The sequence below is a fragment of the Nonomuraea sp. NPDC050404 genome, from assembly GCF_040655495.1.
GTDB lineage: Bacteria > Actinomycetota > Actinomycetes > Streptosporangiales > Streptosporangiaceae > Nonomuraea.
The window spans coordinates 1-228,681 of the sequence record NZ_JBFAKB010000009.1; the positions used below are offsets into that span (position 1 = coordinate 1).

Sequence of the window (228,681 nt, forward strand, 5' to 3'; positions counted from 1 at the left end):
CAGCAGCCCTACCTGCAGGGCTTCCTGCCGGTGCTCTACCTCTACCTGTACAAACTGTCCGGCGGCCTGCTCTTCCCCTCCGAGACCAACACTGGTCTGCTGTTCGTGACCAAGGACAACGTGGACCCGTACCAGACGACCAAGACCCGCTTCGAGGGCTCAGACACCGCGCAGAAGCTGGTCGAACGTTCAGGGGCCATCGGTCACGCCTCCTGAACGGGATCGGGCGGTGCGCGTCGCACCGCCCGAGACCACTCAGGACAGGAAGCTGCCGTAGGGGCCGTTGAGCATGCCGTTCTTCTGCGCCTGGCTGAAGGTGCAGTTCGGATAGCTGTAGAAGGACGCCGACATGCAGGTGCCGTCGGTGGAGGTGGAGTCGGGCAGCCCGAACGCGTGCCCCAGTTCGTGCACCATGCCGCCGTACCAGCGGTTCATCGGGCCGTTGATGCCCGCGGCGCCGTCGGCGTCGTGGCCGCTGAGGATCACCCACCCGTTGCCGCCGCCACCGCCGGCGCCCTCGCCTTCGGCGCTGATCTCGCCCACGTTGACCCAGCGGCGGTCCGGTGCGCCGAGCCCGAACTTACGGCGCAGCTCGGCCTGCATGTTGCACACCGACCACCAGTACTTGTCGCCGCAGTTCGGCGTGTTCTCATACCAGCTTCGGGGCTGGTCGCCGTTGACGACCTCGACGACCGGGTTGTTCAACGTGAACGTCCTGCCCAGTTGCTGCTTGAAGAAGCGCTGCGCCTCCAGCATGACCTTGGCTATGCCGTCCGGGTACCGCTGGTCGTAGGCCACGTCCGACGGCTTGAGCCAGTAGACCCGCACCGTGCCCGTGGGCGGGATGCCCGGCGTCGGCGTGGTGGTGGGGGTCACGGTCGGCGTGGGGACCACGCTGCCCGTGCAGGTGACGCCGTTGAGCGTGAAGCTGCCCGGCACGGGATTGCTGGAGTTGTTCCAGGTGCCGTTGAATCCGAACGAGGTGCCACCGTTCGTGGCCAGGGAGCCGTTCCAGCCCGCGTTGACGGCGGTCACCGTACTGCCGCTCTGTGTCACGCCGGCGTTCCAGGACTGGCTGATCGTCTGGCCGGCGCCGAAGGTCCAGCGCAGGGTCCAGCCGGTGAGTGGTTCGCCGAGGTTCTTGATCGCGACGTTGGCGCCGAAGCCGCCGGCCCACTGGTTGCCCACGGTGTAGGTGACCTGACAACCGGCCGCGGCGGCATGCGCCGTGACCGTGGTCGCCACCGCCACGCCGACCAGGCAGACGGCCAAGATCCACGCGACAAAGCCCCTGCGTAATCCTCGTTGACGCATCCGTCCTCCCGCCCGGCCGAAAATGGTAGCGTTAACATTGCGTAGGGTGCCCAACCGTCCGGTCGCTGTCAATAAGCGCGGGCAGAAGCCGCCACCGGCGTGGGAAAACGCTCCTGAGTCTCCGAAACTTTCATTGAACGCCCAGCTGGTCGCGGCGGCGGGTCAGGTAGGCGATCTCGGCGGTGTTGCCCGCCAGTTCGATGGCTTCGTCGTACGCCGCCCGCGACTCCCGCCCCCGGCCCAGCCGGCGCAGCAGGTCGGCGCGCGTCGCATGGTAGGCGTGGTAGCCGGCCAGCCTGTCCGCGAGGCGGTCCACGGTCGCCAGCGCCACTTCCGGGCCGTCGAGCTCGGCGACCGCGATGGCCCGGTTGAGTGCCACGATCGGCGAGGGGTCGAGGCGGATGAGCTGGTCGTAGAGGGCGACGACCTGCGACCAGGCGGTGTCGCGTACATCCCGGGCGGAGGTGTGCACGGCGTTGATCGCGGCGAGGATCTGGTAGCGACCCGGAGCCACCCCCGCGGCCAGGCGCTCGCGCACCAGCCGGTGCCCCTCGGCGACCAGCGCCGCGTCCCAGGCCCCACGGTCCTGCTCGGCGAGGGCGACCAGTTCGCCGCTCGCCGAGACCCGGGCGGTGCGGCGCGCCTCGGTGAGCAGCATCAGCGCCAGCAGCCCGGCCACCTCCCCGTCCTGCGGCATGAGGGCGCGGAGCAGGCGGCCGAGCCGGATCGCCTCGCCGGTCAGGTCGGGACGTACGGGATCGGTATCGGGGCCGGTCGCCAGGTAACCCTCGTTGAAGACGAGGAAGAGCACGGCGAGCACGCCGGAGACGCGCGCCGGGAGATCCTCCGCGGACGGCACCCGGTAAGGGATGCGAGCCGCCTTGATCTTGGCCTTCGCCCGGGTGATCCGCTGCCCCATGGCGGTCTCCTGCACCAGGAAGGCGCGGGCGATCTCGGCGACGGTCAGGCCGCCGACCAGGCGCAGCGTCAGCGCCACGCGGGTCTCCATGGCCAGCGCCGGGTGACAGCAGGTGAAGATCAGCCGGAGCCGGTCGTCGTCGATGGCGCCGGGAGGCTCGGGCGGATCGCCGTCGTACAACATCTGGGCCTCCTTCTGTTTGTCGCCGCGCCTGCTCTCGCGCCGGATCCGGTCGATGGCCTTGCGGTTGGCCGTGGTGGTCAGCCACGCGCCCGGGTTGGGTGGCACGCCGTCGGCGGGCCACCGTTCGACGGCGGTCGCGAACGCCTCGGCCGCCGCCTCCTCGGCGAGGTCGAGGTCGCCGAAACGCCTGCTCAGGGCGGCGACCACCCGCGCCCACTCCTGACGATGGATCTGGACGATCGCCTGCCGCACGTCTGCCACACTCACCCCTCCAGGAACGGCCGTACCTCGACCCGGCGATTGCAGGCCCTCGATCCCTCGGCCGCGAGCCTGAGCGCCACGTCGAGGTCGGGCGCCTCGATGACCCAGAAACCGGCGAGGTGCTCCTTGGACTCCAGGAAGGGCCCGTCGGTGAAGATCGCCTCCCCACCCCGGTTGTCGATGACGGTGGCCGAACTGGGCGAGGCGAGGCCGCCCGCGAACACCCAGTGCCCATCGGCCCGGAGCCGTTCGTTGTACGCGTGGATGTCGGCCATCTCGTCCGGGGTGCCGGAGGCGGTCCTGTCGTCGATCACAGATACCAGATACTGCATCTCGAATCATCTCCTGTATGTTCGGGGCGGCCCGGCCGTTTATGCGGCGTACTGCGGGCGCCCGGCCGGCCGGTAGACCTGGACCGTGATGCCGCCCGCGAAGGCTCGCGAGTCGACCAGGTCGAGCGCCAGGTCCGGGCCGGAGCCGGGGAACAGCCGGGTGCCCTGGCCGACGACCACGGGGTAGGTGAACAGGGTGATCTCATCGACCAGGTCGTGGTCGAGCAGCCAGCGGACCAGGTTGCCGCTGCCGTGCACCTGCAGCTCACCGGCCGGCGCGGCCTTCAGCTCCCGGACGGACGCCGCGACGTCGCCGTTCAACACCGTCGTGTCCGCCCATCGGGGTTCGGTGAGCGTGGTCGACGCCACGTACTTGGGCCGCCGATTCAAAGGTCCCGCGATGGGGCTGTCGTCGGGATCCGGCATCACTCCCCAGGAGCCGGCGAAGATCTCATAGGTGCGCCGGCCGAACAGGAACGCGTCGGCACGCTGGTAGATCTGGCCGAGGAACGTCTCGGCCTCGCCCTCGAACAGCGGCAGCGCCCAGCCGCCGCGCTCGAATCCACCCCTTCGGTCCTCGCCGTGCCCGCCGAGTCCCTGCATCACTCCGTCCACGGAGAGGTTCGTGACGGTCGTCAGTTTCATGATCGTGGTGCCCTTTCCGGCCTTGGGACGCCCCTCGTGGGCGCCGCTCACCCCTGCAACGAACACCGCTGTCCCGATCCGACACAACCTCGCGAAATTATTTGCTGCTACCGGTCCCGCGCCCCGAGGCTGGCTTCATCGGCCGCGGTACGGCCGGCCGCCCAGCCCTCTCGGTCCCAGGACGTGCGGACCGAGTGCGAGACCAGGTTCGGGAACATGCGCTCGACCGCCTGCTCCACCTCCTGTTCGCGGGCCGCCAGCACCGGCACCAGGTCGGTGCCCCGGCCGGCGCTCTCCTGCGCGACCGCGTCCGCCGTGGCCTCGGCCAGCCGTTCCCCGATCCTGGAGGCGAACGCCGACAGGAACGACTGGCGGAACGCCTTGTTCCTCGACCGGCCGGCGCCGTGCTTCTTGGTGCCCGAGTTCACCAGCGCGGTCTGCGCCTGCACCAGCAGCGAGGTGAACAGCACCTCCACCCAGGACAGGTCCGCCCAGAACCCCAGCACGGTGGCGAACCCCAGCTCCTTCGACCAGATCACCCGGCATCTGTTGGCCTCGGCGATGAGGTTGAGCAGCACGGCCTTGGGCTGCTCGTACGGCGCGTCGATGCCGACCCGGATACCCGCCGGGACCTCGGCTCCGCCCGGTCGCTCCGCCAGCATCGCCGCATCGATGCTGTACTTCGCCATCAGGCTCTGCGCCGCCGACGTGAACGTCTCCGCCTCCGCCTCGTACGGCGTGGACTCCGCCTTGGCCAGCAGCGCCCGCACCCGCGTGAACGTCTTCTCGCTCACCGCGTGCGGCCGTGCCCGGACCGCTGGGCGAGCGGCCCCTGGCCTCGGGCTCAACGACTCCAAACGGGGCAACCCGGTCAGCAACCCCAGCAGCTCCAGCGCACCGGAGACGGTCACCAGCCGGCCGGCCCCGTCACGTTCCTGCCGCGCCGCCAGGTAGCCGCCCTTCCACCACACCGCGGCCTCCAGGCCGGCGAGCTGGTCGCGCCAGCGATCGTCCACCGTGGCCGGCGCGTAGGCCCGCAACTCCCAGGCGATGAGGTCGGCCGCCGCCCGCCCGTGCCAGTCGGTCAGCCGCCTGGCCGCGATCCTGACCACGTCGGCCGGCTGCCAGCCGTCGCGCCACAACCCCGAGATCGCCCGGGTCACGGCCTCCACCAGCGCGTGGTCGGCGTCGTCCCGGTCGGCCAGGAAGGCGGCGGCGGAGTCGAAGGCCGCCTCATCCTCGCGGGTGAGGGCCTCCAGCGCCGTGCCGATCAGCTCGTTGGCCTTACTCATCCGTGCCGTCCGTCTCCATGGTTGGTAACAGTACGTACAGGGGGGCCGCCCTTCATCGTTCGCCCCCGGAAGGCTGGTTCAGCAGCACGCGGGCGGTCGCGACGTCAGTGATCAGGACGTTGACCCAGCCGCCGCTGATCGCCGCGCGGATGGCCGCGTGCTTGCGTTCGCCGCCGGCCATGCCGATGCGGCGCGGGATCGTACGCAGCACCTCCGCGTCGATGCCGACGACTCGGCTGTTCAGGTCGCTGTGGATCAGCTCGCCGGTGGCGTCGAAGTACCGCTGGCAGACGTCGCCGACGGCGTGGGCGGCGATCAGGTGGTCCTGGTCGGCGGCGGCGATCGCGTTGCCGCTGTCGCGCAACAACGGCGAGGGCTGCACGCTGCCGATGCCGACCAGCGCCATCGTCAGGCGCCGCCACTCCTCGGCCACCGACTGCATGGCCGCGTCCGTGACCAGGCTCTCACGGATCTCGGCGGAGCCCACCAGGCCCGGCGCCTGCACGTAGAGCGGTTCCGCGCCCACCAGTTCGGCGAGATGACTCAGCAGGCGATTGGCCTTGGCCTGCACCGCGCCCTCGCCGACGCCGCCGAGAAGCTGCACGACGCGGTCGGCGCCGGCCACCCGCAGCGGATGCAGCCGGTCCACGACGGACAGCAGCGTCTGGCTCCATGGGGAGATGCCGATCCGCTCGCCGCCGGCCAGGGTCGATTCGAGGTAGGCCGCCCCGGCTGAGCCGATGCCGGCGATGATCTCGGACTCGTCGCCCTCGACATCGACCACGACCGCCTCCCGCACCCCGTACCGGTCCTCCAGGGCCTGTTCCAGTGCCAGGTGCACGCCCTGGGAGACGACCACCACCGTTCTGACGATGCCGATCTCACCCGCCCGCTTCAGCAGCCTGGACACCTTCGTCTGGGAGATGTGCAGCGCGTCGGCGATGTCGGCCTGGCGGATGCCCTGTTCGTGGTACATGTGCGCGACCTTGGTGATCAGTCGCACCCGGCCGTCGGAGGCGGACCGGCCGGCTCCGCTCGCGTGCACAGCCATCAGTATCCGTCCCCTTCGCCGCCGCGGACTCCTGTCGCCCCAAATTGTCCATCCGGAAGGTGACTCCTCGCCCACGCCGGGCCCGAGTCACAGTGCACGCCGTGGTGCGCATAAAGCAGGCCGCGACTGCGTGTTTCGCACGGAACATGCAGTTCTCACCATTGACACACCTGCGGAGATCGGCCACTGTACGGGCAAGGCATTTATTCGCTACCGCATAAATATGCAATGGCGAGAGGCGGTCATGCGCCCATGCAAAGTGATCATCGACCCGGAGGCGCCCGTCCCGACCAAGGGAGATCCGACATGACTCACACGTCATACACCCGCCGGGGGTTCCTCGCCCTCTCGTCCGTCGCGGCCACCGGGCTCGCGGTCGGCGCCTGCACCGGCGCCTCGGTCGGCGGCGGCGCCACGACGGCCGCGCCGTCGAACAAGCTGCGCCTTTTCACCTACGAGGACGACGTGACCATCGGCACGCTGAAGGCCCAGATCCAGAAGTTCGACCAGCAAAATGGCACCACCACCACGGTCGACAGCCTGCCCGGCTCGGGCGCGGCCCAGTATCCCGACAAGTTGCGGACCGAGTTGCTGGGCGGCAGCGGTCCCGACATCTGGCGGATCTGGGGCGGGCAGATCGGCGCGCCGTTCGCGAAGGCGAAGCAGGCTGCCGACCTCGCGCCGTACTACCAGAAGTACGGCTGGGACTCCTCGATCAACACCGCGGCCATCCAGGGCATGACGTTCGACGGCGTCAAGGCGGGAGTGCCGTTCACGGCGCGCGGGATAGGTGCTTGGTACAACAAGAAACTGCTGGCCAAGGCCGGGATCGATGCGCCGCCCGGCACGTACGCCGAGCTTGAGAGGATGAACGAGCGGCTCGTCGCCGCCGGCATCACCCCGTGCGGGCTGGGCGGCAAGTACGGCTGGCACATCATGCGCCTGTTCGAGTACCTCCTGGAGCACACCGCCGGGCCGCAACTCCACGACCGGCTGCTGCTGGGGCAGGAGAGCTGGGACCGGCCCGAGGTCGTCGAGGCGTTCACCCTGTTCAAGAGGTGGCAGGACAACAAGTGGCTGCCCGAGGGCGCCCTGGGCCTGGATCCCGCGGACGTCGGCAACTGGTACGTACAGGGCAAGGTCGCCTACGACCTGGAGGGGCAGTGGTCGGAGACGGCCGCCATCCTCGCCGCGCGGAAGGATCCCAAGGACTTCGGGGTCTTCCAGCTTCCCACCGAGCAGTCCCCGGCCCGGCACTCCGGGTTCGTCGAGGGCTACATGATCAACGCCAGGTCGGGCAACAAGGACAAGGCCGCGGCCCTGCTCGACTTCCTGATGAAACCGGACAGCCAGCGGGCCATGCAGATCACCTCGTCCACCGTGAAGGGCGCCGAGGCCGATCCCGCCGAGTTGCCGCTGTCGGCGGCGTGGGACGAGAAGTACGGCGCGAGCCCCTTCTACACGATCCAGGACCAGGCCTTCCCCAAACAGCAGTCCGATCAGTACTTCAGCGTGCAGAGCGACCTGCTCCAGGGCAAGGTGACGCCGGCCGATGCGGCCGGGCGGATGCGGGAGATCGTCTCCGCCTGGGCCCGCAACTGACATGGGACGGCACCTGGCAACCGCCGCCCACAAGGGGAGATGGCGTCCCTGGACGTTCGCCCTTCCCGCGCTCGCGGTCTACCTGATCTTTCTCGTCTACCCGGCCGCGTCGTCCCTGTGGTTCAGCTTCACCGACTGGGACGGCCTCAGCCCGGCCTACAACGTCGTCGGCCTGGACAACTACGCGCGCATGCTCGGCGATCCCGTGGTGCTGACGGCGGCCGGGAACAACCTCCTGTGGTCGGTGGTCACGATCGTCGTGCCGGTGGCGCTCGGCCTGGCACTGGCGCTGCTGCTGAACGGCAAGGTGCGCGGCAAGCCCGTGCTGCGCCTGATCTTCTACGCACCCGGTGTGCTGCCGCTCGTGTCGATCGCCTCGATCTGGGGCTGGCTCTACAACCCCGAGCACGGCGCCATCAACTCCTTCCTGCAGCTCATCGGCCTGGACGGGCTGGCCCAGCCGTGGCTCGGGCAGGACTCGACCGCGCTGTGGGCCGTGATGGTGCCGGCGGTGTGGCTGCGGACGGGCTTCCCGATGTTGCTCTACCTCGCCGCCCTGCAGGGGATCCCCGGACAGTTGTACGAGGCGGCGCGGGTCGACGGGGCCAGCCGCTGGGAACAGTTCCGGCACGTCACCATGCCGGGACTGCGCTCGGCGCACTACATCGTGCTGGCGCTGTCCCTCATCGACTCCTTCAAGGTCTTCGACCTGGTCTACGCCATGACCTACGGCGGCCCCGGCACGGCCACCCAGGTGATGGGCACCTGGATGTACGCCAACGTCTTCCAGTACTACCAAACCGGATACGGCACGGCCATCGCCGTCGTGATCACGCTGGTGGCGGTCGCGGTCGGCATCCCGTACGTGCGCTCCCAGACCAGGCAGCGTGCGACATGACCTCGACCACCTCCGCCACCTCCGCACCGGCGACGCGGGCCGCCGCCCCGGCACGACCACCGGCCAAGAAGAAGAGCAGGGGCGGCCTCGCCCTGACCGTCGTGCTGGCCGCGGCGGCCGTCTTCTGGATCTCCCCTCTGGCGCTGCTCGTCGTGACCGCGCTCCGGCCGCTCGCCGACTTCGTCGGCAACGGGCCGCTGTCCTGGCCGGCCGCGTTCACCTGGGAGAACTTCGCCGACGCCTGGGACATCGGCAACTTCGCCACCACGTACGGCAACAGCGCCCTGCTGCTGATACTCAAGGTGCCGCTCGGCGTGCTGATCTCGGCGATGCTCGGATTCGCCCTGGCGAAGTTGCGGATGAAGTTCAGCCGGACCGTGATGTTCACGGTCTTCCTCGGGCTGACGATCCCCATCTACATCACGATCGTGCCGGTGTTCGTCATGATGAAGACCGCCGGCGCGACCGACAGCGTCCTCGGCCTGATCGGCCCGTACCTCGCCTTCGGCATCCCGTTCGAGGTGCTCGTCCTGCAGTCGTTCTTCCGGCAACTCCCGGACGAGATCGTCGAGGCGGCCCGGGTGGACGGGGCCGGCGACTGGCGGATCTTCTGGCGGATCGTGCTGCCGCTGTCCGCGCCCGCTCTGGTCACGGTGCTGATCCTGGACGCCGTCGCGACGTGGAACGAGTTCCTGTTCGCCTTGATCCTGTTGAACTCCGACGCCAACAAGACCCTGCCCGTCGGGCTGCTCAACTTCCAGGGCCAGTTCTCCAACAACAACACCGGGCTGGCCGCGGGGATCCTCATCGCGGTCGTGCCGATCCTCATCGCGTACACGCTGCTGCAACGGTGGATCGTCGCCGGCCTGACCGCCGGCGCCACCAAGGGGTAAGGAGTGATGACCATGCCTGCCTTCGGCACCGGGAGACGGACCGCGACGTTACTGAGCCGCCTGCTGATCTACACGCTCACCGTCGCTGTCACCATCACCGCCGCGCCGCCCGCCTTGGCCGACGACCTCCGCCATGGCGAGCACAAGCCGCGCGTCATCCTCATGCACGATCCCGAACTGGACGACCAGAACACCCTCATCCGCTACCTGCTCTACAGCAACGAGTTCGACACCGAAGCGCTCATGTACACGAGCAGCGGCGTCCATTGGGCGGGCGACGGCAAGGGCACCACCTGGTTCGTCCCCGGCCGCGAGTACGACCGGATCGGCCGCGACATCTGCCCGTGCACCTCCTGGCGGTGGAAGCCCGGCGAACGTTTCATCCACGAGGCCGTCGATCTGTACGCGCGGGCGTACCCGAACCTGCGGGCGCACGCCAAGGGGTACCCGAGCCCCGGCGAGCTGAAGGCGAAGATCCTCAACGGCAACATCGAGTTCGACGGCGACATCTCCAAGGACTCGCCCGGCTCCGACCTCATCAGAGGCAAGCTCCTCGACAACGAGCCCGGCCCCCTGTACCTGCTCACCGGCGCGGGTCAGAGCACCATCGCCCGCGCTCTGAAATCCATCAAGGACCGATACGAGAACACGTCGCAATGGCCGGCGATCCAGCGGAAGGTGTCGCGGAAGGCGATCATCCAGTCCTGGGGCGACCAGGACGACACCTACGCCAAGTACATCGCACCCAACTGGCCGGACATCGAGTTCCGTCAGATGGCCACCACCATCTGGGGCTACGGCGCCCGCCGGGCCGTCCTGCCTCAGGACGCCGAACTGCTGTCCGCCGCCTGGACCAGGGCGAACGTGTCCGATACCGGCCCGTTCGGGCCCTTCTACCGGGTGTGGGGCGACGGCAAGCAGATGGTGCCCGGCGACATCTTCGACTTCTTCGGCTTCTCCGGCCTGACTGTCGAACAACTCGAAGAGAGGGGTTATGTCGTGTGGACGTCCCTTCAGGAGAAGGGATCGTGGATCTCGGAAGGCGACACCTCGATCTTCATGAACCTCATCGGGAACGGCCTGCGCGCCGGCACCGACGCGAGCTGGGGCGGCTGGGGCGGCCGCGCCGGAACCGACATCGCCCCCGACGGCACCGCGTCCACCGACTATCCGTCCACCCGCTGGTTCCGCTCCGCCCAGCACGACTTCGCCGCCCGGCTGAAGTGGACCACCACCTCCCGGTACGCGGCGGCCGGCCACGCGCCGGACGTCAGCGTCTCCGGACGGCTCGACCGTGACGTCCGCCCGGGCCAGACGGTGACACTCAACGGACACGTCACCGACCCCGACCGCGACGCCGTCACCTCCAGGTGGTGGCAGTACACCGACGCCGACACCTACCCGGGCACCGTCGAACCGACCCGGAGCGGCCCCGCCCGGGTGCGGCTCCGGATCCCGCACGACGCGGCGACCGGCCAGACCATCCACCTCATCCTGCAAGCGACCGACGACGGCACCCCGGCCCTCACCTCCTACCAGCGCGCGGTGCTGACCGTACGCCGCTGACCACGCCGCTGCCGTGGCGGCGGATCCTCCGGTGATGTTTCTGCCGCCCTTGACTTTGTCGCAACCTATGTCGCACCATGCTGATACATAGGTTGCGACAAAGGAGGCGCTGACACCATGGCCCGTGAACCGTTACCGGACGCCGACCCGCCGCCCCACGCCCCCGATCTGCGGCCGGCAAGCGCCTGGCTGGCCCGGCACGACCTCGCCGGCGCCCGCCCGACCCCGTTGCTGGCCGGTCGGTTGGTGGCCCGGGAGCGTGCCCGCATCGTCGCCGCGCTCATCGCGGCGGCGCTGATCATCGCGGCCTCGCTCGCCGCCGCATCCACCTTCGGTGGCTTCCGGCCGTATCGCACGTTGTCGCTGCTTGTCCTGACCGTGCTGGTCGCCGGGTTGGTGACGGCGCAGTTGCTGCTCGACCGATGGGTGCGACGCGTTGACCAGCGGGCGGGCGCGGAGTTGTCCCGCAGGGCCGCCCACCCGATCCAGCCCGGCTGGCGAGCCGTGCTCGGCCCGGCGTACGCCGTCTACGCGTTCGCCACGTTCGCCGGCGCGATGGCGCTGGTCGGAAGCGCCCTGGCCGTTCCCGATCCCACCGTGCGGCAGTTGGCCGTCGTCCTGCTGATCGGTCTGCTCGGCGCGACCGCCATCAACGTCGTTCAGCTGCGCCACCTGCTGCGGCGCCCGGTCGTCGCGGAGGACGAGGAATCGCTGACCGTCGACGTCATCATGCGCGTCGAGGACGCCCGTGACCTGACCATGCCGAACGTGCAGTTGTCGCTGCCCATGGTGCTGGTGTTCGGCGCGGCGCCCGTCTGGTGGGGAGCGGCCGCGGTCGCCTACCTGCTTCTGTGCCTGTTCGCGTACATCCTGCTCCGGGTCAGGACGCCGCCGAGCGTTACGGTGGCCCGGCGGGCCATGAGCCTGCGATGATCATCATCGACGCGGCGTCGCCGGTGCCGCCGTTCGAGCAGTTGCGAGCCCAGCTCGCCCGGCAGATCCAGGACCGCACGCTGGCCGTGGGCGCCCGGCTGCCGACCATCCGCCACCTCGCGGCCGACCTCGGCCTGGCCGTCAACACGGTGGGCCGGGCCTACCGTGAGCTGGAGGAGGCGGGGCTGATCGAGACGCGCGGGCGGGCGGGCTCGTTCGTGTCGGCCGCCGGAGAAGTGGGCCGGGAGCGGGCCCGCCGGGCCGCGGCCGACTACGCGGCCGTGATCGCCAGCGTCGGCATCGACGCGGGCGAGGCGATCCGGATCGTACAGGCGGCCCTGGCGTCCGGCCCGGCCTCGTCATGATCACGCGGGTGTGGCTGAGGCCGGACGGGGGAGGCGGGGACCGGTTCCGCTCTGCGCGAAGCAGGCAGAACTCGACCGTGCTGTCTACCTATGGTGTGGAGCATGGCCTCCTCTCTGTCGCCCTCGTCCCTCCCTCCGCTGCGTCCGGCGATCGATCGGACCACCCTCAAGCCCTCGCCCTCCCCGGCTCGTGAGCCGCTGTGGCGGCAGGTGCTCGGTGAGTGCCTGAGGGACCTGCGTCACGAGCGGGGCGAGAAGTTGAGTGAGACGGCGAGCCGCGCCGGAGTCTCGCCGCAATACCTCTCCGAGATGGAACGAGGCGTCAAGGAGCCGTCGAGCGAGATGATCGCCGCGGTCGCCGGCGCGCTGGACGTGACCCTGGTCGATCTGACCCTTGCCGTCGCGGAGAACCTGCGCTCCGCTCAGTCCGGCCTGGCCAGGGGTGCTACCTGCTCGGCGGCGTACGCCCTGGCCGCGTAGCGCGGCCTGCCGGGGTTGTATGCGGGTCTATGAGTGCTCCTCGATGATCTGGTCGAGGAGCCCGTACTCCAGGGCCGCGGCCGCGGTGAACACCCGGTCGTGATCGGTGTCGGCGCGCAGGGTCTCGATGCTCTGGCCGGTGTGCCGTGACAGGATGCGCTCGATGTCCGCCCGGACGCGTACGACCTCGTCGGCCTGCAGGATGAGGTCGGGGATCGTGCCGCGCCCCTGAGCGGCCGGCTGGTGCAGGATCACGCGTGCGTGGGGGAGAGCGGCACGCTTTCCCTCGGCGCCCGCGGCGAGCAGGACGGCGCCCACCGCGACGGCCTGTCCCACGCAGGTCGTCGAAACCCGCGGGCGGATGTGGCGCATGGTGTCGTAGATCGCGAGCATCGCGCTCGGGTCGCCGCCCTCGCAGTTGATATAGAACTGAATTTCCGCGTCGGGGTTGTCCGACTCCAGAAAAATCAGCTGCGCGATGAGCGCGTTGGCGACGCCCGCGTCGATCGCGGTGCCCAGATAGACGATTCGCTCGGTGAGCAGGTGCGAGTAGACATCCATGATCCGCTCGCCACGGGGATTCTGCGCGATGACGTTCGGGATTGTATAGGTGCTCACAGTCCGACTCCTTGGGTGACGCCGAATCCGGGGCGCGGGCGATGGTGTGGCGCGATGTCGCCGAAGTTCTGCACGATGGCGTCAATGAAGCCGTAGTCGAGTGCCTCCTGCGCGGTGTACCAACGGTCGTGCAGGGAATCCTCGAATATGCGCTCGACGGTCTGGCCCGTGTCCTCGGCGATGAGGCCGAGCACCGTGTCGCGGGTGTGCCGGAGGTCGCCGGCCTGCAGTTCGATGTCGACCGCGGTGCCACCGATTCCCGCCGAGCCCTGGTGCATCAGGACGCGTGAGTGCGGCAGTGCGCGACGCTTGCCTTTGGTTCCCGACGACAGCAGGAATTGCCCGGCGCTGTAGGCGATGCCCAGCACGAGGGTCGATACGTCACAGGGAATGAGGCGAATGACGTCGCGGATCGCCAGCATCGAGGGAACCGAGCCGCCCGGGGAGTGAATCCACAAGGCGATGTCGGTCGACGCGTCCAGGGTGGCGAGCGCCATCAGTTGCGTCGCCAGCAGCGTGCCATTGTCGTCGTCGAGAGGGCCGTCGAGAACGAGAACGCGCTGCTCGTAAAGCTCTCTTCTCGCCCGCTCGTTGAACAGCGGAAGTTTCGATTCTTCGCTCATGCGTCCATCATGTGAGGCCGTTCGGACCGGAGTCGACACGATCCGCCTGCGGCAGATCTGCTCTGAGCAGCGTGGCCTTCTGCGCAGGGGTGACTCGGATTCCGTCCGAGGCCCCTCGGCCGTGGCGGACGGAAGCGATCTGCGGCGTCCCGCGGAGGTCAGGTGGCGATGGCGTTGGACTCCATGTCGGCGACCGTCCACTCCTCGACCTCATCCAGGTGCACGGCCGCGGCGTGCTGGGCCGACGCCACGTCGCGGGCGGCCATGGCGTCGAGGATCTCCAGGTGGCGGTGGGAGGATCCCTTGGTCCTGTGCGGCCCGGTGGCGCCGAGCACGCGCAGCCAGGCCACGAACGGCTCGACCGAGCCGCGCGCCTTGATCAGCCGGCTGTTGCCGGTCGCGGCCACGATCTCCCGGTGGATGCGCATGTCACTGATGAAGAAGGGGTCGTAGTCGCCCTTGTCGATGGCGGCGAGCGCCTCGACCGCCTCGGCGCGCAGGTCGGCGATCTGCGCCTCGGACATCAGGGTCGCGGCGATGCCGGTGGCCACCCACTCGATCCCCTTGCGCAGCTGGCAGACCTCGCGCACATCGGTGACGCCCGGCCGGGCGACGAAGGTGCCGGAGCGCGGCCGGGTCTCGATGAGCTGGTCGTGTTCGAGGCGGGCCAGCGCGTCCCGCACCGGGGTACGGGACACGCCGAATTCCTCGGCAACCGCCTGGGGGTCCAGCCGTGAGCCCGGCTCGAAGACGCCGGTCGTGATGCGCTCGCTGAGTATCCGGTAGAGCTGGTCGGCGATGGAGTCGACGACCAGGGACGACCTGCCGGACGGACGCGCGGGCATGGTCATACTGGTTTCTCCCTGCGGATGTGCGACATCTAGTCGATCAGGTTAGCCGCACGCAGCGCTACGGCGATCCGCTCACGCTCGGCCTCCGTGGCGGGGCCGAACGGCTTGCGCGGCAGCCCACCGTCGCGGCCCTGAAGCTGGAGGGCGGCCTTGAGTGTGGCGGGCAGGTTGGGGCCGTCGATGGCGCGCCACACCGTGAGGATGCGCTCATGCAGTTCGAGGGCGGTCGCGTGGTCGCCCGCCTGCACCGCGTCCCACAACTCCACCGACAGTTTGGGGGTGACGGTCGGGATGGCCGCGAGCGCGCCGTGCGCACCCAGGACGAACGCCGGGTAGTGCAGGTCGTCCAGGGCAGCCAGGATGGTGAACCGGTCGCGGACCCGGTGCAGCAGGTCCGCGAGCAGGTGCATGTCGCCGCCGCTCTGCTTGACCGCGACCAGCTGGGGTACGGCGGCGAGCCGCTCGATGGTGTCCACGGGAACCAGCGCCCACGGCACCACGTTGTAGAGCACGATCGGCAGGCCGGTGGCCTCGCCCAGGAGCCGGTAGTGCTCAACGGTCTCCTCCGCCGACGGCGCGAAGACGTAGTGCACGGGGGTGACCTGGAGGGCGTCCACACCGGCTTCCTTCAGCGCCAGCGAGTACCTGATCGCCTGGGCGGTGGAGTTCTGGATCACGCCGCCGATGACCGGCACCCGGCCGCCGACCTCGTCCACCACGACCTCGCAGATCGCCCTGCTCTCCTCCAGCGACAAGGTCTGCCCCTCGCCGGTGCTGCCGCACGCGCAGATGGCGGTCACCCCGGCGTCCAGCAGGTACTTGACCTCGGCACGCAGCAGTTCGAGGTCCACCTGGTCGTTCTCGTCGAACGGGGTGACGACCGTGGAGATCATCCCGTGCAGGTCCAGGTCCTTCATGTACGTCCTCCTCGGATCGGGTAAGCGCCCTTGTCTAAAATCTAGTGTCTGATACATTAGCCGACCAGATGCGGGGGTACCACCCCGGCCCTGAGGAGAACGCGATGAACAAGCAATCGAACGCATCCCCGGGCGGCACCTCGTCGGTCCGGAGAGTCACCGTCGCCAGTGCCCTCGGCACCACGGTGGAGTACTACGACTTCACCCTGTACGCCACCACCGCGGCGCTCGTCTTCAACGACGTCTTCTTCCCGGCCGACAACGCGATGGTCGGCACGCTCGCCGCGTTCGCCACGTTCTTCGTCGGCTACCTGGCCCGCCCGCTCGGCGGGATTATCTTCGGCCACTACGGTGACCGGCTCGGCCGCAAGACCATCCTGGTCATCACCATGGTCCTGATGGGCGGCGGCACCTTCGCCGTCGGCCTGCTGCCCTCCTACGACAGCATCGGCATCTGGGCGCCCATCCTGCTCACCCTCATCCGGCTGCTGCAGGGGCTGGGCATGGGCGGCGAGTACGGCGGCGGCGTCCTCATGGCCCTGGAATACAGCCCCCGCGAACGCCAGGGCTTCTACACCTCCCTGGTGCACATCGGCACCCCCGCCGGCGTGCTGCTGCCGGTCGGCATCGTCACCGCGCTCGGCGCCTGGCTGCCCGAAGGCGCCTACGAGTCGTGGGCCTGGCGGCTGCCGTTCCTGGCGAGCATCGTGCTCATCGGGCTCGGCGTCTACATCCGTACCCACATCAGTGAGAGCCCGGAATTCGTCAAGGCCCGCGAGGACCGGCAGTCACACCGCCTGCCGGTCAAGGAGCTGTTCGCCGGCTACACCGGCCGCGTCGTCACCTCCGTCATCGCGAAGATCGCCGAAAGCGGCCTGTTCAACGTCTACTACGTGGTCGCCATCGCCTACGTCACCACCGAACTCGGCCAGCCGCGCGAACCCGTGCTCCTCGCCGTCCTGGTGGCCTGCGCGATCGAGTGCCTCACCCTGCCGATGTTCGGCGCGCTGTCGGACCGGGTCGGCCGCCGGGCCGTCTACATCGGCGGCGCGATCTTCCAGCTCGTCCTCGCCGTACCGTTCTTCCTGCTGGTCTCCACCGGCAGCCTGCCGCTGATGATCCTGGGCATGACGCTCGGCCTGGCCGTCGGGCACGGCGCCATGTACGGCGCGCAGGCCGCCCTGTTCGGCAACCTCTATCCGGTCGGCGTCCGCTACACCGGCCTGTCGGTCACCCAGCAGATCGGCGCCACCCTCGGCGGCGGCCTCGCCCCGCTGCTCGGCACCGCGCTGATCACCGCCGGCGACGGCCACTGGACCTGGGTGGCCGTCTATGCCATCGCCATCGCGGTGCTCTCCAGCCTGGCCGCCACCCGCCTCAAGGCCGGCGAAGCAGAGCGTGAGCCGGTCGGCGCGCCCGTGGTGAAAACACCGTACTGAAACTGTCATGCTGAAACGTCCGCTGACATCCGGGAGGCCAGCACCGTGACATCCGCGCACAACCCGTTCCTGCCCGCCGACGGCGATCCCGTCCCGCCGGCCCTGCGCGGCTTCGCCCGCGCGCACGCCGGGCTGGTCGAGCTGCACGAGAATCCCACCTACCTCACCGCCAGGCACCGCAACCCCGGCCGCACGGTCGGCCTGGTCTCCGGCGGCGGCTCCGGGCACGAGCCCCTGCACGCGGGATTCCTCGGCCGGGGCATGCTGGACGCGGTCGCGCCGGGCAAGGTGTTCGCCTCGCCGCACAACCGGCAGGTGTTCGAGGCCGGCAGGAAGGTCGCCGGCCCCGACGGGGTGATCCACATCGTCAAGAACTACACCGGCGACCGGATCAACTTCGGCATCGCCGCGGAACGGCTCCGACACGACGGCATCGAGGTGCGCCGCGTACTGGTCGACGACGACCTGGCCACCGAGTCCGACCAGACCGCCACCGGCCGCCGCGGCACCGGCGCCACCATCGTCGTGGAGAAACTGCTCGGCGCCGCCGCCGACTCCGGCCTCGGCCTGGACGAGCTCGCCGGCCTCGGCGCCCGCTTCGCCGGCGCCTCACGCAGCCTCGCCGTCGCCGCCCGCGCGCACACCTCGCTGCACACCGGCCGGCCCTCCTTCGACCTGGAGCCGGGACAGATCGAGTACGGCGTCGGCATCCACGGCGAACGCGCCGCGCAGTCGATCGCCAGGCCGCCCACCGAGAAGCTGGTCGAGACGATGCTCGACCGGCTCATGGAGGGCCTGCCGGACGGCCCCGACGAGGTCGTCGCCGTCGTCAACGGCCTCGGCGGCACCACCCAGCTCGAACTGTACGGCCTGTACGACCTCGTGGCCGCCGGGCTGGAACACCGTGGCCTCGCCCTGGTCGACGCCCTGGTCGGTACGTTCGTGCCCGCGCTCGACATGGCCGGCTTCTCCCTGACGATCACCCGCCTGCGGCCGGAGTGGAGGGCCTGGTGGGCCGCTCCCACGATCACCCCGGCCTTCCCCGCGCGCAGCACACAGGAGGACGTTCACTGATGGCTCTCAACGAGGAGGACATCCTGCGCCGGTACGCGGCAGCCGCCGAAGCCGCGCACGCCGAGCTCACCGAACTCGATCAGCTCAGCGGCGACGGCGACTTCGGCGACAACCTCAGGAACGGCCTGCGCGACGCCGTGTCGGCGTACGAGAAATCGGGCGGTTCGGCGCTGCGCGTGCTCGGCGAGGTCTTCCTGGACGAGGTGGGCGGCACCAGCGGCCCCCTGCTCGGCCTGCTGTTCACCGAGATCGCCCGCGCACACGAGGAGCCGGCGACCGCCCGCGCGCAGGGGGAGCAGGCGACCACCCGCGAGCACGAAGAGCAGGTGACCGCCCACGCGCAGGAGGAGCCGGCGACCGACCCGGCCGCCGCGTGGGCCGCGGGCACCGCCGCCGGCCTGGCCGCCATCCAGCGGGTCGGTGAGGCCGCGGTCGGTGACCGTACCCTCGTCGATGCCCTGGCACCCGCGGTCGAGGCGCTGCGGCGAGGGGGCGAGAACGTGTTCTCAGCCGCCGCGGAGGCGGCGGGGGACGGTGCCGCGCGTACCGCGGAGATGCGCGCCCGGATGGGCCGGGCCAGCTACGTCGGCGACCGGGCCAAGGGCGCGCCCGACCCCGGCGCCATGGGCGTCGCGCTGCTGTTCTGGGTGGTCGCGACCGTCGCGGACCCGCGGGCGGACCTGCGGCCGCCACTCGCCTCCGTGTAGCTGCCCTCCTTGTCACGCTTCACCGCGAAGCTGACCGATATTCAGGAAGTCAGTAGAGCATTACTTTCCCGGCGCGCGTTGCCGGAAGAGGCTGGAGGGGCACGCTACGACGCAGGTGAGCATCCCGCAGGGAGGATGGCGTGGCGACACCCGCAGCCCAGAACGTACCGTTCCTCGATGTCCTGGACCCCGCGTTCGACTTCGAGGCCCCGGAGGTCTACGCAGCGCAGGCGGAGAGCTGGTACGCCAACAGCCCCTTCGGCCTGCTCGTGCTCCGCTACGAAGAGGCCAACGACCTACTGCGCGACCGCAGGCTGAACCACAACGGCCGGCGCTACCTGGAGACGAACGGCATCACCGGCGGCCCGATCTACGACTGGTTCGTGCCGATGATCGTCAACCATGACGGCGAGGAGCACCGCCGTCTGCGCGGCCTGTCGAACAAGGCGTTCACCGCCCGCCGGATGGCCCTGCTGCGGCCGTTCATCCGCGAGCAGGCCGAGCGGCTCACCGCCCGCCTGGACGACGGCGGCATGCACGACTTCGTCACCGAGTTCGGCATCCGGCTGCCGCTCGCGGTCATGTGCAAGCTGCTCGGCGTGCGGCCCGAGGACTACGACCACTTCGGCACCTGGACCGCCGACCTCGGCCTGGTCTTCGGCCTGTCGGGCGGCGACGACGTCACGGCCCGGCTGGAGAACGCGGTCAACGGCCTGAACGACTACGCCGACCGGCTGATCGACGACAAGATCGCCCGGCCGGCCGACGACCTCAGCTCCGACCTGGTCGCGGCCCACCAGGCCGGCGACGATCAGGTCAGCCGGGACGAACTACGCAACCTCCTGGTCACCCTCGTGTTCGCCGCCCACGACACGACCCGCCACCAGCTCGCCAACGCCATGATCGCCTTCTCGCGGCACCCCGAACAGTGGACGCTGCTCAGCCGGCAGCCGGAGCTCACGCCGCAGGCCGTCGAAGAGGTGATGCGCTGGCAACCCTCGACGGGCAGCGTCTACCGCTTCGCCGCCGAGGACTTCGACTACAAGGGGCTCGCGGTCGAGAAGGGGACGTACCTCACCATGTGCGTGAAGGCCGCGCAACGGGATCCCCGGGCGTACAAGAACGCCGATCTTTTCGACATCACCGCAGTCAGGGACGTGCCCCCGCTGCAGTTCGGCGCGGGCCCCCACCACTGCCTGGGCGCCGCCCTGGCCCGCGTCGAGGTCGGCGAGGCCCTGTCCGTCCTGACCACCCGCCTGGGCCCGCCCTCCGTGACGGGACCGATAACCGGGCCAGGCCCACTCGGAATCCAGGGCCCCGACGCACTCCAACTGCACTTCGGCTGATCCCACGGCCTGCGCCGCCCCGTGCCGTTCAACCGGCTTGTTTCTCGGCTCGCCGAGCCAACAGCAGGCCGATGGCCATGCCTACCCCACAGAGCACGAACGGCCACCCGTACGGGCGGCGCGGGGCCCATTGATCGAAAGAGATCGCGATGCCGGACAACAGAACGGCTGCGGCGAGAACCCAACTCGCGACACGAACGACCCGGCGAGACAGGCGCGCGGACGGCCGCCAGGCAAGCACGAGCGCCATGAGCAGGCCGGGCCAGGCGAAGACGACGTAACTCCAGCCGGAGACCTCATCACCGGCGGCCTCACCGATGAGGGCATGCCTGAGCGGGCCGTCGAGAACCAGGCTGAGCAGCGAGACCGGGAAGGCCAGAATCATCATCAGGACCCAGCCGTACATATAGCCGCCCAACTGCCCACCGACCGTTGCCCAAGTCAGGGCTACGACGGCGGCCACATACGACAGGATCGTGAGCGTCACCGGGCCGCGAGTAGATTTCGGGCTGTGTTTCAGGAGGTGGGTCATGTGCCCCCTTCATGACGTGGTACGCATTCGCCGAAGCGAAGCCCAGTGAAAGGTGCGGTGTGGTTGGCGGTTCTGATGGTAATGCTAATTTGGTGGGCCTGATCGGCTGAGTCCCGCGATCGGACTTGCCATTTGCTACTGTCGCTCGCGGTCGCGAACCTCGATATCGAGCTTTCTGCTGCGGTTCGCGAAGCCTGTCAAACTATCACTCGGCAAGGGAGAACGGTCTCCGTGTACACAATTCTTGACCCCTATTGGGCCGGCCTCGTCGTGCGGTCGGTGTAGGCATGTCGCATTTTCCGACGCCGCCGTGTCTTCCTGGCCGGGCGGGCATTGTCGTGGTGGGTGGCGGCATGGCCGGGCTTGAACTGGCTGGTCAGCTGCAGCGGTCAGGGGCCGGTGAGGTGCTTGTGATCGAGTCCGGGTCGGGCCTTGAGTCTCGCCACGTGTCGCAGTCTTACCCGGAGCGGCGCGCCGGCGAAGTGGTCTTACGGCCGGAACGTGATCGGTACTTCTTTCGTGGCTGGGAACCTGTGGGGTCGCCGCACTTCGCCGGTGGGTCCGGGCTTCGGCGTCGGTTGGGCGGGCGGTCGCTCTACTGGTGGGGGATCGTGTTGCCGATGGATCCCTGGGCGCTGAGTGAGCCGTGGTGGCCGGCGGCCGTCATCGCGGACCTCACGGGGAGTTGGCGCGGTGGGGCGTCGCTTTACGCCCAGGTCGCGGAGGATCTGGGCACCCCGGGCGCGGCACGTTCGCCCGGTGATGCCGGTGCGGTCGCTCCCGCGTTCCGGCTGGCTGGCCTGGACTTTTACCCGGTGCCGAGGGCGGTTCGGGACAGCGGGAGGCGCTGGAGTGCCTATTCGCCGTTGGACTATTGGCGCGATCCTGTCACGGCGAGCCCGATTCGTGCCTTGGACGGGGTCACCATCGCCTGTCAGCACACGGTTGAGCGGGTGCTACTGCGTGACGGGCGGGCCGCTGGTGTCCGGGTTGTCCGGGCCGGGGAGACCGATCCCGTCGACATTCGGGCGGATGCGGTGGTGCTCGCCGCGGGCACGATCGAGAACAGCCGGCTCGTCCTGCGGTCGCGCGTTAACGGCGGGACCGAGCGGCGGCGGCTGAGCGGTCTCAGCGACCACATCGTGCAGGGGTTCACCCTGACCCTGCCGGCCGGCGCGGTGGATCCCGCCGCGGCGCTGCCCACCGGTCACTTCGTCGCCCCCGGCGACGACGAGCACCGCTCGAACCTGTTCCTCAGCATCGGGGAACTCGCGGCCGGCTCGGTGCGCATCGAGGTCAGCACGATGGGCGAGCAACTGCCGAACGAGCGCAGCTTCGTCGAACACCGGAGTGCGCCGGACGGCACGACCAGCGTACATGTGGGAGCGGCCCTGGCGGAGGCCGACGAAGCGCTGGTCACGGAGCAGCAGCGGCGGCTCGGCGACCTCTGGCGCTCCCTCGGCCCCCGGTACGGGACACCGGCCACGCCGCTGGTCTTCGGCGGGCTGGGCACCTGGCGACCGCTGTCAGGCGACCTGGTCACCTATGCGTCCGCGCTGGGGACCGTCAATCACGAGGGCTGCACCATCCGCCTGGGCGACGGGCTGACCGAGCGACACGAGGTCGTTGATCTGCCCGGTTTGTACGTGCTCGGGCCCGCGACCTTCCCGCGCCTGGGTGCGGCCAACCCCTCGCTGACCACCCTGGCGCTGTCCAGGCGGCTCGCCGGCATTCTGGCCGGCCCGCCCTGGGAGGGCATCGGGATCGCCTGACCGACCTCGGACGATCAGGGGTGAGTACGCCGGAAGAAGCATTTCGGTGGCCATCCACCTGGGAATTCTGTTGGCCGTTCGGCGGGACATACTCCGGATATACCGGCTGTCGCTATCTTCGAGTGTGAATCGCGCAACGGAAGGGCGCGAGTAAAACAGGCTGCGCTGCTCGCTTTGTCGGCGGGCAGGTGGACAACGCAGGCCACAATTCTTGGCCGGTTTTATTGCAACGTGCTCTTGTTGCGCGCTCATGAGAGGTGTCGTGGACGTTTCCGTTGTAACGGCGATACACAATCGCGGTGTCGCCGCACGAAATGTTCTCCGCAGTTTGGCGGGTCAGACTCTTCCCCCGGAATCGTTCGAGGTGGTGTTCGTCGACGACGGTTCGGAACGGCCGCTGGCGGAGGAGCTCGCCGAAGAGCTGGCGGCCCTGGCGCCGACGTTCAAGCTCCGTTTCCTCCGGCACGACACGGCGAAAGGCGTGCAGGAGGCGAGAAACGCCGGAGCCGCGCAGGCCGAGGGCGACGTGCTCGTCTTCCTCGACGCCGACTGCCTGGCGCACCCCGGGTTGCTGCGCGCCCACCTGGACGCGCACGCCGGGCGCCAGGTGGCGGTGTGCGGTTACACGAGCGTGCGTGAACTCACTCCAGCCGGTTGGCGGCTGCAGCTGGGCGACGACTGGGACTTCGGCGATCCGGCCGGCGTCGCCGACCGGATGGACCGTACGCCGCTGCTTCACGATCCGTTGTGCGAACTGCTGGCCGATCCGCGGCCGAGCGACTGGGCCTTCTTCTGGACCCACAACGTGAGCATGCCCCGCTGGGCTTTCGAGCAGGTGGGCGGGTTCAGCAGCGAGTTCCCCGCCAAGGGCGTCGAGGACATCGAGATGGGGTACCGGCTCGCACGCGCGGGTCTTCCGACCGTCTTCGCGGCGGCGGCGAAGGCGGTGCATCAGCCCCATGACCGGCTTCGCGGGCGAGACATCGTCCAGGACCGGCACAACGAGCAGATCCTGGTGCGGATGTATCCGACGCTGGAGGTCGAAGCGGTCTGCAGCTATGACATCGTGCGCTCGCGCGAACTCGTACCGGCGATCGAGCGGTTCGCCCGGACGCTGGATCCCGCCACGTCGGACTGCGCGCGGCTCGATGAGCTTCCCGGGGTGCGCGCGCAGGTCGCCACTACCGCCGGGAACGTCCTGGTATTGGGAGATCCGGCGGGCTGGCCGGCCGGTCTCAGGCCGCCGGACGTGGTCTGTTTTCCTGGGGACGCACGGAAACTGCCCGGGGCTGGCCGGGGAACCTCATGGTTGCCGCTTCTCGGCACGCGCGTTCCGTACCCGGATGATCATTTCGAGCTCGGGCTGGTGACCGACTACTGGCGCAACTTCCCCGAGCGCACGCTCAGCCGGATCCTGTCGGAGTTGTGCCGCACCTGCCGCGACGTGGTGCTGCTGTCCGGCGTCAGCGCCGCGCCGCCGCGGCGGCCCGATCCCGCGCTGGCGGCGGCACTCGACGCGCACGACCACCCCTACTGGGAGTTCACGGTACGGCTCCGGCGCGAACTGCACGAGTTCGAGATCGTCGAGCGGGAGCGTACGGGCGCCACGGCGGCCTTCGACCTGCGTGAACGGCCCTGGGAGGTCTCGGACCTGCGCACGGCGATCAGCGCTCCGCCGGCACGAGGCCCCGCGCACGGGGGTGCGTGACGTGGAGCCCGCACGTGACCCCCGATTCGATGAGCTCAAGTTCGCCAACCGCGACCGCAACATCGCGGAGTTCGAGGAACGTGCCACCGTACTGAGCAGCCTGCCGCGGGTGTTGTTCCTCGAACTGACCGAGAACTGCAACCTGTCGTGCGCGATGTGCCGCTCGGGCGGCCCGTTCGACCGTTCGCGCAACATGTCCATGGAGCTGTTCGACCAGGTCGCCGAGAAGTTGTTCCCCACCGCGGAGATCGTGGACCTGCGGGGATGGGGCGAGAGCACCGTACTGAAGCGCTTCCCGGAATTCGTGGACCGGGCGATCGGGTACGGCTGCCGGGTCCGGCTGGTGACGAACCTGTCGGTGACGAACGAGCGGATGTGGCGCCGGCTGGTGCGGCAGGGCGTGAGCATCACCGTCTCGCTGGACGCGGCGAGCGCCGAGACGTTCGCCGCGCTGCGCGGCGGCGCCCGGCTGGAGGCGGTCCTGCGCAACCTGGAGGCGATCGTCGACGAGTCGGCCCGGCTGGGGACCGGCACGGACGCCATTGTGCTGAACGTCGTGGTGCAGAGCCAGGCCCTCGCGGAGCTGGCGGACATCGTGGCCCTGGGTGAACGATTCGGGGTGCGGGTCAACCTGAATGTGGTGAGCCTGGAGGCGGACGATCCCGGGAATCTCCGGTTCCACCGCGCGGCGCTGGCCGACGCCCTGCACGACACGGCGGCGGCCGCGGCGGCCGGCGGCGTCGAGGTGCAGCTGAACACCGCGCTCGACCCGGACTGGGCGGACCCGTTACACGCCGACAAGACCTGCACGCACCCGTGGATGTACTTCTACGTCAACTACCGCGGACAGACCGGCTTCTGCGACCACCTGATCGGCGCGCCCGGCACCCGTTACCTGATCGGGGACCTGCGCCGATCCGGCTTCGAGGAGATCTGGAACGGGCCGCGTTACCAGCGGCTCCGGGCCGAGCACGCCGCCGGCGCGGGGCGGATCTCGGACGACTTCGAGGAATGCCGATGGTGCTACCGCAACAGGTACACCGACTTCGACGAGGAGACCTATCCGCCCTACGCCCGGCACCGGGTGCTGCTGAGCCCCGCCCACTGTGCCGCGTTCGTGCCGGCCAGGTCCGGCGAGGCGCCCGTCCCGAGCAGGCGGCGACTACCCCTGGCAGGTGAATAGATGAGCACGCAGCCGCTTCCTGAGCCGATCCCGCACCGGCCCGTCTGGCCGGAGATCGACGATCTCAGCGTGCAGGCGATCCAGGCCGCGTTGCTGAGCGGACGACTGGCGGTCAGCGGGCCTCCGAGCCGCTGGCCGTCGCGGAACGTGATGGCGGCCGAAGCGCTGGCCGGGCTGGCCCGTCGCCGCCACGCCACCCTTACGGCCAGCGGTTCCAGTGCGATCGTGATCGCGTTGCAGGCGGCGGACGTCGGTCCTGGCGACGTGGTGCTGCTGCCCGCCACGACGTGGGTGGCGTGTGCCACCGCCGTGTTGCGGGTCGGCGCGGTTCCCGCGTTCTTCGACGGCACCGCCGAGTCTCCCTGCCTGGTCGGTCACAGCCCGGTGGACTCGCCCCGGGCGGTGCTCGGTGTTCATCTCTACGCGCAGCAGTGTGACGTCGCGGCGCTTCGCCGCCGTTTTCCCGACGCCGTCCTGATCGAGGACGCCTCCCATGCCCAGCTTGCCGAGACCGCCGGGGGGAGGGTGGCGGGCTCGCTTGGCGACATCAGCATCATGAGCACCCAGGCGACCAAGATCCTCGCGGCCGGGGAGGGCGGTGTGGTGCTGACCGATGACGACGAGCTGGCCGCACGGATCGAGTCGCTGATGATGGATTCGCGCCGGAGGCTGCCCGGGTCGGCGCCGGGCCTGCTCAATGAGCCCGAGCGGGAGTTGGGCTTGCTCAACGAGCTCGAACCCGCGGGGCGGCAGCATGGAGCCAACCACGCCATGTCCGAGGTGTCGGCGGCGTTGTTGCTGGACCAGCTTGCCCGGTTACCTGACCAGGCGCGGCGTCGCGCCACAGGGCTGGCGTGCCTGCTCGAACGGCTGGCCGGCACCGACTGGCAGGCGTTCGCGGATGAGGGCGCGCGACGTTCCGGCAATTTCTACGGAGTCGCGGTGCGGTTGCCCGAGCATGAGACCGACGCGGGCGATCTCGTCGCGAAGGTGGGCCGCGAGACCGGGATCGTGCTCGACCGCGTCTATCCGCCGATGCCGGAAGGGCCGCTGTATCGGCCGGCGACGGTGAAGCAGTACGCCGGGCTCGGGGAGCTGGCCGGTCCGCTGGAGCGGGCCCGGCACTGGCACGACCGGCACGTCGTGATCCCGCACCACCTCTTCCTGGCCGGCGAACCCACCCTGGACGCCCTGGCCACGGTGATGACAGGGGAGACACGTAGGACCAGGACCGTGCCGCGGCGACGTCCGCTCGTCGAGGTGGTGGTCGTGACCCGGGGGGAGCGCCCGCGGTTGCTCGCGGCGGCGCTGGAGAGCGTGGCGGCCCAGCGCGACCTGGACGCCGACATCTCGGTGACCGTGTGGCACGACAAGGGGGCCGGCGCTCCGGGCGCGGTCCTGCTGCCGTCCGAGCGCGACGAGGGAGCCGGTGCTACGGGCACCCTTGAGCTCGATGGCGTTCGCCTCACGACGGTCGGTCACTCGGGTGCTGTCCCCGCCGAACCGTGGACGCGGGTGGCCACGTTGCGGCAGTTCGCCGTCGATCGCCGGATCGGCGACTACCTCACCTTTCTCGACGACGACAACACCTGGGCGCCCGACCATCTGGCCGCTCTGCTGGCGCTGGCCAGGCGTGGCTATCCGGCGGTCCACTCCTGGCGCCGCATGATCGACGCGGACGGGAACCCGGTCCTGGTCGATCGTTTCCCGTGGTTGCCACCGGGGGACAAGGCCATCCAGCGGCTCGCCGAGCTCGCCTCGGCGGGCATGATGTCCGCGGACAGCAGCGTGATCAGGGACGCCGTCCGCCGCCCGGACGGTGGCGTGGGCATGGTCGACATGGGCGAGTGGCTCTTCGACTCCAAGGTCCTGCCGTTGCTGCGCATCGCCACACCGCGCTCGGCCGCCGAGGTGGAGGAGCGCATCGGCGAGGACGACCTCCTCCTGCGGCAGATCGTCCGGCTCGGCATCCCGACCGCGTCCACCCAGCGGGAGACGCTCCGCTACCGCCTCGGCGGCATGTCCAACCCGGAGATGGTGACGAGATGAGCGCCGAGCGAGCAGGCGGCCCAATCTTGCCCGAGATGAGCGTCGAGCGGCCAGACGGGCCGATCACGTACGAGATGAGCGTCGAGCGGCCAGACGGGCCGATCACGTACGAGATGAGCGTCGAGCGGCCAGACGGGCAAATCGAGTACGACGTCGATTTCTTCCGTACCCACGGCTTCTGCGTGTGGCGTGGGCTGCTGGGGCCGGCCGAGGCCGAGGGCCTGCGCCGGGAGGTGGATGACGCGCTGGCCGCGAACCACGACCTCCCGGCCACCCCGGTCCCCCATGCCACCGGCACGGAGGGCTTCTACGTGCCGATGATGGGCGATCGCTCACCCCTGAGCAGGGAACTGCTGGCCGAGCGGCTGCTGCCCGCCGCCGTCAGACTCCTCGGCGGGCCGGTGCTGCCGAAACCCGCCAAAGGGATCCTCTACCGCGACTCCTCGCCATGGCATCAGGACTCGGCGGACGCCGCGTTGACGGCGGTCAAGATGGTGGCCTACCTGGAGCCGCTGACGGCCGCCGACGGCGCACTGCAGGTGCTGCCGGGCAGCCATCGGGGCGGGTACGGTCGCGCCCTGGCCGAATACCGGCACCGATGGCCGGCGGCCGAGCCGCTGTTCGACGAGCGCGCAGAAGCGGAGATGTGGCCCGGCGTCCCGATCGTGACGCGTCCCGGCGATGTGATCGCGTTCGACGTGCATCTGTGGCACGCCAGCATCGGCGGCCGGGACAGGCGGCAGTGGAGCGTCTCCTACGCGGCGGATCCGGCCGACGAGGCCGGACGGTCGGCCGTACGTGATTATCTGCTGTCGTTCCTGAGCGTCGGGCACCCCCACGACCCCGACGCATACCCGTACTTCGACCCGGAATGGGCGCATCCGCCCAGGCCGGCGTTCGCGGATCGTATGGCGGAACTGCTTTCGTCCAGCCCGGTACCTGGGAGGCCAAGCGTTCGATGAGCATATTGCTGGATTTCTACGACCCCCTTCTCTACGAGTTGAACGTCGGCCACGCCCCGCGGGTCGGCGAGGTGTACCGCAAGGAGTTGTCGTCGTTGCCGGACCGTCCCCGGGTGCTGGAGCTGGGATGTGGGACCGGCGACATCCTGGTGCCGCTGGCGATGGACGGCGCCGAGGTGGTCGGCGTCGACAGTTCGGCGCGCATGCTGAAGCATCTGGACAGCCGGCTGGCCACGTTGCCGCGTGAGGTGGCCGCCCGCGTGCGCCTGGTGCGGGAGACGGCTCCGGCGATGCCGGCGATGGATCAGGTGGACGCGGCCATCCTGCCGAACGACATGGTCTCCCACCTGATCGGCGAGGCCGTGCTGGACGAGCTGTTCGCCAACGTGCGCCGCGTTCTCCGGCCGGGTGGGGTGCTGCTGCTGGACGTCGAGCGGTTCGACATCGCCTTCCTCGCCTCGATCATGGGGTCCGCCGGCGGGCTCTCCCGTACGCACGGCTTCTTCGACTTTCCGGACGGGCGGCTGCTCCGGGTCGATGAGCAGTCGGAGTACGACGAACCCTCCGGGATCCTCACCAGCACGTTCGGATACCAGATCCTGGACGCGGACGCCACGGTCGAGTCCACCTGGTACCGGGCCCTCCGCCTCTATCCCCGGCGCATTCACGAGATCACCGCGGCGCTGCGGCTGGCCGGATTCGACATTACCGAGGTGCGGGAGAACGCGTTCCCGCCGGGGCTCGACCACATCCTGATCTCGGCACGGACGGCGGAGCCCGCGCATGACTGAACGATCGCCCGCGGAACTGGCCGCCGCGCTGTGCGACCTCTTCGGGCTGGAACCGGCCGGCGCGGACATCACCCCGGTCGGCCGCGGGGCGATGGGCAGGGTCTGGCGTCTGACGGCCGGCGGCGCGGCGTACGCCGTCAAGGAGCATCTCTGGGGGGTGGACGAGCGCGCCGTGGCGCGCGGCGCGGCGCTCCAGCAGGCGGCGGCAGCGGCCGGCGTGCGTTCCCCGCGCAACGTCCCCACCCCGGGCGGCGGGCTGGTCGGACATCTGCCGGCGGCCCTGGGCGGCAGCGGCGTCCGCCTCTATGACTGGCAGGAGGGCCCGGCCGCGCGCCCGGACGAGGCGGAAACGCCCGAACGCCTGGGTGAGCTGCTGGCTCGCCTGCACGGACTGGCCATGGCGGCGCCCGACCCGCCGCATCCCTGGTACGAGACGCTCGACGAGGTGGACTGGGAACGCCTGGCGGGTGCCGCGGCGGCGCGCCGGCCGTGGCAGGAGCGGCTGGCGGCCTCGCTGCCCGATCTGCGGAGGCTGGCGTCGCTGGTGACGCCGTCGGAACCGGATGACCGGATCATGTGCCACCTGGATGTCCAGGGCCCCAATGTGGTGCGTACGGATCGCGGCTGGGTCCTGCTGGACTGGGACGACACCGGCGCCGGGTGCGCCGATCGGGAGCTGGCCATGGTCCTGCTGCGCTGGTTCACCGCCGACGGCGTCGATGGGGCCGCGATCGGCAGGACGATGGCCGCCTACCGCGCGGCGGGCGGAACCGCGGTGCTGGAGCCGGAGCGCTCGTTCGCCATGCAGGCCGCGAGCTGCGTCAACTTCGTCGCCGCACAGGCGCGGCTCGCGCTGGACGACGAGCACGCCGAGCATCACGCCGACGCCGAGGAACGCCTCATGAAGGTGCTGGCCACCCTGCCGGAGGTCGCGACCTACCGCGAGGTGGCGCGCTTCGCGGCGGCCGGCTGCGGTGGCGGCAGGGACGGAGGCGCTGCGGCATGACCGGCTACTACCAGGGCCGCTTCCGCGACCAGTGGGAGGCGCTGGCGGCCGAGATCTTCGCCGACGAGCTGGGCCTGCCCACGGTGACCCCGCGTACCAGCCTGCGCGGCGACGCCGGCCCGGCCGAGTTCGGCGCCGGTCCTGCCGACCGGATCCCGGCTGGGCTCGGCGCTGGTCCTGCCGAGCGGATCGCCGCCAGGCTCGGCGCCGCGACCGGCCTGGAACTGACGGCGGAGCTCGTACGCCGCCACGACACGGTCCACGCGCTGGGCGGCTACCTGCGCACGCACGCCCGCAGAGACCTCTGCGTACAGTTGCCGCCGGACGACAGGGGCCCGCGGCCCAAGCTCTTCTACGTCCACTCGGCTTCCGGCAACGCGTTCGCGATCTGGGCGCTGCGGAGTCTGCTGCCCGTCCCGCTGTCGGGTGTGCGGGCGGCGGGCCTGTACGGCGAACGCGAGATCCCGCGCACCGTCGCGGAGTTCGCCGACGTCTACCTCGACGAGATTCGTGACGCGCAACCCGAGGGCCCGTACCTGCTGTGCGGATTCTCCGGCGGCGGCGCCATCGCCTTCGAGCTGGCCGGCAGGCTGCACGAGCGAGGCGCGCGGGTCGGGCTCCTGGCGTTGATCGACGCGCCCGCCCCGGTGTTCGGATCCGTGACGGTCCAGGACGAGAGCACGTTGATGGAGGATCGCCTGCGCGAATTGCTGCGCCGGGTCGAAGGCCGGGTGCGCGACCACGCCGACGCCGGCGACCCCGAGGTGATCGACGTGCTGCGGGCCGGGGACGCGCTGGCCAAGGACATGGGGAGCGACGCGCTGCGCCGGCAGCTGACGGTGTACGCGCGGCTGATCCGCGCGTGCGCAGCGTACCGGCCCGCCCGCTACCCCGGCGAGGTGCACTACTTCGCGGCCGAGGCCACACCGGAGCACGTGGAACGGTGGAAACCGTACGCGGGCGCCCTGCACACCTACCGGCTGGACGCCGAGCACTACGAGTACGAGATCTTCGCCGACCCGGGATTCCGCGAGGTGTTCGCCGGTCTCGTCGATGACGCGCTGCGGCGGGCGCGGACTGGCTCTCCCGCCGCTTCCGGAAGCGGCGAGCGGTGCTGAGGCCCACGCTCTTACGCCAGGCCAGGACCGCCTACCGAAGCCTGCCCAAACCGGCCAGGCACTTTCTCAGGGAGGTCACCACCGGCAGGCCCTTCGTCACGCTGTCCCCTCATCTGCCGATCGCCATCCACGGCGCCTTCCAGCGGATGAGCGAGCGCGAGCGCGATCCGTTCGCGGGCGGCGCGTACTACGAGTTCGGCGTCTACCGCGGCTACAGCCTGTGGTTCGCCGAGCAGATCTCCCGCGAGTACGCGGGTGCGGACTTCACATGCCTCGGCTTCGACTCCTTCCTGGGCCTGCCCGCCTCGGCGGTGGACGGCTCCTTCTACGACACCGGGGACTTCGCCGCCGGTCACGACGAGGTCGTCGCGAATCTGCGTGCGCACGGCGCCGACTTCGGGCGGTTGCGGCTCTTTCAGGGCTTCTACGGCCGGGAGTTGTTCGAGGACCTCGCCCGTGACTACGACTTCCCGCCGGCGGCCATCTGCACCATCGACGTGGACGTCTACGAGTCCTGCCTGGAGGTGCTGCGCTTCCTGCACGGCCGGCTGCGGGTCGGATCGATCATCATCTTCGACGACTACAACGACATGGGGGCCAGCGATGAGCACGGTGAGAGACGTGCGCTGGAGACGTTCAGGCGCGCGCATCCGACCTTCTCGCTCCGTCATCTCCGTGATGTCGGTCCCGAGGCCGCGGTGTTCGAAGTGACGGCGATCTGAGGGGCATCGTGGACAAGTCGTACGAGATCCCGTTCGCCGGGCTCACCGGCGAAACCGGCCCGCTGACCTGGGGCCAGCGCCACATCTGGACGATACAGAACGCGCATCCGCACAACCGCGCGCAGTTCCACCTCTCCCAGCAGTGGCGCGTTCCACCCGGCACCGCGGAACGCGACGTGCTGGCCGCTCTGGGGCGGCTCGTGGAGCGTCATCAGGCGCTGCGCACGCGCCTGCCGGACTCGCCCGGCGGCCTCATCCAGCAGGTGCACGGTGACGGCGCGTTCGCCGTACGGGCGCAGGAGGTCGCGAGCGGTGAACTGAGCGAGCACGACCTTCACCGGCTGGCGGGGGAGCTGATGGGTGGTGACTTCGTATGGGATGAGGAGTTCCTGGCGAGGTTCACGATCCTGACCGTGCGCGGGGCGCCCGTCTGGGTCCTCGTGGCCGCGTCCCACATGATCGCGGACGGGGCCGCCTGCTCGATTCTGGCGCGCGAGTTCCTGGTGCTGCTGGAGGAGCCGTCCGCGCTGCCCCCGCCCACGGGCCAGCCCGTCGGGTGGGCGGCGGGGGAGCGGAGCAGGCGCGGCGCCGAGACCAGCGCCCGCAGCGCCGCGTACATGCGGGACGTGCTGCGGAAACATCCGCGCCGGCTGTTCGGCGCGTCCGGCGGGGGTGGGGCCGTGCCGCCCGTCGGCGCGCCCGGCGGCTTTCCCGTCGTCCTGGGGCACGGCCCGAACCTGGGCGAGCACGTACGGGGGCTCGCCGCGCGCTGGAGAACGTCGGAGGCCGCGGTCGTCCTGACGGCGCTGGCGAGATCGTGCGCCGCGCACACGGGAGTCGATTCGTTCCCGCTGGGAGTGACCTGCTCCAACCGGCAGTTGCCCGGGGCCGCCGGATACGTGGGCATGCTCGCCCAGAACAGCGTGATCGGGGTGGACGTCTCCAGCGGGACGCCGGCCCGAACGGCCGCCCAGCTGCGCAGATCCCTGCTGGCCGCCTCCGCGCACGCCGTCTTCGACCAGGACGAGCTGGGCGAGGTCCTGGCGGAGGCCGGCGTCGACGACGACTATCTGGGATTCGGCGCAGTCGGTCATTTCGTGAACTACATGCCCCTAGATCGCGATCCGGAGGCGGAGCGACGGATCGGGTCCGCGTCGATCCGGATCGAGGAGGGCGATCCCGCCGATTACCGGATCCCCAGGTTCGGCGTGGTGTTCCATGCGACGGCGGACCACCTGGGGGTGCGCATGTTCGCGGATCCGGCCGTCATCCCGGCGGATCTGGCCCGGTCTGTCACCCGGTCCTGTCTCGAAGCGTTGCAGTCCTTTGATTAGGAGGTCACATGGGTGAGGTTGTCATCACCGGGGGGCTCGGCTTCATCGGTTCCCACGTCGCCGACGCCTATCTGACGGCGGGACACCGGGTCCGGGTGATCGATTCGACCGTCGGGGCGGTGATCGACGGCTCGGAGCACGCGTCGGACGAGCGCTACGAGCTGGTCAGGGAGCCCGTTGAGGACTATCTGGCGAACGGCGGCACGTTCAGCGGTGTGGACCGGGTGATCCATGCCGCCTCGCATGTGGGCCCCGCCGGGATCCTGTCCAGGGCGGGCACGCTGGGACACGACATCGTGGCCAGTTCCAGCGCCGTCGTCGAGGCGTGCCTGGCCGCCGACGTGCCGCTGTGCGTCTTCAGCTCGGCGGAGGTCTACGGCCGCAGCGGGCTCCTGGACGAACGGGACTCCCTCCGGGTGCCCACGGGCTACAACGCCCGGATCGAGTACGCGGTCGCCAAGGCCGTGGTCGAGGCGATGACGGTCAACAGCATGACGCGCGGGCTGCGGGCGGTGGTGATCCGCCCGTTCAACGTCGCCGGGCCGCGGCAGTCGCGCGCCGGGGGTTTCGTGATGCCCACCTTCGTGCAGCAGGCGCTCGCCGGGCGGCCACTGACCGTCTTCGGCGACGGGAAGCAGGTACGGGCGTTCACGGCCGCCGACGACCTCACCCATTTCGTACTCGACCACATGGACGCCGCGATCGGCGCCGGCGAGCCGATCGTCAACATCGGCAACCCGGCCAATCGCACGACGATCGGCACGCTCGCCGAACGGGTACGCGACCTGCTCGGCAGCGATTCGCCCATCCTGTACACCGACGGACGCCGCCGGCACGGCGAGGGCTACGCCGAGGCGGAGTCGTTCGAGAAGATGCCGGCGTTGCGCGCGGCGATCACCCTGGGCTGGAAGCCCTCGGTCGATCTGGACGATCTCATCAGGACCACGGCGGACTACTACGAGAGCCGCGAGGACGTAAGGGGCCGCTATGCGCCGCTTTGACCGTGTTCTGCTGGTGTCGCCGCACGCCGATGACGAGGTGCTCGGCTGCGGCGGGCTCCTCGCCAGGCTGGCGGACGACGGCTGCGAGGTTCACGTGCTCTACCTCGCCGTCGATGGCATGAGCCACTACGGCCTCGCGGAGCCGACGACGTTCAAGCAGCGCACGGCCGAGATCGAGCGGGTGAGCGAGTTGCTGGGGTTCCGCTACGAGATCGCCTACGGGGACCGGCAGCTCACCGAGCGCCTGGACACCGTCGGTCTGCGCGAGCTGGTGGACCTGTTGCAGGAGCGGATGGATTGGTTGCGTCCCGACCTGCTGCTGCTGCCCAGCGGCGACGACTACGACCAGGACCACGTGGCCACCTTCCGTGCCGGGTTCGCCGCGGCCCGCCCGATCGGCGGCCAGTTCGGCAAGTGGCTGGTCCCGCACGTCATGGCGTACGAGATGACCAAGCTGCAGTGGGCCGCCGACCCGATGGGCAGGTCCACCGCCTTCGTGGACATCTCCGCCCACCTCGATCGCAAGCTGGAGGCGCTCGCGGCCTACGCGACGCAGGCCAGGCACAGCCCGCACATCCGCAGCGGCGAGGTCGTCTCCGCGCTCGCCCGCCTGCGCGGGGCGGAGATCGGCGTGCGCGGCGCCGAAGCGTTCGAGGTGCACCGGACGGTCATGTAGACCGGCCCGTTTCCGCAACATGTCAGCCAACACGTGTGAGGTTCGCGAATGTCCAGCTCCGGCGTTGTGGACGCCATCGAGGTACTCAGGCAACACCCGGACGTCGTCGACGCGGTCCTGGTGGAGGTGGAGGTTGACGGCAGAACCGCGTCGATCGCCGCCGTCCGCGTCAACGACTACTGCAGCCCGCAACTGCTGCGCGAGCACGTGCACGACCTGCTCGGCGGGACGGGCAAGGCGGTGGACGGCGTCTGGGTGGAGGAGGCGCCGGACCATCCGGTGCCCGGCGGCGGCGCGATCGACCTGGCGGCGATCCGGGCGACGCTCCGCGAGCGCGCCGATGAAGTGATCTTCGTCGCTCCCCGGGGGGACATGGAGGAGCAGCTCGCCACGCTCTACGCGGAGGTCCTGGAGTTGTCACGCGTCGGCGCCACCGACGACTTCATGGATCTCGGCGGCGACTCGCTGAGCGCCGCCAGGCTGCTGGCCGCCCTCCAGGAGCGGTGGGCCGCCGAGATCGACGTCTTCGATCTGCTGGAGACCTCGACCGTACGCGGGCTCGCACGGCTCCTGCGCGAGCGGGAACGCGGATGATCACCATTGACGCGCGGCTGAAGCAGCTGGGCCAGACGCTGGGCGAGCGGCCGGCGATCATCACGGCCGCGCCGGACGGCGGTTGCGAGGAGCTGAGCTGGGCCGGCCTGTCCGACCGGGTTCTCGCCCTCGCCGGGCGCATGCGCGCGGCGGCCGGTCCCGATACGGTCGTCGCGATCCCGGGCTACCGCAGCCTCGACGGCGTCTGCCAGGTGCTGGCCGTGTTGTGCGCCGGGCTCATCGCCCTGCCCTACGAACCGTCGGCACCGCCCGCGGAGCTGGAACGGCAGTTCTCGGCGGTCCGCGACCGCCTGGCCGCGCCGGTGCCCGCGCCCGGCCTGCTGGGCCGGGCATCGGGGGGACCCGCCGCCGACCGGCCGCCCGCCGCGGGACAGGGCGGGTACGTCCTGCTGACCGGAGGCTCGACCGGGGTCCCGAAACCGGTGCTGAGGGCGGGCATGCCGTTCTTCCATCCGGACAAGGGGCCGTCGTTGCTGCTGCAGACGGCAGGATGGCGGCTCGGGCAGACCCAGCTGGTCGTGGGCTCGCTCGCCCACGCGGCGCCGTTCAACCACCTGCTCGAAGGCGTACTGAGCGGGAACACGCTGGTGATTCCCGAGCTCTTCCTCCCGGGTCCGATTCTGGACCTCATCGAACGGCGGCACATCGACTGGATCCAGCTCACCCCCACGCACATGCGGCTGCTGGAACCGGCCCTGGCCGGGCGGCCGGGCGCCCTGCGGCGGGTGAGCGGCGTCCTGCACACGGCGGCGCCGTGCCCCGCCGGCACCAAGCGGGCCTGGATCGAGGCGGTGGGGCCGCGGCGGTTGTTCGAGATGTACGCCGCCACCGAGGACATCGGGCAGACGCTCTGCCGGGGCGACGAATGGCTGGCACATCCCGGGACCGTCGGGCGCGGGTTCCTGACCCGGATCAGGATCTGCGACGACGATGGGCGGCTCCTTCCGCCCGGCCAGGTTGGGACCGTACACATGCGTGGTCTTCCCGGCAGCCGGTCCGGCCCCGGCACGACGCGGCCCGGCCGGGGCGGATTCGCCACCGTGGGCGACCACGGCCTCCTCGACGAGGACGGGTACCTGTACCTGTCCGGCCGCGCCGACGACCTGGCCATCGTCGGCGGCGAGAACGTCTACACCGAGCACGTCGCCGCGGTCATCATGTCCCATCCGGGGGTGGCCGACGCCGCCGTGGTGGCGGCGCCCGACGACGTTCTGGGCGCGAGACTGATCGCCCTCGTCGTTCGCGGCCGCCTGGAGTCTCGCGGGGGCCTGGAGTCTCGCGGCGGAGACGAGCCGCTGACGGCGCGGGAGATCCTCCAGCACTGCCGCGACCGGCTCGCCGGCCACCAACTGCCGGCGGAGGTGCGGCTGGTGGAGGACCTCGGCCGCCTGCCCAACGGAAAGTTGCCTCGCGAGAAGCTGAGGAGGATCGTTGCGCAACCCGTTTGAGCGGCCGCCGTCACCGGGGCTGGATCCGCGGTTCGCCGTCGGGGTCACGAGCTGGCCGGGGTTGCGGCGGCTGGTGGCCGAGCGGCGGCGGCTGGCGCGGCTGCTGCCCAGCGGCGGAATCGGGAACGTCACCGCCTACTGCGTCCTGCTGCTGCTCGCGGCCCTGGCCCCGTCGGCCACGGCCCTGCTGACCGGGCAACTCGTCATGGCGGCGGCCATCTCCCCGGCCACGCTCTCGCTGCTGGTGGCGATCGCCGTCGTCCACGTCGTCCAGCAGAGCGCCGAGGCCGGGCAGCAGGTCCTGCGGGTCGCGCTCGCCCGGCGCATCGACGGCACCGTACGGGCACGTGTGCGTGAGCTGACCCTGCAACCGGGCGGCCTCGCCCATCTCGAACAGCCGGACCTGCGCGACGACCTGAACCGGCTGTGGGACACCGGCGGGATGATCAACCGCACCAGGAGCCCGGGCACCGCCACCGCGGGAGTCGTCGCGGCGGTGTTCCAGGTGCTCGGGGCGCTGGCGGCGACAGCCGTCGTGTTCGCGTTCGAGCCCCTGCTGGCGATCGGCCTGCTGGTGGCGACCCTGCTCATCCGCGCGATCAACCGCCGCCAGTGGCTCTACCTCACCGACGTCGCCGACGAGCGGGCACGCTACCGCCGGCGGGTGCACGAGTGGTCGGAGCTCGCCGCCGGTCCGGCAGCGGCGAAGGAGGTCCGGCTGTTCGGGCTGGGCGCGTGGGCGACCGCGCGGCGCCGTCGATCGGCACTGGCCTGGGCCGGGCCGATCTGGGCGGTGCGCCGCGACATCCTGCGCAAACAGGGGACGACGATGGTCCTGGCCGTCGGCGCGGGCTTCGCGGGCCTGGCCGTGCCCGGTCTGGCCGCCGCGACCGGCCGGATCGGCATCGAGGACCTGGTCGTCTACCTGGTGGCGGCGTGGGGGATCTTCGCCGCCCGCGACGTCGGGCCTGACGGGTTCGACATCGAGTACGGGCTGGGCGCGATCCGTGCCCTCGACCGCCTGATCGAACGGTACGAGCGGCTCGGGGCCACATGGGGCGCCACGGCGATCACTGCCGGCGCGGCTGGACCGCCGGCGGCTCCGCGCATCCGCTTCGACGACGTCCGCTTCAGCTATCCGGGAAGCAGCCGGCCAACCCTGGACGGCGTGGACCTGACCATCGAACCGGGCGAGGTCCTGGCCATCGTCGGGTCCAACGGTGCCGGCAAGACCACCCTCATCAAGCTGCTCAGCGGCCTGTACCGGCCCTCCGGCGGCCGGATCACGGTGGACGGCGAAGACCTTGCCGGACTTGGTGAGAGCGAGCTGTCCGCCTGGCGGCGACGCGTGACCGTGTTGTTCCAGGACTTCGTCCACTATCCCGGCAGCATCGCCGACAACATCGCCCTGTCCGCGCCCGAGGCGCTCGACGGCGAGCGGGAGGCCGCCCGGCGGGCGATCATGGACGCCGCCGTCAGCGCCGGGATGGGCGACCTACTGGCCGGAGCCACGGACGGGCTGGACACCCCGCTCAGGGACGGGGAGGCGGGAGCGCTCGGCCTGTCCGGCGGGCAGTGGCAACGGCTGGCCAACGCCAGGGCGCTGTTCGCCGTACGGAGCGGGCGGCGGTTGCTGGTGCTGGACGAGCCGACCGCACACCTGGACGTACGAGCCGAGGAGGCGTTCTTCGACCAGGTCGTCCGCGAGGTGTGCGGCACGTCGGTCGTGCTGATCTCCCACCGGCTCTCCACGGTCCGCCACGCCGACAGGATCGCGTTGTTGCGGTCGGGAAGGATCACCGAGGTCGGCGTACATGAGGAACTGCTCGACCGGGACGGCGACTACGCCAGGCTCTTCCGCCTCCAGGCCGGCCGGTTCCAGACCGTCCACGGCGGCAACTCGTGAAGGGCCGGGCCAGGGTCCTGGCGAAGATGCTCGCCCTGTCGGTACGCGCCGACCCCAAGGTGGCGGCGCTGGTCGGCGTCCTGGTGATCTTCGGTGCGGGAGCTTTGGCGCTGACGGCGCTGGCGCAGCGCTGGGTGGTCGACTCGGCCGCGAGCGAAGGCGGGCTCACCGGCGGGGTGGTGCTCGCCGCGGCCCTCGGCGCCGCGGGCTTCGCCGCCATCACCATCTCGACCCACATCCAGAACAACCTGCGCAACGACCTGAGCGACCGGGTCGAGGTCCTGCTCAACCAGGAGATCTTGACCAGCGCGTCGCGCATTCCCACCATCGAGCACCTGGAACGGCCCGAGTACCTCGATCGGCTGGCGATGTTGCGGGCCGGCGGGGCCAGCGGCACCCGGGCGCTGGCGGTCTCCTGCTGGGTCGCCGTGGAGACGGCGGCGACCCTGCTCGGCCTCGGGCTCACGGTGTTCCTCCTGGCCGACGTGCATCCCGCGTTGTCGCTGCTGCCCCTCCTGGGCTGCGCGCCCCTCGTGCTGGGCAACCGGGGCGACCGGCTGGTCCAGCGCGCCCTGGACGACACGGCGGCGATGGCCAGGCAGGAGCAGGCGCTGCACGACCTGTGCACGCTGCCGGGTCCGGGCAAGGAGGTACGGGTCGCCGGGAACGGCTGGGAGCTGAGCCGGCGCGCCCGCGACCTCTGGGCGTCGGCGGCCCGGCGGGAAGTCGCCGCCCAGGTGCGCGGAGCGGCGTGGCGGTGGGCGGGATGGATCTGTTTCACCGCCGGTCTCATCGCGGCGATCGGGATCTCGGTGGCGATGGTCGGCACCGGCCGGGCGACCGCGGGCGACATCGTCCTGATCATCGTCCTGGCAGGCCGGCTCGGTGAACAGATCGACGCGACCCTCGACGGTGTGAGCCGGCTCTCCGAGGCCGGCCGGGTGGGGCGGCACTACCTGTGGCTCCAGGACTACGCGACGGTGCAGACGCGCGACGGGCGCCCGGCACCGTACCGGCTGCGGGACGGCGTCACCTTCGACGACGTCGGCTTCACCTACGCCGGGGCGCGGACACCGGCGCTGCACGGGGTCAGCCTGCACCTGCCGGCCGGTTCCGTGGTCGGCCTGGTCGGCGTCAACGGCGCGGGCAAGAGCACGCTGGTCAAGCTGCTCACCGGGATGTACCGGCCGACCACCGGATCGATCTCCGTCGATGGCGTCGAGCTCGCCGACATCGACACCGCGGCTTGGCGGGCGCGGCTCAGCGGGGCCTTCCAGGACTTCCTCACGCCACAACTTCCGGTGAGCGAGGCGATCGGCATCGGCGACCTGTCCCGGCTGGAGGACCGGCCGGCCGTGCTTGCCGCAGCCGAGACCGGCGGCGCGGCCGAGCTGATCGCCGGGCTGCCGCAAGGTATCGACACACAGCTCGGCCGGGCGTACGACGGGGAGGAGCTGTCGCACGGCCAATGGCAGAAACTCGCGCTCGCCCGTGCGCTGATGCGCCCGTCGCCGCTGGTGCTCCTCCTGGACGAACCCACCGCCGCGCTCGACCCCCAGGCCGAGCACGCCGTGTTCGAACGGTTCGCCGAACAGTCCGCACAGGTGTCCGCCGCCGGCGGCATCGTCGTCCTCGTCTCGCACCGCTTCTCGACGCTGAACCTGGCCGACCACATCGTGGTGCTCTCCGGCGGCCGGGTCGCCGAGCGGGGCAGCCATGCCGAACTGCTGGCCGGCGGCGGGGAGTACGCCACGCTCTACCTCACCCAGGCCAAGGGCTACCGGTGAGCACGGATGCGACGGCAGATCGGCTTCACTGAGATGTTCAACTTCCGCGACGTGGGAGGCTACCCGGCCCCGGGCGGCCGATCGGTGCGATGGCGCAGGCTGTTCCGCTCCGACGTGCCGTCTGGCTTGTACGGCGAGGATCGGGCGCTGTTCGGATCGCTGGGCATCCGTACCGTGGTGGATCTGCGCCGGGCGTACGAGATAGAACGGCACGGCCGGATGCCGGACCTCGGCGGCGTCGCCTACCGGCACATCGATCTCGGTCATCGGGAGTGGCAGCACGCCCCGTACCGTCCCGGCGGTGACCCGGCCCGCTATTTCGCCGATCGTTATCTCGACCTGGCGGCGGAGGGGGCGCATGGCCTGGCCGAGACGATCGGGGTGATCGCCGCCGAGGAGTCCTTGCCCGTCCTCGTGCACTGCGTCACGGGCAAGGACCGTACCGGCGTGGTGTGCGCGCTCGTTCTCGCCCTGCTCGGCGTGGCCGATGACGACATCGACGCCGACTATGCCCTGAGCGCGCGGGCCAACGTCAGGTACGCCGCCTGGGCCCGGAGGAACCGGCGGGCGGCCGTCCTGCCGGGATTCGCCTCGCCGCCCGGGTCCATCGGGTTGTTCCTGGCCGGGCTGCGTGCCGTACACGGCACCGTCGAGGACTACCTGATCGGCGCCGGGCTGGGCGTCGGTGAGGTGGCCGCTCTCAGAACGCACCTGCTCGAATGAGGGAGACATCATGGGATCTGAGCTGGAACGGTCGCTCTCGCGGATCTGGGCGGAGGAGCTGGGCCTGGACGCCGCCGATCCGGACGGCGATTTCTTCGCCGCGGGCGGGACGTCGTTGCTGGCGGTCCGGCTGGCCGGCCGGGTGCGCCGGGAGTTGCGCCTGGACATGGAGATCGACACGCTGGTGGAGCATCCGACGCTCGGGGCGTTGACGGCGTTCCTGGAGGGGGAGACGTCCGGGCCTGCCGCGCCGCACCGATAGACGTGGGCGCCGGTCCGAGGGGTGCTTACAGCCGGTCGGGTTGAGGGGCGCCTACAGCCGGTCGGGTTGAGGGGTGCTTACAGCTGGTCGGCCAGTCGTCGGGCCGCGATCTGCACGATGTCCCAGGAGGTGGCGAACGGCGGCGCGTAGGACAGGTCGGACCAGGCCAGGTCGTCAACGGTCGCGCCGTGCCACAACGCGGTGGCCACGGTGTCGATGCGTTTGCCCGCGCCACGCCCGCCGACGATCTGCGCGCCCATCAGCCGGTGATCCGACGACGCCGCCACCAGCTTCACCGCGATCGGGTCGGCCTCGCTCATGTAGCCGCTGGCCGTGCTGCCCTCGGTGACCAGGGACGTCACCTCGATGCCGGCGGCGGCCGCCTCGCGCTCGTTCAGCCCGGTGCGGGAGATCTCCACGTACGTCGTGCCCGCGGCGAACCGGGTGATCGCGGTGCCCAGCGCGCCCCCGAACCGCAGCGCGCCCGGCGTGACGAGGTTGGTGCCGACGATCCGGCCCTGCTTGTTGGCATGGGTGCCGAGCGGTATGTAGGTCCACGCGCCGGTGAGCCGATGCCGGGTCTCGCAACAGTCGCCGGCGGCCCAGATGCCGTCGGCCAGGCTCCCGTCCGGCTCGGGCCGCAGACCGCCGTCCGGACCGCTCGGCAACTTGTCGAGGTCGAGGAAACCGGTGTTCGGTGTGATGCCCAGCGCCAGCACGACCAGGTCCGCCGGATGGTGTTCGCCCTCCGCCGTGTACGCGCCACGTACCCGCCCGTCCGCCACGTCCAGCCGCACGACCGGTGAGCCGACCACGACCCGGACCCCCGCCTCGTGCATCCCCTTCTCGACCCGTGCGGACAGGTCCGGGTCCAGGGAACCCATCACCCGGTGCCGGGTGATCACGGTGACCTCGTGGCCACGCCTTCTGGCGGTCTCGGCCATTTCGACGCCGATGTAGCCGCCACCGGCGACGACCACCCGCCCACTGCCCTTGGGCAGCCTCGTGAGCAGGTCCAGCCAGACGGCGCCGTCGGTGAGCGTCTTGACCGGCGCGACACCGGCATACCGTCGCCCTGTGCCGGGGTCGAGCGCCCAGTCCGGCACCACGGCCGACGCACCGGTCGCGATCACCAGCTCGTCGTAGCCCAGCACCTGCTCACCGCCGGCATCCCGGTAGGTGACGGTGCGGGACTGCCGGTCGATCCCGGTCGCGGTGGCGCCGAGCCGCAGGTCGATCCCGGCCGCCCGGTGTTCCTCGGCGGTACGCGCCACCAGGGCGTCGCCGCCGGACACGTCGCCGGCGACCCAGTAGGGGATGCCGCAGGCGGAGTACGAGGTATCGCCGGTCGCCTCCAGCGCGGTCACGGCCAGCTTGCTCCCGGCCATCCGGATCGCCTGGTGCGCCGCGCTCATCCCTGCCGCATCGGCGCCGATGACCAGCAGGCGGGTGGTGCTCACCGGGTCACGTCAATCGAGGACATGGCTCGGAGCCTATCCAGCTCCGGACGGAGATGCGGGCCCTTCGATTTGAGCACCGGCTCATCCGTAAGGGCCGTTACTCGGGATGAAACAGCGCAGTGTCACAGGTTGAGTGAAACGTGTGGGTGCTGTTACCTTCGCGTGATGGACGACAGGCGTGCGCGGGCTGAGGCAATCGAGGACTTCGCGGCCGCCCTGCGGGAATTACGGAACGCATTCGGTAACCCGCCTTTCCGCGAGATGTCCGGCCGATCAGGGGCCATTTCCCACACGACGTTACATGAGGCGACAAAGGGTAACCGGCTCCCGAGTTGGGAGACCACCGTCGAGTTCGTCAAGGCGTGTAATGCGGACCCGGCCGCGTACCGCGAACGGTGGGAAGAAGCGAACCGGGTGGTCAGGTCGGCGGGCGCCGGGAATCCGGCGATTCGGGTGGGCGCCTCGACGGACCAACCGGCCGATGAAATCGCGGTGGCCGCGACGAACGCCGCGGAAGCTCGTACCGTGCACCTCACCAACGGGTCCCCGCCACCGAGCCAGGCCCTGCCACCACCGCCCGGCGCACCTGCGGGCGACGCTCACCCGTTACCACCGCCCGGCGCATCCGCGGGCGACACTCACCCATTAGCACCGCCCGGCGCATCCGCGGGCGACGCTCACCTATTAGCACCGCCCGGCGCACCTGCGGGCCACGCTCAGCAGCCGCCTCCCGCGCAGGGAAGAGGATCCCGGCTGACCCGCCCGGCCGCGTTCGCGGCGGCGGCCGTCACCGTTGGCGCCGCGGTCCTCGCCGTAGCCGCCTTCAATCGCGGCTCCGAGCCCGGCCCGGACACCCCGCACCCGACCGGCGGCCCATCGGTCGCCGCCGCGCTTTCCCCCGCCGACTGCCCGGTGGGCGTGACCAACCCGCCGTGGGCCCCGCCGCTGTACGAGGGTGACGCGGCCGTGTTCATCGAGGACGTCACCCTCACCGACTGCACGCGCGTCGGCACCGGCGAGACCGTGACCAAGGTGTGGCGGGTCAAGAACGCCGGGGAAGTGCCGTGGAAGGGATATTCGCTGCGCCGCCTCGACCTGACACAACAAGCCGACCAATGCCAGACCATCTCCGACGTGCCGATCAAGGACACGAAGCCCGGCGACACGGTTGACATCCAGACCGTCGTCACCACCCCCAGGAAGCCTGGTTTGTGCTACGTGCGGTTTAAGATGGTAGACGCTTCGGGAACGGTCGTTTTCCCCGGCAGCCGGCCGCTCAACTTCCAGCTCATTGTGGGCGGACGTTAATTCCCCGCCGTGCGTGAACACGACGGGGAGCAAAGAGTGGCGAAGTTTCAGGAGCCGAGCCGGATCCCCGTGTAATAGTGCTGCAGGATCCTGGAGTAGGTCCAGCCCGCTCTGGCCTTGTCACGAGAGCCGTTCTGAGACATCCAGTCGCCGTCGACCCAGTGGCCGCACGCCGTCGTCGTGGCGCAGTACTGCGCCCGGAAGATCTTTTCGCCGCGGGTCAACCGGATGCCCCAGGTCGCGTCCACCGCGGCGCTCGTCGATGCCTTCGCGGAGCCGGGCTTGTACACCTGGCTCGACGTGTGGTCATAGACGTCGAAACACTGTCCGCCCGGCGTCTTGCGGTTGGAGTGCAGCGCCCAATACCAGCCGAAATTCTTCACGGCCAGCGCCCCGGCCTTGAGCGACTCGCCGGGCCAACTCGACACCCACTCGTTGGGCAGGACGTTCTTGACGTAGGTCTTGAACTCCACCCGCTCCACCCGATCGAGGGACTTGCGGTACACGAGGATCGTCGTGGGCAGCTTCGTGTCCGTGCCGTCGGTCTTGCATCCGGCGGGAGATCCGGAGCCCAGGAACTGGTGCGAGGCGTTCTGGTTCTTCAGCGTGGCGCTCAGGTTGGCTTTGGCGCCTGCGGCGAAGTCCTGGTAGGTGCCGGTGTGGCCGGTGTTGTAGTAGACGCGGACTGTTTTGGTGCTGCGGTTCCAGATGGAGGCGGCGGCGTTCTTGATGCATTCGCCTTTGCCTGCGCCGGGGCCTTTGAAGTCGTAGCAGGTGGGTTGGGTGGTGGCGTAGTCGGCGACTGATCCGGCGAAGTCGGAGACGGAGCCTTGGTTGTTGCTGTTGAAGTAGTAGCAGAATTCGCCGGTCTGGCAGATGCCGTCGCGTTCGGCGGCCGAGGCGGGTGAGGCGGTGGCGAGGATCGTGCCGCCGAGCGCCATCGCGGCGAGCCCGGACAGCAGCCGGACAATGGGTAAAGGCACAGTTGTCCTTCTTTCTGGGAAAGGCTTCTGTGAATGGCCGCTATCGGAGGTTGTAGCCCTGGGAGGTCCAGAACGAGGCCGGGTTCTGGTTGTCCAGGTGGGGGTCGCCGACGCTCTTGGAGGCGCGCGTGACCCGTCCGGAGCGCACCTCGACGTGGGTGTGCGCGGACGCCCGGGTCGACACTCCGTGCCACGACTCGGTGGCGATGGCCTGGCCACGGCTGACCTGCTGGCCGGAGCGCAAGGAGGACAGCGGGGCGGTGTGCAGGTAGATCACCGTCTTGTTCGACGCGGCGTGGTAGATGGCGATCGTGGAGAGGTTCGCCCTGCCGGTGGATCCGCGTACGACGTTGACGACCTGGCCCGCCACCAGCGAGTGCACCTTGGAACCCACGCTGCGGGCGAAGTCGATGCCTTCGTGCCGGCCGGAGGTGGAGGTGTAACCGTCGAATTTGCAGGTGACCCTGCCGCCCGCCTTGTACAGCGCGTACGACAGGTCGGTGCGCGGCGATGACGACGGGCCGAACTCGTGCGAGGCGTTCTGGTTCTTCAGCGTGGCGCTCAGGTTGGCTTTGGCGCCTGCGGCGAAGTCCTGGTAGGTGCCGGTGTGGCCGGTGTTGTAGTAGACGCGGACTGTTTTGGTGCTGCGGTTCCAGATGGAGGCGGCGGCGTTCTTGATGCATTCGCCTTTGCCTGCGCCGGGGCCTTTGAAGTCGTAGCAGGTGGGTTGGGTGGTGGCGTAGTCGGCGACTGATCCGGCGAAGTCGGAGACGGAGCCTTGGTTGTTGCTGTTGAAGTAGTAGCAGAATTCGCCGGTCTGGCAGATGCCGTCGCGTTCGGCGGCCGAGGCGGGTGAGGCGGTGGCGACGACCGTGCCGCCGAGCGCCATCGTGGTGGTCGCCGCGGCGAGGATCCTGGTAAGCGTTCTCATGCTGTTCTCCTTCTGTCTGCGGCTCGTCGCTGAGCCGGGGATTTCGGATGGGTCAGCGGCGCTGGTATTCCTCCCAGGTGCGGATGGTGACCTTCGGGCCGTCGTCGGGGCCGCGGCCGGCGAGCCCGTTCAGGCCGAGGTAGTAGTCACCGATCTGGTGCTGGGCCTGGCTGGAGAGGTCTGTGTCGCTGATGGCGACGGCGTGGATGTGCCACGGCCAGTCGTCCTGCTGCGGGCTGCGCAGCCATGCGGCGAAGCCGACCAGGCGCAACGCGCGGACGACCGCGGTGCGGGTCGCGGAATCCATGCCCTTGACCGAGATGTCCACGACGCCGCCGCCGTCGTGCGTACCCGCGGACGTGGGGTCGCCGCCGGGGTTGTACGAGCCCTGGTCGAGCTCGAAGTCGCGGCCGAGCAGCCGCTTGGCCTCCTTCAGCATGCTGCGCGTACGGGCGTTGACCACGTAAGCGCCGACGGACACCCGCGCTCCCGGGCTGATGACGCCGGTGACCTTGAAGCGGCCGGCGCCGAGCTTGGTGAGCGACGTCCTGCCCGGCAGGCCGTTGGCGTCGGAACCGGTGAGGCCGAGCGACTTCTGGTACTTCGCGTACGCGGCGACCGTTGTGGTGCCGAAGTAACCGTCCACCCACTTCGCGTCCAGCAGGCGCCGGTCACGCAACGCCCGCTCGACGAGCAGCACGCCGGCCTTGGCGCCCGGGGTCAGCGTGTCGTCGGGCCGCCGCGGGTCGATCTGGGCCGCCTTGACGACGGCCTCCATGTTCGCGCTCGGCAGAGCCGTCGCGTGTGCCGTCGCGTGTGCCGCCGGCGTCGCGACCATGCCGGCCAGCGCGGCGAGCAGAACGGCCGGCGGGAGGGCGGCGGCGCATGCGGGCAGCTTCATCGGTACTCCTGGTGCAAGGGGGTGGGGCGATGCCTGTGCGGCGGAGACCAACGTTCCGGGTTGCTCGCGTGTCCACAACAAAAATCGTGTTGTCAGCCTGTTCGACGGGCTTGTCCGTACGGGCGTACACGCCGTCTGACAGCCGTTGGGGTGGCGGGTCGCGGCAGACGGTGGGACTGTGAAGGCAAGGCGACCCGCTGGAGGAGATCGTGGAACACTCCGAGCTGAACACGGACATGATCCTCGCCGCCGTCCGGGACCACGGATTCGCGGCTTACGACGTCCTGGTCAAGGAGTTCCCGTCAGACCTGGTGGTGGCGGAGTTCACGAAGGCGGCAAGGTCGGGCCTCACCAGCTTCGGCGTGGGCGTACACCTGGCGTCGCTGACGGACAAGGGACGCAAACGTCTCGACTCCCTCGCGAAATAGCCCGCGGAGTCGCGTCGTCCCACGTCGAAGGCTCTACGGGGCATAAATTCGGGCAAGGCGCTCCGCCGCCCCGGATGTCTCGGCCACGCTGATCTACGCTTCCGGCATGGCATTCGTTATCCCGGAGATCAAGGTCGGGCTGGCCGAACTCGGCGGCGGCGAGCACGGCACCTGGTGCTCGAAGTGCGGCAAACGCGCGACCCTGTACGTCGTTGACCCGGCGTCCGGAAGCCATGCCTACACGTGCACGGCCGACGTCGGCCCGGAGATAGAGGCCATGCTTCTGCGCTCCGCCGGCTAGACGCACGCCGGTGCGCCCGGCATGCCGCGCATACGGCGCCCCTCATTGCCCTGGACGTCGCCGTGGTCATGCGGGTGCCCCCACCTGCGCCGGGAGGATCATCGGCCGTCAGGTGCACCGTCATCGGGCATTCATGCGCCGTACGGAGGAAGCCCCTACCCTGCCGACGCGCGAAGATCCACCCGCGTGCACCTACTGCAGAAAGCCTCCCCCATGCGACTTCCAGGTTTCATCCGATCGGCGCTCGTCCTGATGACCGCACCGGCCGCCGTGGCGGCGATGCTCGTCGCCGCCCAGCCTTCTCCCGTGGACGCCGCAACGGCACCTGCAATGGCACCTGCGACGACGCCCGCGACGACGCCCGCGACGACGCCCGCGTCTGCCACCGGCACGCACGGGCGCAGGGGCGGGCCGGTGATCTGGTCGCACCGGGGCGCCTCGAAGAACGCGCCGGAGGAGACCGCCGCGGCGTACAAGCGGGCCCTGGCCGACGGCGCCGACGTCCTGGAAGGTGACCTGGCCCAGACCAAGGACGGCGTGCTCGTGGTCATCCACGACAACACCCTCGCGCGTACGACGAACGTCGAGGAGCTCTTCCCCGACCGCGCCCCGTGGAACGTCATCGACTTCACCCTGGCCGAGATCAAGCGGCTCGACGCCGGCTCGTGGTGGGACCCCGCCTTCGCCGGGCAGCGCGTCCCCACCCTGCGCGAGTGGTTCCAGCTCACCAACGGCCGAGCGGGCCTCGCGCCCGAGCTCAAGTCGCCGACCCTCTACCCCGGCATGGTGGAGAACCTGGTGCGGGAGCTTCGCGCCTGGGGTTACACCCGCGATCTCAAGGCCAGGAACGGCGCTCCGCAGATCTGGGTCCAGTCCTTCGACGAAGCCGCGCTGCGCCAGTTCCACGCGCTGCTGCCCGAGGTGCCCACGCTGCTGCTCCGCAGCGGCTACCCGTTCATGACGGCGACCGACGAGGTGCTCACCGAGCTCGCCACCTGGACCAGCGCGATCGCCGGCAACCCGGTCCAGACCACCGCCTCCCAGGTCGCCCGGGTGAAGTCGTTCGGGCTGGAGGTCGTCAGCGAGGTCGAGGACGGCCCGTCGATCCTGGGCATGATCGAGCACCAGGGCTACGACTACGTGTTCACCAACGTGCCGGACATCGCCAAGGCCGTGCTCGCCGGCCGGGAGCCGCTGCGCAGGAACCCCGGCGTCGTCATCGACAGCGTCGTGTACAACCCGGACGGCAACGACGTCGAGCCCGACGGGGGCGAGTACGTCGCACTCCGCAACACCACCGGCAGGCCGATCGACCTCAAGGGCTACACCCTGCGCGAGTTCGGCAACACCCTCCTGCGGGTGGGCGACGGCGCCGTCATCGAGCCGGGCAGCTTCTACAAGGTCTACGTCGCCCCCGGCACCGACCGTCCTAACGCGCACTTCAATGGGCTGACCGCCGGGGTGCTCGCCAACACGGTCACCGACCACGTCTACCTGTACAACGCCAACCGGGTCATGGAGGACGTGTACTCCTACCTCGCATCCTGACCCAACGCCCCTATGGAAGGGGTATGGCCCGGCCGAGCCCGGAGACTTCCGGCAAGCAATCAGGAAGTCGGCCGAGCCCGCGGGCCATCTCCACCGCGCACTCAGCCAGGGCAAGCTGGTTCCCGCGGACCTGCGGCGACGACTCCCGCGGCCGCCGAAGCCGTGCTCTGCCCCAGCCGATGACCAGAGCCCGCCTTATGCCCCGACCCGGGAGAGACTTTCGTCAGCTCGGAATTTCGCGGCATTTCTCCCCATAGATGTGTGTTTTATGGGAAATGCGCATCCCTAGCTTTAGGGATGTCAAGTTTTGGCCAAGGGATTTTATTGTTGGGCAGGCCCGGAATCCGGGGCGTCGCCAAATCAACAACCGGGCCGGAACCGCAAGGAGAAAGACAATGGCGAAAACGTACGCGTCATGGCAGCACGGCTTCGGAGCCGTGGCCGAGAACCCCGCCACCAGCGCCCTACGCCAGGGATTCGGCGTGACCTTCTCGCTCCCGGCGAACGGAGGCGACTGGATCCACCTGGCCATTCCCACCCCCGTCCTCGTCGAGAACCGCCGCGCGACCCTCGACAGGGTGCTCATCCTCTTCCACGCGCGGGAGACCAGCTCACTCCTCCACGTGCACGTCTGGGACGGCCCGAACCGCATCCTGGCCAGGGACAACCTCGGCATCGAAGGCGATCACGTGCACGTTCTGAGCGCGAACAACGTCTTCAACGTGGGCCGCGACGGCATCGGATTCGGATGCGGGATCTCGATGTTCTTCGCCGCCGGTCAGATCGACAGCCACGTCTTCATCGCGGGCTACGGCGGGGACTTCTCGCACAACATCTGACCCCGCCCGCTCCCGGAATTCGCGAGAACGAATTCACCGCCGAAAGGAAACGAATATGAGTTACCGAGCCCGTCTGCTCGCCGGTCTCGTCAGCGCCGCCTGCCTGGTGCTGGGCACCGGCGTCGCTCCCGCGACGGCCCAGTCCGTGTACGGCCCTTACGCCAGCTTCGAGGTCTGCTGGGTGGCCGGCAACCAAGGGCAGCAGGCCGGTCAATGGGTGTCGTATTTCTGCGCGCAGAACGGCACCCCCCAATGGTGGCTCTTCACCACTCCCTGACCGGCCGTTCTGAGAGAACGCTTCGCCGAACACCGGCCCCGGCACCCCGCGGTGGGTTCGGGGCCGGTGACCGGTGCGGTGGCATCACCTGTTGAGGGAGGCGATGAGTTCGTCGCGTCCGCTCGTGCCCGTCTTGCGGAACAGAGCCTTGAGATGGTCGCCGACCGTGTAGACGGACAGGTCGAGCACGCGGGCGATCTGCTTGGGCGCCGACCCGCTGTAGAGGTGCTGCATGATCTGCCGTTCGCGGGCGGTGACCCCGTACCAGTCGCAGAACGAGGGCATCAGCGCCTTGCCGCTCGCGCGCTGGATCATGACCGCCACGTCGCCGTCGTCGCCGAGCCGCTGGGCCTCGATCGTGGTCCACCAGCCGCATCCGACCGAGGGGACGCACAGTCGCAGGTGCCGCGGCTGCTCGCGCGCCGCCGCCGCCAGGCTCGAGAACGAGCAGTCGGCCAGCCAATCGGGTACGGCCAGGTGCGTTCTCATCGCCTCCAACCACGGCACCGCCTGCGGCGTCATCGTCTTGATCCGGTTGTCGGCCCCGACGATGAGCATGCCCGGCGGTGGCTCGGGCAGAGAGGAACCGGCCGGCGGGGCCGTCACATAGGTGCGGAACGCATCGACCAGGGCGGGCCCGACGCCTGCCAGCCGGCGCGCGTCGGCCTCGTCGAACGGACGGCGGTCCGCCGCCCGCATCAGGCAGAGCACGCCCCACACGCCCCGCGCCGACCGCAGCGCCAGGCACAACTCCTCGCCGGCGCCGTGCTCGTCCAGCAACCGGTCCCGCATGCCCGGCCGCGGCCGCCGGGCCACCGTCACAGGGACCTGCCGCCGCGCCAGATGGGCCAGTTCGCCCAGGTACTCCCCGACCCGGTCGGGTCTGAGCAGTTCGCGGCCGAGATCGGGGGTGTACCCGTGCCAGAACGCCAGCGTGGTGATGCTCGGGCCCGCCGACGGATTGCTCGTCCCGCAGCGCAACGCGTCGTGCGGCACCACGGGCGCGATCACCCGTGACAACTCCGCCGCCACCGCCTCCATGCCGGCGCCGGGGACCATCGCCGCACACAGATCCCGATACAGCCGGACACACTCCGTAATCACGGTTCCAGTGTGGGGCGGAGCGTGTCGCGCAGGCCAGCGAATTTCCATGGCCGGCTCCGCGAGTGAGGCCAAATGTCGGTGCCCGTTGATAACTATGGCCCGTCACGTTGATCGCCGACAACAATGGAGTCCCCCCATGGCCACGGGTGTCCTCGACATCTTCCCCCCGTCCCAGAGCTACCTGATCGACCGCTACATCAGAGAGTTGCCGCGCGAGCTGCTCGCCCGGTATGACGCGGGCGGGCGGCCCGGCACCGACGAAACCGGGCGCAGGGTGTACGGCCTGTGGGCGCAGCTGCGGCTCGGCCTGGGCGGCAAGGACGGCGAGGAGTACCCCGAGGAGGTGCTCCGGCTGGTGCGCGAGGTGGCCGGCGGCGACATTCCCTGGACGTTCGAGGACACGCGCTCTCTGTGGGAGATCGCCGACTGGCTGTCGAGCAGGGGGCAGACCAGCCACGCCGAGGTGTACCGGATTCCGCTGGCGGCCATCGCGACCCTCGAATACCCCGAGCGCCGTCAGATCCTCGGTGACGTGCCGCCGTGGCACCCGGCCCACCACAGCCCCGGCCGGGCCGCGTTACGCAAGGACCTGTGGCGCGTACTGACCGAGCCCAGGGAGCACGGAGCGGCCGGGATCGTGCGCAGCCTGGTGTGGGACGGCGACCCCATCGCCCGTGCCATGGCGGGGAAGTACGCCGACCGGCTGACTCATCCCGCCGTGCTGCCGCTGCTGAAGCACTGGCGCAAGGCCAAGGCCAACAGGCCCAGCGAACCCTGGCTGGCCAGGGTCCGTACGCTGCTCACCGACGACGGCGTGGCGGTGCTGCGCGAGATCCTCTCCCGTTTGGCCACCCACCGCGAGAGCCGCGAGCCCGGCGGCAGGGTCTTCCTCGCGAGCCACACCGTGCTCCCGCTGCGCGGCATGTTGTGGACCTGCGAGGTGATCGACGCGCCCTGGGTGTCCACGCTGCTCGGCGACGTCGCCATGAACTGCGGCATCGGGCGCAACGGCACCGGCGGCGCCGCCGTCTGCCGCAACGAGAGGCTGGCCAACGCCGCGCTGAACGCGCTGGCCAAGCGGGGCGGCCTCGACACGGTGGGCGTGCTCGCGCGCGTGCGGGCCAAGCTGCGCAGGCCCGCCCTGCTGGCGAAGGCGTCCGACGCCCTCGACGCGGTGGCCGTACAGGAAGGGCTGAGTCACGAACAGCTGGTCGACCGTACGGTCCCCGCCTTCGGGCTCGGCCCCGACGGGGTCAGGGAGGAGCAGGCCGGCGACTGTGTGGTCAGGCTCGACGTGGCCGGGCCGGTGCTGCGGTTCGTCAACGCGTCCGGACGCGTCGTCAAGTCGGCGCCCCAGGCCATCCATAAGGATCCGGTGCTCGCCGATCTCAAGGCCACGTTGAAGGACCTCAAACGTACGCAGGCCGCCGAGCGGTTGCGCCTGGAGCAGATGCTCATCGTCGAACGCGAGCTGTCCTGGGGGGAAGTCGAGCAGTACTTCTTCGATCACCCGGTCACCGGCCCCTACACGCGCGCCCTCATCTGGCGGCTCCCCGGCGGGTTCGCCGGACTGCCGGTCAGGAGCGGCGACGGCTGGACACTGGCCGACGCGGGCGGCGCTTCCGTGCCCCGCCCGGACGCCGGCACGCCCGTCCGGTTGTGGCACCCGATCCAGGAGAACGCCGACGGGGTACGCGGCTGGCGCGACCACCTGCTGGAACGAGGGCTCAGGCAACCGTTCAAGCAGGCGTTCCGCGAGATCTACCTGCTCACCCCGGCCGAGGAGCGCACCCGCACCTACTCCGACCGTTTCAAGGGCCACCTCGTACGCTACGGGCAGGCGAAGGCGCTGCTGGAACAGCGCGGCTGGAGCGGGTTGTCGATCGGTCACTGGGACTACGAGGGCGGCGGCGACGTCGGGGAGGCCGTCAAGACGCTCGCCGGCTGGCAGGCGAGCTGGGGCATGCAGGTCGCCTCCGACCCCCAGCAGGACGCCTACGGCACCGCCTCCCGCGCCGCCACCGACGCGATCCGGTTCCGCCACGCGAACTTCCCCGGCGACGCGCCGCTCACCGAGGTTCCGCCGCTGGTGTTGTCGGAACTGCTGCGCGACGCCGACCTCGCCGTGGGGGTCGGATCCCTGGGGCTCGACCAGCAGGCGGCGGCCGGGTACGACGGTTACTGGCGGTCGTACGGGTTCGGCGAACTGAGCGAGACCGCCCGCACGCGGCGTGACGCGCTGGCCCGGTTGTTGCCCCGGCTGAAGATCGCCGACCGGCTGGAGCTGACCGACCGGTTCCTGCGCGTGCGGGGGCGACTGCGCACGTACCGGATCCATCTGGGCTCGGGCAACATCCTGATGGAGCCGAACGACGCCTACCTGTGCATCGTCCCAGGACACGACAGCGCCGCCGCCTCGGTGTTCCTGCCGTTCGAGGAGGACGGCGGCATGTTGTCGATCATCCTGTCGAAGGCGTTCCTGCTGGCGGACGACACCAGGATCAGCGATCCCACGATCACCCGCCAGCTCGTCGCTCCCTAGCCCGGGGTCGTCACTCTCCCTTGGCCTGGACCACGGGCCCCCGGCAGCAGCCGGTCACACCTCAGCAGCCCACCCTCCGGCTGCTCAGCGCGATGTCGTCCATCCACACGTCGTAGCCGGAGGGGGTCGGGTTCGCCTGGTAGAGCTGCCAGCCCAGCTTGACCGTGTCGAACCGCGGGAAGACGAAGTCCACCGGGTTGCCGCCGTGCTCCCGGGTGGACACAGTGAGCTCCGGCTTGGCCACCCCGTCGAACCACAACGAGACCCGGTTGTCGCCGGCGTCCATGTGCCACTCCACGCAGGTCCAGGCCCCGGCGACGGACGGCGCGGTGGTACGCCAGTTGGTCCAGTCCCCGGTGGGACCGCCGTCCGCCCCGACGCCCCAGTACGCGGCTCCTCCGTGGGGCGGCGGGGCGTACTGGCCGCCGAGCGGACGAACGATCTCGGGCCCGTCGCCGGTCGCCTCGACCAGCGTGTAGTGCGCCCAGTCCGGGGCGGTCGGGAACGCGCCGGCCCGCAACCGCAGACGCCCGTAGAAGCTGTTGCCCGGCGCGGCGAAGTCGTCCACCTTCAGAAACGCCCGGCCGTTGCCCTCGGTGTGCACCCGCAGCACCTTCTGCCCCCATCGCCCGGCGCGCTCGACGGTCAGCGTGCCGTGCTTGGTGTCGATTCCCCAGCGGAGACTGCTCGCGCCGCCGACCGGCATGGCCTGGAAGTCCTCGCAGAACAGCAGGTTCGCCTTCGCGCACGTACGCGCGTCCGTCCCCGCCGGGCCGGAGGCCGCCGCCGGAGCGGCCGTCAGCGGAACCAACAGGAAGGACACAACGGCGCGGACCAGCCATGTACGCACGAAGACTCCCATTGACGCGGAGGTGGGTGAGCGGGAGTAAGGTACGCCATCCGGCGCCCAAGAGAGGGGACGTGGCGGCGGCCACTGATAACGGCGCTGGTGGAAGGGCTGCGGCTGGGGAAACTTTCAGCGGCGAGGCTCGGCCGGACTGGTGGCGGTTCCCGACCCGGGCCCAGTCGATCCCGCTCGAACGGATCGAACCGCGCTCGGTGACGCGTGGACCGAGCGTCAGAGCCTCACGGAGTCACTCATGGCGGATCCCAAGATATTCAGCTTCGCTGAGCAACAGAAGGCTGTAGCCCGGGTCGTCGTCGCGGAGAATGGTTCCGCACTTGCATTTGAGCTTCGCCATCTGAAGCCTCCGATTAGTGGCGTCATATTTATGCGGGTTGAGCAACGAGTGACCCCGTTCCACCCGGATGGAACGACACACGAGGGCCTTGTCGGGCTCCCTCGCTTATGCTTGAGTGTTTCGATGGGCGGCAGGGCCAGCTTCGGCGGCGGCGGACATGAACTCCGCGCGTAGCCATTCGAATCGCACGAGGAAGATCATTATCCTGGGTGCGATTCCTCTTCTGCTTGTCAATTGGTTCATCGTTTCCGCGATCATGGGAAACATCTGTGTCGTTCTGTATGAGGGCGGCAACATAACGGAGTGTGGTGGCGGGCTTTCGGAAGAAGAGATGTCCGCCCTGTCGGGGCTGATCGCACTGGTGTTGTTCGTCGTCCAAGTGGGGCTGATCGCCATCGTAGGAGGGCGAGTGTCGCTACGACGCCTGCGACGATGAACCGGGGAGCCATTCGGTGCCGTCGAGGCGGAGTCGGTGATCGACCATCCGGGCTTCGCGCACCCCAGCACCGCGCGGGTGGTACGTGAGCGGCTGCCGGTGGTCAACAGCCGGTACAACACCGGGCAGACCGGTGGACGGGCTGAGCTTCCGTTCACGATCTCGGCCGTCCCCATCGGGTAGGCCGTGGGCGGCAACAGGGATGATCCCGGTATGGAACGGGGGGGGGTCCGTGCTCAGCCGGCGCGGCACACCGTCTCAGACAGTCCGGAGCCGGACGAACTTGTGGACCATGGCCGAGACATTAACAGGTCCGGAACGCGCCCCCCGGCACGGACATACTGGCGGTATACCGGCCCTTCCTAGACTCCTCTCCCTGATGACACTGGAGATCGCATTCCTCGGGCCCTGGGAGGTCAGGGCGGATGGGCGACCGGTACGCCTGGTGGGCCGCCGCCGCGTCGCCGTCCTGACGCGGCTGGCGCTGGATGCCGGCCGGCCCGTCGCCGCGCGTCAGCTCGTCGCCGACGTCTGGGGACAGACCTCGACCGCCACGGCCGCCAAGCAGCTGCACATCGTGGTGTCGAAGCTGCGGGACGCGCTCACCCCCCAGACCATCGCGACCGTGGCCGGCGGCTACCTGCTGGACGTGCCGCGCGATCAGGTGGACGCGCACAACTTCACGCAGCTGGCCCGCCAGGCGCGGCTGGCGCGCGAGCGGGGCGAGTCGGGCACGGCCGACCGGCTGTACCGGCGGGCGCTGGCCCTGTGGCGGGGGCGTGCCCTGGGTGAGCTGACCGACGCGTGGGCGCAGATCGAGTCCAGGCGGCTGGAGGAGGAGCGCCTGTCGGTCTTCGAGGAGCACATCGACCTGCGGCTGGCCGCGGGGGAGCACCACGCGGTGGTGGCCGACCTGGCCTCGCATGTCCGGGCCCACCCGCTGCGGGAGGGCCCCCGCGCCCAGCTGATGCTGGCGCTCTATCGGGCGGAACGGCAGTCGGAAGCGCTCGCGGTCTACCAGGAGGGCCGCGGTGTCCTGGTGGAGGAGCTCGGTGTCGAGCCGGGCGCGCGGCTGAGCCGGCTGCAGCAGGCCATCCTCGGCAGGGATCCCGCGCTGGAGCGCACCGCCGCGCTGCGAGCTGGGACGAGGGACTCTGCGCTGGAGCGCGCCGCCGTGCTGCGGGCTGGCATGAGGGATCCCGCGCTGGAGCGCGCCGCCGTGCTGCGGGCTGGCATGAGGGACCCCGCATTGGAGCGTGCCGCCGTGCTGGGGTCCGGCGCGATCGTTCGCGCCGAGTTACCCGCCGACACCGGGTCGTTCACCGCCCGCCATGCGGAGGTGGCCTGGTTGCGGGAGGCGTTGCTGAGCCAGGAAGCAGGAGCGGCGGTGGTTGACGGGCCCGGCGGTGTGGGCAAGTCGGCGCTGGCCGTTCACGTCGCGTACGCGATGGCCGGACGGTTCCGCGACGGTGTCGTCTACGTCAACCTGAACGGCGCGACCCCGGGGCTGCGGCCGCGGCCGGTGCTCGACGCCCTGGGCCTCCTGCTGCGTTCGCTGGGGCTGGACGGATCCGCCGTACCGGCCGAGCTGGAGGAGGCGATAGCCCGCTATCGCTCGCTCACTGCGGTGAGTGAACTGCTCGTCATCCTCGACAACGCGCTCGACGCCGGCCAGGTGCGGCCGCTCGTCCCGATGGGCGCGCGCTGCCGAACCGTCATCACCAGCCGCGACGCGCTGACCAGCCTCGACAATGCCCGCCACCTGCACCTGGCCGGGCTCGCCGACGGCGATGCCGTCACGCTGCTGGCCAGGATCGCGGGTCCCGCCCGGGTCCAGCAGGAGCCTGAGGCCGCCACGAAGATCGCCGCGCTGTGCGGCGGCCTCCCCCTGGCCGTCCGGATCGCCGGCGCCCGCCTCGCGGCACGGCCGGACTGGCGGCTGTCCGACCTTGCCACCCGCCTCACCGATGCCACCCGCCTCACCGGTGCTGCCCGCCTCACTGATGCCGCCCGCTTCGTCGACGCGGCCCACCTTCCCGACACGGCCCACCTTCCCGACACGGCCCGCCTCACCGACGCCGCTCACCTCACCGACTCGGCCCGGCGCCTGGACCACCTGCAATACGCCGACCTGGCCGTACGTGCCAGCATCGCGGTCAGCCACCGGCATCTGGGCGAGGAGCCCGGCGGGCACGACGCCGCCCGCGTCCTCCTGCTTCTCGGCCTACTCGACACGCCGGCCCACACCCCGGCCGCCACGGCCGCCCTGGCCGGTTGGACGGAGTCACGCGCGGAGGCGGCGCTCGAACGGCTGCGCGGTGCCCGGCTGCTGGAGCCCGCGGGGCACGGCCGGTACCGTCTCCACGACCTCATCCGGCAGTACGCCAAGGAACGGGCCGCGAACGAACTGCCCGCGACGGAGCGTGCGGCCGCGCTCCGCCGTGGGCTCCACCACTACCTGGCCTCGGTCAAGACGGCAACGCGGCTCGTGCACGTCGAGGACCCGCAGCCGGGGTACGAGGCGGAGCAGCCCGGCGTCGCGTTCACCAGCGCGCGGGAGGCCGGCGAGTGGACCGAGGCCGAACGCGACAACCTCCTGGCCGTGGCCCGCCAGGCGGGCGATTCCGCCGACCCGGCCACCGCCATTGGGCTGGCGATCGGGATGCACTGGCCGTTCAACCACCGGGGCTGGGTCACGCACCTGGCCGGAGTACACCGCGACGCGATCGAGGTGGCCGTGACGTGCGGGGACCGGGCCGGGCGGGCGCAGGTGGAGAGCTACCTGGGCTGGGCGTACCGCGACCAGGGACGCTACGGGGCGGCGATCCGTCACCTGGAACGGGCCGTGGTGTACTGGGACCAGGCCGCCCTGCCGCGCCGCAGGATGGGAGCACTCAACAACCTCGGCATCATCCACACCCTGCTCGGGCGGCTCGACCTCGCCGAGGCGCATCTGGCGCAGGCCCTGGAGATCGCCGACGAGGCAGAGGACCGTTACGCACGGGGCGCCATCTACAACAACCGCGTGCACCTGCTGTACCGGCAGGGGCGGTTCGAGGAGGCCATCGCGCAGGCCAGGGCGGCCATCGTGGAGTGGAGCGGAACCGGCACCCTGTACGGGGAGGGCGCGGGCCGCGCGACCCTGGCCCGCGCCTGCATGCATGCCGGCCGTCTCGCGGAGGCGGCCGACATCCACCAGGTGGCGCTGGCACTCCTGCGCGAAGCCGGATACCGCATCGGCTACGCCGTGACCGCCTGGTGGTCCGGCCAGACCCTGCACGCCCTGGGACGGCACGAGGAGGCCAGGCAGGACTGGCACAGATGCTTCGCGACCCTCCTGGAGACGCGCCTGCTGACCCGGGCGGAGGCGGACGAGCTGTTCGAGCAGCGGCCCGTCCCGCGGATGCCAAGGCAGATCAGCAACATGTTGTAGGCGCTCAGGTGCGGACGGATGCCCGTTTGCGGCGCTCAGGTGCGGACGGATGCCTGTTTGCGGCGGTCAGGGAAGATGGATGCCTGTTTGCGGCGGTCAGGGCAGATGGATGCCCGCGCCGGGGCCGACCGGCAGGCCGAAGAAGTAGAAGACGGCCAGCACGCAGGCCCACACCAGGCCGAACGCGGGCACGAACGGCAGCAGCCTGGACACCAGCGTGCCGAGCTTGAGGTCGGGCTCGTACTTCTGCGCGGAGGCCAGGATGAAGTACAGGAAGATGTGCATGGGGGAGATCGCCTGGGTGATGGAGTCCCCGATCCGGTGCGTGGCCTGGATGATGGCCGGTGACAGGCCGAGCAACATCAGCGCCGGCACCATCACCGTGGACTCCAGCGACCACAGGCCGGAGCCCGAGGTGATCACCAGGTTCAGCAGCGAGGACAGCAGGATCAGGAAGACCAGCGCGGGGAATCCGACCAGCCCCACGGCCTGGGCGGCGTCGGCCAGCTGCACCGCGAGGAACGTGGCCAGCCCGCTCCAGGACAACACGCTCAGCGTCTGGGCGACGATGAAGATGAGCGTGATGAAGCCGGCCATCTCCTTGATCGACGAGGTCATCAGCGTGTAGACGTTGCGGTCGTCCTTGTCCAGCTTCACCGCCCGCCCGTAGGTGTAGCCGAACAGGAAGAACACCAGCGCGATGATCGGCACCAGGTTGTCCAGCAGGGGTGAGGGCACCAGCGAGCCGCCCTCGCCCTGCAACGGGCTGCCCGGCACCAGCCAGGCCACCACGAGCAGCGCGAGGAACCCGACCACGACGAGCCCGGACACGAGCAGCGCCCGTCGCTCGCGCCTGGTCACCTCCACCCGCGCGTCGTCGTCGCCCTCGGCGGGCCGCCAGGCCGGCAGCCGGGGCTCCAGCACGCGGGAGATCAGGAACCCGCCGACGATCGGCAGGACCAGCCCGGCCGCGGCGCCGAAGTAGTAGTTCATCGCGATGTTGGTGGTGTAACCGGTGCTGCCCGGCAGCAGGGCCGCGGCCTTCTCGGTGATGCCCGCCAGGCTCGCGTCCAGCGTGCCCAGCAGCAGGCCGCCGCCATAGCCGGTGGCGGTGCAGGCGTACGCGCCGATGAGCCCGGCCAGCGGATGCCGGCCGACCGCGCGGAAGACGAGCGCCGCCAGCGGCGGGATGACCAGGAACGACGCGTCCGACATGACGTGGCCCTGGCAGGCGACAAAGGCCACCACGTACGGCACCAGCGAGCGCGGCACCCGGTGGAAGGCCAGGCGCACCGCGGCCTCCAGCGCCCCCGTGCCCTGCGCCACGCCCACCCCGAGCACCACGGTCAGCACCGGGCCGAGAGCCGGGAACTCCACGAAGTTGTCCACCGCCGAGCCGAGCAGTTCCACCAGGCCCTCGCCGGACAGGACGCTCTTGACCGGCGTCGCCTCATCCGCGCCGGGCAGCCGCACCGTGGCGCCGAAGGCCGCGGCGGCCCACGAGGCGAGCGAGATCAGCACGAACAGCCCGATGAACATGACGAACGGGTTGGGCAGTTTGTTGCCCAGCCGTTCCACGCCACCCAGCACCCTGTCCAGGGTCGTAGGTTGCCCGGTCTTCAGCATGAGGGGTTCCTTCGCGTTGCCAGCGATGGCTTTGGCCGCCAGGTATTTGGGGAAGTATGGGTAGCCCAGTCAGACAGGTCCCCCCTTCGCCGGAAACCGTCATCCTTGCCGGTCAATATGCACGAACCGGACATCAGTGCAGCCCAGTGCTGTTCGCCCCCAGCGCCCACAGGTCCAGCGGGGTCGTGGAGGACCAGCGGCCGACCGGGTCGAGCACCCGCCCGTACAGCTTGACCTGGCGCAACACCATCTGCCTGTCCACGATCGTGGCGTGCGGGAAATCGTGGCGCAGCCGGGTGACCAGCTCGTGCAGGTCGGCCACGCTGTGCAGGCCGACGGTCAGCAGCAGGTTGTTGGGGCCGGCCACGGCCGCGCAGGTACGGGTCTCCGGCCAGGTCAGGAGCTGCTCGCCGGTGCTCTCCAGGTGGTCGTCCGGCATCGCCAGCCACAACACCGCCGAGTTGTGCCAGCCCGCCAGCCGCCTGGCCAGGTCGCAGCGGAAGGTGATGTCGCCGACCGCCTCCAGCCGGTTGATCCGGCGCTGCACCGTACGGGCGGACAGTCCGAGTTCGTCCTCCAGTTCGGCGAAGCTGCGCCGGCCGTCCGTGCTCAGCGCGACGAACAGGCGGCGGTCGATCTCGTCCATCGGGCGCGTCACCGCGTGCGGGCCGCGCGCCGGGCGCAGCCGTCCGGCCTGGTGGGCGTTGAGCACCCGCAACCGCCAGCGCATGCTCAGGTCGAACGCCCTGGTCGCGATGTGGGTGCGTACCCGGGTGATGCCGGGCTGGCGGGGAAGCTGGGACAGCAGGTATTCCGACAGGCCGGCCATGTCGGGGGCGATCGCGATCGTCCACAGGTCGTACGAACCGGCGATGTGCTGCACGGTGATCATGTGTGGCTGCTGCGCCAGCTCCGCCGCGACCTGACCGGCCGCGCCGGCCTCGCACGTCAGCTCCAGGAAGGCCACGCTCATGGTGTGCAGCTGGCGGCGGCCCAGGGCGACCGTGCACCAGGCCAGCCGGTCGTCCACCAGCCGTTTCCACCGCCGCGCGGCGGTCACCGGGTCCATGCCCAGCACCGCGCCGACCTCGGCCCAGGACGCGCGGGGGTTGAGCTGGAGCGCGTCGATCAGTTCGAGATCGTTTTCTCGCAACATGTCGGATTCCATCGCGACAATGCTCCCTTTATGTCGGATTCCGGCAGTATAGGCGTCGCTTCGGGACAATCGTGATGATTGACGGGTGAATGACCTACTGTTGCGTGGCGCCCGGGTGGTGGATCCGGAGACGGGACTGGACGCGATCCGCCATGTCGCCATCACGGGCGACAAGATCACGTCAGTCTCCGAGGAGCCGGTGCCCGCCCGCCGCGAACTCGACATTTCCGGCCGGGTGCTCGCACCCGGCTTCATCGACCTGCACAGCCACGCGCAGACAGTGGGCTCACTGCGGATGCAGGCCCTGGACGGCGTGAGCACCGCCCTGGAGCTGGAGTCGGGCGCGGCCCCCGTGGAACTGGCCTACCGGCGCGCGAGCGAAGAGGGCCGCCCGATCAACTTCGGCTACTCCGCGTCCTGGGCCATGGCGCGGATGAAGGTGCTCGACGGCGCCGAGCCGAATGGCGGCTGGGAGAGCTTCGCCGAGTTGTGCGGCGGCGCGCACTGGCGCGACAAGGCCACCGCCGCCCAGATCGACCAGGTGCTGGCCGAGCTGGAGACCCAGCTGCACGCGGGCGCGCTGGGCATCGGGGTGCTGCTGGGATACGCCCCGCAGACCGGGCGCAAGGAGTACGTCCAGGTGGCGCGGCTGGCCCAGAGCCTCGACGTGCCCACGTTCACGCATGCCCGGTTCAAGAACCCCGACGACCCGGGCACCGCGCTCGAAGGCATCGCCGAGGTGGTCGCCGCCGCGGCCGGCACCGGCGCGCACATGCACCTGTGCCACATCAACAGCACCTCGCTGCGCGCCATCGACGAGATCGGCGCCGTGGTGGACGGGGCGCGCAGGCACGGGCTGAAGGTGTCCACCGAGGCCTACCCGTACGGCGCCGGCATGACCACGATCGGCGTGCCCTTCCTGTCCCCGGAGAACCTGTCCAGGCTCGGCATCACGCCGCGCGACCTGGTGCTCGCCGCCACCGGTGAGCGGCCGCGCGACGCCGAGCGGCTGCGCGAGATCCAGCGCACCGACCCGGGCGCGATGGTGGCCATCCACTACCTGAACGAGGACGACCCGGCCGACTGGGCGGTGCTGGAACGCGCCCTGCTGCTGCCCGACACCGCGATCGCCTCCGACGCCATCCCGTTCGCCGCCCCGGACGACACGTGGCCGCTGCCCGTCACGGCGGCCGGTCATCCGCGTACGAGCGGGACGTTCTCCCGGTTCCTGGCCACGATGGTGCGCGGCTCCGGCCGCCTGAGCCTGATCGAGGCCGTGCGGCGGTGCACGCTGCGGCCCGCCGAGGTGGTGTCCGCGGTGGCGCCGCAGTTCAGGAACAAGGCCCGGGTGCAGGTGGGCGCGGACGCCGACCTCGTGGTGTTCGACCTCGACTCGGTACGCGACCGCTCCACCTACACCGAGCCCGGCCGCCCATCGACGGGCGTCGAGCACCTGCTCGTGAACGGTGAGTTCGTGGTTCGCGACGGTGAAGTGCAGCTGGAAGCGAGGCCCGGCCGGGCCGTGAAGGGACGACTGGCATGACCGAGCAAGTGACCGGCACAGCTATCGGCACAACCGAGATGGTGACGCTGGCCGACATCAGCGCCGCCGCCGAACGCATCGCCGACACGGTGGTACGCACCCCGTTGTTGCCCTTCTCCCCGGCGGAGCCGGACAGGCCGCTGTGGATCAAGCCGGAGTCGCTGCAGCCGACGGCCGCCTTCAAGCTGCGCGGGGCGTACAACAAGATCAAGCAGTCGCTGCCCGAGGCGCGGGCGCGCGGGATCGTCGCGCATTCCAGCGGCAACCACGCGCGCTCGGTAGCCTGGCTGGCGCGGCGGCTGGGGCTGCGCGCGGTGATCGTGATGCCGGACACCGCGCCGCCGAACAAGGTGGACGTGGTCAGGGAGCTGGGCGCCGAGGTCGTGCTGGTGCCCCCGGCCCTGCGCGACACGCACGGTTTCGTGCTCGCCGAGCAGTACGGCTACCTGCCGGTGCCGCCGTTCGACGACCCGGAGGTCGTGGCCGGTCAGGGCACCGTGGGCCTGGAGATCATGGAGGACCTGCCCGACGCGGACGTGGTGCTGGTCCCGGTCAGCGGCGGCGGCCTGGCCGCCGGGGTGGCGACCGCCGTCAAGGCGCTGCGGCCGGAAACCCGGGTGATCGGGGTCGAGCCGGAGCTGGCCGCCGACGCGGAGCAGAGCCTGCGCGAGGGCCGCCGCCTGGCCTGGGAGCCCGAGCAGACCTACCGGACCGTGGCGGACGGCCTGCGCACCCACGGCCTGGGCGCCGTGCCGTGGGACGGGATCCGCCGCCACCTCGACGAGATCGTGACCGTCAGCGAGGAGCAGATCCTCGACGCGGTACGGCGGCTCGCGCTGGACGCCAGGCTCGTCTCCGAGCCCAGCGGCGCGGTGACCTTCGCCGCCTACCTCGCCGGGGACACCACCGGCAAGCACGTGGCCATCCTGAGCGGCGGCTCCGTCAACCCTCCGCTGCTGGCCGGCATCCTCGCCGGACCCGCCCGCCAGGAGGCCCTCCATGAGCAGTGATCCGCAGCACCCGTACAGCCCGGCCGTGGTCGCCTGCGGGCTGGTCTTCGTCTCCGGCTCGCTGCCGCTGCGGGAGGACGGCACCGTGGTCGGCGGTGAGCGGGCGGCGCTGGACGCGGCGATGGACACCGCGCGGCGGCGGATGGCCACGGTCGGCGCGCGCCTGGAGGACGTGGTGAAGCTGACCTACTTCGTCACCGACATGGCCCTGCGTGACGTGGCCAACCAGCAGTTCCTCGACCTGTGGCCGGAGCCGAGGCCGGCCCGCACGGTCGTCGGGGTGTCCGAGCTGCCCTACGGCAGCGTCGTGGAGATCGACGCCGTCGTGAAGGCCCCCTGATCCGGGGTCAGCGACCGGCCAGTTCGGCGAAGATGTCCACCAGTTCGGGCAGGTCGAACGGGCCGACGTGGGGGGCGGCGACGCTGCGTACGTCGGTCGGGTTGTCCGGGGTGAGCCGGTCGGCCTCCGCGATGAACCGGTCCTGCAGCGCCGGCGGGATCAGCCGGTCGAGGGTGAAGCGCACGTACGTCCTGGGGATGCGGCCCCAGGTGTGTGCCTGCCCCCTCGCCTCGGTCAGGGGAATGGCGGCGGTCTCGTCCGGCTCCAGCATGGCCAGCAGGTGGCCCATCTGCCGGTCGGTGAAGCCGCCGGCCAGGCACTCCCTGATGCCGTCGATGCGCTCCGGGTCGGCCGTGCGCCAGTTGACCCTGGCCACGCCCAGGGCCGCCGGATCGGCGGCGATCGCCCCGGTCACGTTGGCGAGCAGGCTGCCGGCGTTCTCCGGGGTCTCCAGGTAGGCCGACAGGCTGGGCAGGTCCACGCAGCAGTAGGCCGCGACGTAGACCACCCGTTCGAGCAGCTCGGGGATGGCGTTGCCGACCCTGCTCACGGTGACGCCGCCCTGGCTCGCGCCGGCCAGGATCACCGGCCCGTGCCGCCGGGCGCGGCGCACCACGTCCACCACGTGCTCGACGTAGTCGTCGATAGTGATCTTGGACAGCGGGGACGGCTCGGTGGCCAGCCCTTCGAGGTCCTGCGGGGCCTGGTACGACCGGGGGTAGAACGCGTCGCGGCCGTGCCCCGGAAGGTCCACGGCCACGGCCCGGTGCCCGCGCAGGGTCAGCTCGCTGATCAGGCCGGTAGCCAGGGTCGAGGAGGAGTTGGTGCCGTGCACGAACACCAGGGTCGGCGGGCGCCGGTCGGTGCCACGGGCCTCGGTCACGTCATTCGTCGTCATTGTCATCCCTTTCGCTGGTGAAGTGGTCAAGGCCGCGGCTGTCGCCACATCGGCTGCACGAGCGGGCTGTCGGCCACGCGTACCGGCTCGCCGAGGTCCTGGAATCCGTGCCGCAGGTAGAGGGCGCGGCTGCGGGGGGAGCCGGCCTCCAGGTAGGTGGCGAGGCCGTCGGCGTCCGCCCGCTCCAGCCGGTGCCGCAACAACGCCGAGCCGAGGCCCGCGCCCTGCCGGCCGCCGATCACTCCCATGCAGGGGAGGTAGAGGTGCGGTTCGACGGGGTGCCGTACGGCCAGCGCCTCGCCCAGGGCCGCCAGCCGTGGCCCGCTCTCGCCGTAGACCGAGGCCGATTCCGGCTCCTCGGCGTGGGGCTCCTGGCCGGCGGACAGCGCCAGCCAGATCGCGGCGCCCTCGTTGTCGCCGGTGAGGTGGACCTCGGCGGCGGGGTGGGTGAGCAGGGGGCGGTGGAAGTGCCGCTGGAGGAGGCCGCGGGGGCCGGGGTCGGGGAAGAACCAGCGGACGAGCGGGTCGTGCATGAACGCCTCGGTGAGGACGTCCAGCACCACCTGATGGTCCGCCTTCGCCGCCTGCCGTACGGCGGTGGCGGGTGTGTGAACTGTCATGCGTACATCGTATTGCCGGGAGCCATTTTGGCAGGCCAAAGCGGGAAATATGTGTACTAGTATGCTCTCATTGAACTAGTACACGGGAGGTTTGATGTCGGCGTTCGAGCAGCGGCCCGATCCGCCCTACCGGCGCATCGCCGCGGAGTTCCGCGCCCGGATCCTCGCCGGCGAGCTCAGGGCGGGCGACCGGATGCCGTCCATCAGGGAGATCGCCCGGCGGTGGGGGGTCGCGATCGCGACCGCGACCAAGGTGATGGCGGCGCTGCGGGACGAGGGGCTGGTCGAGGCGAGAGTCGGCGCGGGCACGGTGATCAGCGCGCGCACCGGTCAGGAACGGCAGGTCCGCGCGCCCGCGCCGGTGAGGCCGAGGCCGGTCGGCGGCTCCAGGCAGGTGCTGGACCGCGGGCAACTCCTGCGCGCCGCCATCGCGATCGCCGACGCCGAGGGGCTGGACGCCGTGACCATGCGGCGGCTCGCGGCGGACATCGGCGTCGGCCCGATGTCGCTGTACCGGCACGTGGCGCACAAGGACGAGCTGGTCATCCAGATGGTCGACGAGGTCTTCGGCGAGATGGAGCTGCCCGATCCCGAAGCGGGAGAGTGGCGCTCCAGGCTGGAGCTGATGGCCCGCCGGCAGTGGCAGTTGTGCCGTCGGCATCACTGGATGCCCAGGGCGGTCTCCTTCACCCGCCCGTTGCTGGTGCCCAACATGATGGCCCACACCGAATGGACGCTGCGCGCGCTCGACGGCCTCGGGCTGCCCATCGCCACCCTCATGCGGGAGGCGCTCGCGCTGCACGGGCTGGTGGTCACCGCGGGCCTGTCCATGGCGGACGAGATCGACGCCGAGCAGGACACCGGCGTGACGCTCACCGGCTGGTGGCACGCGCGGCGGCAACGGTCCGACGAACTGCTCGGCAGCGGGCGGTTCCCGCTGCTGGCCGTGATCCCGCCGGACGTGGTGTCGGACCTCGACGGGCTGTTCGAGTACAGCCTGGCCCGCCATCTGGACGGTTTCGCCGCACTGGTCGAGGGCCGGCGCGACTGACAGCGATGATGGAGGTGAGCGGCAGTTCGGCGGCGGTGGTGCAGGCGGCCGGCAGGGCCGGGCAGCCGCCCGCGCTCGGCTTGATCGCGCGCTGAGGATCGCCGCCGATACTGTCGGGGTGTCAGCGATCAGAGCGGAGGCCCCCACTCCATGGCAGCATCGATGCCGGACCGGCGCACAGTAATCCGAGGGCTGGCCGCGGCCGGCCTGAGCGGCGCGGTCGGCCGCGTATTAGAGGACCAGGCGACGAAGCCCAACATCATCGTGGTTCTCATCGACGACCTCGCCCAGCGGGAGCTGGGCTGTTACGGCAACACGTTCAACGAGACGCCGCACATGGACCGGCTCGCCGCGGACGGGATCAGGTTCGCGGCCGGCTACTCCGCGGCGCCGGTCTGCTCGCCGACCCGGGCCAGCATCATGACCGGGCAGTTTCCGGCGAGGGTGGGGATCACCGAGTTCCTCGGCGCGGCCGGTGACGACTATCTGGCGACCGATCACCACACGCTGCCGGAGACACTACGGGACGCCGGTTACCGTACCGGGCTGATCGGCAAGTGGCACCTGAGCGAGACCTACACCGGCGCGGCGCGCGAGCGGCCCGGCAACCCGTGGTCGCACGGTTTCACCGAGGTCATCGCCTCGGAGCAGAAGTACATCGCCGGCGGCGACTACTTCCACCCCTACTTCATGCTGCCCGACCTGCCCGCCCGTGCGGAGAACGAGTACCTCACCGACCGGCTCAACCTGGAGGCCGTGGACTTCATCACCCGCGCCAAGGACGACGCGCGGCCGTTCTTCCTCTACCTGTCGCACTACGCCACCCACACGAAGCTGGCCGCGCCGCAGCCGCTGATCGACAAGTACGCGGCCAAGCCGGGCGCCGGAGAGAAGGGCAAGAACCCGACACTCGCGGCGATGCTGGAGGTCATCGACGGCGGCGTCGGACTGATCAGGGACACGCTGCGGCGGCTCGGCCTCGCCGGGAACACCGTCATCCTGCTGCTGTCGGACAACGGCGGCGACGGCGGCGTGGCGACCAGCAGCCCGCTGCGCGGCTCCAAGGCGACCCTGTACGAGGGCGGCGTCCGCGTGCCGATGCTCGCCTACCACCCGGCGGGATCCGGCGGCCGGGTCATCGACACCCCCTTCAGCACCGTCGACTTCATGCCCACCCTGCTCGACACCGCCGGCGTCGCCAGGCCGCCGGGACAACACCTCGACGGCGTCAGCTTCGCCGGCCTGCTGGCCGGGGGCGCTGAGCCGCGGCGTACCGACCTGTTCTGGGTCTACCCGCACTGGCACAACCCCGGCGCGCCCACCGCCTCGGTCCGCCGCGGCCGGTACAAGCTGCTGCGCTACCTGCACGACGGGCGGCACGAGCTGTACGACCTGAGCGCCGATCCCGGCGAGGCCGACAACCTCGCCGACCGGCTGCCCGGCGAGACGCGTCGGCTGCGGGCGGCCCTGGACGCGCACCTGCGCGACGTGGACCTGCTGCCGCCGCAGCCCACGCCGGAGAACTTCCCCGACCTGGTGCTGGAGCAGGAGTTCGAGAGCGGGCTCGGCGGATTCACCGTCCTGGCGCCGGTGCCGCAGGGACGCCCGGGAACGGTTCAGGCGGCCGGCGGCGCGCTCACCGTGGCCGCGGACGGGGCCGCCGCGTTCGCGCTGCTGCGCTCGGAGGTCGTCGCCGCCGAGTCGCCGGCCGCGATCGTCGTCAGCCAGCGCTCGTACGCGGGGACGGCCGCGCCGACGCAGGACACCCTGTTCGCGGGCCTGGTCAAGGACGCCGAGAACTACCTGGTGGTCTGGTACAACCACCGGCGCAAGCGCACCGGCTGGGACGTCAGGGCCGGCGGTGAGCTGACCACCCAGCGGGTCGTCCAGCTCGACGCGAAGATCGACTACCCGGGGCCCGACGCCCGGCTGGCCTGCGTGCCGCACGGCGACCAGCTCACGGCGTACGCGGTGGCGGCCGGTGGCGCCTGGCAGTACCTGTTCACCGTCGATGTCGGCCGCTACGTAAGGATCGACGATCCGGAGGTGCGCGGGCAGTACCGCTACGGCTTCGGGGCCCGCGTTGACGGGGGCACGCTCGCCGTGGAGCGCTTCGCGGTCCGTCGCCGCCGCTGAGGTCTGTTCGGCGTCCCGCTTTCTGGTTACCGTCCGAGCTATGGCCGATTTCGAGCAATACCCGTTCGGGCCGGGGCCCCAAGGTGCTCTGGCCGACGCGTACGCCGTGCGCCGGGACAAGGACCCGCTGGGCACGGTACGGCTGCCCAGCGGGTGCACGGCGTACCTCACCACGACGTACGAGGACACGCTCGCCGTGCTCGGCGACCCGCGCTTCGGCAGCGACATCAACCGTCCAGGATCGCCCACCATGTTCAGCGGGTTCTCCCTGTTCAACACGCCGGGGATGCTCGCCACCATGGACCCGCCCGAGCACACCAGGCTGCGCAGGCTGCTGTCCGGGGTGTTCACGCCGCGCCAGGTCAACGCCTGGCGTCCCAGGTTGCGGGCGCTCACCGCCGAGCTGATCGACGCGCTGCCCGCCGAGTTCGACTTCGTGCGCGACTTCGCCTTTCCGCTGCCCGTACAGGTCATCTGCGACGTCATGGGCGTGCCGGGCATCGACACGGGCAGGGTCCGGGCCTGGTCGGACGCCATGCTCTCCACCTCCAGCCTGTCGGAGGAGGAGCAGCTGGGGGCGGCCATGGAGTTCCACGCCTACATCGCCGAACTGATCGCCGAACACCGCGACAAGCCGGGCGACGGCCTGCTGGCCACGATGATCCAGGCCCGCGACGGCGAGGACCGGCTCAGCGAGGAAGAGCTGGTGACCAACACGCTCATCCTGTTCCTCGCGGGGCATGAGACGACCGGGACGGCGCTGTCCAGGTCGCTCCTGCGGCTGCTCGAACCGCGTACGGGCTACCAGCGGCTGGTGGAGGAGCCCGGGCTGATCGAGGGCACCGTGGAGGAGCTGCTGCGGCTGGAGCTGGTGGGCGACAGCCCGTTCCTGCGGGTGGCCAGGCAGGACGTCGAACTGCCTTCTGGCACCGTACGCGAGGGCGAGGCCGTGATCCCCGGCGTCTCCTCGGCCAACGTCGACCCGTCGGCCTTCCCCGACCCGGACACGCTACGGCCGGAGCGCCAGACCGCGCACCTGAGCTTCGGGCGCGGGGCGCACTTCTGCCTGGGCGCGAACCTGGCGCGGATGGAACTGCAGGAGACCCTGGGCGTGCTGACCGCGCGCCAGCCGAACCTCAGGCTGGCCGGGCGCGCCGACGACGTGCCCTGGACCGACGGCATCCTCACCGTCCGCCCGGCGAAACTCCTCGTCCGCAAGGACTGACATCTCAGGCTCTCAAGACCTCAGGACAGGAGGCCGCGTTCCATCGCCGTCATGACCGCGGCCGTGCGGTCCGAGACGCCGAGCTTCTTGAAGCAGCGCAGCAGGTACGTCTTGACGGTCGCCTCGCTGATGAACAGTTCGCTCCCGATCTCGGCGTTCGTCAGCCCCCGGCCGACCAGGCGGAGCACCGCGCACTCGCGTTCCGACAACGCCGAGTGCGCGGGCATCCGGGCGCGGAAGAGCTTGCCCGCCAGCGACGGGGTGAGCACCGTCTCCCCGCGCGCGGCCCCCAGGACCGCGCCGATCAGCTCCTGCCGGGAGCTGCCCTTCAGCAGGTAACCGGCCGCCCCCGCCTCCACCGCGCGCAGGATGTCGGTGTCGTCCTCGTACGTCGTGACGATGACGACCTTGCTGTCCGGCCGCCGACGCAGGATCTCGACCGTGGCCGCGACCCCGTCCATGCCGCCCATCCGCAGGTCCAGCAGGATGACGTCCGGCCGCAGCGCCTCCGCCTGGACGACCGCCTCCTCGCCCGACCCGGCCTCGCCGACGACGGTGACGCCGTCGGCGGACTCCAGCATCGCGATGAGCCCCTCGCGGACCACCGGATGGTCGTCCGCCAGCATGACCCTGATCGGCTGTTCCTCAGTCAAGAGCCGTCTCCTTCCCTGCGGCACCTGGGACGCGCACCTCGACGGTGGTGCCCGCGCCGGGCCGGCTGGTGACCGTCACCGTTCCGTCGATCTCCGCCACCCGGGTCCGCATGCCCTGCAGGCCATAGCCCTGCCGGACGTCGTCCGGGTCGAAGCCCTCGCCGTCGTCCCTGACCAGCAGGCGCACGGCGTCCGGCAGGAAGGTCACCGCCACGTCGACCGTACGGGCCTGGCGGGCGTGTTTGCGGATGTTGGCGATCGCCTCCTGCACGGTGCGCAGCAGGACGACGTTGACGGGCATCGGCAGGGACACCTCCTGCCCGTGCACCGAGGTGCGCACGTCCAGGCCGGTCTCGGCGACCAGGCCGTCGGCCTGCCTGCGTACGGCCTGCGTCAGCGAACCGCCGCGCAGGGTGGGCGGGGTGCGGGCCGCGACGAAGTTCCGCGCCTCGGCGAGGGACTCCCTGGCCACCTGCCCGGCCCGCGACAGGTGGCGGGCCGCCTGGTGCTGGTCGTCGCGCAACTGGGACTCCGTGGCCTGGACCAGGCTGATGATGCTGGTCAGGCCCTGGGCCAGGGTGTCGTGGATCTCCCTGGCCAGGCGTTCGCGCTCGGCCGAGATGCCCGCCTCGTGCGACAGCCCGGCCACCCGCTCCTGGCTGCGCCGCAACTCCTCGATGAGCCGGGCGCGTTCCTTGCTCTGCTCGGTGATCCGCTTGATCCACAGTCCGAGCAGCACCGACAGCGTGAAGCTCAGCAACGAGATCGGCAGCACGCCCCAGACGCCCGCGCCCACCTGCGCGCTGCCGGTACCGACCAGCACCAGCGGGAACAGGTTGACCACCGCGAGCAGGCCGACGGCCCACGGCATCGGCAGACTCATGATCAGCATGGGCGACACGGCGAACAACGAAAGGGCGCCGATGAGGCCGAACGACGTGGTCAGGCAGAACAGCAGCACCAGCCCGGACGCGAAGACCAGGTTCCGCCGCCCGTACGTCTTGTTGATCATCAGGTTGCGGCCGAACCCGGCGTACCAGGGCACGACGAGCGTCAGCGCGCCGATCGCGAGGGAGTGGCTGAAGTCCGAGTCGTCCGAGATGAACAGCAGCACCGCCGTGACCAGGTAGGAGACCGCGAAGAAGGCGTCCCACAGACCGAACCAGCCGGTACGCCCGTCCCGCTGCTCACGCGTCTGAGGTCGTACTCGCATCTGCACAGTGTTAGCACGTGTCCACCGATCGGTTGACAACCGGTCCAGCCGTTCGGTCGTCTCGCGGCGAATGGCGTCTTCCTAACGTTGGAAGCGCGAGAAAACGTGCCCCGTCGCGAAGGACGGCACGGAAATTCAGCTACGCGATCCGGAGAATCCCCATGAGTCAATTTCTTGCTGCCCTCATCGCGAGCGGAACCATTCTGCTCATCATCCTGGCCACCGATCTGGGACAACGCCGCATCACCACGATGCGGATGTTGCGCTCGGTGATCGCCGTGGCCGTCATCATCGCCATTTTCGTCCATTCCCTGCCGACACAGGGAAACGACGTGTCGCTGCAACTCGTGGGAATCGGCACCGGAATCATCGGCGGCCTGATCGCGGGCGCGCTGCTGCCCGCACACCGGCGCGGGTCCGGCGAGCTCTACACCGTCGGCGGGCTCGGCTACGCGCTGGTGTGGATCGTGGTGTCCGCGGGGCGGGTCGTGTTCGCGTACGGGGCCGAGAACTGGTTCGCCGAGGACCTGGTCCGTTTCTCCATCGACTACCGGATCAGCGGCCCCGACACCTACGCCAACGCCTTCGTCTTCATGTCCCTCGCCATGGTCCTGGCGCGCACCGCCGTACTGATGACCAAGATGCGCAAGCTCAACAAGGGCGCGCAGCTCACCCCGTCCGTCAGCCGCTGACACCCCCTCGGAGACATCGATGAACAGCATGAGGCTCAGGCCGCCCCGCAACCGCGTCCCCAGCCGGGCCATGGGCTGGTGGACCGCCCAGTCCGCCGTGTTCGCCCTCCCCCTGCCGCTCACCTTCGCCATCCTGTGGGCCGGCATCCCCCCGACCCGTGAGCTCTTCATGTGGTTCACCCTGATCTCCCTCGTGCCCGGCCTGCTCTACATGGCCGTCATGCCGTTCTGGCGCTACCGGGTGCACCGCTGGGAGGTCACCGACGAGGCGGTCTACGCGGCCTCCGGCTGGTTGTGGCAGCAGTGGCGGGTCGTGCCGCTGTCCCGCGTACAGACCGTGGACACGCTGCGCGGGCCGTTGCAGCAGTTGTTCGGGCTGTCCGGCGTCAGCGTGACCACCGCCTCCACCACCGCGGTCCGGATCAGCGGGCTCGACAGTCAGGTCGGCGACGACCTGGTGGCATACCTGACCAGCCGCACCCACGCCGTACCGGGAGACGCCGCATGACCTCCGGCACCCTGCCCACCGCGCCGCGCGACCATCGCGGGCGGCTGAGCGCCCGGCTGATGGTGGTCGGCCTGGGCGTACCGGCCGCGCCGCTCGCCCTCTTCCTCCTCAGCCTGCTGCTCACCGGCGGCGAGACGAACCTCCAGGTCCTCATCACCCTCGGCTCCCTCTTCGTCACCTGCCTGGTCGTCGGCGGCTTCAGCCTGTCCCGGCTGCTGACCACCCGCTACCGCCTCACCGGCGAACGGCTCGAACTCAGCTCGGGCCTGCTCTTCCGCAGCCGTCACTCGGTCCCGCTGGCCCGCGTGCGCAGCGTCGACCTGACCGCCAACCCGCTGCACCGCGTCCTGGGCCTGACCACGCTCAGGATCGACACCGGCGGGCAGGGCACCCAGGGCGGCCGGGGGCTCAGGCTGGACGGCATCACCGCGGCGGACGCCGCCGAGTTGCGCCGCCGGATCCTCCAGTGGCGCGAGGCGAGCGTGCCCGAGAAGGCCGCCGATCTCGTCTGCGAGCTGGATCGCTCCTGGCTGCGCTACGCCCCGCTCACCGTCTGGGGCGTCGGCGGCGTCCTGGCCGCGGCGGGCGGCGTCTACCGCACCCTGCACGAGATGAAGATCGACCCGCTCGAACTCGGCGTCGTCCAGGACCTCGTGCGCCACTTCGGCTCCGTCCCGCTCTGGTACGGCCTCCTGCTGGCCACCCTCGCCCTCGTCGCGCTCGGCGTGGCCTGCTCGACGCTCACCTTCATCGAGAACTGGAGCGGGTACGAGCTGCGCCGCGCCGAGGGCGGCGTCCTGCGCGTCCGCCGCGGCCTGCTGGCCACCCGGTCGGTGACCATGGAGGAGAGCCGGCTGCGCGGCGTCGAACTGGTCGAGCCGCTGCTGCTGCGCTGGGCCGGCGGCGCCAGGCTCGACGCCGTCACCAGCGGCCTGGGCGACCGGGACGAGAACCGCAAACGCCGCATGCTGACCCCGCCGGTCCCCCGCCCGACGGCCCTCCAGGTCGCCGGCCAGGTGCAGGCGGGGGAGGGGTTGCTCGACAGGACGCTCCTGGCGCGGCATCCGCGCGTCGCGCTGCGCAGGCGGATCAACCGGGCGCTGATCGCGGCGGTCCTCCTGGCCGCCGTCCCGGCCGTCTTCGGGTTGTGGTTCGGCCCCGCGTTCCTCGTCGCCGGCGCGATCACCGCCGTACTGCTGGCACCAGTCCTGACGGCCTTCGCCTTCGACGCCTTCCGCAACCTCGGCCACGCCGTACGGGGCCGCTACCTCATCATCTGCTCCGGGACGTTCGCCCGGCGGACCGTGGCCCTGCGGCGGGACGGCATCATCGGCTGGAAGATCACCCGATCCCCGTTCCAGCGCCGCAACGGCCTGCTCACCCTCGGGGCCACCACCGCCGCGGGAGATGGCGTCTACAAGGTCCGGGACGTGCCCGTGGACCAGGGCCTGCACCTGGCGGAGGCCGCGGTGCCCCGCCTGCTCGCCCCGTTCGCCGAGCAGGCGACACGCCCGTCATGAACTGCGTGGCACGGCCGAGCCGGGGTCGGCCCCGGCGAAGACCAGTCCGATGACGAAACCCGCCACCTCCTCAAGCTGCCGGGCCCGGTCCAGCGACCCCAGCACCGCCGGGACGCCGCCGACGTCACGGACCAGCTCGCCGACGACCCGCAACGCGTCCGGGTCGGCGCCGGCCATCGCCACCGTGACGGGCGGTTCGCCGTCCTTCGTCCACTGGTCGGCGGGGAACAGGTGGAACGCCTTCACGACGTGCGCGCCCGGCGACAGGCCGGCGATCCGCTGCGCCATCGACTCGCCGGGCGCCGTCCGCACCACGCCCACGCCGTGGTCGACGGGGTTCGTCGGGTCGATCAACGCCGTTCCCGCCAGCGAGCCGTCGGCCGCGCCCGCGCTGCGCAACATGTCCTCGGCGCCCTGCCAGGACACCGCGAGCAGCACCGCGTCACGCTCCACGACCGCCTGACGGGGTGTGACGGCGTACGCCCCGGAGCCCAGCCGGGTGACCAGCTCCCGCGCCTTGGCCGGGGATCGCCCGGCGACGGCCAGCTCATGTCCGGCCCGTGCCCAGCCCTGGCCCAGCGCCGCCGCCAGCATGCCCGTGCCCAGAATTCCGATGCGCATCTGCGCTCCCCTCTACCGTGGATCTGCTGGTGGATACGGTAGGAAAGCCGTTACGCACCGATCGGTGCATGACGGGCGGGCGAGGATGGCCGCGTGGATCGGGATGAGTTCGGTGCGGTGACGCGCGGGGCGAGGATGGGCGTATGGATCGGGATGAGCTGGTGGCGGACTGCCGGGTGCGTGCGGCCACCGATCTGTTCGCCCACATGTGGGATCCGGTGGTCCTGGCGGCCCTGGGCTCAGGTCCGCGCCGGCGGAGCGAGCTGCGCGCGGCCATCGGCGGCGTCAGCGACAAGGTGCTGACACAGTCGCTGCACCGGCTGCTCGCCAGCGGTCTGATCGACCGCCGCGCCCACGCCGAGGCTCCTCCGCGGGTCGAGTACGCCCTGACCGGCCTGGGCCAGAGCCTGGTAGACGGCCCGATGCGGGCGCTCGGCCGCTGGGCGGAGGAACACGGCGACGAACTGCTCGACGCCCAGGAGAGGTCCGCGCCGGCGGTGTAGCAACCGTCAGGCGTCGAAGCGGTCGCGGGCGGCCTCGATGTCGCCGATGAACCGGTGGGTCCAGCCGCACATGGCATCGACCGTCGCCCGCAGGCCCTGGCCCGGCACGGTGAGGGTGTACTCGACCCGCGGCGGCACTGTCGGGTACACCTTCCGCTCGACCAGGCCGTTGCGCTCCAGCATGCGCAGGTTCTGGGTGAGCATCTTGTGGCTGATGCCCTCGACCTCGACGCGCAACTCGCTGAAGCGCAGGGTGCGCTCACCGAGAGCCTCGATGATCAGGAACGCCCACTTGTTGGCCACGTCCGAGAAGATCTCCCGCGCCAGCGAGTCCGCCCGCCTCAGGTCCGCCGCTTCGGGTGAGCTGCCGTACTGCTTGGTCACCATCAGGTTCCCCAGTCACTGAAAAGTGCGTTCTTCCATGTCAGAGCTCACTCTCCTATGGTTCCTGAGTAACCACAAGAGAGAGAAGCGCACAATATGGCCATCACCCTGATGAACCCCGACGGACTGCCCAAGCCCGACGTCTACCGGCAGGTGTCGATCGCGTCCGGGTCGAAGCTGGTCTTCGTCGCCGGTCAGGTCTCCTGGGACGCCGAGGGGACCACGGTCGGCCGCGGCGACCTCGCCGCCCAGATCGAGCAGTGCTACCTCAACATCGCCACCGCCCTGGCCGAGGCGGGCGGTTCCTTCGACGACGTGGCGAAACTGACCTTCTACGTCGTCGACTGGACGCCCGATAAGATGCCCGTGGTGCTGGACGGCATGTCCAGGGCGGCCGCGAAGCTGGGGTTCACCCCGGTCCCACCGGCGACGCTGCTGGGCATCTCGGCCCTGGACGTTCCCGACCATCTGGTCGAGATCGAAGCCACCGCGATCCTCGACTGACCGCCTCACCGAGCGGTGAAGACCTCGATCCAGAAGCGCTGCCGCTCGGCGTCCACCCCCACCAGGTAGGTGGCCTTGAGCTTGGGCGGCAGCAGCGGGGCCAGCCGGGCGGCCGTGCCACGGTGGGCGCGCAGCTGCGGGAGCTCGGCGTTGGCCAGGATGCGGTGCACGGCGTCGCTCGCGTCCGTGCCCTCAGGTCCCTCGTCCGCCGCCCGGCGCAGCCGCTCCACCCAGCCGTCCAGGTCATCCGACAACTCGCGCAGCCCGGTCACCTGGCGGTCGGCGAGCCTGGCCTCCAGGTCGGCGAGCGGCACCGGCGCGTACTCCCCGTCGCCCAGGTAGATCTTCGCCATCTCCAGCGGCAGCCCGCGTCCGTGCAGCCTGATCAGCCGCTCCAGGGTGCGCTTGGTGATCCAGTCACGCCCTTCGTCGTCGATGTCGTTCTTCCACCACTCCAGCACGGTCTCCGCGACCGCGCCGTACCGCCCGATCAGCCACTCGTTCGCCGGGATGTCGTCGGGGCCGATGTCCAGGGAGACCGTGAAGCGGGAGGCCTGCGCGATCGTGTTGCGCGTGACCAGCAGCTTGCGGCCCAGATGGTACGGCGGATTCTGCAGCGCGACCTGCCCCCTGAGCTCCTCGATGCGCCGCCCGGCCAGCGACCACTCCTGGGTGATCTCCATCAGCCTGGCGAAGGCCGACCTGTCCTTGGGCCGGTTGTACTCGTCCCACACGATCGCCTTCGGCTCCGGGCCGATGAAGATCCCGGCGAGCAGGTTGTCGAGCGTACCGTCGGCGGTGGGCAGCGGCACGCAGAGATCCTCGACGTTGGTGACGGGCAGCGAGAAGTAGATCGGGTCGCGGCCCAGCTCCGCCCGTACCACCTCCTTGACCACCTCCGTCTTGCCGCAGCCGGGCGGGCCCTGGATCAGCACGGCCCAGCGCCGCCGCAGCGCCTCGCGCACCACCCTGCGCACCGCGTCGGGCAGGTGGCCGGGCGCGGGCACGTCCGCGCCCGCGCGGCGCAGCTCCGCGACGATCCGCTCCAGGATCAGCGGCGCCTCGTCCAGGCCGGGCGTGCCGTCGGCACGGGGTACGGCCAGGCGCAGCCGCTCGCCGTTGACCAGGGGCAGCCCCCACTGCGGCGGCAGCCCGGCCAGCGCGCAGTCGAGCACGTGCTCCAGCGTGCGCGGGGAGAAGCGGCGGCGCAGCTCGGCCGGGAGCGCGGCCCAGACGCGGAAGACCCCGGACAGGTCCGTGTCGCGGAATTTACGGGCGAGAGCCTGCCGCCACGCCGTGTCGGCCGCCGTGATCCGCAGGGTGGCCATGCGGTCCAGGATCGCCAGGTCGGAGCGGCGGGTGGCGGTCTCGGCGAGCGTCTCGTTGTCGGTGAGGAAGACGCCCGCGCAGCCGAGCGCGCGCAGGTCGTGCTCGCCCAGCGTCCACGAGCAGGCGATCTGCATGAGCTGCGACTGGATGGTGTCCCCGGCCTGCAGCGAGTCGTCGATGAGCAGGACGAAGGGGCGGCCGGGCTTGAGCTGCCGCATGATGAGCTGGCGCAGCACCAGCTCGCCGTCCTGTCGTACCGGGGCGTTGACGAGCAGGTCGTCGGGGGTCAGGTTGGCGGCGGGCACGTACACCAGCCGGTACCTGTCCCGCAGGTGCGAGAAGAACGTCGAGGTCTTGCCGATGCCGTGCTCGCCGAAGATCTGGCCGGTGATGCCCAGGTCGATCATCGCGTCGATGAATTCGGCCAGCTTCGACGTCACCTGTGTTCCTCTCATGGATCCCAGTAGAGCGGGGCAGACCCAGCAATATCATCTGATTTGTGCGTGAGGATGATCTGGCGGCGTGCCTGAGGGTGCTCTCCGAGCTGGCCGAGGCCCCCGAGGGCGATCCCGATCTTGTACGCGTCCAGCACGCCGTCAGCGCCTTCATCAAGGGGACGCGCCAGAACAGGCGGCGGCGGCGCGCTGAGGAGGACGCGGTCGCGCTGGCCGCCGCCGCTCCTCCGGCCGGCCCGGCCGTCGCGGAGGTCACCGCCCGGCCGCCCGCGCCCTCTCGCCGCATCAACGGGCTGACCAGGTGTTATGCCTGCAAGGCCCATTTCCGCGAGGTCGATGAGCATTACGCCAGGCTCTGTCGGGTGTGCGCCGAGGAGAATCTGCGGCGGCGCACGGCCCGTACGGACCTGTCCGGCAGGCGTGCCGTCGTCACCGGCGGCCGGGTGAAGGCCGGGTTCGAGCTGGTGCTGAAGATGTTGCGGGACGGTGCCGCGGTGACCGCGCTCACCCGGTTCCCGCAGGACGCGCGCCGCCGCTACGCCGCCGTGCCTGATTTCGGCGAGTGGTCCGATCGGCTCACCGTCACCGGCATGGATCTGCGTGACATCCCCTCGGTGGTGCGGTGGTGCGAGGCGCAGGTGGCCGCGGGCGAGCCGCTGGACATCCTGGTCAACCTGGCCGCCCAGACCGTGCGCCCGCCCGCCGCCTCCTACGAGGCGCTGGTCGCGGGCGAGAACCCGACCGAGTTGACCACGGGCCGGGCGGCGTTGCCGGAGGGCACGGTGGACGTCGCGGGCCTGCTTCCCGACCACTCGCCGGACAACTCCTGGACCCGGCTGGTGCACGAGATCGACCCGGTGGAGCTGCTGGAGGTGCAGCTCATCAACGTGACCGCGCCGTTCCTGCTGATCGGCAGGCTGCGCCCGCTGCTCGTGCGCTCGCCGCGCCCGCGCAGGTACGTGGTGAACGTCTCGGCCGCCGAGGGTCAGTTCGACCGGGCGTACAAGGGGCCGGAGCACCCGCACACCAACATGGCCAAGGCCGCGCTCAACATGCTGACCCTCACCAGCGCCGACGAGCTGGCCGCCGCCGGGGTCTACCTCACCAGCGTGGACCCGGGCTGGTTCTCCGACCAGCAGCCGGAGGCGGACCGGCGGCGCAGGGCCGCCGCCGGGTTCCGGCCGCCGCTGGACGTGGTGGACGCCGCCGCCAGGGTGTACGACCCGATCGTGCGTGGCGAGACGGGCGATCCGCCGTACGGCTGCCTGCTCAAGGACTACCGCGTCGCCCCGTGGTGAGGGCCCCGGTCAGACGGCGACCGCGCCGGCCGTGGCGAGCAGTTCGGGCAGGGTTCCGACGAAGCCCTCCTGGAGCAGCCGCAGCGCCACCATCCACGCCTCGGGACGCTCGCCGAGATGCCGGTCCACCAGCTCGGCCAGCCGGCGCAGCACCCGGGGATCGGGCAGGGCGCCGGGCGGGGGCGCGAGCACGACGTCGGGGGTGACCATGGACAGCACCTCGTCGGCGGTCAGCTCGCCGCGCCACCGCAGCGCGTTCGCCACGTTCTCGCCGTAGAGCGCCTCGGCGTCCCAGTGGGCGCGCAGGCCCGGGGTACGCAGCCGGCGGCGCGGGCCCAAGCCGGTCTCGTCGGTGACGAACGGGCGCAGCGGCACGTCGTCGTCGCGGCCGAGGATCGCACGCACCGAAGCCGTGCCGCGCAGGCCCGGCAGCCACAACGACTCCGCGTACCGGTCGAGCACCTCGGACGGCAGATCAGAGATGATCTTGTCATCGGTGAGCGTGCCCGCGAGTTGCCCGTTGCCCGTGACCTTCACCACCGCGCCCGCGCCGACGATCGCGAGGCGGTCGAGGACCAGGGCGAACAGCGCGGGCGACGGGCTGGGCACGAGCGGCGCGAGCTCGGGATGATCGGCGATGGCCAGGAGCATCAGCTCGTCGGGTACGTCCGTGCGGTGCGCCATCAGCCTGGCCGCCCGGTAGGGCAGCGGTCCTTCGCGCCGCCGCCGCTCCGGCTCGGCCTCCAGTAAGGCGGGCCAGTCCACCCGGGGGATCGACGGGTGCCGCCGGTGGATGAGCGAGCGGACCAGCCCGCCGTCGCCGGCCGGCGCGCAGGCCGCCGCGTCCGCCAGCTCGGCGGCCGTGCGCAACCATTCGGGGCGGCGTACGCGCTCGCTCAGCTCACGCAGCCGCGCCGCGCCCTCCTCACCGGTCAGGGCCGCCCGCACGTACGCGAGCACGCTCGGCTCCGACTCGGCAGGACCCCAGCGGGCCTCGGGCAACGCCTGCAGCTCCACCAGTTCGGCGAGCTCGGCGGTACGCCCCGCGTCCAGCAGCGTCCGGCAGGCACGGACCGCGCCGTGCCCGTCCGCGCCCCTGCCGAGAGCCCACAGGGCCCCGGCCGCCGTGCCGGGGTCGGCCGCGTGCAGCAGCAGGGACTGCTGCCGCTGCGTGCCCGCGTGGTCCAGCACGCTTGGGGGCAGCGGTACGGGGGTGACGCCGTCGCGGCGGGAGGTCTGGTGCGCGAGCTGCCTGAGCAGGTTGCGCGGCATCCCGTCGGCGACGAACAGCCGGCCGTTGACCTCCGGGTCGTCCAGGTCGAGCAGCCGGCCGATCAGCGACGTCGCGGGATCGAGGAGCGCGTCCATGGGCGGAAGGCGCCGCGGCCCCGGGCGGCGCAGCAGGGCCTCGGCGACGGTCCGGTTGAGCAGGCCGTAGCTGACGCAGGCGTCCCGGGTGAGCGGGTCGCCGAGGAGGACGTCCACCTCGTCCGGCCTGGCGAAGCGCAGCAGCCCCGCGGCGCACGCGTAAATGTCGCGGGCCCTGACAGAGGTGACGGTCTTGGCATTCACGATCAGAAACCGTAAAGGCTACAGATCATCCGGCGCCACCGGGCGTACACGATGGCAGGCCATCGGCGGACGGTGCCGGTCCGGCCAGTCGTCGCCGCCCTCGGTGATCAGCCAGATCCACTTGTCGGGCTCGGCCGGCGTGATGGGCGGGGCGTGGCCGTCGGTGAGCACGATCACCGCGTCCGGCGAGTCTTCCAAACGCGTGCCGTTCACCTCGTGCCGGCCTTCGACATAGTCGCGGACCAGGCCGAAGTCCGTGCCGCCGCCACCTCGTACGTGCTCGCCGGGACGGAAGGGCATGATCGCGCCGTCGAAGCTCAGCCAGTGCGCCTCGACCCCGTCCAGCTGCCCGACCAGCTCGGTCACCCAGCGCACCACCGTGTCCGGCATCGAGCCCGAGGTGTCCAGGGCGATCACCAGCGTCTTGACCCGCTCAGGACCGCGCCTGGCGAGCACGGGGTCGTGCCCGAGCGCCGCCAGCAGCGCTCCGCGCTTCTTCGGATAGATCAGCCGCTCACCGGGACGCAGCCTGTCGGCCAGCACGTCCACCAGCCACTGCTGCCACCAGTGCACCCGCCGGGTGGCCACGGTGTGGCCGCGCAGGGCATGAGCGCCGAGCTCGCCCCACAGCCGGGCCACGCGGTCGCCGGCGTCCCGGGTGCGGTCGAGCAGGTCGAGCAGTTCCCCGTGCGCGAGGGCGCTGCCGCGCCTGGCCGCGATCAGCACGCTGCGCAGCACGTCGGAGCCGATCCTGTCCACGGTCTCCTGGTCGAGCCCGTCGCCGTCCAGGAGGAGGTGCACGCAGAGCGGGCCCGGCACGGGCGGGTTCCTCATGCGGCCCAGCTCGCGGTGGACGTTCAGGTCGGTGGCCACGAACTGGTCGTAGCCGAGCGCGTCGAGGCCCTGCGCCTCCAGGTCGTCGCGGTAGGCGCGATGGATCGCCCGCGGATCGATGCCGACCGGCTCGCCGCCGATCTCCGGCAGCCCCGCCCGGCGCAGCCGCACCATGGCGACGTGATTGATGCTCACCTCGCAGGCCAGCGTGAAGACGGGGTCGTCGCGCAGCCCAGGGTCGGCGAAGAGGTGCCGCTGCACCAGGTGACGGGCCTCGTGGAACAGGACGAAGCGCACGCCCTCCAGCCCCAGCGCGACGAAGAAGTCAGGGTTGTACAGGAGCAGGCAGGTCCCGTCGCCGGAGGCGAGCACGGCCGCGGTGTCCACGGCGGTGGTCGGGATCTGGTGCGAGCACTTGCTGTAGATCCAGGACGCGATCGTGCTGTGCGTCATGCCGAGGTCGAGCAGCGCCTGCTCCTTCAGCCGCCGCGCCTGCGCCACCGTCTCCTCGTCGGCCGGCCGCCAGCGCTCCAGAGCACGGCGGTCGCTCAGCTCCACCACCGGGAGCCTGGGCCTGACCCGCTTTCCGTACACCATCCGCCAAGCGTGGCGGAGTCAGGCGTACGTCACCAACTGGGTTACGCCCACAGGTCCCAGGCCATGACGTCCGGATCCCGCGCCTACCGGGGAGATCCTGGTCGGCGGGAACAGGTGCGTCGCCTCCGTCCGGGCGAACTCGGCCTACGCCGACCGCGCGGAGGGGTGACAGGAGTGAAGTGGCTCAGACGGGCACCGCTGCCCAGGTGTTCGCGCGATGCGTTCGGTTCGCGGTGATCAGCTCGTCGAGGGCGTCGCGCGTGCGTACGAGGTCGATGATGTGCTCGGAGAGCCGGTCGCGCTCCTGCTCCATCCGTTCCAGCGCGGCGTCGGAGTTCTCCGGGCTGGGCGTCTCGACGCAGGGCAGCAGTTCGGCGATGGTGCGGCTGGACAGGCCCGCCGTGTACAGGCGCTGGATGAACGCGACCCGGTCGACGTCGTGGGCCGTGTAGTGTCGCTGCCCGCTGGAGCTGCGGGTGCTGGCGAGCAGGCCCTGCTCCTCGTAGTAGCGCAGGGACCGGACACTGACTCCGGTCCGGGACGCCAGCTCTCCGATGCGCATGTCGCCCTCCCTGATCTCGCCTGCCTCTGACATCAATGTGAGGTTCAGCGTACCCGTGCGGCGCAGGGCCCCGACCACCGGGCAGGGGCCCTGCCCGGTCTTAGAGCAGCACGGAGACGGGTGGGAACGGGACGGGTGCGAGCCGGTAGGCGGGTGGTTCCGTGCCGTGCAGGTGACGGACGAAGTAGTCCCAGCCACGGCGCTTGACATAGTGCGTCTTGCCGAACAGGGCGTGCTCGGCCCCGGGGATCAGCAGCAGGTCGAAGTCCTTGTCGGCCTGGATGAGCGCGTCCACGAGGCGCAGGGTCTGCGCCGGCAGCACGTTGTCGTCGAGTTCCCCGTGGATCAGCAGCAGCTTGCCCCGCAGGTTCGCGGCCAGAGGGGCGTTCGACAACTCCCGCTTGGCCTCGTCACTGACGTCGCCGTGGTACTGCTCCGGCCACATCGGCACATAGATGCCCATGTCGTGGTTGCCGGACTCCGCGACGCCGACCTTGTAGAACTCGGGGTGGGCGAGCAGGGCGCGGCCGGTGGCGAAGCCGCCGCCGGAGTGGCCGGTGATGCCGACCCGGTCGGTGTCCAGCCACGGGTGCCGGTGCCCGAGCTCGCGGATCGACGCGATGTGGTCGGCCAGCGAGCCGGCGTCGCCGAGCGCGCCGTAGGACTGGTCGTGGAAGGACTTGCCGCGGCCCGCCGTGCCCCGGCCGTCAACGGCGACGACCGCGAACCCCAGCGCGGCCAGCGACTCGGCCTCTCCCGGCAGCACGCTGTCGAACGAAGGTCCGGCGCGGTGGATCTGCGGGCCCGGGTAGATGACGTCGATGATCGGGTAGCGGCGTTCCGGGTCGAAGTCGTGCGGTCGCCAGAGCAGTCCCCAGATCGGGGTCTTGCCGTCGGCGGCGGTCGTACGGAACCGCTCGGGGGGCCGCCAGCCGAGTTCCTCCAGCACGCTCGCGTCCGGGGACTCCAGCTCGACCAGCACCTGACCGTCGCCGCCGAGGACGACCGAGCGGGGCGGGGTGCTCAGCGAGGAGGCGCGGTCCACCAGGTAGCCGCCCTCCGGCGGGCTGATCGCGTCGTGGTCGAGGTCGTCGTCGGTGAGGCGGGTGAATCCGGTGCCGTCGAGGCCGATCCGGCAGATCTGGCGGACGTACGGATCGCCGTCACCGAGGCCGGTGGCCAGGAACCACACCTGCCGGCTGTCCTGGTCCACCCAGAGCACCTTGCGCACCAGCCACTGCCCGGAGGTCACCTGCGAGACCTGCTCCCCGTCGGGGGAGTAGAGGTAGAGATGTCCCCATCCGTCGCGTTGTGACCACCACAGGATCTCGCCGGAGTCCAGCACCTGCGCCATCGTCGGCTCCCCGAGTTGCGGAGTCGGGTCGACGCGGGTCTCGCCGGTCTCGCTGATCAGGGTGGTCGTCGCGCCGGTGGCCGGATCGAGGCGGCGCAGCTCAAGCGTGCGCGCGTCGCGGGAGTGCTGCAGGAAGTGCACCGCCTCGCCCTTCTCGCCCGACCACCACTGGTAGACCATGGCGGTCGGATGCACGACCGTGTAGGGCTCGCCCTGCTGCCGTACGACGCCGCGCGTGGCGATGTCGAGAACGTTCCACGACATCGTCGCCTGCGCCTCGTCGCCGGGCATCGGGTAGCGGGAGCGGTGCGCCACCGGCCGGCCGCCGTCGCGGGGAGTGGACTCCACGAGCACCTGCTCGGGCAGTTCACGCTGGTCGAGCCGGTGCACCAGCAACCGGGTGGAGTCCGGCGACCACGACAGGACCAGCGGCTGCGGCAGCCCGAGCGAGCGCATCAGGGCGCGCGAGCCCAGCGCCTCGGGCAGCCCGCCGTAGTCGAAGTGCGGCTCGGCGTCGTCGGTGAGCGCGTACTCCTCGCTGCCGTCGCGGGAACGTACCCAGACGTCGCCGTCGCGGCCGAAGGCGATCCAGTTCTTGTCCGGCGAGACGGCGTGGTCCAGCTTGTCCGGTCCGGGCGGCGCCGCACGCTCCACGCGGGCGCAGACCCCGGAGCGGTCCGACCACTCCCAGCGCGAGTCGAACGCCGAGAACCGCACCGCGTCGGCCTCGCCGCCCTCGCCCTCGGGCAGGTCGAGTTCGACCGCGGTGATCGGCAGATCCCCCGCGTCCACCGCGTGGCCCGAGGCGGCGGACAGGGCGGCGGCGAGCCGTTCGTGGTCGAACGCGTCGCGGCGGGTGCCCTCCGCCGGGTCCACCACGAGGAAACGGGACCCGACCTGGTAGCTGAAGCGGGCTCCGCCGGGCAGCCAGTGTGGCTGCACCGAGGCGCCGGGCACGCGCCGCGCCCGGTACGGGGCCAGCATCTGCTCCGCGCGGGCATAGTCCGCACTGGACAGTTCGATCACTGATTTCATCAGGTCTCCTTAAGGGCGTAGATGGTCCCGCTTTGAGACGGGGGAGGAAACGCGGCCGAGAAGACCTCACGCATCTGACTCTGCTCCTGACTCAAGTTGACTTCCGTGATAAGTGGCACGGGACCAGCAAAAACCGTGACGCCGCGTCGGAGTCAACCGGTGCGCGGCCGCTGCTCGCCGACCGGCTTGGCCAACCGGTCCGCGAGCAGCCGGTTCACCAGGAGCTGCTGGTCGTTGAGTGTGTGCTCGCCGTAGGCGGTGAGCATCGAGGAGAGGTCGGCGCCGATCTCGACGGCGGGGAAGTTCTCCAGAAAGGGCCGGTAGTGCGCCGCCATGTCGTCGGCCATCCGCTCCAAATCCTCCCGAGGGGTATCGGGGCCGATCTCGGCGTAGCGCCGGAGCATCTCCAGGGCGGCCGGGGTGTAGGCGGCGTGCTGGACGAGGGCGGCGACCAGGGCGGAGGTCCCGTTCTCGCCGAGCAGGTGGGCGATCAGGATCATCTGCTCGTGCTCGTTGCGCGCCAGATCGGGGGCGACGCCCGCGACGGCGCTGATGGTGGGTCCGTAGGTTGCCAGCTCCGGCGGCAGGTCGGGCAGCGCGCCGGAGCCGCGCAGCCCGGCGATGGCCGCCCGCCGGTTGGTCAGCCGCTCGATCTCGGCCGCCGCCTGCCGGTCCAGCTCCTCCAGCAGCGCCTCGGCGGCCTGCGGGTCGTCCAGCACCTCCGGGAGCGAGGCCAGCGGGAGGCCGAGCTCGGTCAGCCGCGCGATGCGCAGCAGCCGGATCAGATGGCGTACGTCGTAGTCGCGGTAGCCGTTGACCGACCGCTCGGGTTCGTCGAGGACCCCCACCTGGTGGTAGTGCCGCAGGGTGCGGATGGTGACGCCGGCGAGTGCGGCCAGTTCACTGCTGCGCAACGGTCTTCTCCTTCGGTCCCTCCCGTGTACTCGATTTCAGCCGTTGCCCACGCCTGATCGGCAGTGCGGCCACGTCACGACCTCGTCATGACATTTGTACGGACGAAGGTGTGACGTGGCGTCACTGGCGGCACCACGGAGCGGGTCGATCAGGCGCTCTCCCCCTTGACCGCGTACAGGTGCCGGGCGGATCCCGCCGAGGGGTGCAGGCGGTCGAGCAGGATGCCCTCACGCAGGGCCCAGGGGCAGACCCGCAGACTCGGCAGATCCAGCGCCGCCATCGTCTCGTCGGCGACGATCGCGCCGGCGAGGATCTGCCGGGCGCGGGCCGCGGAGACGCCGGGCAACTGCGCGCGTTGCTCGGGAGTCCTGTCGGCCAGGAGCTCGATGGCTTCGCGCAGGTCGTCGCGGCGCAGCTCACGGGCGACATGGGGCCCGTCCTTGGCCCTCGGCGCCCCGCACAGGCGGGCGAGCTGGTGGAAGGTCCTGGAGGTGGCGACCGCGGTGGCCGGGCCGGTGCGGTGCCGGGCGCGGATCTCGCCGACGGCCCTGGCGAGTTTGGACTCCACGTGCTCGCGCAGCCGTTCCCGGTGCTTCTTCTTGACCTGCCCGGGGTCCGGCAGGCGGTGGCGGGTCAGCCGCCCGGCGCCCAGGGGGAGGGACAGCGCCAGGTCGGGGGTGTCGCCGCGGCCGTAGGCGAGCTCCATGGAACCGCCGCCGATGTCGGCCAGCAGGATCGGGCCGACCGACCAGCCGTACCAGTGCCGTGCGGCCAGGAACGTCAGCCGGGCCTCCTGCTCGGCGTCCATGTAGCCGACGCGCACGCCGGTGACGGCCGCGATCTCCGTCAGGATCGGATCGCGGTTGGCGGCGTCCCGTACGGCGGCGGTGGCGAACGGGATCAGTTCGTGCACCTGGTGCAGCTCCGCGACGGCGGCGGCCTCGCCGACGGCCCTGATCAGCCTTTCGATCGCGAGCCGCGCGATGACCCCGTCCCGGCTGGTGTGCTCGGATAAGCGCAGCCGGCGCTTGAGCGTGGCCACCGGTAGCGGCGGATGGCCCACCGTGAGGTCCGCGATACGCAGATGGGCGGTGGTGGATCCGATGTCGAGCACGCCTAGTCGCATGGCCGGGTGGCTACCCGTCAAATCAGGTTGTCAACCGATTCGCGGGCCGCGACTCTCCGAAAGCGCCCCACGACCCACCGTGGTCGTGGATGATGGAACAGCGGAGGGAACGCATGGAGCTGAGGCACTTTCGCTATTTCGTGGCGGTCGCCGAAGAGGGAAGCTTCACGCGGGCGGCGGCACGCCTGCACGTGTCGCAGCCCACGTTGAGCCAGCAGGTGCGGGAGCTGGAACAACGGGTGGGCGCGACGCTGCTCACCCGTGACCCGGCGGGCACCCGGCTGACGGCCGCCGGTGAGGTGTTCTACGACCGGATCAGGGTCGTGCTGCGCGCCGTGGAGGAGGCGTCCAGGGAGGCCAGGCACGTGGCCGGGGCGGGGGAGGGCACCCTGCGGGTCGGGGTCTCCCTGCCGCTGCCCGACGAGCTGCACATCTCGGTGCTCAGCGCCTTCACCACGGCCTATCCGAGGGTACGGACGAGCTGGCGGCAGGTGGGGCTGACCGACTTCGACCGCCCGCTCGTCAACGGCGAGCTGGACGCCGCGATCATGTTCCTGCCGGTCGATCCCGAGCGGCTGACCTGGGAGCCGCTCGTCTCGGTGCCGAGGGCGCTGGCCGTGCCGCTCGGGCACGCGTTCTGGGACGCCGGGAGCGTGCCGTACACGGACGTGCTGGGCGAGGCGCTCGTGCCGACGGTCTCCTCGGTGCCGGAACGGCTCACGCGCTGGTGGCACCTGAACGAGCAGCGCAACAACGAGGCGCCCCGGCTGGTCGGCCAGCCCGGCGGCACCCCCGACGAACTGCTGATCGCGGTGCGCCTGAACGGGGCGCTCTGCCCGGGGCCGGACAACTTCCGGGCCACCCCGCTGCCGTCCGGCATCCGCATGGTGCGGATGACCGGCCTGTGCCCGGCGCAGGTCGTGGCGGTACGGCGGACCGGCGACGACGGCGGCCTGGCCGAGGCGTTCTGCCGGCTGGCCGTCCGCACCGCCGCCGGGGTGTTGTGACCTGGGCGGATAGGCGTCACCAATGGCATATCGGCAACGGGACTTCGACAGGGTTCGCGCCGCGCCTCGATGCTGATGAGGTGAATCCGTTCGCGGCGGCCACCCGCCGATGAGCGCACCCTCCCAGGCCCCGCGGGACGGCGCGCACACCGAAGTGAAGATGGAGGCGAATGCCTCCGGATGGGCGCGGATCTACCAGGCGGCACGCGACCTGTACGTCATCGTCGTCAACCTGCCGCGCAGCCTCACGATCTCCCTGGTGACGCTGATCGCGGGGTCGATGCTGGCGGGCGTCGGCTGGGTGATCGTGGAGGTGGTGCTGCCGCAGACCGCGCCGACGTACAAGACGCAGTTCCTCATCGACACCACCTCCGACCCCGGCGAGATCGCCAGGACGCTCACCACCGTCACCGGCTCCGCGGGCGACCGGGACGCGCTGGCGCTGCGCAGCTTCGGCGGCGAGTGCGGCGCCGAGGACAACACCACGCAACTCGTCCCCTTCGGTGAGGGCAACCGGCGGGAGATCGAGGCGGCGGCGGGCCGGGTGCGCGGCGGGGGCGACAGCACGTTGCTGCGCGGCGTCGTCGCGGCGGTCGAGGACTTCACCACGCCCTTCGCGCTACGGGCCAGGCAGGTCAACCGGGTGATCGTGATCACCAGGAACGGCGCGGACGCCTGCGACGAGGACACCGGGTTCGTCGAGCAGGAGATCAAGGAGCGGATCGCGTCGGCGGGCCTGAGCATCCGCTTCCGTCTGGTCGGCTACCAGGTCCCGCGCGGCCGGCGGGCCGGTCTCGAACGCGTCGCCACCGCCACGGGGGCGACCGCCCCGCTGTACGCGGGCACGCCGGAGCAGCTTCGCGCGGCACTCGACTGGTTCACCAACGTCGAACCCGTGCTGGAGAACGCCACCCGGGTCACCGGCGCGCTCAACACCACCGTCGGCCGGATCGAGGCCGCGCTGAAGGCCGTCGGGGACGGCCGGGCCGACGTCGCCGACCGCGAACTGCGCCGGGCCGCGGCGACCCGGGTGGACACCGAGCTGGAGGACCTGGCCGGGCGGGCCAAGACCCCCGCCGCCCGCGACATTCACACGCGGGCCGCCGACCTGCGTGCCCACCAGACCCGCCTGCTCGACGGGGCCCGGCGGGTGACGGGCGGCGACCTGGCGGCACTGGCCTCGCTCGAACGGGCGGCCGACGACTACAACGACAAGGTCAAGCGCATGAACGAGGCCATCGACGCCCTGCGTGCCACCCTTCCGCGGAGCGGCTCGTGACCGCCCCGGCCAAGCCCCGCAAGGGTGCCCGCCGGGCGGCGATCGCCGTGGTGTCGCTGATCGTCCTGGCGGTGATCGCGTACCTGATCTATCTGAACGTCCCCGATCACCGCACGGCCCTGCTGGTGGACACCTCGCGGAGCCGCGTCGACTTCGGCGCGGTCGCGGCCTCGGTCGGGTCGGTGGCGCGCAACGCGGGCGAGCGCGACGCCGTCTCGCTGCGCAGGTTCGGCGGGGAGTGCGGGGCCGCGGACAACACGGCCGAGTTGGTGGGCAGCGGCACCGGGCGCGGCGGGGAGATCGATTCGGCCGCGCGCGGGCTGAGCGCGGCGGGCAGGCCGACGCTGCAGAGCGGGGTGCTGGCGGCGATCGACGACTTCTCCGGCCTCTATCCGTTCCGTGGGCTGAAGCGCAACCGCATCGTCGTGGTGACCAGCCACGGCACCGACGGCTGCGCCGGCGACCAGCGGGCGGTCATGAAGGCCGTGCGCGAGCGGGTGTCCGCGGCCGGGCTGACGCTGGAGTGCCGATTCGTCGGGTTCCAGGTGCCGGACGGCCAGCGGGACGAGCTCCGGGACCTGGCCGGGGCCTGCGGGGCGCCCGAGCCGCGTTTCGTCGCCACCCCGCAGGAACTGGACGTGGTGCTGCGTGAGCTGGTGGTTCCCGATCTCGGCCGGGCCGAGCCGGTGGAACTGCCGGAGCCCGAGCCGGTCGAGGAGCACGAGTTCATGGTCGCCCTCATGACGGGCTGGGGCGTCAAGGTCACCGGCGCGCCGGTCACGTGCCGCGCGGCGACCGGCGAGCGCGATCCCGAGCGGCTCCAGTGCCGGTTCAAGGTGGCCGAGGGGGCCAGTGTGCGCCTGACCGCCAAGGTCACGGGGCCGGATCCCAACCCGCTGCGTGGCAACAACCCCGAGTACCGGCCCACCAACACTCCTTACTGGTACGGCTGCGACGAGGGGCCGGAATCGCGCACGTGCACGGTGACGATGAACCGCGAGCGCCTGTCGAAGGCCAAGGCCAAGTCCGGCGGCACGCCGTCCACGTCGATGGCGGCCTGCGTGACCACCAAGGACCCGGCCGCCGGCGCGCTGGCGATGGCCTGCGCCGCCCTGACCGGTTCCCGATGATGCCACGTGGTTCCGCTCAGCGGGACGGCGATCCCACGGAGTCCCCCGCGTGGTTTCGCTCAGCGGGACGGCGATCCCACGGAGTCCCCCGCGTGGTTTCGCTCAGCGGGACGGTGGTCCGACCGATTCCCTGGTGCGTAGTTCGGCCGGTAGCCGGTGCACGCGGGCTTGCGCCCCCTCGGCCAGCAGCAGTTCCACCGCTCGCCGGCCGAGGCCGAACCAGGGCAGGTCCATGCTCGACAGCCCGGGGTGCAGCCAGCGGGCCAGGCCGGAGTCGTCGAAGGAGATCACCGAAACGTCGCGCGGGATGCTCAGCCCGGCCGCGCCGACCGCCTGGTAGACGCCCATAGCCGCCCGATCGTCCATGGCTATCAGGGCCGTCGGGCACGCCCGCTCCCACCAGCCCGCGTCGAACAGTTCGGCCAGCGCCTTCCGGGTCTCGTCAGGGAACCAGCCGCACCGCACGTGACCGGCCGGCCGCAACCCGGCCGAGCGCAGGCCCGTCCGGATGCCGGAAAGGCGCCGGACCGCGGCGGCGGCGCGTGGGAGCGCCTGGCCGACCAGCCAGATCCCGGTGGTGTGCCCGGCCGAGGTCAGCGCCCGCGCCACCGCCCTGCCCGCCTGGGCGTCATCGGGGATGACGGCGGGGGCGCGCGAGGCCGGGTCGGCGTTGTTCATCGTGACGAGCCGGTGCCCGCGCAGCGCCCCGGGCACCGCGTACGTCACCGTCGCAGCGCCCACGTGCACGAACTTGCGCACCCCCCGCGCCAGCAGCGCCGCCACCTCGTTGAGGCCCGCATGGTGGGAGGTCAGGACCACGTGCCCATGGTCGGTCGCGGCGGCGACGCAGCCACGCAGCATCTCACCGGCGAAGTGTCCCGCGGCGTCGCAGACCACCCCGATCGCCGGCGTCGTGGCCGGGACGGCCGCCCCCGGCGCCAGGCGGCGGTAGTCGAGAGTTCTGGCCGCCTGGAACACGCGTTCCTCGGTGGCGGCGGAGATCCGCATGTCCCGCCGTCCCGACAGGACGAAGGACGCGGTCGTCGGGGAGACACCCGCCCGCTCGGCGACGTCCCGCAAGGTCACCCGCGCACGCTTGCCCGTAGACATGACCACCTCGCTGCCCGACCCGGCGCCGACGTCCTATGCCGAGAGTAAAGCGCCCTTGACACGGGATGTAATGCGAAAGAGACTCGCGCTAAATATTTAGCGCTTCGCGGTAAGCCGGAGAAGCGGCAGGAAGGGAGCAGTACCAGCCCGTACGGTGACCGGCGTAGGAGACCCCATGGCCACCCCCAGCAGGCCGGCGAAAACCGGCACCGCCACCCGGGCGCGAGACGACACGCGCCTGGCGCTCCTGTTCATCCTTCCCGCACTGATCGGCTTCCTGGTCTTCCTGCTCTGGCCGACCCTGCGGGGCATCTACCTGAGCTTCACCAAGTTCAACCTGCTCACCCCCGCCCGCTGGACCGGGCTGGACAACTACGTGCGCATGGCGGAAGACCCCGTGTTCTGGAACGCGATGGGCGTGACCGTCTACTACGTGGTCGTCAACATCGCCGTCCAGACGGTCCTCGCGCTGGGCATCGCGGTGATGATGCAGCGGCTGACGCGCAGGACCTGGCTGCGCGGCATGATGCTGACGCCGTACCTGGTCTCGAACGTGGTCGCGGCGCTGGTCTTCCTCTGGATACTCGACTACCAGCTCGGCATCGGCAACAAGGTGCTGGAGCTGATCGGGGTGGACCGGATCGCCTTCCTGGCCGACTCCGCCTGGGTCATCCCGACCATCGCGCTGATCAACGTCTGGCGGCACGTCGGCTACACCGCGCTGCTGATCTTCGCGGGCCTGCAGACGATCCCCCAGACCCTCTACGAGGCCGGCCGCATGGACGGCGCGAGCGAGCCGCGCATGTTCCGCAGCATCACGCTGCCGCTGATGCGGCCCATCATGGCGGTGGTGCTGATCATCAGCGTGGTCGGCTCGTTCCAGGTGTTCGACACCGTGGCGATCGCGACCAGGGGCGGGCCGATCGACTCCTCCAGGGTGCTGCAGTACTACATCTACGAGGCCGCGTTCAACCGCTTCCAGTTCGGCTACGCCTCGGCGATGTCCGTGGCGCTGCTGGTCGTACTGATGATCATCACGTTCCTGCAGTACCGGCTCACCCGGGCCGGCACCTCCGACCTGGCCTCGGGAGGGTGACATGGCAACCGTGACGGCGCCCGCCACGAGCGACGCGCACGCGTCGGACCCGGAGCCGCCGCCGAAGCCCCGCTTCGGCATCGGCCGCGCCCTGGCCTGGGCGTTCATGATCCTGGCGATCGTCGCCAGCCTGTTCCCGTTCTACTGGATCCTGCGTACCGCGCTGTCGGACAACAACGCGCTCTACGCGGGCGGCGACAGCCTGCTGCCCGTACGGTTCTCGTGGGGCGGCTTCGAGCGCGTCTTCGGCCTGCAGACCGGCCAGGAGGCCATCGACGCCGGCGGCGCGGGCCAGCCGATCGCGTTCTGGCGCTATCTCCTCAACTCGGTGCTGGTCGCGACGCTGGTCACCGCCGGGCAGGTGTTCTTCTCCGCGATGGCCGCCTACGCCTTCGCCCGGCTGCGCTGGCGCTACCGCGACGCGGTCTTCGCCGTCTTCCTGGGCGGCCTGATGATCCCCGCGATCTTCACGCTGCTGCCGAACTTCGTGCTCATCAAGGAGCTCGGCCTGGTGGACACCGTGCTCGGCATCGCGCTGCCCAGCATGCTGATGACGCCGTTCGCGGTGTTCTTCCTGCGCCAGTTCTTCCTCGGCATCTCGCGCGAGGTCGAGGAGGCCGCGCTGGTCGAGGGGGCCTCGAAGACGCGGATCTTCTTCCGGCTCATCCTGCCGATCTCGGCGGCGCCGATCTCCACGTTGTCGATCCTGACCTACATCACCTCCTGGAACGAGTACTTCTGGCCGCTCATGGTCAGCTACACCGACAAGTCGCGGGTGCTCACCGTGGCACTCGGCGTGTTCAAGTCGCAGAAACCGCAGGCAGGACCCGACTGGGCGGGCCTCATGGCGGCCACGCTGGTGGCGGCGCTGCCGATGTTGCTGCTGTTCTTCGTCTTCGCCCGCCGCATCGTCAACTCCATCGGCTTCAGCGGGATCAAATGATGCTCAGACGAACCCTCACCCGAATCTCGCTCGCCGGGCTCCTGCTGACCACCGCCTGCGGCGGCGGGGGCGGCGGCGCGGACGGCACCATCGAGTACTGGCTCTGGGACTCCGCCCAGCAGCCCGGCTACCAGAAGTGCGCCGACGTCTTCCAGCAGCGCAACCCCGGCCTGCGCATCCACATCTCCCAGTACGGCTGGGACGACTACTGGTCCAAGCTGACCGCCAGCTTCATCGCCGACACCGCCCCCGACGTCTTCACCGACCAGTTGTCGAAGTTCCCCCAGTTCGTGGACCTTCAGGTGCTGCGCCCGCTCGACGACCTCGGCCCCACCAGCGACATCAAGGACTCCGACTACCAGGAGGGCCTGGCCGAGCTGTGGAAGGGCAAGGACGGCAAACGGTACGGCGCCCCGAAGGACTGGGACACCATCGCGATGTTCTACGACGCCGCCGCGCTCAGGACCGCCGGCATCGACCCGGCCACGCTGAACGAGCTGACCTGGAACCCCCGCGACGGCGGCACCTTCGAGAAGACGATCGCGCGCCTGACCATCGACCAGAACGGTGTCCGGGGCGACGAGCCCGGCTTCGACAAGACCAGGATCAAGACGTACGGGCTGGCCGCCAACGGCGGTGGCGGCGACAACTGGGGGCAGACGCAGTGGTCGTCCTTCACCGGCAGCGCCGGCTGGCAGGCCACCGACCGCAACCCCTGGGGCACCCGCTTCAAGCTGGACGACCCCGTCGTGCAGGACACCCTGGGCTGGTACTTCGGCCTGGTGCAGAAGGGCTACATGGCGAGCTACGCCGCGATCGGCGGCGCCAACCAGATCACCCCCGACACGCAGATCCAGTCCGGCATCGCCGCGATGGGCCTCAGCGGCTCGTGGACGATCTCGGCGTTCACCAAGCTCACCGACGCCGCAGGCAAGAAGCTGGACATCGGCGTCGCGCCCACCCCGATCGGCCCGACCGGGAAGCGGGCCTCCATGTTCAACGGTCTGGCCGACTCCATCACGACGTTCTCCAAGCAGCCGGAGAACGCCGCGAAGTGGGTCAAGTTCCTGTCGGATGAGGAGTGCCAGAACATCATCGGCCAGACCGGCGTGGTGTTCCCGGCCCGTCCGGCGGGCACGGAGCTGGCGATCCAGTACAACAAGAACGAGCGGAACCTGGACGTCTCGGCCTTCACCGACCACATCGAGAATCGCACCACCTTCCCGCTGCCGGTGACCTCGAACGCGGCCGACGTCACCGCGCTGATGCGGCCCGCCCTGGACGCCGTCTTCCTCGGCGACGTCCCCGCCACCTCGCTCACCGACGTCAACCGGCGGCTCAACGAGTTGTTCGAGGTGGTCGGATGAGCCGCCGGGCCTCGGAGCCGGTCCCTGATTGACTGCGGCGGTTGCGGGGTGAGTGATGGTTAGTCGGCCCGTATACCTATATTCCCGCTATGGTGGCGGGCGAGCCGGTCGGGCCGGCCACCGACGTGTTCGCGTGGGCGGCGGTGATGGTGTTCGCCGGGACCGGTACGCCGCCGTTCGGCAACGACTCGCTGCCGGCCGTGCTCCGCCGCATCCTGCACGACGAGCCGTACCTGGGCGACCTGCCCGGACCGCTGCGCCCGATCGTGCTGGCCTGCCTGACCAAGAACCCGGCGGCCCGGCCCGGCATGCAGGACGTCCTGCTCCGGCTGATCGGCTCCCGCCCGGCCCCGTATCCCGGCTCGCATCCCGTCGCGCCGTCTGCCGCGACGCTTCCCCCCGGGCACAGGCGCAGGCAGGGCAAGGGGATGGCGGTGCTGACCGGCGTCGGGGCGCTGGCCGTGGCGGGCGCACTGGTCGCGGGCGCGATCACGCTGATGCCGCCGGCCACGACCAGCGCGGCCCTGGCACCCCCTCAGACGCCGAAGGTGACGAGGACCTCGACCGGCGGGAACGTGCGCGTGGCGTCGGTGACGCTGGACGGGATGAAGATGGGCGGCTGCCACCACCCCAGCACCTTCGCCGTCGCCAAGGTGGCCGGCCCCTCCGGCAAGCAGATCCCCTACCAGTACCGCTGGATCGTGGACGGCCAGGACGAGGGCAAGCTGACGGGCTTCGTGACCAACGGATCGGACGTGCTGCGGCGCAACCCCATGAGCTCCTTCAGCGCCGGCAAACACTCGGTCGTCTTCCGCCTGCTGTCCGGTTCCGGGGGCGGCGGCAGCCGGTCGTTCACGATCTGCGAGTTGTGACCTCGTACTCGGGGAACATCGGCGGCAGGTCGCCGGGCGTGAGAGCGGTCGGCCCGAACAGCCAGTCCACGTAGCCGTAGTCGTGGACGTCGCGCTCGCGCAGCACCGCGTTGCGCCACTCGCGCTCGTCCCCGTCGTGGTGCCACAGGTTCCCCCAGGCGCGGGCCGTGCGCTGCACGCGGCCGCAGTGCAGGGGACGGACGGCGTTGTACGCGGCCAGCGCGGCGTCCCAACCGGCGGTCACCTGCTCCGACAACACCCACGCGTCCTCGATGGCCATGACCGCCCCCTGCGCCAGGTACTGCAGCGGCGGATGCGCGGCGTCCCCGGTGAGGGCGACCCGGCCGCGCACCCAGTTCGTGATCGGCTCGCGGTCGTACATCCGCCACCAGCGGTCGCGCCACATCAGCGGCAGAGCGGCACGGACCTGGCCGCAGGTGGCCGCGAACGCCCTGTCCAGCTCGTCGGGCGTGCCCCAGTCCTCCTCGCCGGCCAGCGCCTTCTGCGACTCGAACACGGCGACCTGGTTGAACATCTCGCCGTTCCGCAGCGCGTACTGGACGAAATGGCAGCGGGGGCCGACGTAGACGACCACGTCCTTGGGTTGCACGTCGAGGCCGGCGACCTGCTCGAAGGGCACCGCGCCCCGGTAGGCGACGTACGCCGAGCTGACCGGCTCGTCGTCGCTCACGATCCGGCGGGCCAGGGAGCGCAGGCCGTCGGCGGCCAGGACGACCCGGCCGAACTCGCGCCCTCCGTCGTGCACGGCGACCGCGCCCTCCCCGGCCTGCTCGTACCCGGTCACCGCGACGTCGTTGACGAGATCCACGCCGGCCTGACGGCACGCGCGCAGCAGGGTGCCGTGCAGGTCGCTGCGGTGGATCACCACGTAGGGGAATCCGTAGCGCCGCTCCACGTCCAGCAGGTCGAGCCTGGTCAGTACGGTGCCGTCGAGCGCGTCCTTCATGACGATGTTCTCGGGCAGCACGCCGAGCGACTTGATCTCATCGAGCAGGCCCCAGTGATGCAGGATGCGGGTGCAGTTGGGCGCGATCTGCAGCCCGGCGCCCACCTCGCCGAACCGGTGGGCCTGCTCCAGCACCCGCACCCGCAGCCCCCGGCGGGTGAGCGCCAGGGCGTTGGCCAGCCCGCCAATGCCGCCGCCCACCACCACGACATCGACGTCTTGGCTCTGTTCACGCATGTCGGGGAACTCCTTCTACAACCATCGCGGCAGTTCGGGCGCCGGCCCGCCGTCCGCGCCGGTGACGCCGTGCGGCCGGCGGCCGGAGAGGTAGGCGGCCAGGTCGGCGAGAGCGCCGGTGACCTGGGCGGGTTCGCCCGAGCCCGGGATGGTCCAGGTGCCGTCGTGGTCGGTCGCCGTGAGGGTGAGCGCGCGTTCGGCGGCCGCGGAGCGCTTGGCGGTGATGTCGTCGATCAGCGCGGCGAGGAACCCGTCGGGCAGGTCGCCGAACTCCACCCCGGCGTCGAGGTCGACGGCGTGCACCATGACCTCCCGCGCTCGCATCCAGGGGATTTCCGTGGCCGCGACGGTACGCCCCTGCGCGGTGCGCACCTCCCGGCTCCACTGCCGCTCGTCCAGCTCGCCGAGCCGCTCCTCAAGGGTCGCGGCGGACCGTACGGCCCAGGCCCGCAACTCGGATGCCGGCGACTTCGCGCCCGCCTCGATGTCGGCGTCGCGCTGCTCCCGGGAGGCGTACATCGGCCGCTCCTCACCGGTACGGGCCCAGTACGCCAGGTTGACCAGCGCGTCCGCGTTGGCGGCCAGGTGCGCCAGCAGATGTTTGCCGCTCCAGCCGGCCAGCCTCGTGGGCCCTTCCAGCCGATCGTCCGGCAGCGTGGCCAGGGCGTCGAAGAAGATCTCGGTGCCCTGGGCCATCCACCTCTGGCCGCGGGCCATCACGCGACCGCCTCGGTGACGGCCTTGACCTCGGACCGGCCGAGCCCGGTGATCTCGGTGGCCAGGACACTGCCGTCGGTGAGGTACCGGGCGGGCTCGCGCGCGTGCCCCACCCCGCCCGGCGTGCCGGAGGCGATGACGTCGCCGGGGGAGAGCGTGAGGATCGTGGAGACGTACCGGACCAATGCGACGGGATCGAACACCAGATCCGAGGTGTCGGCTCGCTGCACCACCTCGCCGTCCACCTCTCCGGTCAGGGTGAGCGAGGGCCGGTGGCCGCCGGGCAGCTCGTCGGGGGTGACCAGGTAGGGGCCGAACGGCGTGCTGCACTCCCAGGTCTTGCCCTGCAGCCACACGGGGGAGCGGTACTGCCAGTCGCGCATGGTGACGTCGTTGAGCACGGCGAACCCCGCGATGGCCGCGGCGGCCTCGTCCTCGCCGGCGCGTCGCACGGTCGCGCCGATGACGATCGCGAGCTCGGCCTCCCAGTCCACCTGGTCGGACTCGGGCGGGAGCCGGATCTCGTCGTACGCCCCGACGAGCGCCTCGGCGTACTTGGCGAACAACGTCGGATACCGAGGCAACTCCCGGCCCATCTCCAGGATGTGGTTGCGGTAGTTCAGCCCCACACAGACGATCTTGCCGGGCCGGGGCACGACGGGCGCGTAACCGGCGCTCCCGGTCACCGGGCCGTGCGCCCGCGCGGCGTGCTCCGCCCAGTCCGGCCGGGCCAGCAACTCGCCGACGTCGGCGACGCCCAGGTCGATCAGGGTGTCCTCCTCGACCCGCACGGCGCGGGTGCCGCCGGCTTCGAGGCGGATGGTGGCGAGCTTCATGCGTGCGGCCTTTCCACGGTGTGCCGGTCCAGGTGCAGGGCCTCGAAGATCGGGCTGTCGCTGAACCGGAAGAGGTCGAGCGCTCCGGAGTCGGAGTCGGACGCCGAGGCTTCGGACTTCGCCGAGAACGGCGCCCAGGAGGGCACGACGAACAGGTCGCCACGGGAGACCGACCACGACGCCTCGCCGACCGTGACCCGTCCGCCGCCGTCGAAGACCTGGTAGACCGAGGAGCCGGCCTCCCGGCGGGGCGCGGTCTCCGCCCCGGCGCGGACGCGGTGCATCTCGACCCGGATCGTCGGCAGCACGTCGCCGCCGGTGGTGGGGTTGGTGTAACGCACGGCCGCGTGACCGGGCTCGACCGTACCCGGGTGGCCCTCGGCCTCCAGCGTGAGCTGGTCGGTCAGCGCGCGGTCGGTGTCGGCCCAGCGGTAGGCCAGCAGCGGGGTGGCGGGCTTGGCTCCGGGGACGGAGACCGGGCGCAGGCCGGGGTGGCCCCACAACCGCTGGGAACGGGACCGCTCGGGCGTGGCGCGCTCGGCCTCGCTGATCCGGTCCCGGCCGAACTCGAAGAACTGGGACTCGGTGACGTACTGGAACGGGATGTCCAGGCCGTCGATCCACGCCATCGGCCGCTCGGCCGCGTTGTGGTGGGCGTGCCAGTTCCAGCCGGCCTGCGGCAGGAAGTCGCCGCGGCGCATCGGCACCGGATCGCCTCCGACGACCGTCCACACGCCTTCGCCCTCGACGACGAAGCGGAAGGCGTTCTGGGTGTGCCGGTGCTCGGGAGCGTCCTCGCCCGGCATCAGGTACTGGATCGCCGCCCACAACGTCGGCGTCGCGAACGGCCGGCCGCCGAGCGCCGGGTTCGCCAGCGCGATCGCCCGCCGCTCACCGCCACGGCCGACCGGCACCAGGTGGCCGGACCGGTCCGCCAGCGTCAGCAGGTTCTGCCAGCGCCACAGGTGCGGGACCGCCTTGGAGCGGGGGTGCGGCGGCATCAGGTCGCCGATCTCGGTCCACAGCGGGACCAGCAACTCCTTCTCGAAGCCCCGGTACAGCTCCGCCAGGTCGGGCGACGGCGTCGGCTGGTCCGGCGAGTCGGCCACGTTCAGGCGAACCGGTGAGTTCGCGGTCTCGGTCATGTCTGCTCCTAGCTCCTTCCGGCAGCGGGTCCAGCTTGTATCGTGACGGGCGGAAAAGAATAGGAGATTCTGCTGTGAAGAATCCCCCCAACTATCTCGTCCGCAGTGTCGACCACGCGTTGCAGCTCGCGGTCCTGCTCCAGGTCGAGGGCCCGATCGGGGTGGGTGAGGCCGCGCAGCGGCTCGGCGTCGCGCCCTCCACCGCGCACCGGCTGCTGGCCATGCTCGTCTACCGGGACTTCGCGGTCCGGCGCGAGGACCACCAGTACGCGGCCGGCCCGGTGCTCTCACTCGGTGGCAGCTCCCAGTCGCGTATCGCGCTGCTGCGCTCGGTCGCCATGCCGCAGCTGGCCGCGCTGGTGGCGCGGGTGCGGGAGAGCGCGAACCTGCAGATCCTGTCCGGCGATCACGTACGGTTCATCGGGTCGGTCGAGTGCACGCAGGCGCTGCGGGTCGGCAACCGCGAGGGCATGGTCTTCCCCGCCCACCTGGCCTCCGGCGGCAAGATCATGCTCGCCGACCTGCCGCAGGAGCGGCTCGACGCGTTGTACGGCGCCGACAAGTGGGCCGGGCGCCTGGACCAGCGGCCCAACCTGGTGTCGTTGCGCCGCGAGCTGCGCAACGTGCGCGAGCGGGGTTTCGCCATCAACGCCGGCAGGACCGAATCGGGCGTCACCGCCGTCGGCCGGGCCGTACGCGATGAGGACGGCCGCGCCCAGGCGGCCGTGTCGGTGTCGATGCCCAGCAGCCGCTTCTCCCGGGACCGGCTCCCCGAGCTGGTCGGCGCCCTGTCCTTGACCGCCCGCGACATCGAGGAGGAACTGCGCGGCTCGCCGGCCACTCGCGTGTCGTAAGAGGGTCAGGCGGGTGGGGCCACCGGAGCGGGCAGGCCCACGTCGAACAGGCGGGCGTCCACCTCGTTGAGCGCCAGGCGCAGCGCGCCCAGCGCGACGCTGTTCGCGCCGAGGGTGGAGGCGCGGATCTCGGGAACCCGCAGGCAGGTGCGGCCGAGCTCGCGGGCCAGCTGGTCGAGGATGAGGTCGGCGGAGCGGGAGAAGCCGCCGCCGAGCACGACGACCTGCGGGTCGAGGGTGAGGACCAGGGCGGCGGTGCCGATGGCGAGATCGCGGGTGTAGCGGCGTACGGCGGTCCTGGCGGCCTTGTCGCCGGAGCGGGCGGCGTTGAACACCCAGGCCGCCGCGTCGTCGGGGTCGGTGCCCGCGGGCAGGCTGGCGCATTTCTCCAGGTGGGAGGGTGCGGTGAGCCAGCGGACCGCGCGCAGCGCGCCGATCTCGCCGGCCGCGCCGCCGAAGCCGCGCCGCAACTTGCCGTCGATGATCAGACCGGCACCGGTGCGCATGCCCGCCAGCAGGTAGACGATGTCGTCGGCGTCGCGGGCCGCCCCCTGCCAGCGTTCGGCGAGGGCGGCGAGCTTGCAGTCGTTCTCCACCTGGACCAGGCAGGAGAAGCGCGCGGCCAGATGCTCGGCGGGGTTCACGCTGGCCCATCCGGGCAGCGGCGTGAACAGCGTGGTACGGCCGCTGGCATCGACAGGACCGGTCACCCCGACGGTGATCGCCCAGATCTCCTCCGGGCGCAGGCCGGCCGCGGCCAGGCACTCGTCCACCGCCGCGTCGACGACGGTGAGCCGGGCCGCCGGGTCGGCCCCCGGATCGACCGGCAGGCGGCTCGTCCACGCGACCGTGCCGTCCAGGTCGGCGAGCATGGCCAGCACCTTGTGCGCGCCGACGTCCACGCCGAGCACATGCCCGGCGCCGGCGTTGAACCGGTAGCGCCGCGCGGGACGCCCGACGACGCTGCTGCCGTCGGGCTCCACGACGGTGAGCCAGCCGTCGGCGACCAGGCCCTGCACGATGACGTCCGTGCCGGGCCTGGACAGCCCGGTGCGGGTGGCCAGCTCCGTGACGGTGGAGGGCGGATGGGCGCGCAGCGCCCGGACGATGCTGAGCGCGTTGAGCTCTCGCATCCGGGTCACGTCCGTCCCGGTCGTGACCTGCTCGGTCACCCTCGCCCCCTCGGATCCCCTGAATAACGCTGCGCTCTTTACAAAAGGGTAGTGCGTGGTCAGGAGATCGGATACCACTGCCCGTCCGGCGAGATCACCGGTCCGAAGTCCACCTCCCTGCCGTCGATGGCGAACACGTAGCGGCTCTTGCGCACGACGGCGGGCCTGGCCGACAGGTACGCCGTCATGTCCGCCAGCTCCTCCGGCCGCAGCCACGCCGGCGGATCCGAGACGGCCCGGAAGCCGCACACCGTGGCCAGGTCGCGCAGCCAGCCGAGCTGCCGGTCGCTGAGCAGGTTGAGGCGGCTGCGGAAGTACACGACGTCCGGGTCGACCTCGGCCAGCGGCGCGTGCCACAACCGGTGCAGCGTGTTGACCACGGCGTTGCGCGCCATCGCGTCGGACGGGTCGTCGCTGGCGTAGTTCTGCCACATCGGCGCCACGTCGGGGCCGCTGCGCAGCCCGTCGAGCAGGCCGAGCGAGGGCAGCAGGAGCGCGCCGCTGCCCAGCAGGTACACCTCGTCCCCGGCCGTGCGCCGGATCAGCTCCAGCGCCCGCCGGTAGGCGTGCTCGCGGCCGAGCCCGCCCTGCCGTACGCCGGGGGCCGCGCCCGCGTTGATGAAGTCGAGCTTGAGGTAACCGAAGCCCCACTCGTGCACGACCCGCCGGATGAGCCGCTCCACGTGGTCGAGCGCGTCGGCCCTGGACAGGTCCAGCGCCCAGTACCCGGTGCCCCAGTTGTGGCCGGCGACCACGGGCTCGCCGCGCTCGTCGCGCAGCAGCAGCTCCGGCCGTTCGCGGGCGGTGCGCGAGCCGGGCAGCACGATGAACGGCGCCAGCCACAGTCCCGGCCTCAGCCCCGCGCCGGAGATCCGGTCCGCCAGGGCGCGCATCCCTGAGGGGAACTTGGCGTTCGGCTCCCAGTCGCCGACCATCTCCTCCCAGCCGTCGTCCACCTGCAGCACCTCGAAGGGCAGGCCCTTCAGCGCGGCGATGTCCCCGGCCAGGCCCGTCTCGGTGATGCCCTCGTAGTAGGCGTACCAGCTGCACCAGACGTTCCCGGCGCGGCGCTGGCTGCTGCCGAGCCGGTCGGCGAGCGCGCGGGTGTAGGCGGCGAAGACCTCCTCCTCTTCGCCGCAGGCCAGGAACCATGGCGCTCCGTCGTCCTCGTACCAGCCGGCGAGCGTGTCGCGGTCGGCGGTCAGGCGCGGGGTGCCGAGGCCGAGCGCGCCCAGCAGCAGGACCTGCCCGTCGCGGCCCTGTACGGCGGCGACCGCCGAGGAGTGGTGGCGGGCCGGGTCGTCCCAGACAGGGTCGTCTGCGGTGGTCCGGCGGCGGGGGTCGGCGATGCGCAGCGGCGGCTCCGACAGCCGCCGCCAGCCGCACGGGCTCCACGAGTTCTGTCCGTGCCGGTAGAACAGCGCGTCGCCGAGGCCGTGCAGCACGGCCACCCGGCCGGCCGGCAGCAGGACCCCGCCGTCGATCTTCTGTGGTGGCTCGGAGCCGGTGAGTTCCATGGCTACGGTACGGCCTGCCAGCTCGACGAGCAGCGGCATGTCGCTCCTTTCCTCGTTCAGCTGAACGGCGTTCAGGTGAACAGCGCGTTGACCTGGTCGTTGGCCTTCTTCAAACCTTCGGCGGCGCCCACCTGGCCCAGGACGATCTGCTGGATGGCGTCCTGGACGATCTGGCTCACCTCGTTGCCGTGCTCGGTGATGGGCAGCAGGAACGTGCCGCCCTGCTCCTTGGTCGCATCGACGTACACGCTCACGTCCCGCCCCTCGGCCCGGTGGGCGGCGGCGGCCTTGTCGCTCGCCGTCTTGACCGCGGGGAAGACGACGGCGTTGCCCGCGACGATGTCCTGGCAGTCGGCGGAGGCGAGGAACTTCACCCACTTCCAGGCTTCCTCCTTGTGCTCCGTGCCGGCGAAGATCGCGTCGGACAGGCCGTTGATGGCGGTCTTGCGCGTGCCGGCCGGGCCGAGCGGCATCGGGGCCAGGGCAAACTTCTGCTCGGCGTCGGGGCCCAGGAAGGTGTTGATCGTCCACGATCCGGCGAAGGTCATCGCGCCCTTGCCGGCGCCCAGCACGGCGTCCCTGCCGAGGGTGGACTGCTTGTCGAACTTGGGCGCGTACCCCTTGTCGATGAGCCGCTTGTACCAGTCGATGGTCTGGGCGAGCTTGGGGTCGTCGTACTTGTACCGCGTGCCCCAGGGGTTCTTGTCCAGGTAGGTCCACCCGTTGGCGACGGCCAGGTCGCCCCAGCCGTTCTGGCCCTGGGAGCCGTCACCCCATTCGGGCAGGAAGCCGTACACCTTGACCTTGGTCTTGTCGAAGGCCGGGTCGAGGCCGTTGCGGCCGTTCTCGTCCACCGTGAGTTTCGCGATGGCCTGCTGGAGCGTGCCACCGTCGGTGGGGTTCCAGGTGAGCTCGGCCATCTCCGCCGCCTTGAGCTTCTGCTCCTTCAGCATCGTGCTGTTGTAGACGAGCGCCACGGTGTCCCAGTCCTTGGGCAGGCCGTAGCGCTTGCCGTCCTTGACCCAGAGGTCCGCGAGGCCCGCCTGGTACTGGTTCAGGTCCACCTTGTCCCGGGTGACGAACGGCTGGAGGTCGAGGATCTGGCCGCTGCCGACGAACTGCGGATAGTACGAGCCGTGGTCGGTCCACACGTCGGGGGCCTGGCCGGCGGCGAGCTGGGTGGTGAGGTTCTGCCAGTACTGGGCCCACGCCGTCTGGGTGATCTTGACGGTGATGTTCGGGTTGGCCTTCTGGAAGGCGTCGGCGCACGCCTGGTACGACGCCTGCTGCTGGTCGTCCCAGAGCCAGTAGTCGAGCGTGACCTTGCCGTCCTGCGACTCCGTGCCGCCGGATGACCCGCAGGCGGCGAGCATGGTGGCGAGTGTCAGCGACAGCAGCGCCGTGCCTGCCCGCTTGGTGGTGATCATGATGCCTCTTTCGGGGGGTTACTTGATGCCGGAGAAGTTGAGCGACTGGACCAGCCGGCGGCCGAGGAAGATCAGCAGGAGCAGGACCGGCAGGACCGAGAGGGTCGAACCGGCCATGAGTCCGGTCCAGTCGGGGCGGGTGTTGGGCGACTGCTGCAGGAAGACGCCGAGCGCGACGGTCAGCACGCGGGTCTCCTCCTCGCGCCCGACCAGCAGCGGCCACAGGTAGTCCTTCCAGGCCCACACCGTCGTGGTCAGCCCGATGGTGATCAGCGGCCCGCGGCTCATCGGCAGCACGATGCGCCAGAACACGCCCCACGCGCCGTTGCCGTCCAGCCGGGCTGCCTCCTCCACGTCGCGCGGGATGGACAGGAAGAACTGCCGCAGGAAGAAGACCGCGAACGGGGTCATCAGAATCGTCGGCGCCACCATCCCGGCGAACGTGTTGACCAGGTCGAAGTTCTTCACCAGCACGAAGTTGGGCAGCAGCGTGAAGATCGGCGGCACCATGAGCGCGGCGATCATGACCCCGAAGACGAAGTCGCGGCCGGGGAAGCGCAGCCGGGCGAAGGCGTATCCGGCCATCGCGCAGAAGAACGTCTGCAGGATCGCGATCAGGCCGCTGTAGACGACCGAGTTGAGCAGGTAGCGGGCGAAGTCGATCCGCGCGCCCGACCCGCCCGCCGCGCGGGCCTCCTCCTGAGAGGTGAGGCCGAGGATGCGCAGGAAGTTCACCAGCGTCGGGTGCTGCGGGAACAGGGCGCCGCTGTCGGCGTAGAGTTCGGCGGCCGGGGTGAGCGCCGTGCGGACCATCCAGTAGAAGGGGAACAGGGTGAGCACGAGGGCCACGGCCACCGTGGCCCAGGCCGAGATCTTGCCGATGCGGGGCAACGGATGTCCTCTCCTCAGGCCAGGTCCGAGCGGGAGGCCCGCAGCAGCCGCAACTGCACGAACGTGAGCACGCCGAGGACGAGCGCGAGCACGAGTGCCGCCGCCGAGGCGTAACCCATGTGGAAGTACTGGAAGGCCTGCTGGTAGATGAAGTAGTAGATGACCCTGATCGCGCTGGTCGCCCCGCTGCCGCCCGCGGCCACGGCGACCGTGTCGAAGATCTGGAACGATCCGATCAGCGACACCACCAGCACCAGGGCCAGGACGGGCCGCAATATCGGCAGCGTGATCGAGCGGAACATGCGCAGCTCGCCGGCGCCGTCGAGGGCGGCGCTCTCGTACAGGTGCGGCGGGATCTGCAACATGCCCGCGTAGAGCAGCAGCGCGGTGTAGCCGGTGTAGGCCCAGGTGTTGACCAGGCCGATGGTCGGCATGGCCCAGTCGGGCGAGACGAAGAAGCCGATCGTGCCGAAGCCGAGCGCCTTGAGCAGGTGGTTGACGAAGCCGAGGTCGGCGTCCAGCAGCCAGATCCAGAGCAGCGCGACGGTGACGTTCGGCACCAGCCACGGCAGCAGCAACATCGCGCGCAGCGCCACCGATCTTGTGAGCCGGTGCATGAGCGCGGCCAGGAGCAGGCCGAGCAGCAGTTGCGAGCCGATGTTGATCACGACGTAGTAGGCGGTGACGCCGAGGGAGTGCCAGAACTGCGGGTCGTGGACGAGCTTGGCGTAGTTGTCCGCGCCGACGAAGGCGGGGTCGTTGAGCAGGTTGTAGTCGGTCAGGGAGTACCAGAAGCCGCGGACGGCCGGGTAGCCGAAGAAGATCACGAAGCCGGTGATCGCGGGGATCAGGAAGAGCCACGCCGCCCGGCGGTCGTCACGTTTCCCGCGCCGTGGCGCGCCGGCCTTCGTGCCGCCGTCGCCGTCACTGTTTCCGTCACTGTTTCCGTCACTGTTTCCGTCACCGTTTCCGTCACCGTTGCCGTCGCCCGGCTCGGTGACCTGCGACCGTTCTGCGGTTCGCGTCGTTCTCATGATCGTCCTCGGCGCTTGGTGAAATTGCCCTCTTGCCACGGGGTGACTCCCGGAATAATGATGTGAGACATCGGAAGTTTGTCAATAGCTCCTCATAAGTGAGCGAGCGTGCGGCACTGTCTCCGAACCCTTCCGTCCCACGTCAACCCCCATGTGGCGGCTCCGACCGACCCGTCGCAGGCCACGTACTTCGGAGGATGCTCAGTAATGTCTGCCCTCATCCGGGCCTCACTCGCGGCCATCGTCGCCTTCGCGATGGCCCTGTTGCCCGTCACCCAGGCGTGGGCCGCCGCCGCGGGCGGGGTGCCGCCCCGGCCGCCGGGTCCGCCCTCGCCCGACCCGTCGCTCCGGGCGCATGCGCTCACGGCCGCGCCCGGGCCGCTGGACAACCCGCTCAAGGGATTCGCCCGCTTCTACACGCCGGGCGGCGACCAGAACGCCGGCTATCCGACGTCCCTCACGTGGAGCTATTTCGGCCTGTCAGAGGTGATGAAGAACCCGGGTGACTGCTCGGCGTACGACTGGTCGGTGCTCGACAGCGCGCTGAACGAGATCGCCTCGTACGGCAACCAGGCGGCCGTACGGTTCTACCTGGAGTACCCCGGCGGCAGCGGCAGCCATCCGGCCAACGCCATCCCGCGCTGCTTCGACGGGCACGTCACCTACCGGACCAACACCCACTGGAACACCACCAGCCCGGACTACGACAGCCCGTACCTGCTCGACGCCCTGGGCGACTTCATCGCGGCCTTCGGCGCCCGCTACGACGGCGACCCGCGCGTCGGGTTCATCCACCTGGGGCTGATCGGGTTGTGGGGCGAGTGGCACACCTGGCCGTTCGACACCGACACCGGCGGCGACAACCATCCGAACTTCATGCCGACCGACGCGAACGCCACGCGGATCCTCCAGGCGTACGACGACGCCTTCGACCGGACCAAGCTGGAGATGCGCTACCCCGACTCGGCTTCGGGCGCGGGCACGAACCGGGACATCGGCTACCACGACGACTCCTTCTGCTACCGGGAAGGCTCGCCACTGGCGGGCGTCACGCTGCCCCAGTCGCTCGGCGGGGCGAGCTACGCCCAGCTCCAGCGGGCACTCGACCACGGCGCCGAGAACAAGTGGACCACCACCTCGATGGGCGGCGAGGTCCGGCCCGAGATCCAGCCCTCGGCGTTCGCGTCCTGGCCGGGCGGCTCCGGGCAGGTCGACAACATGAAGGCGTGCATCGAGCTGGAGCACACCACCTGGAAGATCAACGAAGGCAGCCGGAACTACCTGGCGGGCGACCAGAACGTGGCCGCCGCCGTCCGGCTCATGGGCTACAACCTCACCGTCGGCGACGCCTACTACAAGGACACCGCCAGCGGGAACACGAACGTGGGCGTGCGGATCAGCAACAACGGCGTGGCGCCGTTCTACTATCCGTGGCAGGTCACCCTCGGACTGAAGAACAGCGCCGGGACCGTGGTCAAGACCTTCGACACCTCCTGGGACCTGCGTACGGTCATGCCGCTCAAGATTCGCGCGTTCCCCGACTGGGGCGTGGGCTCCGACCCGACCTACCTGGACTATGGCCACCCGCAGTACTTCCAGACCGGCGTGAACCTCTCCGGCGTGCCCGACGGCGCCTACCAGTGGGTGCTGCGGGTGAAGAACCCGCTGGAAGCCGTCTCCGCGAACGCCAAGAAGCTGCGCTTCGCCAACGCCACCCAGGGCGCCGACGGCTGGCTCGGCCTCGGCCCCGTCACCGTCGGCACCGCGCCGCCATCGGGTTCCGGCCTGGTCGTGGACGACTTCGACGGCGACCCGGCCTACCCGTCCGCCGCCCGCAACGACCTCGGCAAGTGGACCGGCGGCAACGGCTTCGCCAACGGCGGCGGCTCGGGGGTGGTGTCCGGCGGGGCGCTCGGCCTGCGGTACGGCAACACCGGCTGGTTCGGCAGCGACGTGCCGGCCGACCTGTCCGCGTACACGCATCTCGTCGTACGGATCAAGGGTGCGTCGGGAGGCGAGCAGTCCCACTTCCACCTCAGCCTCGGCGGGGCGAGCAAGATCTTCGGGGACTTCACGCTCGACGGCGGCGGCCGTCCGGCCATCACCACCGCCTACCAGGACATCAGAATCCCGATGGCGGCCAATGGGATCAACCGCGCGGCCGCCGGGCAGATCGCGATGGGCTTCTGGCACGGCGGCAGCGGCACCGTGACCATCGACTCCCTCTCCTTCCAGTGATCTGAAGGGGGCGCTGTCAGCAGCGCCCCCTTCAGGCTCCGATGCGGCTCAGTTCGGCGGTGAGCCGCTCCACCGGCTGCCGGCGGATCCCGAGCAGGGCTATGTGCCGCCACCGCACCCGTCCGTCGGGCCCGACCAGGAAGACCGACCTGCGGACACCGACGCCGGGCGCGGTCACGCCGAACATCGTCTCGCCGTTCCAGCGGATGCCGGGCAGGGTGAAATCTGGTGCTTTGGCCCCGGGCCCAATGGTCTGTGCCATGGCTGTTGCTTACCTCACTCTGGTACGAGTTGGACATGACACGTCTGCCTGCGGAAGCCGACGAGAGAAAGGTTGTCATGACGGAGATGCTCGCCGCCCGGCTGCACATCCCCACCCGCGAACTGCGCATGGAGCGCCTGCCCGTACCCGAGCCCGGCCCCGGCCAGGTGCGGATCGCGGTGCGTGCCGCCGGCGTGTGCCTGTCCGACGCCCATCTGTACGACGGCACGCTCACCCCGCTCTGGTTGTCCGATGACAGCGTGACGCTCGGCCACGAGGTGGCCGGGGTGGTGGACGCCCTTGGCGCTGGCGTGGACGCCTGGACGGTTGGGCAGCGGGTGCTGCTGCAGTACGCGGAGACGGACCTGCACGGCAAGCTGCTGACCCGGGGCATCGACTACGACGGCGGCTACGCCGAGTACGCGCTGGCCAGCGCCCATACGGTGGTGCCGATCCCCGACGCGCTCCCGTTCGAGCAGGCGTGCATCGTCCCCGACGCCGTCTCCACCCCGTGGGCGGCCGTGAGCACCACGGGCGCCGTCCGGCCGGGTGACGCCGCCGGCGTGTGGGGCGTCGGCGGGCTCGGCGCGCACGGGGTGCAGTTGTTGCGGCTGGCCGGCGCCGCTCCGGTGATCGCGGTCGACCCGCTCGCCGCCGCCCGCGAGCGGGCCGTCGCCCTCGGCGCCGACGTCGCGCTCGACCCGGCCGACCCGGCGTTCCGCGACACCGTCATGGACCTCACCGACGGGCTCGGGCTCGACGCCGCCTTCGACTTCGCCGGGGTGCCGCCGGTACGCGAGCAGGCCATGACGGTTCTCGGCAAGGGGGGCCGGCTGGTCGTCGTGGGCATCGCCGCGCAGCCGATCACCATCCCGAACGACGCCGGCCTGTGCTACTTCGGCCAGTCGGTGCTCGGCCAGTTCGGCTCCGCCCCCGAGGACGTGCACCGGCTGGTCAAGCTGATCAAGCGCGGGCGGCTGGACCTGAGCGCGTCCGTGAGCGACGTGCTGCCGCTGTCCGAGGCGCAGACCGCGCTCGACCGCCTGGTCAGCAAGAAGGGCGACCCCGTCCGCCTGGTCCTGCGCCCCTGACCCGCCTGGCCCTGCGCCCCGTCCCGCGCCCCCGACCCGGTCCCGTCCGCCTGGTCCTGTGCCGGTGGCCCGTCGCCGGACGAGCCTTCTCGTTGGACAACGTGGAGGCTCGTCCGGGATACTTGAGCAGCACAAACGACCCCACCGGCGACCATCAGAGGAACCGCTCGATGCCAACGGACGGCCCGACCGTCGATCAAGGCGTGCGAGAGATGATGTTGCTGATGCCGCGGCTCGTGGGGCGTGCAAAGCGCATTCCGGTGCCCGAGCAACTGCGGGACTTCGCGCTCACGCCGCGCCACCTGTCCCTGCTGGCCTTCCTGCTGCTCGACGGCCCCGCCACGGTCAAGGCGCTGGCCGGAAAGCTGGAGATCGCCTCGACGACGGTCAGCCTGATGGTCGGCGACCTGAACAGGAAGGGCATCCTCACCCGGGCCGAGGACGAGCAGGACCGCCGGCGGACCATCGTCGGCATCGCCGACACGCACCGCGAGGCGATCGAGGGATGGCTGGCCGGGGGAGCGGAGGCGTGGCGGGTCGCGCTCGCACCCCTGGCCCCGGCCGAGCGGCAGCTGGTCATCGACACGCTGCTGACGTACGAGCGCGAGACCTTGAAGCGCGTCCAGGGGCTTGACTGACCGCCGGAAGTCGGCGCCCGGTTGAACCTGGCTCATGACGTGGTCCGTACCTCTCAGGAGCAACCGATTCGGCCTCACCGATGAGGCAGCTGAAAGGGCCGACCATGAACAAGCGCACCCTCGCTCTTCCCGGCCTGGCCATCGCCACGGCTATGATCGCCACGTCAGTCACCCCGGCATCCGCGCAGTCGATCAGCACCCCCATGTACTTTGCCGCTTCCCTGGCGGGCAAGAACGAAGTCCCCGCAGCCGGCATGAAGGTCGGCGACGGGGACGGCAACGCGCTCGCCGTGTTCCGCATCCACGGGCAGCGGGTGGACTACGCGATCCGGTGGCAGAACGTGAAGGCGCCCAGCGGGTTCCACATCCACCGGGGCGCGGCGGGTGAGAACGGCCCGGTCACGATCCCGTTCTTCGCCAAGGCGCTGCCCGGCCAACTCCACGCCGTCAAGGGCTCGGTCATCGTCAGGGACCAGGGCCTGCTCGGACGCATACTCAACAACCCCCAGAACTGGTACGCCAACCTGCACAACGCCGAGTTCGGCGGCGGCGCCGTACGGGCCCAGCTGCACCGCGTACGGCCGGTGGCCATGGAGTCGGTGCTGGCGCACGGCTTCGGCCGCACGCTGACCGCGCGGGCCGACGGGCGGCAGGAGGTTCAGGCGCCGGGCACGAAGGCCGGCGACGGCAACGGGCACGGCGAGTGGCTGGTGCAGCCGGAGGGCCGGCGGGTGTGGTTCGCCGCCGCCTGGGACAAGGTCAGCGCGCCGACCGCCGCGCACATCCACCGCGCCCCGAAGGGCAAGAACGGGCCCGTCGTGGTGCCCTTCTTCGAGGCCAAGGGCGGCCTGCCACCCAGCGTCACGGGTCTGGCGGGCAGCACCCTGACGTCCAAGGCCGTGGCGAGCCGCATCTGGAACAACCCGAAGAACTGGTACGCCAACCTGCACAACGCCAAGTTCCCCGGCGGCGCGATCCGCGGCCAGCTCTACAGAGGCGACTGGTAACCAACCAGCGGACCGGCCGCCGGGGCGCGCGGCCGGGACCGTGGGACCAGGGCCCGCCAGTGCGGCACGTCGCGCAGCATGGAGCACTCCGGCGACGTCGCCGCCCCGCGCGAGTTCGATCAGCTTTGTCGCGCAGATTCTTCCAGGTATGTCCCAGAAGGTGAGATGGCATGAAAGGGCCGGTTCAGCGGCTCAGGGCGGTCTCCCGCTCGATCCGGGACAACTTCTCGGGGTTGCGCACCGCGTAGAGGCCGGTGATGAGGCCGCCGTCGATGCGTACCGCCACGACGGTGTCGACCCGGCCGTCGAGCCGCAGGATCAGCGCCGGGTAGCCGTTGACCTGCGCCGGCCGCAGCGACGCCGTGGCGGCGTACCTGCCCAGCCCGGCGGCGACCAGGGTGCCCACCTTGCGAGCCCCCACGACCGGTTGCAGCACGGCCTGCACCACGCCGCCGCCGTCGCCAAGGAAGACCACGTCCGGCGCGAGGATGTCGAGCAGGCGTTGCAGGTCGCCCGTCTCGACCGCCCGCTGGAACGCGGCGAGCGCGTCGCGGGTCTCGGCCGCGGACACGACCTCGCGCGGCCGGCGCGCGGCGACGTGCGCCCGTGCCCGGTGGGCGATCTGGCGGACCGCGGCCGGCTTCTTGCCGACCGCTTCGGCGATCTCGTCGTAGTCGAGGTCGAACACCTCGCGCAGTACGAACACCGCCCGCTCGGTCGGCATCAGCGTCTCCAGCACCAGCAACATCGCCATCGAGACGCTGTCGGCCAGCTCGACGTCCTCGGCGACGTCAGGGGTGGTCAGCAGCGGTTCCGGCAGCCACTGCCCGACGTAGGACTCCTTGCGCCTGCCGAGCGTGCGCAGCCGGCCCAGCGCCTGCCGGGTGGTGATCCTGACCAGGTACGCGCGCTGGTCCCGTACCTCTTCGAGATCCACGTTCGTCCACCGCAACCAGGTCTCCTGCAGCACGTCCTCGGCGTCGGCGGCCGAGCCGAGCATTTCGTAGGCGACCGTGAACAGCAGGTTGCGGTGGGCGACGAAGGTCTCGGTGGCCGTGTCCGCTGGTTGCTCGCCCATTGCCGGCTCCCGCCTGTTCGTTCTCGACTGTTCGTGCCCGCATTAGATGCCGCCAGGCACCGCTCCGTGACAGCCACGTGCAATGACATACGTCACACGACCGCGTTGTCACAGGGGTCGGCCGGGCGGCATCTCTTGTGCGTCGGTCCACTTCAACTGAGGAGCACACCATGCAACCCCGTATCGACCTGATGTCCAACGAACTCGCCGCCAAGATCAACAAGCGGATCTACAACGTCTCCCTGGCGATCCAGCAGTCGTCGCTGCCCCAGGCCACCCAGGACCTGGTGATGTTGCGCGCCAGCCAGATCAACGGCTGCGGTTTCTGCATCGACTACCACACCAAGGACGCCACCGCCGCCGGGGAGAGCGCGGTCCGGCTGCACCTGGTCGCCGCCTGGCGCGAGTCCACGGTGTTCACCGAGGCCGAGCGCGCCGCGCTGGCGCTCACCGAGGAGGGCACCCGGATCGCCGACGCCGCCCGGGGCGTGTCCGACGAGACCTGGGCCCGGGTGCGCGAGCACTACGACGAGGACCAGATCGTCGCGCTGGTCTCCGTGATCGCGATGATCAACGCGACCAACCGGCTCAACGTGATCGTGCACAACCCGGGAGGTTCCTACCAGCCCGGTCAGTTCGCCAACCTGGCGAACTGACCGCCGGGCCGTTGCTGCTCCCGGCATCCGGCGGCCGGGAGCACGCCCGTGACCAGGTAACGGTCGATCCGCTCGGTCGCGCAGCCGGAACGCGGGTACGAGCGCACGGCGCCGCTGTCACCGACGCGGCGAGCAGGAAGCCGCGAGTATCCGGTTCATGACGTGCCATCGTTCCGGTCCCGCCCATGGCCTTGATCGGCCGAAAGGATGAATGCCCCTCGGCCGAAGGGCTCGTCTCGCGCGCCATGACTGCGCCGCCTACGGTTCGTCAGAAGACGATCGACGCTCGATCGCACGGCGACGCGTGTGCCAGCATGCGGGTATGGCGATCTTTGTCCAGGAGACCGGCCCGGCCGACGCGCCGGCGGTGGTGCTCCTGCACGGTGTGGGCACCAGCGGCTGGATGTGGACCAAGCAGGTCTCCGCGCTGGCCGGCGACCTGCGCGTGCTGGTCCCCGACCTGCCGGGGCACGGGCGCAGCAACACGCTGCCGTGGATCTCGATCGCCGACACCGCGCGCCAGGTGGCCGATGAGATCGCCATCCGGGCGCCCGGGGGGAAGGCACACGTCGTGGGGCTCTCTTTGGGCGGTTACGTGGCGGCGTGCCTGGCCGCGACGTACCCCGAGGTGGTGCGCGGCACGATCGTGAGCGGGGTGAACGTGCTGCCCTTCCCGAACCCGGGCCGGCTGCGGCTCATGGGCACGCTGGTGGCGCCGGTCATGAAGTGGGGGCCGGTGTTGCGGGCCAACGCCCGCGCGCTCAACGTACCCGCCGCCGACCTCGACGGATACCAGAGCGCCGCGCGCGCCACGAACCGGCAGGCCTTCCGCCGCGTCAGCGACGAGGCACTGAGCTTCCGGCTCCCCGACGAGGCCGGGCAGTCGCCGTGCCCCGTCCTGGCCGTGGCCGGCGAGAACGAGCACGACCTCACCAAGCGGTCCCTGACCGCCATCGCCGCCGCGTTTCCCCATGGCCGGGCACGGCTGGCCCCCGGCGTGGGCCACGCGTGGAACGGTGAGCGCCCTGAGCTGTTCACGGCCATGATCCGTGCCGTGGTCGAGGGGGGCGGGCTGCCCGAGGAACTCCGCCCGGTGGGCACGGACTGAGCGAATCTGTCGGTCTCGCGCGCGTGCCCAAGACGTCGGCGAGGAGACCGAGCGGGCCTGGGTCGACGCCTACCTGCGCCTGGACCTCAACTGAAGCGCTACCTGGACAGACCCGGTGGGAGCGTCAGATGGTCGGTGCGTGCGGAGGCCATGGACGACATGACGAGGGAGGCCGCACCGATGGCGCCCGCGTCCTCACCCAGGCTCGTGCCCCGCACCTCGACCGTGTGCACGTCGCTCACGGTGAGCAGTGAGGCGGCGATGGAGGGCACGATCCGCAGGTAGGTACGGGAGAGGGCGGACCAGTTCGGCCCGCCCAGGACGACGGCGTCGAGGTCCAGCACGTTGGCGAGTTGGCCGGCGACGCGGCCGATGGCGCGCGCCGACCGTTCCACGATGGCCGTCGCCGCCCCGTCGCCTCCGTCGGCGAGGGCGCAGAGGCGGCCGAGCGCGGTCTCGACGGCCAGCGGGTCGTCGAGGTCCACGGGCGGCAGGGTGCCGGCGTCGGTGGCCGCCGACACGAGGTGGAGGGGAGCGCAGGTGATCGCGATGCAGCCGCGCCCGCCGCAGTAGCACCGCGCACCGTCGGGATCGCCGCTGAGGTGCCCGATCTCGCCGAGGTTGTCGGACGCGCCGCGCATCACCTCGCCGCCCAGCACGATGCCCGCGCCGATGCCGGTGCCCAGGTAGACGAAGGCGAAGTTCGGCAGCGTGCCGCCGCCCGCCCAGTGCTCTCCCGTGGCGGCGGCGATGGTGTCCTTCTCCAGTACGACCGGCAGGCCGAGGCGGCTTTCGAGCTCGTCGCGCAGCCGTACGACGCCCCAGCCGCGCAGGTTGGGCGGCCCGACGAGCGAGCCGGAGTCGGCCATGATGGGCCCGGGGGTGGAGACGCCGAGGCCGGACACCCGGCTCAGGCTGAGCCGCTGGCGGCCCACGAGATCGGTGAAGGCGTCCACGATCGCCTGGAGCACGTCGTCGGGGCCGTGCGTGGTCGGAGTCACGATGGAGGCCCGGTCGGCCACCTCGCCGGCCAGGTTGAGCAGGACCAGAGTCATCCTGGCCGGGTCGATGTGCAGCCCCACCGAGTACTGGCCGTGCGGGACCACCCGGAACATCGTCCTGCGCGCGCCCGTGTCGGCCTCCACGCGTCCGGCGGCCTCGATGAGCCCGGCGGCGACGAGGCGGCGGCAGATGTTGGAGACGGTCTGCGCCGACAGGCCGGTGCGCTCAGACAGCTCGACGCGGCTGATGTTCTGGCCGCGTCGTACCAGGTCGAGCACGAGCAGCTGGTTGTAGTCGCCGACGCGAGGAAGGTTCGATCCCCGCCGTTCCATCCTGCGCCTCCACGATTTCCGGCGATCGATCGCGGTCGCTCGCACCCGCGAGCACGCTACAGATCTTCGTACGTGGACACAACCCTTGTAAATCAATTTGATTGTGTTAGCGTCTGATGCCCATGGCGGAGAGTCGCCATGGAGGAGAAGCAGTATGACGTTCGCGAAACCGGTCATAGCCACCGCACTACTGAGCTGTCTCGTCGTCACTCTCACCGCCTGCTCGGGCTCGGAACCCGAATCCAAGGACGGCACGGTGACCCTGGTCTTCCGCCAGTTCGACCCGGAGAGCGAGGTCCGCGGCCTGGCCACCGTGGTCGACGCGTGGAACAGGGACAACCCGCGAGTCCAGGTCGAGATGCAGACCCTGAGCCCCAACAACGTGCAGCAGTTCGCCCGCGAGGCCAACGCCGGGACGGGGCCCGACATCAACCAGATCGGCTACAGCGACGTGGAGTTCCTCGCCACCCCGAGGATCCTGCTGCCCCTGGACGAGCACCTGAGCAAGGACCCGCTGCCGGAAGGCACGAAGGAGGGCCTGCTCGCCACCGACATGGTCACCTTCGAGGGCAAGACCTGGGCCATGCCGTGGACGGCCGACACCATGGCGCTCGTCTACAACCCCAAGGCGCTCTCCGCCGCGGGCGTCAAGGACCCGCCGGCCACCTGGGAGCAACTCGCGGCCGACGCCAGGCAGATCAGCTCCTCAAGCGCCGGAAAGACGAGCGGCTTCTGCTTCCCCGCCTCCGGCTCGGCGACGAGCGCCGGATGGTTCGCGATCAACTACTACCTCTGGGCGCACGGCGGCACGCTCGTACGCAAGGACTCCGCCGGCAACTGGCAGACCGGCGCCACTCCGCAACAACTCGCCGCGGCGATCCAGTTCTTCACCGACCTGTTCGCCTCCGGCGCGGTGCCGAAGGCGAACCAGGCGGTGCAGGACTACAGCGACCCCACGATCAGCAACGGCCTGGCGACCGGTTCCTGCGCGATGACGTACCAGCCGCCCGCCACCTTCGCCGCGCTGCGCGAGAAGGCGGAGCAGGCCGGTACGGCGCTGACGACCGCCCCGATGCCCTCGGGCCTCACCGACGGCGCGACGCATCTCGGCGGTCGCGCGCTCGGCATCAACCGCAACACCGAGCACCCGGCGGAGGCGTGGTCGTTCGTCAAGTACCTGATGAGCGCGACGACCTTCAAGACCTACGACCAGTACCCCGCCTCCGCCGAGACCCTGGAGGACCTGCCGGTGCCCGAGGCGCAGCAGGGCTACGTCGAGCAGTTGCCGCACTCCCGCTCGTTCGCGCGCTACATCGGATCGGAGATGACGATCGCCTCCATGCAGCAGCTCGTCAACCAGCGGTGCTCCGCCGTCTACTCGGGCCAGCAGACGAGCGCGCAGGCCGCCGCCGACATCCTCAAGGGACTGGCCGAAGGGCTGAAGGGCTGACATGGCTTCCCCCCGCATAGGTCAGCGCCCGTACGCGCTGACGACGCCCGCCCTCATCGTCATCGCCGTGCTCTTCCTGGTCCCGAGCGTCTACAACGTGGTCCTGGCCTTCCAGAAGCTGACCCCGTACGAGCCGGTCGGCGACGCCGTGTGGGTGGGGCTGAAGAACTTCGCCTCGATCTTCACCGACCCCGAGATCGGCTCCGCCGCGTTCAACACGGCCTTCTGGCTGACCGCCGTCACGGTCGCGATCAGGCTCGGGCTCGGCCTGGGGCTCGCGCTGCTCCTGCAGAGCCCGGTGCTCCAGCGGTGGCGCCTGCGGGGCGTGGCCCGCACCCTCGTCCTGGTGCCGTGGATGGTGCCGCCGGTGGTCGCGGTCGCCTGCTGGAAATGGATCTTCGACGCCGACACCGGCGTGCTCAACCAGTTCCTCGTGGACACGGGCCTGCTGTCGGAGGGCGTGCCCTTCCTGGCCCAGACCAGCACCGTGTGGTGGTCGGTGATCACGATCATCGTCTGGCGCGAGCTGCCGTTCGTGGTGGTCGTGCTGATGGCCGGCCTGCAGTCGATCCCCAAGGAGCAGTACGAGGCCGCCGCGATGGACTCGGCCGGAAGGTGGCAGAGCTTCGTGCACGTGACGCTGCCCAACCTGCGGCCCGTGATCATCGTCGTCGTCCTGATGACCGTGATCCAGACCTTCAACAACTTCGTCTACGTCTGGCTCTCCACCGGCGGCGGCCCCGGCACCTACACGCAGGTGCTCGCGACGCAGCTCTACTCCGCCGCGTTCGTCGCTAACAGCCTCGGCGAGGGAGCCGCGATCGGCATCGTCATGACGGCGCTGATGGCCGTCTTCGCCCTGGTCTACCTGCGGGTGACGAACGAGCGGGAAGGAGGCCGCGCATGAGCCTCTTCACGGACCGGCAAGGAGGCCGCGCATGAGGCCCGGCACCGACCGGCGGCGGCCACGCGATCTCCTCGTGATCGTGCCGACCTTCGCCATCCTGTTCGTCATCGTCTTCCCGGTGCTCTGGATGGTCTTCACCTCGCTGCGGCCGACGACCGCGCTGGCCGCCCGGGTCCCGTGGAGCCGGTACTTCGACGGGCTGGGCTTCGGCGCCTACGCCCGCCTGTTCCAGGACTCCAACTTCGCCTGGTACATCGGCAACAGCCTGCTCATCTCCGCCATCAGCACGGTCTGCACGGTGGTGCTGGCGTGCCTGGCGGGCTACGCCCTGTCCCGGTACGTCTTCCGGCTGAAGCGCACGATCCTGCTCGTCGTCCTGGCCACCCAGTTGTTGCCCTTCGTGGTGCTGATCACGCCGATCTACCTCTTCTTCGGCGAGCTCGGCCTGCTCGACTCCTACTTCGGGCTGATCGTCGTGTACGTCGCGATGACCCTGCCGCTGGCCATCTACCTGGTGATGGGCTACTTCAACACCATCCCCCAGGTCCTGGACGAGGCGGCGCGCATCGACGGCTGCTCGACCGTGGGCGTCATCTTCCGGGTCGTCTTCCCGATCGCGCTGCCCGGCATCGTCACGGTGACCGTCACGACCTTCATCGCCACGTGGGAGGAGTACTTCTTCGCCAGCGTGCTGATGACCAGCGACAAGCTGAAGACCGTACAGGTGGGGCTGTCGTCCTTCTTCGGCGAGTACGCGAGCGACTGGGGCATGATCATGGCCGCGGCGACGGTCGCCACCATCCCCACCATCGTGCTCTTCTCCGTCGTACAGAAGCGCCTCGTCGCCGGCATGGCCGCAGGAAGTGTCAAGGAATGAACGCAACGACTGATCGCCCGAACGTCGTCATCATCTACGCCGACGACCTGGGCTGGGGAGACCTCGGCTGCTTCGGCGCCGGCGACTTCGACACCCCGGCGCTGGACGCGCTCGCCGCCTCCGGCGTGCGCCTGCCCGAGTGGTACAGCAACTCGCCCGTCTGCTCGCCCTCCCGCGCCTCCCTCCTCACCGGCCGCCACCCCGCGCACGCCGGCGTGGAGGCGATCCTCGGCGGTACGCGGCGCACGGCCGGGCTGCCGCCGCAGCCGACCCTCGCGAGCGAGCTGCGCGAGCGCGGCTACGCGACCGGGATCTTCGGCAAGTGGCACCTGGGCGCCGACCCGGCCTACGGCCCGCTGCACCGCGGCTTCGACGAGCACTTCGGCTTCCGCGCGGGCTGCGTCGACTACTACTCCCACATCTACTACTGGGGGCGGCACAACCCGATCCACGACCTGTGGGAGGGCGAGGATGAGGTCTGGCTGAACGGCGAGTACCTCACCACGGTCATCGCGCGCCGGGCCGTCGACTTCATCGAGCGCAACGCCGGGCGGCCGTTCTTCTGCTACGTGCCGTTCAACGCCCCGCACTACCCCATGCACGCGCCCGCCGAGTACATGGAGCAGTTCGCCCACCTGCCCGCCGGCCGCCGCATGATGGCGGCGATGGTCAAGGCCATGGACGACGGCGTCGCGGCGATCCTCGACGCGCTCGACCGCCTGGGCCTGCGTGAGAACACGATCGTCTTCATGTCCTCCGACAACGGCCCGTCGATCGAGGAGCGCAACTGGCTCGACGGCGAGGAGATCTCCTACGACGGCGGCTCGGCCGGCGGGCTGCGCGGCCACAAGGGCTCGCTCTTCGAGGGCGGCATCCGGGTGCCCGCCATCATCTCCTGGCCCGCCGGGATCCCGGCCGGCACGCCGGGCGAGGTGACCGGCTGCATGGCCGACGTCGTGCCGACCGTGCTGGAGGCCGTGGACGGTGCCGCCCCCGACGACGAGAACATCGACGGCAGGTCGCTGCTGCCCCAGCTCAAGAGCGGCGCGGCCGGTCCTGACCGCTGGTTGTTCTGGGAGTACGAGGGCCAGCTCGCCGCCCGGCACGGACGCTGGAAGGCGGTCCTGGACGCCTGCGAGAGCATGCAGGCCGAGGTGGCCGTCCCCGAAGGGCTCTACGACCTCGCCGACGACCCCGGCGAACAACGCGAGCTGTCACGCGCCCACCCGGACCGGTTCCGCGAGATGCGTACGGAACTCGAACGCTGGGCGGCGCGCTGCGAGAACTGGCGTCTTGTCAGAACTAAGGAGTCTTGATGCACGACACCGGAGCCCAGATCGAGATGCGCGTCGAGCGCTTCGTGCGTGAGCGCGTCGCGCCCGCTTTGGAACGGCGGCGCGTGGCGCTGGACGTGACGGCGTGGGAGGTGCCCGGCGAGCCGGTGCCGTTCACGCACGCCGTGGCGCAGAGCTTCACCCCGTTCGCGCCCGGAACGACGTGGAGCAGGCCGTGGGGCACCACGTGGTTCCATGTCACGGGTGAGATCCCCGAGGGCTGGGGCGGCGCGGACGTCGCGCTGGAGATGGTCGTCGACCTGGGATTCACCGCGCGCCAGGCGGGCTTCCAGGCGGAGGGCCTGGTCTACCGGCCGGACGGCACGATCGTGAAGGGCATCGAGCCGCTGAACGGCGCCGTGCCCGTCGGTCCGGGCCCCATCGACCTGTACGTCGAGGCGGCGTCCAACCCCGACGTGGGCGGCAACTACTTCTACCTGCCCACCCACCTCGGCGACCAGGCGACCGCCGGCGACGACCCGATCTACACCCTGCGCAGGATCGACCTCGTCGAGCGCGACCTGACCGTCTACCACCTGCTGCGGGACTGCTGGACGCTCACGGGACTGATCGCCGAGCTGGACCCGTCCCTGCCGCGCCGCGCCGAGATCCTGCGCGCCCTCGACCGGATGTGCGACGCGGTTGACCCCGAGCGGGTGGCCGAGACCGCCGCCGCGGGCCGGGAGGCGCTGGCCGGCGTGCTGGCCTCGCCCGCCTACCCCAGCGCGCACACGGTGTACGCGGTGGGCCACGCGCACATCGACTCCGCCTGGCTCTGGCCGACGCGTGAGACGATCCGCAAGTGCGCCCGTACCTTCTCCAACGTGCTCGCGCTCATGGACCAGTACCCGGACTTCGTCTTCGCCTGCTCCAGCGCCCAGCAGTACGCGTGGATGAAGGAGCACTACCCGGCGCTGTTCGAGCGGATCCGCGAGAAGGTCGCCGAGGGCCGCTTCGTGCCGGTGGGCGGCATGTGGGTCGAGTCGGACACGAACCTGCCGGGCGGCGAGGCGCTCGCGCGGCAGTTCGTGCACGGCAAGGGCTTCTTCCTGCGCGAGTTCGGCTTCGAGCCCGACGAGGTGTGGCTGCCCGACTCCTTCGGCTACACCGGGGCGCTGCCGCAGATCGCGCGCGCGGCCGGCGCGCACTCGTTCCTGTCGCAGAAGATGTCGTGGAACGAGACCAACGCCATGCCGCACCACTCGTTCCTGTGGGAGGGCATCGACGGCACCCGCGTCTTCACCCACTTCCCGCCGGCCGACACCTACAACTCCGACCTGTCGGCCGCCGACATCGCCAGGGCGCAGCGGCAGTACGCCGAGAAAGGCGTCTCCAACGTCTCGCTGATCCCGTTCGGGCACGGTGACGGCGGTGGCGGCCCCACCAGGGAGATGATGGAGGCGGCGGGCCGCGCGGCCTCGCTGGAGGGATCGCCGCGGGTCACGGTCGGCACGCCGCGCCAGTTCTTCGACCTGGCCAAGGAGACTCATCCGTCCCCGAGCACGTGGTCGGGGGAGATGTACCTCGAACTCCACCGGGGCACCTACACCTCGCAGGCCAAGACGAAGCAGGGCAACCGGCGCAGCGAGCACCTGCTGCGCGAGGCGGAGCTCTGGTACGCCACCGCCGCGTGGCGCGGGCTGGCGGACTACCCGTACGAGACGCTCGACGGCGTGTGGCACACCGTGTTGCTGCAGCAGTTCCACGACATCCTGCCCGGTTCCTCGATCGCCTGGGTGCACCAGGAGGCGGAGCGCAACTACGCGGCCGTCGCCGCCACGCTCGCCCCGCTGATCGAGGCGGCGCAGCGCACGCTCGCCGGCCCCGGCTCGGCGGAGGTCGTCTTCAACGCGGCGCCCGTCGCCGCCGCCGGGGCGCCCGCGCTCGGCGCGGTGGCCGGGTCCCCGCCCGCCGGGACCGCCCCCGTGGCGGACGGCTCCGGCTGGGTGCTCGACAACGGCGTCGTCAGGGCGGCCTTCGACGCCGCCGGCCTGCTCGTCTCCTTCGTGGAGACCTCCTCGGGACGCGAACTCGTGGCCCGGGGGGAGGCGGCGGCGCTGCTGCAGGTGTTCCGCGACCTGCCGAACCAGTGGGACGCCTGGGACATCAACCCGCACTACCGCCACAACGTGACCGAGTTGCGCGAGGCGGACTCGGTGAAGGCGGACGGCGACGCGCTCGTCGTACGGCGCACGTACCAGAGCTCGGCCTTCACGCAGACCTTCCGGCTCGCTGAGGGCTCGGCCGAGCTGGACATCGAGACCCGCGTGGACTGGCACGAGCAGGAGAAGCTGCTCAAGCTCGCCTTCCCGCTCGCGGTGCACGCCGACCGGGCGTCGTCGGAGGTGCAGTTCGGGCACGTGCAGCGGCCCACCCACAACAACACGTCCTGGGACATGGCGCGCTTCGAGACCGCCGCGCACCGCTGGGTGCACGTCGGGGAGCCCGGTTTCGGCGCGGCCGTGGCCAACGACTCGACCTACGGCCACGACATCACCCGCCGCTGGGCCGCCGACGGCTCGACCATCACGCTGGTACGGCAGTCGCTGCTGCGCGCGCCGCGTTTCCCCGACCCCGAGGCCGACCAGGGGGAACACGTGCTGCGCAGCGCGTTGCGGCCCGCGCCGACCGTGCTGGAGGCCCTCGACACCGGCTACCGGCTCAACCTGCCCGCCCGCACCGTCACCGGCGGCGGCCCGGTGGCCCCGCTCGTGACGGTCTCCTCGCCGTCGGTCGTGGTGGAGGCCGTCAAGCTCGCCGAAGACCGCTCGGGTGATCTGGTCGTACGGCTCTACGAGGCGCAGGGCGGCCGGGCGCGGGCGCGCGTCGAGGTCTCCGAACCCGTCGCGCGGGCCTGGACCACCGACCTGCTCGAACGCGACGCGGCCGGCCTGACCGACGCCTCGGTGCAGGTGGCGGCCTGGGAAGTGGGGGAGCCGATCGAGATCGTGTTCCGGCCGTTCGAGATCGTCACGCTGCGGCTGCGCCGGGCGTAAACGAGAAAGAGGCAGCCTCCCGGTGGGGAGGCTGCCTTCTGGCCCGGCTAGCGCCAGTTGTGCGGGGCGCGTTTGAGGGTGTAGACCGCCTCAGGGAGGTCGTCCCTGACGCGGATCATCCACCTGGCCAGGTCGGTGGTGAGAGCGGCCCGGACCTCGGCGAGCGCGGGATCGCCGTAGCGGTTGTCCAGCTCGGCGGGGTCGGCGTCCAGGTCGTAGAGCTCGCCGGTGCCGCGCTCGTCCAGCAGCAGCTTCCACCGCTCGCGCCGGAGCATCACCGTCGTGCCGGACTGGGTGACGGTGTTGAGCTCGTCGAACGTGCGGCCCTCGTAAGGGAAGTGCAGCGGGGGCCGCTCGTCGATGCCGTAGGCGACCCCGCCGAACCCGCGCTCGCCGTACCCGCTGGCGAATATCTCCGCCGGATACGGCTCCCCGGTCAGCATGGGCCACAGGCTGCGGCCCTGGACGCCGGCCGGGATCTCGGCGTCGATCGCCTCGCAGATCGTCGGGAACACGTCGGCGAGCGAGACGAAGTCGGCGCCGTTGACCATCGGCCGCACGCCGGGCCCGGCCACCGCGAACGGGATGCGCATCAGGCTCTCCGACATGCCCGCGCCCTTGCGCTGCAGGCCGTAGTCGCCGACGTAGTCGCCGTGGTCGGCGACGAAGAACACCAGCGTGTCGGCGTCCCGGCCGCTCTCCCGCAGATGGTCGAAGAAGCGGCGCAGCTGGTCGTCGATGAGCCGGAGCATCCCGCAGTAGTTGGCGCGGTAGCGCCGCCACTCGGCGTCGTAGCCGGGCCGCTTCTCCTCGATCAGCCGGCTCAGCCAGGTGTACATGCCGCCCTTGCGCTCGGCGCCCTCGGGCCCGACCAGCCGCTCCGGCATCTCCTCCTCGCTGAAGAGGCTGAAGTACGGCTCGGGCACCTGGTACGGGTTGTGCGGCTCCGGGAACGACAACCAGGTGAAGAACGGCCGGTCGCCGGGCGTGCCGTCCATCGCGCCGATCGCGTCGCTGACGATCCGGTGCGGGAACTGGCACTCCAGCGGGAACGGCGACGGCTCATGGCTGACCGAGTGGTCGAGGTCGCCGAGCCACTGTTCGAACTTCGCCTGCTCGGGTGTCGCCCGGTCGGCCGGGCCGCCCACGTGCCAGTACGGCGCCGAGAAGGTGTCGAAGTCCTCGGGCTTGCGGTGGAAGTGCGTCTTGCCCGCCATGTGCAGCGCGTAGCCGGCCTCGCGCAGCACGTCCACCAGGTCGTCGCCGCGCATCACGTGCTGCGCGGCGCTGTTCTGCCGTACCCGGTGCGCGGACGGATACCGGCCGGTGACCAGGCTGACCCGGGCGGGCACGCACAGCGGGGAAGTGGTGTATCCCCGCTCGAACTGGGCGCCGCCCTCCATCAGCCCGTCGAGGAAGGGCATGGTGTCCAGGGGGAAGCCGGTCGCGCGGGTCCAGCCGGCGCGGTGCTGGTCGGTCATGATCAGCACGATGTTCGGACGTTTCATGGGATCAACGCTCCCCGTACATCGGCTTGGTGTAGTCCTCGCGCGGCTTCCAGTTGGGGAAGGCGAAGTCGTCCAGGCTGACCTTCGCGCCCTTGGCCTTGGCGGCGGCGATCGCCCGGTCGCGTTCCTTGGCGCTGTCGCTGGACAACTTGGTCAGCGCGCCGCGGACGTCCGTGACGTCGCCGGTGAGCGCGCCCTGCACGATGTCGCCGACGGTGGGGCGCACCGGCTTGTCCTCGATCAGCACCTGCTGGATGTCCTTGTTGCCGACGATCGGGTCGGGGGAGAGGAAGACGCTCTCCTTGAACCAGCCGACCAGCTGCTTGTACGCGGCGTGCGCCTCGGACCGATCGACCACCGAGATGTCGCGCGGCGGCTGCGACATGGTGTTGGCGATCTGGACCGAGTACTCCTCCGTGGTGAAGTGGTCGCTCAGCAGGGCGTTGGCCGCCGCGGCGTTCCTGGTCTTCGGCGACAACCAGTAGTCGCCGGGCTGCGGCACATGGTAGGTGGCCACGGTGGTGCCCGCGTCGGGCACCAGGATCGGCCCCACACCGAGCTTCTTCCCGAACTCGGGCGTGTCCTGCAACGCCACGCCGGGGCACCACGGCCCGTCGAAGTAGTAGGCCGCCGTCCCGGCGGTCCACCGGGCCCGCGCCACGTCGTCGAGCCAGGAGTTCGCGCCCGGCACCAGCACCTTGTCCCGGCGCAGCGAGACCAGGAACTCGATCGCGTTGAGGTACTCCTCGGAGTGGAAGGCGAACTCGCCGGTCTCGTACAACATGCCCTTGCCGCCGGCGAACCCGGCCGCCTGCGCGATGTCGTGGATCTGCTCGCCCAGCCGGTCCGGCATGCCGATGTTCCAGATCCAGCCGTACGCCGCCCCGCCCGACGCGCTCTGCACCTTCTTGGCCGCGGCACGGAACTCGTCGTAGGTCTTCGGCGGCGCCTGCGGGTCCAGCCCGGCCCGCCCGACCAGTTCGGTGTTGAACCAGTTCGCGGCCACGTACACCTGATGGCTGAAGATCGGGAAGGCGTAGGTCTTGCCGTCGAAGACGTGCAGGCCCTCGATGAGCGAGTCCTCCACCCGGGCCTTGGCCGCGTCGCTGAGCGTCAGCGGCTGGGCCCACCCGGAGGCGACGAGCGCCGCGGCGGGCATGTTGAGCCCGCCGTTGGAGCGGATGTCCGGCAACTGGTCGCTCTGCTTGGCCAGTTGCAGCGCCTGTCCCAGCTTCGCCGGGTTGTAGTACGTGTACTGAACCGGGACCCCGCCGGGGCTCTTGGCGTACTTGGCGAAGATGTCCGCCTTCGCCTTCTGGAGCTGGTTCTGGTGGTCCCACCAGGTCAGCGACTTGCCGCCGGCGCCGCCCCCGCCTGCGCCGCCTCCGCCGCACGCGCTGGTCGCCGCCGCGGCGGCCAGCGCGCCCGCCGCGCCGAGGAATCCTCGCCGAGTCATCGCGGTCATCGGTCCTGCCTCTCACCCCCGCGGCCATGAAGGGCTTGTAAATGAATGTTGCCGCGTGGCAAATTCATTCTTGCCACGTGGCATGCCGCGCGGCAAGACTTCACTACGAAGTCGTGTCATCGACTCCCGATTGGAGGGTGAGACCACTGTGGTGACACAGCGTGACGTGGCGCGGCGAGCGGGAGTTTCGGTGCGCACCGTCTCGAACGTCGTGAACAACTTCGCCTACGTGTCGGAGGAGACCCGCGCCCAGGTGCAGCAGGCCCTGGACGAGCTCGACTACCGGCCCAACCTCGCGGCGCGCAGCCTGAACCGGGGGCGCTCCAACCTGCTGGCCCTGGTGTTGCCGCTGGACGTGCCGTACTTCACCGAACTCGCCGCCCACGTGGTGGATCAGGCCGAGGAGCGCGGCTACACGGTGCTCATCGACCGTACCGAGGGGGTGGCGGAACGGGAGCGGCAGATCCTGATGCGGCGCGACCGGTCGGCGTTGTTTGACGGGTTCATCTTCAGCCCGCTCGGCCTGCCCGAGGACGAGCTGCGCCGCTGGGTGGGCGACTGCCCGGCGGTGATGCTGGGTGAGATGCGGGTGGACGGCGTGGATCACGTCGCCATCGACGACACCGCCGCGGCGCGGGCCGCCACGGAGCACCTGATCTCGCTGGGCAGGACCCGGATCGCCGCCATGGGCGTGCCCCATGTGAAGCGGCAGCAGCCCGGCCGGCCGGCCAGGGCGACCGCGGCGCACCGCTCGGCCGGGTATGAGCAGGCGCTGGCCGAGGCGGGCCTGCCCGTCCGGCCCGAGTACGCCGCGACGGTCCAGCGCTACCAGCGCGAGGACGGCCGGCGCGCGATGGAGGCCCTGCTCGACCTGCCCGAGCCGCCGGACGCGGTCTTCTGCTACAACGACCTGCTCGCGATCGGGGCCGTACGGGCCGTGTTGTCCCGGGGGCTCCGGGTGCCGCAGGACGTCGCCATCGTCGGGTTCGACGGCATCGAGGAGGGCCGCTTCGTCACCCCGCCGCTGACCACCGTCGCGCCCGACAAGGAGAGGATCGCCGAGCTGGCCGTGACCCGGCTGCTGGCGCGTATCGAGGGCGATCAGGAGCCGGCGGCCGAGCTGGAGGCCCCCTGGCACCTGGTGATCGACGCAAGCACCACGGGAGCGAGCACATGACGGCCCAACCGCGCGGGGCCCGTACCACCGCCTACGTCTGGTTTTTCCTGGCCCCGACCGTGCTGCTGTACGGCGCGTTCACCGTCTACCCGATCCTCGGCAGCTACGCCTACTCCTTCACCGACTGGAACGGCTTCGACGCCAGCCCGACCTTCATCGGCGTGGCCAACTACCAGGAGGTGCTGGCCGACCCGATGTTCTGGAGCTCCTTCCGGCTGACGCTGACCTTCATGGTCGTCGCGGTGCCGATCCAGGTGCTCATCACGCTGCTGCTCGCGATCGTGCTCAACTCGCCGAAGATGCCGCTGCGCAAGCTGTTCCGCACCGCGTTGTTCCTGCCGGTGGTCACCACCACGGCGATCGTCGGCGTGGTCATGCAGTTCGTGTTCGACCCGGCCAGCGGCCCGGTGAACCTGGCGCTGCGTGAGCTGGGCCTGGCGCCGGACGGCGTGGACTTCCTCGGGCAGTCGGGCACGGCGCTGGGCACCACGATCGGCGTGTACGTGTGGAAGTGGTTCGGCATCACCCTGGTCTACTGGCTGGCCGCGCTGCAGACCGTGCCGGAGGACGTCTACGAGGCGGCCCGCCTCGACGGCGCGGGACCGCTGAACATCCTGCGGCACATCACCGTGCCCCTGCTCAAGCCCTTCCTGGTCATCATCACCCTGCTCTCGATCGAGGCGTCGTTGCAGGTCTTCGACCTCGTGCTGACCATGACCAACGGCGGCCCGTTCTACTCGACCGAGGTGATCGAGGTGTACATCTACCGCTGGGCCTTCGCCGCGACGATCCCCAGACTCGGGTACGCCTCCGCGGCGGCCGTGTTGTTCGGGCTGTTCGTCTTCGTCGTCGGACTGCTGCAACTGCTCGCGGTCCGCGCCACCCGCAAGGCCAGGAGCGCCGCATGAACCTGTCCAAGGCGCTGCGCCGGCTGCCCTGGTGGCTGGCCGCCGCCGCGCTCGCCATCGGCTGCCTGATCTGGATCTACCCGTTCCTGTGGATGGTCGCCGCGTCGCTGAAGACGTCGGCCGAGGTGTTCACCAAGGGGCTCGACCTGCTGCCGGAGGTCCCGCAGTGGGAGAACTACCAGCGTGCCTGGCAGGACGCCGAGTTCGGCAAGTACCTGCTCAACACCGTGATCGTCACCGTGTGCACGGTGGTGATCGTGGTCGTCAGGTGCGCCATGGCGGGCTACGTGCTGGCCCGCCACGAGTTCCGCGGACGCAAGATCATCATGGGCGCGCTGATCGCCACCCTGTTCGTGCCCGCCGGATACACCATCATCCCGCTGGTCGACATCGCCCAGCGGCTCGGCATGCTGAACTCGCTGACCGGCATGATCCTGGCGATGTCGGGCGCCGCGCACGTGGCGGCGATCCTGCTCTACATCGGCTACTTCCGCGGCATCCCCAAGGAGCTGACCGAGAGCGCGCTGCTCGACGGCGCCGGGTTCGGGACCGTGTTCTTCCGCATCATGTTGCCGCTGGCCAAGCCGGTGACCGCGACGGTCACGGTGCTCACCTTCCTGAACACCTGGAACGCGTTCTTCCTGCCGCTCGTCTTCACCTTCTCCCGGCCCGACCTGCGCACCGTGAGCGTCGGCATGCTCGCCTTCGTCGGCGAGAACGCCACCGACTGGTCGGGCATGGCCGCGGCGGCGACGATCTCGCTGCTGCCGGTCGTGGCGCTGTTCATCGTGTTGCAGCGCTACTTCGTCGAGGGCATCGCCGGTGCCGTCAAGTCCTGATCACATCCCTTATCGAGAAAGTGAGCATCGTGCCTGAGATTCCCCGTCCGGAATACCCCCGTCCGCAGTTCGTCCGCGCCGAGTGGCAGTGCCTGAACGGCACCTGGCAGTTCGAGCGGGACGCCGGTGACTCCGGCCTGGAGCGTGGCCTGCTCGACCGGGACCTGACCGGCGAGATCCTCGTGCCGTTCTGCCCCGAGTCCGAGTTGTCCGGCATCGGCGACCCCGACTTCCATCCGGCCGTCTGGTACCGCCGCACCGTGCAAGTGCCGGAGGAGTGGGCCGGCCGGCGGGTGTTGCTGCACTTCCAGGCGGTGGACCACGACGCCACCGTGTGGGTGGACGGCGTCGAGGCCGGCCGCCACCGGGGCGGATTCACTCCGTTCGCCTGCGATCTGACCGGCGCGGCCGACCCCGCGCACACCTACACCGTGGTCGTGCGCGCCAGGGACGCGGGCAGCGGCGCCCAGGCGCGCGGCAAGCAGGCGACCACCTACCGGGGTCACGGCGCGCACTACGGGCGCACCACCGGAATCTGGCAGACGGTGTGGTGCGAGCCCGTGCCCGACGTGCGCCTCGGCCGGCCGAAGATCACGCCGAACGTGGCCGCGTCCGCGTTCCGGGTCACCGTGCCGGTGTCGGCCAACCGCCCCGGGCACCAGGTCCAGGTCACGCTGTCGGACGAGAAGGGCACGATCGTCCAGTCGCTGGCGCGCGCCGACCTCGACCTCGCCGCCGAAGTGTGGCTGCCGCTGCCCCAGGACCGGGTGCGGCTGTGGTCGCCCGAGGACCCGCACCTGTACGACCTGCGCGTCGACCTGTTCGACGGCGACGACTCCTTGATCGACACCGCCGCCAGCTACGCCGGCCTGCGCTCGATCAGCATCGACGGGCAGGCCGTCCTGCTCAACGGCGCGGTGCGCTTCCAGCGGCTCGTCCTGGACCAGGGCTTCTACCCCGACGGCCTGATGACCGCGCCGTCGGACGAGGCGCTGCGCCGCGACATCGAACTGGCCGTGGCGGCGGGCTTCAACGGCGCCCGGCTGCACCAGAAGGTGTTCGAGGAGCGTTACCTGTACCACGCCGACCGGGCGGGCTTCCTGGTCTGGGGCGAGTTCGGCGACTGGGGCGCCAACCTCGGCGGCCCCGCCGGGGACAACCAGCAGCCGACCGCGTCGTTCGTCACCCAGTGGCTGGAGGCGGTCGAGCGGGACTACTCCCACCCGAGCATCGTCGGCTGGTGCCCGCTGAACGAGACCTGGCAGAAGCTGCACGACCGCATCACCGTGCTCGACGACGTCACCTGGGGCATGTACCTGGCCACGAAGGCGGCCGATCCGACCCGCCCGGTGGTGGACGCCTCCGGCTACGCGCACCGGGTGCCCGGCTCCGACGTCTACGACTCGCACAACTACGAGCAGGATCCCGCGAAGTTCGGCGAGCAGATGGCGGGCCTGGCCGACGGCCGGCCGTACGTCAACACCGGTCCAGACGGCGCGCCGTGGTCGGTGCCGTACCAGGGGCAGCCGTACTTCTGCAGCGAGTTCGGCGGCATCTGGTGGAGCCCGGACGCGCGCCCCGGCGAGCCTTCCTGGGGGTACGGCGAGCGGCCCACGAGCGAGGAGGAGCTCCAGGAGCGCTTCGCCGGGCTGGTGGGCGTGCTGCTGAACGATCCCCGGATGTTCGGCTACTGCTACACGCAGCTCACCGACGTCTTCCAGGAGCAGAACGGCATCTACCGCTTCGACCGTACGAGCAAGCTGGACGTCTCGCGGATCCGCGCGGCCCAGCTCCGCCCGGCCGCCATCGAGCAGTCCGCCATCGAGCAGACCGCCATCGAGCAGTCCGCCGAGTAGCGGCAGCCATCACACCCCCCACAGACAGGTGCAGCCGATGTCCCGTCGAAAATTAGCGCTCGTGTTGATCACCGTCCTGGCACTCCTGTGCCCGGCGGTCCCGGTGCACGCCGGGTCGGAAGGGCTCCGGGGCCGGGTGCTCGACGAGGGCAGCGGCGCACCGATCGAGGGCGCCACCGTGCACGCCGCCAGGACCGAGGTGTTCGCCACCACCGCCGGGGACGGCACCTTCACCCTGGCCGGCGTGCCGGACAGCAGCGCCCTCGTGGTCGCGGCCAAGGAGGGATACGCCTTCTCCGCCGCGACCACCGGGGACGCGGTCACGCTCAAGCTGAAGCGGGACACCGCTCCGGCCAGGACGGAGTACCCGCGCCCCGACGCGGATCGGCGGCCGTTCACCGGCGACGCCTGGATGTCGCTGAACGGCACCTGGTCGTTCGACTTCGATCCCGGCGACGTCGGTGAGCGGGAGCGGTGGTTCGATCCCGGCCGCACGTTCGGCAAGGCGATCCGGGTGCCGTACGGCTACCAGTCGCTCGCCGCGTGGGGCGAGGAGGAGCTGGCGACCAAGGAGGTCTTCCGCAGCGCCTTCGCCGCCTACCGGGGAACGGTCTGGTACCGGCGCTCCTTCACCGTGCCCAAGGGTTTCCCGCACCAGCAGGTGAGGTTGCGGATCGGGGCCGCCGACTGGGGTGCGGCGGTCTGGCTCGACGGCGAGCCGGTGCTGCCCTACTCCGGTGACGGCTACACCGAGATCAGTGCGGGGCTGGGCGCGCTGAACCCTGGCTCCACCCACACGCTGACGATCCGCGTGGTTGCGCCGCCGACGACGCCCGACTCGCCGTACCCGCAGGGCAAGCAGACGGGGGAGCCCGCCGGCGCGAAGACCGGCTGGTTCAGCGACGTCGGCGGCATCTGGCAGTCGGTGTGGATCGAGCCCTACGCCGGCGCGCGGCTCACCGAGACGCGGGTGACGCCCGAACTGACCTTCGAGGGCGACTCGCGCACCCCGTCCACGGCCGCCGCGAAGATCGACGTCGCGGCCGACGGCGGCGACAGCGCCACCGTACGGGTGAAGGACCCGCGCGGAAAGATCGTCGGGACCGCCACCGTCCCCCTGACCGACGGCCGGGGCACGGCGCGCATCCCGATCGAACGCCCGCGCCTGTGGGAGCCGGACGACCCCGCGCTCTACACCGCCGACTTCCTGCTGGGCGACGACGACGGCCTGCGGACCACCTTCGGGCTGCGCACGATCGAACGCAAATGGGCTCCGGGACACACCGGCGAATACCAATACATCCACCTCAACAACCGGCCGATCTACGTACGAGGCGTCCTCGACCAGGGCTACAACCCATGGGGCCTGTACACCTACACCGGCCTCACCGCCGGCCCCGACCTGCGCACCGGAACCGAGGCCGAGCCGGGCCGCGGGTCGATCCTGCTCGACCTGAAGAACGCCAAGAAGCTCGGCTTCAACGTGATCCGCAACCATCTCAAGGTCAACGAGCCCGCCTACTACCACTGGGCGGACAAGCTCGGGCTGATGATCTGGTACGACCTGCCCAACGCGGGCTGGCACTCCCTGGGCCCCGAGGCGGAACGGCTCTTCGAGGGCCTGCTGCGCAACACGCTCCGGCGCGATCACAACCACCCGTCGGTCGTGATCTGGACGATCTTCAACGAGTCCTGGGGCATCAACAAGGAACCGTGGCAGCAGCCCATCCCGGCCGAAGCCTTCCCGTACGTGCGCAGGATGGTGCAGGTCGCGCGCGACCTCGACCCGGGCCGGCTGATCGTCGACAACTCCGCCTGCTGCCAGAACGGCCACCTCGGCGACCAGACCGACCTCAACGACTTCCACTGGTACCTGGCCACCTACGACGAGTGGAAGAACCTCCTGGACGGCTTCGACGCCCAGGTCAAGCCGGGTTCCACGTGGAACTTCAACGACGGCGCGCAGAGCGGGCAGCCCTGGCTCAACTCCGAGTTCGCCATCAGGTCCGGCCAGTTCCCGCACACGGCGAGCCTGTTCCGCGCCTATCCCAAGCTGAACGGCTACGTCGGCGTGCAACTGGCCGAGACCGAGCAGGAGGTGCACAGCCCGATCACCTTCGACCGGCAGCCGAACCGGCCGGAGTTCGTGGACCACGACGGCGAGCCGCGCGGCATCGAGATGTTCCAGCGCGACGACGCGCTCTCCCTGATGGGCAGGTCGGCGCGGACCGTCGGGCGCGGCGGCACGATAGAGGTCCCGGTCAAGGTCAGCCACTTCTCCGACCACGACCTCTCCCGGGCCAGGCTCCGGTGGAAGATCGGCGGGTACGACGACGGGGGCCGCTGGGTCCCCGACGCCGGCGGGAGCGGCTCGCGGCCGGTCACCCCGGCGCGGTACGGCGTCACCGACGCCGGCACCGTGTCCGTCACCGCCCCCGCCAAGCTGCGCGCCGGACATTTGTGGATCTGGCTCGAAGCCGGCGGCAAGACCGTCGCCGAGAACTACCTCACCTTCGACACCCCCGTCCAGGACGGCGGCTTCTCACCCGGCGACGTCACCGCGCAGGAGTGGACCGGCGGGGCCCAGGCGCACACCACCGGCGGCTCCGACTGGGTCACCGGACGCGGCCGGGGCTACTTCGAGTACGAGGTCAAGGCGCCGGTTCACGGGGGCCCGGCGACCCTGGTCGCGGAGGTCGCCTCCGCCCAGGCCCGAGGCTGGTACGACCCCAACAACGTGACCACCGCCCGCCGCTTCCCCACCCGCCTGACCGTCTCCGTCAACGGCGCTCCGCTGCCGGCGATCGAACTGCCCGACGACCCCCACGGCCCGACGGCGCTGGCCGGCCGGTCACGCGGTTCCCTCGCGGGTGACTTCGGCAACCGTTACGGCTACCGCGTCGCCATCCCGATCACCGCACGGCAACTCGGCGACACCGGCACCGTCAAGTTGCGCTTCGCCTCCGACGGCGGCGGCCTGTCGATCTTCGGCGTCCGCTCCGGCCGCCACGGCGCGGCGCCGGCGCTGGTCGGCGGCCGTGCCCCGGTGCCCGACGAGCGTCCGCGGTTCCGGGCCGTGGACTCCCGCCTGTCGGTGTACCAGGCGCCTGCCGCGATCACCCCGTCGTCCGGCGCCGGGACGTCGATCGTCTCGGTGGTCAACGACACCGCCAGGACGGTGCGGGACGCACGGGTGCGGTTGTCGGCCCCCGAGGGCTGGACCGCGACCGCCGCCGAGCCTGACGTGATCGGCTCGCTGAAACCCGGTGAGGCCCGGCACGTCGCGTTCACCGTACGGTCGCAGGTGCCGGTGCTGACCGGCCGGACCGCTGACTTCACCGCCACCGCCAGCTGGGGCGGGCGGGCGATCCAGGCGGTCAGCCGATCGACGGTCGGGTTCGCGCCCGACGCCTACCCCGAGGTCGGCGTGGACGACAGCTTCGACACCGACTCCAGCGCCGGTTACACGGTCCACCAGCCTTCGGCGAGCGAGGCGCTGCCGCCACTGGCCTTCGGCGCGGGCAGCCTGCGGGCTCAGGGGCCGGATGCCTTCTACGGGCTGGTCGCCCACGGCTCGGGGCCGAAGAGCTCCCGGGCCGTGGTGATCGTCGATCACGGGCAGTGGACCGGCACGGGGAAGGGGCAGGACGCCCTGTTCAACGGGCTGGTCAAGGACTCGCGCAACTACGTGATGGCCTGGACCGGGGTCAAGGGCGGGCACGGCATCGACGTCGTCCTCGACGGCAAGCTGACCAGCGCCAGGAGCGGCACGGGGATCCTGGAGCCCGGCGACCGCTGGGCGTTCGTGCTCGACGGCAACTCGATCAGCACCTGGGTCGATCGGGGGCGCGGCTGGGGCTGGTCCCAGATCATGACGGGCACCACCCAGGGACGAGTCGACTTCACCCAGCCCGGGGCGCTGGACGGCTGGCACTACGGGGCCGGCCTGCGCGGCAACGCCGGCACCCAGGCGATCACCCGCCTCGAAGCCCGCAGCGACCCCGGCGGAGGCGGGGGTCGGTGAGCATGTGACCGTCGGGGTTAGCGCCGGAGGATTCTGGCGAGTGCGGCGTCGAGGTCCGCGGCGCTCGCCGTAAGGCTGCGCCAGGCGACGAAGCCGTCGGGGCGGACGAGCACGACGCCTGACGGGTCGATGCCGTGTGCGGCCGCCACCTCCCGGCCGACCTGGTGGACGTCCACCTCGTCGCTCTTCCAGCCGGGTTCCGCGGTCAGCAGGACGAAGCGGGAGCCGTACCGGTCGAGGGTGGAGGTGCCGTCGGGAAGTTCGACGTGCGGCGCCCTGGTGCCGGGCTCGCCGTCGAGCAGGCGGGGCAACACCGGCGACGGGTCCGCCGAGCCGCCTTCAGCGGGGTAGCGGTAGCCCATGGCGATCGAGCCGTAGTCGATGATCTCCGGCCCCTCGCCGGGCCCCATCCTGGTGCCGAACCTGGCCAGTGCCTGCCCCATGGTGGCCATTCCGGTCGGGCGGCGCTCGGCGTCGTAGGTGTCCAGGAGGCCGGGGCCGGCCTGGCCCTTGATGACCCAGGCGAGCTTCCACGCCAGGTTGTGCGCGTCCTGGATGCCGGCGTTCGCGCCCAGGCCGCCGGTCGGCGGCCAGACATGGGCGGCGTCGCCGGCCAGGAAGACCCGGCCCTCGCGGTAGCGGCGCGCGATGTGGGCGCCGATGGGGAAGGCGAGCACCTTGTGGTCGGTGCCCGGGATCTGGGGGCGGAGCCGTACCTCGGCGTCGGGCAGGCCGGCGGCGGTCCGCACCATGGCGACGATCCGCTCGTCGTCGTAGTCCTCGATGGACTCCTTGGAGTCGTCGAAGCCGGTGCCGAAGACCCAGCGCCTGCCCTCCATGTCGTGGGCCATGATCATCGTGTAGGGGCGCGGTTGTTGCAGGTAGGCGATGGTGGCCGCGCGTCCGCGTACGGCGGGGGTGAGGTCGGCGTCCACGATCGCGGTGAGCGTGGTGAACATCGGGCCGGGGCCGTCCACCTCGATGCCCAGCCGTTGCCGGATCGGGCTGTGGAAGCCGTCGGCGGCGACCAGGTAGTCGGCCGTCAGGGTCTGCCGCTCTCCGGTCGCCCGATCGACGACCGTCGCGGTGACCCCGTTCTCATCCTGCTCGAAGTCGCGTAGTTCGGTGTTGAAGCGCAGGTCGGCGCCCAGTTCTCGGGCCCGGTCACGGACGATGATCTCCAGCTTGTCCTGGTCGATCGGGCCGAAACCGCACGGGCTCGCGCCGGATCCGTCGTCCTCCTGCGGCTCGTCGGGAGAGGTGTACTCGTCGTCGTTGAGGGTGTCGGCCTGTACGGGGATCCAGGTGAAGTCGCTGCCGGCGTAGGCCGCGCCGAGGATGGCCCGTTCGAGGCCGGCCTGGCGGTAGAGCTCCATCGTGCGCGAGGTCAGGCCGCGGGCTCGCGGATGGATCAGCAGGTCGGGGTGGCGTTCGACGACGGTGCACGGCACGCCGTGGTGGGACAGGAACAGGGCGGTGGACAGGCCGGCGATGCCACCGCCGACGATGAGGACGGACATTTGGGCTCCAGGTCAGGGCTGTTCGGGGGAGAGGCGGTCCGCCTGCCGGTGGAAGTGGGTCCACATGGCCATCCAGTCGGTGGCCGGGTCGGCGATGCGCTCGATGAGCCGGCCGACGAAGGCGGCCTCGGTGTCCAGCAGCGCGATCCGGTACTCCTCCTCCAGCAGGAAGAGGCCCGGCACGTTGTCGGCCGCCGCGAGGTCGATCTGGTGCTGCGAGTCGGCGCGCTGCTCGGCGATGTGTTCGAGCCGGGTCTTGAGCAGGTCGGCGACCTGGTCGGGCGGGAGCGCGGCGATCAGGGACAGGGCCGCCACGAAGTGCGGATATTCGTGCTGGGGCTCGGCGATCAGCTCGTGCAGCCAGTCGCGGAGTTCGGCGCGTCCGGCGTCCGTGAGGCCGTAGACGGTCCGCTCCGGCCGCTGTCCCTCGCGGCTGGTCTCCTGCTCGGCGATGAACCCGGCCTTGGTCAGTTGCTGGACGACCATGTAGAGCGACCCGTGGTTGTACTTGATGCTGCGGGCGTCTCCGTTCTCGCGCAGGGTGCGGCCCAGCTCGTAGGGGTGCATGGGCCGCTGCATCAGGTACGACAGCACCGCCAGCGCGAGCAGGTTGCTCACCTTTCGCTTGCCGGCCATCTCGTTCTCCTCGCTGTCGGTGTTTGTGTGGGTCGGGCGTGGGGGCCAGGCGTGCGGGTCAGGCCGTGCGGGTCGGGTCGTCGACGGTGGGGAAGGTGCCGTCGGCGTGGGCGCGGCGGACGTCGGCCACGTAGTCGCGGGTGAACATGGCCGACAACACCGCGACGCCGCCGCTGTGCACGCGGATCTCCGCGTCGTGGACCTGCCCGGTCAGGTGGATGCGGCGGCCGGTGCCGGCGGCGGGGTTGTGGTGGAAGGTCTGCTTGACCTTGCCACGCCCGGTCCAGGTCAGGTCCTGGTGGTCGATGAGGGCGTCCTCGGGCACCAGCAGCTTGATCATGGCGCGGTCCGCGCGCAGGTCGAGCTCGATATCGCCGTCGGGGATGGACGGGCCGCGCAGGTCGATGACGACCGAGCCGCGCCGGGCGCGGACCTCGAAGTTGCGGGCGGTGGTCCAGGAGCCGAGACGCTTCTGGTCGCTGTGGTCGACGTGGATGCGGGCGGGGGTCTGAAGCTCTGTGGTGTTCATGTCTCTAATATCCACCCCCGATTAGTCAGTGTCAACTATTTGGGGCTGACTATCTGCCATCAGGCGGTTGAGGTGCAGGCCGGGCCAGCGGCGGGGGTCGCCGTTGAGGAACCACTCCTTGGGCACCTGCCACGAGTGCTTCTCCGGCGCGCCCCGGTAGTAGATGTGGTTGAGGCCGTGCTGCCGGTAGACCAGGCCCCCCGCGCTGCGCACCGCCGCGCACAACTCCCCGTCCTCGTGCAGCGGTACGGGCTTGAACCCGCCGAGCGCGTCGAAGGCGGACCGGCTGACCAGGAGCGACGCGCCCGCCAGGATTCCCGCCCCGACCGCCGAGGTCGGCTTCTCCACCTCGATGTTCGCCATGCGCCCCACGGTGAGGTCCAGCTCGGCGAGGTAGACCTGCTCGCCCGAGAAACCGACCAGCTCGGCGCCGGAGAACCGCTGGCTCAGCGACAGGTCCGCGAGATGGTCGGGACCGTAGATGTCGTCGTCGTCCATCTTCGCCAGGAACGTGCCACCCGCGCGTGCCGCGGCCAGATTGAGCACTTCCCCCAGCGCCACACTGGACGGAACGCAGATCACCGCGCACTGCGCCGCGATGTCCGGCGGCACCAGCGAGGCGGGGAAGCCGTGCAGCGCGAGGATGACCTCCACCTCCACGCCGCGTTGCGCGCGGGCCTGGGTGACGGCGCGGGTCACCAGCTCCGGACGTTTGGTGCTCAGCAGGACGCTGACGCGCGGGCGCTCGCCGGGGTGCAGGCGTCCGATCGTGCCATGGTCGCGCAGTACGTGCCGGCGCAGCAGGATGCTGTGCTCCTCGCGGTACAGGTCGTCACGCAGCAGCTCTTCGGTCGGCGTCGTGAGCAGGGCGGCCAGTTCGCCGCCCAGCAGTCCTGGCCATCCGGGGTGCGGTTCGCCGTAAAGGGGCACCCCGGCCGCGCCGAGCCCGGCCACGATGCGGGCGACGACGCGCCGGTCCTGGGCCTCCACCGGGAAGGGGATCCGGATTCCGCGTACGCCGCGCAGGCCGGAGATCTCGCGGTCGGTGACCTCGCCGCTCAGCGGCAGCCTGACCGGCGGCTGCCCGGCGACCACGACGCTGTGCCGGTGGCCGGCGGCGTGCAGGGTGCCGAAGGAAGGGCCGACCCGGCGCAGGAAACCGGTCGGGTTCACCGACCGCTCGTCCACCGGCGGGGTCCGCGCGATCTCGGGCACCTCCGCGACCCCGACCCCGGCCCTCTCCGCTGCCCCGGCCCCTTCCGCGACTGCGGCCCTGCCCGCCGCCCCGGCCTCTTCCGCGACCACGGGCATGGCGCTGTCCGCCGCCCCGGCCCCCTTCGCCGCCACGCTCACGGCCTGTTCGACCAGTTCGGCGCGGGTGCTGAAGCGGTGCCGGGCGGGGTCCTTGATCAGGGTCAGGTTCGGGAAGATGGTGCCGGGGCCGGTCGGACCGGCCACCGGGCCCGATCGCATGGATCGGTGACCGTCGAGCGCCCGGCACACCGCCGTCAGGATCGCTCCCAGCGGGACGTTGTGGCAGAACTCGAACTCCAGCTCCCAGCCACGCCCCGCCGACCGCCCGGCGGTCATCCGCTGCAGGCACTCCCAGACCTTCACGGTCTGGTTGACGCCGTCCTGCGGGCGCAGCGCCATGTTGCGCGACCACAGATCCTCGTCGTTCACCGACGGCAGCGGCGGGCTCTTGTGCTCGGGAACGTGCGCCAGTTCCAGCCGGAACCGGGAGGCCGTGGGCAGCCAGTGCTCGAACACCGTCGCACGCCGCAGATCCGTGACCGTCCGGGCGGCGAACCGCACCTCGGCGACGTCCTCGGCATCGGTGAGGCCGGCCCGCGCCACCTCCGCTACGTCGTGACATTCGCCCGGGGCCGCGAACTCCCCGACGTACCCGTCGTACCCGACATGGATCGTGACCGTCCTGTGCGGACCCATCCTCACCAACCTTCCCGGAGGCCGAACACCTCCGGGAAGGTTGTCACACTGATCGTTTACGTCGGGTCAGCCGCAGGGGTCGGGACGGACGATCGGTGCGAGCTGGCCGTTGATGGCGCCCCCGCTCTCGGTCATCTGGAAGAACTTGTCCAGCGAGGCGAGCGGCTCGTAGGTGTCCCAGGCGAAGAAGAGATAGCCGGACGAGTCCAGGCGGCACATGTCCCGCTGCAGGTCGCGCATCGCGTACGCGGCCTTGGTGATGTCGTTGCCGTAGTGCGGCTTGTACGCGCCGAACTCCCCGACGATGTACGGGTCCTTGCGGTCGCCCATGGCGTGCAGGTCGAGCACGGGCGCGCCGTGATGCTGGTACATGTGCAGGTCGAGCAGATCCACGGCGCCCCAGTAGGACAGCGTGCCCGCCGGCACCGGATACCGGTAGTCGGTGGTGGGGGAGCAGTTGGTGTCACAGTGCACCGCGAAGCCGTCGGGGCCGTTCTTGCCGACCGCCTGGTAGCTGAAGAACCCCATGGCCAGCAGCGCGTCCGGGTCCACGGCGTCGAGGCCGCGCTTGACCCGCAGGCTGTACTCCACCAGGCTCGCGTTCGCCGCCTGCTGCCGTTCGGCCCGCTCCCGCATGTGATAGGTGACGCCGTTGAGCGGCGTGACCGAGCCGGTCATCTTGTTGAACGGCGCCTTGTTCGACTCGAAGAACACCTCGTTGTCGCTCTGGTAGGCCAGGATCGCCGTCCCGTACTGCTGCCCGATCCGCTCCAGCAGCGCCGTCGCGAAGTTGGTCACGTACTCGACCTTCGCGGTGACCCGCCCATGCTCCATGTACGACAGGTTCCGCCCGTCCATGTTGACGGGGTTCGCCCCACCTTCGTCGCCGACGATGCCCCAGTAGTAGGAGTTGGTCGGGAAGCCGTCCAGCGAGGGCACGGTGTAGATGCCGCGCGCGGCGGCGTCCGTCACGAAGGAGGCGAAGGTGTCCATGTACGGCCCGTACGCCTTGTCATGGGTGCCCAGCCCACGGCCCATGCCGTGCTCACCGGTGCCCGTGCCGTGGTCGATGAACACCCGTACCGTGTTGTAGCCGTCGTGCTTCATCTGATCCAGGAAGGCGAGCACCTTCGCCCGGTTGTAGCTGCTCGGCTCGAAGGTCGAGTGATACACCTGACCTGCCGAGTTCTTGGCCAGCCGGGTGTAGTTGGCCCCACGGGAGACGAACGCCTCGCCGGTGGCCTCGTTGTAGAGGCCGTCGGCCCGCGACACGATGCGCGGTAACGGCTTCGCGACGGGCTTCGGCGTGACGGTGGGGGTCGGGAACGGCTCCGCCTGCCCGGCCTGTGCGACCTGCGTAGCCGGCCCGACGGCCAGCACCAGCCCGGCCACCAGCGCGCCGACCGAAGCGCGGAGCATGCGTGACCGTAGTTTCCTTGTTGCCATATCGCCTTCCTGCGTACGTGATCAACGGGGCGCAAAGGCACCAGTGTGACAGCGGACGCATTCAGCACGGCTTCACCGGCTCCGCACGCAACTATGTCACTGAAGGTAATCGTTTGACTGCTATGAATGACATGTGATCTCCCCCCTCATGTGGCGTGCCCTGTCCCTGGCCCTGACCGTTGTCCTGCTCGCTGCCATCACACCCGTGTCCGCCCAGGTCGCACCCGCCCCCTGCCTGGCCACCCTGTCGTGCGACAGGGCCGAACTGGCGGCCATGACCATGCCGGAACGACTCGCCCTGGTCCGCGACCTGCAACGCGGCCCCGCCCAGCGCTTCGAGCGCGGCTTCGCCCGCTGGAGGGCGATCGAGGGGATCATCGAAGGGTTCATCGCCGGGGGCATGGGCGCGCCCGGCACCTGGATCTCCTACGTCGACGCCGCCGGCCTGGAAGCTCTCGTCCGCGGTGTGGCCCTGGCCAGCAGGATCAGCACTGACGACTACGGCAATCCCGGCGCCCAGCTGTGGGCCGGGTATCTCACCGACCTCGCGGCCGGGCGGCTGACGGTCAAGGCGGTGCACAACGTCGCCTGGGGTACGGCCGAGCAGACCTCCATTGACTGGGGCACCGCTCCGGCCGGCAACCCGGTCCGGCCCACCCTTCCCGAGCTGGCCTTCTACGCCGTCAGCGCCGCCTACCGGCTGCTCCTGCGCCAGGAGACGACCCTGGCGCCCGCGCTGCGCCCCTCTCCCCGGGAGCCGCTGGCAGCCTGCTACGACTGGCTCACCGACACCAGCAACCCGCGGCCGTTCCGCGACGGAGCGCAGTTCCTGATCGCCCTCGCCACCACCCCCGGAGACCTGTCCGCGATCGCCGGCACCCTCGACCGGCTGGCGGCGGTCTACCCCGCCTGCACGAAGGGCCCCCGGTGAGAGCCCGTCAACCCGCGCCGCCGCTCCGCCGTCGAGCCGGGCCGCCGTCGAGCCGGGCCGCCGTCGAGCCGGGCCGCCGTCGAGCCGGGCCGCCGTCGAGCCTCGGCGGCCGCGCGGGCCATCTCCGGCGCACCCGCGGTCGGCCCGCCGGTCGTCGGAGTCCGGCCGAGGCGCAAGGATTCAGCCCCTGGCGCAGGTCAGGGTGCCGAAGCCGAGCTGGTCGTAGCCGCCGCTGTTGCCGCCATAGTCGCCGCCGCCCCCTTCCGGCCTGACCGCCGCGACGGCCCTGGCCGTGTACGGCATGGCCAGCCCCCGGCGACCGGCGTAGTGGCCGTGAACCAGCTCCCAGACGGGCCGGACCTGGCCGCGACCGGCGGAGGATACGGCGGTGTGGGTGCGCTGGGCGCAGTTGGTGCCGGTGCCCCAGGTGTAGGGGGTGAAGGGCACCTCCTCGCCCAGGTTGTACTTGGCGATGTACTCGCAGGCGCGGGCGAACCGGTTGCCGGCGTGGCCGTACAGGTCCACGCCCTGGTTCCAGGCCATCTCGCAGAAGGCGCCCATCTGCCCGACGCCCATCAGGGTGTGCCCCTGGTCGCGGCCGCTCTCCTGCCACTGCGCGAGCCCGCCGTCGTGCAGGAACGGGATCGCGTGCATGACGGACCCGTTGCCCGCGCCGTTCCTGAAGTAGTCGATCGCCCGGTTCACCAGGGCCTGGTCGTCGCAGAGCACGCCGATCGCCAGGACGGAGTTCATGGTGCACAGGTCCCAGTTGGCCCAGTAGTTGGTGATGCAGGCGCCGTTGTGACGGGTCAGGAAGTCGTCGTTGAGCGGGTAGAAGACCCCGCGCATCATGCGCTGGAAGCGGGCCAGGTCGAAGCCGGCGTAGCCGCGCATGAGCTCGGCCGCGTTGGCGAACTGGTATCCATAGATGCCCGCCGCCAGGAAGCGGTCGGCGTTGCCCGTCACCGTGGTCAGCGTGCCCGACCAGGCGTTGAGTATGTCGCGGGCGGTGTTCCCGTGCGCGGTGCTGCCGCTGATCCGGAAGCGCAGGGCGTTCTGGTAGGCGGCGTGGATGTCGTTGTAGAGGATGCCGTAGTTCTGGCCGGTCCCGCCCCGGATGATGGTGGCCTGCGGGTTGGCCCGCCAGGTGCTCTGCGCGTGCGCGTTGGCCAGGAGCCGGTCCCAGCCGGCCTTCCACGGCTGCGCGCCGGCGCTCACCCGGGCGGCGACGCGGTCGAGGTCGGCCTTGCTGTGCAGCAGGCCGGGATGAGTGATCGCGAGGGCTCCAGCGGGGGCGGCGTGCCCGGCGGCGGTAACCCCGGTGGCTTGGGCGGAAGTGGCGTGCCCGGCGGCGGTGACCCCGGTGGCCTGGGCGGAAGTGGTGTGCCCGGCCACGGCCGCGGTGACCCCGGTGGCCAGGGCCGCCTTGAACAGGTTGCGGCGATCGATGACTGACAAGATCTCTCCTTCCGGAGCGCTCGTCATAGAAAACGTTGTCTAAACGTAGATCGAGCGGCGGACTCGGACAACCCCCAACCGAGGTGCGGCATCGGCGGACAACGCTATCTACACTTGCGGTGTGGCACGACGAAGGAGCGACATGCCGGACGACCTCGACCGCCGCCAGAGCACGATCAAGGACGTGGCCGAGCTCGCCGGGGTCTCCCTGTCCACCGTCTCGCGGGTGGTGGCCGGCAACTATCCGGTGGCGCGGAGCACCAGGTCACGGGTCCAGCGGGCGATCGAGGAGCTCAACTACGTCGCCAACACCCACGCCCGCGCGCTGGGCGGCGGCGCCACCCGCACCGTCGGCTTCATCGTCAACGACGTGCGCGGTCCCGCCTTCGCCGAGGCCGTGCACGGCGTCGAGCAGGAGGCCGCGCGGCGCGGGCACATCTGCCTGGTGGCCACCACCGACGGAGATCCGGCCCGCGAGCTGGCCGCGATCCAGCTCATGCGCGAGCAGCGGGCCGCCGCGGTGTTCCTGATCGGCGGGGCCTACGACAACGCGGCCTACCGCACGCGGATGGCCGACATCGCCCGCTCGCTCGACTCCGCGGGTTCGCGCCTGGTCCTGTGCGGACGGCCGCCCCTGGGCGACGGGATCCCCGCGACCGTCGTCGAGTACGACAACGAGGGCGGCGCCTACGCGCTGACCAGCTTCCTCGTCGGCCGCGGCCACCGCAGGATCCTCTACGTCGGCGGCCATCCCGACTTCACCACGACCGCGGGCCGGCTGGCCGGGTTCCGCCGGGCGCTGGCGGATCTCGGGCATCCCGTGGACGAGGGTCTGTTCGAGCTGGGCCTGGAGTTCACCCGCGCGTCGGGCTACGAGCGGGTGAGCGCCCGGTTGCGGGGCGAGCGGGACTTCACCGCGGTCTTCGCCGAGACCGACGTGGTCGCCGGCGGCGCGATGGCGGCGGTCTTCGACGCCGGGCTCAGCGTGCCGGACGACGTCTCCATCGTCGGCTACGACGACATCCCGCTGGCCACGGACCTGCGTCCCGGCCTGACGACCGTGCGCGTGCCGTACGAGGAGCTCGGCCGCACCGCCGTACGGGCCGCGCTCGACCGGCCCGCGGGCAGGGCGGAGCAACATCAGACGCTGGGCACGCACGTGATCATCCGCCAGTCGGCCGAACGGCCGGCTCAGCGGTAGACAGCGTTCTCTCCGAGGCTTCCTCCGCACAACACCGCCACAACCAGGCCAGACGAAATTAATCTGCCCGAAACCTTGCCCTCCAGGTAGCAGGGTTCTACCTTCTGCATAGACAACGCTTTCTATCGCCGCCCCCTATCCGTGAAGGAGCGGTGCCTTGAACCGCACCCACGTGAGTGCCCTTTCCGCATGCCTTGCGATGGCCACCGTGCTGACCGGCTGCGGCTCCCCGGAGCCCGCCGCCCAGAGCTCGGGACCGGTCACCATCACCTGGTGGTCGTGGGACGAGAACAAGTTCCTCGACCCGGTCGTGGCCAAGTTCAACGCCACCCACGACCGCGTCAAGCTCAAGGTGGTCAAGCAGGCCGACAACCCCGGCACCGCGGCCAACCTGCGCAACGTGGTCGCCGCCGGGCAGGACGTGCCCTGCCTGGTGAAAGCCTTCGGCGAGGTGCCGGGGCTGGCCGGTGAGGGGCTGCTGACCGACATCACCGAGACCTTCCGGCCGTACACCGCCAAGGGCCTGTACAACGAGGCGTCCTACGCCGGCGCGAAGGCCGGGGACCGGTTCTTCGGCGTGCCGAACGGCTTCACGCCGTCGTTCATGATGATCAACCGGGCCGTGTACGACAAGCACGGCATCGCGGTGCCCAAGACCTGGGACGACGTGATCGCCGCGGGCAAGGAGTTCAAGAAGCACGGCGTCTACGTGATGAACCTCGCGGGCGAGGACCCCTCGACGCTGGTCAACCTGGTCCAGCAGGCCGGCGGGTCCTGGTACGCGATCGAGGGCGAGAGCTGGAAGGTGAACTTCCTGTCGCCGGAGTCGCTCAAGGCGGCCGACGTCGTACAGCGGCTGGTTGACGGCGACCTGGTGGCCAACCAGACCTATCAGGACCGGCCCGCGCTGATCAGCTACTTCGACTCGGGCAGGATGGTTTCCCTGCCGACCTCGACCTGGCAACTCGGCAACTACGAGCTCAACTACAAGAAGTCGCTGGGCGACTGGCAGCCGATCGACCTGCCCCAGTTCGCCGGCGCCGAGTTCGTCACCCCGGCCCACGGCGGCGCGCTGCTGGTGCCCAAGGGCTGCGCGAACGTGAAGGAGGCCGTCGAGGCGGGCGTCTGGATGACGACCAGCAAGGATGCCATCGACGCCTCCTACCAGCAGGACACCAAGCAGTACGCCTGGCCGGGCGCGGTGCCCGACCCCGCCGCCTGGGTCGACTCGGCGGTGCCGGAGAAGTTGTTCGGCGAGCGCCGGGGCGAGGCCAGGGAAGTGATACTCAAGGCCACGAAGGCGGGCAAGGACCCCTGGGTGGTCGGCCCCAACTACACGGGCGTCTTCTCCGAGCTCCAGGACCAGTGGGCCAAGATCGTCACCAAGAAGATCACCGTCCGCCAGGCCCTCGAACACCTGCAGAAGTTCACCGTCGATGACCTGAAGTCCAAGAACATCAACGTGCGGGGCTGAGCGTCATGGCAGTCACCGCGAGCCCCGGGGCGTGGCGGCGCACCGCCGCGTTGCGGGGCGTCTCCTTCACCCTCCCGTTCTTCCTCGGGTTCGTGCTGTTCAGCGTGGTGCCGATCGTGCTGGCGCTGCGGGAGAGCGTGTTCACCCAGAAAGGCTCCGGTCTCGGCTTCGGCCCCAAGACGGTCGAGTACGCCGGGCTGGACAACTTCCTGCGCGGCCTGGCCGACGTCAAGTTCTGGGCCGGCATGGGCCGGGTCGGCCTGTTCGCGGCCATCAGCCTCCCGCTCATCCAGGTCGTGAGCATCGTCATGGCGCTGCTCCTGGACGCCGCCTCACGGCGGATGGCCGCCCGGTTCCGCACACCGCTGCTGATCCCGTACATGATTCCCGGGATCGTGGCCACGCTGATCTGGATCTACCTCTACAGCCCCGACGTCGGCCCGCTCACCCCGTTCTTCGCCCTGTTCGGCATCGACGCGGACTTCTACAGTGGCGAGCTGATCTGGGTGTCGATCGGCAACCTGATGGCGTGGGGCGCGATCGGCTTCAACATGCTCATCGTCTACGCCGACCTGCAGTCGGTGCCGCGCGAGATCTTCGAGAGCGCCCGCGTGGACGGCGCTTCCGAGCCGCGCATCGCCTGGTCGATCAAGGTGCCGATGATCCGCCGCTCACTGGTGCTGACCACCGTGCTCGGCATCATCGGCACCCTGCAGATCTTCAGCGACCCCATGCTCTTCCGCTCGATGGCGCCCGAGACCATCACCAGGGACTTCACCCCGATCATGGCCATCTACGACTGGGCCTTCGCGCAGGGCGACTTCAACTACGCCGCCGCCCTGTCCGTCATCCTGGCCCTCGTGGTCGGCGTGGCCTCGGCCGTCTTCTACCGCCTCACGAACAAGGCACCGACCTCATGACCACGATCACCGCCAAGCGCCCCGCCGGGCAGAGCACCGCCGCGCCGGCCGGCCGGCGGCACAGGTCCCGGACCAAGGTCGCCGTCATCATGGGCCTGGTCGCCTTCACCGTCTACTCCGTGGCCCCCGTCTGGTGGCTGGTCGTGGCGGCCACCAAGAGCCAGTCCGACCTGTACACTACGGGCGGGTTGTGGTTCGCCGAATTCCGGTTGTGGGAGAACGTGCGGGGCCTGTTCACCTACCAGGACGGCATCTTCCTGACCTGGATGGGCAACACGCTCCTGTACGGCCTGGCCGGCACCACCGGCATGACACTGATCTGCGTGGCCTGCGGCTACGGCCTGGCGATGTACCGCTTCCGCGGGCGCGGCGTCATGATGGGCGCCATCATCGGCTCCTTCCTGGTGCCGGGCGCGCTGCTGACGATCCCGTCCTTCCTGCTCTACACCGACCTCGGCCTGATCGACACGCCGTGGGCGATCATCCTGCCCAGCTTCTTCAGCGCCTTCTCCGTCTACCTGGCCAAGGTCTACGCCGAAGGCGCCATCCCGCCCGAACTCCTCGAAGCCGCCCGCATCGACGGGGCGGGGGAGTACCGCATCTTCTTCACCGTGGGCGCCAGGCTCATGTCCACCGGCGCCGCGACGATCTTCCTGCTCGGCTTCGTCGGCTCATGGAACTCCTTCTTCGGCCCGCTGGTCTACCTGCGCGACCAGCACAAGTGGCCGGTCATGCTGGGCCTGTACTCGTGGCTGAAGGTCAAGGTGGACAACTCCACCGACCTCACCGGCCTGGTCGTCGTCGGCTCGATCATCTCCCTCATTCCCATGGTCGCCCTGATGATCTCGATGCAGCGCTACTGGCGTTCGGGGATCACGCTCGGCAGCCTCAAATAGAAAGATCTCCCGTGACTCATCGTCGCCCGAAGGCCCTGCTCGCCATGCGCCGGGCGTACGTCCCGCAACTCTTCCCCGACGTCGTCCGCGCCCGGATCGAGCGGCACGCCGACATCGACGTGGCCCTGGCCGTCGAGCGCCTGGACGACCCGCGCGTCGCCGCGCTGCTGCCGGAGCTGGAGGTGCTGATCACCGGGTGGGGCTGCCCGCCGCTGGACGACGCCTTCCTGCGCTCCGCGCCCAGGCTGGGCGCGGTCCTGCACGCGGCGGGCAGCGTCAAGGCGCACGTGACCAAGGCGGTCTGGGACAGGGGCATCGCGGTGGCCTCGGCCGCCGAGGCCAACGCGGTCCCGGTGGCCGAATACACGCTCGGCGCGATCCTGCTGGCGGGAAAGGGGGCTTTCCGGCTGCGTGAGCGCTATCGCGGCGACCGCACGTTCACGGTGGCCGAGGTGGTGCCGGACGTCGGCAACCACGGCCGCCGCGTCGGCGTCGTCGGGGCCTCCCGCATCGGCCGGCAGGTGATCTCGCACCTGTCGCGGCACGACTTCGAGGTCCGCCTGTACGACCCGTACGCCACCACCGCGCCCGTGCCCCGCCTGGGCCTCGAAGAGCTGCTGGCCACCAGCGACATCGTCAGCCTGCATGCCCCCGCCACCCCGGAGACCCACCACCTGCTCGACCGCGACCGCCTGGCCCTGCTGCCCGACGGCGCCGTCCTGATCAATACCGCGCAGGGCTCCCTGATCGACACCCGGGCGCTCGTGGACGAGCTCAAGAGCGGCCGCATCTCGGCCGTCCTCGACGTCACCAGCCCGGAACCGCTGCCCGGCCACTCGGTGCTGTTCGAGTTGCCCAACGTCTTCCTCACGCCGCACATCGCCGGCTCCCAGGGCAACGAGCTGGCCAGGATGGGCGCCGCGGTCGCCGACGAGCTCGAACGCCTGGCGGCCGGGCTTCCGCTGCTGCACCCCATCCAGTACCGGGACCTCGACAACGCGGCCTGACCTGCCTATTGGAGTGAGACCCAGTGATGTCTTGGCGACGAATCCGGGCTGCGAGCGTCGCGGCCCTGCTCATGCCGTTCCTTCTGATGCCCGAAGCCGCCGCCGCGTCCGGCGGCACGGTCGACACGATCGCCTTCGGCGACCCGGCCTCCGAGCGGGCGCACGACCTGGCCGGCGCGTTCACCTCGGTGGTGGACGGCGCGTTACGGGAGAGGGCGAGGGTGGCCAATCCGACCGTGCCACCCGAGGTGAAGGGCGGTGAGCTGCGCTTCGACATGAAGGTCGATCCGGTGGCGCAGAACTATCTCACGGTCAAGTTCTGGGGCGGCGACGTCTCGGCGTACCGGACGATCGCCTACATCAACGGCGAGCAGATCGGCTATCGCGGCGGCGGTGACTACGAGGCCATCAACAGCGGCTACCGCAACAGCCTGCCGGGCCGGTTCTACTACAAGACCATCCTGTTGCCGCTGGGGCACACGCAGGGGCAGCGGGTCGTGGAGATCACGCTGCGGACCTACGAGCCGAGCTTCGCCAAGCCGGTGACGGAGAACTCCCGGGGCTACTACCGGGCCTACACCCACACCGGCGCCTACCTGGACGTTTCGGGCGAGCCGCAGGGCGGCCTCGCCCCCGACACCACACCCGCGCCGGGCCCGAGCGAGGCGGACAAGCAGGCGATGATCGACGGCTACACGGCCGGCCAGGTCGCCCTGTTCAACACCTACTCCTCGCGGGTGGACGCGGGCCCGTCCGCGAAGTTGTCGATCGTGCGCTACCAGGACGAGCTGCGCTTCTACGCGCACGCGCTGCTGGCGGACTGGTCGCCGGCGGACGGCCCCGAGCCGAAGCGGGCGGCGCTGAACCGGATCTTCAAGGTCATCGACAACCACGTCAAGGACTACTACGCCAACACCCGGCTGCTGCTGCGCGGCGGCCACCAGGGCGACTGGGGCGGCTACTACGGCGCGCTCGGTGAGGCGCTGTACATCGTGGAGAACCTGATCAAGGACGAGGGCATCCTCGGCGAGCGGGCGTTCGAGGCGTTCCTGCGTGAGCCGTTCACGACCGGCACGCAGGACGGGGAGACGTCGCTGAAGGACGTGGACTGGGACGGCGGCCCGCTGGACCGGGGCGAGGCGTGGGAGCGGGTGCTGAAGGCCAACTTCGACTTCGCGCGCTCGCGCCAGTCCTACATCACCAACCAGGTGCTCTACACCTACGAGGGCGCGTGGGAGGCGCACGAGGGGCTGCGGCTCGTCGGGTCGCGCTTCTACGAGGGCAAGGCGCGCAGCCACCGCATCCTGCTGGAGGCCCTGGGAGCCGAGCCGTGGCTCGGCGAGGAGGTGCTGACCGGCCCGGACGGCGGCGAACTGGACGTCTACCACTCGCTCTTCTACCACGACGCGAACGCCCGCTTCACCGACGACTACGTGCGGGTCATCGGCAAGGGCCTGGCGAGGTCCAAGCTGGACGCGGACGGGAACGTGGTGCGCCGCCTGCCCTACGGCCGCCACTACACCGGCATCACCAAGGCGGGCCTGTCCAGGGAGAACACCTACGTCGGCAACTACGGCGACACCCTCAACTACGCGCCCGAGTACGTCTACAAGACCCTCGGCCATGAGGGCGACGAGGCGCTGCACGAGGAGATACTGAAGTTGTCGCTGCGCATGATCCACGCTCGCGGGTTCACCAGGTACACGAGCGTGGACGCGAACGGCAACCGGGTCATGCGGCTGGAGCAGGTCGTGGACGAGCGCAACGGCGACTACCCCGGCCAGGAGGCGTACGCGACCCGGGTCAGCTTCGGCGTGCAACTGTTGTGGGCCTCGCTGGAGAAATACATGGCCGACAACGCCGAGCGCTTCTCGGGCGCGCAGTGGGCTCCGTACTGGGGCTACGCGGCCGAGGCGGTTGGTTTCGCGCAGCAGCAACTCGCCGACAACCAGTACTTCAACAACTGGAGCGCGGTCGCCGGCAAGAACAAGTACGACCTCTGGCTCGCCGGCACCTACGCCTACGTCACCCGGGACCGGGCCGGTTATCCGCGCTTCGGGCGGGTCGCGGCGGGCAAGGTGCTCGCGCAGACCGACTTCGCCTACTACACGCCCGACCAGCTCAGGGCCCTGGCGGTCGATCCGGCCGACTACGAGCGGTTCGCCTGGGTGGACATCGACAACATGTTCGTCTCGATGCGCGACGGCGACACCCGCATTTTCGGCTCGCTCTTCCAACGGCAGCGCGGCGTCGCCGGCAACGGGCGGCTGCACGTGCTCAACGGCGACCACGACCACATCGTGCAGATCGCGACCGCCAACCGGTTCGGCTACCAGGACCACTACCTGCGGATCGACAACATCGACGCCGACTTCATGGAGGACCGGGCACGCGGCGACGCCACCCTGCCCCAGGCGCTGGCCGGCGAGATCGCCCCGATCGCCCACCAGCCGGGCATCGGCACCGTGGTCAGGGACGGCTTCGAGGCCGACACCCCGTACTCGGGCTACTCCGACTTCCTGACCGCCCGCTACGGGAGGTACCTGTTCGCCGTCAACACGACCCGGCAGGAGCACGGCAACGAGCGGACCTTCGACCTGGACGTGCCGGGCCGGGCCACCGACCTGGTCTCCGGGCGGCAGGTCGGTCCCGGCAGGGTGCGGGTGACGCCCGAGACCGCCATGGTGCTGAAGCTGGACGGCACGGCGGAGCGGCTCGGCGCGGGCCACGTCGATTACGCGCAGGCGCTGCCCGGCGACGACCACGCCGTGGTGACCTGGAAGGCCGCCGCCGGCGCCGAGTCCTACACGATCCGGCGGGACGGCAGGGTGATCGCCTCCGGCGTGCGCGGCACCTCCTACGCCGACAGGAAGGCCGGTAAGGGCGGCCACTCCTATACGGTGACCGCCGTCAACCGGCACGGCTCCGGCGCGCAGTCGCAGGCCGCCCGCCTGCCCTCGGGCGACGGCAGGATCGGCGCGGTCACCCGGGGCCGGATCAGCGGCGACGAACGCCGGGTCACCATCGCGGGAGGCGACGGCAGAGGACTGGGCGACGGCAACGATCACGTCCTGTACGAGCGCGACACCCTCAAGGACTCGATGCTCTTGAAGCACCGGGTGCTCATCGGCAGCGGCGCGATCAGCGCGAAGATCGACTCGCATGCGGGGCCGATGAGCGGGCTGATGTTGCGCTCCGACCTGTCGGAGAGCACCCGCTACATCTACTTCGGCGCGGACGCCGACGGAAAGCTGGTGCTGCGCAACCGTACCCGCGACTCCTTCCACGACTGGGACGACCAGAGGCGCAGCCCGCTCGACGCGGGCATCACCGGCTACACGGCCGCCGAATATCCCTATCTGAAGCTGGTACGCGACTTCGACTCGCACATCGTGCGGGCGTGGGCCGGAAAGGACGGCAACCACTGGACGTTCGTCGGCGAGATGTTCACGCCGTTCGCCGAGGCGGTCCACGCGGGTGTGGCGGCGGCGACCGACGCCACGTTCGGCGACGTCAGGCTCGAACAACACCGCGAGGGAACCCTCTACGCCCGGGCCGAGCGGGCGGCGGACAAGGTGACGCTGCACTGGAGCAAGCCGGACACGGCCGTGCGGTTCAACGTCTACCGGACCGACGGCGGCGGCTGGAAGAAAGTGTTGTCCGACGCGCTGACCTTCAGCTACACCGATGCCGAGCCGGCCGGTAAGGACACGCGGTACCGCGTGACGACGATCGGCGCCGATGGGGTGGAGCGTCCGGGGCCCACTATCAAGTGACACTGCGTCATGGTCACGTCATGACGCAGTCCCACTGGGAGATGGGCGCGGTGGCGGCTGGAATGGATCGCATGGCCTTGACCTCTAAGGGACGGAAGACCATGAGTGAGCGCAGCCACACCACCGAGACCATCTCCCAGACGCCTGAGACCACCTCCCGGCCTGCCGACCCGTCCGCGACCCTGCTCGATCAGATGGGCGGTGTGTCCGGGCTGGTGTACAACGCGGTGCCGGTCGTGGCGTTCGTGGCGGCCAACGCCGTCTTCGGGCTGCCGGTCGCGATCGGGATCGCCGTAGCCGTCGCGCTCGTGATCATGGGACTGCGGCTCCTGCGCAAGGAGCCCTTCACCCAGACCATCGGCGGGCTGTTCGGCGTCCTGGTCGCCGGCGGCGTCGCGGCCTGGACCGGATCGGCGGGCGGATTCTTCCTGATCGGCATCTGGGCGAGCCTGGCCGGAGCCGTCGTCACGCTCGCCTCGGTCCTGGCCCGCCGCCCGCTGACCGGCGGCCTGTGGAACCTGCTGCACGGCGGCAAGCACGACTGGCGCGCCGACCGGCCCGCGCTGCGCGGCCACGACGTCGCCACCCTCGCCCTGACCGCGATGTTCGCCTCGCGGTTCGTCGTGCAGTACTGGCTCTACGGCACCGACGCGACCGGCTGGCTGGCCTTCGCCAAGATCGCGATGGGCACGCCGCTGCTCGCGCTGGCCCTGCTGGTGGTCGTCTGGGCCTTCCGCCGCTCCACCAAGCGGCTCGTGGCCTCGTGACCGCCACGCTGGTCCGGCCGCTGTGGCCCTCGCCGGGCCGGTGAAGGGCCATGGCGGGAACCGGCGGGGTTCACGGGGCGGCGGGCAGCCACTCCTGAAGTCTTTCGAGATGCCCGAGCTCCGACTCGACGCGCTGCCGGTCGGCGGCGGTGAGCTCCAGGCCGCGCAGCTCGGTGAGCCACGGCCGGCTGGGCTCTTCGAGGACCAGGGCCAGGTCGATGAGGTGACACAGGGCGATGGCCCGCTCGGCCACCGGGGCGGCGGCGCCGTGCCTGCGCAGCGCGGACTTGAGCGCGCGATAGGCCTGCAGGTCGTCGTTCTTGAACTCGCGCAGGATCCGGGCGTTGTCGAGCGCCTTGGCCAGGCCCGCCAGCTTCTTCGAGCCGCCGTACTCCAGCTCCTCCGGCTCGTCCCGCTGGACGAAGATGATCGAGTTGCCCGACGGATCCACCAGCGTGAACCGGGACGCGCCCGGCCGGTAACGGGTGATCCGGGGCAGGCCGGTGCTCAGCACCTTCCCGTAGGACCGGCGCATCGCCGCGACCAGTGCCGCGTGGTACGGCGCCACCGCGTCCACCATGATCATGCAGCCGCCGGACTCCTCCATGGCCGGGTCAAGGCCCTTCGGGGCGGGGCCGAAGTGCAGCTGGATCTCGCTCCACTGCAGCACCACGTACACATAGGGCCTGCTCTGCTTGTAGGTCGCGACGAACCCCAGCGACTCGTAGAACGCCAGGGTCTCCTCCATCGACGTGCACGGCATCAACGGCACCATCGTCTCGTTCGGCCGAACCATGGGCTCACTCACGGCATCCACCTCTCTGGTCGTGCGAAGAGGGTCGCACCCATCGGCGGAGCTCGCATATGGATCGTTCCACGGGGATAGGCACAACCCCATGGGACCGAATGAGCCGTCCGGCAGGAAACCGCAGCTCGCGGCGTCGTTCCAGGACCCGGATGTGGCCGCCGCCTACGTGCACCGGCCGCCCTACCCGGCCGAGGCGTTCGACGTGCTCGAATCCCTCACGAGCGGCGGCGGGCCGCGCCGGGTGCTGGACCTGGGAGCGGGGGAGGGGTCGCTGGCCCGCCCCCTGGCCGAACGGGTCGATCACGTGGACGCCGTGGAGATCTCGCCCGCGATGGCGGCGGTGGGCCGATCGCGCCCCGGCGGTGACCGGCCGAACCTGAGCTGGCACATCGAGGCGGCCGAGACCATGACCGTGACGGGCCCGTACGAGCTGGTCACGGCCGGTGCGAGCCTGCACTGGATGGACTGGGAGCCGACCCTGGCCCGGGTCGCAGGGCTCCTGGCGCCCGGCGCGGTCCTGGCCATCGTCGAGCAGAGCGACCGGGTGGAGTGGCGCGACGCGCTGATCGAGGTGATCGTCCGCTACTCCCGGGACCCGGACTACGATCCCGCGTTCTCGCTGCCGGACGAGCTGAGCCGGCTCGGGCTGCTGGAGGTCCGGGGGCGGCACGAGACCGCGCCCGTCGCCTTCCGCCAGGCGGTCGGGCATTACGTCGAGCGTTTCCACTCCACCGCTTCTCTTGCCCGCGCGCTGATGCCGCCGCGGGACGCCGCCGAGTTCCGGGCGGAGGTCGAACGGGTGGTCGCCGAGCATCAGGACGCCGGCGGTGAACTCGTCGTGCGCACCACCGCCACGATCGTCTGGGGGACGCCCGTCAGCCGCTGAGCAAGGGCCCGTCCGGGAAGCGGGGCCCGCGCGTGGACAGGCCCGGGATCTCGGGATGGTCGAGCGGCCGTGAGGTTCACCCGTCGTACGCGCGGCGAGCCGGTGATCGCGCGGCGGCACCGGCACGATCGGGTCGCTGCCCAGCGGGATGATCTCCAGGTCCGCACCCCAGTAATCGGTGGTGGTGACGTCGAAACTGTGCGATGGACGCGCACAGCGGTGCTCCTTAACGTCGGTCACATGGACTCAGAAACGCGTCATCTCATCCGCTACAGCGGCCATGCCCCGTTCTCGCCCGAGGTCATCGCCCGCGCCGCGGGCACGTCGGTGTTCACCGAGAGCGGCCGCGAGCTGCTGGACTTCACCTCCGGCCAGATGAGCGCGATACTCGGGCACTCCCACCCGGAGATCGTCGCGACCGTCCGCGAGCAGATCGGCCTGCTCGACCACCTGCACAGCGGCATGCTCAGCCGCCCGGTCACCGAGCTCGCCCGCCGGCTCGCCGGCACCCTGCCGGCACCGCTGGACAAGGCGCCGCTGGACAAGGCGCCGCTGGACAAGGCGCCGCTGGACAAGGTGCTGCTCCTGACCACGGGTGCGGAGGCGAACGAGGCCGCGGTGCGGATGGCGAAGCTCGTCACCGGCCGCCATGAGATCGTGTCGTTCGCCCGGTCCTGGCACGGCATGACCCTGGCCGCCGCGAACGCCACCTACAGCGCGGGACGCAAGGGCTACGGGCCCGCCGCGCCGGGCAACTTCGCGCTGCCGGTGCCCGACCGTTTCCATCCCGGCATCGTGGACGCCCAGGGCCGGCTCGACTGGCGCCGCCAGCTCGACCTGGGCTTCGAGCTGATCGACGCCCAGTCGGTCGGCAGCCTCGCCGCGTGCCTGGTCGAGCCCATCCTCAGCTCGGGCGGGGTCATCGAGCCGCCGCCGGGTTACCTGGCCGCCCTGGCGGAGAAGTGCCGGGAACGCGATATGTTGCTGATCATCGACGAGGCCCAGACCGGGCTGTGCCGCACCGGCGACTGGTACGCCTTCCAGCACGACGAGGTCGTCCCGGACATCCTCACGCTGTCCAAGACGCTCGGCGCGGGGCTGCCGCTGGCCGCCGTGCTGACCAGCGCGGAGATCGAGCAGCGGGCGCACGACCGGGGCTTCCTGTTCTTCACCACCCATGTCAACGACCCGCTGCCGGCCGCCGTCGGCAACACCGTGCTCGACGTCCTGGTCCGCGACCGGCTCGACGAGCGGGCGCGCGGGCTCGGCGCGATGTTGCGCGGCCGGCTCGACGAGCTCGCCGCCCGTCACGACATCGTCGGGGACGTACGCGGCCGGGGGCTGCTGCTGGGCATGGAACTGGTCGGTGACCAGGTGCTGGGCGCCGGTGGCGCGGACCGGCTCGGCGCGGCCGTCACCCGGCGCTGCTTCGAGCTGGGCCTGCACATGAACATCGTGCAGTTGCCCGGGATGGGGGGCACGTTCCGGATCGCGCCGCCGCTGACCGCGAGCGAGGACGAGCTGGCCCGCGGCGCCGACATTCTTGACGAAGCGCTCACCTACGCCGCCCGGTCCGCCTGAAGATTTCCGCAGGTCACGGGATGGCATCGATATCACGTAATCCGTGTCACAAGATTTTTCGTAAAAGCGGGCACGCCAACTTAGGGGCGTTACCGTCCCGTGACCTTTTCATGACCGTTCAGAAAGCTTTCCCGTGAGGGGTGGATGGTCCCGGTTTCGCCTGTTCAAACGGGGGCATCGCAGGGATGCCAGGCGGGATCTTGTCGCAACGGGCCCTTGAAACGGACAAGCACACAGCCCTACCCGGCTCACCCGCACCTTCAAACATCCCGGTCGCATGTGGGCTGAACTGGGCATACTTCTCCGTCCGCTAGGTTCGATGGCCAGGATGGCGGGACACCTCTCGCCGGTCCGAGGAACATCTTCGAGCGGAAGGGACGCGTCGCGCCTGCAAGATCCGCTCGAATTGGCATAGTAACGAGAACAGCACGAACGGGAGCAATGCGTGACCGCCCACCGCTGGACACGTCGGGATTTCTTCAGAAGCTCAGGACTGACTGCTGCAGCGCTCGTCGGTGGCCCCGCCCTCCTCACCGCCTGCAGCCGCGTTGACAACGGCGGCGCCACCGGCGCCACAACCGCCGCGGACTCGCTGGCCAGGGCCAAGCAGACAGGCACGATCAAGGTCGGTGTGGCCAACGAGCAGCCGTACGGGTTCCGCGACAAGAGTGGCGAGCTGACCGGCGAGGCCCCCGAGGTCGCCCGTGTGATCCTCAAGGCGCTCGGCGTGGACACCATGGAGATGCAGATCGTCGACTCCTTCGGCTCTCTGATCCCGGGTCTGCAGTCCAAGCAGTACGACTTCATCGCCGCGGGCATGTTCATCATCCCCGAGCGGTGCTCACAGATCTCCTTCTCCAACCCCGACTACGCCGCCGCCAGCGCGTTCCTGGTGCCCAAGGGAAACCCCAAGAAGATCGCGAGCTTCGAGGACGTCGTGAAGAGCGGCGCGAAGATCGGCGTGCTCGAAGGCGCGGTGGAGAAGGGCTACGCGGAGAGCAACGACGTCCCCGGCGGCCAGATCCAGGTCTTCCCCAACCAGAACGCCGCCTTCAAGGGCATCCTCGCCAAGCGGGTGGACGCCATCTCGCTGACCGCCGTCTCGCTGCGCTGGACGCTCCAGAGCCAGTACGCCAGCGAGTCGCTGGAGGTGACCGAGTCGTTCGTGCCGGTCGTGGACGGCAAGGAGCAACTCGGCGCCGGCGGGTTCGGCTTCCGCAAGGAGGACACCGCGCTGGTGGAGGCCTTCAACGCCGAGCTGAAGAAGCTGCAGGCGGCCAAGGGCGTGCTGCCGCTCATCGAGAAGTTCGGGTTCACCGCGACCGAGGTGGACAAGGCCGCCGAGCTGACCGTGCAGCAGCTCTGTCCGGCCTCCTGACGCGGGCATGATGACCATCAACCCGTGCAGCGCGGACCTGCCCGGCGCTCTCGGCGAGACGATGCCCTTCCTGTGCGAAGGCGCCGTGATCACGCTGCAGAGCGCCGCGGGCGGTGCCGTGCTCGCCCTGGCCATCGCCCTCCTCGTGGGGCTGATGTCCACCTCGCGCCTGGCCGGCGTGCGGGGCGTCGCCCGCGTGTACACGGAGTTCTTCCGTGGCACGTCGGTCCTGGTGCAGCTGTTCTGGCTCTTCTACGCGATGCCGCTGCTGACGGGCTTCCAGCTCGACAAGGTCTTCGCCGGCATCCTGGCGCTCGGGCTCAACCTCGGCGCCTACGGCTCGGAGGTCGTGCGTGGCGCGATCCAGGCCGTTCCGCCCACCCAGACCGAGGCCGCCATCGCGCTCAACCTCTCGCCCTTCCAGCGGATGCGTTACGTCATCCTGCCGCAGGCGTTCGTCGAGATGGTCCCGCCGATGAACAACCTGCTCATCGAGCTGGTCAAGCTGACCTCGCTGCTGTCGGTGATCACCGTGGCCGACCTGGCCTACCAGGGCCGGCTGCTGGTCAACTCGGGCAGCGACCAGATCCTCGTGTTCGGGCTGCTGCTGGTGATCTACTTCCTGATCTCGTACGCGATCACGTTGCTGATGCGGTTCATCGAGGGCAGGGCCGCCCGGGTGGTGGGCCGGAGCAGGCCGAGCATGCTGCCCTGGCGTAGGTCCGCGGCGGCGAGGGCGGGCCGATGATCTGGGACTGGAACTGGACCTGGCAGATCCTGCCGGAACTGCTCACCCAGGGCCTGCTCGTCACCGTCCAGGCGACGGTCGGCGGCGCGCTGCTCGCCTTCGTCCTGGGCCTGTTCGTGGCGGTGTTGCGCCGCTCGCGCAGGCGGTGGATCAGCGGCCCGGTGGGCGCGGTCACCGAGTTCATCCGCAGCACGCCGCTGCTGGTGCAGTTGTTCGTCGTCTACTACGTGTTGCCGGACTTCGGGATCACGATGACGGCGCTGACGACCGGCATCATCGGGCTCGGCGTGCACTACGCCGCCTACACCTCCGAGGTGTACCGGGCGGGCATCGAGGGAGTGCCGAAGGGCCAGTGGGAGGCGGCGGTCGCGCTCAACATGCCCCGCCACTTCGTCTGGTTCAGCATCATCCTGCCGCAGGCCGTACGCCGGTCGCTGCCCGCCCTGGGCAACTACCTCGTCGCCATCTTCAAAGAGTCGCCGCAGCTTTCCGTGATCACCGTTGTGGACGTCGTCGGGCTCGCCCGCGAACTCGGCTCCGAGAGCTTCCGCTACCTGGAGCCGATGACCATCGCCGGCCTGTTCTTCCTCATCATCGCCATCCCGGCGTCGATCCTCGTCCGTCGTTTGGAGCGCCGCCTTGACCACACCTGAGACCCGGCCGGATCCCGCCGCCGATCAGCCGAACATGATCCAATTCGATGGGGTCGTCAAACGGTTCGGCGACGTGACGGTCCTGCGTGAGCTGGACTTCTGCGTCAAGCCCGGCGAACGGGTCACGCTCATCGGCCCCAGCGGCTCGGGGAAGACCACCATCCTGCGCCTGCTGATGACCCTCGAACGGGTCACCTCCGGCACGATCGCCGTGGACGGCGAGTGCCTGTCGCACATGCGGCGCGGCGACCGGCTCGTGCCCTCCGACGAACGGCACCTGCGCCAGGTCCGCAAGAAGATCGGCATGGTGTTCCAGCAGTTCAACCTGTTCCCGAACATGAACGTGATGCGCAACATCACCGAGGCCCCGGTCCGGGCGCTCGGCGTGCCGCGTGAGCAGGCGGAGGAGAAGGGGCGCGAGCTGCTGGAGATGGTCGGCCTGTCCGACAAGGCGCTCGCGCATCCGTCCCAGCTCTCCGGCGGGCAGCAGCAGCGGGTCGCCATCGCGCGGGCGCTCGCCATGGAGCCCGAGGTGCTGCTGCTCGACGAGGTCACCTCCGCGCTCGACCCCGAACTCGTCTCCGGCGTGCAGTGCCTGCTGAGCGAGATCGCGCACCAGAACAACCTGACCCTGCTCTGCGTCACCCACGAGATGAACTTCGCCAGGGACATCTCTCACCGGGTGCTCATGTTCGACCAGGGGCAGGTCGTCGAGGAGGGGCCGCCCGAGCAGATCTTCACCGAGCCGGGGCAGCAGCGCACCCGGGACTTCCTCCAGGCGGTGCTCGACACCTGAGCGGTGCCCGCGTGGTCAGTGGTGTTCGTCGTAGTGCCGCGCGAGCAGGTCTCCGCCCCAGTCGTGACGCAGGTCGCGCCAGACGGAGTGGATGTGGTTGGCCTCGTCCTGGGTGTTGTCGTACTCCAGCAGGAACGTCGGCCCGATGACGTTGTAGTAGTGGCCCTGCCCGCGCTGGTCCGAACCCGTCCAGGCGAACGTCACCTTGTCCAGGCCGGCGTCCTGCGCGTCACGCCAGCAGGTCTCGCCGTACCAGCCGGGGGCGCGGTCGAAGTAGCGGCGGACGAGCCGTTCGAGCAGCCCCTGGGACGATGCCGACATGTCGCCATAAGGCAGCCCGCGCGGGATGTCGTCGAGGGTGGCCGCCGGGTCGTTGCGGGTCAGGACGTCGTCGGGGGCGATCGGACCGGTGATCGCGAGCGCGCGCTGCCGCGGCGTCAGCTCGGCGAGCAGGGCCCGGCCCATCTCCTCCTCCTCGACGAGCAGCCGCAGACCTCGCTGCGGCCCGGACAGGACCATGGCCGGTTCCGCGCCCAGGAAGCTCGGCGTGACCGTGATCGAGTCGCCCACGACCGTGATGTGCACCGCGAGGTGGTGGCCGTTGATCCGCCAGGCCCACGGCTCCGCCTCCTGCGGCCGGCCGAACACCCGGAACCAGTAGCGGTCGCCGTCGATCTCGTCGACACCGGTCACCAGGCGGCGCCGGACCCGCTCCAGCTCGATCACGCCCTGGGCCGTGCGCGCGCCGGTCGTGCCGCAGCCGATCTCCAGCAGGGCGAGCGCCAGGTCCTGCTGCTTGGCGGTCATCTCGACCAGCGGCAGCCCCGGGCGGGGGCCGGGGAGATAGGACCACTCGGTGCGCTCGGGCGAGGTGAACGGGGCCGTCGCCGCTGCCCTGCGGTCGGTGTCGAGCGAGTCGAGGAAGCGCAGCACCGCCTGCCGCATCACCTGAATGTCATGGGCGCTCATGGAAGGTCCCTCGAATCACGTTAAAGAGTTTTAAGTGGCTTTTGCAGCCATGAACCGCAACATACTGCACCAAAGGACACTACGGCGCGGTCGTTGTGGCGGCGGGAAATTGAGGGACATTTCAACGCGACTCGAACCATTCGCCGGTCGCGTAGCCGGCGATCAGCCCACCCCTGGGACGGGGCCGATGCTCAGCTGACTCCTGGGGCGGGGCTGATGCTCAGCTCGCCCCTGGGGCGGGGCCGATGCTCGGCTCACCCCTCGGGTCCGGTCGCCGGTGGTGGGCCGGGGGAGTCGCCGAGCAGCGCGACGACCCGCTCGTACACGCGCCGGGCGTCCGCGCCGTCCCGCGCGCGCCTGCCGGGTTCGGCGACCCGCGACCTGTCGTCTATCCACAGGTCGCTCAGCCCGTCCAGCGACGGCTCCGTGGCGGCGAAGACGATGGGCCGCGCGGCCTTCTCGGGCTTGGCCCGGCGCTGCACCATTCTCATGATCGGCCAGTACAGCCGCATGGCGGGGGCGACCATGCGTGGCTTCATCTTGGCGGTCTGCTCGGTCCAGGCGGCGCCGGGATTGACCGACACCACCGACACCCCGTCGCCGCGCAGCCGCCCGGCCAGTTCCTTCGAGGCCAGCACCTGGAGCAGCTTGGCGCGCGCGTAGATGTCGAGTCCGCGGTAGAACCGCTCGGACTCCAGGTCGTCGAGTTCGAGCCTGGCGAACTCGTGCGCGCTGGAGCTGACGAAGACGATCCTGCTCGGCGCGGCGGCGCGCAGTGGGTCCAGCAACTCGAACGACAGCAGGAACGGATTGAGCACGTTCGTGGCGAACGTGGCCTCGTGGCCGTCCTCGGTGACCCAGCGGTCGGCGTACTGCCCGCCGAAGTTGTTGATCAGGATGTCGATCCGCTTGTGGCCGGTCCGCAGCCGCTCGGCCAGGTCGCGGACCGCCCTGGCCGAGGACAGGTCGGCGGCGAGGAAGTCGGCCTGACACTCGCTCCCCAGCGTCGAGAGCGCCCGCGCGCCCCGCTCGGGGTCGCGTCCCACGAGGACCAGCCGCAGGCCCCGCTCCGCCAGGCGCCGGGCCACGGCCAGCCCGATGCCGCCCGTCCCGCCGGTGATCACGGCCAGCTTGTCAGAACTCACACGACCCTCCGGACGAACGGTTGGGGCTCACGTGGAGATCCGGGAGCGCGTCTCCCATCAGTGATGGAAACGCAGAACGTGACTCCTGGCAAGCCCCCGGCCGTACGCGGAAGGGCCCTCCGGCGGCGGGCCCGCCCCGGTCCGACCGCGGCGATCTCTTGCGCACACTGTGCGCAGTGAGTACAGTGTTCGCATCTGAAGAGGGACGTACGCAAGGAGGGGCGAACATGAAGGAACTGTCGCAGGCCGGGCTGGACCGGATGGGCCGGGTGCTGGCGGGGCATGTCGCGGCGAAGGCCGTTCCCGGGCTGGTCGCACTGGTCAGCCGGGGTGACGACACGCACGTCGAGGCCATGGGCACGCTGCACGCGGGCGGTTCTGAGCCGATGCGGCGCGACACGCTCTTCCGGATGGCCTCGCTCAGCAAGCCCGTCACGGCGGCCGCGGTGATGACGCTCGTCGAGGAGTGCCGGATCCGGCTGGACGAGCCGGTGGACGAGTGGCTGCCCGAGCTCGCGGACCGGCGGGTGCTCAATGGGATCGACGCCAAGCTGGACGACACGGTGCCGGCGGCCCGCCCGATCACCGTACGGGACCTGCTGACCTTCACCTTCGGCTTCGGCGCCGTGCTCGCCCCGCCGGACACCTACCCGATCCAGACCGCGATGCGCGAGCTCGGCCTGGACGGCACCTCCCCGGACTACGGCCCCGACGAGTGGATGCGCCGGCTCGGGTCGTTGCCGCTGATGCGTCAGCCGGGCGAGATGTGGCAGTACCACACGGGTTCCGATGTGTTGTCCGTGCTCATCGCGCGGGTGAGCGGGCAACCGCTGGAGACGTACCTGCGCGAGCGGTTGTTCGAGCCGCTCGGCATGAAGGACACCGGCTTCCACGTGCCCGAGGACCGGATCCACCGGCTGCCGACCAGCTACGCGCACGACCCGGCCACCGGCGGGCTCGTGGTGTGGGACGAGGCCGCCGCTGGCAAGTACAGTCGCCCGCCGAAGTTCCCGGCGGGCGGCGACGGGCTGGTCTCGACGGTGGACGACTACCACGCCTTCTTCCGGATGTTGCTCGATAAGGGCGCCTGCCCCGGCGGCGGGCGCGTGTTGTCGCGGGCCTCGGTCGAGCTGATGACGATGGACCACCTGACGCCGGAGCAGAAGACCGAGAAGGACGCCTTCGGCGACCACTTCGGCCGGCACGGCGGCTTCGGCTTCGGCATGGCCGTCCGCACCCACCGCCGCGACCTGGCCTCACCCGGCCAGTTCGGCTGGGACGGCGGGCTGGGCACCACGGCGTACGCCGACCCGGCCGAGGGCCTCTTCGGCATCCTGCTGAGCCAGGGCGCGATGGACTCCGTCCACACGCCCCGCCTGCACCGCGACTTCTGGACCACGGCCTACCAGACGCTCGACTGACGCCTCCCGGCATCCGGACGTCGAGCCGGGCCCGGATGCCGGCGAGCATCGACCGGACATCGAGACGTCTCCCGATGCCGGGGAGCATTGAGACGTCTCCCGATGCCGGTGGCCGTTGATCAGCGGCGCGTCAGCTCGATGCGGTACTCCCGTTGTTGCGAGCCGTCCTCACTCGTCACGGTGGCGGTCACGACGGATCCGCCCCCGTCCGCGCGCTGGATCCGCACGGCGGCGTACGGATCGCGCGGCGTCGCCTCCACCGCGGCCCGGTCGGGACGTCTGACCGCGACCCGGTAACCGGTGGTGTCCGGGTCGAAGCCGGCGATCGGGATCCCGTCCACCTGGATCGACTGGGCGGCGGCGTCGGCGGAACGGCCCGGGGCCTTGGCGTACACCTCGATCTCGCCGGCCGTCATGTACCCAGACGGCCGCGCGGTCATGACCACCCGAGCGGCCGTCGCCCCGGCCCCGGCCGTCACCGGGACGTCGGCCACCGGCGTGCCCTCCGTGCCGACGGGCACCTCGCCGCTCGCGGCGGTCCAGGCGCCGTCCGGCCCCAGCACCTCCACGCGCAGGCTCTGCGGGAAGCTGACGTTGCCGCCGTCGCGGTAGAAGTGCGTCACGACCCTGGTCAGGTCGCGTGCGGCCGGCAGGGTGACGGTGATGGTGTCGGACGGGTTCTTGGTGCCCGACCTCCAGTTCGACCAGGCTTTCTCGTTCAGTACGCCGTTGCGCAGCCCTTCGGCGGAGTAGCCGGGCTCGGTGTAGGTGGCGGCGACGGCCGTCCCCTCGACAAGCGCCGCGTTCGCCTCCGACGGCTCGGTGACCTGAACCCGCACGGACGCCGCCAGCGTGCCGCCACCGACGACCTGCGCCGTCCCCGTCAGCACCACGGTCCCGGCCCGGTCGAAGGCCCCGCCGGGCGGCGGATCCCAGACAACGGGAAGGCCGGCCCGGCCGCCGTGCTCGCCCAGGCCGGTCACCGTGCCGGGCAGTTCGGGCCGCCCGCCGATGTAGGTCTTGGCCCGGGAGGGCAACGTGGAGGTCAGGACGTCCACCGTGACCACGGCCTTCGCGCGCAGCCTGCGGCCCAGCGGGTCCACGGCCTCGCCGGTCACGTGCACCGTGCCCGGCTTGCGCCACCGCGACTCCGGCGGCATCCGCCAGGTCACGGGCAGGACGCCACGCACGCCGTCGCGGCGGACGGCGGCCACGGTGCCCGGCAGCTCCGGCACCCGCCCGGGGATGGTGAACGCCGTGGCCGGCTCCGTGGCCAGCACGGTCTCGTCGATCACGGTCCAGCGCTGGTTGGCGCCCGAGGTGGGCGTCCACATCGCCACCGGAGCGCCGTCGGCCGTGGCCTGCCCGGCCACCTCCAGCAGGCGGCCGGTGCCGGCGTTGACGAACGTCCAGGTGCCGTCGCCGGTCGTGGACATGATCCACTGGGCGGCGGCCGGCACCTCCGCCTCGTCCGGCGGCACCTGTTCCAGCACTGCGGCGCCGTCCCTGACCGCGATCCTGGCACCGGTGGCGGCGTTGACGATGGTGTGGCGCTCGCGGTTGCCGTTGCCGCCGGTCAGGTTCGTGACCGTCCACAACTGCTCGGCGCGGGCCGCGTCGTCCGTACGGATCACGACGCCCGTCCCGTCCTGCGCGGGGGCCGCCGACCTGCCGCTCTGCACGCCCCGCAGCCGGTAGACGTGCCCCGGCCGTACGAGGGCCGCGTCGTCCGCCACCCCCCGCACCCCGTTGACCACGAACGTGGCCACCGACCTGGCGGGCACGGTGATCGTGGCGGTCCGCCCGGTCACCGGCACCGGAGCGCCCTGCACAAGAGCGCCGTCGGCGCTGGTCACGATGGGTGTCACGGTCGCGCCCTTGGCCACCTGCCGGAACAGGGACAGGTCCAGCGTCACGGCGTTCGGGGTGGTGTCGTTGTTGACGCGCACGACGGTCGCGGTGCGCTGCGCGGGCCGGATCGCCGCCACGCTCGCGCGGTCGTCCACCTTCACCATCCGGTCGCCCGGCCTGATGTGGTGGGTGAAGTTGCGGATGGTGTGGAACTTCGTGTTCGGCTGGATCGGGCAGGTCCGCAGGGTGTCCTCGGCGGTGCAGTCGAACGGGATGTGGATGCTGCCCCAGTTGCCCCCGCCCGCCTGCTGCGGGATCGAGTCCTCGATGGGCTGCCAGAACACCCACGCCTTCGGTTCCAGCTCGCGCAGGTCGTCCACGATGCGGGTGGCGATGCCGAGCCCCGAGTCCATGCTGGTGTAGCTGGTGCCGCTGCCCCAGCTGCCCTCGACCTCGCTCATCCAGAGCTTCTTGTCCGCGCCCTTGGCGATGTCGCGGGCGCTGGTGCGCTGGCCGGTGCCGTAGGTGTGCACGTTGAGCTGGTCCACGGCGGCGCGGGCCGGCTCGCCGTAGGCGTTCCAGTTCTGGGTGAAGATCCCCGGGTTGGTCTCGTCCATCGCCGACACGACCGCCTCGGTCGAGGCGTCGTCCAGCGCCTTACGCAGGGCCAGCACCACCTCCTGCTGTGACTGCGGTCCCGCGTGCGCGCCCTCCTGGCGGCCGCCCGTCGGCCGGCCGTCGGGGCCGAGGGTGGTGCCCCAGTAGTTGGTGTTCGGCTCGTTGAGCGGGTCGATCGTGTCGAAGGCGATGCCGTGCGCCCGCTCCAGGTGCTCGCTCACGCGGACCAGGTAGGTGGCGAAGTCGTCCACGCGGTCGGCGCGGATCTGGTCGGCGCCCGCGTCGAAACCGCCCGAGACGTACCCGCTGACGGTCTGGAACCACGGCGGCGAGTTGCTGAAGGACTCCCAGCGGTCCACCCGGTCCTTGATCTGGTCGATCCACCAACGCTGGTTGGCGTCGGCGTCCCAGTTCCAGTGCTCGGGGTTGCCGGGGTCCCACCAGTCGGTGTCCTCGCGGGTGGTGCCGGCGGGCGCCTTCCAGAAGCCCGGCATGGTGGCGCCCACCTTCATGTAGTCGGCGCGCACGTCGGGGGCGTTGCCGCCGCCGATGTTGTACCTGGCGATGTTGAGCCGCAGGCCGTCCTCACCGAACAACATCTCCACGAGCCTGTCGCGGATCTCGTCGGGGTAGCCGCCGGTGATGTTGGCGAACCAGACCAGGCTGGTGCCCCATCCTTCGAACTCGGGCTGCTGGTAGGAGGGATCGACGCGGACGGTGACCGCCCTGGCCGCCGGCTCGTCGGACGCGGCGGCGGGGGCGGCGATCATCGATACGGATAAGACGGATAACAGGCAGAACGCGGACAAGAGTCCCCGGGTCGTCAGGGCCACTGGGAGCTCCCTTCAGGGCAGAAGGTAGTTCTGGTAACCGGTTACCTCACAAGGGCTTCGCGCCGGACGCTAAATTCCCGACGCGACGCCGTCAACCCCCGGCGGCTCGCTTGGTGAACCAGCGAATGGCAAGTAATCGGTTACCAGCCGGGGATCGCGTTAGCATGTCGCGGGTGACCGCCTACGACGACACCGACGCGTTTGAATACCTGGACTTCTCGGGCCTGCCGCCGCGCCAGCAGCGCATCCTGGCCGCGATCCGGGACTGGGTGGTCAAGTACGGATATCCGCCGAGCACCCGCGAACTCGGCAGGGCGGTCGGGCTGCGGTCGTCCTCGTCGGTGTCGAAACACCTCAAGAGCCTGGAGGACAAGGGGTTCCTGCGCCGGGGCCAGGCGATGAGCCGGCCGATCGACGTACGGCTGTTCCTGCGGGACCAGGCGCCGGAACCGGCCGCGGGACTGGTGACCGTGCCCGTGGTCGGCGACATCGCGGCGGGCACTCCCATCACGGCCGTCGAGCACATGGACGAGGCGCTGACCCTGCCGCGCGACCTGACCGGGCGCGGCAACGTGTTCGGCCTGCGGGTACGCGGCGATTCGATGATCGACGCCGCGATCTGCGACGGCGACATCGTCGTGGTACGCCAGCAGCCCGAGGCACACTCCGGCCAGATCGTCGCCGCGATGATCGACGGCGAGGCCACCGTCAAGGTGTTCCGCCGGCGTAACGGGCACGTCCTGCTCGAACCGCGCAACCCCGCCTATGAGGTCATCGACGGGGACGAGGCCGTGGTGCTGGGCATCGTGGTCTCGGTCCTGCGCAGCGTCTGACCGCTCCTTCACGAGCAGAACGAGCAGAACCCGCTCTGTCGCAGGAACAGCACCTACCGTGACAACAAGGATCTCTGGAACTCGGGGGAGGATCTTGTGACGATCTCAACGGTGGTGGCGGTCGGCTTCGTGGTCGTGGTCGTATGTGTCGTCGTGTGGATGGTGCGGTCACTGACCACCCGCAGGGTCCCCGCGCGGCGGGGCTCGCGCAGATACGGCAGCTCGTCCAGCGGCGGTTCGGGGTGGTTCGGTGGCGGCCACTCGAGTGGTGACGGCGGCTACTGGGGTGGCGACGGGGGTGGCGGCGGCGACGGAGGTGGTGGCGGCGGCTGCGGTGGCGGCGGGAGCAGCTGACGGCCGTTTCCCGGTGACCGCCGTTTCCGTGACGGGCGCGGGCGGTCCGGACTAACGCGTTGGCGGCGGCGCGTAGCTCAGGATGTGCGCGCGTAGCAGCTCGCCGACCTGGGGGTCGCCGCGTTCGAACGCCGCCACGAGCGGTTCGTGGTCGGCGGCGTTCTCCACCGCCTGCGTACGGAACAGCCGTACCGACAGGTGCGTCCACACCTCGATGCCGAGCGACTCCCACACCGACAGCAGCACGTCGTTGCCCGAAGCCGCGACGATCTCACGGTGGAAGGCGACGCCGTGGCGCACCTGGTCGGCCAGGGAGCCGGCGGCGGCCTCGTGCAGGCGGGCCAGATGCTCGCGCAGCGCGGCCACGGAGGGGCGGCCCAGCCGTACGGCCGTCTCCTCCAGCCCCGCGCGCACCTCGTAGACCTGGCGCAGGTCCGCCTCGGTCAGCGCGCGCACCCGCGCGCCCTTGTTGGGCGGGCATTCGATCAGCCGCAGCGCCTCCAGCTCGCGCAGCGCCTCGCGCACCGGCGCCTGGCTGACGCCCAGCTCGGCCGCCAGTTGCCGCTCCACCAGCCGGTCGCCGGGACCCCAGCGGCCCTCGATCAGGCCGTCGAGCACCGTCCTGCGGATCAGGTCACGAAGCGGGGAGCGCGTCACGGGTTTCACGATCCGATGGTAGTACAAAGACCGGATGATCGATCATAGGGTGTTTAATGGAGGTATGGAGAAAGACGTTGATCCGCAGGAGACCGCCGAGTGGCTGGAGTCGCTTGAGGCGGTCCGGCGGGCGGCCGGCCCCGAACGGGCCGACTACCTGCTGCGCAGGCTCGCCACGAGCAGCCGCTACATCAACACCGTGCCCACCGCCGAGGAGCCCGACTATCCGGGCGACCTGGAGCTGGAGGAGCGCATCGCGGCGTACGACCGGTGGAACGCCGCTGCCATGATCACCAGGGGCAGCAAGCTCGGTCTCGGCGGCCATCTGGCGACCTACGCCTCCGCCGCCTGGCTGTACGAGGTGGGCTTCAACCACTTCTTCCACGGCGAGCACGACCAGGTCTACTTCCAGGGCCACGCCTCGCCGGGCATCTACGCGCGCGCGTACCTTGAGGGCAGGATCGGCGAGGACCGGCTCGACCTGTTCCGGCGCGAGCCCGAGGGCGGGCTGCCGTCCTACCCCCACCCGCGTGCCATGCCGGACTTCTGGCAGTTCCCCACCGTGTCCATGGGCCTCGGCCCGCTGAACGCGATCTACCAGGCCCGCTTCAACCGCTACCTGCACAACCGCGGCATCAAGGACACCTCGCACAGCCACGTGTGGGCCTTCCTCGGCGACGGCGAGATGGACGAGCCGGAGTCCACCGCCGCGCTCACCCTGGCCGCCCGCGAGGGCCTGGACAACCTCACCTTCGTGATCAACTGCAACCTGCAGCGGCTCGACGGCCCGGTACGCGGCAACACCCGCATCGTCTCCGAGCTGGAAAGCGTCTTCAGGGGCGCGGGCTGGCACGTCGTCAAGGCGCTGTGGGGCCGGGAGTGGGACGGCCTGCTCGGCTCCGACGAGCTGGTCGCCAGGCTGGGCACGGTGCCCGACGGGCAGTTCCAGACGTTCGCCGCCGCCGACGGCGCCTACATCAGGCGGCACCTGTTCGACGGGCTGGACGTGCCGCTCTCCGACGATGAGCTGCGGCGCGTCGTGGGCGGTTCGCGGGCGGGCCACGAGCCGCGCAAGGTGCACGCCGCCTACCGCAGGGCCCTGGACAACCGGGGCGCGCCCACCGTGGTCCTCGTGCAGACCGTGAAGGGCTGGACGCTCGGGGCCGGCGTCGAGGCGCGCAACGCCAACCACCAGATGAAGAAGCTCACCCAGGACGAGTTCCGCGGCCTGCGTGACCGCCTCGGCCTGACCGTGCCGGACGCGGCGCTCGACGGGGACCTGCCGCCGTACCTGCACCCCGGGCCCGACTCGCCGGAAGCGCGTTACGCCGCCGAGCGGCGCCGGGCGCTGGGCGGCCCCGCGCCGCGCCGCACGGTCGCGCACCGCCCGCTGCCCGAGCCGGGCGAGCGGCCCTTCCGCGCCCTGGAGAAGGGGTCGACCCAGCCCGTCGCGACCACGATGGCCTTCGTCCGCCTGGTCAAGGACCTGATGAAGGAGCCGGAGACGGGCCGCCGCTGGGTGCCGATCGTGCCCGACGAGGCCAGGACGTTCGGCATGGAGTCGCTGTTCCCCACCGCCAAGATCTACTCGCCGCTGGGGCAGCGGTACGAGGCGATCGACCGGGAGCTGCTGCTGTCGTACAAGGAGGCGACGGACGGGCAGATCCTGCTCGAAGGCATCACCGAGGCCGGCTCGATGGCCTCCTTCGCCGCCGCCGCGTCCAGCTACGCCACGCACGGCGAGCCCATGATCCCCTTCTACATCTTCTACTCGATGTTCGGCTGGCAGCGGACCGGCGACCAGATGTGGGCGCTGGCCGACCAGCTCGGCCGGGGCTTCCTGATCGGGGCCACGGCGGGCAGGACCACGATGACGGGGGAGGGGCTGCAACACGCGGACGGGCACTCGCAACTGCTCGCCTCGACCAACCCGGCGGCTCTGGCCTACGACCCCGCGTTCGCGTACGAGGTGGGCACGATCGTGCGCGAGGGACTGCGGCGCATGTACGGTCCCGCCGGCGAGGACGTGTTCTACTACCTGACCCTCTACAACGAGCCGCTGCCCCAGCCCGCGATGCCCGAGGGCGTGGAGGAGGGCATCCTGCGCGGCATCTACCGCTACTCGGCCGGCGGAGGGCAGGCGCACCTGCTGGCCAGCGGCACCGCGATCCACTGGGCGCTGGACGCGCAGCGGCTGCTCCAGGAGGAGTACGGGCTCGGCGTGGACGTCTGGTCGGTCACCTCGTGGAGCGAGCTGCGGCGCGACGCCATGACCGCGACCGGCGTGCCCTACCTCCAGCAGGCCCTGGCCGGCACGGAAGGGCCGGTGATCGCGGTCAGCGACTGGATGCGCGCGGTGCCGGACCAGATCAGGCCGTGGATCGACCGGCCGTGGACGTCGCTCGGCACCGACGGGTTCGGCCTGTCGGGCACGCGCGAGTCCGTACGGCGGCACTTCGGGGTCGATCCGCGCTCGATCGCGGACGCCGTGCTCAAGAGCGTGGAGAGCGCAGGATCATGAGCAGGCGGGCAGCGACCACGATCACGCCCGCGGCGGCGGCCGTCACGAGCCAGAGCATGAACGTCGGATACAGGTAGACCAGCTGGACCCACATGATGTCGCCGCCCCGGCTGAGCACGCCGAAGATCGGCCGGCTCGCGGCGCACAATCCGAGCGGAACCAGCAAGGGGACCAGCCACAACCGCTGCCACCCCGTGCGCCGGGCGGCCCAGCGCCGCGACCGGGCCGCCCCGCGCACGGCCAGCCCGGCGCTCACCAGGGTCAGCAGCACGAACAGGAGGTCGATGCCGAAGGCGGGCCAGGACGAGGGGGCCGGCGGGGTGCCGCCCTCGATCATCGCCACCAGGCCGTCCATGAGGGCGTCGGCGTCGGAGAAGGCCATGCCGGTGTTGGCCATGACCGCGATGCCGTATCCGGACTCGGGCATGAGGAGCTGGTAGGCGGTCGAGGTGAACAGGTCGCCGCCGTGCTCGACGACCGGGGTGCCCCGGCTGGTTTTGTCCAGGTTCCAGCCGAGCGCGTAGGAGTCGTCCTGCGGCGAGGGCGTGCGCAGTTCCCGCCTGGCGCCGGCCGACAGCAGGGTGCCGCTGTGCTGGGCGATCAGCCAGCGGGCCAGGTCGTTGGCGGTGCTGAGGACGCCGCCCGAGCCGTTGCCGAACGCGGTCGGTTCCGGCAGGGCGATGGCCCGGCCGAGCACGTACAGGTGTCCCCGGGCGTCGGCGGGCAGGTCGCGGTCGGTGTCGATGGTCGTGCTGCGGCTCATGCCGAGCGGGGCGAACACGTGCCGCCGCAGGTGGCGCGCGAAGGGTTCGCCGCTGACCACCTCGACGAGCCGGGCCGCGACCTGGTAGTTGGTGTTGTGGTAGCTGAAGGTGGTGCCGGGAGCAGCGGCGAGGCGGGCCGTCCTGAGCCGGGCCACGGCGCCCCGGAGGGTGTCCGGCTGGGGCAGGCTCTTCTCGCGGAACGCCGAGTCGGCCATGCCGGAGGTCTGGTTGAGCAGCTGCCGTACGGTGATCTTCGCGGCCCGGGGGTCCGCCATCGTGAACTCGGGCAGGTAGGCGCGCACCGGCTCGTCCAGCCGCACCCTGCCCTGGTCCGCCAGCCGCAGGACGGCCAGCGAGGTGAAGGACTTGCTGACCGACGCGACGGCCATCGGGGTGTCGGCCGTCACGGGGTTGCCGGCGGCGCTGTGGCCGTACCCGGCGGTGTGCACGATCCGCGTCCCCTTGGTGATCGCGACCGCCGCGCCGGGCAGACCGGTCGCCTCGCGGTAGCGCTCGACGAACGTGTCCACCTGGGCGGGGGTGAGGTCGCGCGGTGGCACGGGGACGGATGCGGGCGGCAGGGCGAGGCAGAGCGCCGCGACGAGGTTGGTGAGCACCCGTCGAAGCTAGTTACGCCGCCCTTTCTGGGGAATGGGGTGATTCCGGAGTGTTCTTTACGGGGAACCGCCATCGTGGCGGTCCGGCCCGCTGAAGGGCACAGTGGGGAAGACGCGACCTTCGGCGGGCCGGAGGCCCTTGTAGCTACGTAGTGCAATTACCCATGGTGACTCTCTGTAACACCTCTGGCGTGAGTAAAGTCCAGAGCCTGGCGGAGATTCGCGACGTCCGCGCCGACCTCGGCGGGGGTGGCGCCGTCGAGGGCCCGGCGCATGAGCGCGGAGGCGACGACCACGCCGTCGGCGTACCCGCACGCCTCCACGGCGTGCTCCGGCCGGGAGATGCCGAAACCCAGCAGGACGGGCGTGGTGGTCAGCTCGCGCAGCCGCGTGGCCACCGACCGGCCGGACGCGGCCAGGTCGGCGCGCTCGCCCGTGGTGCCCATGACCGTGACGCCGTAGACGAAGCCGCGGCTCTGTCCGGCGATGTCGCGCAGCCTGCCGGGCGCGGTCGAGGGCGCGGCGAGCAGCGTCAGCTCGACCCCGGCCGCGGTGGCGGCCTCGGACAGCGCGCCGGCCTCGTCGTACTGCACGTCGGGCACGATCAGCCCGCTGACGCCCGACTCCGCCAGGCGGTCGCAGAACCTCCTCGCCCCCGCCCTGAAGACGAGGTTGCTGTACGTCATGACCACGAGCGGCGTCCCGACGGTGGCGGCGGAGATCTCCGCGAGCAGCCCGCCAGGGGTGACGCCCCGGCGCAGCGCCCGGTCCGACGCCTCCTGGATGGTGCCGCCGTCGAGCATGGGGTCGGAGAACGGCAAGCCGATCTCGATCGCGTCCGCGCCGGCGTCCTCGTACGCGCGCAGGTAGTCGAGCCAGTCGCCGGTGAGCCCACCGGTGACGTACGGCACCAGCAGCGCCCGGCCGGCGTCGCGCCGCGCCCGCAACCGCGTCTCCAGCGAACCGATCATCACAGCAACCTCGCAAGCTGGTCGGCGTCCTTGTCACCACGGCCGGACAGTGTGACGAGCACCGTCGAGCCCGGCGGGAGGTCGGCTGTGCCCGCGGCCCTGAGCACCCACGCCAGGGCATGGGCCGATTCGAGCGCGGGCAGGATGCCCTCGGCGCGGGCCAGCCGCGCCACCGCCGCGAGCGCCTCGTCGTCGGTGACCGACACGTACGTGGCGCGGCCGATGTCGGCCAGATGCGCGTGCTCCGGACCCACCCCCGGATAGTCCAGGCCGGCCGAGACGGAGTGCGCCTCCTGGATCTGGCCGTCCTGGTCCTGCAGGACGTAGGAGTGGTAGCCGTGCAGCACGCCCGGCTCGCCCGAGGTCAGCGCCGCCCCGCCGGCCGGCTCGACCCCGACGAGCCGCGCCGGGGTGTCGACGAAGCCCGCGAACGTGCCGGCCGCGTTGGAACCGCCGCCCACGCAGGCCACCACCACGTCGGGGACGCCGCGCGGCAGCAGGCTCGCGGCCTGCCCCCGGGCCTCCTCGCCGACCACGCGCTGGAACTCGCGCACCATCCAGGGATAAGGGTGCGGGCCCATGACCGAGCCGATGCAGTAGTGCGCGTCGTCCACCGCCGCCACCCACTGCCGCAGCGCCTCGTTGCAGGCGTCCTTGAGGGTACGGCTGCCGCTGGCGACGCCGACGACCTCCGCGCCCAGCAGCTGCATGCGGAAGACGTTGAGCGCCTGGCGCTCCATGTCCCGCTCGCCCATGAAGACGGTGACGTCCATCCCGAGCAGCGCGCCGGCGGTGGCGGTCGCCACCCCGTGCTGGCCGGCTCCCGTCTCGGCCAGCAGGCGCGTCTTGCCCATGCGCCGGGCGAGCAGCGCCTGCCCGAGCACGTTGTTGATCTTGTGAGAGCCGGTGTGGGCCAGGTCCTCCCGCTTGAGCAGCAGGGTCACGCCGAGGTCCGCGGACAGCCGCAGGGCCGGGGTGACGGGGGTGGGGCGGCCGGCGTACAGCTCCAGCGTCTGGTTCAAGGCGGTACGGAACGCCGGATCGCCCCAGGCGTCGCGGAATGCCTCTTCGAGCTCCTCGCAGGCGGGGACCAGGGACTCCGGCACGTACCGGCCGCCGAAACGCCCGAATCGGCCGCGGGAGCCGGGGTCTGTCATGGCGGATGAATGGCGGCGGGCGAGGTCGTCGCCCGGGCCCTGCAACGCGATACTCATCGGGCCTCCGTTCTAGAACAGTTGGCTTCAGTATCGGCGAGTGCCCGAGCGATGCGCAACCCCGGGGAGCCGCTACCGGCACGTGACGGCGGCTGGATACGATGGGCACCCATGAAAAACACGGGTGACGCCGGCCGCCCGCCGCAGCCGAAATACCGCCTCCTGCAAGAGGAGCTCTCCGACCGGATTCGCCGTGGCGTCTACCGTCCGGGTGAGGCGCTGCCCGCGCAGCGCAAGCTCGCCGCCTCGCTCGGCGTGACCCTGATGACACTGCGGCAGGCGTTGCGCGCGCTGTCCGACGACGGGCTCGTGGTCCAGGAGCCGGGCCGGGGCACCTTCGTCTCACCGCCGCTGGCGGCCTACCGGCTGGAGACGCTGCGCAGCCTCGCCGACGAACTGCGGGCCCAGGGGCGCGAGGTCGTCACCCGGGTCCTGTCGGCCCAGGTGCGCAAGTTGCCGGCGAAGGTGGCCGCCGAACTGGGCGCCGCCGAGGGCGCCAGGGGGCTGCGCCTTGAGCGGGTCCGGGTGGTGGACGGCGATCCGGCGGTGCACCAGGCGTCCTGGGTGCCCGAGCCGTACGCCTCGGTGATCTGCCGCGAGGACTTTGAGGCCGTGCCGCTCTACCACGCGCTCGCCACGATGTGCGGCGTCGCCGTCGCCTCCGCGACCGAGTCGATCCGGCCCGTCGCCCTGTCGGCCCGGCTGGCGGAGCTGCTCCGGCTGCCCGCGGGCAGCCCGGTCTTCGCCAGCGAGCGGATCACGCGGGGCGTGGACGGCGCGACGCTGGTCCACGACCAGGCCACCATCGACGGCAGCCGCATGCTCATCCGCGCCGACCGGCTCGCCCACTCCATGTCCCTGCAGTGGAGCCTGCTCGACTGAGAACTCCGCGCCGGTCACGACCTGAGCTCGTGGGAAACCCGGCAGCAGACCGATTGGAGAGGGCATGAGCACGCGGATCGTCATCACCGGAGGCGCCGGTTTCATCGGGTCACTGCTGGCCCGGAGGCTGCTGGCCGCCCCCGTCGCGCTCGGCGGCGCGGAACCCGTACCGGTCGGCGAACTGGTCCTGCTGGACGTCGCCGCGCCCTCCGCCGACCTGGCGGCCGACCACCGGGTACGGCCCGTCGTGGCCCCGCTGGAGGAGACGCTGGGCGAGCTGGGGGCGGCGGACGCCGTCTTCCACCTGGCCGGGGTGGTCAGCAGCGCCGCCGAGGCGGACTTCGACCTGGGCCTGCGCACGAACCTGGACGGCACGCGCGCCCTGCTGGAGTACGCGAGAGGGCACCGCGTCCCGCCGGTGCTGGTCTTCACCAGCTCGCTCGCCGTCTACGGCAGCGACCCGGCGATCGGCCCGGCCGGCGTCGTGGACGACGACACCCTGCCGCGCCCGCAGTCGAGCTACGGCATCCAGAAGTTCATCGGTGAGCAACTGGTGGCCGACTACACCCGCAAGGGCTTCGCCCGGGGCCGCTCGGTGCGGCTGATGACCGTGTCCGTACGGCCGGGCAGGCCCAACGCCGCCGCGTCCAGCTTCCTGTCGGGGATCATCCGCGAACCGCTGGCCGGCCTGCGGGCGCCCTGCCCGGTGCCGCCGGACACGCCGGTCGCCCTGTCCTCGCCGCGCAGGACGCTCGACGGGATCCTGCGCGCCGCCGAGGTGGACGACGCGACCTGGGGCAGCCGCACGGCGATGAACCTCCCGGCACTCACCACGACCCCCCGCGAGATGGCGGACGCGCTCGACCGCGTCACCGGAACCGCGACGAGCGGCCTGATCGACTGGGCCGAGGACCCCGCGATCGGCGCGATCGTCGGCAGCTGGCCGGCCGAGTTCCGCACACCACGCGCGCACGGGCTCGGCCTGGCCCCCGAGCGGGCGTTCGACGACGTCGTCCGTGCCTACCTCGCAGATCATCCGGGAGCGACCTGCTGATCACGGTGCTCGGCCCGCTCCCGGTCGGCGCCCCCCGGGCGTCTGAGGTGTCACGGGCGCGGTGCTCGCCCTGCGTACCAGGGCCGGGACCACGCGCGGCGCGTCGGCCACGGCACCGCCGTCGATCTGGCCGAGCAGCACCTCCACGGCGCGCCGCCCGACCTCCTCGTGGTCGGGCCTGACCGTGGTCAGCGGCGGGATCAGGTACGCTGCCTCGGGAATGTCGTCGAACCCGACCACGCTCACGTCGTCGGGCACCCGCACGCCACGCTCGTGGAAGGCCCGCAGCAGGCCCAGCGCCATGTGGTCGTTGGCGGCGAAGACGGCCGTCACGTCCCGGCGTTCGGCCAGCTCAAGCCCGGCCTGGTAGCCGGACTCCGGGCTCCAGTCGCCGCGCACCTCGCGGGGCACGCTCCGCCCGGCCTCCTCCAGCGCGGTGCTCCACGCCTCGACGCGGGCCTGGGCGTCCATCCGCTGGCGCGGCCCCGACACGTGCCACACGGTCTCGTGCCCCAGCCGCAGCAGGTGCTCCACGGCCAGCCGTACGCCCTGCGCCTGGTCGATGCGCACGGTCGGCACCGAGTCGTCGGGCGCCGCCTCGACGGCGACGGCGGGCAGGCCGGCCGGCAGGGTGAGCAGCGCGCTGGTGGCCTCGGCCTGGGAGGCGAACACCGTGATCACCCCGGCGACCGCGTGGCTGGCCAGCTCCGCCACCGCCTCCACGATGCTGCCCCGGTCGAAGCTCTCCGGGGTCAGCACGGTCACGCCGTATCCCGCGCCACGGGCGGCCCGGCCGATGCCGAGCAGCGTCGAGGCGGGCCCGAACAACGTGGAGTCGAAGCTGATCACGCCGATGGTGTGCGCCTTCTGGCGGACCAGCCCACGGGCCATCAGGTTGGGCCGGTAGCCGAGCTGCCTGATCGCCTCCAGCACCCGTTCCCGGGTCTCCCGGCGTACGTTCGGCTGCTCGTTGAACACGCGCGACACCGTCTGGGGCGACACCCCGGCCAGCCGCGCGACGTCGCCGATCACCACGGGGCGTGAGCCACCGCGCCGCACCCCTGTCACTGCACCCTCCTGAGGAATCCGGTGGTAACGCTATCAATCCCAGCGGGTCACTCCAGCGGCATCGGCCTGCCGGTGCGGCGGTAGAAGTCCAGGATCCGGTCGCGGGGGATGACGCCGCAACGTTCCGCCCACCGGTCGTAGGCGGCGGACAGGTCGGCGACCAGGTCGGGATGCCCGGCGGCGAGGTCGTGCAGCTCGGTCCTGCCGCCGGTCATGTCGTAGAGCTCCCACGGCCGGGCGTGCTTGCGGACCAGCTTCCACCGGCCACGGCGGACCCCGGCGTTGCCCTCGTGCTCCCAGAACAGCGTGCGCTCCGGCGCCTCCCGGCCGTGCAGGAGATCGAGCAGGCTCGCCCCCTCCCGCGACTCCCCGGTGGCCGCGCCGGCGACGTCGAGCAGGGTCGGCAGCACGTCCACGAGCTGGCGGGGGGCGGTGCACAACCGTCCGGGGGAGCCGAGCGCGGCGGGCCAGTGCACGATGAACGGGGTCGAGATGCCACCCTCGTGCACCCAGTGCTTGTACTCGCGGAACGGCGCGTTCGACAGGCCCGCCCAGTTGCGGCCGTAGCTGGCGAAGGTGTCCTCGGGGCCGGGCATGATCGCCGGGTCGTTGCCGTAGCGGATCGGGTCGCCGGAACGGGTCGAGGCGGGCATGGTCGGGTGGCGCGGGATGAAACCGGGCCGGTCGTCGCCCATCTCCTCGGCGCAGCCGCCGTTGTCGGCCAGGAAGACGAAGAGCGTGTTCTCCAGCCGGCCGAGCCGTTCGAGCGTGTCGAGCAGGCGGCCGATGCCCGCGTCCATCCTGGTGACCTGGGCGGCGTACACCTCCATCCGGCGCGCCTGCCACTCCTTGTGCTCCGCCTCCGCCCAGGCGGGCACGAGCGGGTCGCGGTCCGACAGGTCCCAGGAGGGGGCCAGCACGCCCTCCTCCTTCAGGCGGCGCAGCCGTTCGGCGCGCAGCCGGTCCCAGCCGGCGTCGTAGCGGCCCCGGTAGCGGGCGACGTCCTCCTCGGGTGCGTGCAGCGGCCAGTGCGGCGCGGTGTAGGCGAGGTAGAGGAAGAACGGGGCGCCGGGACGCTCCGCCACGTGGCCGGTCACGAAGCCGGCCGCGTTGTCGCTGATCGCGTCGGTGTAGAAGAAGCCCGGCGCGCGCGCCTCGTGCTCGATGTCCTGCTCGCCACGGGTGAGGGTGACCGGCTGGTAGTAGCTGCCCGCGCCGTCGATCGTGCCGTAGAACCGCTCGAAACCACGGCGGGTCGGCCAGGACCCGTTCGGGGCGGTCATGTCCGCCGCGACGTGCCACTTACCGCTCATGTACGTGCGGTACCCCGCCCCGCGCAACGCCTCGGCCGCCGTCACCGAGTCCCGCGACAGGTCGCCCGGGTAACCGTCAGGCCGCTCGTCCCCGGTGAGGATGCCCACGCCCACCTGGTGCGGATGCGACCCGGTGAGCAGCGACGCCCGCGACGGGCTGCACCGGGGCGAGTTGTAGAACTGGGTGAAACGCACCCCGGCCCGGCCCAGCCGATCGAGGTTGGGCGTCTCGATCTCGCCGCCGTAGCAGCCGAGGTCGGAGAAGCCCAGGTCGTCGGCCAGGACCAGGACGATGTCCGGGCGAGCGGTCATCCGGCGACCCGGACCACGTTCCAGGACAGCGGCGGCAGCTCGACCTGGACGGTCCTGCCGGACACCGACACCTTGGGGTTGTCGCGCGGGGTGACCGCCTCCGGGTTCGCCGCGGTGTTGCGCAGGTCGGGGTCGTCGGCGGTCAGCGTGGTGCTCGCGAGCAGGCGGGCCTCGGCGGCGTCACGCAGGTCGATCTCCAGCAGCACCGGCTCGTGGACCGACCGGTTGACCGCGAACAGCGCCGTCTCGCCGCTCTCGTCGTCACGGGTGGCCACCGCGTCCACGACCGGCACGTCCCCGAAGCGGGCGGTGTCGTACGTGGGAGAGCTGAGGCTGACCCGCAGGACGTCCCCCTTGGCGTGCCGGGAGGCGTCGGCGAACGGGAAGAACGTGGTCTGCCGCCAGGACTTCCCGCCCGGCTCGGTCATGATCGGCGCGATCACGTTGACGAGCTGGGCCAGGCTGGCCGCGTGCACGCGGTCGCTGTGCCGCAGCAGGGAGATCAGCAGGCTGCCGACCACCACCGCGTCGGTCAGCGTGTACCGGTCTTCGAGCAGCGGCGGCGCGACCGGCCACGAGTCCTTCGGCGGCTCGGACTCCGTGCGGGTCTGATACCACACGTTCCACTCGTCGAAGGAGATGTTGATGCGCTTCTTGTGCTTGCCGGCCGCCCGCACGTAGTCGGCCGCCGCGACCACGGACTCGATGAAGTGGTCCATGTCCACAGAAGAGGCCAGGAAGCTGGCGGTGTCGCCGTCGTCCTCCCAGTAGTAGGCGTGCGCCGAGATCAGATCGACCTGCTCGTACGCCTCCTCCAGGACTGTGGCCTCCCACGCGCCGAACGTCGGCATGCCCGAGCTGGAGCTGCCGCAGGCGACCAGCTCCAGGTTCGGATCGACCAGCCGCATGGCCCGCCCGGTCTCCGCGGCCAGCCTGCCGTACTCGCGCGCCGTCTTGTGGCCCACCTGCCACGGCCCGTCCATCTCGTTGCCCAGGCACCACATGCGCACGTCGTACGGCTCCGCCGAGCCATAGCGCCTCCGCAGGTCGGAGAAGTGCGAGCCGGACTCGACGTTGCAGTATTCGAGCAGGTCAACCGACTCCTGGATGCCCCTGGTGCCGAGGTTGACCGCCATCATCGGCTCCACGCCGGCCTTGCGCGCCCAGCGCATGAACTCGTCCACGCCGACGGTGTTCGGCTCGGTGCTGTGCCAGGCCAGGTCGAGGCGGCGCGGCCGGTCGGCGACCGGGCCGATGCCGTCCTCCCAGCGGTAGCCGGAGACGAAGTTGCCGCCCGGGTAACGCACGGTGCTCACGCCCAGCTCGCGGGTCAGCTCGATGACGTCGCCGCGGAAGCCGTCGGCGTCGGCGGTCGGGTGGCCCGGGTCGTGGATGCCGGTGTAGACGCAGCGGCCCAGGTGTTCGACGAACGAGCCGAACGTCCTGCGGCGTACCGGCGAGATGCGGAATTCGCGGTCGATGGCGACGCGTGCGTTCAGCACGGGGCAACTCCTCTGCAGTGATTCGCGAAACGGTCGACGAGCGGGGTGCGCACCCGGGCGAGCCGCCCGTCGGCCTGCTCTTCCAGCCGCCACAACCCCATCGGCAGGCGGTAGTCCATGGGCGCGCCGTCGCCCTGCCGGTAGGTCCACTCGACCATGTCGAACACCGGCCACCAGGTGTATCCGACCAGGTCCAGGCCCTGCTCACGGAGTTCGTGGCAGCGGGCGACCGAGGCGTCCAGCCAGGCGGCGCGCTCGGCGAGGGTGCCGGTCCAGGCGGTCTCGCTGAGGTGGACGGGCCTGCCGTAGCGCTCGGCGAACGCGGTCAGCACCTCGGCCAGGCCGCCGGTCCAGCCGTTGACGGGCGGGCGCAGCTCGAACGGCTGCCCGCCGCGCGACATGCCCGGCACGAACCGCTCGGTCGAGTGTTGCGGGTAGTAGTTGACGCCCATCACGTCGGGCACGGCGGGGTTGGCGCGGAAGAAGGCGAGGTCGTCGTCCGTCATCCCGTGCCCGGTCAGGTAGCCGGCCAGCGGGTGGGCGGCGTCCACCCGGCCCGTGACCAGGTCCTCGACCACATAGGCCGAGTGCCGCAGGAAGGCCAGCTCCTCGGAGTCCTCGTGCCCGCCGGCCTCGTAGCGGGAGGAGACCTCGACGTGCATGAAACTCGCGCCGGGGTTGACGTCGCCGATCGCGTGCTGGGTGCGCACGATGCCGTCGGACAGCGCGCCGAGCAGGCGGACGAAGCCGTCGTCGCCCGTCAGGTACGGCGGCCAGTAGCCGAACCGGCCGCAGAACCGGGCCGTCAGCAGCGGCTCGTTCATCGGCGTGAAGATCGACAGCTGGTCCCGGTACCGGTCGGCGACGGCGGCGCCGTACTCGGCCACCCGCTTCGGGTAGTCGGGCGCGGCGAACTGGCCCTCCAGCCAGAGCGGGGTGCCGTAGTGCATCAGGTCCACGATCGTGGTCAGGCCGACCTCGGTGAGCCTGCCCACCACGCGGTCCAGCCAGGACCAGTCCCACGTGCCGGGCTCGGGCTGCACGCGGTGCCAGGGCACGCCGTACCGGATCTGGGTGGCCCCGGCCTCCCTGGCCAGCGCGAGGTCGCCGTGCCACTGCTCGTAGTGCTGGGTCAGCTCGTACTCGTCCACCGGCCGGGCCCCCGGGGCCGGCTGCGGCACGAACGTGTCCTCGATGCCGAGCGCGAAATGCAGCTCGCCCGACTCATACCATCTCTTGGTCATTTCATCCCCGTGGTTGCCACGCCCTCGACGAAGCGCCGCTGGAAGAACAGGAAAACGATCACCAGTGGTGCGGTGGTGATCAGCGCGCCGGCCATCATCACCCCGTACGGCGCCGTCCCCGACTGCCCGGTGAGCAGCGACAGGCCGGACACGGCGGTGGCCATCTCGGGCGTCGTGGTGAAGATCAGCGGCCAGAGCAGGTCGTTCCAGTTGTTGACGAACGAGAACAGCCCCAGGGTGATCAGCGCCGGCAGGGCGTTGGGCAGCACGATCGACCAGAACACCCGGAACTCGCCGGCCCCGTCGAGCCGGGCCGCGCTGTCCAGGTCGCGGGGCAGCGCGACGAAGAACTGCCGCAGCAGGTAGATGCCGAACACGCTGGCCGCCCGCGGCACGATCATCCCCTGGAAGGTGTTGACCCAGCCGAGGTCGGCCACGATCTGGTAGACGGGGATCAGCGTCGCCTGGAACGGCACCATCAGGGTGGCGATCAGCACCAGCAGCAGCGTGCGCCGCCCGCGGAAGTCGATCCTGGCCAGGGCGTAGGCCGCCAGCGAGTCGAAGATCAGGGTCAGCACCGTGACGCCGCCGGCGAACACGAGGCTGTTGAGGAACATCCTGGCGAACGGCAGCGTGTCCAGGATGGTGGCGAAGTTGTCCAGCGTCGGCGCCCCCGGCAGCAGCGTCGGCGGCCACCGGTCGATGTTCGCCTGCGACTTGAACGCGGTGAGCAACACGATCAGCGTCGGCAGCACCATGAACGCGATCGCCGCCAGCGTGAGGACCAGCAGCAGGATCCGGCCGGTCCAGGTACGGGTCACGGCCGTCATCCCTGATCTCCTTCACGTCGTCCGAACCACCGGTACTGGATCGCGCTGAAGACCAGCGTGATCAGCATCAGCGTCATGGCCAGCGCGGAGGCGATGCCGCGTTCGAGGTTGCCGAAGCCCTCGGTGAACAGCGTCATCACCACGGTCTCCGTGCTGCGGTAGGGGCCGCCCTTGGTCAGGATGTAGATCTGGTCGAAGGCCTGCAGCGCGGCGATGAGCGCGAAGATCATCACGAACTCCAGGCTGTTCATCAGGCCCGGCAGGGTGACCGAGGTGAACCGGCGCAGCACTCCGGCGCCGTCCACCTGCGCCGCCTCGTACAGGTGGCGCGGGATGGCCTGCAGGCCGGCCAGGAAGATGATCAGGTAGAAGCCGGACATCTTCCACACCGCGACGAACACCACGGTCGGCATCGCCCAGGTCGGCGATTCGAGCAGGTCGCCCAGGTGCACGCCCACGTTGCCCAGCCAGTGGCTGACCAGGCCGACGTTCGGGTCCAGCAGGAACTGCCAGGCCAGCGCCGCCACCGCGAACGACATGACGAACGGCATGAAGAATACCGTCCTGGCCAGGCCGCGCATCGGCATTTTGCGGTTCAGCAGCAGCGCCCCGAGCAGCGCGACCACGACGACCGACGGGGTGAACAGCAGCGCGTAGATCCCGGTGGTCAGGAACGACTGCCGGACCTCCGGATCCGTCGCGATCTTCAGGTAGTTGTCCAGGCCGACCCAGTTCGCCTCGTTGAACCCGCTGGAGTCGGTGAAGGACACCAGCAGGGTCTGGATGATCGGCCAGAACTGGAAGACGGCCAGCAGCACGATCGCGGGCGCCAGGAACGACGCGGCCCGCCGGCCCTTGCCCGCCTCGGCGCCGCCGGCCCGCCGTGGCCCGTTGCCGCCGAGTCGCCGGGGCGCCCGGTAGGCGCGCGCGCCCTGCTCCGTGGCCGTCATTCCCGCTCCTCGTTCAGCTTCGCCTGGATCTTGCGGTGCGACTCGGCGAGCACCCGGGAGACGGGCTCACCGGTGATCGACTTCTGTGTCGCGGTGTCGAAGTCGGTGCTCACGCCCGTGTAGTCGACGACCCCGCCGAAGTCGACCACCGCGTCCTCGCTGGACCTCGAGATCGAGGCGACGTCCGGGTTGGCGGACAACTCCTCCGGGCTCACGTCGGTCCTGTTCGGCGGCCAGCCGGAGCCGACCGACCACTCGATCTGGCGTTGCTTGCCGTTGAAGAAGGCGAAGAACCGGTCCGCCGCCGCCAGCTTCGCCTCGTCGGCCTGGACGGTGGCGTACATGCTGATCGAGTGGGTGCCCACCGACTTCGCCCGCGGGCCCGCCGGGATGGGCGCGATGCCGTAGTCGATGCCCGCCTGCTTGGAGCGCTGGGCCATCCACGGCCCGAGCACGATCATGGCCGCCTTCTTGGCCGCGAACAGGTCGGTCGCGGCGAGGTCGTCCATCCCGGCGGGGGAGATCCGGTGCTCGCGCACCGCGTTCTGCCAGTACGTCAGCGTCTCGGTGTTGCGCGGGCCGGACAACACGGCCTGGCCGTCGCGGATCACGCCGCCGCCGTTCTGGGCGAGCATGCCGCTCCAGATCACCTGAGAGGCGGCGCCGTGGCTGGTCAGGGCCAGGCCGTACTGCTCGGGGACGCCGTCGCCGTTCTGGTCGACGGTCAGCTTCCTGGCCGCCTCGACCCATTCGTCCCAGGTCTTCGGCGGCTCATGGAGGCCCGCCGCCTCGAACATCGTCTTGTTGTAGTAGAGCATGTCGGGCGCGAAGGCGAACGGCACGCCGTAGTTCCTGCCGTCCACCTTCGAGGCCTGCACGGCCGCCGGGACGTAGTTCGCCGCGTCGGCGGCGTGCTCGCGGTAGTGCCCGTCGAGCGGGACGAACGCCGCCTTCTTGATGTACGTCACCGCGGAGGAGGTCGGCTGGGCCACGATGTCGGGGCCCAGGTTCGCCGACAACGCCGGAAGCAGCTTGTTCGCGATCACGTCCCAGGTGTTGGCCTGTGGCCTGATCTCGATGTCGGGGTTGGCCCGGTTGAAGTCGCCGATGAGCTTCTCGTACATCTTGCCGTCGGCCTCGGTGAAGCCGTGCCACAACGTGAGCACCAGCTTGCCGTCGCTCCGCGCGGACGGGGCGCCGCACGCGGCCGAGCTCAGAAGGAGGACCGCGGCGACCGCCGCCCGCCATCGCGCACTGCGGATGGGTCGCGCGTGCTCTCTCATGATCTCCCCTCGATCGCACGGCTGCGTTCCGGGAATTGATAACGTTAACAGCAACGTTCGTCAACCGGCATCAACGCCTGTGGCCAGCCGGAACCGTTCAGAAGATGCTGCCGACAAGGCGTTGGCTGATAACGATAACAATCCTGCGACGGCGGCCCGCGAACAGCGGTGGGCGCGGGTGTGAGACGATTCCGGGCGAAGGCGACGGCGGAACAGAGGAAGCCGGTGTGAATCCGGCGCGGTCCCGCCACTGTGATCGGTGAGCGATCCCCGACGAAGGCCACTGCCCATGGGCGGGAAGGCCGGGGAGAGCGTCGACCCGAGAGCCAGGAGACTCACGCGGTCGCCTCCTCGAGGAAATTGGGGCGGATCTCCCCAAGAGAGGATGGTGACGGCCATGCCGCGCGTACGGCGTGAGGTGTTGCCGCTGCCCGCCATGCGGGCCTTCTCCTGCGATCCCGTCCCGGGTCATGCCGTCAGGAAAGGTCGCGCCCATGACGAGCCGACGCTCGCTCCCCTTCCGCCTTCTGGCGTCCGCCCTGCTGATCACCGGACTGGTGGCCGGCTGCGGAGGCCCTCCACCTGACGCCGCACCCGCACCGGCCGCCGCGGGCTTCCCCGTCACGGTGGCCAACTGCGGCGTGAACACCACCTACCGGCAGCCGCCGCGGCGGGCGGTCACGATGAACCAGCACGTCACCGAGATCCTGCTGGCGCTCGGGCTGGAGAAGTCGATGGCCGGCACCGCCTATCTCGACGACCGCGTCCCGCAGCGGTACGAGGCCGCGTACAAGAGCGTCAAGGTGCTGGCCGAGGAGTACCCCTCGTACGAGGCGCTGCTGTCGGCCGAGCCCGACTTCGTCTACGGCGGCTTCGACAGCGCCTTCGACGACAAACAGGGGCGCGGCAGGGACGCGCTGGCCAAGACCGGCATCCACTCCTTCCTCAACCTGGAGGCCTGCCCGTCCGGGCCGGTGACCATGGACCTGCTGGAGGAGGAGGTCCGCACGATCGGCCGGATCTTCGGCGTCGGCGACCGCGCCGAGCGGCTCGTCACCGAGCTGCGCGGCGTGCTCGACGGCGTCAAGGGCAAGGTCGGGGACGCCGGGAAGGTCAAGGTGTTCGTGTACGACAGCGGCGACAAGACCGCCTTCACCGCGGGCGGCGCCGGCATCGGCAACGACATGATCACCCGGGCGGGCGGCACCAACCTGTTCGCCGACCTGGACAAGGCGTTCGGCGACGTGTCGTTCGAGCAGGTCGCCGAGCGCGCGCCCGAGGCGATCGTGATCTACGACTACGGCGACCAGACCGTGGCGGACAAGAAGAAGTTCCTGCTGGCCAACCCGGCGCTCAAGGACGTGCCCGCGATCAAGGAGCAGCGGTTCGCGGTGTTGCCGCTGTCGTCCACGGTGCTGGGCGTCAGGGCGCCGGAGGGGGTGGAGTCGCTGGCGCGTCAGCTTCACCCCGACCGCTTCTCGTGAGCGGGGCCACGGCATCGCGGCCGGAGCCCGAAGCCGAGCCGCGTGCCCGTGCCGTGCGCCTGCCGTACGGGATGGTGCTGGTCCTGCTGGGGGCGGCGCTCGTGGTGGCGGCGACGGCCGGGATCGCGGCCGGGTCGGTCGGGCTGGCGGCGGGGGAGGTGTGGGCGATCGTGCTGCACCGGATCGTGCCCGCCGCGATCGAGCCCGCCTGGCCGCCGGTGCGGGAGACGATCGTGATGGACGTGCGCGTGCCGCGCGTCCTGCTGTGCGGGATCGTCGGCGCGGGCCTGGCGGTGTGCGGGATGGCGCTGCAGGCCCTGGTACGCAACCCGCTGGCCGACCCGATGTTGCTCGGCGTCTCCTCCGGGGCGAGCGTCGGCGCGGTGACCGTGCTGGTGCTGAACCTCTCGTTGTTCGGCGCGTTCTCGCTGCCGCTGGCCGCCTTCGCCGGCGCCCTGGCCGCCCTGACGGCGGTGTACGTCCTGGCCCGCTCCGGAGGGCGGATGACCACCGTACGGCTGGTCCTGGCCGGAGTCGCCACCGCCGAGGTGCTCTCGGCCATCGCCAGTTACCTCATCGTCACCTCCGGCGAACCGCGCAAGGCCGAGTCGGCGATGCGCTGGATGCTGGGCGGCTTCGGCGGCACCACCTGGGACCTGGTGCCCATCCCGGCGGCGGCGGTGCTGCTCGGGACGGTGGCGCTGCTCGGCGTCTCCCGGCCGCTCAACCTGCTGCTGGCGGGGGAGGAGGCGGCCGCCTCGATGGGCCTGAACGTGCACCGCTTCCGCGCCGCCCTGTTCGTGCTCGTCGCGCTGGTGGTCGGCGCGATCGTCGCGGTCAGCGGCTCGATCGGGTTCGTCGGGCTGATGTTGCCGCACATCGCCCGCCTGCTGGTCGGCGCCGAGCACCGCCGCGCCCTGCCGGCCGTCGCCCTGCTCGGCGCGGCCTTCCTGATCACCGCCGACCTGGCGGCGCGCACCGTGATCGCTCCCGAGGAGGTCCCGATCGGCGTACTGACCGCACTCGTGGGCGGCCCCTTCTTCCTGTGGCTGATGCGCCGGAGGGCCGCCCGATGACGACGCCGGGGACCCTGCGGGTCGAACGCGTGGGCGTCACCGTCTCCGGCCGTGACCTGGTACGCGAGGCGAGCCTGGAGGTGGCGCCCGGCGAGGTCGTCGCGCTCGTCGGCCCGAACGGCGCGGGCAAGTCCACCCTCTTGCGCACCCTGTACCGCGCCCGCCGCCCCACCTCGGGCCGGGTGCTGCTGGACGGCGAGGACGTCTGGCGGATGGGCGGCAGGCGGCTGGCCCGGCGGCTGGCCGCCGTCATGCAGGAGACGCCGGGGGAGTTCGAGCTGACCGGGTACGAGGTGGTGGCCATGGGGCGCAGCCCGTACAAGCGGGCCTTCCAGGGGGACGACGCCGGCGACCGGAAGATCATCACTGACGCGCTGGCGGCGCTGGACGTCACCGGGCTCGCGCGGGCGCCGTTCGACCGGCTGTCGGGAGGGGAGAAACAGCGCGTCCTGATCGCCCGCGCCCTCGCGCAGCAGACCGGCACGATCGTGCTGGACGAGCCCACCAACCACCTCGACCTGCGCCACCAGCTCGACGCGCTGCGGCTGGTGCGTGGCCTGGGCGTGACCGCGGTGATCGCGCTGCACGACCTCAACCTGGCCGCCGCCTTCTGCGACCGGATCTGCGTCATGGACGCCGGCCGCGTCGTCGCCGACGGCCCGCCCGCGCGGGTCCTCACCCCCGGGCTGCTCGCCGAGGTGTACGAGGTGGACGCCGAGGTGACCATTCACCCCGGCACCGGCATCCCGCAGATCAACGTCCTGCCCGGCCTTCCCCTGTCCGGTTCCGGAGGAAGCGCGTCCCCACAGCCCGGCCATGAAGGGAGCACCGCGCCATGACCCCGTTGCGGCCCGCGCCGCCCGCGTCCGTCGCCGAAGCCCTGTCGGACCTCGCCACCATCGGCCCGTTCTTCGCGATCACCGTCGGGGACGCGGACGGCGCCTGGCGTCCCATCGCGCACGCCTACGCCGAGGGCATGCCGCACCTGGTGGCGGCCCGCGCCGCCCGCTACCGCACCTCCGAGTTACGCGTCGCCGCCTCGATCGTGCAACTCGGGCACGCCGCCCGCCTGTGGTCGCTCACGCTGGGCTGCGCCGTCGCTCACGGCCTCGTCCCCGATCTCGACGACCTGCACCAGGAGACCGAAGGCGCGGCCCTCCTGGTGCCCCGGCCCCGAGGGTGGCTCGTGCCTGACGCGCTGCCCCAGCCCCGAGGGTGGCTCATCCCTGATCCGCTGCCCCGGCCCGGCGGGTGGCCGGACTCCGAGACGCTCGCACCGGTGTTGTACCGCCTGGTCATGGAGGAGCACCTGGCCGCGCTGGCCGCCGGGCTCCGGGTCAAGGTCGCCTCGGGGCTGCTGCACGGGAACGCCGCCTCCGCGCTGGCCGAGGCCGCCCGCGAGCTCATCAAGGCCCGCCCCAGCCTGCGCGCACCCGTCACCGAGCTGACCCGGCGGCTGCTCGGCACGGGAGACCTGCGCGGCAGGGGCCTGCCCCTCAACCGGGACTTCGCCTTCCGCCGCAGCACCTGCTGCCTGTACTACCGGGTCCCCGGCGGCAGCGGATGCGGCGACTGCTCACTGGACCGCGACCGTCACCGCCCGCCCGACGGTTGATCGAGGGCGGCGGGCAGGGCCGCTCTGACGCGGGCCGCGGCGGCGACCATGTTGCGCAGGGCAGATTCGATCTCGGCGGGCTCGCGGGTGCGCAGCCCGCAGTCGGGATTGACCCAGAGCCGGTCGGGCCCGACGGACCTGAGCAGGTGGCGCAGCGCGTCGGCCATCTCCTCGACGCCGGGGACGCGGTGCGAGCGGCTGTCGTACACGCCGGGGCCCACCCCGCCGCGGAAGAGCGCGGCACGCGGGCCGGACAGCGGTCCCATGCGGGGACGCGCCGACTCGACGCTGGTGACGTCGGCGTCGAGGGCGCCGATGGCCGCGAGCACGTCCTCCGACCACGACTGGCAGATGTGGGTGTGGATCTGGGTGGTGTCGGCGATGCCCGAGGTGGCCAGCCGGAACACGCCGGTGGCCCAGGACAGGTAGAAGGCGCGCTGGGCCTGCCGCAGCGGCAGGAGCTCGCGCAGCGCGGGCTCGTCGATCTGGATGATGCCGATGCCGGCGGCCTGGAGGTCGTGGATCTCGTCCCGCAGCGCGAGGGAGAGCTGCCGGGCGATGTCGGCGCGTGGCAGGTCGGTGCGCGCGTAGGAGCGGGCCAGCAGCGTGACGGGGCCGGTGAGCACGCCCTTGACCGGGCGGTCCGTGCGCGACTGGGCGTAGGTGGCCCAGCGGACGGTCATCGGGGCGGGGCGGGAGACGTCGCCGTAGAGGATCGGCGGGCGTACGTAGTGGGTGCCGGACGCCTGCACCCAGCCGTGGCGGGTCAGGGCGAACCCCCGCAGCCGCTCGGCGAAGTACCTGACCATGTCCTCGCGCTCTGGCTCGCCGTGGACCAGCACGTCGAGGCCGAGCCGCTCCTGGAAGGCGATCACCCGGTCGATCTCGTCGCGTACCGCCCGTTCGTAGCCGGCCTCGTCGATCAGGCCGTCGCGCAGGTCCGCCCGCGCCCGGAGGACGCGTTCTGAGGGAGGGAACGAGCCGATGGTGGTGGTGGCCAGGTCGGGCAGCCCGAACGCGCGCCGCTGCGCCGCCGACCGCACGGCCCACTCCGCGCGCGGCCGCCCTTTGCCCAGCGCGTCCAGTCGCGCGCGCACGCGGTGGTCGGGCGCGTACAGGCGGGCCACTGTGTCGTGGTCGGGCGCGTGCGGGCGGGCGGCCGTGGGGCGATGACCGGTGGCGTCGCTCACGGGAGGGTTCGGGGCGGTGGCGTGGGACGGGGTGGCCGGGCGTTCCTGGCGTAGGGCCCGGCCGAGCGCGACCACCTCATCGACCTTCTGCCTGGCGAAGGAGAGCCGCGCGCGCAGGCCGGGGTCGAGGTCGGGCTCGGCGTCCAGGTCGAGCGGCACGTGCCGGAGCGAGCAGGAGGTGCTCACCGTCACCTCCCCGGCCAGGCCGAGCAGGGACGCGCAGGTGGCCAGGGCCTGGCGCGGGTCGGTACGCCACACGTTGCGGCCGTCCACCACCCCGGCGACCAGGGTGCGCAGCGGCAGCCCGCCGATCGAGGCCAGCGCCTCAAGGTTGCCGGGACCGGCCACGAAGTCCAGGCCGATGGCCTCCACCTGGGTCGCGGCCAGGACGGGCAGCGCGTCCCCGATCTCGCCGAAGCCGGTGGAGACCAGCAGCCTGGGCCGGGACGGGAGGGCGGCCAGCCTGCGGTAGGCGTGGCCGAGCGCGGCGAGTTCGCGGGAGTTGCGGTCGCAGGCCAGGGCGGGCTCGTCGAACTGCACCCAGGTGGCGCCCGCGCCGCTGAGCCGTTCCAGCAGCTCGGCGTAGACCTCGATCAGGTCGTCGAGCAGGTCCAGCGGCCGGAAACCGGCGGGCGAGGCGGCCAGCAGCAGAAACGTCAGCGGCCCGACCAGCACGGGCCGGGTCTCCACCCCCAGCGCGCGGGCCTCCAGGTACTCGGCCAGCGGCTTGGCCCGTCCGGCCGCCGCCAGCCTGAACCTGGTGCCGGGGCCGATCTCCGGCACCAGGTGCTGGTAGCCGGTGCCGAACCACTCGTCCGTGGCCAGGCCGGGGATGCCGTCCGCGCCGCGTGCCATCGCGAAGTAGGCGTCCAGCCCGTCCAGGTGGCGGAAGCGTTCGGGGACGGCGTCCACCAGTACGGCGGCGTCGAGCAGGTGGTCGTAGAGGGAGAAGGTGTTGGACGGGATCTGGTCGAGACCGGCCGCGCGCAGGTCCGTCCAGACCGACCCGCGCAACCGCGCACCCACCTCCAGCAGCCCTTCGGCGTCCAGCCGGCCCGCCCAGTACTCCTCCGTGGCCGATCTCAGCTCACACCGGGGGCCGATGCGGGGATAGCCGAGCACAGTGGTGCCGGGGACGGTGGTGCCAGGCGCGGTGGCGGGGCTGTCGGGCGCGGTGGCGTGGATGTCAGGCCCGGTGGCGGGCGTGGTGGCGGGGGTGTTGGCCACGTACTCTCCTTCGCGAGTCACGGGAGACCTCGACGATCCCCCGGAGGCGAAGGGCGCGACCGCAGAACGAGGTGTGGCGCGCACCTGCGATTCGCCCGGCCCGCCCTCGAGGCCGTCGATGTCGCCGCACGCCGGCGCGCGCGGGCAGCGGCAGGTCTTCGGACTCGTGGGCGTCCTGCTCGCTCCTACTGGCCGTCGCTTCCCGGGCCCGGAGGCCCAGTGCGGGTGACGGCGGTCGCTCCCACTCACCGCTGCGGGGCAGCCCCGGATTCACACCGGGTTCCCTCTTGCGACGCGCCTGCCTGGCGGGCAGGTACGAACCGACTGCGGCACCCACCCTAAGCCGCGCACACCCGTCCCGTGACCCCGGGGGCTCAGTCCAGGCAGAACTCGTTGCCCTCGGGGTCGGCCATCACGATGAAACCCAGCTCAAGCGGGGGAGCGGGCTCGACGCGGTGCGACCGGGTGGCGCCAAGGGGGATCAGCCGCTCGGCCGCCGCCTCCAGGGCCGCCATCCGCGCCTCGCCCTCAAGCCCGGGAGCCGCCCGTACGTCAAGATGCACGCGGTTCTTGACCTGCTTGCCCTCCGGCACCCGCTGGAAGAACAGCCGCGGCCCCGAGCCGTCCGGGTCGACGGCCGCCGAGGCGTCGTTGCGCTTCTCGGGCGGCACGCCCCACGCCTCCAGCGCCTGCTCCCACGACTCGAAGCCCTTGGGCGGATCCTGCACCTGATAGCCGAGCGCCTCGGCCCAGAAGGCCGACAGCGCGGCGGGGTCGGCGCAGTCGAAGGTGATCTGTACGTCGCGCGCCATGTCAGCTCGCCTCCCGGTGGGTGTGCAGGTAGAGGTCGCGCAGCAGGCACACCTCGGCCAGATGGTGGATCAGCTCGCGGTGGATGTGCAGCACCAGCGCCGAGAGCGGATAGTCGGCGTACGGGCCCTCCGCCTCACCGCACGGGCGGGCCAGCCCGTCCTCGCCGAGGGCCTCGACGCCGGCCAGCCATCTGGCGTACTCGGCGTCGAGCTGGGCCAGCGCATCGGTGGCGGTGGCGGCGTACTCGTAGGAGTCGTAGTCGGTGGGCACGCGGCCGAAGTGCGAGGCGTTACGCATCGCGAGCACGCCGACGTTCACGTGCGCGAGACGCCAGGCGATGGTCGTGAACGGCGCCGGTTCCGGCATCGGGAACGCGAAGTCGATGGTCATCGCGCCGGCTCCGGCCTGCACCGGCGCTGTGCCGGTGCCGCGCGGGCGCACGTTCCACGAGCCGGGCGCCGGCTCCCAGAAGTATTCGTCGTCGGTGAGCCCGTCGAGCCGGTCGCGCAGCTGGTGGGTCCAGTGCCAGTCGATCTGGTCGCGGAGCAGGGAGTTCCAGGTCTGGTCGGTCATGCGTCTCACCTTCCCGCAAATAGCGGACAGGATCGGTCCGTGATGTGTGGAACCATGAAAAAATGACCGTCGAGGGGACGACCGAGCGCGTGCTGCGCCTGCTGGCGCTGCTGCAGCACCGCCCGTCATGGACCGCCACCGAACTGGCCGCCGAGCTGGGCGTGACCGACCGCTCGGTGCGCCGCGACGTGGAACGGCTGCGCGTGCTCGGCTACCCCGTGCACGCCACGGCGGGCGTCGGCGGCGGCTACCAGCTCGGCGCGGGCACCAGGCTGCCGCCGCTGCTCTTCGACGACGAGGAGGCGATCGCGACGGCGGTGTCCCTGCGGCTGGCGTCCGGCGGCACGGTCGCCGGCGCTGGCGAGGCGGCGCTGCGGGCGCTGGCGAAGCTCGACCAGGTGATGCCGCCCCGGTTGCGCGCCGAGGTGCGGGCGGTGCACGGCGCCACCGACACCCTCACGGGGCCGGGGGTCGAGATCGACCAGGAACTGCTGGTGACGCTCGCGCGGGCCTGCCGCGACGCCGTGCGGGTGCGGTTCAGGTACGCCGCGCGCGAGGGCGGGGAGAGCGAGCGCACGGTCGAGCCGGTGCGGATGGTCGCCACCGGCCGCCGCTGGTACCTGATGGCCTGGGACACCGGCCGCGACGACTGGCGCACCTTCCGGCTGGACCGGATGCGCGAGGTGGCGGCGACGACCTGGCGCTTCAAGCCGAGGCCGCACCCCGACCCGGTCGCGTACGTGCAGCGGGGGACGACCGAGGCGCCCTACCGGTATCTGGCCCGCGTACGCGTGCACGCCCGGCCCGCCCAGGTGCAGGAGCTGGTGCCGCCCCAGGTGGCGCGGGTGGAGGAGGATCGCGACGGCTGGTGCGTGCTCATCGTCGGCGGGGACGACCTGAACTGGATGGCCGTGCACGTGGCCCTGGTGCCGTTCGAGGCGGAGGTGCTGGAGCCGCCCGAGCTGCGGGAGGCCATCGCCCGGCTCGCCCGCCGCCTCACCGCGATGGCCGAGCCCACCTGACGGGCCCGGCCGATCGGCTCTGAAGTGTTACGCCGGCGCCTGGGTGATCTTCGCGAAGGGGTTCGGGTACTGGCCGGTCCAGCGGTGGAGCTGGGCCTGGCCGGTGTGCTTCTCGACGCCGCCCTCGGTGACCTTGTCGGCGGCGGCCACGTAGTAGCGGCCGCCGCCGAGCGAGATCAGGCCGTACTCGCCGCCGGTGGCCCGCCAGCCCCTGACGCCCGTCGCTTCGTCCTCGACCCCGCCGGACGCCAGGGTGAGGAGCTTACCGCGCTCGGCCTCGGGCTGGCCCTTGATCTCGCCCGTCCTGGGACGCTTGTCGCCGTCCACCGCGAAGAGGGTGTAGTTGGGGAACGTCGGCTTCGTCCCCTTGTAGACGGCCATCATCCAGTTGCCGGTGTGCTCGTCGTACTCGAGGTTCTGCACGCCGTAGGTGGTGTTGCCGGTGTAGACGAAGTACTTGCCGTCCGCCCGCTCGGGGCCGCTGTCGTGCGGGGCGCTCTCGGTGAGGGGCTGCTCGTACTTCTTCCAGCGCTGGATGTCGTACTGGAGCAGGACCTGGTGGTCGTTGTCCGCCCGGGAGGTGTTGGCGTAGATGCCGTAGGCGACGGTCAGCTTCTGCTTGCCGCCCTTCTTGCCGAACTCGGGGCCGAAGGAGACGCCGTCGATGCCGCTGCAGCCGTAGCGGTGGTCGGGGGTGTCGCCGATGTTGCCGTCGAACTTGCCGTCGCTGTTCATGTCGGCGGCGTAGTCGGCGACGACGTCCTTCAGGTAGACGGTCTTGACCACGTCGGTGGTCTGGGCGTCCATGTCCGGCTTGGTGATGCGGTCCACATCGAAGATCGCGATGTAGAACGACTCCTGCTCCTTGTACTCCAGCGAGCCGTACACGCGGCCGTCCTGGGCGTTGAAGTCGAGGTCGCCGAGATGCCCGGTGAAGCCGGTCACGGAGCCGATGAGCTTGCCCTTGAGGTCGGTCTTGACCAGCAGGTTGGTGAAGGAGAAGTACATGAACCCCTTGCGCCGGTCGATGGCCATGCCCTGGACGTGCCCCGCGGTCCAGGCGCCGCCGTCGATCTCCGCCGGTAGGTCGCGCGGGCGGTCGGCGGCGGTCGCCGGAGGCGAAAGGAGGGTCAGGGCCGAGGTGGCGGCCACGGTGAGAGTCAGGACCTTGCGCATGGTGCAGTACCCGTCTTCGACGTTTCAGTGATCGAGCAGAGACGTTATACCGGCCCCATGCCGATGTCTGACTATTTCTTGAACTGTCAGTTAATCGCCGCCGAACCTCCTGTGTCGCCGGTCAGCCGAACTCCTCGATGTACTCCTCCGCCGGGCCCAGTTCGGCCCGGTCCCGGAGTTCCAGGAGACCGCCGAGCCGTTCCAGCTCCAGGACCGTCACGACGTTCTCGCCCGTACGCAGCAGCGGCGCCGGGCAGTACAGCGTGACCTGCGGGCCGATGTCCCAGTGGCGGCCGAGCAGGAAGCCGTTGACCCAGACCAGGCCACGTCCCGAGCCCGGCAGAGCGAGGAAGGTGTCCGCGGGTGTGTCCACGCGCACTGTCGCGACGGCGAAACCGGCGTCCCCGTCCTCCAGGCCGGCGTTGGTCGCCTTGGACAACTCGTCGGCCGACCACTCCTGCAGCGCGATCGGCGTGTTGTCCCAGCCCTGCACGATCCGCCGATCGACGAGTACGGGCCCGAGCAGGCCCTTGTGCCGGCCGAGGCCCGGCCCGTAGTTCACCCGGCCGAGGCTCTCGACCAGGACCTCCAGGCGTACGACGGCTCCGGTGCCGTGGATCGGGAGCTCCGGGGAGCCGGGCCCGGCGACGCCGAGGAGCACGCCGTCGGCGAAGACCAGGGCGCGGTCGCGTACGTCGGTGAGGGTGAGCCGGTGCTCGCCCGCCGGGATGCGCGGCCGCGCGGTGTGCAGCACCATGCCGGCGTCCAGTCCGAGCCGCTCGAAGGAGGCCGGGCGCGGCCCCGACGAGGTGGGCGCGGGCACGGCGCGCAGCCCCGCGAGCAGGCCGGCGTGGTGCACGAGGGGGACGCGCGCCGGCGGCAGCACCGGCATGCGCTCCGGCACCCGCAGGGGTCCGCTCGCCCCGAGCACCTCGCGCATGGCGTGGAACTTGGGCGTGAGCGTGCCGTCCTCGGCGACGGGGGCGTCGGAGTCGTAGCTGCTCACGGTGGGTTGCAGCAGTCCGTCCTGCTCGTTGGCGCCCGCCCAGAGCCCGAAGTTGCTCCCGCCGTGCGCCATGTAGACGCTCACGCTGCCGCCGTCGGCGACGATCCCTTCGAGCGTGCGCACGGCGCTGTCCACCCCGCGTACGTGGTGCCGCTCGCCCCAGTGGTCGAACCAGCCGTTCCAGAACTCGGCGACGACGAACGGCTCGTCCGGCCGCCGCGCGGCGAGCAGGCGGCGGGCGGCCCCGGGCTTGGAGCCCAGCGTGACGGCCGCGAGGGTGCCGGGCAGGGTGCCGCCGTCCTGCATCAGCTCGGTGGGGCCGTCGGCGGTGAACAGCAGTTCCCCGATGCCGCGCGCGGTCAGGGCGTCGCGGTTCCAGCGCAGGTAGTCCCGGTCGTCGCCGTAGCTGCCGAACTCGTTCTCCACCTGCACGGCCACGACGGGCCCGCCTTCGGCGGCCTGGAGCGCGGCCAGGCGCGGGATCAGCTCGTCGAACCAGCGGCCGGTCGCGGCGGTGAAGGCGGGGTCGGAGCTGCGCAGCGCCAGGTCGCGCCCGGTGAGCCAGCTCGGCAGGCCGCCGTTGGACCACTCGGCGCAGATGTAGGGCCCCGGCCGCACGATGACGTCGAGACCCTCCTCAGCCACGGTCTCGATGAACCGCTCCACGTCCCGCCAGCCGTCGAAGCGTGGCGCGGCGTCCTCGCGGGGCTGGTGGAAGTTCCACGCGACGTAGGTGTCGACCGTGTTGAGCCCGAGGTCGGCCAGGCGCCGGATCCGGTCCCGCCAGAGGGCGGGGTGCACGCGGAAGTAGTGCAGCGCCCCGGACAGGATGCGATGCGGTACGCCGTGCCGGAACAGGCGGCCGCCATGCCAGGTGAGCGTGCTCGTGGGCGGCGCGTGGGCCGTGGTCGTCGTCGTGGCCGGGGTGGGATCCGGCGCGGGCAGCTCGATCACGCAGGGGAGCCTATGTTATCGATGACATCTGTAACAAGCGCGCTATGATCTGGGCTGACGACTTCGCGGCGCGTACCGGCCGCGAGAAGTTCGCGGCGCTGAGCGGCCGCGAGAGGTTCGCGCGCTGAACGGCCGCGAGAGATTCGCGGCGGACCAACGCCGCGAGAGGTTCGCGGCGCGCAGCGGCCGCGAGAGGGGAGCGCCATGACCGAGACCGCCGGGCGGCCCGCGAGACAGCCGAGCATGGCTGACGTGGCCAAGACCGCCGGGGTGTCGGCGCAGACCGTCTCGCGGGCGCTGCGCGACTCGCCGAACGTCAACCCGGAGACCAGGAAGCGCGTGCTGGCCGCGGTGGACAAGCTCGGCTACCGCTTCAACAACGCCGCCAGGGTATTGTCGTCGGGCCGCAGCCACACCCTCGGGCTCGTGCTGCTGCAGTCGGGCGGCTACTACTCGCGCTCGGCGGTGACCGCCGGCGTCGAGGCGGCGGCGGGCGAGGCCGGCTACGCGGTGAGCATCGCGACCATCGCCAGGCTGGACACCGCGCTGATGGAGCGCTCCCTGTCCAAGCTCGCCGACCAGGGCGTGGACGGCATCGTCATCGCCGTGCCGCTCATCTCGGTGACCCAGAAGGTGGAGGACATCACCCGCGACATCCCCACGGTCACCCTCGACGGCTCGCGCACCGCCAGCGCCCGCGTGCTCGGGATCGACCAGAAGGAGGCGGGCCGCCTGGCCACCCGGCACCTGCTCGACCTCGGGCACCGCCAGGTCTGGCACGTCTCGGGCCCCGACGAGTGGATCGAGGCGCGCCAGCGCCGCCAGGGCTGGCAGGAATGCCTGGCCGCGGCCGGGATCGCGGCGCCTCCGCCGCTGGAGGGCGACTGGTCGCCCGACTCCGGATACCGGCAGGGGCAGGTGCTGGCGATGATCCCCGACGTGACCGCCGTCTTCGCCGCCAGCGACGAGATGGCCTTCGGGGTGATCCGCGCGCTGCGCGAGCGCGGCCGGTCGGTGCCCGCCGACGTGTCCATCGTGAGCGTGGACGACATCGCGCTGGCGGCCTACTGCCACCCGCCGCTGACCACCGTACGGCAGGACTTCTACCGCTCGGGCGCGGCGGCCGTCTCGCTGCTGCTGGACGGGGACGTGGCCGGGGATTCGCTGGTCAGCGCGTCACTGTCGGTCCGCGACTCCACCGCGCCGCCCCGCCCATCCTGAAACCCACCCCCGGAGCCCGGCCTGGGGCCGCCCCGGCGTCCCGCTGTCACGAGCCATGTGGCGGCTGGGCGTAAAGTGCCTCTTGCGCTGTCATGTTATCGATGCCACTGTAACAACGTCCGAACTCGGACTCGTTTCTCCGCCCCTGTCAGGTGGGCACACGGAAGGATCCCAGACCCATGAGGAGATCACTCGCCCTCGCGAGCGCCGCGGTCGCGGCACTCGGACTGCTCACCGCCTGCGCGTCGGAAGGGGGCGGCTCGGAGTCCGGCAAGACCACCCTGAGCGTCGCCGCGCTCGAAGGCGGCTACGGCCGGGAGATGTACAACGAGGTCATCCAGGCGTACGAGGCCAAGAACCCCGGCGTGGACGTGCGGTTGCAGATCTCCAAGAGCATCGAGGACGAGATCACGCCGAACATGAAGGCCGGCCGCTTCCCGGACGTCGTGGTGCTCGGCCAGGGCCGCAAGGCCGCGCTCACCGAGACGCTCATCAAGGACAAGGCCCTGGAGGACCTCACGCCCGTGTTGCAGGCGAAGGTCCCCGGCGAAGACAAGACCGTGAGCGGCAAGCTCATCGACGGCATCGTGGGCAACCTCAACACCAACCCGTACGGCGACGGCAAGACGTACACGATGCCGATGTACTACGCGCCGACCGGGCTCTTCTACAACAAGGGCCTGTTCGAGGAGAAGGGCTGGAAGGTCCCGGTCACCTGGGAGGAGATGTTCGCGCTCGGCGAGACGGCCAAGAAGGACAAGATCTCGCTGTTCACCTACCCCACCGCCGGGTATCTCGACTCGTTCTTCTTCGCGCTGCTCGCCAACGTGGGTGGGGAGCAGTTCTACACCGACGTCATGACGTACAAGCAGGGCGTCTGGCAGACGCCGCAGGCCAAGCAGGTGCTCGACCTGGCCACCAGGCTGCTGAAGTACGCCGCGCCGACCACCGTCGGGTACGCCAACGAGCAGGACTTCACCAAGAACCAGCAGTCGATCCTCGACAACAAGGCGCTGTTCATGCCGAACGGCACCTGGATCGTCGGCGAGATGGCCGACGCCCCGCGCGCCGACGGCTTCGAGTGGGCCCTGACGCCGCTGCCGGCGGTCACCGAGGGCGGCAAGCGTTACCTGACGACCTCGGTCGAGTCGGTCTGGGTGCCCAGCGGGGCCGGGAACAAGGACGCGGCCAAGCAGTTCGTCGCCTACCTGTACTCCGACGAGGCGGCCAAGATCTTCGCCAAGTCGAACGCGATCCAGCCGATCCAGGGCATCGCGAGCAGCCTGACCAAGGAGAACGCCGAGTTCTACAAGCTGTACGACGACTCCTCGGTCACCGCGCTGGTCGGCGCCTTCGCCGGCACCGCGCCCGTCGAGGGCGTGGACATCAAGGGCACGCTCTTCGACACCGCCAACAGCATCATCAGCGGCGACAAGACCCAGGACCAGTGGCAGAGCGCGCTCAACGACGCCAGCGAGAAGCTGCGCCAGGCGGGGAGCTGACCGTGGCCCGACCTGCGGCGCGCGGGCGACGCATGAACACGGCTCGACCTGCGGCGGCGGGTAAAAGAGGCAACGGGCTGTTCGTGGCCGCCTGCCTCCTGCCCGCGCTCGTGCTCTTCGTGGTGTTCATGATCGTCCCCACCGTGAACGTGTTCCGGATGTCGTTCTACACCTGGAGCGGCTTCTCCCCGGACATGCGTTTCGTGGGGCTGGACAACTTCACCAGGCTGCTCGACGACACGCAGTTCGTGCGCGCCTTCCAGAACACCGTCGCGCTCCTGGTCGTCGTGACCGTCGTGACGATGGGCATGGGCCTGTTCCTGGCGGCGATCATGACCCGGCAGCGGCTACGCGGCCGGGTGCTGTACAGGTTCGTCCTGTACGTCCCGAGCGTGCTGTCCGTGGTCGTCATCGCGGCGATCTTCTCCGCGATCTACGACCAGGAGAACGGCCTGCTCAACGGCACCCTCCGCGCGCTGTCACTCGACGGCCTGCGGCAGGTCTGGCTCGGCGACCAGCAACTCGTGCTCTGGTCGGTCGCGATCGCGATGGTGTGGCAGTCGCTCGGCTACTACATGGTGCTCTACATGTCCGGGATGGCGAGCATCCCGGAGGAGATCTACGAGGCCTCCTCGCTCGACGGCGCGTCCGCCGCCCGCCAGTTCTTCGCCGTCACGCTGCCGCTCATCTGGCAGAACCTGCGCACGACGCTGACGTTCTTCGTGATGAGCGCGGTCAACCTGAGCTTCGTCCTGGTCCGGGCGATGACCGGCGGCGGTCCCGACGGATCGTCCGAGGTCCTGCTCAGCTACATGTACAAGCAGGCGTACACGAACTCGTCCTACGGCTACGGCATGGCCATCGGCGTCGTCATCTTCGCGTTCTCGTTCCTCGTGTCGCTGCTGGTGAGCCGCGCGACGCGGCGCGAGGCCCTCCAGTTCTGAGGCACCCACCATCATGATCAACTCACTGCGCGCCGGCCGGGCGCTGACCTACGTCCTCGTCACCGCGATCGCGCTGGCCATCGTGGTGCCGGTCGGCTGGGTGCTGTTCGCCTCGCTGAAGCGGAGGGGCGAGTTCTACGGCAGCCCCTGGACGCTGCCGGAGGGCCTGCACCTGCAGAACTACGTCGACGCCTTCGTCACCGCGCGCATGGGCCAGTACTTCTTCACCTCGGTGCTCGTCACGGTGCTCGGGCTGGTGTTCGTCGTGGCGGTCTCCGTGCCCGCGGCCTACGTCATCGCCAGGTACGAGTTCCGCGGCCGCGGCCTGGTCGAGGTCGCGATGCTGGCCGGGCTGTTCGTCAACGTCAACTACATCGTGGTGCCGATCTTCCTGATGCTGGTCGGCTGGGACCGCGCGCTCGTGGACGTCTTCCCCGACGGCTTCTTCATCGACAACCCCGGGGTCCTGTCGCTCGTGTACGCGGCCACGTCGATCCCGTTCACCATCTACCTGCTCACCGCGTACTTCAGGACGATCCCCGCCGACTACGAGGAGGCCGCGTCCCTGGACGGGGCCTCCCGCTTCCAGGTCATGACCAGGGTCATGTTGCCGATGGCCAAGCCGGCGCTCACCACCGTGATCCTGTTCAACTTCCTGGCCTACTGGAACGACTTCATCATCGCCCTCACCCTGCTGCCCGGCGAGGGCAAGACGTTGCAGGTGGGCCTGCTGAACCTGATGACCGCCCAGAAGGCGGCGGCCGACTACGGGCGGCTGTACGCCGGCATGGTCATCGTCATCGTCCCCGTCCTCATCTTCTACGCGCTCATCCAGCGCCGGCTCATCGAAGGCATGGCTTCCGGCGGCGTGAAGGGCTGAGAGAGGAACCTCATGAAGGATTCGACGCGCAGCGCGCTGCTCGTCACCGTCAGGACGCTGATCGCGGCCGTCTGCGTCGCCGTCGTCGTCTCCGCGCGCACCCCCGTCGGCTGGGCCAACCTGGCGATCATGCTGGCCGGCCTGGCCGGGCTGCTGGCCGTGCTGGCCTCCTACAACCGGCGGTGGCGGTGAACGCGCTCACCGCGATTCGGCCGAGCGCCCGCCAGCTCGCCTGGCAGGCGATGGAGTTCTACGGGTTCATCCACTTCGGCATGAACACGATGACGGACCGGGAGTGGGGCGAGGGGCACGACGACCCGGCCCTGTTCGACCCGGACAAGCTCGACGCCGACCAGTGGGTCAGGGCGCTCAAGGCCGCCGGGATGACCGGCGTGATCCTCACCGCCAAGCACCACGACGGCTTCTGCCTGTGGCCGAGCGACGTCACGACGTACTCGGTCGCCTCCTCGCCCTGGCGCGACGGCCAGGGGGACGTGGTGGCGGAGGTGGCCGAGGCGGCCCGGCGGCACGGCCTGAAGTTCGGCGTCTACCTGTCGCCGTGGGACCGTACCGAGGCGTCCTACGGCGGCGGCGCCGCCTACGACGACTTCTACGTCGCCCAGCTCACCGAGCTGCTCACCCGCTACGGGCCGGTGTTCACGGTGTGGCTGGACGGCGCCAACGGCGAGGGCCCGAACGGCAAGCGCCAGGTCTACGACTGGGAGCGGTATTACGCGGTGGTCCGCGAGTTGCAGCCGGACGCGGTGATCAACGTGTGCGGCCCCGACGTGCGCTGGTGCGGCAACGAGGCCGGCGACACCCGCCCCGACGAGTGGAGCGTGGTCCCGCGCGCACTCCAGGACGCCGAGCGCACCGCCGACCGCTCGCAGAAGGCCGACGACGGCACGTTCTCCCGGCTGGTACGCAGCGACGAGCGCGACCTCGGCAGCCGCGCCGCGCTGGCCGGCCACGAGCACGACCTGGTCTGGTACCCGGCCGAGGTGAACACCTCGATCCGGCCCGGCTGGTTCCACCACCGGGCCGAGGACTCCCTGGTGCGCCCGGTGGAGGAGCTGTTCGGCATCTACCTGCGCGCGGTCGGCGGCAACTCCTGCTTCCTGCTCAACGTGCCGCCGGCCCGCGACGGGCTGCTGCCCGAGGCCGACGTGGCGGTGCTGGAAGGGCTCGGCCGGCGCATCGAGGACTTCAGGGCACGACGGATCGAGGCGACCGCGACGGTGTCGTCCGGCACACCGGGTGACGTGGCGATCGCCTGGCCCGGCGGCGGGCGTACACCTTGGAAGCCGGACGAAAGCGACAGCCTGCCCGGTGTGACGCTCACGTTCGCCCGCCCGCGTCGGGTCGAGTCGGTCGCCGTGGGCGAGGACATCACCCGGGGCCAGCGCGTCGAGCACGTCGTCGTCCGGGGCCGCAGGGACGGCAGGTGGACCACGCTCGCCGAGGCGAACGCGGTGGGCCACCAGCGCATCCTGACCTTCCCGCCGGTCGAGGTGGACGCCGTGCTGATCGAGCTGCCGCAGTTCAGGGACACACCGGTCGTCGCCCGCGTGGCCGCGATCGGGCCGGCCTCATGAGGCGCGGGCTGGTCGCGCTGGCCGGGGTGCTGGTCGCCGCCCTCGTGGCGGCCGGCGTGCTGCTCACCCAGCGCACCGGCCAGGTGGCCGCCCTCGACGGGCACCCGGTGACCTCCGACGAACTGCTCTTCCACATGCGGCGGCTCGCGCCCCAGGTGCAGAACGAGTTACGCAACCAGTACCACCTGACCGGCGCGATCGACTGGAACGCCAAGGCCGGCGACAGGACCGCGCTCCGGCGGCTCTCGGCCCGCGCGCTCGACGAGATCCGGCGGGACAGGACCACGCTCCTCCTCGCACAGGAGGAAGGACTGATCGCCGCCGCCGACCACGCGTCCTTCCTGGCCGAACTGGACGCCGAGAACGAGCGCCGCGCCGACGCCGCCGCGAAGGGCGAGGTCGTCTACGGCCTGAAGGAGTTCACCCCCGAGCAGTACTACTCGCACCGGCAGACCGAGCTCACGACCGCGCTCAAGCAGCGGCTCAGCAAGCAGGCCGGCGGGCCACTGCGGGTCACCGACGCCGAGGTCCGGCAGGCGTTCGACGCCGACAGGGAAGCCTGGAGCGCCAACGCGACCACATACACGTACGCGAAACTCGTCGTGCCGGTGCCCGACGACGCCGCCACCGGCTACGCGGCCGGCCTCCAGCGCCGGGTCACCGAGGCCGGGCGGCTGAAGAAGGTCGCCGAACCCGGCGCCACCCTCACCACCGGCACCTATGACGGGGGCGCCTCGGCCGCCCACCAGCAGGACCTCATGGCGGTGCTCGGGCCGCTCAGGTCCGGCCAGATCTCCGCCCCGGTGCCCGGCACAGGCCAGATCACCTACTACCAGCTCAACGGCAGGACCGTCGATGAGGACAAGGCGTTCACCGAGTACGCCCGGCGGATCCGGCTGTCGCTCGTCGAGCGGAAGTTCACCCAGTTCATCCAGCGCCGGGTCGGCGACAGCGATTTCACCATCGACCCGGCGGCGGTGGACGCCATCAACGCAGAGGATGTAGGCCATTGAAACCCCCCGTCGAACCACCCCGCCGGCCTCGCGCCGCACGAGCGCTGCGCATGGGACTGACCGCCCTGCTCGCCGCGCTGCTCGCGGCATCGCTGGCCCCGGCCGCGCCCGCCGTGGCGGCCCGGGATCGTACGCCCGCCAAGCCCGCCCTGCCCGGCAACCTGCCCAACAGGACCGGCGGCACCGACTTCTACCTCGACGCCACCGGCGGCCGTGACGAAGCGGCCGGCACCTCGCCCGGGACCGCCTGGCGCACCCTGGCCAAGGCGAGCGCGACGACGTTCGCCCCGGGGGACCGCATCCTGCTCAAGGCCGGTGAGCAGTGGCACGACGAGCAGCTCTGGCCGAAGGGCTCGGGCAGCGCCGGCAGGCCGATCACCATCTCCGCCTACGGCGACAAGCGGGCCCGCAAGCCGTACATCGCCACGAACGGCAAGGTGCCGAGCCCGTTCAAGGCCGATGGTACGAAAAATCCTGACACGGTGGGCCTGACCGGCGCGATCGTGCTGCGCAACCAGCAGTACTTCGAGATCAACAACGTCGAACTGTCCAACGACGACGACTTCGCCACCGACATCACCACGGGCTCCCACGTCCGTGACGGCATCGCGGTCTCGATCAACGCCGACCTCCTGGAGGCCGGCGCGGACACGATCATGGACCACTTCCGGATCACCGACGTGCACGTCCACGACCTCGACGGCCCGAGCACCTGGCAGAAGATCCACTACGGCGGCGTCAACTTCCAGGTCTTCGGCGCCAAGAGCTACAAGGAGTACGGCACCGGCGGCCACCACTTCAAGGACGTCCGCATCACCGGCAACACGTTCGTGAACGTCGAGTTGCACGCGGTGCAGTTCGCCTTCAACTGGTTCGCCGCCGACGGGCGCGACGCCGGCCAGTACGACGAGAGCGGCAAGTTCCACGAGGGCTGGGAGCAGCTCTGGGTGCGCACCCGCGACCTGTACAGCCGCGACGTCCACGTCGCGCACAACTACGCGGAGAGCATCGGCCAGGGCGCGATCCAGCTCGCCAACACCAAGAACATGACCGTCGAGTACAACGAGGTCAACGGCTACCTCGAACGGTACGACGCGGTGTCGTGCGCGCTCTACCTGTGGGCGGGCGCCGACTCGGTGATGCAGTACAACGAGGTCTACGGCGGCCCGGACAACGAGTACGACGGCACGCCGTGGGACCTGGAGTACACCAACTTCAACGTCACCTACCAGTTCAACTACTCGCACGACAACGCGGCGGGCTGGATGGCGTACATGGGCAACAGCTCGAACTCGGTGGCGCGCTACAACCTGAGCGTCAACGACAACGGCGTGCTGGTGAAGAACATGCTCTCGACGAATTACTCGCCGACGTACTTCGCCAACAACACCTTCGTCTACGACGGCGCCGACCTGGACTACGTGCACGACGAGACGTTCCTGAGCCGCGTCTACTTCCTGAACAACATCTTCTACAACTCCTCCAAGACCGAGCCGACGCCGTGGTACCGCCGTACCGGGGCGCTGCGCCAGGCGGTCTTCGCCAACAACGACTACTTCGAGGCGAGCGGCACCCCCTCCGCCCAGCAGCCGGCCGACAAGGCGGGCCTGCGGGTCGATCCCAGGTTCGTGGGCGACCCGGCGGACTACGTCAAGGGCGCGGGCGTGAAGAACATCAGGAAGGCCGCCGCGCACTTCAGGCTGCGCAAGGACTCGCCGCTGATCGACGCCGGCCGCTACAACGCGCACCTGGGCACCGAGGACTTCCTCGGCACGCACCTCTACTACGGCGACGCGCCGGACATCGGCATGGCGGAGAGCCGGGCCGGCAAGAAGGTCGAAAATCCGGTGGACGACGACCCGATCGAGGACGACCCCGGCAACGAACGGGCCAACCTCGCCCTCGGCAAGCCGGTCACCGCCAGTTCCACCCACCCGGGCGCGAACGGCACGCTCGTCGCGAAGAACCTGACCGACGGCGACCCGGCGACCCGCTGGGCGGCGGCCGACGACGCCACCTACCCGATCACGCTCGACATCGACTTCGGCGCGGACACCACGTTCGACGAGGTGTACCTGGACGAGTACACCGACTCGGGCACCAACCCCCGCGTCAGGTCGTTCGAGCTGCGACGCTGGGACGCGGGCACCGGCGCCTGGGTGAGCTTCGCGACCCGGGCCGACGGCATCGGGCACGACCTGTCCGTGACCGGGTTCGGCGACATCACCACCTCGCGGCTGCGGGTGGCGCTCACCGGGCAACTGCCGGACGAGCAGTACACCCCGACGCTGACCGAGATAGCCGTGCACCGCGCCGGCATGTGACGGCTGGGGAGCGGGCGGACGTCCCGGCGTCCGCCCGCCCCGGTCCGGGCGATACCGTCGCAAGAAGGTTGTCTTGCCCGGACAACCATCCCGCCTTTGAATGGGGACTTATGTTCCTCCGCAGCCCTGACCGCGTCAGTCCGCGTCCGACCGAGCTCCTGATCGGCATCGGCTTCTTCGTGGTGGTCGCCGCGTGCGCGGTCACCGCCCTGCTGGTCCCGGACACCATGCCCGAGCTGCGCTTCGCCGTCATGGGGCTGGCCGGCTGCCTGTACGCCGCGCTCGCGGCCGACCTGTGGGCCGCCGCCGTGACGGGCGCCCTGGCCTGGTTACTGGCCACCGGCTTCCTCATCCATCCCCCCGGCGAGCTCACCTTGACCGGCGGCCCGGACGTCGTCCGCCTCCTGGCCATCATGGGCCTGTCCCTGGCCGGCGGCCTCTACGGCGTCTCCCGCCGCCGCTCGCGCTAGGCCACTCAGCCCCTGGTACGGGCGCAGATGACGGCTTTTCTTCGGATAATCTTGTCGGGGATTCCTCGTTGATCGTCCGTTCCGGGGTCCGCCGAAGGGAGGCCAGATGAGATCAGACGTCTACCAACGCATGCGCGACGACATCGTGTCGGGCGCGCTCGCCGCCGAGGCGCCGCTGGTGGAGGTCGCGCTGGCCACGAAGTACGGCACCAGCAGGACGCCGATCCGCGAGGCGCTGCGCAGGCTGGAGCAGGACGGCCTGGTCGAGCGGGCCGACCGCAGCATGCGGGTCCGCGCGCGCAGCCCCGAGGAGATCCTGGAGATCTACGAGGTCCGCATCTCCCTTGAGGGCATCGCCTCCCGTGGCGCGGCCGAGCGGCACACCGCGCTCGACCTGGCCAAGCTGCGCCGCACGGCCGAGCGGATGGCCCAGGCCGACCGGGCCGACACCCGGGGGATGGCCGAGGCCAACCGGCGCTTCCACGAGGCGGTCTGGGCGGCCAGCCACAACGTGACCCTCGTAGACCTGCTGACCAGGCTCAACGACCACCTGATCCGCTACCCGACGACGACTTTGAGCCATCCGGGCCGCTGGGAGGAGGCGCTGGAGGAGCACGCCGAACTCCTGGCCGCCATCGAACGCCGCGACGCCGCCGCGGCCACCGAGATCGCCGAACGCCACATGACCAAGGCCAGGGACGTCCGGCTGCTGATGTACAGCGACGAAGGCCCCTGAGCTCAGACCTTGACCTCGGCCGGTTCGGCGGCGGTGGTGCGGGTGGCGAAGTAGATCGCGACGATGGTGATGAGACCCGCCCCGATCATGTACGGCGGGATGCCCGCGACCGCGCTTCCGGCCGCCGCCTGCAACGAGGTCAGGATCAGCGGCGCGAAGCCGCCACCGAGCATGCCGCCGATCTGGTAGCCCAGCGAGGCGCCGCTGTACCGTACGCTGGCGCTGAACAGGTCGGCGAACAGGGCGGCGAGCGGCCCGTACATCAGCGGGTGGATGACCGACAGCCCCAGGACGACGGCGACCCCGAGCGCCAGCGGTGAGCCGGTGTTGATGAGCAGGAAGAACGGATAGGCGTACAGGATGTACGCGACGGTCCCCCAGATGAACACCTTGCGCCGGCCGATCCGGTCGGAGAGCGCCGCGGCCAGCGGAATGGTGATCACCTCCAGCGCGGCGGCGATCGAGACGATGGTCAGGACCGTCCCCTCCGCGATGCGCAGGGTGCCGGTCGCGTACGTCAGGATGTACGTCCCGAAGAGGTAGAACTGCACGAACGGCGCGATGCACGCCCCGAAGGCCATCAGCAGGTTCTTCGGATGACGCCGGATGGCCTCGACGACCGGCAGCCGGGCCTGCCCGCCGGACTTCTTGACCGCCTCGAAGTCGGGGGTCTCGGCCAGCCGCAGCCGGATCACCAGGCCGACCCCCAGCAGCAGGATGCTGACCAGGAACGGCGCCCGCCAGCCCCAGCTCATGAACTCCTCCCTGGGCAACATGGAGACCAGGGCGAAGGCGGCCGAGGCCAGCACCAGCCCGGCGGGCGCGCCGGACTGCGGCCAGCTCCCGTTGAAGCCGCGCCGGTCGCTGGGGGAGTGCTCGACCGCCATGAGCACGGCCCCGCCCCACTCGCCGCCGACCGCGAAGCCCTGCAGCAGCCGCAGCGCGACCAGCAACAGCGGGGCCAGCACGCCGATGGAGTCGTAGGAGGGCAGCAGCCCGATCAGGAACGTGGCGGCGCCCATGATGAACAGGCTCAGGACCAGCATCGACTTGCGGCCGAGCCGGTCGCCGAAGTGGCCGAACACGATCCCGCCCAGGGGGCGGACGACGAAGCCGGCGCCGAAGACGGCGAAGGCGGCGAGCGTGCCCGCGACGTCGGAGAAGGTCGGGAAGAAGAGCTGGTTGAAGACCAGCGCCGCGGCCGTGCCGTAGATGAAGAAGTCGTACCACTCGATGGTGGTGCCGATGAAGCTGGCGGCCACGACCTGCTTCATCGAGTGTCCGCCGGGGGGGTTGTGGCGGTTCACGGGATACCTCCCTGTCCTCACGCCGTACGTGAGGAGTGAGTGTATGCAACGGTATCCAGGAATTGTCAACGGTGTTGACAGGGGGCGCGGCGAGCGGATATTCCGGTATTCATTGGTATACATCCGTCGAGGGGACAGACCATGAGGCTTGCGGAGCGGGCCGGGAAATGGCGTGCGGCCTGTGCCGCCGATCCGGCGCTGGCGGCGCTGCGAGCCCCCGGCCGCGTGGACTTCGGGGTCAGGGCCGGCGACGAGCTGGTGAGTTTCGCCTTCCGCGACGGGGAGCTGACCGGCGCCGCGTCCGGGAGCGATTTCGAGGTGGCCGCCCGGCCCGAGGCTTGGGAGCGGTTCTTCGCCGCCGAGCCGCGCTCGCCGTACCACTCCTTCTTCGGGATGCTGATGCGCGTGCCCGGCACCGCCGTCACCGGCGACGAGGTGTGCTTCGCCCAGCACGCCCACCTGGTGCGGCGCGTCCTGGAGCTCGGACGCGAGGTGATCTCCGGCCCCACCCCGGCGGCGGCGGCCACCGTCGCGGACCGGGAGCTCATCGAGGGCCGGTACGTGCGGGTCAAGGCCGGCGGGGAGCCCGTCCGCATTTTCTACGAGCACGCCGGCACCGGCCGGGACGTGTTGTTCCTGCACACCGCCGGAGCCGACGGCCGCCAGTTCCACCACCTCATGAACGACGGCGGGCTCGCCGATCGGTGCCACATGGTCGCCTTCGACCTCCCGTGGCACGGCCGTTCGTCCGGGCCCGCGAGCGAGCCGCCCGGCGCCCACCGGCTGGACACCGACCGGTACGTCGCCACGATCATGGCCGTGATAGACGCTCTGGAGCTCACCGACCCCGTCGTCGTCGGCTGCTCGATGGGCGGCGAGATCTGCCTCGAACTGGCCCTGCGCCATCCGGACCGGATCGGCGGCGTGGTGGCCTGCGAGGGCTCCGATCACGTGCCGGGACGGCAGATCGCCTGGGCCAGGGATCCCCGCGTCAACCAGGCGCTGTTCGTGCCCGAGTGGGTGGACGGGCTGATGGGGCCGCAGAGCCCGCCCGAGCACCGGCGGGAAGTGTGGTGGGGTTACTCGCAGGGCGGCTTCGGCACGTTCGCCGGCGACATCGCCTTCTACAGCGGCGACTGGGACGCGCGCGACCGGGTGGCCGGCATCGACACCGCCGCCTGCCCGGTGATCATGATGACCGGCGAGTACGACTACTCCTGCACCCCGGAGATGTCGCGGAGCACCGCGGAGCGCATCCCGGGCGCGATCTTCCGCACGATGCCGGGGCTCGGGCACTTCCCGATGGCGGAGAACCCCGCGGCGTTCGCCGGGCACCTGCTGTGGGCGCTGGACACGATCGACGAGGCGACGAAGGGCGGAGGCTCGATGAACGATCGCATGACGAAGGGCGAGGCTCGATGACGCATCGCATGACGAGAGGCGAGGCTCGATGAAGCATCGCATGTTGATCGGCGGCGAGCGGGTGGACGCGGCCGGTGACCGCCGGATCCCCGCGGTGAACCCGTACACGGGGGAGGAGTTCGCCACCGTGCCCGACGCCGGCGCCGCCGACGTGGCGGCGGCCGTGGACGCCGCGGCCGAGGCGTTCGAGCGCACCTGGTTGGGCACGCCGGGCGTGGAGCGGGCCAGACTGATGCACCGGCTGGCCGACCTGATCGACGAGCGCGCCGGCGAGCTCGGCCGCCTGGAGAGCACCGACAACGGCAAGCTGCTGCGCGAGACGACCGGTCAGGCGAGGTTCGCCGCCCGCAACTACCGTTTCTTCGCCGGGTACGCGGACAAGCTCTACGGCCGCACGATCCCGCTGGACAACCCGGACAGCCTGGACTACACGCTCAGGGAACCGATCGGCGTGGCGGCGCTCATCACGGCGTGGAACTCCCCGATGCAGCTCCTGGCCAACAAGCTCGCCCCCGCCCTGGCCACCGGCAACTGTGTGGTGATCAAACCGTCCGAGCACGCCTCCGCCACCACCCTGGAGCTGGCCGATCTGGTGGAACGCGCGGGCTTCCCGCCCGGCGTGATCAACATCGTGACCGGGGCCGCCGAGGCGGGCACGAGCCTGGTCGCCGACCCGCGCCTGGGCCGGATCAGCTTCACCGGCAGCGTACCCACCGGCCAGGCCATCGCCGCGGCGGCGGCGCGCACGCTCGTCCCCGTCACCCTCGAACTCGGCGGCAAGTCGCCCAACATCGTCTTCGCCGACGCCGACCTCGACGCGGCGATCCCCGGCGCGATGGCCGGGATCTTCGCCGCGGGCGGCCAGACCTGCATCGCGGGCAGCCGCCTGCTCGTCGAACGGCCCGTGTACGAGCGGGTGGTCAAGGAGCTGGCCAGGCGCGCGGACAACATCCGCCTGGGCGACCCGCTGCTGGAAGAGACGCAGATGGGCCCCGTGGCCAACGCGCCGCAACACGAGCGCATCCAGCGGATGATCGCCGCCGGAGTCGAGTCCGGGGCCCGGCAGGTCACCACCTCGGGTGAGATCCCCGGTCGGGGCTTGTTCGTGCGCCCGGCCGTCTTCGCCGACGTGGACAACTCCATGCCGCTCGCGCGGGAGGAGATCTTCGGTCCCGTGTTGTCCGTCATCCCCTTCGACGACGAACAGGAGGCCGTCGCGATCGCCAACGACAGCGACTTCGGCCTGGCCTCGGGCGTCTGGACGACGAACCTGGCGCGCGCCCACCGCGTCGCCGGGCGGCTGGTGGCCGGGACGGTGTGGGTCAACACCTACCGCTCCAGTGCGGCCCAGGCGCCGTTCGGCGGCACCCGGCGCTCCGGCTACGGGCGCGAACGGGGGGAGGAGGCCATGGAGGAGTACCTGCGTACCAAGAACGTCATGGTCGACCTGTCCGGCCGCACCCCCGACCCCTTCGCCATGCGCACCTGAGAAGGGACCATGTGGACATGACATCACCGGTGGGGCTGTGCGGCCTCGGGAACATGGGGTCCGCGATCGCCCGGCGGCTCTCCGAGACCCGTCCCTTGATCGCCTACGACCTCGACCCCGGCCGCACCGGGGCCGCCGCGGAACTGCCCGGCGTGACGGCGGCGGAACAGGCCGCCGACCTGGCCGGGGCGGAGACGGTCGTACTCTCGCTGCCGTCGCCCGCGGCCTCCGCGCGGGCCGCCGCCGAGATCGCGCCCGGCATGAAGGCGGGCTCGCTCGTCGTGGAGACCAGCACGGTCAACCCGGGGGACATGCGGTGGCTGGCCGAGCTCTGCGCGCCGCACGGCGTGCGCGTCATCGACGCCGCCATCCTGTCCGGCGTGGCCCAGATGGCCGAGGGCAGGTCCACGCTGCTGATCGGCGGGGCGGATGAGGACATCGCCCGCGCCCGGCCGGTGCTCGACGCGCTCGCGCCCCGGCAGCTCGTACTCGGCGACCTGGGCGCGGGCATGGCCGCCAAGGTCATCAACAACGCGGTGGCGCACGCCGTCATGATCGTGCTCGCCGAGGCGGGCGCGATGGCGGCGGCCACCGGCGTCGCGCAGGAGCGCCTCGCGGAGCTGCTCGCCGACCCGGAGGCCGGGCTCACCAGGCCGCTCACCCACCGGTTCGTCGAACGGATCCTGCCCGGCGACTACGCCGGCGGCATGCCGACCGACGCCGCCAGGAAGGACTCCACCCTGGCACTCGCGCTGGCGCAGGAGGCCGGCATCCCGCTCTTCGCCATCCAGGCGTGCCACACGGTGTACGAGATCGCGGGCGGCGCCGGGCTCGACCGCCAGGACTACGCCTCGGTGGCCACCCTCTGGGAGCAGTGGACGGGCCGCCCCATCACCTCGGAACAACACCGTGTATGAGCTGTACGCCATCCGGTACGCGCACCGCGACGCCTCCGTGCGCGGCGAGCACTTCTACGGCCACGACCCCTGCGCCGAGGCCCCCTACCCGATCGACTACTACGTCTGGGCGGCCGTCTCCCCGGCCCACGTCGTGCTCGTGGACGCGGGCTTCACCGCCGAGACCGCCGAGCGCCGCGGCAACCGGCACTACCTGCGCTCGCCCGTGGACACCCTGGCCGCACTCGGCGTGGACGCCGCCCGGGTCGGCCATCTCGTGCTCACCCACCTGCACTACGACCACACCGGCCACGTACGCGACTTCCCGGCCGCCACCATCGTGCTCCAGCGCTCCGAGCTGGCCTTCTGGACCGGCCCGCATGCCCACCGGGGCGCCCACCCGCACCTGGCCAGCCCCGACGACCTCTCCTACCTGGTGCGGGAGAACTTCACCGGCCGCGTGACCCAGCCGGACGGCGACCGCGAGCTGGTGCCGGGAATCAGCGTGCACCACGTCGGCGGGCACACGCCGGGCCTTCAGGTGGTCCGGGTCCGCACGGCCGCCGGCGACGCGGTCGTCGCCTCCGACGCCAGCCACTTCTACGAGAACATCGAGGGCGACCGGCCCTACGGCATCGTGAACCACCTGCCGGCCATGTACGACGCCTTCGACCGCATCAACACGCTGGCCGGCTCGCCGGAGCTCATCGTGGCCGGGCACGATCCGCTGGTGCTCGACCGCTATCCCGCCGTGCCGGGACTGGAAGGCTACGCCGTACGCATCGCCTGAGAATGGATACACTTGTATACCGATTGTGCAGCCCGATGGGAGTCAAGGTGGCCGGCGACATTTACGAGCGCATTCGTGAGGAGATCGTCTCCGGCGCACTCCCCGCCGGCGCGCCGCTCGTCGAGGCCGCCCTGGCCGGGGCGTACGGGATCAGCCGCACCCCCGTCCGCGAGGCGCTGCGCCGGCTCGAACACGACGGCCTGGTCGAGCGGGCCGACCGGAGCCTGCGGGTCAGGACCCGCAGCCCCGAGGAGATCCTGGAGATCTACGAGGTCAGGATCGTGCTCGAAGGCGCGGCCGCGCGGGCGGCGGCGGAGCGGCGCACCGAACTGGACCTGGCCCGGCTGCGCACCGCGCTGCGCGACCTGACGGCCGCCCCCGCCGTGCCCGCCGAGATGGCCGCCGCCAACCGGCGCTTCCACGACGTGACCTGGGCCGCGAGCCACAACGCCGCCCTCATCGACGTGCTGTCCCGCCTGCAGAGCCACCTGACCCGCTATCCGACCACGACGCTCACCTACGAGGGCCGCTGGCAGGCCGTCATCAAGGACTACGATGACCTGCTGGACGCCATCGCCCGGCGGGACGGCGGCCAGGCCGCGCGGATCGCCGAGGAGCACATGACCGCGGCCCGCGACATCCGCCTGCAGATGTACGCCGCCGACTCACTGCTGTCCTGACGGTCTGCGACCGGGGACGTGCCACCCGCCTGGCGGCCCGTTAAAGGAAGAAGCGGCGGCGAAAAATGGCACAAAGACAATTCGCCGTCGAGAAAGCCATGTAAATCGCGTCAGTAGAGTGAAGAACTCTTAGGTGATCGCGAACGGGACAGGATCGGCATGGCTTGGGAGGACACGCCGTACCCCATGCTGATCGTCGACGCCTCGGGCCGCATCGAGCGGGCGAACCGGGCCACCCGGACGTTGTTCGGCGGCGTGGCGGGCGACGAGTCGCTGACGCGGGCCGCCCCCGCGTGGCTGGCGCAGGCCCACCGCATGCTCTCCGCCCGCCTGGCCGCGGGCGCGGCGGGCCCGGGGTGCGAGGTGGCGCGCGGGCCGGTGGGCGAGAAGGTGTACGAGGCGCATCCCGTCTACACCGACGGCGGCCGCGTCACGTGGTGGCTGGTCGACGTCACCGTGCAGCAGCGCGCCTTCGAGGAGTTGCAGGCCGAGCGGGACGCCAGCGCGTCCATGGTGGAGGCCGCCACCGAACTGCTGTCCTCGCTCAACCTCGACCGCTGCCTCCAGGCCGCCGCGCGCCTGGCGGTGCGGCACCTCGCCGCCGCCGCGCTGGTCGTCATCCCGCTGGGCAGCCGCCGGTACGAGATCGCCTACTGCGGCGAGGCGAACGGCCGGGCCGTGCGCGAGAGCCTGACCATCGACCCCCGTACGCTGCCCGGGCTGGTGGAGGCGCTGCAGGGGTACCCGCCGGTGCCGCCCCACTGGGTCGAGCCGGAGCTGGCCCCCGGCTGGCTGATCCGCGAAGGGGCCGGCGAGATCGGTTCCATGGTGGTGATCGCGCTGCCCGGGTACGGCCTGCCCGCGGGCGCGCTGGTCCTGCTGCGCCGCCCGGACACGGCGGGCTTCTCCCGGCGCGAGGAGATGTTCGCGCGGTTGTTCGCCATCAGGGCCGGCACCGCCATCTCGATCGCCCGCCTGTACGCCGAGCAGTCGGCCGTCACGGAGACGCTGATGGCCGACCTGCTGCCGCCCGTGATCCCGCACCTCGACGGCGCCGAGGTGGCGGCCAGCTACCGGGCGGCCGGGGACAGCGCGAGAGTCGGCGGGGACTTCTACGACGTGCACCCCGCCGCGGGCTCGGGGCGCGAAGCCCTGGTGGTGCTCGGCGACGTCTCCGGCAAGGGGCCCGAGGCCGCCGTGCTCACCGGCAAGATCCGCAACACGCTGCGCGCCCTGCTGCCGCTGGCCGACGACCACCAGCGCGTGCTCGAACAGCTCAACGACGTGCTCATCGCCGGTGACAGCCTGCGTTACGTCACGCTCGTGCTGGCCGCGGTCGAGCGCCGGGGCGCCGGGCTCGGGCTGCGGCTGACCAGCGCGGGACATCCGCCGCCGATGATCGTGCGCAACGACGGCCGGGTGGACGTCGCCCGTACGCACGGCACGTTGATCGGCATCCTGGAGCATGTCACCAGCGTCACCGAGCCGGTGCTGCTGGAGCCGGGGGAGACGTGCCTGCTCTACAGCGACGGCGTCATCGAGGCCAAGGGCGGGCCGCTGGGCGATGAGATGTTCGGCGATGACCGGCTGCAGGAGGAACTGCGGCGCTGCGCCGGCATGACGGCCACCTCAGTGGCGGAACGGGTGCAGATGCTGGCCTCGCAGTGGGCCGGCGAGAACGAGCACGACGACATCGCGATCGTCGCCATCACCGCACCACGCGACACCCAGATGAGCCCGGACGAGGCTCCGGGGACGGGAGGTCCGGCGTGAAGGACGGCATCGAACAGCGGGTCGAAGGGCTCTGGGCGGCGGTGATGGCCGGCGACGAGTACGCCGCGATCGACTCGGCCCGGGTCGCCGTCGAGTCGGGCATCCCCATCGAGACCATGCTGCTGGACGTCGTCGGGGCCGTGCAGGCGCGGGTCGGCCAGGAGTGGGCCGACAACCGGGTGACCGTCGCGCAGGAGCACACGGCGACCGCCGTCAACGAGCGGGTGCTGGCCTTCCTGGCCCACCATTCGGCCACCAGGAACAACCGTGCCGCGCCGAACAAGGGACGGCTCAGCGTGGCGTGCGTCGAGGGCGAGTGGCACACCTTCCCCGCCCGGCTGCTGGCCGAGGTGCTGCGGTTGCGCGGCTGGGAGGTCGACTACCTGGGCGCGCACGTACCCACTCAGCATCTGATCGTGCACCTGCACCGCGCCGACCCCGACACCGTCGCGCTGTCCGACTCGATCGCCACCCGCCTGCCCGCCGCGCACGGGGCGATCACCGCGTGCCAGGCGGCGGGCACGCCCGTGCTCGTCGGCGGTGCCGCCTTCGGCCCGGACGGCCGCTACGCCCGCCTGCTCGGCGCCGACGCCTGGGCGCCCGACGCCCGCGCCGCCGCCGACCTCCTCTCTGACGGCCCGCTGCCCCGCCGGCCCGCCGCCAGCATGACCGATGAGCCGCCGCACCCGGTGGATCATGAGTACTCCGAGCTCACCGACCGCCGGGGCGGCCTGGTCAGACGCGTCATGGACGCGCTGCACCGACAGGCGGGGGAGCCGGGACCCCATGGCGGCGAACTGCCCCGGTACACGCCGGAAGACGTCGCCTACATCGTCGACTACCTCAGGACCTCCGTGTACGTCGACGACCCCGAGCTGTTCACCTCGTTCGTGGAGTGGATGACCCGCATGCTCAGGGCGCGCGGCGTGCCCGCGGGCGCGATGGACTGCGCTCTGACGGCCATGGACGACTGCCTGTCCGGCCTCCCGCACGCCCGCGACACCCTGGCCCGCGCCCGGCAATAGGGACCGCACCCACCTGAACCACCACGCGCAGGCGCGGTCACCGCAGCAGCGGCAAGAGCTGGTCGCCCTGGCGTTTGATCTCCGGCAGGTAGGGCGTGTCGGACAGGACGAAGTGGGTGATGCCCAGAGCCCGGTAGTTGCGCAGCGACCTGGCCACGTCCTCCGCCGAGCCGACCAGCCAGGTGGTGCCCGCGCCGCCGCCGCCGTACCTGCCGGGAGCGGTGTAGAGGTTGTCGTCCAGCACCTCTCCCCGCCCGGCCAGGTCGAGCAGCCGCCGCTGACCGATGGCGGAGCTCCAGTCCACGTCGCGGGCGACCTGGCCCTCGGCCATCCGGGCGACCTTGGCCTCGGCGTCGGCCCACGCCTGGCCGGTGGTGTCGCGGATCAGTGTGGTGACGCGCAGCCCGAACTCCAGCGGCGGATGCTCACGCCCGAGCCGGTCGCCGAGCCGCCTGAGCCGCTCGATCCGCTCACGGACGCCGTCGAGCGGCTCGCCCCAGAAGAGCTGCACGTCGGCCTCGGTGGCGGCCACCCTCTCCGCGGCTTCGGAGGCGCCGCCGAAGTAGAGCCGGGGATGCGGGCGTCCGTCCCTGGCGACCGGCCGCGGCCATACGGTCGCGCCGGTGACGCTGAAGTGCTCGCCGTGGTAGGTGACGTTCTCCTCGGTCCACAACTTCCGCACGATCTGGATGAACTCCTTGGTACGGGCGTAGCGGCCGGCCCGGTCACCCTCGTTGCCGCCGTACGCCGCCGGGTTGTCCTTGCCCGAGACGATGTTGACCAGCGTCCGGCCCCCGCCGAGGTGGTCCAGCGTCGCGGCGGCGGCGGCGAAGTTGGCCGGCCGCCAGTAGCCGGGCCGGATCGCGATCAGCGGCTGGAACGTCGTGGTCCTGGCGGTCAGCGCGGTGGCGACCGTGAAGGTGTCGGGTCGCTCCCAGCCCGTGCCGATGAGCGCCCCGTCCCACCCGTGTTCTTCGAGCGCCCTGGCATGGCCGGTGAGGGTCTCAAGGCTGTTGTGGCCCGCGACGACATCGTCACCGCGGTGCCCCGGCCGGGCCTGGTTCGGGACGTACCAGAGAAACTGGAGGCTCATCCGGCCATAATACTTATTTCATGTAGTTTTTATAGGAAATATCAGGACTCATCGAGGAGCCGCAGGTCCGACGGGTCGATCGTGGCGCTGGCGAGCAGTGCGGTGATCAGGTTGTGGTTGAGTGCGTTGCCCAGCGGCGGCGGGATCTCCTCCTCCAGGAGTCCGGGTACCTTGGCGCTGAGCCGCTTGCGGGTCTGGGCGACGATGTGGGCGGCCCGTTTGGTGGTCCACCGTTCGCGGGGACGCAGGCGGTTGAGCTCGTCGGCGAGCTGCTTCCAGGTCAGCGGCTGCGGCCAGGGCTCGGGCCGCAGGTAACGCTGCCCGAGGCAGACCAGCACCAGGCGTTCGACGTTGCTGAGCCGCCAGCCGGCCGGCTCGCGGGTGTTGGCCTCCGGGCTGTCCCCCGGGCGCGGCGCCGGCGGCGTCATGACGATCTGCACCTCAAGGAGGTGCTCCCGCTCGGGTCCGACGATGAACAGCGGCGTGTACGCCACCGGCAGCACCGTACTGTGCCCGTTGAGCACCAGTTGCCCGCCGGGAAGGCGGATGGGCAGCCTGCCGATGTTGTACAGGACCCAGCGTCCGCCCTCGTGGGCGATGTGTCCGTGCCGCCGGCTGACGTACGGATCGTTCCCGCCGACACAGACGTGCACTTCCGGCTCGTAACGCCCGAACACCACATCCAGCCCGGCGTCCGGCGCGACGCGGATCCCGCCATTGGTGCCCCGGACGCACAACGTGCCCGGCGCGGCAAAGGGGAGCCCGTCCTCGGGGTTGCCCGGCTCCTTCGGCAAGATGTCCACCTTGCTCTGGGGCTTGCGCATTGTCCACCCCATGTCGGCGATCCTCTCCACGCTTCGGGGGCAACGGTAGCGGACGGGTTTCGGGAGGGGTCCCGAACGCCCTTCCGCACGTCGGGTGAAGGGTCTTCCTTGACAGAAAGAAATTCTAGACGAGTTACCCGGCGGTAAGCTTGTGGGAGATCGACTACGTGACATCACAATGACCCATGTCTGACTTCACGCCGCTGACCCCCGGTGACCCACGGCAGTTGGGTGGCCTGGAAGTGCTGGGCAGGCTGGGCCACGGCGGGCAGGGCGTCGTCTATCTCGCCAAGACCCCCATGGGCGCGCGGGTGGCCGTCAAGTGGCTGAGCCTTTCCGAGGACGAGGGCAGCGTCGAGCGTTTCCTGCGGGAGGCGGAGGTCGCCGGTCGGGTGGCGCCGTTCTGCACCGCGGCCGTGCTCGGCACGGGGGTCGAGCAGGGCCGGCCGTACATCATCAGCGAGTACGTCGAGGGCCGCACGCTGGATCGGGCCGTCAAGGACGGCGGGCCGATCGCGGGCGGCGACCTGGAGCGGCTGGCGATCGGCACCGCCACCGCGCTCGCCGCGATCCACGAGGCCGAGATCGTGCACCGGGACTTCAAGCCCGGCAACGTCATCATGGGACCCGGCGGGCCGCGCGTGATCGACTTCGGGATCGCCCGCACGCTGGATCCGGCCACGATGACGAGCAGCACGCAGATCGGGACGCCCGCGTACATGGCTCCCGAGCAGATCATGGGGCAAGGGCTCGGGCCCGCGGCCGACGTCTTCTCCTGGGCCTGCACGATGGTCTTCGCCTCCAGCGGGCGGGCGCCGTTCGGCAGCGACGCGACGCACCCCGTGATGAACCGGGTGCTCCACGGGGCACCCGACCTCGGCCTGCTCGACGGAGGGCTGCGTGCGCTGGTGCTGGAGTGCCTGGCCAAGGATCCGGCGAGCAGGCCGACCGCCAGGGACGTGATCTTGCGCCTGCTGCGCAACCCGCGGCCCGGCGCCGACCCCCTCGCGGAGGGGACCATGCAGGCCGCTCCCTCTCCCGGCGACAATCCATCCGGGCACAAGCCTTCGCGCCTGCCGATCCTCATCGGCGCGGGGGTCGTGGTCGTCGCCATCGCCGTGGCGGCCACGATCGTCGTGCCTCGCTGGCTGCGCTCGACAACGCCTCCACCGGCCGCCGTCGCCTCCGCGACCACGCCGTCGCGGGCGGCCACCACCACGCCCCCGCCGGCCGCCCCGGTCAAGACGGCGCTGCCCGGCGGCTCGGTCACGCTCTGGGAGAGCCCGGCCGACCCGATCACCCTGACGTCGTACGAGCTGTACGACAAGAAACTCGACGACGACGTGGACTATGCCAGGAGATCGGCGCGGGGCGCCTTCGAGAAACTGCCGGCCAACTTGGACTCGCTGACCTCGCCCAGCGGCCGTTATCTGGCGGGCAGGTCGTTCGACTACACCTCCGACGGCTACGACTCGATCCTCATCACCGACCGGCAGACCGGCTCCTCCAGTTTCCGGGTCAAGACTGTGCGCAAGCCGATGACCACCAGCCTGCGCTCCTGGTCGAAGGACAGTTCCAAGATCCTCCTCGACCTCAACAAGAAGATCAAAGACGCCAAGGGCGAGGAGGTCTGGAACACCGTGGGCTTCGCCGTCATCGAGGTGGCCCAGGACGACGTGGCCCGGAGCCGCCTGCGGACGGTCGACCTGGAGGACGCCTCGATCGGAAAGAGCGACTTCGGCTGGGACGGCAGCGAGTCGGGCGTGGTCATCGTGTACGGCGAGGACGAAGGGCTGCGGTTCTACGACTCCGCCGGCAAGCGGGTGCGCGACCTGCCGGGCGTCGGGCCACTGGCCGCCGGCCCCAGGGACATCTTCTCGCCCTCGGGAAGGATGTTCGTGACCGACTGCCCGGGGGACGCCGAGGACGACCAGTGCCTCTGGGACGCCGGCACCGGCAGGCAGGTGCGCAAGTTCCGGTCCGACTGCGAGAAGGTGCTCGGCTGGTACGACGAGTCGCACCTGTACTGCTGGGAGCAGGACAACGGGGCCAACAGCGAGATCCGCGTCGTGGCGCTGGACGGCAAGCTGCTGCGCCGGCTGGTGGAGGTCGGGGAGAAGGACGACCTCACCCCGTATTTCACTGTGACCCCCACCGGGTCGTAGGCGATGATGATCTGGTGACCGACGAAGTGGTGTTGCAGGACACGCCGCACCGCCGGGTGCGCTGGTGCACCGGAGAGACGGGCCTGGGCGGCGAGCTCGCCGGATGGAGGTCTTCGCCGAGGCGGTGATCGACGCCCAGCGCGAGGACATCGAACGGATCCGCGGGTGGGCGGAGGAGGGTCGCCAGCCCCAGGCACGCTGGGTCGCGGACGGTCACCTGGACGACCTGCGTGCCAGGCTCGCCTGGAGCAGGGAGAACGTGCACCTGTTCGGCCGGTGACGGGTTGGGACGCGCGTCGCGACGGAAGACTCAACCTGGCGACGAACGTCCCGGGAGGAGAACCCAGTCATGAAGATCGTGGTCATCGGAGGCACCGGCCTCATCGGCGGCAAAGTGGTGGGCAAACTACGCGAACGCGGGCACGACGCGGTGCCCGCCGCGCCCAGCACCGGCGTCAACACCCTCACCGGCGAGGGCCTGGCCGACGCGCTGGCCGGAGCCCAGGTCGTGGTGGACGTCTCGAACTCGCCGTCCTTCGACGCGGCGGCGGTGCTGGAGTTCTTCACCACCTCCACCCGCAACCTGCTGACCGCCGAGGCGGCGGCGGGCGTGGCGCATCACGTGGCGCTGTCGATCGTGGGCATCGAGGGCCTGCCGGAGAACGGCTACTTCCAGGCCAAGGTGGCCCAGGAGCACCTGATCAAGGAGGGGCCGGTCCCGTACTCGATCGTGCGGGCGACGCAGTTCTTCGAGTTCGTCAAGGGCATCGCCGACACGGCCGCCGACGGTGACACGGTTCGGATCCCGCCGGTGCTCTTCCAGCCCATGGCGGCCGAGGACGTCGCGGAGGCCGTGGCGGGGGCCGCCGCGGAGCCGCCGGGCAAGGGCACCGTCGAGGTGGCGGGGCCGGACGTCTTCCGGTTCGACGAGCTCGTCGGGAAAGCCCTGCGCGCCTGGAACGACCCGCGTACCGTCGTCGCGGACCGGCACGCCCGTTACTTCGGCTCGGAGCTGCGCGAGCGCAGCCTCGTGCCCGACGAGGGCCGCGCCCACCTGGCCGGCCTCCGGTTCGACGACTGGCTGCGCCGCTCGGCGTGAGTGTTCCGCGTGCGGGTCAGGCCGGTTGCGGGGCCGATGCGCGGGCCGCCATCCGCCGTTCGAACCACAACGAGGTGAACGGCGGCACCGCGCACGCCAGGCCCAGCACCACCGCGCCCCGGCTCCAGCCCGCCTCCCGGGCCGACAGCAGCACGCCGGCCGCGTACAGCACGAACAGCGCTCCGTGGATCGGCCCGAAGATCTTCACTCCGAGGTCGCCGGTCGCGACTATGTACTTGAAGAACATCCCGATCAGCAGCCCCGCCCACGAGCAGGCCTCGGCCACCGCCACGACTCGGAACCAGCGCAGCATTTTCTCCCTTTCGCCCCAAATCTTCCGCACACTCTACAGGCTGTAGAGCGTGGCGCGATCAGCGGGCGGGGAGGGTCAGCGTCCCGGCCAGTACGGGCTGAACAGGTCGAACCTGTTCGGCAGGCCCAGCAGGTAACGCACGTCGTCGTTGTCGTGCAGCGGCTTGAACTCGCGCGGCACGTACAGGCTGAAGAGCCGGGCCCTGGACGCCGGGGAGCCGGAGGCGTCGAGGACGGCGTTGGCCGCCTTCCGCCCCGCCTCGTTGCCGCCCTCCATGGTGGCCAGGTTGATGCTGTTGCGTACGTAGTCGGCGGCCAGGAAGAGGTTGGGGATCGTGGTTGTGGCCTCGGGGCGGTTGCTCCAAGACGAGGGCGTGTTGATGAGCAGCGGCTCGTCGTTGGCCACGGCCGGAGTGCCCTCGCCGGTGATCGCCGGATCCACGAACCAGGACTTCACGATCGAGTCGGGCAGCAGCGCGGAGCCGCCGGGCAGGGCCGAGCGCACCTGGGCCAGCACCTCCTGGGCGATCTGCGGCCGGGTGCACTGCTTGGCGGTCTTGCCGAACAGGATGCCCGGGGTGTTCCAGTCGGACAGGTCGAGGGACAGGCAGTCGGTGACCGTGCCGTCCCCGTAGGTCGCCGCGAAGTCCCTGCTCCAGAACTGCGCCTGGCTGATCGAGGTGAGCGCCCACGGCGTGGCCGCGTAGATGAGGTGGCCGTTCGCGATCGGGCGGGGCTCCCTGAGATAGATCATGACCCCGTTCATCCAGTCCGTCTCCAGGTGGGACAGCCTGGCCAGGGCCGGGTCGGCCGCCTTCATCGCGGTGGTCAGCAGGGGTTGAAGCCGTTCGACGGGCAGGGCGGCGATGTAGTGGTCGGCGGTGATGACGCCGGCCGCGCCGCCGGGGTCGCTCACCCGCACGCCGGTGATCCGGCCGCCCGCGTAGTCGAACCCGGTGGCGGTCCAGCCGACCTTGAACCGCACGCCCAGGCCGGTGAGATGGTCGATCCAGGGGGTGACCCAGACGTCGTTGCTGGGGCCGTTGAGCACCTGGTCGGGCGGGCCGTACGGGCCGAGGCCGAGCGCGCTGTAGAACAGCGCCTCGAACATCAGGCCCATGGTACGGGTGTTGGCCTTGTCCGGCTGGGCCGCGATCAGGGACGCCGTGAACATCTTGACCAGCAGGTCACGGTACTCCTGCGACATGATGTCGGCCTTGATGAAGTCGGCGAAGCCCATGTTCTCCCACTGGCCGAGCCGCCGGCGCGGGCCGCTGGTGATGAAGGTCACGAGCTTGGAGACGAAGAACTCGATCTGCGGCAGCGGGACCGTGGTGACGGCGGTGAGCGCGCTGCGTAAGTAGTCCCTGATCACGTCGGGGTCGAGGCTCCCGCCGATGCTGCCGGGGATGGGGATGCGTAACTCCTTGCCCTTGTACGCGATCACCGTGAGGCTCGCCGGGACCAGGTTGTCGCGTACGGTGCCGCTGCCGTACGGGATGCGGCTCATCGTGTCGGGCAGATTCTGGTAGAAGCCGGGGAAGAACCGGAAGCCGTGCTCGCCGGGTAGGTCCTGCCTGCCGCCGGTGGCCGTGCCCGGCACGGGGATGCTCCTGGACTTGCCGCCCAGGGCCTTGCGTTCGTAGACGGTGACCTGGAAACCGCGCTCCGCCAGCTCCTGAGCGGCGCTCAGCCCGCCCATGCCCGCACCGAAGATCGCCACGTTCCTGCCCGCCGCGCCGCTCACCAGAGATGGCGCCGCGTTGGCGGGCCCGGTGCCCCACAGCGGGCCCGTGGCGGCGCCCGCCGCCGTCGCCATCGCGCCCGTGACGAAGCTGCGCCGCCCGATTCCGTTCCGGTCGTCTGACTGGCCCATGACAGGACCTCCCACCTAACCGACACTGCTGTTGGTTCAGTTAGGCGAACGATGAACGCGCGGATCACTTCTGTCAATACGTGAACGTGACGGCCGCTCAGCGGACGTCTTCGCCGGGAAGCCCGGGGCCGTCGCAGGGCGGCGGAGAGTCGTCGGGGAGCCGGGAGAGCCCGTTCCAGAGCACGAGCATGGCGGACTCGACGAGCTGGTCCCGCGACACCGAGGGATGCCTGGCCCACCACTGGGCCAGGCCGTCGGTGCCGGTGATCAGCAGTTCGACCACCGCCTGGGCGGCCTCCGTCTCGGGGTCGAGGCCGAGGCGGCGCAGGTCGCGCCCGAGCATCACGGCCACCGAACGCGTACGGGCCTCCCTGATGCCCCAGCGCACCGCCTTGATCTCGGGATCGTCCTCGTCGGTGTGGTCGAACAGCAGGCGGCGGGCGGCCGGGTTGCCCTCCGCGAAGCTGAAGTAGGCGTTCAGCGTGGCGCGCAGCCGCCGGCCGGGGGAGCCCGAGCCGGTGATCCTGGCGCCGACATGCTCCACCAGCAGGGCGTTCTGCTCCTGAAGTACCGTGATCAGCAGCACCCGCTTGGACGGGAAATGGTCGTAGAGCACCGACCGCGTCACCCCGGCCGCGATCGCGATCTCCTCCATCGCGGTGGCGTGGTAGCCCCGCGCGGCGAACACCTCCAGAGCCGCCCCGGCGATCCGGGCCCGGCGCGCCGAGCCCGGCAAACGCTTCCTCAGCTCCTTGCTCGCCATGCCGTGCACCCTACAACCCGGCCGGGCGTTGACTCCGGACTTCCGTCCGCTTACCGTCCTTACAACCGACATGTGAGTCGGTTATCGGGATCGACGCGCGGGCGGCGGCGCTTGCCTGCCCGCCGCATACCGTCTTGCGAGGAGGCCCGATGGCCGAGCAGGCCGACGTCGTGATCGCCGGGGCACGCTGCGCGGGCTCGGCCGCCGCCGCCACCTTCGCCAGGGCCGGGCGGCGGGTGATCGCGGTGGATCCGGCCAGGTTCCCCGCCACCACGGTCTCCACCCACCTGCTCTTCGCCGGGGGCGTCGCCGAACTGGCCCGCGTCGGCGCGCTGGAACGCGTCGAGAAGATCGGCGCTCCGCAACTCTCGCGCGCCTTCATCGGCGGCCCCGGCCACGCGGCCGGCGGCTCCTACACTCCGGTGGACGGGATCGGCTACGGCCTGTGCGTGCGGCGCGCCCCTCTCGACTCGGCCCTCGCCGAGACGGCCTGCGCGGCCGGCGCGGAGATCCGGCAGGGCCACCGCGTCACCGGCCTGATCTGGGAG

Annotated in this window: 200 protein-coding genes, 1 pseudogene and 2 riboswitches (1 of these 203 only partly in view); of the genes and pseudogenes, 122 read left to right on the plus strand and 79 right to left on the minus strand. The window is 70.7% G+C overall.

The window, feature by feature from the left end:
* Window positions 1-216, plus strand: a pseudogene (locus AB0I81_RS25115) (hypothetical protein); the annotation flags it as partial.
* 39 nt (window positions 217-255) lie between these two features.
* Here AB0I81_RS25115 and AB0I81_RS25120 read toward each other — a convergent pair.
* From AB0I81_RS25120 to AB0I81_RS25145, 6 genes are all read right to left on the minus strand, one after another.
* Window positions 256-1,314, minus strand: a complete 1,059-nt coding sequence (locus tag AB0I81_RS25120) for a cellulose-binding domain-containing protein (protein WP_360660735.1) — start codon at window positions 1,312-1,314, stop codon at window positions 256-258.
* A gap of 130 nt (window positions 1,315-1,444) precedes the next feature.
* Window positions 1,445-2,677: a DUF6596 domain-containing protein gene (locus AB0I81_RS25125; protein ID WP_360660738.1), complete on the minus strand. Its 1,233-nt coding sequence runs from the start codon at window positions 2,675-2,677 to the stop codon at window positions 1,445-1,447.
* A 2-nt stretch (window positions 2,678-2,679) separates the two neighbouring features.
* On the minus strand, window positions 2,680-3,009 hold the full coding sequence (locus AB0I81_RS25130) for a YciI family protein (protein ID WP_360660740.1): 330 nt from the start codon (window positions 3,007-3,009) through the stop codon (window positions 2,680-2,682).
* Between the two features lie 39 nt (window positions 3,010-3,048).
* Window positions 3,049-3,705, minus strand: coding sequence for a dihydrofolate reductase family protein (locus tag AB0I81_RS25135; RefSeq protein ID WP_360660743.1), 657 nt, complete (start codon window positions 3,703-3,705; stop codon window positions 3,049-3,051).
* A gap of 56 nt (window positions 3,706-3,761) precedes the next feature.
* A complete protein-coding gene (locus tag AB0I81_RS25140) occupies window positions 3,762-4,946 on the minus strand; it encodes a DUF2786 domain-containing protein (protein WP_360660746.1) in 1,185 nt (394 codons plus the stop codon).
* Between the two features lie 52 nt (window positions 4,947-4,998).
* Entirely contained in the window at window positions 4,999-5,997 is a 999-nt protein-coding gene (locus AB0I81_RS25145; protein ID WP_360660748.1) for a sugar-binding transcriptional regulator, read from the minus strand.
* Window positions 5,998-6,303: 306 nt separating this feature from the next.
* Between AB0I81_RS25145 and AB0I81_RS25150 the strand changes: the two genes are divergently transcribed.
* The 7 genes from AB0I81_RS25150 to AB0I81_RS25180 all read left to right on the plus strand — a co-directional run bounded on the left by AB0I81_RS25150 (window position 6,304) and on the right by AB0I81_RS25180 (window position 12,734).
* Window positions 6,304-7,599 carry an extracellular solute-binding protein gene (locus tag AB0I81_RS25150; protein WP_360660751.1) on the plus strand — a complete coding sequence of 432 codons (1,296 nt, stop codon included), beginning with the start codon at window positions 6,304-6,306 and terminating at the stop codon, window positions 7,597-7,599.
* A gap of 1 nt (window position 7,600) precedes the next feature.
* Entirely contained in the window at window positions 7,601-8,497 is an 897-nt protein-coding gene (locus AB0I81_RS25155) for a sugar ABC transporter permease (RefSeq protein WP_360660754.1), read from the plus strand.
* Window positions 8,494-9,390: a carbohydrate ABC transporter permease gene (locus AB0I81_RS25160; protein WP_360660757.1), complete on the plus strand. Its 897-nt coding sequence runs from the start codon at window positions 8,494-8,496 to the stop codon at window positions 9,388-9,390. Before AB0I81_RS25155 ends, AB0I81_RS25160 begins: the two co-directional genes overlap by 4 nt.
* 6 nt (window positions 9,391-9,396) lie before the next feature.
* Window positions 9,397-10,956 carry a nucleoside hydrolase-like domain-containing protein gene (locus tag AB0I81_RS25165; RefSeq protein WP_360660760.1) on the plus strand — a complete coding sequence of 520 codons (1,560 nt, stop codon included), beginning with the start codon at window positions 9,397-9,399 and terminating at the stop codon, window positions 10,954-10,956.
* 117 nt (window positions 10,957-11,073) lie between these two features.
* On the plus strand, window positions 11,074-11,889 hold the full coding sequence (locus AB0I81_RS25170; RefSeq protein WP_360660763.1) for a hypothetical protein: 816 nt from the start codon (window positions 11,074-11,076) through the stop codon (window positions 11,887-11,889).
* Window positions 11,886-12,254, plus strand: a complete 369-nt coding sequence (locus AB0I81_RS25175; RefSeq protein ID WP_360660766.1) for a GntR family transcriptional regulator — start codon at window positions 11,886-11,888, stop codon at window positions 12,252-12,254. Before AB0I81_RS25170 ends, AB0I81_RS25175 begins: the two co-directional genes overlap by 4 nt.
* A 102-nt stretch (window positions 12,255-12,356) precedes the next feature.
* Complete coding sequence (locus AB0I81_RS25180; RefSeq protein WP_360660769.1) at window positions 12,357-12,734, plus strand: helix-turn-helix transcriptional regulator; 378 nt, start codon at window positions 12,357-12,359, stop codon at window positions 12,732-12,734.
* Between the two features lie 27 nt (window positions 12,735-12,761).
* On the opposite strand, the gene AB0I81_RS25185 is transcribed toward AB0I81_RS25180, so the two are convergent.
* From AB0I81_RS25185 to AB0I81_RS25200, 4 genes are all read right to left on the minus strand, one after another.
* The gene (locus tag AB0I81_RS25185; RefSeq protein WP_360660772.1) at window positions 12,762-13,352 is read right to left on the minus strand and encodes an ATP-dependent Clp protease proteolytic subunit; all 591 of its coding nucleotides are present in this window, start codon (window positions 13,350-13,352) and stop codon (window positions 12,762-12,764) included.
* Window positions 13,349-13,975: an ATP-dependent Clp protease proteolytic subunit gene (locus AB0I81_RS25190; protein WP_360660775.1), complete on the minus strand. Its 627-nt coding sequence runs from the start codon at window positions 13,973-13,975 to the stop codon at window positions 13,349-13,351. Before AB0I81_RS25190 ends, AB0I81_RS25185 begins: the two co-directional genes overlap by 4 nt.
* Before the next feature lie 158 nt (window positions 13,976-14,133).
* A complete protein-coding gene (locus AB0I81_RS25195) occupies window positions 14,134-14,826 on the minus strand; it encodes a GntR family transcriptional regulator (RefSeq protein WP_360660777.1) in 693 nt (230 codons plus the stop codon).
* A gap of 29 nt (window positions 14,827-14,855) precedes the next feature.
* Entirely contained in the window at window positions 14,856-15,743 is an 888-nt protein-coding gene (locus AB0I81_RS25200; RefSeq protein ID WP_360660780.1) for a dihydrodipicolinate synthase family protein, read from the minus strand.
* Between the two features lie 104 nt (window positions 15,744-15,847).
* Here AB0I81_RS25200 and AB0I81_RS25205 point away from each other — a divergent pair, with 104 nt between their 5' ends.
* The 4 genes from AB0I81_RS25205 (at window position 15,848) to AB0I81_RS25220 (ending at window position 20,309) form a co-directional block, all read left to right on the plus strand.
* Window positions 15,848-17,182 (plus strand): MFS transporter, encoded by a 1,335-nt coding sequence (locus AB0I81_RS25205; RefSeq protein ID WP_360660783.1) that lies wholly within the window; start codon window positions 15,848-15,850, stop codon window positions 17,180-17,182.
* A gap of 45 nt (window positions 17,183-17,227) precedes the next feature.
* Window positions 17,228-18,256, plus strand: a complete 1,029-nt coding sequence (locus tag AB0I81_RS25210; RefSeq protein WP_360660786.1) for a dihydroxyacetone kinase subunit DhaK — start codon at window positions 17,228-17,230, stop codon at window positions 18,254-18,256.
* A complete protein-coding gene (locus AB0I81_RS25215; RefSeq protein ID WP_360660788.1) occupies window positions 18,256-18,963 on the plus strand; it encodes a DAK2 domain-containing protein in 708 nt (235 codons plus the stop codon). Before AB0I81_RS25210 ends, AB0I81_RS25215 begins: the two co-directional genes overlap by 1 nt.
* Window positions 18,964-19,103: 140 nt before the next feature.
* Entirely contained in the window at window positions 19,104-20,309 is a 1,206-nt protein-coding gene (locus AB0I81_RS25220; protein ID WP_360660791.1) for a cytochrome P450, read from the plus strand.
* 28 nt (window positions 20,310-20,337) lie between these two features.
* On the opposite strand, the gene AB0I81_RS25225 is transcribed toward AB0I81_RS25220, so the two are convergent.
* The gene (locus AB0I81_RS25225) at window positions 20,338-20,841 is read right to left on the minus strand and encodes a hypothetical protein (RefSeq protein ID WP_360660794.1); all 504 of its coding nucleotides are present in this window, start codon (window positions 20,839-20,841) and stop codon (window positions 20,338-20,340) included.
* Window positions 20,842-21,461: 620 nt separating this feature from the next.
* Here AB0I81_RS25225 and AB0I81_RS25230 point away from each other — a divergent pair.
* From AB0I81_RS25230 to AB0I81_RS25315, 18 genes are all read left to right on the plus strand, one after another.
* On the plus strand, window positions 21,462-22,613 hold the full coding sequence (locus AB0I81_RS25230) for a GMC oxidoreductase (RefSeq protein ID WP_360660796.1): 1,152 nt from the start codon (window positions 21,462-21,464) through the stop codon (window positions 22,611-22,613).
* 250 nt (window positions 22,614-22,863) lie between these two features.
* Window positions 22,864-24,321 carry a glycosyltransferase family 2 protein gene (locus AB0I81_RS25235; protein WP_360660799.1) on the plus strand — a complete coding sequence of 486 codons (1,458 nt, stop codon included), beginning with the start codon at window positions 22,864-22,866 and terminating at the stop codon, window positions 24,319-24,321.
* A 1-nt stretch (window position 24,322) separates the two neighbouring features.
* Entirely contained in the window at window positions 24,323-25,504 is a 1,182-nt protein-coding gene (locus tag AB0I81_RS25240; RefSeq protein WP_360660802.1) for a radical SAM protein, read from the plus strand.
* The gene (locus AB0I81_RS25245) at window positions 25,505-27,553 is read left to right on the plus strand and encodes a DegT/DnrJ/EryC1/StrS family aminotransferase (RefSeq protein WP_360660806.1); all 2,049 of its coding nucleotides are present in this window, start codon (window positions 25,505-25,507) and stop codon (window positions 27,551-27,553) included.
* Between the two features lie 35 nt (window positions 27,554-27,588).
* Entirely contained in the window at window positions 27,589-28,515 is a 927-nt protein-coding gene (locus AB0I81_RS25250) for a phytanoyl-CoA dioxygenase family protein (protein ID WP_360660809.1), read from the plus strand.
* Window positions 28,512-29,306 (plus strand): methyltransferase domain-containing protein, encoded by a 795-nt coding sequence (locus tag AB0I81_RS25255; protein ID WP_360660812.1) that lies wholly within the window; start codon window positions 28,512-28,514, stop codon window positions 29,304-29,306. The genes AB0I81_RS25250 and AB0I81_RS25255 overlap by 4 nt, the downstream gene beginning before the upstream one ends.
* Window positions 29,299-30,312, plus strand: a complete 1,014-nt coding sequence (locus AB0I81_RS25260) for a phosphotransferase (RefSeq protein WP_360660814.1) — start codon at window positions 29,299-29,301, stop codon at window positions 30,310-30,312. Before AB0I81_RS25255 ends, AB0I81_RS25260 begins: the two co-directional genes overlap by 8 nt.
* Window positions 30,309-31,430 carry a thioesterase domain-containing protein gene (locus tag AB0I81_RS25265; RefSeq protein ID WP_360660817.1) on the plus strand — a complete coding sequence of 374 codons (1,122 nt, stop codon included), beginning with the start codon at window positions 30,309-30,311 and terminating at the stop codon, window positions 31,428-31,430. Before AB0I81_RS25260 ends, AB0I81_RS25265 begins: the two co-directional genes overlap by 4 nt.
* The gene (locus AB0I81_RS25270; protein ID WP_360660820.1) at window positions 31,424-32,152 is read left to right on the plus strand and encodes a TylF/MycF/NovP-related O-methyltransferase; all 729 of its coding nucleotides are present in this window, start codon (window positions 31,424-31,426) and stop codon (window positions 32,150-32,152) included. Before AB0I81_RS25265 ends, AB0I81_RS25270 begins: the two co-directional genes overlap by 7 nt.
* A gap of 8 nt (window positions 32,153-32,160) precedes the next feature.
* Window positions 32,161-33,486, plus strand: a complete 1,326-nt coding sequence (locus AB0I81_RS25275; protein WP_360660823.1) for a condensation domain-containing protein — start codon at window positions 32,161-32,163, stop codon at window positions 33,484-33,486.
* An 8-nt stretch (window positions 33,487-33,494) separates the two neighbouring features.
* Entirely contained in the window at window positions 33,495-34,487 is a 993-nt protein-coding gene (locus AB0I81_RS25280; RefSeq protein WP_360660826.1) for an NAD-dependent epimerase/dehydratase family protein, read from the plus strand.
* Complete coding sequence (locus tag AB0I81_RS25285) at window positions 34,474-35,163, plus strand: PIG-L deacetylase family protein (protein WP_360660829.1); 690 nt, start codon at window positions 34,474-34,476, stop codon at window positions 35,161-35,163. Before AB0I81_RS25280 ends, AB0I81_RS25285 begins: the two co-directional genes overlap by 14 nt.
* A 48-nt stretch (window positions 35,164-35,211) precedes the next feature.
* Window positions 35,212-35,757, plus strand: a complete 546-nt coding sequence (locus AB0I81_RS25290; RefSeq protein WP_360660832.1) for a phosphopantetheine-binding protein — start codon at window positions 35,212-35,214, stop codon at window positions 35,755-35,757.
* Window positions 35,754-37,226, plus strand: a complete 1,473-nt coding sequence (locus AB0I81_RS25295) for an AMP-binding protein (RefSeq protein ID WP_360660835.1) — start codon at window positions 35,754-35,756, stop codon at window positions 37,224-37,226. The genes AB0I81_RS25290 and AB0I81_RS25295 overlap by 4 nt, the downstream gene beginning before the upstream one ends.
* Window positions 37,210-39,132 carry an ABC transporter ATP-binding protein gene (locus AB0I81_RS25300; protein ID WP_360660838.1) on the plus strand — a complete coding sequence of 641 codons (1,923 nt, stop codon included), beginning with the start codon at window positions 37,210-37,212 and terminating at the stop codon, window positions 39,130-39,132. Before AB0I81_RS25295 ends, AB0I81_RS25300 begins: the two co-directional genes overlap by 17 nt.
* Complete coding sequence (locus AB0I81_RS25305) at window positions 39,129-40,919, plus strand: ABC transporter ATP-binding protein (RefSeq protein ID WP_360660841.1); 1,791 nt, start codon at window positions 39,129-39,131, stop codon at window positions 40,917-40,919. The genes AB0I81_RS25300 and AB0I81_RS25305 overlap by 4 nt, the downstream gene beginning before the upstream one ends.
* Before the next feature lie 6 nt (window positions 40,920-40,925).
* Window positions 40,926-41,642 carry a tyrosine-protein phosphatase gene (locus tag AB0I81_RS25310; RefSeq protein WP_360660844.1) on the plus strand — a complete coding sequence of 239 codons (717 nt, stop codon included), beginning with the start codon at window positions 40,926-40,928 and terminating at the stop codon, window positions 41,640-41,642.
* Between the two features lie 10 nt (window positions 41,643-41,652).
* Window positions 41,653-41,904: a phosphopantetheine-binding protein gene (locus AB0I81_RS25315; protein WP_360660847.1), complete on the plus strand. Its 252-nt coding sequence runs from the start codon at window positions 41,653-41,655 to the stop codon at window positions 41,902-41,904.
* Window positions 41,905-41,981: 77 nt separating this feature from the next.
* Here the strand turns inward: AB0I81_RS25315 and AB0I81_RS25320 are convergent, their stop codons facing one another.
* Window positions 41,982-43,364 carry an FAD-dependent oxidoreductase gene (locus AB0I81_RS25320; protein WP_360660849.1) on the minus strand — a complete coding sequence of 461 codons (1,383 nt, stop codon included), beginning with the start codon at window positions 43,362-43,364 and terminating at the stop codon, window positions 41,982-41,984.
* A gap of 165 nt (window positions 43,365-43,529) precedes the next feature.
* Here AB0I81_RS25320 and AB0I81_RS25325 point away from each other — a divergent pair, with 165 nt between their 5' ends.
* Window positions 43,530-44,672, plus strand: a complete 1,143-nt coding sequence (locus AB0I81_RS25325) for an NBR1-Ig-like domain-containing protein (protein ID WP_360660852.1) — start codon at window positions 43,530-43,532, stop codon at window positions 44,670-44,672.
* Window positions 44,673-44,719: 47 nt separating this feature from the next.
* Here AB0I81_RS25325 and AB0I81_RS25330 read toward each other — a convergent pair whose 3' ends face one another.
* From AB0I81_RS25330 to AB0I81_RS25340, 3 genes are read right to left on the minus strand one after another with little or no spacing between them, the layout of a single operon-like run.
* On the minus strand, window positions 44,720-45,655 hold the full coding sequence (locus AB0I81_RS25330; protein WP_360660854.1) for a SpoIID/LytB domain-containing protein: 936 nt from the start codon (window positions 45,653-45,655) through the stop codon (window positions 44,720-44,722).
* 40 nt (window positions 45,656-45,695) lie between these two features.
* Entirely contained in the window at window positions 45,696-46,586 is an 891-nt protein-coding gene (locus AB0I81_RS25335; protein WP_360660857.1) for a peptidase inhibitor family I36 protein, read from the minus strand.
* Window positions 46,587-46,638: 52 nt separating this feature from the next.
* Window positions 46,639-47,487: a peptidoglycan-binding protein gene (locus AB0I81_RS25340; RefSeq protein WP_360660860.1), complete on the minus strand. Its 849-nt coding sequence runs from the start codon at window positions 47,485-47,487 to the stop codon at window positions 46,639-46,641.
* Window positions 47,488-47,696: 209 nt separating this feature from the next.
* On the opposite strand from AB0I81_RS25340, the gene AB0I81_RS25345 reads away from it, so the two are divergent.
* From AB0I81_RS25345 to AB0I81_RS25365, 5 genes are all read left to right on the plus strand, one after another.
* On the plus strand, window positions 47,697-47,915 hold the full coding sequence (locus tag AB0I81_RS25345; RefSeq protein WP_360660862.1) for a hypothetical protein: 219 nt from the start codon (window positions 47,697-47,699) through the stop codon (window positions 47,913-47,915).
* A 106-nt stretch (window positions 47,916-48,021) separates the two neighbouring features.
* The gene (locus tag AB0I81_RS25350; RefSeq protein ID WP_360660865.1) at window positions 48,022-48,216 is read left to right on the plus strand and encodes a hypothetical protein; all 195 of its coding nucleotides are present in this window, start codon (window positions 48,022-48,024) and stop codon (window positions 48,214-48,216) included.
* Between the two features lie 213 nt (window positions 48,217-48,429).
* Window positions 48,430-49,764 (plus strand): glycerophosphodiester phosphodiesterase family protein, encoded by a 1,335-nt coding sequence (locus AB0I81_RS25355; protein WP_360660867.1) that lies wholly within the window; start codon window positions 48,430-48,432, stop codon window positions 49,762-49,764.
* A gap of 395 nt (window positions 49,765-50,159) precedes the next feature.
* Entirely contained in the window at window positions 50,160-50,603 is a 444-nt protein-coding gene (locus tag AB0I81_RS25360) for a DUF6623 family protein (protein ID WP_360660869.1), read from the plus strand.
* Window positions 50,604-50,658: 55 nt separating this feature from the next.
* Window positions 50,659-50,880 (plus strand): hypothetical protein, encoded by a 222-nt coding sequence (locus tag AB0I81_RS25365; RefSeq protein WP_360660872.1) that lies wholly within the window; start codon window positions 50,659-50,661, stop codon window positions 50,878-50,880.
* A gap of 84 nt (window positions 50,881-50,964) precedes the next feature.
* On the opposite strand, the gene AB0I81_RS25370 is transcribed toward AB0I81_RS25365, so the two are convergent.
* Window positions 50,965-51,984: a helix-turn-helix transcriptional regulator gene (locus AB0I81_RS25370; RefSeq protein WP_360660875.1), complete on the minus strand. Its 1,020-nt coding sequence runs from the start codon at window positions 51,982-51,984 to the stop codon at window positions 50,965-50,967.
* 136 nt (window positions 51,985-52,120) lie between these two features.
* Here AB0I81_RS25370 and AB0I81_RS25375 point away from each other — a divergent pair, with 136 nt between their 5' ends.
* The gene (locus AB0I81_RS25375; RefSeq protein ID WP_360660878.1) at window positions 52,121-54,526 is read left to right on the plus strand and encodes a DUF4132 domain-containing protein; all 2,406 of its coding nucleotides are present in this window, start codon (window positions 52,121-52,123) and stop codon (window positions 54,524-54,526) included.
* Between the two features lie 61 nt (window positions 54,527-54,587).
* Here AB0I81_RS25375 and AB0I81_RS25380 read toward each other — a convergent pair whose 3' ends face one another.
* The gene (locus AB0I81_RS25380; protein ID WP_360660880.1) at window positions 54,588-55,376 is read right to left on the minus strand and encodes a hypothetical protein; all 789 of its coding nucleotides are present in this window, start codon (window positions 55,374-55,376) and stop codon (window positions 54,588-54,590) included.
* A gap of 509 nt (window positions 55,377-55,885) precedes the next feature.
* On the opposite strand from AB0I81_RS25380, the gene AB0I81_RS25385 reads away from it, so the two are divergent.
* The 3 genes from AB0I81_RS25385 (at window position 55,886) to AB0I81_RS25395 (ending at window position 59,597) form a co-directional block, all read left to right on the plus strand.
* The gene (locus AB0I81_RS25385) at window positions 55,886-56,164 is read left to right on the plus strand and encodes a hypothetical protein (RefSeq protein WP_360660883.1); all 279 of its coding nucleotides are present in this window, start codon (window positions 55,886-55,888) and stop codon (window positions 56,162-56,164) included.
* Window positions 56,165-56,200: 36 nt separating this feature from the next.
* The gene (locus AB0I81_RS25390) at window positions 56,201-56,347 is read left to right on the plus strand and encodes a hypothetical protein (protein WP_360660886.1); all 147 of its coding nucleotides are present in this window, start codon (window positions 56,201-56,203) and stop codon (window positions 56,345-56,347) included.
* Window positions 56,348-56,543: 196 nt separating this feature from the next.
* The gene (locus AB0I81_RS25395; RefSeq protein ID WP_360660889.1) at window positions 56,544-59,597 is read left to right on the plus strand and encodes a BTAD domain-containing putative transcriptional regulator; all 3,054 of its coding nucleotides are present in this window, start codon (window positions 56,544-56,546) and stop codon (window positions 59,595-59,597) included.
* A 96-nt stretch (window positions 59,598-59,693) separates the two neighbouring features.
* Here the strand turns inward: AB0I81_RS25395 and AB0I81_RS25400 are convergent, their stop codons facing one another.
* Both AB0I81_RS25400 and AB0I81_RS25405 read right to left on the minus strand, forming a co-directional pair.
* Window positions 59,694-61,223, minus strand: a complete 1,530-nt coding sequence (locus AB0I81_RS25400) for an AbgT family transporter (protein ID WP_360660892.1) — start codon at window positions 61,221-61,223, stop codon at window positions 59,694-59,696.
* Between the two features lie 133 nt (window positions 61,224-61,356).
* Window positions 61,357-62,379 carry an Lrp/AsnC family transcriptional regulator gene (locus AB0I81_RS25405; protein WP_360660895.1) on the minus strand — a complete coding sequence of 341 codons (1,023 nt, stop codon included), beginning with the start codon at window positions 62,377-62,379 and terminating at the stop codon, window positions 61,357-61,359.
* Window positions 62,380-62,464: 85 nt separating this feature from the next.
* On the opposite strand from AB0I81_RS25405, the gene AB0I81_RS25410 reads away from it, so the two are divergent.
* The 3 genes from AB0I81_RS25410 to AB0I81_RS25420 are packed head-to-tail and all read left to right on the plus strand — an operon-like array spanning window position 62,465 to window position 65,272.
* Entirely contained in the window at window positions 62,465-63,922 is a 1,458-nt protein-coding gene (locus AB0I81_RS25410; RefSeq protein ID WP_360660898.1) for an amidohydrolase family protein, read from the plus strand.
* Window positions 63,919-64,932, plus strand: coding sequence for a threonine/serine dehydratase (locus AB0I81_RS25415; protein ID WP_360660901.1), 1,014 nt, complete (start codon window positions 63,919-63,921; stop codon window positions 64,930-64,932). The genes AB0I81_RS25410 and AB0I81_RS25415 overlap by 4 nt, the downstream gene beginning before the upstream one ends.
* A complete protein-coding gene (locus AB0I81_RS25420) occupies window positions 64,922-65,272 on the plus strand; it encodes a RidA family protein (RefSeq protein WP_360660904.1) in 351 nt (116 codons plus the stop codon). Before AB0I81_RS25415 ends, AB0I81_RS25420 begins: the two co-directional genes overlap by 11 nt.
* Before the next feature lie 7 nt (window positions 65,273-65,279).
* Here AB0I81_RS25420 and AB0I81_RS25425 read toward each other — a convergent pair whose 3' ends face one another.
* Together AB0I81_RS25425 and AB0I81_RS25430 are read right to left on the minus strand one after the other, a co-directional pair.
* Entirely contained in the window at window positions 65,280-66,170 is an 891-nt protein-coding gene (locus tag AB0I81_RS25425; RefSeq protein WP_360660906.1) for an alpha/beta fold hydrolase, read from the minus strand.
* Between the two features lie 26 nt (window positions 66,171-66,196).
* Entirely contained in the window at window positions 66,197-66,790 is a 594-nt protein-coding gene (locus AB0I81_RS25430) for a GNAT family N-acetyltransferase (protein WP_360660909.1), read from the minus strand.
* A gap of 94 nt (window positions 66,791-66,884) precedes the next feature.
* On the opposite strand from AB0I81_RS25430, the gene AB0I81_RS25435 reads away from it, so the two are divergent.
* From AB0I81_RS25435 to AB0I81_RS25445, 3 genes are all read left to right on the plus strand, one after another.
* Window positions 66,885-67,841, plus strand: a complete 957-nt coding sequence (locus AB0I81_RS25435; RefSeq protein WP_360660912.1) for a GntR family transcriptional regulator — start codon at window positions 66,885-66,887, stop codon at window positions 67,839-67,841.
* 150 nt (window positions 67,842-67,991) lie between these two features.
* Window positions 67,992-69,977, plus strand: a complete 1,986-nt coding sequence (locus AB0I81_RS25440; protein ID WP_360660915.1) for a sulfatase — start codon at window positions 67,992-67,994, stop codon at window positions 69,975-69,977.
* Window positions 69,978-70,017: 40 nt separating this feature from the next.
* Complete coding sequence (locus tag AB0I81_RS25445) at window positions 70,018-71,202, plus strand: cytochrome P450 (protein WP_360660919.1); 1,185 nt, start codon at window positions 70,018-70,020, stop codon at window positions 71,200-71,202.
* Between the two features lie 20 nt (window positions 71,203-71,222).
* On the opposite strand, the gene AB0I81_RS25450 is transcribed toward AB0I81_RS25445, so the two are convergent.
* Together AB0I81_RS25450 and AB0I81_RS25455 are read right to left on the minus strand one after the other, a co-directional pair.
* A complete protein-coding gene (locus AB0I81_RS25450; RefSeq protein WP_360661783.1) occupies window positions 71,223-71,828 on the minus strand; it encodes a response regulator transcription factor in 606 nt (201 codons plus the stop codon).
* A gap of 19 nt (window positions 71,829-71,847) precedes the next feature.
* The gene (locus AB0I81_RS25455) at window positions 71,848-73,068 is read right to left on the minus strand and encodes a sensor histidine kinase (protein ID WP_360660921.1); all 1,221 of its coding nucleotides are present in this window, start codon (window positions 73,066-73,068) and stop codon (window positions 71,848-71,850) included.
* A 161-nt stretch (window positions 73,069-73,229) separates the two neighbouring features.
* Here AB0I81_RS25455 and AB0I81_RS25460 point away from each other — a divergent pair, with 161 nt between their 5' ends.
* The 3 genes from AB0I81_RS25460 to AB0I81_RS25470 are packed head-to-tail and all read left to right on the plus strand — an operon-like array spanning window position 73,230 to window position 75,788.
* On the plus strand, window positions 73,230-73,760 hold the full coding sequence (locus AB0I81_RS25460) for a hypothetical protein (protein WP_360660924.1): 531 nt from the start codon (window positions 73,230-73,232) through the stop codon (window positions 73,758-73,760).
* A 19-nt stretch (window positions 73,761-73,779) separates the two neighbouring features.
* A complete protein-coding gene (locus AB0I81_RS25465) occupies window positions 73,780-74,268 on the plus strand; it encodes a PH domain-containing protein (RefSeq protein WP_360660927.1) in 489 nt (162 codons plus the stop codon).
* The gene (locus AB0I81_RS25470; protein ID WP_360660930.1) at window positions 74,265-75,788 is read left to right on the plus strand and encodes a PH domain-containing protein; all 1,524 of its coding nucleotides are present in this window, start codon (window positions 74,265-74,267) and stop codon (window positions 75,786-75,788) included. Before AB0I81_RS25465 ends, AB0I81_RS25470 begins: the two co-directional genes overlap by 4 nt.
* Here the strand turns inward: AB0I81_RS25470 and AB0I81_RS25475 are convergent.
* Complete coding sequence (locus tag AB0I81_RS25475) at window positions 75,783-76,409, minus strand: NAD(P)-binding domain-containing protein (RefSeq protein WP_360660933.1); 627 nt, start codon at window positions 76,407-76,409, stop codon at window positions 75,783-75,785. The genes AB0I81_RS25470 and AB0I81_RS25475 overlap by 6 nt on opposite strands.
* 143 nt (window positions 76,410-76,552) lie before the next feature.
* Between AB0I81_RS25475 and AB0I81_RS25480 the strand changes: the two genes are divergently transcribed.
* Window positions 76,553-76,912: a helix-turn-helix domain-containing protein gene (locus tag AB0I81_RS25480; protein ID WP_360660936.1), complete on the plus strand. Its 360-nt coding sequence runs from the start codon at window positions 76,553-76,555 to the stop codon at window positions 76,910-76,912.
* A 6-nt stretch (window positions 76,913-76,918) separates the two neighbouring features.
* On the opposite strand, the gene AB0I81_RS25485 is transcribed toward AB0I81_RS25480, so the two are convergent.
* The gene (locus AB0I81_RS25485; protein WP_360660939.1) at window positions 76,919-77,299 is read right to left on the minus strand and encodes a helix-turn-helix domain-containing protein; all 381 of its coding nucleotides are present in this window, start codon (window positions 77,297-77,299) and stop codon (window positions 76,919-76,921) included.
* Window positions 77,300-77,392: 93 nt separating this feature from the next.
* Here AB0I81_RS25485 and AB0I81_RS25490 point away from each other — a divergent pair, with 93 nt between their 5' ends.
* Window positions 77,393-77,800: a RidA family protein gene (locus tag AB0I81_RS25490; protein WP_360660942.1), complete on the plus strand. Its 408-nt coding sequence runs from the start codon at window positions 77,393-77,395 to the stop codon at window positions 77,798-77,800.
* A 5-nt stretch (window positions 77,801-77,805) separates the two neighbouring features.
* Here AB0I81_RS25490 and AB0I81_RS25495 read toward each other — a convergent pair whose 3' ends face one another.
* Window positions 77,806-79,584 (minus strand): AAA family ATPase, encoded by a 1,779-nt coding sequence (locus AB0I81_RS25495; protein ID WP_360660945.1) that lies wholly within the window; start codon window positions 79,582-79,584, stop codon window positions 77,806-77,808.
* Window positions 79,585-79,628: 44 nt separating this feature from the next.
* Between AB0I81_RS25495 and AB0I81_RS25500 the strand changes: the two genes are divergently transcribed.
* Window positions 79,629-80,882: a short-chain dehydrogenase gene (locus tag AB0I81_RS25500; protein ID WP_360660948.1), complete on the plus strand. Its 1,254-nt coding sequence runs from the start codon at window positions 79,629-79,631 to the stop codon at window positions 80,880-80,882.
* A gap of 9 nt (window positions 80,883-80,891) precedes the next feature.
* Here AB0I81_RS25500 and AB0I81_RS25505 read toward each other — a convergent pair whose 3' ends face one another.
* From AB0I81_RS25505 to AB0I81_RS25530, 6 genes are all read right to left on the minus strand, one after another.
* The gene (locus tag AB0I81_RS25505) at window positions 80,892-82,454 is read right to left on the minus strand and encodes a hypothetical protein (RefSeq protein ID WP_360660951.1); all 1,563 of its coding nucleotides are present in this window, start codon (window positions 82,452-82,454) and stop codon (window positions 80,892-80,894) included.
* 18 nt (window positions 82,455-82,472) lie between these two features.
* Window positions 82,473-83,885, minus strand: coding sequence for a hypothetical protein (locus tag AB0I81_RS25510; RefSeq protein WP_360660954.1), 1,413 nt, complete (start codon window positions 83,883-83,885; stop codon window positions 82,473-82,475).
* A 184-nt stretch (window positions 83,886-84,069) separates the two neighbouring features.
* Window positions 84,070-84,447 (minus strand): MerR family transcriptional regulator, encoded by a 378-nt coding sequence (locus tag AB0I81_RS25515; RefSeq protein ID WP_360661785.1) that lies wholly within the window; start codon window positions 84,445-84,447, stop codon window positions 84,070-84,072.
* Window positions 84,448-84,547: 100 nt separating this feature from the next.
* Window positions 84,548-86,836 (minus strand): DPP IV N-terminal domain-containing protein, encoded by a 2,289-nt coding sequence (locus tag AB0I81_RS25520; RefSeq protein WP_360660957.1) that lies wholly within the window; start codon window positions 86,834-86,836, stop codon window positions 84,548-84,550.
* Window positions 86,837-86,988: 152 nt separating this feature from the next.
* Window positions 86,989-87,750: a MerR family transcriptional regulator gene (locus AB0I81_RS25525; RefSeq protein ID WP_360660960.1), complete on the minus strand. Its 762-nt coding sequence runs from the start codon at window positions 87,748-87,750 to the stop codon at window positions 86,989-86,991.
* Window positions 87,751-87,899: 149 nt separating this feature from the next.
* Window positions 87,900-88,877, minus strand: coding sequence for a Ppx/GppA family phosphatase (locus AB0I81_RS25530; RefSeq protein WP_360660963.1), 978 nt, complete (start codon window positions 88,875-88,877; stop codon window positions 87,900-87,902).
* A 113-nt stretch (window positions 88,878-88,990) separates the two neighbouring features.
* On the opposite strand from AB0I81_RS25530, the gene AB0I81_RS25535 reads away from it, so the two are divergent.
* From AB0I81_RS25535 to AB0I81_RS25545, 3 genes are all read left to right on the plus strand, one after another.
* Complete coding sequence (locus tag AB0I81_RS25535) at window positions 88,991-89,884, plus strand: LysR family transcriptional regulator (RefSeq protein ID WP_360660966.1); 894 nt, start codon at window positions 88,991-88,993, stop codon at window positions 89,882-89,884.
* Window positions 89,885-89,993: 109 nt separating this feature from the next.
* A complete protein-coding gene (locus AB0I81_RS25540; protein WP_360660969.1) occupies window positions 89,994-91,163 on the plus strand; it encodes a hypothetical protein in 1,170 nt (389 codons plus the stop codon).
* A complete protein-coding gene (locus AB0I81_RS25545) occupies window positions 91,160-92,293 on the plus strand; it encodes a hypothetical protein (RefSeq protein WP_360660972.1) in 1,134 nt (377 codons plus the stop codon). The genes AB0I81_RS25540 and AB0I81_RS25545 overlap by 4 nt, the downstream gene beginning before the upstream one ends.
* Before the next feature lie 102 nt (window positions 92,294-92,395).
* Here AB0I81_RS25545 and AB0I81_RS25550 read toward each other — a convergent pair whose 3' ends face one another.
* Window positions 92,396-93,403 carry a substrate-binding domain-containing protein gene (locus tag AB0I81_RS25550; RefSeq protein WP_360660975.1) on the minus strand — a complete coding sequence of 336 codons (1,008 nt, stop codon included), beginning with the start codon at window positions 93,401-93,403 and terminating at the stop codon, window positions 92,396-92,398.
* 175 nt (window positions 93,404-93,578) lie between these two features.
* Between AB0I81_RS25550 and AB0I81_RS25555 the strand changes: the two genes are divergently transcribed.
* From AB0I81_RS25555 to AB0I81_RS25570, 4 genes are all read left to right on the plus strand, one after another.
* Window positions 93,579-94,499 carry a sugar ABC transporter permease gene (locus AB0I81_RS25555; protein WP_360660978.1) on the plus strand — a complete coding sequence of 307 codons (921 nt, stop codon included), beginning with the start codon at window positions 93,579-93,581 and terminating at the stop codon, window positions 94,497-94,499.
* Between the two features lies 1 nt (window position 94,500).
* Window positions 94,501-95,442 carry a carbohydrate ABC transporter permease gene (locus tag AB0I81_RS25560; protein ID WP_360660981.1) on the plus strand — a complete coding sequence of 314 codons (942 nt, stop codon included), beginning with the start codon at window positions 94,501-94,503 and terminating at the stop codon, window positions 95,440-95,442.
* On the plus strand, window positions 95,439-96,809 hold the full coding sequence (locus AB0I81_RS25565) for a sugar ABC transporter substrate-binding protein (RefSeq protein ID WP_360660984.1): 1,371 nt from the start codon (window positions 95,439-95,441) through the stop codon (window positions 96,807-96,809). Before AB0I81_RS25560 ends, AB0I81_RS25565 begins: the two co-directional genes overlap by 4 nt.
* A gap of 89 nt (window positions 96,810-96,898) precedes the next feature.
* A complete protein-coding gene (locus tag AB0I81_RS25570) occupies window positions 96,899-97,681 on the plus strand; it encodes a hypothetical protein (protein WP_360660986.1) in 783 nt (260 codons plus the stop codon).
* Here AB0I81_RS25570 and AB0I81_RS25575 read toward each other — a convergent pair.
* Genes AB0I81_RS25575 through AB0I81_RS25590 form a run of 4 tightly spaced genes read right to left on the minus strand, consistent with a single transcriptional unit; the run spans window position 97,662 to window position 101,583 of the window.
* A complete protein-coding gene (locus AB0I81_RS25575) occupies window positions 97,662-98,885 on the minus strand; it encodes an FAD-dependent oxidoreductase (RefSeq protein WP_360660988.1) in 1,224 nt (407 codons plus the stop codon). The genes AB0I81_RS25570 and AB0I81_RS25575 overlap by 20 nt on opposite strands.
* 15 nt (window positions 98,886-98,900) lie before the next feature.
* Complete coding sequence (locus AB0I81_RS25580) at window positions 98,901-99,602, minus strand: maleylpyruvate isomerase family mycothiol-dependent enzyme (RefSeq protein WP_360660991.1); 702 nt, start codon at window positions 99,600-99,602, stop codon at window positions 98,901-98,903.
* Window positions 99,602-100,438 carry a fumarylacetoacetate hydrolase family protein gene (locus AB0I81_RS25585; RefSeq protein WP_360660994.1) on the minus strand — a complete coding sequence of 279 codons (837 nt, stop codon included), beginning with the start codon at window positions 100,436-100,438 and terminating at the stop codon, window positions 99,602-99,604. The genes AB0I81_RS25580 and AB0I81_RS25585 overlap by 1 nt, the downstream gene beginning before the upstream one ends.
* Window positions 100,435-101,583, minus strand: coding sequence for a cupin domain-containing protein (locus AB0I81_RS25590; protein WP_360660997.1), 1,149 nt, complete (start codon window positions 101,581-101,583; stop codon window positions 100,435-100,437). The genes AB0I81_RS25585 and AB0I81_RS25590 overlap by 4 nt, the downstream gene beginning before the upstream one ends.
* 74 nt (window positions 101,584-101,657) lie before the next feature.
* Here AB0I81_RS25590 and AB0I81_RS25595 point away from each other — a divergent pair, with 74 nt between their 5' ends.
* On the plus strand, window positions 101,658-102,437 hold the full coding sequence (locus tag AB0I81_RS25595) for an IclR family transcriptional regulator (protein ID WP_360661000.1): 780 nt from the start codon (window positions 101,658-101,660) through the stop codon (window positions 102,435-102,437).
* A 5-nt stretch (window positions 102,438-102,442) separates the two neighbouring features.
* On the opposite strand, the gene AB0I81_RS25600 is transcribed toward AB0I81_RS25595, so the two are convergent.
* The 5 genes from AB0I81_RS25600 to AB0I81_RS25620 are packed head-to-tail and all read right to left on the minus strand — an operon-like array spanning window position 102,443 to window position 108,478.
* On the minus strand, window positions 102,443-103,609 hold the full coding sequence (locus AB0I81_RS25600) for an ROK family transcriptional regulator (RefSeq protein WP_360661003.1): 1,167 nt from the start codon (window positions 103,607-103,609) through the stop codon (window positions 102,443-102,445).
* A 59-nt stretch (window positions 103,610-103,668) separates the two neighbouring features.
* Entirely contained in the window at window positions 103,669-105,165 is a 1,497-nt protein-coding gene (locus AB0I81_RS25605; protein ID WP_360661007.1) for a glycoside hydrolase family 36 protein, read from the minus strand.
* A 32-nt stretch (window positions 105,166-105,197) separates the two neighbouring features.
* Window positions 105,198-106,553 (minus strand): sugar ABC transporter substrate-binding protein, encoded by a 1,356-nt coding sequence (locus AB0I81_RS25610; RefSeq protein WP_360661009.1) that lies wholly within the window; start codon window positions 106,551-106,553, stop codon window positions 105,198-105,200.
* A gap of 18 nt (window positions 106,554-106,571) precedes the next feature.
* Window positions 106,572-107,444, minus strand: coding sequence for a carbohydrate ABC transporter permease (locus tag AB0I81_RS25615; RefSeq protein WP_360661012.1), 873 nt, complete (start codon window positions 107,442-107,444; stop codon window positions 106,572-106,574).
* A gap of 14 nt (window positions 107,445-107,458) precedes the next feature.
* Complete coding sequence (locus AB0I81_RS25620) at window positions 107,459-108,478, minus strand: sugar ABC transporter permease (RefSeq protein ID WP_360661015.1); 1,020 nt, start codon at window positions 108,476-108,478, stop codon at window positions 107,459-107,461.
* A 207-nt stretch (window positions 108,479-108,685) separates the two neighbouring features.
* On the opposite strand from AB0I81_RS25620, the gene AB0I81_RS25625 reads away from it, so the two are divergent.
* On the plus strand, window positions 108,686-110,716 hold the full coding sequence (locus AB0I81_RS25625; protein WP_360661018.1) for a DUF4832 domain-containing protein: 2,031 nt from the start codon (window positions 108,686-108,688) through the stop codon (window positions 110,714-110,716).
* A 31-nt stretch (window positions 110,717-110,747) separates the two neighbouring features.
* On the opposite strand, the gene AB0I81_RS25630 is transcribed toward AB0I81_RS25625, so the two are convergent.
* A complete protein-coding gene (locus AB0I81_RS25630) occupies window positions 110,748-110,978 on the minus strand; it encodes a hypothetical protein (RefSeq protein ID WP_360661020.1) in 231 nt (76 codons plus the stop codon).
* Between the two features lie 77 nt (window positions 110,979-111,055).
* Between AB0I81_RS25630 and AB0I81_RS25635 the strand changes: the two genes are divergently transcribed.
* The 3 genes from AB0I81_RS25635 to AB0I81_RS25645 all read left to right on the plus strand — a co-directional run bounded on the left by AB0I81_RS25635 (window position 111,056) and on the right by AB0I81_RS25645 (window position 113,714).
* Complete coding sequence (locus AB0I81_RS25635; protein ID WP_360661023.1) at window positions 111,056-112,069, plus strand: zinc-binding dehydrogenase; 1,014 nt, start codon at window positions 111,056-111,058, stop codon at window positions 112,067-112,069.
* Window positions 112,070-112,239: 170 nt separating this feature from the next.
* Window positions 112,240-112,707, plus strand: coding sequence for a MarR family winged helix-turn-helix transcriptional regulator (locus AB0I81_RS25640; protein ID WP_360661026.1), 468 nt, complete (start codon window positions 112,240-112,242; stop codon window positions 112,705-112,707).
* Between the two features lie 104 nt (window positions 112,708-112,811).
* A complete protein-coding gene (locus AB0I81_RS25645) occupies window positions 112,812-113,714 on the plus strand; it encodes a CHRD domain-containing protein (protein WP_360661029.1) in 903 nt (300 codons plus the stop codon).
* A 184-nt stretch (window positions 113,715-113,898) separates the two neighbouring features.
* On the opposite strand, the gene AB0I81_RS25650 is transcribed toward AB0I81_RS25645, so the two are convergent.
* Entirely contained in the window at window positions 113,899-114,792 is an 894-nt protein-coding gene (locus tag AB0I81_RS25650) for an RNA polymerase sigma-70 factor (RefSeq protein ID WP_360661032.1), read from the minus strand.
* A gap of 170 nt (window positions 114,793-114,962) precedes the next feature.
* On the opposite strand from AB0I81_RS25650, the gene AB0I81_RS25655 reads away from it, so the two are divergent.
* Both AB0I81_RS25655 and AB0I81_RS25660 read left to right on the plus strand, forming a co-directional pair.
* On the plus strand, window positions 114,963-115,448 hold the full coding sequence (locus tag AB0I81_RS25655) for a carboxymuconolactone decarboxylase family protein (protein ID WP_360661034.1): 486 nt from the start codon (window positions 114,963-114,965) through the stop codon (window positions 115,446-115,448).
* A gap of 322 nt (window positions 115,449-115,770) precedes the next feature.
* Window positions 115,771-116,556, plus strand: a complete 786-nt coding sequence (locus AB0I81_RS25660; RefSeq protein ID WP_360661037.1) for an alpha/beta hydrolase — start codon at window positions 115,771-115,773, stop codon at window positions 116,554-116,556.
* Between the two features lie 98 nt (window positions 116,557-116,654).
* Here AB0I81_RS25660 and AB0I81_RS25665 read toward each other — a convergent pair whose 3' ends face one another.
* Window positions 116,655-117,890: an ROK family transcriptional regulator gene (locus AB0I81_RS25665; RefSeq protein WP_360661040.1), complete on the minus strand. Its 1,236-nt coding sequence runs from the start codon at window positions 117,888-117,890 to the stop codon at window positions 116,655-116,657.
* 154 nt (window positions 117,891-118,044) lie between these two features.
* Between AB0I81_RS25665 and AB0I81_RS25670 the strand changes: the two genes are divergently transcribed.
* From AB0I81_RS25670 to AB0I81_RS25690, 5 genes are read left to right on the plus strand one after another with little or no spacing between them, the layout of a single operon-like run.
* Window positions 118,045-119,340, plus strand: coding sequence for an extracellular solute-binding protein (locus tag AB0I81_RS25670; RefSeq protein ID WP_360661043.1), 1,296 nt, complete (start codon window positions 118,045-118,047; stop codon window positions 119,338-119,340).
* A 1-nt stretch (window position 119,341) separates the two neighbouring features.
* The gene (locus AB0I81_RS25675) at window positions 119,342-120,247 is read left to right on the plus strand and encodes a sugar ABC transporter permease (RefSeq protein ID WP_360661046.1); all 906 of its coding nucleotides are present in this window, start codon (window positions 119,342-119,344) and stop codon (window positions 120,245-120,247) included.
* Between the two features lie 31 nt (window positions 120,248-120,278).
* Window positions 120,279-121,124, plus strand: coding sequence for a carbohydrate ABC transporter permease (locus AB0I81_RS25680; protein WP_360661047.1), 846 nt, complete (start codon window positions 120,279-120,281; stop codon window positions 121,122-121,124).
* Window positions 121,121-122,440, plus strand: a complete 1,320-nt coding sequence (locus AB0I81_RS25685; protein ID WP_360661050.1) for a sulfatase-like hydrolase/transferase — start codon at window positions 121,121-121,123, stop codon at window positions 122,438-122,440. The genes AB0I81_RS25680 and AB0I81_RS25685 overlap by 4 nt, the downstream gene beginning before the upstream one ends.
* Entirely contained in the window at window positions 122,440-125,454 is a 3,015-nt protein-coding gene (locus AB0I81_RS25690) for a glycoside hydrolase family 38 C-terminal domain-containing protein (protein ID WP_360661053.1), read from the plus strand. The genes AB0I81_RS25685 and AB0I81_RS25690 overlap by 1 nt, the downstream gene beginning before the upstream one ends.
* A gap of 47 nt (window positions 125,455-125,501) precedes the next feature.
* On the opposite strand, the gene AB0I81_RS25695 is transcribed toward AB0I81_RS25690, so the two are convergent.
* Entirely contained in the window at window positions 125,502-126,962 is a 1,461-nt protein-coding gene (locus AB0I81_RS25695) for a sulfatase-like hydrolase/transferase (RefSeq protein WP_360661056.1), read from the minus strand.
* Between the two features lie 4 nt (window positions 126,963-126,966).
* The gene (locus AB0I81_RS25700) at window positions 126,967-128,427 is read right to left on the minus strand and encodes an extracellular solute-binding protein (protein ID WP_360661058.1); all 1,461 of its coding nucleotides are present in this window, start codon (window positions 128,425-128,427) and stop codon (window positions 126,967-126,969) included.
* Window positions 128,428-128,593: 166 nt separating this feature from the next.
* On the opposite strand from AB0I81_RS25700, the gene AB0I81_RS25705 reads away from it, so the two are divergent.
* From AB0I81_RS25705 to AB0I81_RS25725, 5 genes are all read left to right on the plus strand, one after another.
* Window positions 128,594-129,604 (plus strand): LacI family DNA-binding transcriptional regulator, encoded by a 1,011-nt coding sequence (locus AB0I81_RS25705; protein ID WP_360661788.1) that lies wholly within the window; start codon window positions 128,594-128,596, stop codon window positions 129,602-129,604.
* Window positions 129,601-130,512, plus strand: a complete 912-nt coding sequence (locus tag AB0I81_RS25710) for a sugar ABC transporter permease (protein WP_360661061.1) — start codon at window positions 129,601-129,603, stop codon at window positions 130,510-130,512. Before AB0I81_RS25705 ends, AB0I81_RS25710 begins: the two co-directional genes overlap by 4 nt.
* Window positions 130,509-131,351, plus strand: a complete 843-nt coding sequence (locus AB0I81_RS25715) for a carbohydrate ABC transporter permease (protein WP_360661063.1) — start codon at window positions 130,509-130,511, stop codon at window positions 131,349-131,351. The genes AB0I81_RS25710 and AB0I81_RS25715 overlap by 4 nt, the downstream gene beginning before the upstream one ends.
* 29 nt (window positions 131,352-131,380) lie before the next feature.
* Complete coding sequence (locus AB0I81_RS25720) at window positions 131,381-133,207, plus strand: sugar-binding domain-containing protein (RefSeq protein WP_360661066.1); 1,827 nt, start codon at window positions 131,381-131,383, stop codon at window positions 133,205-133,207.
* Window positions 133,208-133,268: 61 nt separating this feature from the next.
* Window positions 133,269-137,231: a sugar-binding domain-containing protein gene (locus AB0I81_RS25725; protein ID WP_360661069.1), complete on the plus strand. Its 3,963-nt coding sequence runs from the start codon at window positions 133,269-133,271 to the stop codon at window positions 137,229-137,231.
* 17 nt (window positions 137,232-137,248) lie between these two features.
* Here the strand turns inward: AB0I81_RS25725 and AB0I81_RS25730 are convergent, their stop codons facing one another.
* The 5 genes from AB0I81_RS25730 to AB0I81_RS25750 form a co-directional block, all read right to left on the minus strand.
* The gene (locus AB0I81_RS25730; RefSeq protein ID WP_360661072.1) at window positions 137,249-138,751 is read right to left on the minus strand and encodes an FAD-dependent oxidoreductase; all 1,503 of its coding nucleotides are present in this window, start codon (window positions 138,749-138,751) and stop codon (window positions 137,249-137,251) included.
* Between the two features lie 12 nt (window positions 138,752-138,763).
* Window positions 138,764-139,387 carry a PadR family transcriptional regulator gene (locus AB0I81_RS25735; protein WP_360661075.1) on the minus strand — a complete coding sequence of 208 codons (624 nt, stop codon included), beginning with the start codon at window positions 139,385-139,387 and terminating at the stop codon, window positions 138,764-138,766.
* 58 nt (window positions 139,388-139,445) lie between these two features.
* Window positions 139,446-139,916, minus strand: coding sequence for a hypothetical protein (locus AB0I81_RS25740; RefSeq protein ID WP_360661078.1), 471 nt, complete (start codon window positions 139,914-139,916; stop codon window positions 139,446-139,448).
* 21 nt (window positions 139,917-139,937) lie between these two features.
* Window positions 139,938-141,866 carry a hypothetical protein gene (locus tag AB0I81_RS25745; protein ID WP_360661081.1) on the minus strand — a complete coding sequence of 643 codons (1,929 nt, stop codon included), beginning with the start codon at window positions 141,864-141,866 and terminating at the stop codon, window positions 139,938-139,940.
* Between the two features lie 66 nt (window positions 141,867-141,932).
* Entirely contained in the window at window positions 141,933-143,285 is a 1,353-nt protein-coding gene (locus AB0I81_RS25750) for a hypothetical protein (protein ID WP_360661084.1), read from the minus strand.
* 160 nt (window positions 143,286-143,445) lie between these two features.
* Here AB0I81_RS25750 and AB0I81_RS25755 point away from each other — a divergent pair, with 160 nt between their 5' ends.
* Complete coding sequence (locus tag AB0I81_RS25755) at window positions 143,446-144,243, plus strand: hypothetical protein (RefSeq protein ID WP_360661087.1); 798 nt, start codon at window positions 143,446-143,448, stop codon at window positions 144,241-144,243.
* A gap of 180 nt (window positions 144,244-144,423) precedes the next feature.
* Here AB0I81_RS25755 and AB0I81_RS25760 read toward each other — a convergent pair whose 3' ends face one another.
* Window positions 144,424-145,701: an alginate lyase family protein gene (locus AB0I81_RS25760; RefSeq protein ID WP_360661090.1), complete on the minus strand. Its 1,278-nt coding sequence runs from the start codon at window positions 145,699-145,701 to the stop codon at window positions 144,424-144,426.
* A 121-nt stretch (window positions 145,702-145,822) separates the two neighbouring features.
* On the opposite strand from AB0I81_RS25760, the gene AB0I81_RS25765 reads away from it, so the two are divergent.
* The 7 genes from AB0I81_RS25765 (at window position 145,823) to AB0I81_RS25795 (ending at window position 155,742) form a co-directional block, all read left to right on the plus strand.
* Window positions 145,823-146,902, plus strand: a complete 1,080-nt coding sequence (locus tag AB0I81_RS25765; RefSeq protein WP_360661093.1) for a LacI family DNA-binding transcriptional regulator — start codon at window positions 145,823-145,825, stop codon at window positions 146,900-146,902.
* A 199-nt stretch (window positions 146,903-147,101) separates the two neighbouring features.
* Window positions 147,102-148,376, plus strand: a complete 1,275-nt coding sequence (locus AB0I81_RS25770) for an extracellular solute-binding protein (protein WP_360661095.1) — start codon at window positions 147,102-147,104, stop codon at window positions 148,374-148,376.
* A 5-nt stretch (window positions 148,377-148,381) separates the two neighbouring features.
* Window positions 148,382-149,296: a sugar ABC transporter permease gene (locus AB0I81_RS25775; RefSeq protein ID WP_360661098.1), complete on the plus strand. Its 915-nt coding sequence runs from the start codon at window positions 148,382-148,384 to the stop codon at window positions 149,294-149,296.
* A complete protein-coding gene (locus tag AB0I81_RS25780; protein WP_360661100.1) occupies window positions 149,293-150,192 on the plus strand; it encodes a carbohydrate ABC transporter permease in 900 nt (299 codons plus the stop codon). The genes AB0I81_RS25775 and AB0I81_RS25780 overlap by 4 nt, the downstream gene beginning before the upstream one ends.
* Before the next feature lie 11 nt (window positions 150,193-150,203).
* On the plus strand, window positions 150,204-151,199 hold the full coding sequence (locus AB0I81_RS25785; RefSeq protein WP_360661102.1) for a hydroxyacid dehydrogenase: 996 nt from the start codon (window positions 150,204-150,206) through the stop codon (window positions 151,197-151,199).
* A gap of 71 nt (window positions 151,200-151,270) precedes the next feature.
* Window positions 151,271-154,975, plus strand: a complete 3,705-nt coding sequence (locus tag AB0I81_RS25790; RefSeq protein WP_360661105.1) for a hypothetical protein — start codon at window positions 151,271-151,273, stop codon at window positions 154,973-154,975.
* A 101-nt stretch (window positions 154,976-155,076) separates the two neighbouring features.
* Window positions 155,077-155,742, plus strand: coding sequence for a DUF3159 domain-containing protein (locus AB0I81_RS25795; protein ID WP_360661107.1), 666 nt, complete (start codon window positions 155,077-155,079; stop codon window positions 155,740-155,742).
* A gap of 70 nt (window positions 155,743-155,812) precedes the next feature.
* On the opposite strand, the gene AB0I81_RS25800 is transcribed toward AB0I81_RS25795, so the two are convergent.
* Entirely contained in the window at window positions 155,813-156,550 is a 738-nt protein-coding gene (locus tag AB0I81_RS25800; RefSeq protein WP_360661109.1) for a glyoxalase, read from the minus strand.
* Window positions 156,551-156,638: 88 nt separating this feature from the next.
* Here AB0I81_RS25800 and AB0I81_RS25805 point away from each other — a divergent pair, with 88 nt between their 5' ends.
* The 6 genes from AB0I81_RS25805 to ehuA all read left to right on the plus strand — a co-directional run bounded on the left by AB0I81_RS25805 (window position 156,639) and on the right by ehuA (window position 162,592).
* A complete protein-coding gene (locus tag AB0I81_RS25805; RefSeq protein ID WP_360661112.1) occupies window positions 156,639-157,436 on the plus strand; it encodes a class I SAM-dependent methyltransferase in 798 nt (265 codons plus the stop codon).
* Window positions 157,437-157,676: 240 nt separating this feature from the next.
* Window positions 157,677-159,017: an aspartate aminotransferase family protein gene (locus AB0I81_RS25810; RefSeq protein WP_360661115.1), complete on the plus strand. Its 1,341-nt coding sequence runs from the start codon at window positions 157,677-157,679 to the stop codon at window positions 159,015-159,017.
* 445 nt (window positions 159,018-159,462) lie between these two features.
* Complete coding sequence (gene ehuB / locus AB0I81_RS25815; RefSeq protein WP_360661117.1) at window positions 159,463-160,395, plus strand: ectoine/hydroxyectoine ABC transporter substrate-binding protein EhuB; 933 nt, start codon at window positions 159,463-159,465, stop codon at window positions 160,393-160,395.
* 7 nt (window positions 160,396-160,402) lie between these two features.
* Window positions 160,403-161,143 carry an ectoine/hydroxyectoine ABC transporter permease subunit EhuC gene (gene ehuC, locus AB0I81_RS25820; protein ID WP_360661120.1) on the plus strand — a complete coding sequence of 247 codons (741 nt, stop codon included), beginning with the start codon at window positions 160,403-160,405 and terminating at the stop codon, window positions 161,141-161,143.
* Complete coding sequence (gene ehuD, locus AB0I81_RS25825; RefSeq protein ID WP_360661122.1) at window positions 161,140-161,796, plus strand: ectoine/hydroxyectoine ABC transporter permease subunit EhuD; 657 nt, start codon at window positions 161,140-161,142, stop codon at window positions 161,794-161,796. The genes ehuC and ehuD overlap by 4 nt, the downstream gene beginning before the upstream one ends.
* A gap of 34 nt (window positions 161,797-161,830) precedes the next feature.
* A complete protein-coding gene (gene ehuA, locus AB0I81_RS25830; RefSeq protein WP_360661125.1) occupies window positions 161,831-162,592 on the plus strand; it encodes an ectoine/hydroxyectoine ABC transporter ATP-binding protein EhuA in 762 nt (253 codons plus the stop codon).
* 15 nt (window positions 162,593-162,607) lie between these two features.
* Here ehuA and AB0I81_RS25835 read toward each other — a convergent pair whose 3' ends face one another.
* Both AB0I81_RS25835 and AB0I81_RS25840 read right to left on the minus strand, forming a co-directional pair.
* Window positions 162,608-163,561 (minus strand): DUF3500 domain-containing protein, encoded by a 954-nt coding sequence (locus AB0I81_RS25835; RefSeq protein ID WP_360661128.1) that lies wholly within the window; start codon window positions 163,559-163,561, stop codon window positions 162,608-162,610.
* Between the two features lie 254 nt (window positions 163,562-163,815).
* On the minus strand, window positions 163,816-164,706 hold the full coding sequence (locus AB0I81_RS25840; protein ID WP_360661131.1) for an SDR family NAD(P)-dependent oxidoreductase: 891 nt from the start codon (window positions 164,704-164,706) through the stop codon (window positions 163,816-163,818).
* 227 nt (window positions 164,707-164,933) lie between these two features.
* On the opposite strand from AB0I81_RS25840, the gene AB0I81_RS25845 reads away from it, so the two are divergent.
* A complete protein-coding gene (locus AB0I81_RS25845) occupies window positions 164,934-166,127 on the plus strand; it encodes a serine hydrolase domain-containing protein (protein ID WP_360661134.1) in 1,194 nt (397 codons plus the stop codon).
* Window positions 166,128-166,246: 119 nt separating this feature from the next.
* Here the strand turns inward: AB0I81_RS25845 and AB0I81_RS25850 are convergent, their stop codons facing one another.
* Complete coding sequence (locus AB0I81_RS25850; protein WP_360661136.1) at window positions 166,247-169,366, minus strand: RICIN domain-containing protein; 3,120 nt, start codon at window positions 169,364-169,366, stop codon at window positions 166,247-166,249.
* A gap of 227 nt (window positions 169,367-169,593) precedes the next feature.
* Between AB0I81_RS25850 and lexA the strand changes: the two genes are divergently transcribed.
* Together lexA and AB0I81_RS25860 are read left to right on the plus strand one after the other, a co-directional pair.
* The gene (gene lexA / locus AB0I81_RS25855; protein ID WP_360661138.1) at window positions 169,594-170,262 is read left to right on the plus strand and encodes a transcriptional repressor LexA; all 669 of its coding nucleotides are present in this window, start codon (window positions 169,594-169,596) and stop codon (window positions 170,260-170,262) included.
* Between the two features lie 96 nt (window positions 170,263-170,358).
* Window positions 170,359-170,616, plus strand: a complete 258-nt coding sequence (locus AB0I81_RS25860) for a hypothetical protein (protein WP_360661141.1) — start codon at window positions 170,359-170,361, stop codon at window positions 170,614-170,616.
* Between the two features lie 51 nt (window positions 170,617-170,667).
* On the opposite strand, the gene AB0I81_RS25865 is transcribed toward AB0I81_RS25860, so the two are convergent.
* Complete coding sequence (locus tag AB0I81_RS25865; protein WP_360661144.1) at window positions 170,668-171,282, minus strand: GntR family transcriptional regulator; 615 nt, start codon at window positions 171,280-171,282, stop codon at window positions 170,668-170,670.
* A gap of 55 nt (window positions 171,283-171,337) precedes the next feature.
* On the opposite strand from AB0I81_RS25865, the gene aceE reads away from it, so the two are divergent.
* Window positions 171,338-173,794, plus strand: coding sequence for a pyruvate dehydrogenase (acetyl-transferring), homodimeric type (aceE, locus tag AB0I81_RS25870; RefSeq protein WP_360661147.1), 2,457 nt, complete (start codon window positions 171,338-171,340; stop codon window positions 173,792-173,794).
* Here the strand turns inward: aceE and AB0I81_RS25875 are convergent.
* From AB0I81_RS25875 to trpB, 3 genes are all read right to left on the minus strand, one after another.
* Window positions 173,766-175,175, minus strand: coding sequence for a serine hydrolase domain-containing protein (locus AB0I81_RS25875; protein WP_360661150.1), 1,410 nt, complete (start codon window positions 175,173-175,175; stop codon window positions 173,766-173,768). The two genes, aceE and AB0I81_RS25875, sit on opposite strands and share 29 nt — an antisense overlap.
* 158 nt (window positions 175,176-175,333) lie before the next feature.
* Window positions 175,334-176,146, minus strand: coding sequence for a tryptophan synthase subunit alpha (gene trpA, locus AB0I81_RS25880; protein ID WP_360661153.1), 813 nt, complete (start codon window positions 176,144-176,146; stop codon window positions 175,334-175,336).
* Window positions 176,146-177,303, minus strand: a complete 1,158-nt coding sequence (gene trpB, locus AB0I81_RS25885; RefSeq protein WP_360661791.1) for a tryptophan synthase subunit beta — start codon at window positions 177,301-177,303, stop codon at window positions 176,146-176,148. The genes trpA and trpB overlap by 1 nt, the downstream gene beginning before the upstream one ends.
* Window positions 177,304-177,471: 168 nt before the next feature.
* Between trpB and AB0I81_RS25890 the strand changes: the two genes are divergently transcribed.
* Both AB0I81_RS25890 and denD read left to right on the plus strand, forming a co-directional pair.
* Complete coding sequence (locus tag AB0I81_RS25890; RefSeq protein WP_360661156.1) at window positions 177,472-178,242, plus strand: GntR family transcriptional regulator; 771 nt, start codon at window positions 177,472-177,474, stop codon at window positions 178,240-178,242.
* A gap of 64 nt (window positions 178,243-178,306) precedes the next feature.
* Window positions 178,307-179,296 (plus strand): D-erythronate dehydrogenase, encoded by a 990-nt coding sequence (gene denD, locus AB0I81_RS25895; protein ID WP_360661159.1) that lies wholly within the window; start codon window positions 178,307-178,309, stop codon window positions 179,294-179,296.
* Here denD and AB0I81_RS25900 read toward each other — a convergent pair whose 3' ends face one another.
* From AB0I81_RS25900 to AB0I81_RS25930, 7 genes are read right to left on the minus strand one after another with little or no spacing between them, the layout of a single operon-like run.
* Window positions 179,297-180,364 (minus strand): LacI family DNA-binding transcriptional regulator, encoded by a 1,068-nt coding sequence (locus AB0I81_RS25900; RefSeq protein ID WP_360661162.1) that lies wholly within the window; start codon window positions 180,362-180,364, stop codon window positions 179,297-179,299.
* A 47-nt stretch (window positions 180,365-180,411) separates the two neighbouring features.
* The gene (locus AB0I81_RS25905) at window positions 180,412-181,989 is read right to left on the minus strand and encodes an arylsulfatase (RefSeq protein ID WP_360661165.1); all 1,578 of its coding nucleotides are present in this window, start codon (window positions 181,987-181,989) and stop codon (window positions 180,412-180,414) included.
* Complete coding sequence (locus tag AB0I81_RS25910; RefSeq protein WP_360661168.1) at window positions 181,986-183,491, minus strand: alpha-N-arabinofuranosidase; 1,506 nt, start codon at window positions 183,489-183,491, stop codon at window positions 181,986-181,988. Before AB0I81_RS25910 ends, AB0I81_RS25905 begins: the two co-directional genes overlap by 4 nt.
* Complete coding sequence (locus tag AB0I81_RS25915; RefSeq protein ID WP_360661171.1) at window positions 183,485-184,735, minus strand: family 1 glycosylhydrolase; 1,251 nt, start codon at window positions 184,733-184,735, stop codon at window positions 183,485-183,487. The genes AB0I81_RS25910 and AB0I81_RS25915 overlap by 7 nt, the downstream gene beginning before the upstream one ends.
* Window positions 184,732-185,565, minus strand: coding sequence for a carbohydrate ABC transporter permease (locus AB0I81_RS25920; RefSeq protein WP_360661173.1), 834 nt, complete (start codon window positions 185,563-185,565; stop codon window positions 184,732-184,734). Before AB0I81_RS25920 ends, AB0I81_RS25915 begins: the two co-directional genes overlap by 4 nt.
* The gene (locus AB0I81_RS25925) at window positions 185,562-186,515 is read right to left on the minus strand and encodes a sugar ABC transporter permease (RefSeq protein ID WP_360661176.1); all 954 of its coding nucleotides are present in this window, start codon (window positions 186,513-186,515) and stop codon (window positions 185,562-185,564) included. Before AB0I81_RS25925 ends, AB0I81_RS25920 begins: the two co-directional genes overlap by 4 nt.
* A complete protein-coding gene (locus AB0I81_RS25930; protein WP_360661179.1) occupies window positions 186,512-187,798 on the minus strand; it encodes an ABC transporter substrate-binding protein in 1,287 nt (428 codons plus the stop codon). Before AB0I81_RS25930 ends, AB0I81_RS25925 begins: the two co-directional genes overlap by 4 nt.
* A gap of 214 nt (window positions 187,799-188,012) precedes the next feature.
* A riboswitch (cobalamin riboswitch) is annotated at window positions 188,013-188,135 on the plus strand.
* A gap of 157 nt (window positions 188,136-188,292) precedes the next feature.
* On the opposite strand from AB0I81_RS25930, the gene AB0I81_RS25935 reads away from it, so the two are divergent.
* From AB0I81_RS25935 to AB0I81_RS25950, 4 genes are read left to right on the plus strand one after another with little or no spacing between them, the layout of a single operon-like run.
* On the plus strand, window positions 188,293-189,282 hold the full coding sequence (locus AB0I81_RS25935; RefSeq protein WP_360661181.1) for an ABC transporter substrate-binding protein: 990 nt from the start codon (window positions 188,293-188,295) through the stop codon (window positions 189,280-189,282).
* Window positions 189,279-190,358 carry an iron ABC transporter permease gene (locus AB0I81_RS25940; protein ID WP_360661184.1) on the plus strand — a complete coding sequence of 360 codons (1,080 nt, stop codon included), beginning with the start codon at window positions 189,279-189,281 and terminating at the stop codon, window positions 190,356-190,358. Before AB0I81_RS25935 ends, AB0I81_RS25940 begins: the two co-directional genes overlap by 4 nt.
* Complete coding sequence (locus tag AB0I81_RS25945) at window positions 190,355-191,197, plus strand: ABC transporter ATP-binding protein (RefSeq protein ID WP_360661187.1); 843 nt, start codon at window positions 190,355-190,357, stop codon at window positions 191,195-191,197. The genes AB0I81_RS25940 and AB0I81_RS25945 overlap by 4 nt, the downstream gene beginning before the upstream one ends.
* A complete protein-coding gene (locus AB0I81_RS25950; RefSeq protein WP_360661189.1) occupies window positions 191,194-191,973 on the plus strand; it encodes a (2Fe-2S)-binding protein in 780 nt (259 codons plus the stop codon). Before AB0I81_RS25945 ends, AB0I81_RS25950 begins: the two co-directional genes overlap by 4 nt.
* On the opposite strand, the gene metE is transcribed toward AB0I81_RS25950, so the two are convergent.
* The 3 genes from metE to AB0I81_RS25965 all read right to left on the minus strand — a co-directional run bounded on the left by metE (window position 191,952) and on the right by AB0I81_RS25965 (window position 195,776).
* Window positions 191,952-194,285 carry a 5-methyltetrahydropteroyltriglutamate--homocysteine S-methyltransferase gene (metE, locus tag AB0I81_RS25955; protein WP_360661794.1) on the minus strand — a complete coding sequence of 778 codons (2,334 nt, stop codon included), beginning with the start codon at window positions 194,283-194,285 and terminating at the stop codon, window positions 191,952-191,954. The two genes, AB0I81_RS25950 and metE, sit on opposite strands and share 22 nt — an antisense overlap.
* Window positions 194,286-194,542: 257 nt before the next feature.
* A riboswitch (cobalamin riboswitch) is annotated at window positions 194,543-194,679 on the minus strand.
* An 85-nt stretch (window positions 194,680-194,764) separates the two neighbouring features.
* Window positions 194,765-195,202, minus strand: a complete 438-nt coding sequence (locus AB0I81_RS25960) for a VOC family protein (protein WP_360661192.1) — start codon at window positions 195,200-195,202, stop codon at window positions 194,765-194,767.
* 1 nt (window position 195,203) lies between these two features.
* Window positions 195,204-195,776 (minus strand): DinB family protein, encoded by a 573-nt coding sequence (locus tag AB0I81_RS25965; protein WP_360661194.1) that lies wholly within the window; start codon window positions 195,774-195,776, stop codon window positions 195,204-195,206.
* Window positions 195,777-195,838: 62 nt separating this feature from the next.
* Here AB0I81_RS25965 and AB0I81_RS25970 point away from each other — a divergent pair, with 62 nt between their 5' ends.
* Window positions 195,839-196,798 carry a YafY family protein gene (locus AB0I81_RS25970; protein ID WP_360661197.1) on the plus strand — a complete coding sequence of 320 codons (960 nt, stop codon included), beginning with the start codon at window positions 195,839-195,841 and terminating at the stop codon, window positions 196,796-196,798.
* Window positions 196,799-196,825: 27 nt separating this feature from the next.
* Here AB0I81_RS25970 and AB0I81_RS25975 read toward each other — a convergent pair whose 3' ends face one another.
* Both AB0I81_RS25975 and AB0I81_RS25980 read right to left on the minus strand, forming a co-directional pair.
* Window positions 196,826-197,974: a hypothetical protein gene (locus AB0I81_RS25975; protein WP_360661200.1), complete on the minus strand. Its 1,149-nt coding sequence runs from the start codon at window positions 197,972-197,974 to the stop codon at window positions 196,826-196,828.
* A gap of 121 nt (window positions 197,975-198,095) precedes the next feature.
* Window positions 198,096-199,934: a glycoside hydrolase family 35 protein gene (locus AB0I81_RS25980; RefSeq protein WP_360661203.1), complete on the minus strand. Its 1,839-nt coding sequence runs from the start codon at window positions 199,932-199,934 to the stop codon at window positions 198,096-198,098.
* Between the two features lie 204 nt (window positions 199,935-200,138).
* On the opposite strand from AB0I81_RS25980, the gene AB0I81_RS25985 reads away from it, so the two are divergent.
* The 10 genes from AB0I81_RS25985 (at window position 200,139) to AB0I81_RS26030 (ending at window position 210,619) form a co-directional block, all read left to right on the plus strand.
* Complete coding sequence (locus AB0I81_RS25985) at window positions 200,139-201,155, plus strand: LacI family DNA-binding transcriptional regulator (RefSeq protein ID WP_360661206.1); 1,017 nt, start codon at window positions 200,139-200,141, stop codon at window positions 201,153-201,155.
* 179 nt (window positions 201,156-201,334) lie between these two features.
* A complete protein-coding gene (locus AB0I81_RS25990; protein WP_360661208.1) occupies window positions 201,335-202,657 on the plus strand; it encodes a carbohydrate ABC transporter substrate-binding protein in 1,323 nt (440 codons plus the stop codon).
* Window positions 202,658-202,689: 32 nt separating this feature from the next.
* A complete protein-coding gene (locus AB0I81_RS25995; protein ID WP_360661211.1) occupies window positions 202,690-203,601 on the plus strand; it encodes a sugar ABC transporter permease in 912 nt (303 codons plus the stop codon).
* A 13-nt stretch (window positions 203,602-203,614) separates the two neighbouring features.
* Window positions 203,615-204,481 (plus strand): carbohydrate ABC transporter permease, encoded by an 867-nt coding sequence (locus AB0I81_RS26000; RefSeq protein WP_360661214.1) that lies wholly within the window; start codon window positions 203,615-203,617, stop codon window positions 204,479-204,481.
* Between the two features lie 12 nt (window positions 204,482-204,493).
* Window positions 204,494-204,673: a hypothetical protein gene (locus AB0I81_RS26005; protein ID WP_360661217.1), complete on the plus strand. Its 180-nt coding sequence runs from the start codon at window positions 204,494-204,496 to the stop codon at window positions 204,671-204,673.
* Window positions 204,670-206,076, plus strand: coding sequence for an alpha-L-fucosidase (locus AB0I81_RS26010; RefSeq protein ID WP_360661219.1), 1,407 nt, complete (start codon window positions 204,670-204,672; stop codon window positions 206,074-206,076). Before AB0I81_RS26005 ends, AB0I81_RS26010 begins: the two co-directional genes overlap by 4 nt.
* Window positions 206,073-207,089 (plus strand): hypothetical protein, encoded by a 1,017-nt coding sequence (locus AB0I81_RS26015; RefSeq protein WP_360661221.1) that lies wholly within the window; start codon window positions 206,073-206,075, stop codon window positions 207,087-207,089. The genes AB0I81_RS26010 and AB0I81_RS26015 overlap by 4 nt, the downstream gene beginning before the upstream one ends.
* 50 nt (window positions 207,090-207,139) lie before the next feature.
* Window positions 207,140-209,413, plus strand: a complete 2,274-nt coding sequence (locus AB0I81_RS26020; RefSeq protein WP_360661223.1) for a discoidin domain-containing protein — start codon at window positions 207,140-207,142, stop codon at window positions 209,411-209,413.
* A 110-nt stretch (window positions 209,414-209,523) separates the two neighbouring features.
* On the plus strand, window positions 209,524-209,883 hold the full coding sequence (locus AB0I81_RS26025) for a hypothetical protein (protein ID WP_360661226.1): 360 nt from the start codon (window positions 209,524-209,526) through the stop codon (window positions 209,881-209,883).
* Between the two features lie 106 nt (window positions 209,884-209,989).
* A complete protein-coding gene (locus AB0I81_RS26030) occupies window positions 209,990-210,619 on the plus strand; it encodes a GntR family transcriptional regulator (protein WP_360661229.1) in 630 nt (209 codons plus the stop codon).
* 2 nt (window positions 210,620-210,621) lie between these two features.
* Here AB0I81_RS26030 and AB0I81_RS26035 read toward each other — a convergent pair whose 3' ends face one another.
* A complete protein-coding gene (locus AB0I81_RS26035; RefSeq protein ID WP_360661232.1) occupies window positions 210,622-211,926 on the minus strand; it encodes an MFS transporter in 1,305 nt (434 codons plus the stop codon).
* A 141-nt stretch (window positions 211,927-212,067) separates the two neighbouring features.
* Here AB0I81_RS26035 and AB0I81_RS26040 point away from each other — a divergent pair, with 141 nt between their 5' ends.
* The 7 genes from AB0I81_RS26040 to AB0I81_RS26070 all read left to right on the plus strand — a co-directional run bounded on the left by AB0I81_RS26040 (window position 212,068) and on the right by AB0I81_RS26070 (window position 220,001).
* Window positions 212,068-213,348 (plus strand): alpha/beta hydrolase, encoded by a 1,281-nt coding sequence (locus tag AB0I81_RS26040; RefSeq protein ID WP_360661234.1) that lies wholly within the window; start codon window positions 212,068-212,070, stop codon window positions 213,346-213,348.
* A 28-nt stretch (window positions 213,349-213,376) separates the two neighbouring features.
* On the plus strand, window positions 213,377-214,837 hold the full coding sequence (locus AB0I81_RS26045) for an aldehyde dehydrogenase (RefSeq protein ID WP_360661236.1): 1,461 nt from the start codon (window positions 213,377-213,379) through the stop codon (window positions 214,835-214,837).
* Window positions 214,838-214,854: 17 nt separating this feature from the next.
* Window positions 214,855-215,754, plus strand: a complete 900-nt coding sequence (locus AB0I81_RS26050; protein ID WP_360661239.1) for an NAD(P)-binding domain-containing protein — start codon at window positions 214,855-214,857, stop codon at window positions 215,752-215,754.
* Window positions 215,747-216,523 carry an N-acyl homoserine lactonase family protein gene (locus AB0I81_RS26055; protein ID WP_360661242.1) on the plus strand — a complete coding sequence of 259 codons (777 nt, stop codon included), beginning with the start codon at window positions 215,747-215,749 and terminating at the stop codon, window positions 216,521-216,523. Before AB0I81_RS26050 ends, AB0I81_RS26055 begins: the two co-directional genes overlap by 8 nt.
* 35 nt (window positions 216,524-216,558) lie before the next feature.
* Window positions 216,559-217,203, plus strand: coding sequence for a GntR family transcriptional regulator (locus AB0I81_RS26060; protein ID WP_360661244.1), 645 nt, complete (start codon window positions 216,559-216,561; stop codon window positions 217,201-217,203).
* 159 nt (window positions 217,204-217,362) lie between these two features.
* Complete coding sequence (locus AB0I81_RS26065) at window positions 217,363-218,976, plus strand: PP2C family protein-serine/threonine phosphatase (RefSeq protein WP_360661247.1); 1,614 nt, start codon at window positions 217,363-217,365, stop codon at window positions 218,974-218,976.
* Window positions 218,973-220,001 (plus strand): cobalamin-dependent protein, encoded by a 1,029-nt coding sequence (locus tag AB0I81_RS26070; protein ID WP_360661250.1) that lies wholly within the window; start codon window positions 218,973-218,975, stop codon window positions 219,999-220,001. Before AB0I81_RS26065 ends, AB0I81_RS26070 begins: the two co-directional genes overlap by 4 nt.
* Before the next feature lie 37 nt (window positions 220,002-220,038).
* Here AB0I81_RS26070 and AB0I81_RS26075 read toward each other — a convergent pair whose 3' ends face one another.
* Both AB0I81_RS26075 and AB0I81_RS26080 read right to left on the minus strand, forming a co-directional pair.
* A complete protein-coding gene (locus AB0I81_RS26075; RefSeq protein ID WP_360661253.1) occupies window positions 220,039-221,094 on the minus strand; it encodes an LLM class flavin-dependent oxidoreductase in 1,056 nt (351 codons plus the stop codon).
* Window positions 221,095-221,135: 41 nt separating this feature from the next.
* Window positions 221,136-221,918, minus strand: coding sequence for a hypothetical protein (locus AB0I81_RS26080; RefSeq protein WP_360661256.1), 783 nt, complete (start codon window positions 221,916-221,918; stop codon window positions 221,136-221,138).
* A gap of 185 nt (window positions 221,919-222,103) precedes the next feature.
* Between AB0I81_RS26080 and AB0I81_RS26085 the strand changes: the two genes are divergently transcribed.
* From AB0I81_RS26085 to AB0I81_RS26095, 3 genes are all read left to right on the plus strand, one after another.
* Window positions 222,104-224,083 (plus strand): serine/threonine-protein kinase, encoded by a 1,980-nt coding sequence (locus AB0I81_RS26085; RefSeq protein WP_360661259.1) that lies wholly within the window; start codon window positions 222,104-222,106, stop codon window positions 224,081-224,083.
* 103 nt (window positions 224,084-224,186) lie between these two features.
* Window positions 224,187-224,363, plus strand: coding sequence for a hypothetical protein (locus tag AB0I81_RS26090; protein ID WP_360661262.1), 177 nt, complete (start codon window positions 224,187-224,189; stop codon window positions 224,361-224,363).
* Between the two features lie 69 nt (window positions 224,364-224,432).
* Window positions 224,433-225,182: an SDR family oxidoreductase gene (locus tag AB0I81_RS26095; RefSeq protein WP_360661265.1), complete on the plus strand. Its 750-nt coding sequence runs from the start codon at window positions 224,433-224,435 to the stop codon at window positions 225,180-225,182.
* 16 nt (window positions 225,183-225,198) lie between these two features.
* On the opposite strand, the gene AB0I81_RS26100 is transcribed toward AB0I81_RS26095, so the two are convergent.
* The 3 genes from AB0I81_RS26100 to AB0I81_RS26110 form a co-directional block, all read right to left on the minus strand.
* A complete protein-coding gene (locus AB0I81_RS26100; protein ID WP_360661268.1) occupies window positions 225,199-225,495 on the minus strand; it encodes a DUF3817 domain-containing protein in 297 nt (98 codons plus the stop codon).
* A 75-nt stretch (window positions 225,496-225,570) separates the two neighbouring features.
* A complete protein-coding gene (locus AB0I81_RS26105) occupies window positions 225,571-227,370 on the minus strand; it encodes an FAD-dependent oxidoreductase (RefSeq protein ID WP_360661270.1) in 1,800 nt (599 codons plus the stop codon).
* A 97-nt stretch (window positions 227,371-227,467) separates the two neighbouring features.
* Window positions 227,468-228,133 (minus strand): TetR/AcrR family transcriptional regulator, encoded by a 666-nt coding sequence (locus tag AB0I81_RS26110; protein WP_360661273.1) that lies wholly within the window; start codon window positions 228,131-228,133, stop codon window positions 227,468-227,470.
* 149 nt (window positions 228,134-228,282) lie between these two features.
* On the opposite strand from AB0I81_RS26110, the gene AB0I81_RS26115 reads away from it, so the two are divergent.
* Window positions 228,283-228,681: the 5' portion of an FAD-dependent monooxygenase gene (locus tag AB0I81_RS26115; RefSeq protein WP_360661276.1), read on the plus strand. Its footprint extends 1,002 nt past the window's final position; only the first 399 of its 1,401 coding nucleotides appear in the window; the start codon lies at window positions 228,283-228,285; its stop codon lies off the right edge, out of view.

Bases quoted from the DNA above. Each gene is read 5' to 3' on its own strand.
- AB0I81_RS25630 (WP_360661020.1), bottom strand. From the start codon at position 110,978: ATGGCACAGACCATTGGGCCCGGGGCCAAAGCACCAGATTTCACCCTG.
- AB0I81_RS25930 (WP_360661179.1), bottom strand. From the start codon at position 187,798: ATGAGAGAGCACGCGCGACCCATCCGCAGTGCGCGATGGCGGGCGGCG.
- AB0I81_RS25585 (WP_360660994.1), bottom strand. From the start codon at position 100,438: ATGAAGCTCGCCACCATCCGCCTCGAAGCCGGCGGCACCCGCGCCGTG.
- AB0I81_RS25325 (WP_360660852.1), top strand. From the start codon at position 43,530: ATGGACGACAGGCGTGCGCGGGCTGAGGCAATCGAGGACTTCGCGGCC.
- AB0I81_RS25700 (WP_360661058.1), bottom strand. From the start codon at position 128,427: ATGACCGCGATGACTCGGCGAGGATTCCTCGGCGCGGCGGGCGCGCTG.
- AB0I81_RS26095 (WP_360661265.1), top strand. From the start codon at position 224,433: ATGAAGATCGTGGTCATCGGAGGCACCGGCCTCATCGGCGGCAAAGTG.
- AB0I81_RS25145 (WP_360660748.1), bottom strand. From the start codon at position 5,997: ATGGCTGTGCACGCGAGCGGAGCCGGCCGGTCCGCCTCCGACGGCCGG.
- AB0I81_RS26105 (WP_360661270.1), bottom strand. From the start codon at position 227,370: ATGGGCCAGTCAGACGACCGGAACGGAATCGGGCGGCGCAGCTTCGTC.
- AB0I81_RS25925 (WP_360661176.1), bottom strand. From the start codon at position 186,515: ATGACGGCCACGGAGCAGGGCGCGCGCGCCTACCGGGCGCCCCGGCGA.
- AB0I81_RS25795 (WP_360661107.1), top strand. From the start codon at position 155,077: ATGAGTGAGCGCAGCCACACCACCGAGACCATCTCCCAGACGCCTGAG.
- AB0I81_RS25740 (WP_360661078.1), bottom strand. From the start codon at position 139,916: ATGAACACCACAGAGCTTCAGACCCCCGCCCGCATCCACGTCGACCAC.
- AB0I81_RS25150 (WP_360660751.1), top strand. From the start codon at position 6,304: ATGACTCACACGTCATACACCCGCCGGGGGTTCCTCGCCCTCTCGTCC.
- AB0I81_RS25470 (WP_360660930.1), top strand. From the start codon at position 74,265: ATGACCTCCGGCACCCTGCCCACCGCGCCGCGCGACCATCGCGGGCGG.
- aceE (WP_360661147.1), top strand. From the start codon at position 171,338: ATGGAGAAAGACGTTGATCCGCAGGAGACCGCCGAGTGGCTGGAGTCG.
- AB0I81_RS25195 (WP_360660777.1), bottom strand. From the start codon at position 14,826: ATGACCATGCCCGCGCGTCCGTCCGGCAGGTCGTCCCTGGTCGTCGAC.
- AB0I81_RS25935 (WP_360661181.1), top strand. From the start codon at position 188,293: ATGACGAGCCGACGCTCGCTCCCCTTCCGCCTTCTGGCGTCCGCCCTG.
- AB0I81_RS25790 (WP_360661105.1), top strand. From the start codon at position 151,271: ATGCCGTTCCTTCTGATGCCCGAAGCCGCCGCCGCGTCCGGCGGCACG.
- AB0I81_RS25495 (WP_360660945.1), bottom strand. From the start codon at position 79,584: ATGAGAGGAACACAGGTGACGTCGAAGCTGGCCGAATTCATCGACGCG.
- AB0I81_RS25905 (WP_360661165.1), bottom strand. From the start codon at position 181,989: ATGACCGCTCGCCCGGACATCGTCCTGGTCCTGGCCGACGACCTGGGC.
- AB0I81_RS25405 (WP_360660895.1), bottom strand. From the start codon at position 62,379: ATGTTGCGAGAAAACGATCTCGAACTGATCGACGCGCTCCAGCTCAAC.
- AB0I81_RS25845 (WP_360661134.1), top strand. From the start codon at position 164,934: ATGAAGGAACTGTCGCAGGCCGGGCTGGACCGGATGGGCCGGGTGCTG.
- AB0I81_RS25570 (WP_360660986.1), top strand. From the start codon at position 96,899: ATGGTGGCGGGCGAGCCGGTCGGGCCGGCCACCGACGTGTTCGCGTGG.
- AB0I81_RS25640 (WP_360661026.1), top strand. From the start codon at position 112,240: ATGCCAACGGACGGCCCGACCGTCGATCAAGGCGTGCGAGAGATGATG.
- AB0I81_RS25610 (WP_360661009.1), bottom strand. From the start codon at position 106,553: ATGATCACCACCAAGCGGGCAGGCACGGCGCTGCTGTCGCTGACACTC.
- AB0I81_RS25835 (WP_360661128.1), bottom strand. From the start codon at position 163,561: ATGAGCGCCCATGACATTCAGGTGATGCGGCAGGCGGTGCTGCGCTTC.
- AB0I81_RS25395 (WP_360660889.1), top strand. From the start codon at position 56,544: ATGACACTGGAGATCGCATTCCTCGGGCCCTGGGAGGTCAGGGCGGAT.
- trpA (WP_360661153.1), bottom strand. From the start codon at position 176,146: ATGATCGGTTCGCTGGAGACGCGGTTGCGGGCGCGGCGCGACGCCGGC.
- AB0I81_RS25245 (WP_360660806.1), top strand. From the start codon at position 25,505: ATGAGCACGCAGCCGCTTCCTGAGCCGATCCCGCACCGGCCCGTCTGG.
- AB0I81_RS25975 (WP_360661200.1), bottom strand. From the start codon at position 197,974: ATGCGCAAGGTCCTGACTCTCACCGTGGCCGCCACCTCGGCCCTGACC.
- AB0I81_RS25165 (WP_360660760.1), top strand. From the start codon at position 9,397: ATGACCATGCCTGCCTTCGGCACCGGGAGACGGACCGCGACGTTACTG.
- AB0I81_RS25780 (WP_360661100.1), top strand. From the start codon at position 149,293: ATGACCACGATCACCGCCAAGCGCCCCGCCGGGCAGAGCACCGCCGCG.
- AB0I81_RS25745 (WP_360661081.1), bottom strand. From the start codon at position 141,866: ATGGGTCCGCACAGGACGGTCACGATCCATGTCGGGTACGACGGGTAC.
- AB0I81_RS25970 (WP_360661197.1), top strand. From the start codon at position 195,839: ATGACCGTCGAGGGGACGACCGAGCGCGTGCTGCGCCTGCTGGCGCTG.
- AB0I81_RS25650 (WP_360661032.1), bottom strand. From the start codon at position 114,792: ATGGGCGAGCAACCAGCGGACACGGCCACCGAGACCTTCGTCGCCCAC.
- AB0I81_RS25480 (WP_360660936.1), top strand. From the start codon at position 76,553: ATGGATCGGGATGAGCTGGTGGCGGACTGCCGGGTGCGTGCGGCCACC.
- AB0I81_RS25680 (WP_360661047.1), top strand. From the start codon at position 120,279: ATGAGGCCCGGCACCGACCGGCGGCGGCCACGCGATCTCCTCGTGATC.
- AB0I81_RS25560 (WP_360660981.1), top strand. From the start codon at position 94,501: ATGGCAACCGTGACGGCGCCCGCCACGAGCGACGCGCACGCGTCGGAC.
- AB0I81_RS25170 (WP_360660763.1), top strand. From the start codon at position 11,074: ATGGCCCGTGAACCGTTACCGGACGCCGACCCGCCGCCCCACGCCCCC.
- AB0I81_RS25200 (WP_360660780.1), bottom strand. From the start codon at position 15,743: ATGAAGGACCTGGACCTGCACGGGATGATCTCCACGGTCGTCACCCCG.
- AB0I81_RS25415 (WP_360660901.1), top strand. From the start codon at position 63,919: ATGACCGAGCAAGTGACCGGCACAGCTATCGGCACAACCGAGATGGTG.
- AB0I81_RS26050 (WP_360661239.1), top strand. From the start codon at position 214,855: ATGACATCACCGGTGGGGCTGTGCGGCCTCGGGAACATGGGGTCCGCG.
- AB0I81_RS25990 (WP_360661208.1), top strand. From the start codon at position 201,335: ATGAGGAGATCACTCGCCCTCGCGAGCGCCGCGGTCGCGGCACTCGGA.
- AB0I81_RS25730 (WP_360661072.1), bottom strand. From the start codon at position 138,751: ATGTCCGTCCTCATCGTCGGCGGTGGCATCGCCGGCCTGTCCACCGCC.
- AB0I81_RS25205 (WP_360660783.1), top strand. From the start codon at position 15,848: ATGAACAAGCAATCGAACGCATCCCCGGGCGGCACCTCGTCGGTCCGG.
- AB0I81_RS25140 (WP_360660746.1), bottom strand. From the start codon at position 4,946: ATGAGTAAGGCCAACGAGCTGATCGGCACGGCGCTGGAGGCCCTCACC.
- AB0I81_RS25190 (WP_360660775.1), bottom strand. From the start codon at position 13,975: ATGAGCGAAGAATCGAAACTTCCGCTGTTCAACGAGCGGGCGAGAAGA.
- AB0I81_RS26015 (WP_360661221.1), top strand. From the start codon at position 206,073: ATGAGGCGCGGGCTGGTCGCGCTGGCCGGGGTGCTGGTCGCCGCCCTC.
- AB0I81_RS25350 (WP_360660865.1), top strand. From the start codon at position 48,022: ATGGCATTCGTTATCCCGGAGATCAAGGTCGGGCTGGCCGAACTCGGC.
- AB0I81_RS25635 (WP_360661023.1), top strand. From the start codon at position 111,056: ATGACGGAGATGCTCGCCGCCCGGCTGCACATCCCCACCCGCGAACTG.
- AB0I81_RS25440 (WP_360660915.1), top strand. From the start codon at position 67,992: ATGGCAGCATCGATGCCGGACCGGCGCACAGTAATCCGAGGGCTGGCC.
- AB0I81_RS25455 (WP_360660921.1), bottom strand. From the start codon at position 73,068: ATGCGAGTACGACCTCAGACGCGTGAGCAGCGGGACGGGCGTACCGGC.
- AB0I81_RS25490 (WP_360660942.1), top strand. From the start codon at position 77,393: ATGGCCATCACCCTGATGAACCCCGACGGACTGCCCAAGCCCGACGTC.
- AB0I81_RS26005 (WP_360661217.1), top strand. From the start codon at position 204,494: ATGAAGGATTCGACGCGCAGCGCGCTGCTCGTCACCGTCAGGACGCTG.
- lexA (WP_360661138.1), top strand. From the start codon at position 169,594: ATGTCGCGGGTGACCGCCTACGACGACACCGACGCGTTTGAATACCTG.
- AB0I81_RS26110 (WP_360661273.1), bottom strand. From the start codon at position 228,133: ATGGCGAGCAAGGAGCTGAGGAAGCGTTTGCCGGGCTCGGCGCGCCGG.
- AB0I81_RS25960 (WP_360661192.1), bottom strand. From the start codon at position 195,202: ATGGCGCGCGACGTACAGATCACCTTCGACTGCGCCGACCCCGCCGCG.
- AB0I81_RS25770 (WP_360661095.1), top strand. From the start codon at position 147,102: ATGGCCACCGTGCTGACCGGCTGCGGCTCCCCGGAGCCCGCCGCCCAG.
- AB0I81_RS25340 (WP_360660860.1), bottom strand. From the start codon at position 47,487: ATGAAGCTGCCCGCATGCGCCGCCGCCCTCCCGCCGGCCGTTCTGCTC.
- AB0I81_RS25915 (WP_360661171.1), bottom strand. From the start codon at position 184,735: ATGACCAAGAGATGGTATGAGTCGGGCGAGCTGCATTTCGCGCTCGGC.
- AB0I81_RS25660 (WP_360661037.1), top strand. From the start codon at position 115,771: ATGGCGATCTTTGTCCAGGAGACCGGCCCGGCCGACGCGCCGGCGGTG.
- AB0I81_RS26000 (WP_360661214.1), top strand. From the start codon at position 203,615: ATGATCAACTCACTGCGCGCCGGCCGGGCGCTGACCTACGTCCTCGTC.
- AB0I81_RS25120 (WP_360660735.1), bottom strand. From the start codon at position 1,314: ATGCGTCAACGAGGATTACGCAGGGGCTTTGTCGCGTGGATCTTGGCC.
- AB0I81_RS25645 (WP_360661029.1), top strand. From the start codon at position 112,812: ATGAACAAGCGCACCCTCGCTCTTCCCGGCCTGGCCATCGCCACGGCT.
- AB0I81_RS26085 (WP_360661259.1), top strand. From the start codon at position 222,104: ATGTCTGACTTCACGCCGCTGACCCCCGGTGACCCACGGCAGTTGGGT.
- AB0I81_RS25555 (WP_360660978.1), top strand. From the start codon at position 93,579: ATGGCCACCCCCAGCAGGCCGGCGAAAACCGGCACCGCCACCCGGGCG.
- AB0I81_RS25625 (WP_360661018.1), top strand. From the start codon at position 108,686: ATGTCTGCCCTCATCCGGGCCTCACTCGCGGCCATCGTCGCCTTCGCG.
- AB0I81_RS25420 (WP_360660904.1), top strand. From the start codon at position 64,922: ATGAGCAGTGATCCGCAGCACCCGTACAGCCCGGCCGTGGTCGCCTGC.
- AB0I81_RS25485 (WP_360660939.1), bottom strand. From the start codon at position 77,299: ATGGTGACCAAGCAGTACGGCAGCTCACCCGAAGCGGCGGACCTGAGG.
- AB0I81_RS25945 (WP_360661187.1), top strand. From the start codon at position 190,355: ATGACGACGCCGGGGACCCTGCGGGTCGAACGCGTGGGCGTCACCGTC.
- AB0I81_RS25225 (WP_360660794.1), bottom strand. From the start codon at position 20,841: ATGACCCACCTCCTGAAACACAGCCCGAAATCTACTCGCGGCCCGGTG.
- AB0I81_RS25665 (WP_360661040.1), bottom strand. From the start codon at position 117,890: ATGGAACGGCGGGGATCGAACCTTCCTCGCGTCGGCGACTACAACCAG.
- AB0I81_RS25180 (WP_360660769.1), top strand. From the start codon at position 12,357: ATGGCCTCCTCTCTGTCGCCCTCGTCCCTCCCTCCGCTGCGTCCGGCG.
- AB0I81_RS25550 (WP_360660975.1), bottom strand. From the start codon at position 93,403: ATGTCTACGGGCAAGCGTGCGCGGGTGACCTTGCGGGACGTCGCCGAG.
- AB0I81_RS25315 (WP_360660847.1), top strand. From the start codon at position 41,653: ATGGGATCTGAGCTGGAACGGTCGCTCTCGCGGATCTGGGCGGAGGAG.
- AB0I81_RS25850 (WP_360661136.1), bottom strand. From the start codon at position 169,366: ATGATCGCCGCCCCCGCCGCCGCGTCCGACGAGCCGGCGGCCAGGGCG.
- AB0I81_RS26100 (WP_360661268.1), bottom strand. From the start codon at position 225,495: ATGCTGCGCTGGTTCCGAGTCGTGGCGGTGGCCGAGGCCTGCTCGTGG.
- AB0I81_RS25565 (WP_360660984.1), top strand. From the start codon at position 95,439: ATGATGCTCAGACGAACCCTCACCCGAATCTCGCTCGCCGGGCTCCTG.
- AB0I81_RS25920 (WP_360661173.1), bottom strand. From the start codon at position 185,565: ATGACGGCCGTGACCCGTACCTGGACCGGCCGGATCCTGCTGCTGGTC.
- AB0I81_RS25710 (WP_360661061.1), top strand. From the start codon at position 129,601: ATGACGGCCCAACCGCGCGGGGCCCGTACCACCGCCTACGTCTGGTTT.
- AB0I81_RS26025 (WP_360661226.1), top strand. From the start codon at position 209,524: ATGTTCCTCCGCAGCCCTGACCGCGTCAGTCCGCGTCCGACCGAGCTC.
- AB0I81_RS25775 (WP_360661098.1), top strand. From the start codon at position 148,382: ATGGCAGTCACCGCGAGCCCCGGGGCGTGGCGGCGCACCGCCGCGTTG.
- AB0I81_RS25460 (WP_360660924.1), top strand. From the start codon at position 73,230: ATGAGTCAATTTCTTGCTGCCCTCATCGCGAGCGGAACCATTCTGCTC.
- AB0I81_RS25475 (WP_360660933.1), bottom strand. From the start codon at position 76,409: ATGCGCATCGGAATTCTGGGCACGGGCATGCTGGCGGCGGCGCTGGGC.
- AB0I81_RS25690 (WP_360661053.1), top strand. From the start codon at position 122,440: ATGCACGACACCGGAGCCCAGATCGAGATGCGCGTCGAGCGCTTCGTG.
- AB0I81_RS25255 (WP_360660812.1), top strand. From the start codon at position 28,512: ATGAGCATATTGCTGGATTTCTACGACCCCCTTCTCTACGAGTTGAAC.
- AB0I81_RS26090 (WP_360661262.1), top strand. From the start codon at position 224,187: ATGGAGGTCTTCGCCGAGGCGGTGATCGACGCCCAGCGCGAGGACATC.
- AB0I81_RS25530 (WP_360660963.1), bottom strand. From the start codon at position 88,877: ATGCGACTAGGCGTGCTCGACATCGGATCCACCACCGCCCATCTGCGT.
- AB0I81_RS26030 (WP_360661229.1), top strand. From the start codon at position 209,990: ATGAGATCAGACGTCTACCAACGCATGCGCGACGACATCGTGTCGGGC.
- AB0I81_RS25450 (WP_360661783.1), bottom strand. From the start codon at position 71,828: ATGCTGGCGGACGACCATCCGGTGGTCCGCGAGGGGCTCATCGCGATG.
- AB0I81_RS25360 (WP_360660869.1), top strand. From the start codon at position 50,160: ATGGCGAAAACGTACGCGTCATGGCAGCACGGCTTCGGAGCCGTGGCC.
- AB0I81_RS25400 (WP_360660892.1), bottom strand. From the start codon at position 61,223: ATGCTGAAGACCGGGCAACCTACGACCCTGGACAGGGTGCTGGGTGGC.
- ehuA (WP_360661125.1), top strand. From the start codon at position 161,831: ATGATCCAATTCGATGGGGTCGTCAAACGGTTCGGCGACGTGACGGTC.
- AB0I81_RS25310 (WP_360660844.1), top strand. From the start codon at position 40,926: ATGCGACGGCAGATCGGCTTCACTGAGATGTTCAACTTCCGCGACGTG.
- AB0I81_RS26065 (WP_360661247.1), top strand. From the start codon at position 217,363: ATGGCTTGGGAGGACACGCCGTACCCCATGCTGATCGTCGACGCCTCG.
- AB0I81_RS25215 (WP_360660788.1), top strand. From the start codon at position 18,256: ATGGCTCTCAACGAGGAGGACATCCTGCGCCGGTACGCGGCAGCCGCC.
- AB0I81_RS25265 (WP_360660817.1), top strand. From the start codon at position 30,309: ATGACCGGCTACTACCAGGGCCGCTTCCGCGACCAGTGGGAGGCGCTG.
- AB0I81_RS25465 (WP_360660927.1), top strand. From the start codon at position 73,780: ATGAACAGCATGAGGCTCAGGCCGCCCCGCAACCGCGTCCCCAGCCGG.
- AB0I81_RS25670 (WP_360661043.1), top strand. From the start codon at position 118,045: ATGACGTTCGCGAAACCGGTCATAGCCACCGCACTACTGAGCTGTCTC.
- AB0I81_RS25620 (WP_360661015.1), bottom strand. From the start codon at position 108,478: ATGAGAACGACGCGAACCGCAGAACGGTCGCAGGTCACCGAGCCGGGC.
- AB0I81_RS25675 (WP_360661046.1), top strand. From the start codon at position 119,342: ATGGCTTCCCCCCGCATAGGTCAGCGCCCGTACGCGCTGACGACGCCC.
- AB0I81_RS25365 (WP_360660872.1), top strand. From the start codon at position 50,659: ATGAGTTACCGAGCCCGTCTGCTCGCCGGTCTCGTCAGCGCCGCCTGC.
- AB0I81_RS25295 (WP_360660835.1), top strand. From the start codon at position 35,754: ATGATCACCATTGACGCGCGGCTGAAGCAGCTGGGCCAGACGCTGGGC.
- AB0I81_RS25540 (WP_360660969.1), top strand. From the start codon at position 89,994: ATGAGCGCACCCTCCCAGGCCCCGCGGGACGGCGCGCACACCGAAGTG.
- AB0I81_RS25995 (WP_360661211.1), top strand. From the start codon at position 202,690: ATGAACACGGCTCGACCTGCGGCGGCGGGTAAAAGAGGCAACGGGCTG.
- AB0I81_RS25520 (WP_360660957.1), bottom strand. From the start codon at position 86,836: ATGAAATCAGTGATCGAACTGTCCAGTGCGGACTATGCCCGCGCGGAG.
- AB0I81_RS25425 (WP_360660906.1), bottom strand. From the start codon at position 66,170: ATGACGACGAATGACGTGACCGAGGCCCGTGGCACCGACCGGCGCCCG.
- AB0I81_RS25695 (WP_360661056.1), bottom strand. From the start codon at position 126,962: ATGAAACGTCCGAACATCGTGCTGATCATGACCGACCAGCACCGCGCC.
- AB0I81_RS25580 (WP_360660991.1), bottom strand. From the start codon at position 99,602: ATGGCCCGCGGCCAGAGGTGGATGGCCCAGGGCACCGAGATCTTCTTC.
- AB0I81_RS25155 (WP_360660754.1), top strand. From the start codon at position 7,601: ATGGGACGGCACCTGGCAACCGCCGCCCACAAGGGGAGATGGCGTCCC.
- AB0I81_RS25280 (WP_360660826.1), top strand. From the start codon at position 33,495: ATGGGTGAGGTTGTCATCACCGGGGGGCTCGGCTTCATCGGTTCCCAC.
- AB0I81_RS25375 (WP_360660878.1), top strand. From the start codon at position 52,121: ATGGCCACGGGTGTCCTCGACATCTTCCCCCCGTCCCAGAGCTACCTG.
- AB0I81_RS26045 (WP_360661236.1), top strand. From the start codon at position 213,377: ATGAAGCATCGCATGTTGATCGGCGGCGAGCGGGTGGACGCGGCCGGT.
- AB0I81_RS25445 (WP_360660919.1), top strand. From the start codon at position 70,018: ATGGCCGATTTCGAGCAATACCCGTTCGGGCCGGGGCCCCAAGGTGCT.
- AB0I81_RS25130 (WP_360660740.1), bottom strand. From the start codon at position 3,009: ATGCAGTATCTGGTATCTGTGATCGACGACAGGACCGCCTCCGGCACC.
- AB0I81_RS25260 (WP_360660814.1), top strand. From the start codon at position 29,299: ATGACTGAACGATCGCCCGCGGAACTGGCCGCCGCGCTGTGCGACCTC.
- AB0I81_RS25430 (WP_360660909.1), bottom strand. From the start codon at position 66,790: ATGACAGTTCACACACCCGCCACCGCCGTACGGCAGGCGGCGAAGGCG.
- ehuD (WP_360661122.1), top strand. From the start codon at position 161,140: ATGATCTGGGACTGGAACTGGACCTGGCAGATCCTGCCGGAACTGCTC.
- trpB (WP_360661791.1), bottom strand. From the start codon at position 177,303: ATGACAGACCCCGGCTCCCGCGGCCGATTCGGGCGTTTCGGCGGCCGG.
- AB0I81_RS25535 (WP_360660966.1), top strand. From the start codon at position 88,991: ATGGAGCTGAGGCACTTTCGCTATTTCGTGGCGGTCGCCGAAGAGGGA.
- AB0I81_RS25250 (WP_360660809.1), top strand. From the start codon at position 27,589: ATGAGCGTCGAGCGGCCAGACGGGCCGATCACGTACGAGATGAGCGTC.
- AB0I81_RS25335 (WP_360660857.1), bottom strand. From the start codon at position 46,586: ATGAGAACGCTTACCAGGATCCTCGCCGCGGCGACCACCACGATGGCG.
- AB0I81_RS25160 (WP_360660757.1), top strand. From the start codon at position 8,494: ATGACCTCGACCACCTCCGCCACCTCCGCACCGGCGACGCGGGCCGCC.
- AB0I81_RS25810 (WP_360661115.1), top strand. From the start codon at position 157,677: ATGGACTCAGAAACGCGTCATCTCATCCGCTACAGCGGCCATGCCCCG.
- AB0I81_RS25355 (WP_360660867.1), top strand. From the start codon at position 48,430: ATGCGACTTCCAGGTTTCATCCGATCGGCGCTCGTCCTGATGACCGCA.
- AB0I81_RS25805 (WP_360661112.1), top strand. From the start codon at position 156,639: ATGGGACCGAATGAGCCGTCCGGCAGGAAACCGCAGCTCGCGGCGTCG.
- AB0I81_RS25290 (WP_360660832.1), top strand. From the start codon at position 35,212: ATGTCCAGCTCCGGCGTTGTGGACGCCATCGAGGTACTCAGGCAACAC.
- AB0I81_RS25175 (WP_360660766.1), top strand. From the start codon at position 11,886: ATGATCATCATCGACGCGGCGTCGCCGGTGCCGCCGTTCGAGCAGTTG.
- AB0I81_RS26020 (WP_360661223.1), top strand. From the start codon at position 207,140: ATGGGACTGACCGCCCTGCTCGCCGCGCTGCTCGCGGCATCGCTGGCC.
- AB0I81_RS25950 (WP_360661189.1), top strand. From the start codon at position 191,194: ATGACCCCGTTGCGGCCCGCGCCGCCCGCGTCCGTCGCCGAAGCCCTG.
- AB0I81_RS25590 (WP_360660997.1), bottom strand. From the start codon at position 101,583: ATGACCGAGACCGCGAACTCACCGGTTCGCCTGAACGTGGCCGACTCG.
- AB0I81_RS25735 (WP_360661075.1), bottom strand. From the start codon at position 139,387: ATGGCCGGCAAGCGAAAGGTGAGCAACCTGCTCGCGCTGGCGGTGCTG.
- AB0I81_RS25715 (WP_360661063.1), top strand. From the start codon at position 130,509: ATGAACCTGTCCAAGGCGCTGCGCCGGCTGCCCTGGTGGCTGGCCGCC.
- AB0I81_RS25385 (WP_360660883.1), top strand. From the start codon at position 55,886: ATGAACTCCGCGCGTAGCCATTCGAATCGCACGAGGAAGATCATTATC.
- AB0I81_RS25685 (WP_360661050.1), top strand. From the start codon at position 121,121: ATGAACGCAACGACTGATCGCCCGAACGTCGTCATCATCTACGCCGAC.
- AB0I81_RS26080 (WP_360661256.1), bottom strand. From the start codon at position 221,918: ATGCGCAAGCCCCAGAGCAAGGTGGACATCTTGCCGAAGGAGCCGGGC.
- AB0I81_RS25435 (WP_360660912.1), top strand. From the start codon at position 66,885: ATGTCGGCGTTCGAGCAGCGGCCCGATCCGCCCTACCGGCGCATCGCC.
- AB0I81_RS25890 (WP_360661156.1), top strand. From the start codon at position 177,472: ATGAAAAACACGGGTGACGCCGGCCGCCCGCCGCAGCCGAAATACCGC.
- AB0I81_RS25230 (WP_360660796.1), top strand. From the start codon at position 21,462: ATGGATCCCTGGGCGCTGAGTGAGCCGTGGTGGCCGGCGGCCGTCATC.
- AB0I81_RS25510 (WP_360660954.1), bottom strand. From the start codon at position 83,885: ATGGTGTACGGAAAGCGGGTCAGGCCCAGGCTCCCGGTGGTGGAGCTG.
- AB0I81_RS25655 (WP_360661034.1), top strand. From the start codon at position 114,963: ATGCAACCCCGTATCGACCTGATGTCCAACGAACTCGCCGCCAAGATC.
- AB0I81_RS25235 (WP_360660799.1), top strand. From the start codon at position 22,864: ATGAGAGGTGTCGTGGACGTTTCCGTTGTAACGGCGATACACAATCGC.
- AB0I81_RS25985 (WP_360661206.1), top strand. From the start codon at position 200,139: ATGACCGAGACCGCCGGGCGGCCCGCGAGACAGCCGAGCATGGCTGAC.
- AB0I81_RS26040 (WP_360661234.1), top strand. From the start codon at position 212,068: ATGAGGCTTGCGGAGCGGGCCGGGAAATGGCGTGCGGCCTGTGCCGCC.
- AB0I81_RS25515 (WP_360661785.1), bottom strand. From the start codon at position 84,447: ATGCGCATCGGAGAGCTGGCGTCCCGGACCGGAGTCAGTGTCCGGTCC.
- AB0I81_RS25605 (WP_360661007.1), bottom strand. From the start codon at position 105,165: ATGCCGCTGCTCGTCGAGCTGGCAGGCCGTACCGTAGCCATGGAACTC.
- AB0I81_RS25575 (WP_360660988.1), bottom strand. From the start codon at position 98,885: ATGCGTGAACAGAGCCAAGACGTCGATGTCGTGGTGGTGGGCGGCGGC.
- denD (WP_360661159.1), top strand. From the start codon at position 178,307: ATGAGCACGCGGATCGTCATCACCGGAGGCGCCGGTTTCATCGGGTCA.
- AB0I81_RS26060 (WP_360661244.1), top strand. From the start codon at position 216,559: ATGGGAGTCAAGGTGGCCGGCGACATTTACGAGCGCATTCGTGAGGAG.
- AB0I81_RS25285 (WP_360660829.1), top strand. From the start codon at position 34,474: ATGCGCCGCTTTGACCGTGTTCTGCTGGTGTCGCCGCACGCCGATGAC.
- AB0I81_RS26075 (WP_360661253.1), bottom strand. From the start codon at position 221,094: ATGAGCCTCCAGTTTCTCTGGTACGTCCCGAACCAGGCCCGGCCGGGG.
- ehuC (WP_360661120.1), top strand. From the start codon at position 160,403: ATGATGACCATCAACCCGTGCAGCGCGGACCTGCCCGGCGCTCTCGGC.
- AB0I81_RS25965 (WP_360661194.1), bottom strand. From the start codon at position 195,776: ATGACCGACCAGACCTGGAACTCCCTGCTCCGCGACCAGATCGACTGG.
- AB0I81_RS25750 (WP_360661084.1), bottom strand. From the start codon at position 143,285: ATGCTCCGCGCTTCGGTCGGCGCGCTGGTGGCCGGGCTGGTGCTGGCC.